The sequence below is a fragment of the Sphingomonas sp. GW821-FHT10C01 genome (assembly GCF_059415525.1).
In genome coordinates this window covers 561,030-791,715 of sequence record NZ_JBWKNK010000001.1, presented here as the reverse complement: position 1 = coordinate 791,715, position 230,686 = coordinate 561,030, and the positions used below count along the sequence as shown (strand labels likewise).

General features: G+C 66.3%; 190 protein-coding genes, 2 tRNA genes and 2 pseudogenes (2 of these 194 only partly in view). 88 read left to right on the top strand and 106 right to left on the bottom strand.

Features of this window, described 5'->3' with window-relative positions:
* The 5 genes from AC07M1_RS03760 to AC07M1_RS03740 all read left to right on the top strand — a co-directional run.
* Positions 1-466, top strand: the final stretch of a protein-coding gene (locus AC07M1_RS03760) for a S41 family peptidase (RefSeq protein WP_495161224.1). The gene continues 1,028 nt to the left of window position 1, outside the view; 466 of the gene's 1,494 nt are visible here — the last part of the coding sequence; its start codon lies off the left edge, out of view; the stop codon is at positions 464-466.
* A gap of 148 nt (positions 467-614) precedes the next feature.
* Positions 615-1,907, top strand: coding sequence for an MFS transporter (locus AC07M1_RS03755; protein ID WP_495161223.1), 1,293 nt, complete (start codon positions 615-617; stop codon positions 1,905-1,907).
* Positions 1,908-1,911: 4 nt separating this feature from the next.
* Positions 1,912-2,550 carry a PIG-L deacetylase family protein gene (locus AC07M1_RS03750; protein ID WP_495161222.1) on the top strand — a complete coding sequence of 213 codons (639 nt, stop codon included), beginning with the start codon at positions 1,912-1,914 and terminating at the stop codon, positions 2,548-2,550.
* 67 nt (positions 2,551-2,617) lie between these two features.
* The gene (recJ, locus tag AC07M1_RS03745; protein ID WP_495161221.1) at positions 2,618-4,372 is read left to right on the top strand and encodes a single-stranded-DNA-specific exonuclease RecJ; all 1,755 of its coding nucleotides are present in this window, start codon (positions 2,618-2,620) and stop codon (positions 4,370-4,372) included.
* Between the two features lie 70 nt (positions 4,373-4,442).
* Positions 4,443-4,517 (top strand) — tRNA-Glu (locus AC07M1_RS03740).
* 283 nt (positions 4,518-4,800) lie between these two features.
* Here the strand turns inward: AC07M1_RS03740 and AC07M1_RS03735 are convergent.
* The 3 genes from AC07M1_RS03735 to AC07M1_RS03725 are packed head-to-tail and all read right to left on the bottom strand — an operon-like array spanning position 4,801 to position 6,297.
* Complete coding sequence (locus tag AC07M1_RS03735; protein ID WP_495161220.1) at positions 4,801-5,538, bottom strand: GIY-YIG nuclease family protein; 738 nt, start codon at positions 5,536-5,538, stop codon at positions 4,801-4,803.
* Between the two features lie 33 nt (positions 5,539-5,571).
* A complete protein-coding gene (locus tag AC07M1_RS03730; protein ID WP_495161219.1) occupies positions 5,572-5,826 on the bottom strand; it encodes a hypothetical protein in 255 nt (84 codons plus the stop codon).
* Positions 5,827-5,883: 57 nt separating this feature from the next.
* A complete protein-coding gene (locus AC07M1_RS03725; protein ID WP_495161218.1) occupies positions 5,884-6,297 on the bottom strand; it encodes a helix-turn-helix transcriptional regulator in 414 nt (137 codons plus the stop codon).
* Between the two features lie 145 nt (positions 6,298-6,442).
* Here AC07M1_RS03725 and AC07M1_RS03720 point away from each other — a divergent pair, with 145 nt between their 5' ends.
* Positions 6,443-6,679: a helix-turn-helix domain-containing protein gene (locus AC07M1_RS03720; protein ID WP_495161217.1), complete on the top strand. Its 237-nt coding sequence runs from the start codon at positions 6,443-6,445 to the stop codon at positions 6,677-6,679.
* Positions 6,680-7,086: 407 nt separating this feature from the next.
* On the opposite strand, the gene AC07M1_RS03715 is transcribed toward AC07M1_RS03720, so the two are convergent.
* Positions 7,087-9,834, bottom strand: a complete 2,748-nt coding sequence (locus AC07M1_RS03715; protein ID WP_495161216.1) for a TonB-dependent receptor plug domain-containing protein — start codon at positions 9,832-9,834, stop codon at positions 7,087-7,089.
* 152 nt (positions 9,835-9,986) lie between these two features.
* Between AC07M1_RS03715 and AC07M1_RS03710 the strand changes: the two genes are divergently transcribed.
* Positions 9,987-11,906 carry an isoaspartyl peptidase/L-asparaginase gene (locus AC07M1_RS03710; protein ID WP_495161215.1) on the top strand — a complete coding sequence of 640 codons (1,920 nt, stop codon included), beginning with the start codon at positions 9,987-9,989 and terminating at the stop codon, positions 11,904-11,906.
* Positions 11,906-12,349 (top strand): Lrp/AsnC family transcriptional regulator, encoded by a 444-nt coding sequence (locus AC07M1_RS03705; protein ID WP_495161214.1) that lies wholly within the window; start codon positions 11,906-11,908, stop codon positions 12,347-12,349. Before AC07M1_RS03710 ends, AC07M1_RS03705 begins: the two co-directional genes overlap by 1 nt.
* A gap of 45 nt (positions 12,350-12,394) precedes the next feature.
* Here the strand turns inward: AC07M1_RS03705 and AC07M1_RS03700 are convergent, their stop codons facing one another.
* The 4 genes from AC07M1_RS03700 to AC07M1_RS03685 form a co-directional block, all read right to left on the bottom strand.
* A complete protein-coding gene (locus AC07M1_RS03700; RefSeq protein ID WP_495161213.1) occupies positions 12,395-13,216 on the bottom strand; it encodes a SapC family protein in 822 nt (273 codons plus the stop codon).
* A gap of 54 nt (positions 13,217-13,270) precedes the next feature.
* Entirely contained in the window at positions 13,271-31,564 is an 18,294-nt protein-coding gene (locus AC07M1_RS03695) for a YDG domain-containing protein (protein WP_495161212.1), read from the bottom strand.
* Between the two features lie 11 nt (positions 31,565-31,575).
* Positions 31,576-33,285 (bottom strand): ShlB/FhaC/HecB family hemolysin secretion/activation protein, encoded by a 1,710-nt coding sequence (locus AC07M1_RS03690; RefSeq protein WP_495161211.1) that lies wholly within the window; start codon positions 33,283-33,285, stop codon positions 31,576-31,578.
* 343 nt (positions 33,286-33,628) lie between these two features.
* On the bottom strand, positions 33,629-34,792 hold the full coding sequence (locus AC07M1_RS03685) for a helix-turn-helix transcriptional regulator (RefSeq protein WP_495161210.1): 1,164 nt from the start codon (positions 34,790-34,792) through the stop codon (positions 33,629-33,631).
* A gap of 220 nt (positions 34,793-35,012) precedes the next feature.
* Between AC07M1_RS03685 and AC07M1_RS03680 the strand changes: the two genes are divergently transcribed.
* The 4 genes from AC07M1_RS03680 (at position 35,013) to AC07M1_RS03665 (ending at position 39,227) form a co-directional block, all read left to right on the top strand.
* On the top strand, positions 35,013-35,693 hold the full coding sequence (locus AC07M1_RS03680; protein ID WP_495161209.1) for a LuxR C-terminal-related transcriptional regulator: 681 nt from the start codon (positions 35,013-35,015) through the stop codon (positions 35,691-35,693).
* On the top strand, positions 35,680-37,602 hold the full coding sequence (locus AC07M1_RS03675) for a sensor histidine kinase (RefSeq protein ID WP_495161208.1): 1,923 nt from the start codon (positions 35,680-35,682) through the stop codon (positions 37,600-37,602). Before AC07M1_RS03680 ends, AC07M1_RS03675 begins: the two co-directional genes overlap by 14 nt.
* A gap of 95 nt (positions 37,603-37,697) precedes the next feature.
* A complete protein-coding gene (hppD, locus tag AC07M1_RS03670) occupies positions 37,698-38,735 on the top strand; it encodes a 4-hydroxyphenylpyruvate dioxygenase (RefSeq protein ID WP_495161207.1) in 1,038 nt (345 codons plus the stop codon).
* Between the two features lie 135 nt (positions 38,736-38,870).
* Positions 38,871-39,227 (top strand): Rieske (2Fe-2S) protein, encoded by a 357-nt coding sequence (locus AC07M1_RS03665; protein WP_495161206.1) that lies wholly within the window; start codon positions 38,871-38,873, stop codon positions 39,225-39,227.
* Here AC07M1_RS03665 and AC07M1_RS03660 read toward each other — a convergent pair.
* The 9 genes from AC07M1_RS03660 to AC07M1_RS03620 form a co-directional block, all read right to left on the bottom strand.
* Positions 39,224-40,696 carry a flavin-containing monooxygenase gene (locus AC07M1_RS03660; protein ID WP_495161205.1) on the bottom strand — a complete coding sequence of 491 codons (1,473 nt, stop codon included), beginning with the start codon at positions 40,694-40,696 and terminating at the stop codon, positions 39,224-39,226. The two genes, AC07M1_RS03665 and AC07M1_RS03660, sit on opposite strands and share 4 nt — an antisense overlap.
* 394 nt (positions 40,697-41,090) lie before the next feature.
* Entirely contained in the window at positions 41,091-45,284 is a 4,194-nt protein-coding gene (locus AC07M1_RS03655; RefSeq protein ID WP_495161204.1) for a translocation/assembly module TamB domain-containing protein, read from the bottom strand.
* The gene (locus AC07M1_RS03650; protein ID WP_495161203.1) at positions 45,284-47,416 is read right to left on the bottom strand and encodes an autotransporter assembly complex protein TamA; all 2,133 of its coding nucleotides are present in this window, start codon (positions 47,414-47,416) and stop codon (positions 45,284-45,286) included. The genes AC07M1_RS03655 and AC07M1_RS03650 overlap by 1 nt, the downstream gene beginning before the upstream one ends.
* A gap of 118 nt (positions 47,417-47,534) precedes the next feature.
* Positions 47,535-49,640, bottom strand: a complete 2,106-nt coding sequence (locus AC07M1_RS03645) for a malate synthase G (protein WP_495161202.1) — start codon at positions 49,638-49,640, stop codon at positions 47,535-47,537.
* A 75-nt stretch (positions 49,641-49,715) separates the two neighbouring features.
* Positions 49,716-50,168: a MarR family winged helix-turn-helix transcriptional regulator gene (locus AC07M1_RS03640; protein ID WP_495161201.1), complete on the bottom strand. Its 453-nt coding sequence runs from the start codon at positions 50,166-50,168 to the stop codon at positions 49,716-49,718.
* Positions 50,169-50,253: 85 nt separating this feature from the next.
* Positions 50,254-51,552, bottom strand: a complete 1,299-nt coding sequence (locus tag AC07M1_RS03635) for an MFS transporter (protein WP_495161200.1) — start codon at positions 51,550-51,552, stop codon at positions 50,254-50,256.
* A 41-nt stretch (positions 51,553-51,593) separates the two neighbouring features.
* Positions 51,594-52,385: a 2-keto-4-pentenoate hydratase gene (locus AC07M1_RS03630; protein WP_495161199.1), complete on the bottom strand. Its 792-nt coding sequence runs from the start codon at positions 52,383-52,385 to the stop codon at positions 51,594-51,596.
* Between the two features lie 66 nt (positions 52,386-52,451).
* On the bottom strand, positions 52,452-53,891 hold the full coding sequence (locus tag AC07M1_RS03625; protein ID WP_495161198.1) for a mannitol dehydrogenase family protein: 1,440 nt from the start codon (positions 53,889-53,891) through the stop codon (positions 52,452-52,454).
* A complete protein-coding gene (locus AC07M1_RS03620; protein WP_495162809.1) occupies positions 53,888-55,360 on the bottom strand; it encodes a UxaA family hydrolase in 1,473 nt (490 codons plus the stop codon). Before AC07M1_RS03620 ends, AC07M1_RS03625 begins: the two co-directional genes overlap by 4 nt.
* 74 nt (positions 55,361-55,434) lie before the next feature.
* Between AC07M1_RS03620 and AC07M1_RS03615 the strand changes: the two genes are divergently transcribed.
* Positions 55,435-56,454, top strand: a complete 1,020-nt coding sequence (locus AC07M1_RS03615; RefSeq protein WP_495161197.1) for a LacI family DNA-binding transcriptional regulator — start codon at positions 55,435-55,437, stop codon at positions 56,452-56,454.
* Between the two features lie 48 nt (positions 56,455-56,502).
* Here AC07M1_RS03615 and AC07M1_RS03610 read toward each other — a convergent pair whose 3' ends face one another.
* The gene (locus AC07M1_RS03610) at positions 56,503-58,188 is read right to left on the bottom strand and encodes a hypothetical protein (RefSeq protein ID WP_495161196.1); all 1,686 of its coding nucleotides are present in this window, start codon (positions 58,186-58,188) and stop codon (positions 56,503-56,505) included.
* A gap of 239 nt (positions 58,189-58,427) precedes the next feature.
* On the opposite strand from AC07M1_RS03610, the gene uxaC reads away from it, so the two are divergent.
* From uxaC to AC07M1_RS03585, 5 genes are read left to right on the top strand one after another with little or no spacing between them, the layout of a single operon-like run.
* The gene (gene uxaC, locus AC07M1_RS03605; protein WP_495161195.1) at positions 58,428-59,867 is read left to right on the top strand and encodes a glucuronate isomerase; all 1,440 of its coding nucleotides are present in this window, start codon (positions 58,428-58,430) and stop codon (positions 59,865-59,867) included.
* 25 nt (positions 59,868-59,892) lie between these two features.
* On the top strand, positions 59,893-60,735 hold the full coding sequence (gene kduI, locus AC07M1_RS03600; RefSeq protein ID WP_495161194.1) for a 5-dehydro-4-deoxy-D-glucuronate isomerase: 843 nt from the start codon (positions 59,893-59,895) through the stop codon (positions 60,733-60,735).
* A gap of 5 nt (positions 60,736-60,740) precedes the next feature.
* Complete coding sequence (gene kduD / locus AC07M1_RS03595) at positions 60,741-61,496, top strand: 2-dehydro-3-deoxy-D-gluconate 5-dehydrogenase KduD (protein WP_495161193.1); 756 nt, start codon at positions 60,741-60,743, stop codon at positions 61,494-61,496.
* 25 nt (positions 61,497-61,521) lie between these two features.
* Complete coding sequence (locus AC07M1_RS03590) at positions 61,522-62,532, top strand: PfkB family carbohydrate kinase (RefSeq protein WP_495161192.1); 1,011 nt, start codon at positions 61,522-61,524, stop codon at positions 62,530-62,532.
* A complete protein-coding gene (locus AC07M1_RS03585) occupies positions 62,532-64,076 on the top strand; it encodes a carboxylesterase/lipase family protein (RefSeq protein ID WP_495161191.1) in 1,545 nt (514 codons plus the stop codon). The genes AC07M1_RS03590 and AC07M1_RS03585 overlap by 1 nt, the downstream gene beginning before the upstream one ends.
* 3 nt (positions 64,077-64,079) lie before the next feature.
* Here the strand turns inward: AC07M1_RS03585 and AC07M1_RS03580 are convergent, their stop codons facing one another.
* Positions 64,080-64,523, bottom strand: a complete 444-nt coding sequence (locus AC07M1_RS03580) for a MarR family winged helix-turn-helix transcriptional regulator (protein WP_495161190.1) — start codon at positions 64,521-64,523, stop codon at positions 64,080-64,082.
* A gap of 144 nt (positions 64,524-64,667) precedes the next feature.
* Between AC07M1_RS03580 and AC07M1_RS03575 the strand changes: the two are divergent.
* A pseudogene (locus AC07M1_RS03575) lies at positions 64,668-65,438 on the top strand (alpha/beta hydrolase).
* Positions 65,439-65,675: 237 nt separating this feature from the next.
* Here the strand turns inward: AC07M1_RS03575 and AC07M1_RS03570 are convergent.
* The 4 genes and pseudogenes from AC07M1_RS03570 to AC07M1_RS03555 form a co-directional block, all read right to left on the bottom strand.
* Positions 65,676-67,061: a DUF4861 family protein gene (locus tag AC07M1_RS03570; protein ID WP_495161189.1), complete on the bottom strand. Its 1,386-nt coding sequence runs from the start codon at positions 67,059-67,061 to the stop codon at positions 65,676-65,678.
* Between the two features lie 13 nt (positions 67,062-67,074).
* Positions 67,075-68,658 (bottom strand): pectate lyase, encoded by a 1,584-nt coding sequence (locus AC07M1_RS03565; RefSeq protein WP_495161188.1) that lies wholly within the window; start codon positions 68,656-68,658, stop codon positions 67,075-67,077.
* Positions 68,655-69,050 carry a cupin domain-containing protein gene (locus AC07M1_RS03560; protein ID WP_495162808.1) on the bottom strand — a complete coding sequence of 132 codons (396 nt, stop codon included), beginning with the start codon at positions 69,048-69,050 and terminating at the stop codon, positions 68,655-68,657. Before AC07M1_RS03560 ends, AC07M1_RS03565 begins: the two co-directional genes overlap by 4 nt.
* Positions 69,042-69,686: pseudogene (locus AC07M1_RS03555) on the bottom strand (ThuA domain-containing protein); the annotation flags it as partial. The gene AC07M1_RS03560 and the pseudogene AC07M1_RS03555, both read right to left, overlap by 9 nt.
* Positions 69,687-70,042: 356 nt before the next feature.
* On the opposite strand from AC07M1_RS03555, the gene AC07M1_RS03550 reads away from it, so the two are divergent.
* The 3 genes from AC07M1_RS03550 (at position 70,043) to AC07M1_RS03540 (ending at position 75,528) form a co-directional block, all read left to right on the top strand.
* Positions 70,043-72,865, top strand: coding sequence for a TonB-dependent receptor (locus AC07M1_RS03550; RefSeq protein WP_495161187.1), 2,823 nt, complete (start codon positions 70,043-70,045; stop codon positions 72,863-72,865).
* An 89-nt stretch (positions 72,866-72,954) separates the two neighbouring features.
* A complete protein-coding gene (locus tag AC07M1_RS03545; RefSeq protein ID WP_495161186.1) occupies positions 72,955-73,902 on the top strand; it encodes an alpha/beta hydrolase in 948 nt (315 codons plus the stop codon).
* Positions 73,903-73,926: 24 nt separating this feature from the next.
* Positions 73,927-75,528 (top strand): family 43 glycosylhydrolase, encoded by a 1,602-nt coding sequence (locus AC07M1_RS03540; RefSeq protein WP_495161185.1) that lies wholly within the window; start codon positions 73,927-73,929, stop codon positions 75,526-75,528.
* An 18-nt stretch (positions 75,529-75,546) separates the two neighbouring features.
* Here the strand turns inward: AC07M1_RS03540 and paoC are convergent, their stop codons facing one another.
* The 19 genes from paoC to ypfJ all read right to left on the bottom strand — a co-directional run bounded on the left by paoC (position 75,547) and on the right by ypfJ (position 94,931).
* A complete protein-coding gene (gene paoC / locus AC07M1_RS03535) occupies positions 75,547-77,736 on the bottom strand; it encodes an aldehyde oxidoreductase molybdenum-binding subunit PaoC (protein WP_495161184.1) in 2,190 nt (729 codons plus the stop codon).
* A complete protein-coding gene (locus AC07M1_RS03530) occupies positions 77,733-78,683 on the bottom strand; it encodes an FAD binding domain-containing protein (protein ID WP_495161183.1) in 951 nt (316 codons plus the stop codon). Before AC07M1_RS03530 ends, paoC begins: the two co-directional genes overlap by 4 nt.
* Positions 78,680-79,312, bottom strand: coding sequence for an aldehyde dehydrogenase iron-sulfur subunit PaoA (gene paoA, locus AC07M1_RS03525; RefSeq protein ID WP_495161182.1), 633 nt, complete (start codon positions 79,310-79,312; stop codon positions 78,680-78,682). The genes AC07M1_RS03530 and paoA overlap by 4 nt, the downstream gene beginning before the upstream one ends.
* Positions 79,313-79,499: 187 nt before the next feature.
* The gene (locus tag AC07M1_RS03520; protein ID WP_495161181.1) at positions 79,500-80,207 is read right to left on the bottom strand and encodes a class II aldolase/adducin family protein; all 708 of its coding nucleotides are present in this window, start codon (positions 80,205-80,207) and stop codon (positions 79,500-79,502) included.
* 11 nt (positions 80,208-80,218) lie between these two features.
* Positions 80,219-81,382: an LLM class flavin-dependent oxidoreductase gene (locus AC07M1_RS03515; RefSeq protein WP_495161180.1), complete on the bottom strand. Its 1,164-nt coding sequence runs from the start codon at positions 81,380-81,382 to the stop codon at positions 80,219-80,221.
* An 11-nt stretch (positions 81,383-81,393) separates the two neighbouring features.
* Entirely contained in the window at positions 81,394-82,293 is a 900-nt protein-coding gene (locus tag AC07M1_RS03510) for an LLM class flavin-dependent oxidoreductase (protein ID WP_495161179.1), read from the bottom strand.
* Positions 82,290-82,898 (bottom strand): nitroreductase family protein, encoded by a 609-nt coding sequence (locus tag AC07M1_RS03505; RefSeq protein WP_495161178.1) that lies wholly within the window; start codon positions 82,896-82,898, stop codon positions 82,290-82,292. The genes AC07M1_RS03510 and AC07M1_RS03505 overlap by 4 nt, the downstream gene beginning before the upstream one ends.
* Positions 82,895-83,755 carry an ABC transporter ATP-binding protein gene (locus AC07M1_RS03500; protein WP_495161177.1) on the bottom strand — a complete coding sequence of 287 codons (861 nt, stop codon included), beginning with the start codon at positions 83,753-83,755 and terminating at the stop codon, positions 82,895-82,897. Before AC07M1_RS03500 ends, AC07M1_RS03505 begins: the two co-directional genes overlap by 4 nt.
* Positions 83,756-83,766: 11 nt before the next feature.
* Positions 83,767-84,543, bottom strand: coding sequence for an ABC transporter permease (locus tag AC07M1_RS03495; protein WP_495161176.1), 777 nt, complete (start codon positions 84,541-84,543; stop codon positions 83,767-83,769).
* 1 nt (position 84,544) lies between these two features.
* Positions 84,545-85,300: an ABC transporter permease gene (locus AC07M1_RS03490; RefSeq protein WP_495161175.1), complete on the bottom strand. Its 756-nt coding sequence runs from the start codon at positions 85,298-85,300 to the stop codon at positions 84,545-84,547.
* The gene (locus AC07M1_RS03485; RefSeq protein WP_495161174.1) at positions 85,297-86,484 is read right to left on the bottom strand and encodes an MFS transporter; all 1,188 of its coding nucleotides are present in this window, start codon (positions 86,482-86,484) and stop codon (positions 85,297-85,299) included. The genes AC07M1_RS03490 and AC07M1_RS03485 overlap by 4 nt, the downstream gene beginning before the upstream one ends.
* Positions 86,481-87,572 (bottom strand): ABC transporter substrate-binding protein, encoded by a 1,092-nt coding sequence (locus AC07M1_RS03480; RefSeq protein ID WP_495161173.1) that lies wholly within the window; start codon positions 87,570-87,572, stop codon positions 86,481-86,483. The genes AC07M1_RS03485 and AC07M1_RS03480 overlap by 4 nt, the downstream gene beginning before the upstream one ends.
* Positions 87,569-88,615: an ABC transporter substrate-binding protein gene (locus AC07M1_RS03475; protein WP_495161172.1), complete on the bottom strand. Its 1,047-nt coding sequence runs from the start codon at positions 88,613-88,615 to the stop codon at positions 87,569-87,571. Before AC07M1_RS03475 ends, AC07M1_RS03480 begins: the two co-directional genes overlap by 4 nt.
* A 43-nt stretch (positions 88,616-88,658) precedes the next feature.
* The gene (locus AC07M1_RS03470; protein WP_495161171.1) at positions 88,659-90,983 is read right to left on the bottom strand and encodes a TonB-dependent receptor; all 2,325 of its coding nucleotides are present in this window, start codon (positions 90,981-90,983) and stop codon (positions 88,659-88,661) included.
* A 55-nt stretch (positions 90,984-91,038) separates the two neighbouring features.
* Positions 91,039-92,085, bottom strand: a complete 1,047-nt coding sequence (locus tag AC07M1_RS03465) for an ABC transporter substrate-binding protein (RefSeq protein ID WP_495161170.1) — start codon at positions 92,083-92,085, stop codon at positions 91,039-91,041.
* Between the two features lie 542 nt (positions 92,086-92,627).
* On the bottom strand, positions 92,628-93,248 hold the full coding sequence (locus AC07M1_RS03460; RefSeq protein WP_495161169.1) for a hypothetical protein: 621 nt from the start codon (positions 93,246-93,248) through the stop codon (positions 92,628-92,630).
* A 128-nt stretch (positions 93,249-93,376) separates the two neighbouring features.
* Positions 93,377-93,452, bottom strand: a tRNA-Ala gene (locus AC07M1_RS03455).
* A gap of 95 nt (positions 93,453-93,547) precedes the next feature.
* Positions 93,548-94,021 carry a GreA/GreB family elongation factor gene (locus AC07M1_RS03450; RefSeq protein ID WP_495161168.1) on the bottom strand — a complete coding sequence of 158 codons (474 nt, stop codon included), beginning with the start codon at positions 94,019-94,021 and terminating at the stop codon, positions 93,548-93,550.
* Positions 94,022-94,037: 16 nt separating this feature from the next.
* Positions 94,038-94,931 (bottom strand): KPN_02809 family neutral zinc metallopeptidase, encoded by an 894-nt coding sequence (gene ypfJ, locus AC07M1_RS03445; RefSeq protein WP_495161167.1) that lies wholly within the window; start codon positions 94,929-94,931, stop codon positions 94,038-94,040.
* Between the two features lie 130 nt (positions 94,932-95,061).
* Between ypfJ and AC07M1_RS03440 the strand changes: the two genes are divergently transcribed.
* From AC07M1_RS03440 to AC07M1_RS03425, 4 genes are read left to right on the top strand one after another with little or no spacing between them, the layout of a single operon-like run.
* Positions 95,062-96,213: a patatin-like phospholipase family protein gene (locus tag AC07M1_RS03440; RefSeq protein WP_495161166.1), complete on the top strand. Its 1,152-nt coding sequence runs from the start codon at positions 95,062-95,064 to the stop codon at positions 96,211-96,213.
* A 9-nt stretch (positions 96,214-96,222) separates the two neighbouring features.
* On the top strand, positions 96,223-97,008 hold the full coding sequence (locus tag AC07M1_RS03435) for a 3-hydroxybutyrate dehydrogenase (protein ID WP_495161165.1): 786 nt from the start codon (positions 96,223-96,225) through the stop codon (positions 97,006-97,008).
* A gap of 1 nt (position 97,009) precedes the next feature.
* The gene (locus AC07M1_RS03430) at positions 97,010-97,627 is read left to right on the top strand and encodes a DUF4893 domain-containing protein (protein ID WP_495161164.1); all 618 of its coding nucleotides are present in this window, start codon (positions 97,010-97,012) and stop codon (positions 97,625-97,627) included.
* Positions 97,628-97,678: 51 nt separating this feature from the next.
* The gene (locus tag AC07M1_RS03425) at positions 97,679-98,992 is read left to right on the top strand and encodes an amidohydrolase (protein ID WP_495161163.1); all 1,314 of its coding nucleotides are present in this window, start codon (positions 97,679-97,681) and stop codon (positions 98,990-98,992) included.
* A gap of 3 nt (positions 98,993-98,995) precedes the next feature.
* On the opposite strand, the gene AC07M1_RS03420 is transcribed toward AC07M1_RS03425, so the two are convergent.
* Complete coding sequence (locus tag AC07M1_RS03420; protein ID WP_495161162.1) at positions 98,996-99,256, bottom strand: hypothetical protein; 261 nt, start codon at positions 99,254-99,256, stop codon at positions 98,996-98,998.
* 126 nt (positions 99,257-99,382) lie between these two features.
* Positions 99,383-100,126 (bottom strand): Bax inhibitor-1/YccA family protein, encoded by a 744-nt coding sequence (locus AC07M1_RS03415; protein ID WP_495161161.1) that lies wholly within the window; start codon positions 100,124-100,126, stop codon positions 99,383-99,385.
* A gap of 118 nt (positions 100,127-100,244) precedes the next feature.
* Here AC07M1_RS03415 and thpR point away from each other — a divergent pair, with 118 nt between their 5' ends.
* Positions 100,245-100,787, top strand: coding sequence for an RNA 2',3'-cyclic phosphodiesterase (gene thpR / locus AC07M1_RS03410; RefSeq protein WP_495161160.1), 543 nt, complete (start codon positions 100,245-100,247; stop codon positions 100,785-100,787).
* A gap of 112 nt (positions 100,788-100,899) precedes the next feature.
* Here thpR and AC07M1_RS03405 read toward each other — a convergent pair whose 3' ends face one another.
* Both AC07M1_RS03405 and AC07M1_RS03400 read right to left on the bottom strand, forming a co-directional pair.
* Positions 100,900-101,493, bottom strand: a complete 594-nt coding sequence (locus tag AC07M1_RS03405) for a superoxide dismutase family protein (protein WP_495161159.1) — start codon at positions 101,491-101,493, stop codon at positions 100,900-100,902.
* A 75-nt stretch (positions 101,494-101,568) separates the two neighbouring features.
* Positions 101,569-102,465: a tyrosine recombinase XerC gene (locus AC07M1_RS03400; protein WP_495161158.1), complete on the bottom strand. Its 897-nt coding sequence runs from the start codon at positions 102,463-102,465 to the stop codon at positions 101,569-101,571.
* A 72-nt stretch (positions 102,466-102,537) separates the two neighbouring features.
* Between AC07M1_RS03400 and AC07M1_RS03395 the strand changes: the two genes are divergently transcribed.
* Genes AC07M1_RS03395 through gloB form a run of 5 tightly spaced genes read left to right on the top strand, consistent with a single transcriptional unit; the run spans position 102,538 to position 106,340 of the window.
* Positions 102,538-103,266: an alpha/beta fold hydrolase gene (locus AC07M1_RS03395; protein WP_495161157.1), complete on the top strand. Its 729-nt coding sequence runs from the start codon at positions 102,538-102,540 to the stop codon at positions 103,264-103,266.
* The gene (locus AC07M1_RS03390; protein WP_495161156.1) at positions 103,263-104,015 is read left to right on the top strand and encodes a tetratricopeptide repeat protein; all 753 of its coding nucleotides are present in this window, start codon (positions 103,263-103,265) and stop codon (positions 104,013-104,015) included. The genes AC07M1_RS03395 and AC07M1_RS03390 overlap by 4 nt, the downstream gene beginning before the upstream one ends.
* Before the next feature lie 49 nt (positions 104,016-104,064).
* Complete coding sequence (locus AC07M1_RS03385; protein ID WP_495161155.1) at positions 104,065-104,517, top strand: VOC family protein; 453 nt, start codon at positions 104,065-104,067, stop codon at positions 104,515-104,517.
* A gap of 21 nt (positions 104,518-104,538) precedes the next feature.
* The gene (locus tag AC07M1_RS03380) at positions 104,539-105,615 is read left to right on the top strand and encodes an NAD(P)H-dependent flavin oxidoreductase (protein WP_495161154.1); all 1,077 of its coding nucleotides are present in this window, start codon (positions 104,539-104,541) and stop codon (positions 105,613-105,615) included.
* Positions 105,612-106,340: a hydroxyacylglutathione hydrolase gene (gene gloB, locus AC07M1_RS03375; protein ID WP_495161153.1), complete on the top strand. Its 729-nt coding sequence runs from the start codon at positions 105,612-105,614 to the stop codon at positions 106,338-106,340. Before AC07M1_RS03380 ends, gloB begins: the two co-directional genes overlap by 4 nt.
* On the opposite strand, the gene AC07M1_RS03370 is transcribed toward gloB, so the two are convergent.
* Complete coding sequence (locus AC07M1_RS03370; RefSeq protein WP_495161152.1) at positions 106,337-106,936, bottom strand: DedA family protein; 600 nt, start codon at positions 106,934-106,936, stop codon at positions 106,337-106,339. The genes gloB and AC07M1_RS03370 overlap by 4 nt on opposite strands.
* Before the next feature lie 44 nt (positions 106,937-106,980).
* Between AC07M1_RS03370 and AC07M1_RS03365 the strand changes: the two genes are divergently transcribed.
* On the top strand, positions 106,981-107,454 hold the full coding sequence (locus tag AC07M1_RS03365) for a GAF domain-containing protein (protein WP_495161151.1): 474 nt from the start codon (positions 106,981-106,983) through the stop codon (positions 107,452-107,454).
* On the opposite strand, the gene gshB is transcribed toward AC07M1_RS03365, so the two are convergent.
* From gshB to rsmI, 3 genes are read right to left on the bottom strand one after another with little or no spacing between them, the layout of a single operon-like run.
* Positions 107,451-108,404 (bottom strand): glutathione synthase, encoded by a 954-nt coding sequence (gene gshB / locus AC07M1_RS03360; protein ID WP_495161150.1) that lies wholly within the window; start codon positions 108,402-108,404, stop codon positions 107,451-107,453. The genes AC07M1_RS03365 and gshB overlap by 4 nt on opposite strands.
* Before the next feature lie 49 nt (positions 108,405-108,453).
* The gene (locus AC07M1_RS03355; RefSeq protein ID WP_495161149.1) at positions 108,454-108,807 is read right to left on the bottom strand and encodes a YraN family protein; all 354 of its coding nucleotides are present in this window, start codon (positions 108,805-108,807) and stop codon (positions 108,454-108,456) included.
* Entirely contained in the window at positions 108,804-109,637 is an 834-nt protein-coding gene (gene rsmI / locus AC07M1_RS03350; protein WP_495161148.1) for a 16S rRNA (cytidine(1402)-2'-O)-methyltransferase, read from the bottom strand. Before rsmI ends, AC07M1_RS03355 begins: the two co-directional genes overlap by 4 nt.
* A gap of 11 nt (positions 109,638-109,648) precedes the next feature.
* On the opposite strand from rsmI, the gene AC07M1_RS03345 reads away from it, so the two are divergent.
* Positions 109,649-110,845, top strand: coding sequence for a penicillin-binding protein activator (locus tag AC07M1_RS03345; protein ID WP_495161147.1), 1,197 nt, complete (start codon positions 109,649-109,651; stop codon positions 110,843-110,845).
* A gap of 149 nt (positions 110,846-110,994) precedes the next feature.
* Here AC07M1_RS03345 and hemW read toward each other — a convergent pair whose 3' ends face one another.
* On the bottom strand, positions 110,995-112,131 hold the full coding sequence (hemW, locus tag AC07M1_RS03340; RefSeq protein ID WP_495161146.1) for a radical SAM family heme chaperone HemW: 1,137 nt from the start codon (positions 112,129-112,131) through the stop codon (positions 110,995-110,997).
* Between the two features lie 39 nt (positions 112,132-112,170).
* Here hemW and AC07M1_RS03335 point away from each other — a divergent pair, with 39 nt between their 5' ends.
* A complete protein-coding gene (locus AC07M1_RS03335; protein ID WP_495161145.1) occupies positions 112,171-112,722 on the top strand; it encodes a CAP family protein in 552 nt (183 codons plus the stop codon).
* 149 nt (positions 112,723-112,871) lie between these two features.
* Here AC07M1_RS03335 and AC07M1_RS03330 read toward each other — a convergent pair whose 3' ends face one another.
* Positions 112,872-115,016, bottom strand: a complete 2,145-nt coding sequence (locus tag AC07M1_RS03330) for a TonB-dependent siderophore receptor (protein ID WP_495161144.1) — start codon at positions 115,014-115,016, stop codon at positions 112,872-112,874.
* 68 nt (positions 115,017-115,084) lie between these two features.
* Entirely contained in the window at positions 115,085-115,732 is a 648-nt protein-coding gene (locus AC07M1_RS03325) for a TetR/AcrR family transcriptional regulator (RefSeq protein WP_495161143.1), read from the bottom strand.
* Positions 115,733-115,815: 83 nt separating this feature from the next.
* Here AC07M1_RS03325 and AC07M1_RS03320 point away from each other — a divergent pair, with 83 nt between their 5' ends.
* Positions 115,816-116,322, top strand: coding sequence for a DinB family protein (locus tag AC07M1_RS03320; protein ID WP_495161142.1), 507 nt, complete (start codon positions 115,816-115,818; stop codon positions 116,320-116,322).
* A gap of 11 nt (positions 116,323-116,333) precedes the next feature.
* Positions 116,334-116,729: a cupin domain-containing protein gene (locus tag AC07M1_RS03315; RefSeq protein ID WP_495161141.1), complete on the top strand. Its 396-nt coding sequence runs from the start codon at positions 116,334-116,336 to the stop codon at positions 116,727-116,729.
* A gap of 103 nt (positions 116,730-116,832) precedes the next feature.
* On the opposite strand, the gene AC07M1_RS03310 is transcribed toward AC07M1_RS03315, so the two are convergent.
* The 3 genes from AC07M1_RS03310 to AC07M1_RS03300 form a co-directional block, all read right to left on the bottom strand.
* A complete protein-coding gene (locus AC07M1_RS03310) occupies positions 116,833-117,537 on the bottom strand; it encodes a phosphocholine cytidylyltransferase family protein (RefSeq protein WP_495161140.1) in 705 nt (234 codons plus the stop codon).
* Between the two features lie 70 nt (positions 117,538-117,607).
* Positions 117,608-118,699, bottom strand: coding sequence for an inositol-3-phosphate synthase (locus tag AC07M1_RS03305; protein ID WP_495161139.1), 1,092 nt, complete (start codon positions 118,697-118,699; stop codon positions 117,608-117,610).
* A 6-nt stretch (positions 118,700-118,705) separates the two neighbouring features.
* Entirely contained in the window at positions 118,706-119,554 is an 849-nt protein-coding gene (locus AC07M1_RS03300; RefSeq protein ID WP_495161138.1) for a CDP-alcohol phosphatidyltransferase family protein, read from the bottom strand.
* 314 nt (positions 119,555-119,868) lie between these two features.
* Between AC07M1_RS03300 and AC07M1_RS03295 the strand changes: the two genes are divergently transcribed.
* Entirely contained in the window at positions 119,869-120,030 is a 162-nt protein-coding gene (locus tag AC07M1_RS03295) for a hypothetical protein (protein ID WP_495161137.1), read from the top strand.
* A 28-nt stretch (positions 120,031-120,058) separates the two neighbouring features.
* On the opposite strand, the gene rdgB is transcribed toward AC07M1_RS03295, so the two are convergent.
* On the bottom strand, positions 120,059-120,700 hold the full coding sequence (gene rdgB / locus AC07M1_RS03290; protein WP_495161136.1) for an RdgB/HAM1 family non-canonical purine NTP pyrophosphatase: 642 nt from the start codon (positions 120,698-120,700) through the stop codon (positions 120,059-120,061).
* Complete coding sequence (rph, locus tag AC07M1_RS03285) at positions 120,697-121,413, bottom strand: ribonuclease PH (protein WP_495161135.1); 717 nt, start codon at positions 121,411-121,413, stop codon at positions 120,697-120,699. Before rph ends, rdgB begins: the two co-directional genes overlap by 4 nt.
* Before the next feature lie 239 nt (positions 121,414-121,652).
* Here rph and AC07M1_RS03280 point away from each other — a divergent pair, with 239 nt between their 5' ends.
* The 6 genes from AC07M1_RS03280 (at position 121,653) to AC07M1_RS03255 (ending at position 127,310) form a co-directional block, all read left to right on the top strand.
* Entirely contained in the window at positions 121,653-122,081 is a 429-nt protein-coding gene (locus AC07M1_RS03280; protein ID WP_495161134.1) for a DUF6438 domain-containing protein, read from the top strand.
* 32 nt (positions 122,082-122,113) lie between these two features.
* On the top strand, positions 122,114-123,157 hold the full coding sequence (gene hrcA / locus AC07M1_RS03275; RefSeq protein ID WP_495161133.1) for a heat-inducible transcriptional repressor HrcA: 1,044 nt from the start codon (positions 122,114-122,116) through the stop codon (positions 123,155-123,157).
* A gap of 22 nt (positions 123,158-123,179) precedes the next feature.
* A complete protein-coding gene (gene grpE / locus AC07M1_RS03270) occupies positions 123,180-123,728 on the top strand; it encodes a nucleotide exchange factor GrpE (protein ID WP_495161132.1) in 549 nt (182 codons plus the stop codon).
* A 193-nt stretch (positions 123,729-123,921) separates the two neighbouring features.
* Positions 123,922-126,663, top strand: a complete 2,742-nt coding sequence (locus AC07M1_RS03265) for a [protein-PII] uridylyltransferase (protein ID WP_495161131.1) — start codon at positions 123,922-123,924, stop codon at positions 126,661-126,663.
* Between the two features lie 78 nt (positions 126,664-126,741).
* Positions 126,742-127,128: a VOC family protein gene (locus AC07M1_RS03260; RefSeq protein ID WP_495161130.1), complete on the top strand. Its 387-nt coding sequence runs from the start codon at positions 126,742-126,744 to the stop codon at positions 127,126-127,128.
* Positions 127,125-127,310 carry a hypothetical protein gene (locus AC07M1_RS03255; RefSeq protein WP_495161129.1) on the top strand — a complete coding sequence of 62 codons (186 nt, stop codon included), beginning with the start codon at positions 127,125-127,127 and terminating at the stop codon, positions 127,308-127,310. The genes AC07M1_RS03260 and AC07M1_RS03255 overlap by 4 nt, the downstream gene beginning before the upstream one ends.
* A 16-nt stretch (positions 127,311-127,326) precedes the next feature.
* On the opposite strand, the gene infC is transcribed toward AC07M1_RS03255, so the two are convergent.
* The 5 genes from infC to thrS all read right to left on the bottom strand — a co-directional run bounded on the left by infC (position 127,327) and on the right by thrS (position 132,289).
* Positions 127,327-127,860, bottom strand: coding sequence for a translation initiation factor IF-3 (infC, locus tag AC07M1_RS03250; RefSeq protein WP_447728190.1), 534 nt, complete (start codon positions 127,858-127,860; stop codon positions 127,327-127,329).
* Positions 127,861-128,010: 150 nt separating this feature from the next.
* Positions 128,011-129,156 carry a hypothetical protein gene (locus AC07M1_RS03245; protein WP_495161128.1) on the bottom strand — a complete coding sequence of 382 codons (1,146 nt, stop codon included), beginning with the start codon at positions 129,154-129,156 and terminating at the stop codon, positions 128,011-128,013.
* 51 nt (positions 129,157-129,207) lie between these two features.
* Positions 129,208-129,861, bottom strand: a complete 654-nt coding sequence (locus AC07M1_RS03240; RefSeq protein WP_495161127.1) for a helix-turn-helix domain-containing protein — start codon at positions 129,859-129,861, stop codon at positions 129,208-129,210.
* Complete coding sequence (locus tag AC07M1_RS03235) at positions 129,858-130,301, bottom strand: acetyltransferase (protein ID WP_495161126.1); 444 nt, start codon at positions 130,299-130,301, stop codon at positions 129,858-129,860. Before AC07M1_RS03235 ends, AC07M1_RS03240 begins: the two co-directional genes overlap by 4 nt.
* Positions 130,298-132,289, bottom strand: coding sequence for a threonine--tRNA ligase (gene thrS, locus AC07M1_RS03230; protein ID WP_495162807.1), 1,992 nt, complete (start codon positions 132,287-132,289; stop codon positions 130,298-130,300). The genes AC07M1_RS03235 and thrS overlap by 4 nt, the downstream gene beginning before the upstream one ends.
* 285 nt (positions 132,290-132,574) lie before the next feature.
* Here thrS and recF point away from each other — a divergent pair, with 285 nt between their 5' ends.
* Together recF and AC07M1_RS03220 are read left to right on the top strand one after the other, a co-directional pair.
* A complete protein-coding gene (gene recF, locus AC07M1_RS03225; RefSeq protein ID WP_495161125.1) occupies positions 132,575-133,636 on the top strand; it encodes a DNA replication/repair protein RecF in 1,062 nt (353 codons plus the stop codon).
* Positions 133,637-133,683: 47 nt separating this feature from the next.
* Positions 133,684-134,742: a DUF5700 domain-containing putative Zn-dependent protease gene (locus tag AC07M1_RS03220; RefSeq protein ID WP_495161124.1), complete on the top strand. Its 1,059-nt coding sequence runs from the start codon at positions 133,684-133,686 to the stop codon at positions 134,740-134,742.
* Here AC07M1_RS03220 and AC07M1_RS03215 read toward each other — a convergent pair.
* Both AC07M1_RS03215 and AC07M1_RS03210 read right to left on the bottom strand, forming a co-directional pair.
* A complete protein-coding gene (locus tag AC07M1_RS03215) occupies positions 134,739-134,870 on the bottom strand; it encodes a hypothetical protein (RefSeq protein WP_495161123.1) in 132 nt (43 codons plus the stop codon). The genes AC07M1_RS03220 and AC07M1_RS03215 overlap by 4 nt on opposite strands.
* A 2-nt stretch (positions 134,871-134,872) precedes the next feature.
* Positions 134,873-135,025: a hypothetical protein gene (locus AC07M1_RS03210; protein ID WP_495161122.1), complete on the bottom strand. Its 153-nt coding sequence runs from the start codon at positions 135,023-135,025 to the stop codon at positions 134,873-134,875.
* 131 nt (positions 135,026-135,156) lie between these two features.
* On the opposite strand from AC07M1_RS03210, the gene gyrB reads away from it, so the two are divergent.
* Positions 135,157-137,700, top strand: coding sequence for a DNA topoisomerase (ATP-hydrolyzing) subunit B (gene gyrB / locus AC07M1_RS03205; RefSeq protein WP_495161121.1), 2,544 nt, complete (start codon positions 135,157-135,159; stop codon positions 137,698-137,700).
* Here the strand turns inward: gyrB and AC07M1_RS03200 are convergent, their stop codons facing one another.
* A complete protein-coding gene (locus AC07M1_RS03200; protein WP_495161120.1) occupies positions 137,701-138,846 on the bottom strand; it encodes an acyltransferase family protein in 1,146 nt (381 codons plus the stop codon).
* A 155-nt stretch (positions 138,847-139,001) separates the two neighbouring features.
* On the opposite strand from AC07M1_RS03200, the gene AC07M1_RS03195 reads away from it, so the two are divergent.
* The 4 genes from AC07M1_RS03195 (at position 139,002) to AC07M1_RS03180 (ending at position 144,370) form a co-directional block, all read left to right on the top strand.
* Positions 139,002-139,373: a septal ring lytic transglycosylase RlpA family protein gene (locus tag AC07M1_RS03195; protein ID WP_495161119.1), complete on the top strand. Its 372-nt coding sequence runs from the start codon at positions 139,002-139,004 to the stop codon at positions 139,371-139,373.
* Positions 139,374-139,471: 98 nt separating this feature from the next.
* Positions 139,472-141,148, top strand: a complete 1,677-nt coding sequence (locus AC07M1_RS03190; RefSeq protein WP_495161118.1) for an MFS transporter — start codon at positions 139,472-139,474, stop codon at positions 141,146-141,148.
* Between the two features lie 71 nt (positions 141,149-141,219).
* Positions 141,220-143,895, top strand: a complete 2,676-nt coding sequence (ppc, locus tag AC07M1_RS03185) for a phosphoenolpyruvate carboxylase (RefSeq protein ID WP_495161117.1) — start codon at positions 141,220-141,222, stop codon at positions 143,893-143,895.
* Between the two features lie 64 nt (positions 143,896-143,959).
* Entirely contained in the window at positions 143,960-144,370 is a 411-nt protein-coding gene (locus AC07M1_RS03180; protein ID WP_495161116.1) for a hypothetical protein, read from the top strand.
* 56 nt (positions 144,371-144,426) lie between these two features.
* Here the strand turns inward: AC07M1_RS03180 and AC07M1_RS03175 are convergent, their stop codons facing one another.
* From AC07M1_RS03175 to AC07M1_RS03155, 5 genes are all read right to left on the bottom strand, one after another.
* A complete protein-coding gene (locus tag AC07M1_RS03175) occupies positions 144,427-144,822 on the bottom strand; it encodes an acyl-CoA thioesterase (RefSeq protein ID WP_495161115.1) in 396 nt (131 codons plus the stop codon).
* A gap of 40 nt (positions 144,823-144,862) precedes the next feature.
* Entirely contained in the window at positions 144,863-145,276 is a 414-nt protein-coding gene (locus AC07M1_RS03170; protein ID WP_495161114.1) for an ExbD/TolR family protein, read from the bottom strand.
* Positions 145,277-145,338: 62 nt separating this feature from the next.
* On the bottom strand, positions 145,339-145,932 hold the full coding sequence (locus AC07M1_RS03165) for a YdeI/OmpD-associated family protein (RefSeq protein WP_495161113.1): 594 nt from the start codon (positions 145,930-145,932) through the stop codon (positions 145,339-145,341).
* A gap of 61 nt (positions 145,933-145,993) precedes the next feature.
* Positions 145,994-146,245, bottom strand: a complete 252-nt coding sequence (locus tag AC07M1_RS03160; protein WP_495161112.1) for a DNA primase — start codon at positions 146,243-146,245, stop codon at positions 145,994-145,996.
* 77 nt (positions 146,246-146,322) lie between these two features.
* On the bottom strand, positions 146,323-147,561 hold the full coding sequence (locus tag AC07M1_RS03155) for a multidrug effflux MFS transporter (protein WP_495161111.1): 1,239 nt from the start codon (positions 147,559-147,561) through the stop codon (positions 146,323-146,325).
* 103 nt (positions 147,562-147,664) lie between these two features.
* Here AC07M1_RS03155 and AC07M1_RS03150 point away from each other — a divergent pair, with 103 nt between their 5' ends.
* From AC07M1_RS03150 to AC07M1_RS03140, 3 genes are all read left to right on the top strand, one after another.
* Complete coding sequence (locus tag AC07M1_RS03150; RefSeq protein ID WP_495161110.1) at positions 147,665-148,168, top strand: hypothetical protein; 504 nt, start codon at positions 147,665-147,667, stop codon at positions 148,166-148,168.
* Positions 148,169-148,397: 229 nt separating this feature from the next.
* Positions 148,398-149,348 (top strand): isopenicillin N synthase family dioxygenase, encoded by a 951-nt coding sequence (locus AC07M1_RS03145; RefSeq protein ID WP_495161109.1) that lies wholly within the window; start codon positions 148,398-148,400, stop codon positions 149,346-149,348.
* 53 nt (positions 149,349-149,401) lie between these two features.
* Complete coding sequence (locus AC07M1_RS03140; protein ID WP_495161108.1) at positions 149,402-150,694, top strand: homoserine dehydrogenase; 1,293 nt, start codon at positions 149,402-149,404, stop codon at positions 150,692-150,694.
* Between the two features lie 96 nt (positions 150,695-150,790).
* Here the strand turns inward: AC07M1_RS03140 and AC07M1_RS03135 are convergent, their stop codons facing one another.
* Together AC07M1_RS03135 and AC07M1_RS03130 are read right to left on the bottom strand one after the other, a co-directional pair.
* On the bottom strand, positions 150,791-151,141 hold the full coding sequence (locus AC07M1_RS03135) for a hypothetical protein (protein WP_495161107.1): 351 nt from the start codon (positions 151,139-151,141) through the stop codon (positions 150,791-150,793).
* Between the two features lie 55 nt (positions 151,142-151,196).
* Positions 151,197-151,517: a hypothetical protein gene (locus AC07M1_RS03130; protein WP_495161106.1), complete on the bottom strand. Its 321-nt coding sequence runs from the start codon at positions 151,515-151,517 to the stop codon at positions 151,197-151,199.
* Between the two features lie 171 nt (positions 151,518-151,688).
* Between AC07M1_RS03130 and glpX the strand changes: the two genes are divergently transcribed.
* The 3 genes from glpX to AC07M1_RS03115 are packed head-to-tail and all read left to right on the top strand — an operon-like array spanning position 151,689 to position 155,338.
* Positions 151,689-152,657: a class II fructose-bisphosphatase gene (glpX, locus tag AC07M1_RS03125; RefSeq protein WP_495161105.1), complete on the top strand. Its 969-nt coding sequence runs from the start codon at positions 151,689-151,691 to the stop codon at positions 152,655-152,657.
* Between the two features lie 55 nt (positions 152,658-152,712).
* Positions 152,713-153,420 carry a CPBP family intramembrane glutamic endopeptidase gene (locus AC07M1_RS03120; protein ID WP_495161104.1) on the top strand — a complete coding sequence of 236 codons (708 nt, stop codon included), beginning with the start codon at positions 152,713-152,715 and terminating at the stop codon, positions 153,418-153,420.
* A 52-nt stretch (positions 153,421-153,472) separates the two neighbouring features.
* Positions 153,473-155,338 (top strand): CocE/NonD family hydrolase, encoded by a 1,866-nt coding sequence (locus tag AC07M1_RS03115; protein ID WP_495161103.1) that lies wholly within the window; start codon positions 153,473-153,475, stop codon positions 155,336-155,338.
* 9 nt (positions 155,339-155,347) lie between these two features.
* Here AC07M1_RS03115 and AC07M1_RS03110 read toward each other — a convergent pair whose 3' ends face one another.
* The 6 genes from AC07M1_RS03110 to AC07M1_RS03085 all read right to left on the bottom strand — a co-directional run bounded on the left by AC07M1_RS03110 (position 155,348) and on the right by AC07M1_RS03085 (position 163,095).
* A complete protein-coding gene (locus tag AC07M1_RS03110; RefSeq protein ID WP_495161102.1) occupies positions 155,348-156,118 on the bottom strand; it encodes an ABC transporter permease in 771 nt (256 codons plus the stop codon).
* Positions 156,115-157,068 (bottom strand): ABC transporter ATP-binding protein, encoded by a 954-nt coding sequence (locus AC07M1_RS03105; RefSeq protein ID WP_495161101.1) that lies wholly within the window; start codon positions 157,066-157,068, stop codon positions 156,115-156,117. Before AC07M1_RS03105 ends, AC07M1_RS03110 begins: the two co-directional genes overlap by 4 nt.
* A gap of 81 nt (positions 157,069-157,149) precedes the next feature.
* Positions 157,150-158,226, bottom strand: coding sequence for a serine hydrolase domain-containing protein (locus AC07M1_RS03100; protein ID WP_495161100.1), 1,077 nt, complete (start codon positions 158,224-158,226; stop codon positions 157,150-157,152).
* A 25-nt stretch (positions 158,227-158,251) separates the two neighbouring features.
* Positions 158,252-158,992 (bottom strand): DsbA family protein, encoded by a 741-nt coding sequence (locus AC07M1_RS03095; protein ID WP_495162806.1) that lies wholly within the window; start codon positions 158,990-158,992, stop codon positions 158,252-158,254.
* An 8-nt stretch (positions 158,993-159,000) separates the two neighbouring features.
* Positions 159,001-160,350, bottom strand: a complete 1,350-nt coding sequence (locus AC07M1_RS03090; protein ID WP_495162805.1) for a M48 family metalloprotease — start codon at positions 160,348-160,350, stop codon at positions 159,001-159,003.
* Positions 160,351-160,482: 132 nt separating this feature from the next.
* Positions 160,483-163,095: an Rne/Rng family ribonuclease gene (locus AC07M1_RS03085; RefSeq protein WP_495161099.1), complete on the bottom strand. Its 2,613-nt coding sequence runs from the start codon at positions 163,093-163,095 to the stop codon at positions 160,483-160,485.
* Positions 163,096-163,558: 463 nt separating this feature from the next.
* On the opposite strand from AC07M1_RS03085, the gene AC07M1_RS03080 reads away from it, so the two are divergent.
* The 4 genes from AC07M1_RS03080 (at position 163,559) to AC07M1_RS03065 (ending at position 169,466) form a co-directional block, all read left to right on the top strand.
* On the top strand, positions 163,559-164,803 hold the full coding sequence (locus tag AC07M1_RS03080) for an N-acetylmuramoyl-L-alanine amidase (RefSeq protein ID WP_495161098.1): 1,245 nt from the start codon (positions 163,559-163,561) through the stop codon (positions 164,801-164,803).
* A 67-nt stretch (positions 164,804-164,870) separates the two neighbouring features.
* Complete coding sequence (locus tag AC07M1_RS03075) at positions 164,871-167,381, top strand: penicillin-binding protein 1A (protein WP_495161097.1); 2,511 nt, start codon at positions 164,871-164,873, stop codon at positions 167,379-167,381.
* 181 nt (positions 167,382-167,562) lie between these two features.
* On the top strand, positions 167,563-168,690 hold the full coding sequence (prfB, locus tag AC07M1_RS03070) for a peptide chain release factor 2 (RefSeq protein ID WP_495161096.1): 1,128 nt from the start codon (positions 167,563-167,565) through the stop codon (positions 168,688-168,690).
* Positions 168,691-168,713: 23 nt separating this feature from the next.
* Positions 168,714-169,466 (top strand): class I SAM-dependent methyltransferase, encoded by a 753-nt coding sequence (locus AC07M1_RS03065; RefSeq protein WP_495162804.1) that lies wholly within the window; start codon positions 168,714-168,716, stop codon positions 169,464-169,466.
* A 1-nt stretch (position 169,467) separates the two neighbouring features.
* On the opposite strand, the gene AC07M1_RS03060 is transcribed toward AC07M1_RS03065, so the two are convergent.
* Complete coding sequence (locus AC07M1_RS03060) at positions 169,468-169,866, bottom strand: JAB domain-containing protein (protein WP_495161095.1); 399 nt, start codon at positions 169,864-169,866, stop codon at positions 169,468-169,470.
* Positions 169,867-170,016: 150 nt separating this feature from the next.
* Here AC07M1_RS03060 and AC07M1_RS03055 point away from each other — a divergent pair, with 150 nt between their 5' ends.
* From AC07M1_RS03055 to AC07M1_RS03025, 7 genes are all read left to right on the top strand, one after another.
* Complete coding sequence (locus tag AC07M1_RS03055; protein WP_495162803.1) at positions 170,017-170,811, top strand: thymidylate synthase; 795 nt, start codon at positions 170,017-170,019, stop codon at positions 170,809-170,811.
* The gene (locus tag AC07M1_RS03050; RefSeq protein ID WP_495162802.1) at positions 170,808-171,284 is read left to right on the top strand and encodes a dihydrofolate reductase; all 477 of its coding nucleotides are present in this window, start codon (positions 170,808-170,810) and stop codon (positions 171,282-171,284) included. Before AC07M1_RS03055 ends, AC07M1_RS03050 begins: the two co-directional genes overlap by 4 nt.
* A 97-nt stretch (positions 171,285-171,381) precedes the next feature.
* The gene (locus tag AC07M1_RS03045) at positions 171,382-172,551 is read left to right on the top strand and encodes a dipeptidase (protein WP_495161094.1); all 1,170 of its coding nucleotides are present in this window, start codon (positions 171,382-171,384) and stop codon (positions 172,549-172,551) included.
* A gap of 50 nt (positions 172,552-172,601) precedes the next feature.
* A complete protein-coding gene (locus AC07M1_RS03040; RefSeq protein ID WP_495161093.1) occupies positions 172,602-173,528 on the top strand; it encodes a bifunctional riboflavin kinase/FAD synthetase in 927 nt (308 codons plus the stop codon).
* A gap of 351 nt (positions 173,529-173,879) precedes the next feature.
* Positions 173,880-176,795 carry an isoleucine--tRNA ligase gene (ileS, locus tag AC07M1_RS03035; RefSeq protein ID WP_495161092.1) on the top strand — a complete coding sequence of 972 codons (2,916 nt, stop codon included), beginning with the start codon at positions 173,880-173,882 and terminating at the stop codon, positions 176,793-176,795.
* On the top strand, positions 176,792-177,325 hold the full coding sequence (gene lspA / locus AC07M1_RS03030; RefSeq protein WP_495161091.1) for a signal peptidase II: 534 nt from the start codon (positions 176,792-176,794) through the stop codon (positions 177,323-177,325). The genes ileS and lspA overlap by 4 nt, the downstream gene beginning before the upstream one ends.
* Positions 177,318-177,791, top strand: a complete 474-nt coding sequence (locus tag AC07M1_RS03025; RefSeq protein WP_495161090.1) for a DUF3035 domain-containing protein — start codon at positions 177,318-177,320, stop codon at positions 177,789-177,791. The genes lspA and AC07M1_RS03025 overlap by 8 nt, the downstream gene beginning before the upstream one ends.
* Before the next feature lie 76 nt (positions 177,792-177,867).
* Here AC07M1_RS03025 and AC07M1_RS03020 read toward each other — a convergent pair whose 3' ends face one another.
* From AC07M1_RS03020 to AC07M1_RS03005, 4 genes are all read right to left on the bottom strand, one after another.
* Entirely contained in the window at positions 177,868-178,596 is a 729-nt protein-coding gene (locus tag AC07M1_RS03020) for a TorF family putative porin (protein ID WP_495161089.1), read from the bottom strand.
* Positions 178,597-178,807: 211 nt separating this feature from the next.
* On the bottom strand, positions 178,808-179,266 hold the full coding sequence (locus AC07M1_RS03015; RefSeq protein WP_495161088.1) for a RidA family protein: 459 nt from the start codon (positions 179,264-179,266) through the stop codon (positions 178,808-178,810).
* Entirely contained in the window at positions 179,263-179,910 is a 648-nt protein-coding gene (locus AC07M1_RS03010) for an HAD family hydrolase (RefSeq protein WP_495161087.1), read from the bottom strand. The genes AC07M1_RS03015 and AC07M1_RS03010 overlap by 4 nt, the downstream gene beginning before the upstream one ends.
* On the bottom strand, positions 179,907-180,179 hold the full coding sequence (locus AC07M1_RS03005; protein ID WP_495161086.1) for a DUF3572 family protein: 273 nt from the start codon (positions 180,177-180,179) through the stop codon (positions 179,907-179,909). Before AC07M1_RS03005 ends, AC07M1_RS03010 begins: the two co-directional genes overlap by 4 nt.
* Before the next feature lie 41 nt (positions 180,180-180,220).
* Between AC07M1_RS03005 and AC07M1_RS03000 the strand changes: the two genes are divergently transcribed.
* The gene (locus AC07M1_RS03000) at positions 180,221-180,583 is read left to right on the top strand and encodes a response regulator (protein ID WP_495161085.1); all 363 of its coding nucleotides are present in this window, start codon (positions 180,221-180,223) and stop codon (positions 180,581-180,583) included.
* Between the two features lie 123 nt (positions 180,584-180,706).
* Here the strand turns inward: AC07M1_RS03000 and rpmG are convergent, their stop codons facing one another.
* On the bottom strand, positions 180,707-180,874 hold the full coding sequence (gene rpmG / locus AC07M1_RS02995; protein WP_066571778.1) for a 50S ribosomal protein L33: 168 nt from the start codon (positions 180,872-180,874) through the stop codon (positions 180,707-180,709).
* Between the two features lie 188 nt (positions 180,875-181,062).
* Here rpmG and AC07M1_RS02990 point away from each other — a divergent pair, with 188 nt between their 5' ends.
* From AC07M1_RS02990 to AC07M1_RS02980, 3 genes are all read left to right on the top strand, one after another.
* A complete protein-coding gene (locus AC07M1_RS02990; protein ID WP_495161084.1) occupies positions 181,063-181,380 on the top strand; it encodes a hypothetical protein in 318 nt (105 codons plus the stop codon).
* A gap of 18 nt (positions 181,381-181,398) precedes the next feature.
* Positions 181,399-181,965 (top strand): TMEM165/GDT1 family protein, encoded by a 567-nt coding sequence (locus AC07M1_RS02985; protein ID WP_495161083.1) that lies wholly within the window; start codon positions 181,399-181,401, stop codon positions 181,963-181,965.
* 98 nt (positions 181,966-182,063) lie between these two features.
* The gene (locus AC07M1_RS02980; RefSeq protein WP_495161082.1) at positions 182,064-182,561 is read left to right on the top strand and encodes a Dps family protein; all 498 of its coding nucleotides are present in this window, start codon (positions 182,064-182,066) and stop codon (positions 182,559-182,561) included.
* Between the two features lie 15 nt (positions 182,562-182,576).
* Here AC07M1_RS02980 and AC07M1_RS02975 read toward each other — a convergent pair whose 3' ends face one another.
* Together AC07M1_RS02975 and AC07M1_RS02970 are read right to left on the bottom strand one after the other, a co-directional pair.
* Positions 182,577-183,575 (bottom strand): aldo/keto reductase, encoded by a 999-nt coding sequence (locus AC07M1_RS02975; RefSeq protein ID WP_495161081.1) that lies wholly within the window; start codon positions 183,573-183,575, stop codon positions 182,577-182,579.
* Positions 183,572-185,188: a rhamnogalacturonidase gene (locus tag AC07M1_RS02970; protein WP_495161080.1), complete on the bottom strand. Its 1,617-nt coding sequence runs from the start codon at positions 185,186-185,188 to the stop codon at positions 183,572-183,574. The genes AC07M1_RS02975 and AC07M1_RS02970 overlap by 4 nt, the downstream gene beginning before the upstream one ends.
* Before the next feature lie 61 nt (positions 185,189-185,249).
* Between AC07M1_RS02970 and AC07M1_RS02965 the strand changes: the two genes are divergently transcribed.
* From AC07M1_RS02965 to AC07M1_RS02955, 3 genes are all read left to right on the top strand, one after another.
* Positions 185,250-185,978 (top strand): SDR family oxidoreductase, encoded by a 729-nt coding sequence (locus AC07M1_RS02965; RefSeq protein ID WP_495161079.1) that lies wholly within the window; start codon positions 185,250-185,252, stop codon positions 185,976-185,978.
* A 139-nt stretch (positions 185,979-186,117) separates the two neighbouring features.
* Complete coding sequence (locus tag AC07M1_RS02960) at positions 186,118-188,103, top strand: right-handed parallel beta-helix repeat-containing protein (RefSeq protein WP_495161078.1); 1,986 nt, start codon at positions 186,118-186,120, stop codon at positions 188,101-188,103.
* A gap of 133 nt (positions 188,104-188,236) precedes the next feature.
* On the top strand, positions 188,237-189,064 hold the full coding sequence (locus AC07M1_RS02955; RefSeq protein ID WP_495161077.1) for a ThuA domain-containing protein: 828 nt from the start codon (positions 188,237-188,239) through the stop codon (positions 189,062-189,064).
* On the opposite strand, the gene AC07M1_RS02950 is transcribed toward AC07M1_RS02955, so the two are convergent.
* Entirely contained in the window at positions 189,061-189,759 is a 699-nt protein-coding gene (locus AC07M1_RS02950; protein WP_495161076.1) for an anti-sigma factor family protein, read from the bottom strand. The genes AC07M1_RS02955 and AC07M1_RS02950 overlap by 4 nt on opposite strands.
* On the bottom strand, positions 189,756-190,238 hold the full coding sequence (locus AC07M1_RS02945; RefSeq protein WP_495161075.1) for a sigma-70 family RNA polymerase sigma factor: 483 nt from the start codon (positions 190,236-190,238) through the stop codon (positions 189,756-189,758). The genes AC07M1_RS02950 and AC07M1_RS02945 overlap by 4 nt, the downstream gene beginning before the upstream one ends.
* A gap of 96 nt (positions 190,239-190,334) precedes the next feature.
* Between AC07M1_RS02945 and AC07M1_RS02940 the strand changes: the two genes are divergently transcribed.
* The 4 genes from AC07M1_RS02940 to AC07M1_RS02925 all read left to right on the top strand — a co-directional run bounded on the left by AC07M1_RS02940 (position 190,335) and on the right by AC07M1_RS02925 (position 195,251).
* Positions 190,335-191,570, top strand: a complete 1,236-nt coding sequence (locus AC07M1_RS02940) for a S8 family serine peptidase (RefSeq protein ID WP_495161074.1) — start codon at positions 190,335-190,337, stop codon at positions 191,568-191,570.
* Positions 191,571-191,652: 82 nt separating this feature from the next.
* Entirely contained in the window at positions 191,653-192,585 is a 933-nt protein-coding gene (locus tag AC07M1_RS02935) for a hypothetical protein (protein WP_495161073.1), read from the top strand.
* A gap of 90 nt (positions 192,586-192,675) precedes the next feature.
* Positions 192,676-193,443, top strand: coding sequence for a helix-turn-helix domain-containing protein (locus AC07M1_RS02930; RefSeq protein ID WP_495161072.1), 768 nt, complete (start codon positions 192,676-192,678; stop codon positions 193,441-193,443).
* Positions 193,440-195,251, top strand: coding sequence for a DUF885 domain-containing protein (locus AC07M1_RS02925; RefSeq protein ID WP_495161071.1), 1,812 nt, complete (start codon positions 193,440-193,442; stop codon positions 195,249-195,251). The genes AC07M1_RS02930 and AC07M1_RS02925 overlap by 4 nt, the downstream gene beginning before the upstream one ends.
* Positions 195,252-195,267: 16 nt before the next feature.
* On the opposite strand, the gene AC07M1_RS02920 is transcribed toward AC07M1_RS02925, so the two are convergent.
* The 9 genes from AC07M1_RS02920 to AC07M1_RS02880 all read right to left on the bottom strand — a co-directional run bounded on the left by AC07M1_RS02920 (position 195,268) and on the right by AC07M1_RS02880 (position 205,934).
* Entirely contained in the window at positions 195,268-197,334 is a 2,067-nt protein-coding gene (locus AC07M1_RS02920; RefSeq protein WP_495161070.1) for a glycoside hydrolase family 2 protein, read from the bottom strand.
* Entirely contained in the window at positions 197,331-198,965 is a 1,635-nt protein-coding gene (locus AC07M1_RS02915; protein ID WP_495161069.1) for a rhamnogalacturonidase, read from the bottom strand. The genes AC07M1_RS02920 and AC07M1_RS02915 overlap by 4 nt, the downstream gene beginning before the upstream one ends.
* A 64-nt stretch (positions 198,966-199,029) precedes the next feature.
* Positions 199,030-199,821, bottom strand: coding sequence for a kinase (locus tag AC07M1_RS02910; RefSeq protein ID WP_495161068.1), 792 nt, complete (start codon positions 199,819-199,821; stop codon positions 199,030-199,032).
* Complete coding sequence (locus AC07M1_RS02905) at positions 199,805-200,761, bottom strand: 2-hydroxyacid dehydrogenase (RefSeq protein WP_495161067.1); 957 nt, start codon at positions 200,759-200,761, stop codon at positions 199,805-199,807. The genes AC07M1_RS02910 and AC07M1_RS02905 overlap by 17 nt, the downstream gene beginning before the upstream one ends.
* A gap of 165 nt (positions 200,762-200,926) precedes the next feature.
* Positions 200,927-201,697 carry an enoyl-CoA hydratase/isomerase family protein gene (locus tag AC07M1_RS02900; RefSeq protein WP_495161066.1) on the bottom strand — a complete coding sequence of 257 codons (771 nt, stop codon included), beginning with the start codon at positions 201,695-201,697 and terminating at the stop codon, positions 200,927-200,929.
* Positions 201,694-202,809, bottom strand: coding sequence for a type 2 periplasmic-binding domain-containing protein (locus AC07M1_RS02895; protein ID WP_495161065.1), 1,116 nt, complete (start codon positions 202,807-202,809; stop codon positions 201,694-201,696). The genes AC07M1_RS02900 and AC07M1_RS02895 overlap by 4 nt, the downstream gene beginning before the upstream one ends.
* The gene (locus AC07M1_RS02890; protein WP_495161064.1) at positions 202,806-203,999 is read right to left on the bottom strand and encodes a CaiB/BaiF CoA transferase family protein; all 1,194 of its coding nucleotides are present in this window, start codon (positions 203,997-203,999) and stop codon (positions 202,806-202,808) included. Before AC07M1_RS02890 ends, AC07M1_RS02895 begins: the two co-directional genes overlap by 4 nt.
* 10 nt (positions 204,000-204,009) lie before the next feature.
* Positions 204,010-204,756 carry an SDR family NAD(P)-dependent oxidoreductase gene (locus tag AC07M1_RS02885; protein WP_495161063.1) on the bottom strand — a complete coding sequence of 249 codons (747 nt, stop codon included), beginning with the start codon at positions 204,754-204,756 and terminating at the stop codon, positions 204,010-204,012.
* Positions 204,753-205,934, bottom strand: coding sequence for an aldose 1-epimerase family protein (locus tag AC07M1_RS02880; RefSeq protein ID WP_495161062.1), 1,182 nt, complete (start codon positions 205,932-205,934; stop codon positions 204,753-204,755). Before AC07M1_RS02880 ends, AC07M1_RS02885 begins: the two co-directional genes overlap by 4 nt.
* Positions 205,935-206,020: 86 nt before the next feature.
* Between AC07M1_RS02880 and AC07M1_RS02875 the strand changes: the two genes are divergently transcribed.
* Positions 206,021-206,377, top strand: coding sequence for an L-rhamnose mutarotase (locus AC07M1_RS02875; RefSeq protein WP_495161061.1), 357 nt, complete (start codon positions 206,021-206,023; stop codon positions 206,375-206,377).
* 122 nt (positions 206,378-206,499) lie between these two features.
* On the opposite strand, the gene AC07M1_RS02870 is transcribed toward AC07M1_RS02875, so the two are convergent.
* Positions 206,500-207,234 (bottom strand): FadR/GntR family transcriptional regulator, encoded by a 735-nt coding sequence (locus tag AC07M1_RS02870; protein WP_495161060.1) that lies wholly within the window; start codon positions 207,232-207,234, stop codon positions 206,500-206,502.
* A 205-nt stretch (positions 207,235-207,439) separates the two neighbouring features.
* Between AC07M1_RS02870 and AC07M1_RS02865 the strand changes: the two genes are divergently transcribed.
* From AC07M1_RS02865 to AC07M1_RS02830, 8 genes are all read left to right on the top strand, one after another.
* A complete protein-coding gene (locus AC07M1_RS02865) occupies positions 207,440-208,591 on the top strand; it encodes a mandelate racemase/muconate lactonizing enzyme family protein (protein ID WP_495161059.1) in 1,152 nt (383 codons plus the stop codon).
* A gap of 33 nt (positions 208,592-208,624) precedes the next feature.
* Positions 208,625-209,896: an MFS transporter gene (locus tag AC07M1_RS02860; RefSeq protein WP_495161058.1), complete on the top strand. Its 1,272-nt coding sequence runs from the start codon at positions 208,625-208,627 to the stop codon at positions 209,894-209,896.
* Between the two features lie 94 nt (positions 209,897-209,990).
* A complete protein-coding gene (locus AC07M1_RS02855; RefSeq protein ID WP_495161057.1) occupies positions 209,991-212,732 on the top strand; it encodes a TonB-dependent receptor in 2,742 nt (913 codons plus the stop codon).
* A gap of 222 nt (positions 212,733-212,954) precedes the next feature.
* Positions 212,955-213,731 carry a FadR/GntR family transcriptional regulator gene (locus AC07M1_RS02850; protein ID WP_495161056.1) on the top strand — a complete coding sequence of 259 codons (777 nt, stop codon included), beginning with the start codon at positions 212,955-212,957 and terminating at the stop codon, positions 213,729-213,731.
* A gap of 195 nt (positions 213,732-213,926) precedes the next feature.
* Entirely contained in the window at positions 213,927-215,744 is a 1,818-nt protein-coding gene (locus AC07M1_RS02845) for a beta-L-arabinofuranosidase domain-containing protein (protein WP_495161055.1), read from the top strand.
* Positions 215,744-217,006 (top strand): ribulose-bisphosphate carboxylase large subunit family protein, encoded by a 1,263-nt coding sequence (locus AC07M1_RS02840; RefSeq protein WP_495161054.1) that lies wholly within the window; start codon positions 215,744-215,746, stop codon positions 217,004-217,006. Before AC07M1_RS02845 ends, AC07M1_RS02840 begins: the two co-directional genes overlap by 1 nt.
* 144 nt (positions 217,007-217,150) lie before the next feature.
* On the top strand, positions 217,151-218,470 hold the full coding sequence (locus AC07M1_RS02835) for a four-carbon acid sugar kinase family protein (protein WP_495161053.1): 1,320 nt from the start codon (positions 217,151-217,153) through the stop codon (positions 218,468-218,470).
* A 30-nt stretch (positions 218,471-218,500) separates the two neighbouring features.
* Positions 218,501-221,461 (top strand): glycosyl hydrolase, encoded by a 2,961-nt coding sequence (locus tag AC07M1_RS02830; RefSeq protein ID WP_495161052.1) that lies wholly within the window; start codon positions 218,501-218,503, stop codon positions 221,459-221,461.
* 9 nt (positions 221,462-221,470) lie between these two features.
* On the opposite strand, the gene AC07M1_RS02825 is transcribed toward AC07M1_RS02830, so the two are convergent.
* The 7 genes in view from AC07M1_RS02825 to AC07M1_RS02795 are tightly spaced (at most 12 nt apart) and all read right to left on the bottom strand, a layout consistent with a single transcriptional unit that may run on beyond the window.
* Complete coding sequence (locus tag AC07M1_RS02825; RefSeq protein ID WP_495161051.1) at positions 221,471-223,531, bottom strand: beta-galactosidase; 2,061 nt, start codon at positions 223,529-223,531, stop codon at positions 221,471-221,473.
* Positions 223,528-224,775, bottom strand: a complete 1,248-nt coding sequence (locus AC07M1_RS02820) for an MFS transporter (RefSeq protein ID WP_495161050.1) — start codon at positions 224,773-224,775, stop codon at positions 223,528-223,530. Before AC07M1_RS02820 ends, AC07M1_RS02825 begins: the two co-directional genes overlap by 4 nt.
* Positions 224,772-225,440 (bottom strand): aspartate/glutamate racemase family protein, encoded by a 669-nt coding sequence (locus tag AC07M1_RS02815; RefSeq protein WP_495161049.1) that lies wholly within the window; start codon positions 225,438-225,440, stop codon positions 224,772-224,774. The genes AC07M1_RS02820 and AC07M1_RS02815 overlap by 4 nt, the downstream gene beginning before the upstream one ends.
* A 12-nt stretch (positions 225,441-225,452) precedes the next feature.
* Positions 225,453-228,518, bottom strand: a complete 3,066-nt coding sequence (locus AC07M1_RS02810; protein WP_495161048.1) for an alpha-L-rhamnosidase — start codon at positions 228,516-228,518, stop codon at positions 225,453-225,455.
* Complete coding sequence (locus AC07M1_RS02805; RefSeq protein ID WP_495161047.1) at positions 228,518-229,429, bottom strand: amidohydrolase family protein; 912 nt, start codon at positions 229,427-229,429, stop codon at positions 228,518-228,520. Before AC07M1_RS02805 ends, AC07M1_RS02810 begins: the two co-directional genes overlap by 1 nt.
* A gap of 1 nt (position 229,430) precedes the next feature.
* A complete protein-coding gene (locus tag AC07M1_RS02800) occupies positions 229,431-230,177 on the bottom strand; it encodes an SDR family oxidoreductase (protein ID WP_495161046.1) in 747 nt (248 codons plus the stop codon).
* A protein-coding gene (locus AC07M1_RS02795) for a fumarylacetoacetate hydrolase family protein (protein ID WP_495161045.1) crosses the window boundary here: on the bottom strand, positions 230,159-230,686 show its 3' portion. 330 nt of this gene lie beyond the right edge of the window; only the last 528 of its 858 coding nucleotides appear in the window; its start codon lies off the right edge, out of view; its stop codon occupies positions 230,159-230,161. The genes AC07M1_RS02800 and AC07M1_RS02795 overlap by 19 nt, the downstream gene beginning before the upstream one ends.

Below are 230,686 nucleotides of genomic sequence, written 5' to 3'. Positions count from 1 at the left end.
CGGCACCGGTGGGTCGGCCTCGGCGAGCGAATTGGTGATGAACACCTTCATCCCCTATCTCGGCAACCGCTCGGCACTGATCGGCTCCAACACCTATGGCAAGCCGGTGGGGCAGATCGCGCTCGACCAGACGGCGTGCGACGATCGCCTCCGCGTTATCGCCTTCGCACTGGAGAACTCGAACCGCCAGGGCGCCTATTATGACGGCCTTGCCGGATTCATGGGCGCAACCTGTCGCGCAAGCGACGATATCACCCGCCAGATGGGCGATCCGGCCGAGGCATCGACCCGCGCCGCGCTCGACTTCCTCGCTGGGCGCACCTGCACGCCGATCAGCGCTTCCGCCTCGGCCAGCGCACCCGGCCTCAGCCCGCAAGCGGCGCGCGAGCGGATCGAAGCGCCGATGGAGCTGCTGATGCCCAACCGCCCGACCACCCCGCAGCGCGAGGTGCCAGGGGCGTTCTAGGGACGCCGCACGCCCTCCCTGAATTTTCGTCACCCCGGCCTTGTGCCGGGATCCACCGGGAGGCAAGCTCGGGCGAGAGGCTTCAGGTCAGTCCTCGGGGAACCGTGGACCCCGGCACAGGGCCGGGGTGACGGTTGAAGGGGATTGAATGACGACGACCAACGAAACCCTGCAGACCCGCCAGCGCCTCAAATCCATCCTCGGCGGCTCGGCGGGCAATCTAGTCGAATGGTATGACTGGTATGCCTATGCGGCCTTCACCCTCTATTTTGCGCCGCACTTCTTCCCCAAGGGCGACCAGACCACTCAGCTGCTGAACACCGCCGCGGTGTTCGCGGTCGGCTTCCTGATGCGGCCCATCGGCGGCTGGCTGATGGGGGTCTATGCCGACAAATATGGGCGCAAGGCGGGGCTGACGCTTTCCGTCTCGCTGATGTGCGCGGGGTCGCTGCTGATCGCGGTGACGCCGGGCTATGCGACGATCGGCGGGTTGGCCCCGGCATTGCTGGTGTTCGCACGGCTGATGCAGGGGCTGTCGATCGGCGGCGAATATGGCGCCAGCGCGACCTACCTCTCCGAAATGGCGGGCAAGAAGCATCGCGGCTTTTTCTCGAGCTTCCAGTACGTCACCTTGATCTCGGGCCAATTGATCGCGCTCACCGTGCTGCTGATCCTTCAGGCGGTGATGAGCGAGGCGGCGCTGGAGAGCTGGGGCTGGCGAATCCCCTTCTTCATCGGCGGCGCGCTGGCGGTGATCGTCTTCTGGCTGCGGCGCGGGCTTTCGGAAACGCAGAGCTTCGAGAACGCCAAGGCCGAAGGGCGCAAGACCGGCGCGCTGGCGTTGCTCAAGGAACATCCGGGCGAGTTCCTGCTGGTGATGGCACTCACCGCCGGAGGCACCCTCGCCTTCTATGCCTATTCGATCTACCTGCAGAAGTTCCTGGTCAACACGTCGGGCTTCGACCGCGAGACCGCGTCGGAGATCAACGCGGCGGCGCTGTTCGTCTTCATGTGCATCCAACCGCTGGCCGGAGCGCTGTCCGACCGGATCGGCCGCAAGCCGCTGATGATCGGGTTCGGGGTGCTGGGCGTGCTCTGCACCTATCCGATCTTCACCGCGCTGGAACAAGTGAGCAGCGTGTGGGCGGCGTTCGCGCTGATGCTCGGCGCGCTGGTGATCGTCACCGGCTACACCTCGATCAACGCGGTGGTGAAGGCGGAGCTGTTTCCCGCGCATATCCGCACGCTGGGGGTCGCCCTGCCCTATGCGCTTGCCAACGCGATCTTCGGCGGCACCGCGGAATATGTCGCGCTCTGGTTCAAGGACGCCGGGTGGGAGCGCGGTTTCTATTGGTATGTGACCGCGATGATCGGCGTATCGCTGGTCGTGTATCTGCGAATGCGCGACACGCGAACGCACAGCCGCATCCTGGAGGATTGATGTCGTGAGGCCGCGCCTTGGCCATCCACGCGCGGCGCTCATCGTTGCGCCACACCCGGACGACGAATTGATCGGCGCAGCCGGACTGATCGCCTGCCTCAGGTACCGAGGCACGGAGGTCCACGTCGCTGTGGTGACCGATGGCGCGGCGTCACACCCGAACAGCATCAAATGGCCCCGCCGCAGGCTGATCGCTGCGCGCCAGATGGAAACGCGCCACGCGTTGCGCCGGCTGGGGGTGATGCCCGCGTCGATCCATTTTCTGGGCCTGCCTGACGGCGGGACCACCGTGGACGATTGCCGCCGCGTCCTTGCCCGGCAAATCCGCCGCTTGCCCCGGCTCGACCTGATCGCAGGCCCGACACGCGACGATTCGCATCCGGATCATCAGGCGGTAGCGATCGCGCTCGATACCGCCGGCAAACATCTGCGCTTGCTTGGCTACCGGGTCTGGCCGCCGCAACCGCTCCGGCGCGGACGCCTCGCAACCCTGCCAATCAGCTCCGCGGCAAAGCGATCGCTGATCCGGCTTCATCACACTCAGCTCGGCCATATTCGCGATGATCCTGATGGATTTCAGATCATGCCCCGCGAACTGGATGCGTTTTCTCGACCGCTGGAACGCTATGTGTCGCTGCGATGATCGTTGAAGGAGGCACCAGACGGCCGCGGCGATTCCCCTGCCCGCCGATCCGCGCTAAGACCCTCGAATGACTCCCGTGCTCAACGTCCACAGCTCGATCCTCGGCCAACCCTGGCGCTGGCGCGGACTGGAGACGGATGCGCGCGCCCCCGGTTTCGCGCCTGACGATCTCGTAACTCAGTTGCTGCTGACGCGTGGCTGCGCGCGTGAGGAGCTGGAGGCGCACCGCAACCCAAGCATCCGCGCCTTCATGCCCGACCCCTCGATCTTTCGCGATATGGACGTGGCCGCCGAACGGCTCGCCGACGCCGTCCAGCGGGGCGAGGCGGTGACGATCTTCGGCGACTATGATGTCGACGGCGCGACCTCGGCCGCGCTGCTGATCCGGCTGCTGCGTGATCTGGGACTCGACCCGCGCGCCTATATCCCCGACCGACTGATGGAGGGCTATGGCCCCTCGGGCGAGGCGCTGGTGCGGCTTAAGCGCGAGGGCGCCGACCTGATCGTCACCGTCGATTGCGGTGCGATGGCGTTCGACGCGCTCTCCGAGGCCCACGATGCGGGCGCGCAGGTGATCGTGGTCGATCATCACAAATGCGCGTCCCAGCTGCCCGTCGCGCTGGCGCTGGTGAACCCGAACCGGCTCGATGAGGAAGAGGGGCGCGATCACGGCCATCTGGCCGCGGTCGGCGTCGCGTGGCTGCTCGGCGCGGGCCTGGTCCGCGTCCTGCGCGGGCGTGGCTTCTTTGCGAATCGAGCGGAACCCAAGCTGCTCGACCTGCTCGATATCGTCGCGCTGGGCACGGTGGCCGACGTCGCCGCGCTCAGGGGGCTGAACCGCGCCTTCGTGGCGCAGGGCCTCAAAGTGATGGCGCAGCGCCGCAATATCGGGATGAACGCCCTGATCGAAGCGAGCCGGCTGACCCGCGCGCCGACCGCGACCGATCTCGGCTTCGCGCTCGGGCCGCGGATCAATGCGGGCGGGCGCGTCGGCAAGTCCGATCTCGGCGTGCGACTGCTAACGACCGAAGACGCGGACGAGGCGCGCGGGATCGCCGAGGAGCTCAACCGCCTCAACGAGGAACGCCGTGCGATCGAGGCCGAGGTCCAGCAATCGGCCGAAGCGATCGACGTCAGCGGTGCAGTAGCGGTGGTCGCGGCGCGCGGCTGGCACCCCGGCGTGATCGGCATCGTTGCGGGGCGGCTCAAGGAGAAGCTCGGCCGTCCGGCGATCGTCATCGCCGTAGGTGAGGACGGGATCGGCAAAGGGTCGGGCCGCTCCATCGCCGGGGTCGACCTCGGTGCGGCGATCCTCGCGGCGAAGGAGGCCGGACTGCTGATCGCGGGGGGCGGCCACGCGATGGCGGCGGGCGTGACCGTCGCCGAGGAGCGGATCGCCGAGTTCACGGCGTTTCTCGAAGCCAAGCTCGCCGAAACCGTCGAACGGGCGGCGGGGGAGCGCGCGCTGCTGCTCGACGCCGTGCTCGCGCCGGGTGGGGTCAATCCCGATCTGGTCAACGCGATGGAGGCCGGCGGCCCCTATGGCATGGGGTGGCCCGCTCCGCGTGTCGCCGCCGGTCCGGTCCGCATCATCAAGTGCGATATCGTCGGCAATGGTCACGTCCGCGCGATCGTCGCGGGCGAGGACGGGCGCAGCATCAAGTGCGTCGCCTTCCGCGCCGCCGACACCCCGCTCGGCCTCGCGCTACTCGGTGCACCACGCGATCGTAAGCTATGGATCGCCGGCCGCGCCAAGATCGACGACTGGGGTGCACGGCCCGCGGCCGAAATTCACATCGAAGACGCCGCCTGGGTCAATTAGCGCACAATTTGAGGTGAAATGGCCCTTGACCCAGGCGCATCCGTTGCCTAGTGCGCGCCCTCGCCTTCATGGCCCCTTCGTCTAGCGGTTAGGACGCGGCCCTTTCACGGCTGAAACACGGGTTCGATTCCCGTAGGGGTCACCACCTTGAATTTGCACGATTTTTTCGTGTTTTTCATGTGTGTGTTAGCACATTTGGATGTCCTAACTCGGTGGTTTTGGTGCGCTCTAATGCGCCCAAGTTTTCCTCAGATCGACGCGACAAACCACTCCGCCATCTGATTTTCTTGTTTGTTTACAGACAGATATAGAGCCAGAGCCGTGAGCCCGGTCAGGCACGCAGTTATCACATCGGTGTTTCCAAAGCGAAAGCACCGGTTCACGCTTCTATCTGCGTGAAAACATCACGCATCGGGCCTGCGCGTACTTCACTGAAATGTCCGGCGGCAGAACGCCTTTACGTCCGCTCCGGTTAGGGCGAACCATTCACCATTGGCGCGCTTGTCCGCGAAACGTCGATGCCAATATGCCTCGATGCCTGAAGGATCGTCGGTGCGGATCGAGTGAATGAGGGTCACAGCTTCCGGCAGCGCAATTCTGACTTCGCGAAATCTGCGCTCTATGTCCTCGCTGCGCCCAATCTTGTAGTGCCGCCCAGATTTCAAAAGGTAGACAAAGCCGTCGCTAGTGCCGGCAGTTTCGACCCGCTTTGCATCGGGTCGGACCAGAAAGTCAGCGAGATCGCTCCACTCTTCGTCCCTCTCCGCAAGGTCCAACAACGCGGCGGTCAAATCAGCGTTGGTCCGAAAGTGGCTATCCACTGTCGAGTGGCTCGGGAAAGATGGATCGCTCCTGCGCTGCATTTTGATTTCGGTGCGCGTAGGAAGGCGGCCTAGCTGGCGCGCGAAGGCTGCCAACTTGAGTGCCATATCATCTGTAGCAAGCTTTGAGTTCCACTCGTTCGCGGCGAAACCTGCTTCAGCAAGCGCATCGCTCCACCTCAACCAATGCACCCCGCGCCACTTGGCAGAGCTGATACCCGTCAATTTTGAGAACAGGTTTTGCCCGGGCGCGACGCCGCCGTTGTCGGCGGCAACTCGCCTGATCTCACTGAGGATGAAGTCCTTCATCGCGCCGATAATATCGCCGGTTTGCTGACCGTCCACTGCGCCCTAGCAAACTCTGATTTGTCACTGTCTCTATCGATAGGGATTATCGTCCCTAAACGGCTTGCCCATCAGCCTCGCCGCTGACACTTCCGCCTGGCACTCCTGCTGGTCCCTCCAACCGTGTTGCTGTCGGTAGGAATGGTAGGTGCAGCGCTGCTTGGGGTTCATGGAAGCGAAGTCTGGCGTCTCGCTCTGCGCTATGAGGAAAACCACCGCGCATGCTGCGATGACGCCGCCAATGATCCAGGTCTGGGTTGCGCGCGAAATGTCCTTCTTCGGCTTCACTCGATAATCTCCGATATGATCCTGGTATGTCCGCGCGCAACTGACTGGCGACACGCGCTATGCCCGCCGCTTGCGCCGCTTCTTGCTCGGGAATGACGGCGTCATGTAGAGCGCCTCAGCGGCATGATCCGTCGGCGATGGCTGACTGCTCGTCCCATCAGACTTGTTTTCGATCCCCGATACCGCGTCCGCCCATTGATCCAGGATCTTACGATCCCACAGGCATCGTCGTCCGATCTTGCGCGGGTACGGAAGATTGAACGCCCTCCATTGCGTCTCAAAGAGCCGCTCGCTGATGCCGAGATATGCTGCGGCTGTCGGTTGATCGAAGAAGCGGGGCTCGGGACGAGCAACATATTCCCATCGGGCGGCAGCGGACGCACGCGCCTTAAGGCCATGGTCGTTCTCACCCACGAGCTTCAGACGATCGTCTGCTTCGAGCCAACCGCACAGCGGGCTCTGCCCGAGCACGATCCGCCCCTTCCCCGATCAGTTCCCGCAGTAGCGTCTCACGCCACATACATCTTACCCCCGAACCTGATCGGAGGAATACCCGATTTTGGGGTAAAACCAAGAGGGTTCCTAGCTCGCTCCACACTGTAGCGGAGCGTGACCTTTGCCCATCAAGAGCATCCAGGACGCCCGCTATCGCGAGGCGATCGATGCTCTGCGCGGGCAACGTCAAACGTCCAACATTACCCAAGCAGAATTGGCACTGCGGCTCGGACGCTCACAGCAATTCGTGTCGAAATACGAGTCTTTCGAGCGGCGCCTGGACGTCATCGAGTTTATCGACATAGCGAACGAGCTATCGCTCAACTGGAACGAAATCCTGGCCGACGTCACACGTTGACCCCGCCTGACCAATGGCATTTTCACACCGACCCGGTGCTTTCAGATCGACCGCTTTTTCGATGTGCGGACCTAACATCATATTGGATTAGATTGGATAGTTCCCGCACATTTGTGGCTTAAGAATCCCAGCAAATCTGCGGTTTCGTCCATGCACGGCTGAAACACGGGTTCGATTCCCGTAGGGGTCACCAAGCGATTTCAAGGGGCTAGCGCGGCAAACGCGCCCGATATCGAACTTTCGCCGAGGATCTGGACAGGCGCCTTGGTGCTTCTGCTGGCGGTTCGTCACATTTTCATCAAATATCGAAACATCGCGCATCGTAGGGATACGCGACATTCCAACCCACGCTCGCTTGAACACTCTCAGGCTCCGTGGCGGAAGAGTGTCCACGGAGCCCTGACAGCTTAAAGGGGGCTGCCTCCGATCTTATAGGTCAGCTGCATGAAGACGCTGCGGCCCACACTGTCGAACCAGCTGGTGTTGTAATAGGGATAGCTGGTCCAGGTGTCATCCTTGACCGGCTTGGTATCGAACAGGTTGCGGACCGTCAGCGACCCGCGCAAGTTATCGGTGAAGTCGTACTGCACGGTTGCGTTGAACAGGGTGCTGGCCTTGAGGAACGCGTCCTCGTCATAGTTGGGCAGCTTGCCGAGCCGCGTGCCGGAGACGGTGACCTTCAGCCCGTCATGTGCCCAGCTGATGCTGCCGCTCGACTTGTCGCGCGGGATGTAGAAGCCGCTGTCATACGCCAGCTTGTTCTCGATCGGATCGCCCGGATACTGCTGATAGGTGTGCTTGAACACATGGGTATGCGCTAGCGCCAGGGTGAAATCGCCGATCCCGGTCGGCAGTGTGCCGCGGAAGGCCACGTCGATCCCGCTCGTCGTTTCGCGCGAAATATTGATCGGGTTGACGCGAATCGCTTCGATGCTGCCAGCGGAACCGCCGCTGGCGAAACGCCGGACCCGCGCGATCGCGTCCTGGCAGGTCGGTGAATTGGGGTCGAGCGCGGTCCTCCCGGCGCCGTCGGGGCGGCAGTTCGCCTCGTCACGGGCGATCTGGTTGACACTCAGGTCGGTGACCTGATCATCGAGCGTGACGCGGAAATAATCGACCGAGATATGCAGGCGGCTCGATGGTGAGAACACCAGCCCGGCGGTCAGCGACTTGCCCGTTTCCGGCTTGAGGCTGCGGTTGCCCGTGCGGTTGGAGACGATGTCGGTGTCATAGTCTTCGCAGTCGCTGACCCCGGCCCCCGGGGTATCCTGCCGACATGCATAATAGTCGACCACGCTGCTCTCGACGTTGCCCGGACCGGTGAAAACATAATGCAGATCGGGCGCGCGGAAGGCGGTGCCATAGGCCGCACGGAACAACAGGCTGTTGGTCGGCCGGATCTCGATCCCGCCATTATAGGTGAACTTACCGACATTGCGGTCGGCAAAGCCGAAGGTGTCGTAGCGCCCGGCGCCGGTCAGCGTGAGGAAGTTGAGCACCGGCACGCGCAACTCGCCGCCGATCGCGGCATGGCTGCGCGTGCCCGCGCCGTCGCTGTCCTTCCAGCTGAAATAATAGTCGGTCAGCGCCAGCGGGTCGGGGCGCAAATTATAGCCCTGCTTGCCATACTCGGCGACCGCCGCGAACCCGACCGGCCCGGCGGGCAGCTGGAACAACGCGCCGTTGGTCAGCGTCGCCTGAGCGTTGCTGGTCCAACTATAGGGGCGATAGACGGTGTCGGCGGAAATGCTGGCATATTCGGCGGGCGTCAGCGCCCTGTAGAGCCGCGCCGGATTGGCATTGTAGATCGGATATCCACTATCCGCATCGATACCGAGCCGATCGCCCAGGAACAGCTTCTGCGCCTTGCTGTTGATGATCTGCGGCCAGCGCACGACCGACTGGTAGCGGCTGTAGTTGAACGACAGCTCGTAATTCCACACGCCGCCGACGGTGCCGCGGATGCCCGGCGTGATGCTGTACGTCGTCTGCTTGATCCGCTGCATCTGGAAGCCGCCGGTTTCCTCCGGCGTGAATTGGCGCCCCCAGTCCTCGACCTGACCGGTAAAGCTGTTGAAGAAGTTATTGTCCGCACTGCTCGACGCCTGCTCGAACGACCAGCTCGTCACGTCGTACATCAGACGGACCTTGCTGATCCCCAACTGGAAGTCGGCGAACAGCTTGGCATTGTCCGACAGCTCGTACGACATGGTGCCGAAGCTGTTGAAGCCCTTACGGCCCGACACGATCGTCCCATAGGCGATCGATTCCTGACTGCCGCAGAACTCACCATAGCGCGGACGATTATATTGGCGGATGGTGCCTCGGTTGAGTCCCGCCAGCGCGGCGCAGGCGCCTGCTGGCGGCGTAAGGTAATCGACATCCTCATTGGCGCGATAGAAGGTGCGCCGCGCCAGCGTGGTCACCGGATTGTCCAGCGTGCTGTCCTGGATATCGCGATCGAACGCCCAGAGTGGCCGCTGGTCGAGATATTCGATGCCACCCGCGATATTGAAACGGCCGGACGACCAGCCGCCCGTCGCGGTGATGCGATGCGACAGGCCGCCGCCATGTTCAGTGCGACCGTGGCGATAATCGAGCGTGATGCCGTCCAGCTTCTCCTTCATCTTGAAGTTGATGACGCCGGCGATCGCGTCCGAACCATAGATCGCGGAAGCCGCACCGCTCAGCACCTCGACGCGCTCAATCAGGCTGACAGGGATGTTCGAGATGTCAGTGAAGTTGCTCCGCCCGATATAGGGAAGCGGAAAGTCCGCGATGCGACGACCATTGATCAGCACCAGCGTGTGGTTCGGCCCCAGGCCGCGCAAGTCGACCTGCTGCGCGCCCGGTGTAAAGTCGGAACTGCTGCCCGATTGCGGACTTTGCGTCGCGCCGCTGTTCTGTGGCAGGGCGGCCAGCAGTTCGGGGACGTTGGTATAGCCATTCGACCGGATGGTATCGGCATCGATAAGGGTGACGGGCGCCGGTCCCTCATCCTTGATCGTGGGAATGCGTGACCCGATCACGACCACTTCGCGGGGTTCTTCCGCTTCGGCGGGGGCATCCTGCGCAAAGGCGGGTGCGGCGAGTGCACTCACACAGCAGCCAATGGCCAGATGAACCCGAAACGCGCGGCGCATCGAATATGTCATATCGCTCCCCTTTTGCACGCCAGCCGACCTCCACCCGTCGAGATGACGGTACGGAAAGTTCAACATATCGTCTAAATTGGCAATCAAATTATTGCATGCTGCGTCTAAACTGTATCAAACTGCGTACAATCTGTTCAATGGAGCCGTCCTCAATGCGCGTATTGCTTATGCTGGTTGCCGCGGCGCTCGGGTTCGGCCCGGCCACGGCGAGTGCCAAGACCAAGGCGTTCGATCGCTATGTCGAGGGCAAGCTTTCCGCGCCCACGCCGGGGCAGCGCTCGGGCGGGCTGCTCCTGATGGGCGGCGGCGATCGCAACCACGACGCCATGCGCTGGTTCTTCGCCAAGGCCGGAAACGGCCATATCGTCATCCTGCGCGCCTCCTATGCCGGAGAGATCGGCAAGGAGTTCGTGAAGGAAATCGGCGGGGTCGCTTCGGCCGAGACCTTCGTCTTTCACGATCGCGCCGCAGCCTCCGACCCCCGGATCCTGGCCGCACTTCGCCGCGCGGACGGCATCTTCCTCGCCGGCGGCGATCAGGCCAATTATGTCCGCTACTGGAAGGGCACAGAGGTCGCGCGCCTGCTCACGGCGCATGTCGCGGCCGGCAAGCCGATCGCCGGGACCAGCGCCGGTCTCGCGATGCTGGGCGAGGCGCTGTACGGCGCGACGGACGGCGGCAGCATCAAGTCTCCCGAAGCGCTGGCCGATCCGTTCGGCTCGGCGAACACCATCGAACGCGACTTCCTCGACATCGCGTTGCTCAAGGGCGTGGTGACCGACACGCATTTCAAGGAACGTAACCGGCTCGGCCGCCTCTTCGCCTTTGTCGCCAAGGCGCAACTTGGACGCCCGTCCAGCGCGCCGGCGATGATCGGTGTCGGAGTCGATGAAAGCGCGGCGGTTGCGGTCGAAGCCGACGGCAGCGGACGTGTCTATGCGACCGAGCCCGATGGCGGCGCATGGATCGTCGACGGGTCGGCCCTTCGCGTTGCCCCATCGCGCGGCGCGCTCGTAGCGGACCGGATCAAGGTGACGGTCATGAATACCGCGTCCGTCCTGCATTTGCCCTCCGGCCGCGTCGATAATCCTGCCTTCGTGCGCCGCTATTCGGCGGCCGGCGGCGAGATTTCGGAGATGCCGCGCTGGTCGCTCGCAATCCATGGTGGCGCCGGCGTCATCGAGCGTGGCGCGCTGTCGCCCGCGAAGGAAGCGGCCTATCGGGCTGGCCTCGCTGAGGCCCTGCGCGTCGGTGGCGCCGTCCTCGATCGCGGCGGCCCGGCGCTCGACGCGGTCGCTGCGGCGGTCCGCGTTCTCGAAGACAATCCCCTGTTCAATGCCGGTCGTGGCGCGGTGTTCACGGCGGAGGGCCGCAACGAGCTTGATGCGGCGATCATGGACGGCGCCACGCAGAAGGCCGGCGCCGTCGCTGGAGTCACCCGGACGCGGCACCCGATCGACCTGGCCCGGGCGGTCATGGACAAGACCCGCCATGTCATGCTGAGCGGCGCAGGCGCGGACCGTTTCTCGGTCGAGCAGGGTCTCGAGCAGGTCGCCCCCGAATGGTTCCGGACCGAAGAGCGCTGGCAGCAGTTGCTGGCGTGGCGCAACCGCCAGGCTACGGCGGTGGACCGGACGCATCTGTTCGGGACGGTGGGTGCGGTCGCGCTGGACGCCGACGGCAATCTCGCCGCTGCGACCTCGACCGGAGGCATGACCGGAAAGCGCTGGGGCCGCGTAGGCGATTCCCCGATCATCGGTGCCGGCACCTACGCCAAGAACGGCCAGTGTGCCGTCTCCGCGACCGGATCCGGCGAATTCTTCATTCGGGAGAGCGCGGCGCGTCAGGTCTGCGATCGCGTCGCCTGGAACGGCGAAACGCTTGCAAACGCGGCGCAGGCGACGATCATGGCCGTGGGATCGATCGGGGGCGATGGAGGGCTGATCGCAATGGGCTCGAATGGCAAACCGGCGTTCGCGATCAACGATCTCGGCATGTATCGGGGACGGATTGGCCCTGGAGGCCAACCGCAGACGGCGATCTTCGCCGACGAGCGTTTCCCGGAACGCTGATGTCGGGCCAGCCGAACCTCGACGAGATCGACGTCCGGCTTCTCGGCCTGCTGCGCGACGACGCCCGCCAGCCGATCGCGCAGCTTGCCAAGGAACTCGCCATCTCGCGCGGGCAGCTCTATTCGCGCCTCGCCCGGCTTGAAGAGAGCGGGGTGGTGGACGGTTATACCGTCAGGCTGGGCGACGCCTTCATCCGCAGTCGCCTGCGCGCGCATGTCATGATCAAGACCGCGCCGCGATCCCGCCGCGAGCTCGAATCCCTTCTTTCGGAGATCGCGCAAGTCTCGGCGATCCATGCGATCAGCGGCGAATTCGACTATATCGCGATGATCGAGGCGGTCGACGCCGTCGAACTGAACCGGCTCATCGACGAAATCGGCATGCTGGACGGCGTCGAGTTCACGAAAAGCTCGGTGATCCTGGCAACCAAGCTCGAGCGATGACCTCTCGTTTCCTGGTTTCCAACCGGCTGACTGAATAGCGTTCGCTCAATTGGACTTCGCACGTCGCGGTTCGCCAACCCGGGCCGCCATAGCCGCCGGAGACTCGGCTTGTGCCGTCGAGGCCCTATCCGGGTTCGATCGAAGCTGGCGGGCAAGGATGTCACGCATCAGCTGCAAGGATGCGAGATGGAAGTAGATGAGCGGAAGCAATCCGCTCGCGTTCCATCGGTTCAATGTCTCGCCCGCGACCTGGCGAAGCTTGACCTCGTCCACCATCCGGAACCCGCGATAAACGAACGGACGCGCGCCATCCTCGAGCTGAATCGTCACTTCTCCGTCAATCAGCAGGCCATGCTCAACAAGCTCCGCGACGAAGCGCTCGGTCCTTTGACCCGCAATCTCGAACTGCTCACAAAAATCGAGTGTCGCCTTGCAGGATACGCTCGGACCGTCGTTTTCAAACAACGGCGCGCCATCGTCGAATTCACCGAGCATATCCGTCGTCGGATCAATGCAAAGCGACAGGTCGGAATTTTCGTCCGATAATTTGGCCAGCAGGAACGGATAGCGCCGAGCATAGGCTGGGATATAGATCCCATCCGGGAGTGTACCGTCCTCCCCGACAAAGACGTTGCTCCCTTCATTGAGCCCCATCAGCGCGAGCGGAATCGGGTTGGGGCCGGCCGAGAAAATAATGGGGAAGTGCCGCTGCGCCAGAGCGAACTCCTCCGTCGTCAACGGAATGGCATGCTGGTTCGCCAACCATGCCGCCTTGTCGGTCGACCGGCTGCGCCAACCGCCATGCTGGCGGCTATTAAGCGGCACCAAGTCCTTGTAGAGCAGCGGCAATGGGGATGGGTTGGACATAAATTCCTCTCAACTGTCTCTTGAGCACAATTCCTGAGACCCGGTCGGCCTCGGCTATTCCTCTCCCGCGTCGCCCTTGAGGTTCGCCGAGGGATCTTCGTAGAGCGAGAACGCGCCGGTCGGCCGGCGGCGATGGAGCGCATCGCTCCCATCCGCATGCGACGGGACATAGCGGATGGTCAGACTACCGGGCAGGTAAGTCAGCGCATAGTTTGACGACAACCCCAAGCTCCCCCGACCGATCAGATAGGTGCCCGCCTGCTCGCCCGGCGCGCGGGCAACTCCGCCGGTGAAGGTGTCACCCTCGACGATCGATCCGTTGACGACGCGCCAGGTAAACACCGGATCACGCTGGCCAAAGAGCTTGGTGAAATCGTCGGCCGTCACCGTCACAGGACGGAGCAGGATGTCGGCGAAGACCGGATTTGCACTCAACGTCACCGCATAATTGCCGGCGTCGCCGCCACCGATCGTCAGGTCGTTCACCGACACGCTCCGCGCCGCTCCGGCGTTCGGATTGGCGAATGCATAGCTGGCATTAGCGGACACGGAGTCTCCGGCCAGCACGCCGTTGAGCGTGATCCGGCCGCTCGTCGCGGTCGTTCCATCGTAGATGCGACTGTCGGCATGGGCCGTGCCCGTGATCGCGAGCCGCGCGATATCCGCCAAACCGGTTACCGTCAGGTTCACCGTGTAGTTGCCCGCATCGGCACCCGAGAGCGCAATCCCGCTGGCGGTGACAGTCTTGCCCGTGGCGGCGTTCTTGTCGGAAAAGGCAAGCGAACCCGTCACCCCGACCTGGTCGCCGGCAAGCACCCCACCAAGCGACAGGGTACCGGTCGCGCCGGTCGTGCCGTCATAAATCTTGCCGTTTGCCGCCAGCGTCGCCGTGATCGCCCGTGCGACGATATCGGCCAGGCTCGTCGCGGTCAGGTTCACCGTGTAGTTGCCAGCATCGACACCAGCGAGTGTGATACCGTTTGCGGTCACCATCTTGCCCAGACCGGCATTCTTGTCGGCAAAGTTGAGCGTACCCGACACATCGACCTGATCGCCCGCGAACACGCCACCCAGGGACAAGGCACCGCTGGCAGCGGTGGTACCGTCATAGACCTTGCCGTTCGCCGTCAACGTCGCCGTGATCGCGCGGGCGAGGATGCCCGCAAACGCGGTCGCGCTGCCGTTCACCGTGTAGTTGCCGGCATCGGTGCCCGACAGGGTGATGCCACTCGCGGTCACCGTCTTGCCGGTACCGGCGTTCTTGTTCGCGAAGGACAGCGTGCCCGCCACGCCCACCTGATCGCCCGCAAGGACTCCTCCGAGCGAGAGCGTACCGGTTGCAGCAGTCGTACCGTCATAGACCTTGCCGTTCGCCGTCAGCGTCGCCGTGATCGCACGGGCAAGGATGTCCGCGAGCGCGGTCGCACTCACATTCACCGTATAGTTGCCTGCGTCCGCGCCGGAGAGGGTAATACCGTTCGCGGTGACCGCCTTACCGGTACCGGCGTTCTTGTCCGCGAAGGACAAGCCACCCGACACCCCAACCTGATCGCCCGCAAGGACCCCGCCGAGCGAGAGCGTACCGCTGGCGGCGGTGGTGCCATCATAGACCTTGCCGTTCGCCGTCAGCGTCGCCGTGATCGCACGGGCAAGGATGTCCGCGAACGCGGTCGCACTCGCATTCACCACGTAGTTACCCGCATCCGCGCCGGCGAGGGTAATACCGTTCGCGGTGACCGCCTTGCCGGCGCCCGCATTCTTGTCCGCAAAGGACAGCGTGCCCGACACGCCGACTTGGTCGCCTGCGATCACGCCGCCCAGCGACAAGGCGCCGGTCGCGGCCGCATTGCCGTCATAGACCTTGCCATTCGCCGCCAGCGTCGCAGTGATCGCGCGCGGATCGATCCGGAGCGTCCCGCTGCCGAAGTCGAAGGCATAGTTCATGTCCGAAGCGAGCGTGCCTAGGCTGGCGACGAGGCTGTACGTCCCCGCATTGCGACCCGCACCCGCAAGCCCCGCAACGCCCGCCCAGGCGTCAGCCGCGATATCGCCGTTGACGAGCCCTGTGATGCTTGCGCTCAGAATGGGAGTCTGGCCGTCATAGGTCATGATCAGGCTGTTCGGGGTCACCGTCAGCACCGGACGATATGCATAGACGAACCGGTTGCCCGCCCCCGGCGCGGCCGAGAAGCCGCCCGTCGCAAAGTCATAGACCGAGCCATAATAGCTCCGACCGGCAAGCCCGCCGAAGCTGTTCGCCGGATCGGACGCCCCCGCATTCCCCGCCGCCTGGGTATAGACCAGCCAGCGGCCGTGCGCGGCGCCGAGCGCCGTGCTGCCCGCCAGGTTGCGGAACAGGCCATCGGACGCAAGCATGATGGCATCGCCGCTCGCGGCCGAGCGCACCGCGCCTGCCGCGCCGATGGTCAGGCCGCCGTGCGAGCGGATCGTGACGCTGCCCGCGCCGCCATCCATAATGCCGTCGATCCCGAGCGCCGACGCATTGTTGAGCAGAAGCCCGGCAGCCGAAACATCTCCAAGCGAGGTGATCCGGTTGGGACCGCCGAGCCAGGCGAAGCCCGAGACATTGCCGACAAGGCGCTGGGCGGTGACGGAGCCGCCGCTCTGGTTCAACGCACCCACCACCCGCAGGTCCAGCGTATCGCTGACGTCGATTACACCATTGAGGTCGAGATCCCGGAGGTTATTCAGCATCAAGCCGCCATTGGCGATGATCACCGCGCCAAGACGCCCGATCCGCGATCCCATGCCATGGGTCGCGAGATCGACATTACCACCCGCTGTCAGCGCCAGTGTACTGGCGAAAATGCCGGCATCTGCACCGGTGGCCGTGATTCCACCCGCCGCGCCCAGCGTCACGTCGTCGCCGGTGATCTTGGCAAACGTCAGGCTGCCCGCACTCGATCCGATATTGACGACAAACCGCCCGGTGACGGCGCCCGTCGTCACGTCGCCTTGTCCGGTGATGTTGATGTGGCCAGCGCTCGTCTCGATATCGCCGATCGCAAGCGTGCCGCTCGGCCCGGCAACCGTGACCGCGCCAACCGTCCGGATGTTCCCAATCGCAAGATTGCCGTTCCGGACGGCCAGTTCCAGCGTACCGCCGTCGATCCCGGAAAACCCCGCGGAACGGTCGAGGTTGATCGTGACCGCGCCATCGGCATGGACGCTCCCGGTCACCGCGCTGCCCGCGCTGGTGAAGACATTGCCGCTACCGATTGAGCCGAAGTCGGAGGCGCCGAACACCAGATCGCCCCCGGCCGCAAGGATGAAGGAATTGACGCCGCCGCCGCTCAGTTCGGCGCCGCCGAGGCGGAGGTTGCCGCCGGCGGCCACATCGATGGCATCGCGCGCCTGGATCCCGCTCAGATCGATGCCCGCGCTGCTGGTAACATCGACCCCGCCCTGATCCGAACGGAGCATGCCCGCCGCAACGCCCGCCGCCGACAGGACAAGACTACCCGAATTGGAGATATTGCCGCCACGGATCGCGCCGCCATTCGCACGAAGCGTCGCGGCTCCCGCAAAGCCAAGATCCAGCGCCGTATAGTCGAAATCATCCGCGACATCCGTGGCGAGTAGGTCGCCCGTCCGGGTCCCGGTCATGGCCAGCGCATTGCCGAGGAAGCCGGTGCCGGTGAGCGTATAGTTCCGCCCGATCGTCACCGCGCCGACGATATCGACCTCGCCCGCCGATGCATTGAGTACGACGTCACGACCCGAAACGCTCCCGAGCCGGATCGCTCTGCCGCTCACATCGGTATCGCGGTCGGCAAGCAGCGAAAGCGCACCGGTGATGTTACCGACCGAGCTGACCCGGATATCGCCCGCCGCAACCAGCGTGCCGCTGGCGGCGAGGTCGCCGTCGGTATCGGTGATCGTCACGTTGTTGAGCTTGGTCGCACCGCCCATCACGGTCGGCAGCAGCGCGTTGCCGCCAAAGTCGCGCGCGGTCAGCGTATAGTTGCCACCGCTGCTCACCGGATTCATCACGGTCAGCGTACCGCCTGGCAGCATGACCGCGATATTGTGGCCTGCAAGATCGCCGATGCCGAGATCGCCGGTCGCGACATGGACGTTGGCATCGCCATTGATCCCGGCAGCGATGGTATCGAACACGCCCGTCGCCGAGCGGAGGTTGACGGTGACGCTTCCGCCCAGCGAGATCAGCGTCGCGCCGCCCGAACCGCAGGCGCACCCGCCAAGGCTCCCGCCGGTCGAGAGGAAATTGCCGCCGGTGATCTGTCCGGCCGTATCCGCGCCGAGCGTGATATTACCCAAGGCGAGAAGCGCGAAGCCATCCGTCGCGGTGATCGCGCGTAGCGTGGCGTTGCCGCCGGCCTGAAGCTGGCCACCCCTGACGCTGACGCTACCCAGGCTAAGGTCGGTATAGGCGTTGAAGATCGCGTCGCCGCCCGTCGAACTGACGCTGTCCACGCTGATCGCGCCGTTCGCGCTGAGCACGTCGATGTCGCCGCCGGAAGTGATGCTGCCAGCGCGGATCTCACCCCCGGTCAGCTCGACATAATTGGCGCCGTTGAGGGCCGCGGTACGCGTATCGAGCAGCCCGCCGGCGGTCAGATAGGTTTCGAACCCTTTCGCGCCGTTGAGCAACGTCAGGTCGCCACTGGCGTAGAGGTCAAGCCTGCTGCCGGTCGCCAGGGCATTGCCGATGACGAGCGAGCCGTCCTCGACATTGACCTGCGCATTCTCGGTCAGCGCGGTAAGCTGGCCGATCGCGAGGTCGCCGGTGGCGATGTTCACTTCGGCCCGGCGGCCGCTGACGCTGTCGAGCTTCGCCGAGCGGTGGAGGTTGACCGCGACACCGGCGCCGCCCGTGACGGTCGCCGTGCCGGTCGATCCCGCGGCCCGATCGAACCAGCGATCGGTGCCGATGCCCGACATCGCGTCGTCCTCACCCAGCGTCGCATTGCCGCCCGCATTGATCGTAAGGTCGCCGGTCGCTCCGTTGAGGTTCGCCTGGCGCAGCGTTGCATTGCCCGCAGCAGAAACCGAGATGTTCCTCGCCCCGATCGCATAGCCGATCACGGCGTCGCCGCTCCCCGCATCGACGATGATGTCGTCCGCGGCATCGAGCACACCCGCGACGAAAACCGAGCTTCCGGTGAGGTTGAGGCCGCCTGCCATCGTATCTGCAGAGAAGAGGTTGAGCGAGCCAACGGTATCGACGCCGATTCCGGCCGCCGCCGAAATCTGATTGAGATCCAGCACCCCCGCGGAGATCGAGACCGCTCCGCTCAGCGAGCGGACGCTGCCGTTCCAAACCGTGCCATCGGCCGCGAAGTCGATGTCACCGCCATATTCCAGCGTCCGTCCAGCCGCATCGACGTCGCCCGTGCTGGTCAGCGTCCAGCGACCGGCGCGAGCGCCGAGCGGCTGCAGCACGTCGCGAAAGAATGCGGGACCGTCGAGCGTGTAGTTGCCCGCAACATCGACGCGATCCGCTCCGATGCCGCCCGTGCTTGCGCTCAGGCTGACATTGACGCCCGAGACATTGACCAGGTTCAGCCCGTCGGCGCCATAGGCGCTGACATCGCCGGTCGCCGCGATCGAGACGCCCTGGTTCATCGTCGCGAGATTGAGCGTCGCATTGCCCGCGCGTGCGCCGAGCCGCACCGTTGCACCCGTCTCGACATAGAGCCGGCTTGTGCCGGTCACGCCCGCCCGGCTGATCGCTCCGAGCGTCGCGTTGCTGCCCAGGATATCGACACTGTAGCCGTCTCCGGCAGCGTCGGCGCCACCAGCAAGGTGAAGCAGCTCCGCAACCCTCAGGTCGCCCGCCGCATCGATCAGAATGTCGTCGCGTCCAACGACGGTTGCCAGATCGATCGAACCGCCACTCGTCACCCGCGCGCTCATTTGCGAGTCGACGCCGCCCGTACCGCCGATATTGCCTGCAACGTCGAAATCCAAGTTGCCGAAGCTGGAGGTCACGCCGTTCAGCGTCAGGTCGCCGGCGGTCAGGCGCAGCGCCAGGCTGCCATGATCCGAGCGAAGGCTGTCGATCCGCATCGAACGGCCGTTGACGAAGCGCACATCGCCGGATCCGCCGCTATTGGTCGCGGCGAGCACATCGACCTGATTGACGCTGCCAAGGTCGATGCCGTGGCTGGCCGCGATCGACAGCGAGGGCGTGGTGATCAGTCCGCCGCTCTGGGTCAGCCTGCCATTCACGGTCAGGGTGAGGGCATCGGTCGCCGCGATCGCATCCGTCAGGTCGAGATTGCCCGCGGTGACCAGCGCTAGCTGACGGACATCCACGATGCCGAGTGCACCGATACGGTTCGCCGTGGCATGAGTGAGCAGGACATTGCCGGGCGTCATCAGGTTGAGCAGTGCCGCCTCGATCCCGCCCGTCTGACTGATGGCGCCGCCCGCGTTCAGCGTTACCGCCTGGCCCGCCGCCGCGATCGAAGCGATCGCGATGGCACCGCTGTCGGTATAGGCGATGCCGCCCGTGCCGAGGTTGGTCAGGCTGAGCGGTCCCTGGTTCGCGTTGCCGCCGCGCGTCAGCGTGATCCCGTCATGCGCGGTGATCGACAGCCCGTTCGCAGCAAGCAGATCGCCGGTTTGCGTCACCGCGCCCGCGTCCAGGGTCAGCCCGAAAGCCCCCCCAAGCGTGACCGGGCCAAGACTGATGCTGCCGGTGTTGCGGAGGACAATGTTCCCGTTGGCGCTGGTCCCGGCAAAGGCGCTGACCGTATTCGCCTGACCGAGCGCCACGTTTCCGAGTGCGGAAACATTGAGCGAGCCGGCGGTGATCGTACCGCCGCTCTGGGTGATCAGGCCGGCATAGGCGACCAGCCAGACATTGCCGTCGGCGTCGATGGCGTCGGTGAGCAGCAGATCGCCCGCCGCGGTGAAGGCGATGTCGCCCGCCGCGCTGAGCGTGCCGAGACCCGCGACGGCGTTGTCACCGGTCAGCGCGATATCGCCGCCCGCGCGCGCGTTGAACCGGTTCGCGGTGATCAGGCCGCTCTGGCCGATGCTGCCAGTGTCGGAGGTGACGTCGAAGATCCCCGCCGCGGTGCCGAAATCGAGCGTGAAGCCGCCAAGCGCGCGGAAGGTTACGTCGCCGCCGGTGGAAACGAGCCGCACGGTACCCGCCGCCGCGACCTGATTGGCGCGGTTGAGCAGGATCGACCCGGCCGCACTGGCATGGAGCGAACCGGCATCGATGCTGCCCGCGCTCTGGGTGATCGCGCCGTTCAGCGACTGGAGAACGACCTCGTCGCCCGACACGTTGCCAACCAGCGCGAAGCCGCCGTCATTGGTGAAGCCGGCGACCCCCGACCCCGAGGCATAGTCGCCAAGCTCAGCCACGCGGTTCGCATGATTGAAATTGAGCGCGCCGCCCGCGCTGGCGTTGAGCCGGTCGGCGGTAATGGTCCCACTGGTGAACAGCATCTGGAGCAGCGAGCCGCTGTCGGTGCGGAGCGTCACCGTATCGCCCGTGACGTCGCCCCACAGCATCAGCGCACCGGCATTGCGATAGAGCAGATTGCCGCCCGCCGTCATGTCGCGCAGGTTGGTCACCTGGTTCGCGCCACCCAGCGCGATCGCGCCGTTCGCTTGGACGCTGAGGCCCAGCGCGGTGATCGTGCCCGAACTCTGGCTGATCGAACCGGTGTTCGACTGCAACGTGACTTCCTGCCCCGTCGCGGCGATATCGCCGTCCAGCGCCAGATCGCCGGTGTTGCGGAAGACGACCGCGCCGCCCGCGGTCAGGCCACCGAGCGTATCGACAAGGTTCGCCTCGTTGAGCGCGATCCCGCCATTGGCGGCGCTGACCGACAACCGGCCGGCGCCGATCCGCGTCGATGCCGCCTGGCTGATCGAGCCGTTCGTCGAGGTGAATGTCGCCGCGTCCGACGTATCGACCATGCCGAGCGTGAAGCCGCCATCGTTGCGGAAGGCGATGTCCGCGCCCGCGTCGAACGTGACGGTCCCGGTCCCCGAGATCAGGTTCGCCGCGTCGAGGCTGATCGCGCCGGTCGCCCGGGCACTCAGGCCGAGGGCTTCGATAGATCCGCCGCTCTGGCCGATCGATGTGGCGTCGAGGACGACGTCGCCGCCGGTCGCGGTGAGCGCGCCGGTGAGGTCGAGCGCACGATCGGAGGTGATGCTGATGCCGCCGTGGAAGGACCAGACATCGCCCAGCGCCGCGATCTGGTTGCCGAGGCGCAGGTCGATCGCGCCATAGGCGCTGCCCCGAAACAGATCCGCGGTGATGACGCCGCCGGTCTGGGTGATCGATCCGCCGGCAGGGGTGACCACGCTCGGCGATATGTTGGAACGCAGCAGGACATTGCGCGCAGTAATATCACCGGCCAGCTCGAGCGCCCGATCGGACACGATCTCGACGTCCGCCCCGGCACCCGCCGCCAGCCCGTCGATCCGCTTGATTCCGCCCGCGAGGGTGACGCCGTCGCGGCCATAGGCGATGAGCCCGACCGTATCGATAAGCGCCGACCCGGTGTGGCTGATCGCGCCTTCCTCACTACGCAGCACGGCGTTGCCCACGGGCGACATCACCCGGTCGATGACAAGATCACCGAGATTGGTGAAAGCGATGTTCCGGCCCGACAGGCCGACATTTCCGGTGACATTGTTGGTCGTGCCGAGGTCCACGTCGCCGGCCGAGAAGACAGTCAGCGTCGCGGCGGTGATGTTGCCGCCGGTGATACCCCAAGTGTAGTTGTTGACCGACACGGCCTGACCGGCCGCCTCGACCCGATCGACCGTCAGCAGGCCCCCAAAACCGCTGCCACCACTATGGATCGACACCATCCCGCGACTGACCACGTCGAGCCGCGCGATTTGGTTGTCGCTATTGTACAACTCCACGCCATTGGCCGCGTCGAGGATCAGCGAGCCGGCGACGAGACCGCCGCTGGACTGTTGCGTGATCTTGCCAAGGTTCGAGATCAGCTCGACCGTGCCGGTTGGCGAATTGATCGCGTTGATCGCGATATTGCCGGTGTTGCGGAAGCGGATGTCGTTGCCGCCGGCGTCGAGGCTGACCGCGCCGACGCGATTATGGTTGAGCAGGCGGATGCCGGTCGCGGTCGCGGTTCCGGCCGTCGCTTCCAGCCGGTCGGTGACGATGACGGTGTTGCCGATCTGGGTCAGGCCGCCGCCGGTGTTGAACGTCACCCGATCATCGGCGGCGATGCGCCCGTCGAGCTCGAGCGCGCCGGCGGTGCGCAAGCTGAACACGCCGCCCGCGGTAACGTCGTAGACCGTGTTCAGCGTATTGAGCTGTTCGAGCACGATGTCGCCGGCAGCCGTCGCATCGAACCGCCCGGCGCTGAACGCCGCGCTCTGGCGGATATCGCCATTGTCCGAGGTGAGCGAGAGCAACCCCGGTGTGGTCACCGCCCCGAGCAGGATCGAATTGACCGAGCGGAAGGTGATGTCGTCCGTGGCCGAGAAGCGACTGGCGGTGGCCGAGCCGATATCATTTTCACCGATCAGCGCGATCCCGCTCGCGGTGACGTCGAGATGGCTGGCGGCGATCGTGCCCGAATATTGGCCGAGATAGCCCGAAATGCCGAAGGTCACGCCGCCGCCCGCGCGGATATCGCCATCCAGCCCCAGCGTGCCGAAGCTGTTGTAGCGGATCGATCCGCCGGCGGTTAGATTGCCGAGCAGCCCGGTGATGTTCTGCGCGGCGAGATCGATGTCGGTCGCCGCGTTGACGTTGAGCTTGCCCGTCCAGATCGAGTTGCTCGGGACCAGAAGTTGGCCGACAGATCCGGTGTTGGAGGTGAGATTGACGGTGCCGTCCCGCGCGGTGATCGCGTTGACCACCAGATCACCCGCGTTGCGCAGCGTGATCGTGCCGCCGATCGCCGAGCGGGCATTGTACACCCCGGCGGCATTGGCGCGGTCGAGCGTTATATTGCCGCCCGCGACCAATGAGACGGTCGGCGCGGTGATGACGCCAGCCGACTGGGTGATCGATCCGGTGCCGCCCGCCGTCAGGCTGATCGCCCCAGAGGCCTGGAGGTTACCGGTGATATCGAAACCGTCTTCATCGGTGATGACGAGATCGCCGCTGGTGGCCATCGCGGCATGGATGCTGCCGATGCGGTTGCCCGCCATGTCGAACCGGATGTCCCCCGCCAGCGCGTCGAGCGCGCCGACATCGATCGCGCCGCTCTGGGTCAGCGCGTCGGCGCTGACGATCGCGCGGTCCGGGGTTTTCAACGCGAGCAATTCCATCGCGCCTTGCGTGGTGTAGCGGATGTTGCCCGCGGCGCTGACCAGGCTGACCTTGGGCGTGATGTTGCCGGCCAGGTTGATGTCGATGCCGGTCGCGGCGTTGACGTAGAGCGCATCCGCGCGGATGTGGCCGATCGAGCCGACGTCAGTCCCGATGAAACCGTTCGTCGACGTCAGCGTCGCCGTGCCGCCGGCGTCCACCGTATGGCCGAGTACGAACGAGTCCTGCGCTCGCAGCCTGATGTCGCCACCCGCACTCAGCACCTCGACATTGATGAAATTATTCGCGCTCCCGTCGAGCGTCAGGTTGCCGCCCGCGGTCGCCCGGAGCTTGTCCACGACGATCGCGCCGCCGGTCTGGACGATGTCGCCCGTGCCCCCCGCGATGAGGTTGACCCGTTCACCCGTTGCCGTGGACCCGCGAATGTCGCCGGTGATGTTGAAGCCGTCGATATCCCTGAACGTGATCGTGCCGGTCGTGTTGACCAGTCTCCCGACATTGGTGATCACATTGTTCCCGCCGAGGGAAATTTCCCTGCGCGCCTCGGCGAACAGCGTGTTCGCGGTGAGTATCCCGGTCTGACCGATCGTCCCGGTATCGGAAATCAGGCGGATCGTGCCGCCCGACGCGGTGAGCGCGGGGAGCGTCAGGTTCCCGACATTGCGCACCGTGATGTCACCGCTCCCGGTGGAGAGCGAGAAAAGGGTCGCGCCGAAATTATTCGCCTGGTCGAGATAGAGGCCGGTGCCGGCGTTGATCGTCAGGTTCGAATAGGCGCCGAGCGCGACGCTCTGGGTCAGCGCCCCGCCGACGTCGAAGCGCACCGCCTGCCCCGTGGCGGTGACGGTGCCGGCGAGGTCGAGGTTGCCGGTCGTCTTGACCCGGATGCCGCCGGTGCCGCTGTTGCTCAGCGTGCCGGTCCGGACGAAGCGGTTGTCCTGATCGAGCGTGATCCCGGTCGCGGCACTGGCGTTGAGCCGCTCCGCGCTGATCGAAGTGGACGCATTCTGCGCGATCGACCCGCTGTCCGACGTCAGCGTCACCGCCCCGGTCAGCGCGGAGACGTCCGAAAGGACGATATTGCCCTGGTTGTGGAAGGTGATGTCGCCGAACGTGGTGCTCAACCCGTGCAGCGCGCCGACGTTATTGGCGCCGCCAAAGTCGAGGCCATTCTGCGCGCTGGCGGTCAGATCCGACGCGCTGATCACCCCGCCCGTCTGGCTGATCGCGCCGAAGGTGGACCTGAGGGTAACCGAGGTCGCCGCGATATCGCCGGTGAGCGAGAAGCTGCCGTGATTGGTGACGCCGATCGTGCTGCCCGCGTCGAGCGTTCCCAGGCTGGCGAGCTGGTTCGCGTTCGTCAGATCGATGAACGTCGCCGCGCTGGCGTTCAGCCGGTTCGCACGGAGGGTGGTGCCGATATTCTGGGTGACCGATCCGCTTTCGGAAACCAGCGTCACGGTGCCGAGCGCGCTGATGCCGGGCAGCGCGATGCTGGCCCAGTTGCGGAAGCTGATATCGCCGTTCGTCGTCGACAGGCCGGTGATCGTGGCGATGTTGTTCGAACGGCCGAGATCGATTCCGGTCGCGGCGCTGACGTCGATCGCGCCGGCGGTGATGGCGCCGCCGGTCTGGCTGATCGCGCCGGTCGATGTCAGCATCAGGCGGCCGGCGCCGATGTTGACGGTATCGGTGAAGGCGAGGTTGCTCGACGAACGGAACGCGGTGTCACCGTTCGCGGTGACCGTGCCCAGCGCGCCGATCCGGCCACCAATCGAGACGGTGCCGGCCGACGATACGGCCAGCGTATCGACGTTGAGACCGTTGACGCCATAATCGAGGATGCTGCCGCCGGTGACGGTCAGCGACGCATCGCGGGCGACGACGTCGCCGAACTTGGTGTCGCCGGTCGAAACCGCGGAGATGCTGCCGGGGACAGTGCCCCAGGTGAGCAGCGCATCGACCTTGCCGAGTCGGTTGGTGGTGCTGGTCAGCGCGATCCGGTCCGCGCGAATCTCGAAGACGTCGCCATTGAGGGCGCGGTCGATCCGGCCACCGCTCTGGGTGACGTTGCCGTGGGCCCACAGCTCGAAATAGGGTGAGGTGATCGTGCCGGTCAGGTCGACATTGCTGTCGGTATGGATCTGGACGGCGGTGTCGATATTGCCGAGCGCGGTGATGTAGTTCCAGGTCGAGCCATTGCCGGTCAGGCTGTACCCCTGCCCGCCGCTGAGGTTCAGCGTTCCGACGGTGAGCAGGCTGTTGTTTGCAGTCTGGGAGACGAAGGAACTGGTGTCGACCGTCCTGAGCGACACCGTCTGGCCCGCGGCGACGATCGCGCCGGCAATCATGAAGCTGTCGGCATCGGTATAGGCGATGCCGCCGCTGGTGCCGTTGCCCAGCACGCCGAGGCGCGCGACATTGTTGGTCGTGCTGGTTAGCGCGATGCCGGTCTGCGCCTGAGCGCTCAGGGAGTCGGCGACGATCGCGCCGCTGGTCTGGGTGAGGCTGGCGTTGCGCGCGTTGAACGAGACGGCCTGTCCGGCGGCGGTGACGTTGCCGTCGAGCACCATGTTGACGCCGCGCCCGCCCACCTCAATCCCGCCCGAGCCGGTATTGGTGAGGCCGAGAATCCGCCGGATGCCGTTCCACTCGTTGTTGAGCGAAATGCCGTCGGCCGCCGAGACGGTGAGCTGGCTTGCCTGGACGCCGTCCATGAAGCCGCTCGCCTGGGTGATCGCGCCGGCGTCGCTCGTAAGCGTGACCCGGTTGCCGATCACTGCATAGGTGACGCGGAAGCCGTCGGTGTCGCGGAAGAGGACATCGCCCCCGCCCGACGCGGCGAGGACGTAAAGGTTGTCGACATCGTTCGCCCCGCCGAGCAGGACCGACCCGGTCGTCATCGTCTGGTTGAGCTGGGCGTCGAGCGTGGTCGCCTTGATCCGGCCACCGGTCTGGTTGATCCCGGTACGGGCGTAGAGCGCCAGCGTTCCGCCAACATCGATATCCTCAGTCAGCGTGAAGCCGCCGTTCGAGCGGACCGTGGCGTTGGTACCCGCGCTCAGTCCGCGAATCTCCGAGATGAGGTTGTTCGTGTTGTTGAACGTGACGGCGCCGTTCGCCGCGAGCGCGGTCAGCGCCGAAGCGATGACGGCGTCGGTTGCGGCGATCGAACCGGTATCCGATGTCAGCGTGAGCACGCCGCCCGCGGTGTAGCCGCCCATCGCGGTCAGATCGATCGCACCCGCATTGCGCAGCGTGAGGTCGCCCGTCGCGACGATGTCGGTGTCGTTGCTGACCAGGCTGTTCGGGCCGCCCAGCATCACATTGGCACCGCTGAAATAGGCCGCGTTGGTGTCGATACGGGCGGTGCCGCTCTGGATCAGATCGCCCGCGCCACGCAGACTGACATAATGGCCCGAAATCGTGCCTGTGGTCTGAGAAATTCCGCCGCCATTCGCCCGCAGGTCGATCGTGCGCAGGCCCGGCCGGTTCGTCGTGACATCCCCATCGACGGTGAAGCTGCCGGCGTTGATGACGAGGACATCGCCATAGGCGGCCACCAGTCGCGTGAAGCTGTTCGCGTCGACGCTATTGGTCAGGTCGATATGCCCGGCGTCCACCGACAGGCTGTCGACGGTGATCCCGCTCGAGGAAAGGTTTCCGCCCGCCGTCACGACGGCGCTGCCGGTGGTGTTGAGCCCGACGACGATCGCGCCCGAACCGCCATTGTTGAAGACGATGTTCCCGCCGCCGGTCGAGCTGCCCGAGAAGCTGGCGAGGCGGTTGTCGCCGCCGAGACTGATGCCGTTGAGCGCACTCGCGACGACGCTGCCGTTCAGAATCCGGCCGCTGCCGCCCTGCTGGATCGCGCCGAAGCCGGCGGTCAGCGTCGTCCTGTTGCCTTGCGTATTGATCGTACCGGCAACCGTCAGATCCCCGTCGGTGTCGATCGCGAAATTGCCGTTGGTGCTGATCGTGCCGAGCTGGATGTTTCCGCCCGCGACGAGGTCGGCGCTGGATGCCGACACGTTGAGCGCGCCGCCCGCGACGACCAGCCCGCCATTGCGGGCGATGGCACCGCCTGCGCTGAGCGACAGCGCGCCCGCCGCGCGCACCTGGCCGGTCAGGTCGAAGGCATCGGTATCGACGATGGTGACGGCGCCCCCGGTGCTGCGGATCGCGCCCAGGTGATCGAGATCGTTCCCCGCATAGTCGAGCACGATGTCGCCGGCCGCGCTGGCATTGAGCGTGCGGGCGATGAAGCGGTCGCTGAACCCGGTCTGGCTGATCCCGCCCGTGTCCGAGGTCAGCGTGACCGTGCCGTCCGGCGCCTCGATCTGATAGTCGAGCACGATGGCGCCGACATTGCGCAGCGTGATGTCGTGGCCGGTGCCCAAGTCATAGCGATCGGTGTCGAGCCGGCCGACCACGTCGATCTGGTTCGCCCGGGTCAGCGAGATGGCGCCGTTGGTGATGACGTTGAGCCGGTCGGCATCGATGATGCCGCCGCTCTGGCTGATCCCGGTATCGGCATAGAGGCTGATGTTCCGGCCAGTGACATTGCCGGTCAGGTCCATGCTGCCGTTATAGGTGCTCAGCAGGATCGACTGGCCGGCGGTGATGGTGCCAAGCGACGCGATCGTCCCGTCGAGGCTGATGGAACCCGCCGCGCTCGCATTCAGGCGCGAAGTGCTGGTACCGGAGTTGGTGCTGAGAATGTTCCCGGCATCGGAGATAAGGGTGAGCGCGCCACCCGACCGATATCCGCCGGTCCCTCCAAGAATCGGGCTGAGATTGATGTTGCCGAGGTTGCGCAGCGTCAGGTCGCCGCCCACCGCGAGATCGGTGAGGGTGGTGAAGTTATTGGCCTCGCCCAGCGACGCGCTACCACCGCTGATCAGCGACAGATTGGTGCTGTGCAGCTTGGTACCGGCCGCCTGCCCGATCGTGGTCCCGGCGTTGAGCGCGATCGACGTGGCGTCGATCGTCCCGGCGCTTTGGTTGATCGCGCCGCCCCGCGACCTCAGCGATGCTGTCGCGCCGTTGCCGGCGGTGACGTTGCCGCCGAGCACGACGTCGCCGTCCATCGCGATCAGGACATCCGCGCCCGCGCTCAACTGCCCGAAGACGGCGCTACCGCCGGTGAAGTCGAGGTCGATCTTGCCGCCCGCGGTGATGTCCACCGCGCCCGCGTCGATCGCGTTGGCGCCGGAGGCCGTTGCGTCGCCACCCGCCGTGACCCTGACGGACGAGGTGGTCCGTGCCTTGAAGTCGAGATTGCCGGTCGCGTTGAGCGTGATGAGCCCGGCGTTCGTGGACGTGGCATCGACGCTGCTGAAGCTGTTGCCCGCCGTCAGGCTGATATCGCCGGCCGCGGTTGCGGTCAGCGTTCCCATACCGATGAAGCTGCCGCCCGTCTGGGTGATGCTTCCGGTACCGGCGATCAGCGTGAGATTGTGGCCGTTCGCCGCAAGTGCGCCGCTCAGCGTCAGACTGTCATCGGCGCGGACCGTCGCATCGCCGTTGCTCACCCCGAACTCAAGCAGGTTGGTGCTGCCCGCGACATTGACCGTGCCGCCGCCGATCAGGCCCAGATAGAGTCCCGGCGTCGAGAACTTGCCGCTGCCCGACACCGCACCGCGTGCGGTGAAGATCACCCGGCTCGCCGAGCTGATCGTGCCGTCGATCGCCAGCGGGTTGTTGGCGCCGACGCGAAGCCGCACCTCGCCTGCGCTGCTGCTGACATCGCCGATACGCGCGATGCTGTTGTTGGCCGGCGTGCCGATATCGATATCGCCCGTCGCGCTGGCGGAGAACGCGTTGGCGGTGAACGCGCCGCCGCCCTGCTGGATCGACCCATTATCGACGATCAGGTTGAGCGCGCCGATATTCACGCCCGTGGTCTGGAAGAAGATGCTGTAGGCCGAGTGATAGGTGACGTCGCGGCCCGCGCCCCAGCCGAGCGTCACATCGGCATAGTCGGCGAGCCGATTGGAACCTGCCAGGATCAGGTCACCGCCCGCCTGCACGATGCTGCCGACAGAACCCTTGCCGTTCATCACCGCGGCGCTGTTCTGGACGATCGAGCCTGCCGCTTGAATATTGAGCTGGCGGCCCGCGATCGTGCCTGCGGTCTGGTTGATTCCGCCGGCGTTCGAGGTGAGGCTCACGTCGTGGTTAGCGGCCGCGGCGACGTTGCCGCCAATGTTGATCGTCGAATCCGTGATGATCGAGATGTTGCCGCCGGAGGAGATCAGCGAATTGTAGCTGCCGACATCGAGGACCGAGCGGTTGAGGTCGATATCGCCGCCCGCCAGGATATTGAGCGTGCTGGCGCTGAGCGTCCCGCCGACGGTCACGCGCCCGCCGGCGTCCACGCTCATCCCACCCGTGGTGCTTCCCGCAAAAGCGAAGGAAGTGGCCCCCCGCAGAAGGATGTCGCCGCCGCCGCTAGAACTCGCCGTGATGCTGCTGAACTGGTTGAGCGCGCCAAGGTCGATCGCATCGCGTGCGTTCACGACCATGCCGCCGACCAGCGCATCACCGCCGGTCTGGCGAATCCCGCCACTGGCGGCGTTCAGCGTGACCGTATTGCCATAGTCATTCCCGGCGCCACTGAGGTCGATCAGCAGGTTACCGTTGCTGTTGACGGTCAGGTTTCCGGCATAGGCACTGATGTAGCGCAGCGTCGTAGCACTATCGAGGTTGAACGTGCCGCCACCGCTCAGCGTGGCTGTAGCGGCGCGGATCAGGCCGTTGCCGCTGGCGACGCCGTTGACCGAGATGTTCGCCTCACCGCCGGCAACGATGTCACCGGCAATGTTTAGATTGGCGTTGTTGCTGAACACGATCTCGTCGGTCGTGTTGCGCAGGCCGCCCAGCGTACCGACATTGTTCGTGCCGGAAAGATAAATTCTGCCATAGGCTTCGGCGGTCAAGGTCCCGGTGTTCAACTTGCCGAAGCCGAAGATCACGCCGCTCTTCGCCAGCAGATCGATCGTGCCGCCGACCGCCGAGATGACGCCATTGGGATTGTTGGTGATCGAATCGCTGGTGATCAGCGAGACCGCCGGCGCGGTCAAACTGCTGCCGTTGTCGACCCTGATCTCGCTGGTGCCGACATTGGCGATCATGCCGCCGGCCGCGCCGTTCACCAGATTGTGATTGCCGAGCAGCACGATCGCGCCGGTCTCATCGGTCACGACGCTGGTCGCGGTGACCGTTCCGGTACTGACAATATTGGAAATCACCCCGGTCTTCGACACGATCGCCGCGAACACGCGATTGCCGCTGGTCGCCCCGCCCACAGCGATACCGCCGGTCTCGCCCGTTCCGTCCGCGCTGCCCGCCACTTCGAAACCGATCAGGTCGAGATCGTCCGTGCCGGTCTGGCGGAAGCTGATCTTGTACTTGGACGCCGCGCCATAGAGGACGTTGCCGCCGTCATGCGCCGCGACGGCCGAACCGGCTTCGGTGGTTACCATCGGCGCCACCAGCGCGATCGCACCGCCATAGCTGTTGATCTGCGCACCGTTCTGGACGGTGATGCCGCTGCCCGTCGCCGATCCGGCGAAACCGAAGCTGGTCGCGCTGCCGTCGAGGAATCCGCCCGCGCTGCTGTCGGTCGCGCGATCCACCGCCGCGGTGGTGACGAGCAGGCCGCCGGTGCTGATCCGGGCATTGGCGCCGATCACCACGCCATTGGCGTTGTAGATCCAGATATTGCCGCCGGCGGGGCCGCCCGCCCCGATCATGCCGTTGAGGTCGCCGTTGATCGTGCTGCCCGCCGCGCCGCCTACGCGGTTGAGCACGATGTCGTTGCGGTTGGCGAAGATGAAGTCCGCCCGCTCGCCGCTGTTGATGTCGAACCGGTCCCAGTCGATCACCGTGCGTGACCCACCCAGCGTCACGCTGGTGTTGCCGCCCGCCTGGTTGACTACCGGAGCCCCGCCATTGCTCTGCGCAGGAGTACCGCTTTGAACGAGCTGGGCATGCGCGGGCGCGCCCCAGATCGCGGCGAGCGCGAGCGCTCCCAGTGCCGAGGTGGTGAACAGGCTGCTGCGGCGGGCGGACATGGTGGCTTCCTTCACGAGATCGACGCGGACAGGCTGATGAGGAATCGGTCGCTGGGTTTGGGTGCGGCTGGCGCGGCCCGGTCGAACGGATGCGCCCATGCGGCATCAATCGAGAGCCACGGCGCGAACTGCGCACGCACGCCAAGGCCCGCCGAACGCAGGCGCGTGTCGCCCGCGCCGGGGCCGATATTGGTGAGCCTCGCGGCGTCGGCGAAGCCATAGGGGCGCAGGGCGATCCGCTTGCCGGCCGCGATCGGCACGGTGGTCAGCTCAAAGCTCGCGCCCAGCGCACGATCGCCCGAGGCCGCCGACGGATCATAGCCGCGCCCGATCGACAGGTTGCCGGCCGAGAACTCCTCATAGGAGAGCAAGGGCACGTTGCTGTACTGCCAGCTTCCCGAAACGGTCGCGACGAGCGGTCCGAACAACCGCCCGCCGACCGCCCATTCCGCGCGCAGTACCGCGGCGTCGGGCTGGCCGCCGAAGCGCGATGCGACGCGATTGCCATAGGGCGACGCACCCAGCGCGTTCAGCCCCTTGCGCAATTCGATCGATCCCGTCGCGGCCACCGAATGGCTGGACAGCTCAGCCGGTGCCCAATGGCCGTCAAGCCGGGCGAACAGGATACGCAGCTTGTCTTCGGTCAGCGTGGTGATGCCGCCGCCGAACTCGACCTTCTGGTCGATCCAGTCGAGCCCGCCCGACAATGTGAGGTTGTGGCGGCGATGGCGGAGCAATGGGTAGCTCAGCCGCGCATTGCCCGCGAAGCTGTTGCCGAGCAGCTTGAGCGCCGAGACGGCACCGCCCGGCTTGGTCCGCGCCAGCGACCCCGACAAGCCGAGCGTCAGCCCCTCGCCGCCGATCTTCACGCTTTCGCTGACCTGCAGCACACGCTGCTCGCTGCTGCCGAGCGTACCATAGCCGACGATTGAGGTACGCTCGCCAAGCCCGGTGAGACTGTTGAAATCCACCCGCGCGGTGGCGAGTTCGCGGCCGATCGAGGCCGAGCCATAGTCGTTGATGCTGAAGCTCGCCGCGAATGGCTTGCGTGAGACGGCGATGTCGAGTTCGACCGCGCCGTCGCCGCCCGCCGCCTGACGCAGCGACGCCTGGACCGACACGCCCGGAATGTCCGAGGCGAGCAGCAGATAGCGCTGGGCGACGTTGAGATCGAACGGCACCAGCCCCTTGAGCTTGTCGAGATGGCGCGCGACCTGGCGCTGAGCGGGTCCGGCGTTACCGCTGTAATTGACCGAGGTGACATGCGCCTCGGTCACTTCGAGGACGATCCGCCCTTCGGCGATACGCTGTTCGGGGATATTCACCGCGGCGAGCACGCCACGGCGCAGATAGAGCGACGCCACCCTGTCACGGATCGTGCAGATCGTGCTGACCGGCAGTTCCTGTCCCGCCAAGTCGCGCCACGCGAGCGCGAGGCGATCGTCGTCGAGCGCCAGCTTGCCGTTGGTGCCGCGAAACTCGACGCCGCTCAGCGTGAATTTGAGGTCGCTGCCCGCAAAGGCGCACGGCCCCGCTTCGATATTGCGGAACAATTCGCCGCGCGGCGCCGCTGGAATCGCCGGCTGGCGTGCCGGGTTCAGCTCCTGCCGCGAAGGTAGCGCCTGCTGTGCCTGGACGGGCATCGCTACCGCCGTCCCCACCACCAGCAACGCGACGGCAATGGGCAGGCGCCCGCATACGGCATGACCAGCGTACGTCATCAAACGGCTTTCATTCTGAGGAAACGGACAGGCGGGATCGCCGCGCGCCCCTTCACCGGCGTCAGCGATCCCGCGCGGGCTAGGTACAGCAGGTGGAGTGGGGCGTCTGTCGCTACTAATAGTGACAGAAACGAAATTACGTTACGGAATGCTGGATTCAAGCCTTTGCGCGGGCGCCTGGCCGAGGGCCGAGCAAGCGGTCTACGCCAAGTGACTCGAGCTTCCATCGCCCCCCTCCCCCTTGCCGTGCAAGGGCCTCGGCACGGCATGGAGCGGGATGGCTAGGCGGGGAGCGGCATGGGAAACAGCTCCCATATGGGGGTGGTGCTGCGCGCGCTTCGCGCTAGCTGAACCCGATCGATGGAACCGACATCGCCAGCCGGACCAGATCCAGCTGACGATGGCAGCCGGTCTTGCTCTGGATGGTCTTCAGCCGCGTCCGCGCGGTCGAAAGCTGGATGCCCAGCTGCTCCGCCGCCTCGTTCAACGGCACCCCGCCAATGACGGCGTCAGCCAGCCGCGCCTCGGCCGGAGAAAGGCCGAACCGCTGCGCGATCCACGCCACCGCGTTGAGCGGAGTCTGGTCAGGGTCCGAAACGACAAGCAGGATCTGACCCGGCGCCGCGGTCAGACCGAACTCGCTCGGGGAAACCAGGGGCCAGAGCATCGCATGATAGTGGGCGTCACCGTCCCGCCGCGGCAGCATCGTACCGGCAAGACCGGCGTCGCCCCGCACCGGGCCTTCGGGTAGCATGGCGCACGCGGTGATCGCGTCGTCCAGGGCACGGCTGCATCGCTCGTCGAAGCTGCGCAGCCGGCCATGGTGGTTCAATGTGACGCCGTCGGCGCGCGCGATCAGCGCTTCCGCGCTCCGGTTCATCGACCGGACACGCCCGTCGCGGCCGAGCACGAAGGCGGCGTGAACCCAGCCGTCGAACACCGCCTGCGGTGCGCGCGCTGCCGATCCTGCCTCGATCAGCGTCCGTCGCAGCTTGAACGCCCGGCGCAGATGCGGCGCGAGCAGACCCAGCAGTCGCATCTGATGCTCGCGGCGAGCCTCGTCGTCGCGATGATCGCCGAACGACAGCGAGGCCCAACCTTCGGGTTCGCGCTCCAGCACCATGCCGGTGCCATAGTGGCCCAGCCGATGCGGCCGCATGAAGTCGTTGTAGTGCTCGCTCGCGAACAGTTCGGCATCGCCGATGATCGCTTCGCTGCGCGTGGGCAGGCCGACCTGGTTGCCCGGCACGAAATCGACATAGGGGCTGTTGGTGAAATAATAGGCCGCATAGTCGCGCAGCGCCGCATCGGGATAGTTGGCGACGATGCTGAGATCGCCTCCGGCGCCGGCGCTTTCGTGGCTGAACAGCATCACGGTCAGGTCCGGGTAGATCGCCTCGATCCGGTCGACGAACCGGCGCCACAGCTGAGGGTCGAGCGCGGCTTCATAGACGCCGCCGACCAGCTCCGCCACGAACGTGGGTGTCAGGGGTTCCGGGCGTGGCATGATGCGACTCGTTTCTCCGCCGGACCAAAAGCGGAAATCTAACGCCGCCAGGACTGCGGAACAAATTGTAACGCGAGCGAAATCGTGCGTATGTCGCTATTCCTAGCGACAGAAACCGGCGGGATCGATGGTACAAGGCCGTAGTTCGGGTGTCCGCGCGCGTACGCCCGATCGACGCTCCGGCCGCGCGACTAGGCGTGGACCGATCCAGGATGCTCCGATGGCCGTTTCCGTTCCACCGCTCCTCAACGTCGCGCTGGTCGAGGATGACGTCGCGTTCCAGAACAGCTTCGCCGCCGCGGTCGCGGAGACCGGCGACATGCGGCTGGTCGGGATGGCGCATAATGTCGCCCAGGCCCGGCTGCTGCTCGCCGGCGATCCGCTCGACGTGCTGGTGGTCGACCTTGGCTTGCCCGACGGTTCGGGGATCGACGTGATTCGCGCGGCACATGCCGCCTGGCCGCAATGCGGGATCATGGTCAGCACCACCTTCGCCGACGAGAAGCATGTCATCGCCTCGATCGAGGCGGGGGCGGCGGGCTATCTGCTCAAGGACAGCTCCGCCAAGAAGATCGCCGATGAGATCCGCGCGCTCCACGCCGGCGGCAGCCCGATCAGCCCGCGGATCGCGCGCCAGATCCTCTTGCGCTTCCGTCCGACCGATCCCGAACCGCAGCCGCCCGAGCAAACCCCGGCGTCACCGCTCGCTTCACCCCTCTCGCCGCGCGAGCGCGAGGCGCTTGAGCTGATCACCAAGGGGTTCAGCTATGACGAGATCGCCGATCTGATGCAGGTCTCGCGCAACACGGTGATGACCTTCGTCCGGCGCATCTACCAAAAGCTCGAAGTCCATTCGAAGGCCGAAGCGATCTACGAAGCCCGGAATCATGGGATTCTCTAGCTATCTGCGCACCGTGTTGTTCTATGCCGGCATCCTGCTGCTGGTCCTCGGCGGCGCCTGGCTTGCCGGCCGGCCGCACGGAATCCACCTGACCCAGGCACAGCTGCTGACCCAGGATACTGACGGCTACACGCCGCCGTCGCGTCAGATCGACTGGCGAAGCATCCCCGGTGAGTGGCGCACGGTCGCCATGCCCCACGCCCCGCGTCCCGGCGTTCCGACCCAGCCCGGCGATGCGGGCCTGTTGCCGACACGGACCAGCTGGTATCATTTCCAGCTCGACCCCGCCCGGCCCGTACCGCCCGATTCCTATCTCTACGTTCCGCGCTGGAAGACCGACGGCGAGATCGCGATCTATCTCGACGGCCGGCTCTTCTACCAGTCGCACGCCAATCTTCAGTGGAACGGCTCGAACCGCCCCTTGTGGATCCCGCTTGAGGATGCAGCGGAGACCACGCCGCCGCGCGAGATCCTGATCCGGATCCGCCATGTCCGCGGCATGGGCGGCGCGCTCTCATCGATGTGGGTGGGCGACTATTCGCAGCTTGGCGCCGCCTATCAGGTCCGCAATTTCTTCCAGACCGAGCTTCCCTATATCGGTTCCGCGATGTTCCTCGCGACCGGGGTCTTCGCCTTCTTCGTGTGGCTCAAGCGGCGGCGCGAGACGCCCTATCTGCTGTTCGCGGCGATGACCGTCGTCGTCTTCCTGCGCGTGATGCACAGCTATATGGGCATGGACCGGCTGCCGCTCTCCGATGCCTGGTTCGGCTGGTTCACGGTCAATTCGATCGCGTGGATGATCCTGATCGTCCAGCTCTTCCTGATCCGGCTCCACCATCACCGACAGCCGCTGCTCACCGCCGCACTCGCGACGATATCGGTCGTGAGCAGCCTGGTCACGCTGCCCGTCTTCGCCGGCACGTTCGATGCGACGGTGATCGCACCGGTGATCTATGTGACCATGGCGATTCTCAGCACGCTCACCTTCGGCATCGGCCTGTACCGGAGCTGGCAGGTGCAGTCGCGCGAAGGCGTCGTCCTCGCCGGATGGGGCCTGCTCAGTGTCCTGCTCGGCGGTTACGACATCCTGCTGCAGAACAACCTCGTCAATATCGAGGGCCTGTTCCTCAACATCTATGCCGCGATCGGCCTGATCATCGCCTTCTGCCAGATCATGCTGGGCCGCTACACAAGCGCGATGAGCGAGGTCGAACGAGCCAATACCGTCCTCGCCGAACGGCTGGCGGAGCGCGAGGCGGAGCTCAACGCCAGCCACGAGAAGCTGCGCGAGATCGAACGGCGCGAGGTGCTGTTTCAGGAACGCCAGCGGCTGATGCAGGACATGCATGACGGTCTCGGCTCGTCGCTGGTCAGCGCGCTGCGCGTCGTCGAGCATGGCCGCATCGACGAAAGTGAAATCGCCGACCTGCTCAAAGGCTGTATCGACGACCTCAAACTCACCATCGACTCGATGGAGCCGGTCGAGACCGACCTCCTATTGCTACTCGGTACACTACGCTTCCGCCTACAACCCCGCCTCGAAGCAACGGGCATCAAGCTAAGGTGGGAAGTGGGCGACGTGCCGCCGCTCGCCTGGCTCGACCAGCGCCATTCGCTGCATATCCTTCGTATCCTGCAGGAAGCTTTTACCAACGTCATCAAACATGCTGGCGCAAGCGAGATCCGGGTGACGACCGAGGCACGCGACGGTTTCGTCCGGGTCGGGATCATCGATAATGGACATGGCTTCGATGCAACCTCCACCAAGGACGGGCGAGGCCTTGGCAATCAGGCGCGCAGAGCGGAAGCGATCGGCGGCCGGATCGAGATCGCGTCACAAGCGGGCGGCACCGTCGTCACGCTGCTGCTGCCGATCGACAGCCAGGGCGGAGCACGGGAAGCGACCTGAGATGCGTCAAAGCCCGGACGGCTCGATTTAGTATCAATTGACACCAATTAGACCCAGGTCTAATCTCAGCGCCTGTTTTCCGGAGCGCTGAACCCATGACCGACCCTGCCAATCCCCTCGGCCTCAACGGCTTCGAGTTCGTCGAATTCACCTCGCCCGACCCGGCGGCGATGGCCGCGCAGTTCGAGCAGCTCGGCTTCGTCGCGAGCCACCGCCACCCGACCAAGAACATCACCCGCTACAAGCAGGGCCGCATCAACCTGATGCTTAACCGCGACGATGCAGGCCGAGTGGCAAAGTTCCGCGGCGAGCATGGCCCCTCGGCCAGCGCGATGGCGTTCCGCGTCGCCGACCCGGTGAAGGCGATGGAATGGGCGCTGGCGCACGGCGCCGAGCGCACCGAAGAGGAGGACACCGTGATCCTCGGCATCGGCGGCTCGTACCTCTATTTCATCGAGGACGGCCACGATCTGTACGAGAATTGGGCCGAAATCCCCGGCTGGCAGGAGGCTGAGGCTGCCAACAACGTCGGCCTCGACCTGCTCGACCACCTCACCCACAATGTCCGCCGCGGGCAGATGCGGGTGTGGAGCGAGTTCTACAAGACGCTCTTCGGGTTCGAGGAGCAAAAGTATTTCGACATCAAGGGCCAGGCGACCGGCCTGTTCAGCCAGGCGATGATCGCCCCCGACAAGGCGATCCGCATCCCGCTCAACGAGAGCCAGGACGACAAGAGCCAGATCGAGGAGTTCATCCGCGAATATAAGGGCGAGGGCATCCAGCATCTCGCGCTGACCACATCGGACATCTTCGACACGGTCGAGCGGCTGCGCGCGCGCGGCGTCAAGCTGCAGGACACGATCGAGACCTATTACGAGCTGGTCGACAAGCGCGTGCCCGGCCATGGCGAGGACCTGGAGCGGCTACGCAAGAACCGCATCCTGATCGACGGCAATGTCGGCGACGAGGGCATTTTGCTCCAGATATTCACCGAGAACATGTTCGGGCCGATCTTCTTCGAGATCATCCAGCGCAAGGGCAATGAAGGCTTCGGCAACGGCAATTTCCAGGCGCTGTTCGAGAGCATCGAGCTCGACCAGATCCGCCGCGGCGTGATCAAGGTCGACGCCTGAGACCGACGCCTGACGAGTTGGAGAGGAGAGCCGGGACCACCCGGCCCCAATTCCTTCCAAAGGGGGAAGGAACGGATGCGGGAGTGGCCCAAGCACCACTCCCGCATCCAACGTTTCCGGATAAGATCAGCACGCATGAGCGAACGCCTTTCCTCGACCCCGCCGGGCGTCCGGCTCGGCCCGATCGAACTGATCGCCGACGGCGCCGCACGCAATTTCGTGCTGGAGATGAAGGCGGGCCGCTTCCACGGATTTGCCGTCCGCAGCGGTGACACCGTCCATGGCTATGTCGACCGCTGCCCGCATATGGGCCTCCCCCTTGCCCAGCAGCTCGACGCCTATCTCACCGGCGACCGCGGCCTGATCCAGTGCAGCTGGCACGGCGCGCTGTTCCGAATCGATGACGGCGCCTGTGTCGGCGGGCCATGCACCGGCGCCGCGCTCACCCCATGGCCACTCGAAGTGCGCGACGGCGCGATCTTCACCGCCTAGGCAGCGGCCTTTGCCTTGGGTTCGGGGTTGGAGAACTCCATGCCTTCATCGATCCCGCCCCAGCGCAGCGCCACCAGGTCGAGCGCGTAATTCTGGTGGACCCGCCACGGCTTGCGATTCCCCTGCTTGGGGAATTTGTCCATTCCGCGCTGGACATAGCCAGAGGTGAAATCGAGGAACGGCTCCGGCTCGACATCGCCCGCGATGCGCGGCGTCGCCTGGCGCATGCCGCGCTTCTTCATCACATTGAGCAGGCGCGCGACATAGGCGGCGGTCAGGTCCGACTTCAGCGTCCAGCTGGCGTTGGTATAGCCGAAGCTGGAGGCAAGGTTCGGGATGTCCGAGTACATCATCGCCTTGTAACCCAGCGACTTGGCCGGATCGGCGAGCACCCCGTCGACCGTGAACGGGATGCCACTCATCAGCTGCATGTTGAGGCCGGTCGCGGTGACGATGACGTCGGCAGGGAGCAGCTCGCCAGACTTGAGGCGGATGCCGTCTTCCTCGAACGTCTCGATCTGGTCGGTGACGACCGACGCGGCACCATCGCGAATCGATGCGAACAGATCGGCATCGGGGACCAGACAGATGCGCTGGTCCCACGGATTGTAGCGCGGCGTGAAATGGGTCGCGACGTCATAGTCGTCGCCAAGTTCGGCGCGGACCATCTGGATCAGCCGCTCCTTGGTCTTTTCCGGCTTCTTGCGGGCGATCCGGTAGAAGAACTGACCGAGCGAGATGTTCTTGAGCCGGGTCAGACGATAGGCAAGCGTGCCGGGGAGCTTGGCGCGCAGCCAGTTGGCGATGCCGTCCTCGGACGGGCGCGCGACGATATAGGTGGGCGAGCGCTGGAGCATCGTCACATGCGCGGCGGTCTTCGCCATTTCCGGCACCAACGTCACCGCGGTCGCGCCCGATCCGATCACCACCACGCGCTTGCCGGCATAATCGAGGGATTCGGGCCAATGCTGCGGATGAACAATGTCGCCCTTGAACCGGTCGCGCCCCGCAAACTCCGGGAGGTAGCCGGCGGCGTAGTTGTAATAGCCTGAGCACATGAAGAGGAAGCTGCAGGTGAACGTCACCGGATCCTTATCCGGCCCCCGCTCGACGCTGACCGTCCAGCGCGCATCCGCCGTCGACCAGCTCGCGCCGGTCACGCGATGCTGGTGGCGGATATGCTTGTCGATCCCATGATCATGGGCGGTCTGGTCGAGATAGCGCAGGATCGACGGGCCATCGGCAATCGCCTTCGCCTGCGTCCAGGGACGGAAGCTGTAGCCGAGCGTGTACATGTCGCTGTCGGAACGGATGCCCGGATAGCGAAACAGGTCCCAGGTCCCGCCGATCCGCTCGCGCCCTTCCAGAATCACATAGCTGCGGTCAGGGCAGTCACGCTGGAGAAAATAGCCCGCGCCGATGCCCGAGATCCCCGCGCCCACCACCACGACATCGAAATGCTCGGTCATTCGCCTCTCCCAGGCAGATACTTACACTTGTGTAAGTTAAGTGCAATGCCGTTGTCCATGAGCAGTTGACGCGCCGTCGACATTACTGAACTCGATCGTTCACTTAATTGACAAAGCTGACGCGAAACGCATGTTTTTCGCGTCAAGTTGACACGTGTCATGCACGGGAGGTCGACCGGACATGGCTTGAACTGGCGCATGGGCTGGGCATAGCCGAATGCAGTGATGTAGGAAAACTCCACGCCCTGTACTTACACCAACCCGTCACCCCCGCCTTGTGCCAGGGTCCACCGGGGGGCAGGCGTGGGACAAGAGGCTCGACGGTCTCCGGCGCGGTGCAGTGGCTCCCGGCACAAGGCCGGGGGACGGGCTGGGGCGATGGCGTCCGAACCCGCTAATAGTCCTTCGAATATTTGAGGCCCGCGCGCGACCCGCCGGACGATCCCACTTGCGTCAGCAGGCTGAGCGCGCGGGTCAGGGCGATCTCGAGCTGGACGGCGGTATAGCCGCGCGCGTCGGTGATGATCTCGACATAGATATTGTCGGTCAGATACTGGCCCGCCGCCAGCGCCATGCCGCGACCGGTGGTGTCGTCCTCACCCAGAATGCGCAGCCGGTCGATCCCCGTCGCCGAGCGCAGCTGGCCGAGTGGGCCGAGCCCGCCCGAGGCGCGCAGCGAGTTGAGCGCGGCGGCGAGCTGGATCGCCTCCGTTGCCGACAGGTTCGTCACCGAGCTTCCGAACAGCAGGCGCGACAGCACCTCGTCCTGCGGCAGCGACGGCGTCGAGGTAAAGGCGATACGCGGCTGCTGGCCGGTACCGGTGATGTTGATGATCGCCGTTACCCCCTCCGCCGTGGTGCTCGCGGAGATGTTGATGCTGGGATCCGTCAGCGGCCCGCCTTCGAAATTGATGATGCCACGGGTCAGCTCGAAGCGGCGGCTCGCGAAACTATAGGTGCCGCGCACCACCCGCGCCTCGCCCGTCACGACCGGCGCCGCGGAGGTGCCGGTGACCTGCATCCGCGCGCTCCATTCGGATTCGAGACCCATGCCGTTCACGAACAGCCGGTTGTCGGCGACCACCGCGACGTTGAGGCGGAAGATGCCGATCGGCTTGCGCCGCACCGGGCGCTTGCCCTCCGCGTCCAATTCGCTCTTGCGATAGACACCGGTCAGCTCGGGCACCTCGACCACGCCCTGACGGACGATCTGATAGCGCGCATCGGGAATGATAATCCGCCCCTCGATCAGCCCGCCATCCAGCCCGTTGGTGATCCGCAGCTGTCCGGTCGCGGTCGCGCCGAGCGCGTCGCTGCGCGCCAGCCGGGCGTTGCGGAAGCGCGCGGTGATGTCGATCGGGAAGCCCTCGGCCGAGGACAGGCCGATGGTGCCGGTGGCGATCACCCGGCCGGTCCCCGCCACGGCGTTCATCTCGGTGATGTCGAGCGTGTCACTGTCGAACCGCCCCTCGATCTTCATCTGGGTCAAGCGCGTGCCCCAGGTCTCATTCTCATAAGTGAGGTTCGCGGCGCGCAGTTGGCCGGTCAGTTGCGGGGCACGCAACTGGCCCGAGAAGTCGGCCGCGACCGAGATCGGCCCGGCGACCGACTGGTTGGTGAATCCGGCGAGCGAGAAGAGTACCGCCGACGGGCCGTTATAGCGGATGCCGCCCGCCAGCGGCGCCGCCATCAGCCGTTCGCTCCAGGTCGCGCCGGGGCCGAGCGGCTGGAGTGTCGCGATCATCCGCCCGATCGTCGTCTGGCCGCGCTTGATCACGGCGCGCGCATCGCCGCCTTCGGGCAGCAACCGGCCGACGAACGCGATGTCCACCGGGGTCGAGACACCGGCGAGGCTCGAGCGGTTGAATCCGTCGACGTTGAGCCGCGCGATCGCGTTGGGGAAGCTGCCGTCGCTGGCCTGACGGAAGTCGAGCGAACCGGTCGCGCTGCCGCCAATCCCCAGCCCTGGCGAAAAGGCATTGGCGATCGCCAGATCGAGCTTGTCGAGGCGCGCCTGCAGCGCCAGCCCGTCGCCCCAGTTCCCGGCGATGCGCGCGCTGCCGCGGTCGAAGTCGATCTGGGTCGGGGCGAGCCGATAGCCCGGATCGCTCACCGCGATGCGTGCCGCCTGTGGCGTCTTGAAGCCGATATTGTTCGCGCGGCCGGACAGGGCGACGCGCCACAGATCAGGCGCGAATGCGGCATTGGCGCCGACACGGAACGGCACGCCCGACGACCCTTCGGCGAATGCCTGAGCCGTCCCGTTGCCGCCGCGATAGTCGATCTTCCCGCGCGCACGCGCGAGCACGAAATCGCCCCGCCGCAGATTGGCGATCTGCGCTTCGCCGGTGATTGCGGGCGCATCGTCGTAGAGCACGACGGTCGCGTTGACGATGGCGCGGCCGATGGTGAATTCGAGATCGCCGGGGATCTTGGCGTTCGCCGCGGTCGCACGCACCACTGCCTGCTGGTATTTGCCCTGTGCGCTCAGATCAACATTGCCGTTGATGCCCGATCCGACGAACGTCAACGCCCCCGCGAACGGCCCGGCGGCGGTCTGGGTCAGTTTGCCGGTGATGTCGGTTCCGGCGAACCGCGCGGTGCGCACGTCCACCGTCATTGCCTGCCCCATGCGCACCAGCACGTCGGCGGTGAACGGGCCGTAGCTCGTCCCGCCCTTGGCGGTGATCGCATAGGCATCGCCCTGCCCACGGATGCGCGCCTCCAGATCGGCGAGGCCCACGCCCATCCCCGGCTTCGGCGCACGCAGGTCGATCACCGGCGCGTAGAGCGTGCCCGTCACCCGCGCGAACAGCGGGCCATAGGCCTTGGACACGCCGTCGGCATTGAGCCGCAGCGGCCCGGCGGGATCATAGCTTCCCGAGCCGCGAACGACCGTGAGCTGCGGCGCGGAGAGCTTGAGATTGGAGAAGGTGATGATCCCGCTGGGGTTCAAGCCGACATCGACGCTCATCACCGCGTTGCCACCCAGGAAGTCGCGGACACCGGCGTTGAACAGCCTTGTACTGCGTCCGACGATCCGTCCCTTGATCCCCCAGCCCCCGCCTGGCGCGGCATAGAGGTTGGCATCGGTGGTCAGGTTGACGATGCCGATGGAGTCGATCTTGTAGTCGTTGACGCGTCCCTTGAGGGCACCGGCATAGCGGCCGGTGGCGATGTTGGCGGCGATGATCGCGGTCGCGTCGATCCGGTCCGAGCGGATGCGCAGATTCTCCGACAGGATCTGCGGTCCCGTGATCGCCAGATCGCCCGCCAGCGTGACATTGGTGAGCAAGCCCCCCGCGGCGGCGTTGAGGCCGGAAACCCGCTTCGCGCGCGCCTTGACCGGCACCAGGATGCGGTCGGCATTCACCCGCGCCAGCCCCTCGGCATAGAGACCCTCGACCACCGTCTCGCCAAAGCCCAGCGCGGCGGCCTGAAGCTTGTAGTCCACCACCGGCGTCGCGAACGGACCGTTCAACGCGACCGCGCCGGTCACAGAGCGGCCGTTGAGATTGGGCGCGATCGCACCGGGGGTCAGCAGGGTTCCCACCACCCGGAATTGGTCGAACGCGTTCTTGCCGAGGTCGAGTGTCCCGGTCGTCGCCAGCGCCATCGCCTTCGAACGCAGCCGGAGCCGCGTATCGATGCGCCGCTGATCGAGCGTCGCGTCGAGCGCGATCTGCAGGTTGGGCGCGGTCAGCCGCTCGACCGGCCCTTTCAGGATCAGGCCGGGCTGTGCCGTCCCGCGTACCTGAAACACGCCCTTGCGCGCGGTGACACCGAGATCGGCGAGCGGCGCGCCGCCGAGCATGCCGGTGGCGCGCCCCTGCCAATCGTTCCAGCTGCCGCGGCCATCGAGACGGGCGGCGAGCGGCGCCTTGAGCCCGGACAGTCCGGCAACCAGCCCGTCCGCCGGGGCGTTGAGATCCGCGCGCATGTCGAGCTTGTTCGCGTCGGGCACGGCGTCCAGCACCAATGTAACGAGATCGCCGCCCTGCCGCCCGAGCGTGCGCCCGTTGGCGATCACGCGCGCGCGCCGATCGGCGATCGACGCCTCGCCACTCAGCGTGGCGACATAGCGTTTGCCCGCGACCGGCGGGTCGAGCACCAGCCGCTCGACGCGGATGCGGCCGATATCGATGTCGAGATCGGGGAGATAGGGCGCGTTCGGGTCGCCCGGCTTCAACTCCGGCAGGCGCGCGACCTGGACCAGCGGGCTGGTCGCCGAGCGGATGTCGACATGGTTGTTAAGATAGGCGAAGGGCCGCCAATCGACCGCGATCGAGGGCGAGGTCGCAAACACCCCCTTGGAATCGCTGATGCGCACATCGCGCAGCACCATCGCGCCGTAGATCGATCCCTCGATCCGGCCGACCTTGATGTTGATCCCGCTTTCGGTGGCGTATTTCCCGATCTGGTCGGCGACGAAGCGCTTTCCGGGGCTGGTATTGAGGCCGAAGATCGCAAACGCGACGAGCGCGGCCAAGCCCAGCAGCACGATCGCCATCCATTTGGCGATGCGCTGCCACACGGGCGCGCGGGCCACCGCCATTTCAGATTCGGGCTGGATCGCCTCGTCGGCCATCAAAAGGCCTGCCCGATCGAGATGTAGAGCGCGACCTTGGACTCGCCCGGCTTGCGGTTGATCGGGGTCGCGACGTCGAGGCGCAGCGGGCCGAAGCTGGTGTACATTCGCGCGCCGACACCGAAACCGAACCGCATATCGGTCAGCTTGGGCAGGCCGCCCTCATAAACCTGTCCCGCATCGACGAACGGGACGATCCCGAAATCGCCGAAGCGGTAGCGCGCCTCGATCGCGAATTCATTGAAGCTGCGGCCGCCGATCGGCTTGCCGTCGGGCGCGCGCGGACCCAGTTCCTGATAGCCGAAGCCGCGCACCGATCCGCCACCGCCGGCATAGAAGCGCCGCGAGGGCGCCATGTCGTTGCGTTCGATCCCCTGGATCGTGCCGAAGCGGGCACGGCCGGCGAGCACGATGCTGTCCATGACGGGCTGGTAGATCGTCCCCTCAACCGTCGCGCGCGCATAGGGGCGGACCGCGCCGCGCACCGATGTTTCGGGACTGAGGTTGAGCTTCACGCGGAAGCCGCGTGTCGGGTTGAGCAGATCGTCGGACTTGTCCCACCCCGCGAACAACGGCAGCGCGGCGATGAAATAAGCGCCGCGGCGACGCTCGCCGCGGTCGAAATCATAGCGGTCCTCGCTCGTTCCGATCAGCTCGACGCCATAGCTATAGGTCAGCGGCTTCTGCCAGATCGGCGTCGAATCATAGGAGACGCGCGCGCCGAGCGTGCCGGTGAGGCCGGTGAACGCCTCGACATCCGTACGTTTCGCGGAAGCGAAGAGCTGGAAGGTGCGGTCGCGCCGCCCGGCATTGGAGCGGCGCATGGTCGCCGACGCTCCCTGCTCCTGCGTGCCCGCGACCCCGCTCAGAATCAGCGCGCCTTCGGGCGGGAACAGGTTGCGGTGCGTCCAGCTGACCTCGGCGCGCAGCCCCTGCCCGGTCGAGAAACCGAGCTCGCCCGCCAGCGTGCGCGGCGGTCCGGCGGTCTGCTTGACCAGCAGATCGACATATTCGGTGCCGTCCGCGCCCTTCTCCCCGGTCTTCACCGGTTCGACCGAGACGGTCGAGAACAGGCTGGTCGCGACCAGGGCATCGCGCAAATCGTCGACCTTGCTGCTGTCGTAGAGCTGGTCGCGATCGAAGCGCTTCAGCACGTCGATATGCTTCACGTCGAAGGCCTGCGTCCCCTCGGTCGTGATCCCACGGAAGCGCGCGCGCGGACCGATCGTGATGGGCAGCAGATAATCGCCGGTGTGCGTTTCCTCGTCGAGTAGGATGTCGCGTTCCCCGACCTCGGCGAACGGATAGCCGTTCCTCGGCAGCGCGAGGCTGACCGCGGCCTCCGCCGCCTGCACGCGCACGGCGTCGATCCGCTCACCAGTCTGGAGCTTGAAATGGTCGGCGATCAGGCTGGACGGTACCGTCGGATCGGCTTCGATCTTGATCGCGCCGAGCGTGTAGAGTGGCCCCGGCACCGCCGCGATCGTCACCGCGATCGGACGGGCGTTTCCGGGAACCTGATCGATCGTCGCCACCGCCGTCGCGTCATAATAGCCGAGCGTCTTCATCAGCCGCACGGCCAGCGCCTCGTCCTCGCGCGCGCGCGCGCTGATGATCGCGGCGTTGGCGGCCACGCCGTCGCCCTCCTCCAGCGCCGATAGCTCCTCGAACCGGTCGTCGAGGCTGAGTTCGTCGAGACCCGTGACGCGGGTCGAATAGCGGATCTCGACCCCGGCCCCGTCATCGACCACCATCGCCTCGGCGATCGGCGTGCTGTCGAATTCGCTGAGCGGCGGCAGCGGAGCGGCCAGCTCGGTCTCGTTCTGCCCCTGGCCCAGCGGCGTATCGACGTCGAGCGGATCGATCACGACATCCGCCGGCGGCGTCGCCGGATCGGCGGGTTTCATCTGCTCAAGCGGAGCGTTCATATCGTCGCTCAACGGCGGGAGCGACTTGTCGAATTCCTCGTCCGAAACGATCGGCTTGGTGTCGGGCGTGGGCGCTGACTGCTGCACCGAGCGGCGGACCTGCGGCAATCGCGGCTCGTCCGCAGGCGCGCTTTGCCCCGGCTTGCCCACGTTGGCGTTGAGCTGTGCGCTGGCCGCCATGGGTGCCAGCGCGCTGCTCGCCAACAGCAGGATCCCCAGTCCGACGCCCGAAATTGACCTGTCCTCCCAATGGGATCGCGAGACCCTACCCACTCGCTAACCCAACGAGCGAGCCGGGGGAAGGTTCAAGCGGTGGACCGCGCTAATTTCCGCCCCGCGCCTTCGCCTCGGCCCGGAATTTGTGCAGCAGCGGCTCGGTATAGCCGCTGGGCTGGGCGACGCCCTCGAACACCAGCGCGCGTGCCGCCTGAAAAGCGAGACTGGTCGCTTCGTTCCCGGCCATCGGCCGGTAGAGTGGATCGCCGGCATTCTGCGCATCGACCTTCACCGCCATCCGCGCGAAGGCGGCGTCGACATCCGCCTCGCTCGCGATGCCGTGAAGCAACCAGTTCGCCATATGCTGCGAGCTGATCCGCAGCGTCGCGCGATCCTCCATGAGGCCGATATCGTGGATATCGGGCACCTTGGAACAGCCCACGCCCTGATCGATCCAGCGCACGACATAGCCAAGAATGCCCTGGGCATTGTTGTCGAGCTCGCGCGCGACCTCTTCGGGCGTCCAGTTGCGGCCTTGCGCGACGGGAATCGCGAGCAACGGCTTGAGGCCCGGCACCGCCTCCCCCGCGATTTCCTGCTGCCGGGCGAACACGTCGACCTTGTGATAGTGCATCGCGTGGAGCGTCGCCGCCGTGGGCGACGGCACCCAGGCGGTGTTGGCGCCGCTCAGCGGATGACCGATCTTGGCCTCCAGCATCTCGGCCATGCGGTCGGGCGCGGCCCACATCCCCTTGCCGATCTGCGCCTTGCCCGACAGGCCATGGCGCAGGCCGATGCGGACGTTGCGGTCCTCATAGGCCTTGATCCAGCTCGACGCCTTCATCTCTGCCTTGGGGATCATCGGCCCGGCGCGCATCGACGTGTGGATCTCGTCGCCGGTGCGGTCGAGGAAGCCGGTGTTGATGAAGGCGATGCGCCCCTTCACCGCATGGATGCACGCGGCGAGGTTGGCGGAGGTGCGCCGCTCCTCGTCCATCACGCCGACCTTGATCGTGTGGCGGGCGAGACCGAGCAGATCCTCGACCGCATCGAACAGATCGTTGGTGAAGGCGGCCTCATCCGGCCCGTGCATCTTGGGCTTGACGATATAGACGCTGCCGGCGCGGCTGTTGCCGCGCGCTCCCAGCCCCTTGAGGTCGTGCAGCGCGATGGCGCTGGTGACGATCGCGTCGAGAATGCCTTCGGGCGCTTCGGCACCGTCGATCATCACCGCGGGTGTGGTCATCAGATGGCCGACATTGCGCACGAAGAGCAAGCTGCGGCCGGGCAGGGTCAGGTCGCCAGCGAAGGGGCGTTGATAGACGCGATCTTCGGCGAGGCGCCGGGTCAGCGTCTTGCCGCCCTTGTCGAACGTCTCGGTCAGGTCGCCGCGCATCAGGCCGAGCCAGTTGGTATAGGCGGCGACCTTGTCGTCCGCATCGACCGCCGCGATCGAATCCTCAAGATCGACGATGGTGGTCAGCGCCGATTCGAGCAGCACGTCGGCGATGCCCGCAGGATCGCCGCCGCCGATCACGGAGCCGCGATCGATCACGACTTCGAGATGCAGGCCGTTGTGGCGAAAAAGCAAAGAATCGCCGCGCGAGCCGACAAGCTGGCCCGGATCGGCAAGCGGCAGATCGCCGCCCGCGAAGTCCGCCCATTTCATGCCGGTGAGCGGCACCGCCTCGTCGAGAAAGGCCTTGGCCGCCGCGATCACCTGAGCGCCACGGTCGGCGTCATAGCCGCCCGGTTTCGCTGCACCCGGGAGCGCATCGGTCCCGTAGAGCGCGTCGTACAGGCTGCCCCAGCGCGCGTTCGCCGCATTGAGGACGAAGCGGGCGTTAAGCGCGGGCACCACCAGTTGCGGCCCGGCCATCGTCGCGATCTCCGCATCGACATTGGCGGTGGTGACGGCGAAGTCGCCCGGTTCGTCGACCAGATAGCCGATCGACCGCAGGAAGCCTTCCTGTGCCGCGGGGTCGGCGGCACGCACCGGATCCGCCGCGCACCAGGCGTCAATCTGCGCCTGAAGCAAATCGCGCGTGTTGAGCAGGGCATGGTTTCGCGGCGCGAAGCGGGCGAAGATCGCCGCCGTGCCGCTCCAGAACGCATCCGCCGCAATGCCCGGTCCGGGCAGCACGCGCTCCTCGATGAAGCGGGCGAGCGGCTCCGCCACCGAAAGTCCGGCGCGCGTCACGTAAGCGGTCATGCGAAACTCCTCCTGGGTAAGCTCAATCTGGCCCTGGGGAGGGATTGCCCGATTAGGCGAGATGGGGGTCCACGATCAACCCCCCGTTCCGATCGACGCCGCCACGCCCTCTACTCGCTCGAGCATGCTGCGCAGTTGCGCCTGCTCCGCGTCGGACAGGCTTTCGAAGATGCGGCGCTCCAGCTCCAGCGCCTTGGGCGCGACCTGGCGATACAGCGCCCAGCCGTCGATGCTGAGCTCGAGCAGGTGCGAGCGCTGATCGTCGGGATTGGGGGTACGGGTGACGAGGCCGCGCTCGTACAGCGAGATCGCGGCGCGGCTGACCGTCACCTTGTCCATCTGAGTATGGCCGCACAGCGACTGCTGGCTCATCGCCCCGAATTCAGCGAGCACCGTGACCAACCGCCATTCGGGAATGCGCAGGCCGAACAGGGCCTGATAGGCGCCGGCGATGGCGCCCGAAACGCGGTTGGACGCCACCGAAAGGCGATAGGGAAGGAACGCGTCGAGCTTGAGTGTTGCCGTCATAGGACAGTGATTGCCCCGTTCCTGCGACGGGCGCAATGAGAGCATTGCTTCATTGCGCCCAAAGCGGGACTACGGACAGATAATATCAAGCGCCAGTGTCCACTTTCACCGGCTCAAGCCGGGGCGAAAGCAGGTGAACTACCAGCAGCGCCACGAAGTACGCGCTGCCCGCGACCCAGAAAAGCGGCCAATAGACGCCGAGGCGATCGAGGATCTCGCCGGCATAGAAGGCCATCAGGATGCCGCCGACTGCGCCGACCGTGCCGCCGATGCCGACCACCGACCCGACCGCGCCGCGCGGGAACAGGTCGGAAGGCAGCGCATAGAGGTTGGCCGAGAACGCTTGGTGCCCCGCGGTCGCGACGCCGATCACCAGCACGGCCAGCCAAACGCTGCTGATCGATTCGGCGAACACCACCGGCAGGACCAGGCAGGCGCAGACGAACATCGTCACCTTGCGCGCATAGTTCGCCGACTTGCCGGCCTTCATCAGCCGCGACGACATCCAGCCGCCGAACACGCTGCCGACGTCGGAGATCAGGTAGATCGCCGCGAGCGGGATACCGAAGGTCAGCAGATTGAGGTCATATTGCTTGAACAGATAGCCCGGCAGCCAGAACAGGAAGAACCACCAGATCGGGTCGATGAAGAATTTCCCCAGCGAATAGGCCCAGGTCTCGCGGCGGGTCAGCACGGTGCCATAGCCGATCGGTGTGACCGGATCGGCTGGGTCCTGCTCGATCCAGGCGAGTTCGCCTTCGCTGACCTTGGGGTGCTGGCGGGGCGAGCGGTACATCGCCCACCAGGCGATCAGCCACACGAAGCTGATCACGCCGGTGACCACGAACGCCATGCGCCAGCCCCAGGCGATGACCATCAGCGGCACGACCAGCGGCGTGATCACCGCTCCGATATTGGCGCCGGCGTTGAACACGCCGATCGCGAAGGCGCGCTCCTTGGCCGGGAACCACTCGGTCACCGCCTTGATGCCCGCGGGGAAGTTACCGGATTCGCCGATGCCCAGGCCAAAGCGCGCCATCGCGAACTGGGTCATCGAATAGGCGCCGCCATGCGCGATATGCGCGAGCTGCCAGATGACGAAGGCAACCGCATAGCCCACGCGCGCGCCGACCATGTCGACGAACTTGCCGAAGCCGATGTAACCAATCGCATAGGCGATCTGGAACCAGATGATGACGCTGGCGAAATCGCGTTCGGACCAGTGGAGGTCCTGCATCAGCGTGGGCTTGAGCACGCCGATCATCTGCCGGTCGATATAGTTGATGACCGTGGCCGCGAACAGCAGCGCGACGATCATCCAGCGGTACCGCCCCGCCTTTGCGGCGGCCGCCGTGCGGATGCCCTCAGCCTGGCTCGCGTCCATTCAGTCTTCTCCTGTTACCGCCCCGGTGGCCGGGGTCGGGTTTATCGAGGCCTGGCCGCTTCGATCGAGCAGCTCACCCGCATGTCCTTGAAGGTCGCGGTGACGGTGGCGCCGACAGGCACCTCATGTACACCGGTTACCGCTCCCGACGAAATCCACTGCCCCGCCGTCAGCGCGACGCCGCGCGCGGCCGTGCTTTCGAACAGGAAGCGCGCCGCGCCGACCGGTCCGTCGAGCATCGCGCGCGCCGTTGCCGCACCCGCCTCGACGCCGTCGATCGACAGCGTCACCGGCCAATCGATGAAGTCGAGGCTGCGCCAGTCGGCGATCGCGTCACCGACGACGAGGCCGTAATTGTTGCCGAAGTCAGAGATCGTCACCAACGGGCCGAGCGCGTTGATTCCGGGGAAGGGCGAACTCGCCACCTCGATCCCGACATGCACCGCGTCGATCAGGTCGGCGGCTTCCTCCATCGTATAACTGGTCTTGGCCGGATCGGGCGCGCGGGCAACGCGCAGCAGGAATTCGGCCTCACCGGCCGCGAAACCATCGGCGAAGACGGACATGACCGGGTTTTCACTGGTGCCGTCACGGACGCTGTCGGTGAAGATCGGGCCGGCGAGGCGATTGGTGCCGAGCTGCCCGTCGAGCGGCGGGTTGATCCGGCCGACCTTCCAGCCGGCGACCTCGCCACCCGTCAGCAGGCGCGCCCGGTCCTGGATCGCATAGGCATCGTCCAGCGAGGCGGGGGGCGTACCGGGATAGTCGGGCAATCCGGTGGCCGTGCGGCGCGCCGTGACAAAGGCCTGCGCGATCGCGTCCAAATTACTCATCCACCCCTCACTCTGTTCTCGATTGGACGGGGTAATGGAAACCGGTGTCATTGACAAGGGCCGCAATCAGCGGGCGAGCAACGCCTCCACACGCCCTTCGGCGAGAGCCGCGACCGCCTCGCCTACCGCTGCGCGGAAGCCGGCATGTTCGGAGATCTCGGGGCGGAACACCGAATCGAAGGCGAACAGCCGTTCGACGAGCTGGTCCGGCGACGCGCCTGCCGCCGCATCGGCGAGCGGCCCGGAAAGCGGATCGGTGATCGCCTCCCCGGCAGCGGCACGGCGCGCGATGAAGTGCATCCATGCTGCTACCGGTACCGCCAGCCGGTCGATCGGACGCCCGGCACGGATGGCGGCAGCCGTGGTGTCGAGCAGGCGATAGGGTAGTTTTTGCGAGCCGTCCCAGGCGATCTGCGACAGCAGATGACGGATGGCGGGGTTGCGGAAGCGGGTGAGGACCGCCTGGGTATAGGCGGCGTGATCGAGGCCCGCGACGGGATCGAGCACGGGCACGATGTCCTGCAGCGCCAGCCGCTCGGCAAAGGCCGCGAGCTGTCCCTGCCCCATCGCGTCCGCGACCGTCTCCAGCCCCATGGCGAGACCGAGATAGGCAAGGCTGGAGTGAAGTCCGTTGAGGATGCGCAGCTTGGCACGCTCATAGCCGCCGACATCGCCGGTCAGCGTCGCGCCCGCCCCGGCAAGATCGGGCCCGTCTGCCAGATCGTACCGCCCGATCACCCACTGGGTGAAGGCCTCGCGCTGCACCGTCGCGCGGTCCGCGACGCCCAGCTCGGCCGCGACCCGGGCATAGAGCGCGTCGTCGCTCGCCGGGGTGATCGAATCGACCATCGTGTCGGGGAAGGCGGCGGTATCGGCGATCCACTTCGCCAGGTTGGGATCGCGCTCCGCCGCCAGCGCAATTGTCGCCGCGCGCAGCTTGCCGCCATTGCCCGAGAGATTGTCGCAGCACAGCACCATGAACGGATCGGCGCCCGCCGCGCGCCGCGCCGCGAGTCCCTGAACCAGCCAGCCGACAAAGCTCCTCGGCTCGCCGCCCGCAAGATCGGCGACGATGTCCGGATGGTTCATGTCGAGCGTGCCGTCGCCGGCGAGGCAATAGCCCTTCTCGGTCACGGTGGAGGTGACGATGCGTACCTGTGGCGCGGCCAGCAGTGACGCAACCCGCGCGCCGCCGCCGGGGCCAATCCATTCGCGGTGCGCGCCGATCACGCGCATCGACGGTTCGCGGTCGAGCACCGCCAGCGTGTAGAGCCCGTCCTGTGCGGCGAGCGCCTCGACCGTGCCGCCCGAGCGCAGCGAGACCGCGGCGATGCCCCAGCGCGGGTCGCTCACCAGCACGCTGTCGAAATAGCTCGCCTGATGCGCGCGGTGGAAGGCGCCGGGACCGAAATGGACGATTCCGGTCGAAACCGTTGCGGGATCATGGGCGGGCTTCGCAACCGCCGACGGCAGACCGGCGAGTGTTTCCAGCGACAATCGGTTCAAAGCGTCACACCCCGTTTCCAGATGGCAATCTCGCGCTCGCCATTGCGTTCGGCGGCGGCTTCCTCGCCCGATGCGATCGCGGCGATGCGGGCGAGCAGCGCGTCGGCGGCGACGTCCATCCCGTCGTTCAGCACCTGCCCGGCGTCGAAGTCGATCCAGCCCGGCTTGCGCGCGGCAAGATCGGAGTTGGACGCGATCTTGAGCGTCGGCGCGGGAAAGCCCAGCGGCGTACCGCGACCGGTGGTGAACAGGATCACCGTCGCGCCCGCCGCCGACAGGGCGGTCGAAGAGACGGCGTCGTTCCCCGGTGCCTCGAGCAGCGTCAGCCCGGTGCGCTTCACGCGGTCGCCATAGTTGATCACGTCGGTGACGATCGCCTGCCCGCCTTTCTGCACCGCGCCGAGGCTCTTTTCCTCCAGCGTGGTGATGCCGCCGGCGATGTTGCCGGGCGAGGGATTCTCCGACACCGGCTCGCCGTGATCGATAAAATAGCGTTTGAAGCGGTTCACCAGCCCGCCGATCGCATCGAAGGTTTCGGCATCGGCGGCGCGCGCCATCAGCAGCTGTTCGGCGCCGAAGATCTCGGGGATCTCCGTCAGGATCGCCGATCCGCCGGCATCGGTGACGCGATCGGCCATGATCCCGACCAGCGGATTGGCGGTCAGCCCCGACAGCCCGTCCGACCCGCCGCACTTGACCCCCAGCACCAGCCGGTCGAGCCCCATCTCCTCGCGCCGCGCGGTCGCGGCGAGCTGCGCCAGTTCGAGCGCCTTCTCGACGCCCTCGGTGATCTCGTCGGACGAGGCCTGCGCGCCGACGGTACGGACGCGGGCGCGGGTCTCTTCGGGCAGGGTTTCGAGCAAGGCCGAAAGCTGGTTCGACTCGCAGCCCAGCCCGACCAGCAGCACGCCGCCGGCATTGGGATGCTGCGCCAGCGCCGAGAGGATGTTGCGCGTGCCGTCGAGATCGTCGCTCAGCTGCGAACAGCCGAACGGATGCGCGAAGGCGTGGACGCCATCAACGCCCGCGGGCAGCAGCGCCTCCGCCTTGGCCGCGATCTTCTGCGCGGTGCGGCCGACGCAACCGACGGTGGGCAGCACCCAGATCTCGTTGCGCGTCCCCGCCCGGCCATTGGCACGCGGATAGCCGCGCCAGGTCAGAGTGGACGCCGCGGCCTGCGCGCGCTCCGCCCCGGCCCCGCCGCCATAGGCCGCCTCCCCCGCCAGCGCGGTCGCGACATTATGGACATGGACGTGATCGCCCGGGGCGATCTCTGCGGTCGCCTGCCCGATCGGGAAGCCGAACTTGAGCACCGGATCGCCCGGCGCGTGCGCCACCAGCGCGAATTTGTGCGCACGCGGGATCGCGTCGTTGAGCGCGACGCCCAAGACCGCCTCGCCAGCAGCAAGGTCGCGCAGCGCGGTGGCGACGCTGTCGGCGGCATGGATACGAAGGGCGGCGGGATTCATCATACGACTACCGGTGTCATTACGCGAGCACAGCCCGATTGGCTAGGCCCCGGATGCACGCTATGCACTTGAGCATGAAGAAAAGCGCGCAGGCGACGATCAACGACGTGGCGCGACTGGCGGGGGTCTCCAAGAAAACCGTCAGCCGCGTGATCAACCGTTCCCCCCTTCTCAACGAGGAGACGCGCGAGCGGGTGGAGAAGGTGATCGCCGAGATCGGCTACGTCCCCAATCCGCAGGCGCGGGCGCTGGCGTTGCGCCGCAACTTCCTGATCGGGCTGATCCACGACAACCCCAACCCGCACATGGTGCTCAACGTCCAGCAGGGGCTGCTGGAGGTGCTACGCGACACCGAGTTCGAACTGATCGTCCACCCGGTCGACCGCGGATCGACGACGATGCTCGACGATATCCGCCGCTTCCTCGAGCGCCAGCGCCCGTACGGTGTGATGATCCTGCCGCCGATCAGCGAGAATGATTCGCTCGCCGCTTTGTGCCAGGAGATCGGCGCGCGCTATGTCCGCATGGGTTCGGCGAGCTTCGACGACCCCGAGCATATGGTCGCGTCGAACGACCGTGAGGTGGTGCGCGGCGCGGTCGCGCATCTGGTCGAGAACGGGCACAAGCGCATCGGGCTGGTGCTTGGGCCCCACGGCTTCCGCTCGGCACTCGAGCGCAGCCAGGGTTACGAGGCCGCGCTCGACGATGCCGATATCCCGATCCAGCGCACGCTGATCGCGCAGGGCGATTATACGTTCGAGTCCGGCATGCGCGCCGCCGAGCGCCTGCTCGACCTCTCCCCGCGCCCGACCGCGGTGTTCTGTTCGAACGACGCGATGGCGGCCGGCGTGCTCCACACCGCGCGCCAGCGCGGCCTCGATGTACCCCGCGACCTGTCGATCGTCGGCTTCGACGACACCTCGATCGCGTCCTATCTGTGGCCGCCGCTGACCACGGTGCGCTGGCCGATCGCGACGATGGCGCGGGCGGCTGCGCTCAAGCTGATCGGCGATGGCGAGGATGAGGAGAGCGGGGAATCGCTGTTCGTCTCGACGCTGATCCGACGGGCATCGGTGGCGCCGCCGGCGGAGTGAGGGGCGGCGCTTCTGGGTGGAAAATGCCTTTAGGGTAACCAGCCCCTCCTATAGAGGCACCCCCCAGGACCTCAGGCGCCGCTCACTGTGCGCTGAGCGGCTCGCGATCACTTTCATGGCTTCCTCGAGCGTTAGATGTAGGCGCTTCGCATCCTCCGTTCCAAAGCGTGAGAGTTGATGGGCGAACTTTACCGAGCGCCTAAGCTCCGGACCTTTGATACCTAGAAAGAGTTCCACTAGCTGTTCCGCACTCAAGCTGGCGAGAAGTTGGACATCGTCATCGCTCCAACTTTGCTGCTTGCTCAATTCGATGAGCATCTGCCGAGGATCTCGGGCATCGACAAACTCAGCATGTTTTGCCGTGAACCCGGCCACCAGCCTAGGGTCAGGTTTATCATCGGACATGAAATGATGTGAATTGATTTCGAAGAACCCCTTCAGCTCGCCCGCGCGCGTCACAATATAGGCATCGATCAAATCGTCTGCTTGTGCATCCCTCGCCGATTCCCGCAACAAACGAACCGTCCCGTTAATACTTACAGGGTCGATAGTTTGAAGATTCTCCATTGCGCCATAGAAAATATCATTCAATAACCTATCATCATCGACCGTAAGATCCTCCCAATATACATGCCATGCACGATGGAACGAATTATCCCTCGAGTTCCTTGCCAACTGAACTTGCAAAACCTTTGCCGCTTCATGCAAAGCAGCCTCGCTAAAGAAGCCATTTCTGACGCCTTCAAGCACTACATCATCAAAATCATCTGCAAAAGCAAAGGGGTAACTTTCAAGACGGCCCGCCCATTTTGGCACCTCCCCTTGCTCCTCCTTGTTCGCCGCCTTCATAGAAGCAACGATCCGGTTGTAGCTTCTGAGGCTGTCGAACGGTGGAGCCTCATTCGGCTGCAACGCAGCCCAACCACCAACGACAACGGTAGCAACCGCCTGCTCAAGAATGGCGGGAGGATAATCCTTCAAAATAGCTTGCAGGCGCAAAGCCATGCGCTCAATCTTTTTGATTACGCGGATATTGATGATACCCAACTGCATAGTTCGTTCGCGCAGCATTCTCTCAAGATCAGTTGTGCCGGCTAGGGCAATTGAGGCTGCCTCATCTGGGTTCGGGTCGAAAACCAGAGAAACATCGACCACTTTCTCAAGCTGCCTTTCGAACTCTACCTTCTTACCATGATCCATTTCCTCGTCGTTGAGGAGCAAGACGACCTTGCAGTTCCGCTGCTCTTTAAGTGAAGATACGAGACCAAGCACATCTCGCGGATTGAGCTCGTCGCCAGCGCGCTCTAAGTCGTCGAGGCAAACCAGCTGGTTCCTCACTAGTAAATAGGCGCTTCGAAAAAGAGCATCTCCTCCATCCTTGAGCCCGAGAAGCGCCATCAAAGGATCAAGGACAGGTCTGGCCTTCCGGCTCAGATCAGAACTCTTCCTCATAAGGGCATCAACAGTTTTGACGCTTGGACCAGTGAGAAGATGCTCTGGCGTGACCGTATTCTCGAATATCGAGTAGCGGAGGCTATCCAGGGAGTTTAGGCCGAACAGCGACACATACGCATAGCTCGACACCCCCAATGCCTCATCCGCTTGAATTTCAGCGAGCCATTTGCGCCATGCGAATGTCTTTCCGACCCCCCATCGACCTTTAAGACAAAGAACTTCAGGCTTCTCATCCCGCAGGAATCTCTTGATCTCCGCTTCAATCGTAGCCGTTGACATCCACACCCCCGCAAGTCGGTTCCGGTCATAACCTCATGAGTGTACATAAGCTGGCGGGGCGTCGCCATTGCACCTGCGCTTCAGACCAGCCCCCCCCCCCTCAAGGTCAGGAATGTGGTTACGCCAACCTCAGCCTTCCGGTATCAATCCTCAACGAACCCATACTTTGAGTCTCCAGTTGTATTCCGACCTGACACCGGTTACCGGTGCGGGACACACCATGTGAGAGGAATGTGAAAGTGCGTCCCCTGGCACTCGATCCCGACCGGCTGTTTCCGGCTGATCCCACCACCCGCGCTATCGCGCGGACGCTGTACAAGGAGATCGCCGGTCTCCCGATCGTGTCGCCGCATGGCCATACCGATCCGGCGTGGTTCGCGACCGACGATGCGTGGGAGAATGCGACCGAGCTGTTCCTGGCGCCCGATCACTATGTCTTCCGCATGCTCTATTCGCAGGGCATCGACCTCGACGCGCTGCGGGTACCGCGGATCGATGGCGTGCCGGCCACCGATCCGCGCGCGGCCTGGCGGCTGTTCGCGAGCAACTATCATCTGTTCCGCGGCACGCCGTCGCGCATGTGGCTCGACCATGTCTTTGCCGAGGTGTTCGGGATCGACGTGCTGCTCGAAGCCGGTACCGCCGACCATTATTACGACACGATCAACGCCGCGCTGGCGTCGCCCGGCTATCGCCCGCGCGCGCTGTTCGAGCGGTTCAAGATCGACTTCCTCGCTACCACCGAGGGCGCCGACGATCCGCTCGAGCATCACGCGGCGATCCGCAAATCGGGCTGGGGCGGGCGCGTCGTCACCACCTACCGCCCGGATTCAGTGATCGATGTCGAGCATGAGGCGTTCAAGGGCGCGCTCGAGGCGTTCGCGAACCTGACCGGCGAGGATGTGCATAGCTGGAAGGGCTATCTGGCGGCGCACCGCAAGCGCCGCGCCGACTTCCGCGTCGCGGGCGCGACCGCGACCGATCATGGCTTTGCAACGGCACAGACCGCGAACTTGTCGACAGCTGAGAGCGAGGCGCTGTTCGGGCGCATTGTCGGCGGCAAGTGCGACGCGGCCGATGCCGAGCTGTTCCGCGCGCAGATGCTCACCGAAATGGCGAAGATGAGCGTCGAGGACGGGATGACGATGCAGATCCATCCCGGATCGTGTCGCAACCACAACGCCAAGCTGTTCCACAGCCATGGCCGCGACAAGGGCGCCGATATCCCGACGCGGACGGACTATGTCCATGCGCTGAAACCCATGCTCGACGTGGTCGGCAACGAGCCGGACCTGACGGTGATCCTCTTCACCCTCGACGAAAGCACCTATGCGCGCGAGCTCGCCCCGCTGGCCGGGCATTATCCGTGCCTTCGCCTCGGGCCGAGCTGGTGGTTCCATGACTCGCCGGAGGGCATGCGCCGCTTCCGCGAGATGACCACGGAGACGGCGGGCTTCTACAACACCGTCGGGTTCAACGACGACACCCGCGCCTTCTTCTCGATCCCCGCGCGGCACGATGTCGCGCGCCGCGTCGATTGCGCCTTCCTCGCCCGCCTCGTCGCCGAAGGGCGGATGCAGGACTGGGAAGCCGCCGGCCTTGCCTATGAGCTGACCAACGGCCTCGTCCGCAAGGCGTACAAGCTCGACCAGCCCCTTACCGCCGCCAAGGCGGCCTGAACCCTATTTCATCCGGAGCCACATGATGTTCGACCGCACCTATTACGCCACCCATCCCGACATGATGGAGTGCGTCTCCAATGACGAGCTGCGCGACCGCTATCTGATCCAGGGCCTGTTCCGCGAGGGCGAGGTCGTCCTGAACTACACCCATGCCGACCGCTTCGTGATCGGCGGCGTCGCGGTGGGTTCGGCACCAGTCAAGCTGCCCGCGCAGGAAGAACCGGCCTCGGCCAAGGGCCACCCGTTCCTCGAGCGCCGCGAGATGGCGGTGGTGAACGTCGGCAGCGTCGAGGGCACGATCACCGTCGATGGCGAGAGCTTTACGCTGGGCAATAAGGATTGCCTCTACGTCACCATGGGCGCGAAGGACGTCGAGTTCTCGGGCACCGGCGCGCGCTTCTACATCGCGTCGTGCCCGGCGCACCAGGGCTTCGCGACGCGCAAGCTGTCGATCGCCGACGCCAATGCGCTGGAGCGCGGCAGCCTCGCGGAATCGAACGAGCGCACGATCTTCCAGCTCGTCATCCCCGGCGTGTGCGACAGCGCGCAGCTGGTGATGGGCCTGACCGTGCTCAAGCCCGGTTCGGTGTGGAACACCATGCCCCCGCACATCCATGAGCGCCGCAGCGAGATCTATTTCTACTTCGAGCTCGACAATCTCGACACCGATCGCGTGATGCATTTCATGGGTGAGGGCGAGGCGACCCGCCATATCGTGATGCAGAATGAGGAAGCGGTGATTTCGCCGCCCTGGTCGATCCATATGGGCGCGGGCACCAAGGCCTATGCCTTCATCTGGGCGATGGCCGGCGAGAACCAGGACTATACCGACATGAACGTCCTCGACATCTGCCAGCTGGCGTAATTGGCATGAGCAACCCCTTCGACCTTACGGGCAAGGTTGCCGTCGTCACCGGCGCCAACACCGGCATTGGCCAGGGCATCGCCCTTGCCCTTGCCGCGGCGGGCGCCGATGTCGCGCTGGTCGGCCGTTCGGCCGCGACCGAGACCGCGGAGAAGGTCCGCGAACTCGGCCGCAAGGCCGAGATCGTCAGCGCCGACCTGTCGAGCATCGAGCCGATCGGCCGCGTGGTCGCGGAGACGGTCGAGAAGCTCGGCGGCCTGCACATCCTGGTCAACAATGCCGGCATCATCCGCCGCGCGGACTCGGTCGACTTCACCGAGGCGGATTGGGACGCGGTGATGGACACCAACTTGAAGTCCGTGTTCTTCCTCTGCCAGGCGGCGGCACGCCACATGATCCCGAATGGCGGCGGCAAGATCATCAACATCGCCTCGATGCTGACCTTCCAGGGCGGCATCCGCGTGCCGAGCTACACCGCGTCGAAGAGCGGCGTCGGTGGCCTTACCAAGCTGCTGGCGAACGAATGGGCGTCGAAGGGTATCTGCGTCAACGCGATCGCGCCGGGCTATATCGCCACCAACAACACCGACGCGCTGCAGAAGGATGAGACGCGCAACCGCCAGATCATGGAACGCATCCCGGCGGGCCGCTGGGGCGATCCCGCGGATCTGGGCGGCGCGGCGGTTTTCCTCGCGTCGCGCGCATCGGACTATGTGCAGGGCCATATCCTCGCGGTAGACGGCGGCTGGCTGGCGCGCTGAGCGCCGGCGTCAACGAGGAGAGATCATGGCCGGCCGTATCGTCTGTTTCGGGGAATTGCTGCTCCGCCTGACCGCTCCGGGACGCGAGCTGCTGATGCAGACGCCGCGATTGGACGTGGTCGTCGGCGGCGCGGAGGCCAATGTCGGCATCGGCCTCGCCAACCTTGGCCACGCCGTCTCGATGGTCAGCGCGGTGCCCGACAATGCGCTCGGCCGCGCCGCGGTTCAGTTCGTACGCGGCCAAGGCGCGGACACCAGCGGCGTGCAAGTTCGCGACGGCCGCATGGGCCTCTACTTCCTCACTCAGGGCGCCGGGCTGCGCGCGTCGGACATCGTCTATGACCGCGCGGATTCGGCCTTCGCCAACGCCCCGGCCGACGCGTTCGACTGGAAGACGCTGCTGAGCGGCGCGACCATGCTGCACCTCTCCGGCATCACCCCCGCGCTCGGTCCCGCGACCGCGCAGGCCGCGCTTCAGGCCGCCCGCGCCGCCAAGGAACTGGGCGTCGCGATCAGCTTCGACGGTAATTACCGCGCGCGGCTGTGGGAAGCCTGGGACAGCGATCCACGCGCCGTCCTCACCGAACTGGTCAGCCTTGCCGACACGATGTTCGGCAATCACCGCGACGTCTCGCTGCTGCTCGGCAAGCAATTCTCCGGCGATGGCGCCGACCGCCGCCGTGAGGCCGCCGAGGCCGCCTTCGCCGCCTTCCCCAATTTGAAGCGCATCGCCTCGACCGCGCGCCATGTCGACGACGCCGACCGCCACCGCATCGCCGCGCGCGTCGACACGCCCGAGCGCGGCTACCAGACCGACGACGTCGTGGTCGCCGGGATCATCGACCGCATCGGCGGCGGCGACGCCTATGCCGCGGGCATTCTCCATGGCGTGCTGTCGGGTCAGGATCTGGAGGGCATTGTCGCCTCGGGCCTCGCGCTGACCTGCCTCAAGCATTCGCTGCCGGGCGATGCCAGCCTGTTCCGTCAGGCCGATATCGACGCCTTCCTCGAAGGCGGACTGGACGTTCGTCGGTGATGCACCGACGGACGCTGCTGGGGGCGAGCGCGGCGTTGGCCGCCCTGCCCTCGGCGGCGTTCGCTCAGAATGATCCCGTAGCAGCCGGCAGAACCGGCCGCTGGCGAGGGAAGCGCGACGGCGCGGTTCAGGCGTTCCTCGGCATCCGCTACGGTAACGACACCAGCCGCGCGCGTTTTCAGGCGGCAATTGCGCCACAAGCCGGGCGCGACACATTGATCGCGACCAGCTTTGCCGCGAGCTGCCCGCAAACCGGGCGCGCGACCAACCAGCATGAGGACTGCCTGTTCCTCAACGTCTGGACGCCGGAAGCGAACGCGAAGGCCGGTCGCCCGGTGATGGTCTATTTCCACGGCGGGGCATACTCGAACGGCAGTGTGATCGAACCGCAGGTGTTCGGCGCGACGCTCGCCGAAAAGGGCGATGTCGTCGTCGTCACCGTCAACCACCGGCTCAACGCGCTCGGCTATCTCTACCTCGCCCGGCTCGATCCGCGCTTCCCCGACAGCGGCAACACCGGCCAACTCGACCTGATCCTCGCGCTGATATGGGTGCGCGACAATATCGCGGGCTTCGGCGGCGATCCCAGCCGCGTCATGCTGTTCGGCCAATCGGGCGGCGGCGCGAAGATCGCGACGCTGATGGGGATGCCCGCGGCCAAGGGCCTGTTCCACCGCGCAGCGACCATGTCCGGCCAGCAGGTGACGGCCAGCGGCCCCTTGAACGCCACCCGCCGCGCACAGGCACTGCTCGACCGGCTCAAGGCGAAACCCGGCGATCTCGCCGACATACCGGTCGAAAGGCTGATCGACGGCCTGCGCGCCGAAGACCCGATCCTGGGCGGCGGAGTCTATATGGGGCCGGTGCTCGACATGAAGTGGCTGACCCGCCACCCGTTCTGGCCCGACGCCAATCCGCCGGGCAATGCGATCCCATTGATCCTCGGCAACACGCGAGACGAGACGCGCGCCTTCGACGATCCCAAATCCGAACTCGTCCGCACGCTCGACTGGACCAACCTTGCCGAGCGCATCGCGCCCCGGCTGCGTATCGACGCGCACCCCGAATGGGTCGTCGCCGAATATCGCAAGCAATTCCCGTCATGGATCCCGGCCGAAATCTTCTACGCCGCGACCACCGCCGGGCGCAGCTGGCGCGGACAGGTGATCGAGGCGGAAGAGCGCGCCAAGGCCGGCGCCCCCGCCTGGGTCTATCAGCTCGACTTCACCTCCCAGCTCGAGCCCGACCGCGGCGCCGCGCACACGCACGACATCCCGCTCGTCTTCGGCACGATCGGCGCGGAGGGCACCGTTTCCGGCACCGGTCCGGATGCGCAAGCCGCCTCCACCACGATGATGCGCGCCTTCGTCAACCTCGCGGCGAAAGGCGACCCCAATGGCGCGGGCGTGCCTGCGTGGCCGAAGCACACCTTGCCCCAGCGCCAGACGATGTTGTTCGATGCGAAAAGCCGAGTGACGAACGACCCGCGCAGATGGCAACGCGAGTTGTTCTCTCGCATCCCCTATATCCAGCCCGGGACCTGAACCTCACCCGTGGGTGAGCGCGCCGCGAAGCCGCTGCACCTGATCGTTGAGGGCAATCATCTCCTCGACCTTGAGGCCGGAATTCTCGAGCAGTGCATCGGTGAGGCATGAAGCCTCACGGCGCAGCCCCTTGCCCTTGGCCGTCATGAACACGTTCACCTGGCGCTCGTCCGCCGGATTGCGCTGGCGCGATACGAACCCGGCGGCCTCCAGCCGCTTCATCAGCGGCGTGATCGTGCTCGGCTCGAGCGCGAGTCGGTCGGCGATCGCGGAGATGGTCTGGCCTTCCTTCTCCCACAAGGTGCTCAGCACCAGATACTGCGGATAGGTCACGCCAAGCGAATCGAGCATCGGCTTGTAGAGCCGATTGATCGCGATCGTGGTCGAATAGAGCGAAAAGCAGAGCTGCGCATCGAGCGGCAGCGGGTCGCCGGGGGTCTGGGTCACACGAATCCTCACTTTCGAATCAAGCTCTTATCACAAAAATACATATCGCGATAATTTAATGCTGGACAGAGCCAGTTCATTGGATGTAGCTAAATATTATTGCGATAACAAATATCGCGACAAACAAAGAAAAGGAGATTGATCATGACCAAGTCGAACAAGCTTCTCGCCGCCGCTGCCTCGCTCGCTCTCGGCGCTACTCCCGCCATCGCTCAGGACAAGACCGGCGAGCCGGTCAAGTCGGTGATCCTCGTCCATGGCGGCTTCGTCGACGGCTCGGGCTGGATGGACGTCTACAAGATCCTCAAGAAGGACGGGTACAAGGTAACCATCGTCCAGAACCCGACGCTCTCGCTGCAAGATGACGTCGCGGTCACCAAGCGCGCGATCGCCGCGGCCGAGGGCAAGGTGATTTTGGTCGGCCACAGCTATGGCGGCGTGGTCGTCTCCGAAGCGGGCACCGATCCCAAGGTTGCCGGCGTGGTCTACATCGCCGCCTTCGCGCCGGACAAGGGCGAGTCGGTATCGAGCCTGATCTCCAACCCCGTGCCTGGCGCACCGGTGCCGCCGATCCTGCCCCCCAAGGACGGCTTCCTGTTCCTCGACAGCGTCAAGTTCGCTGCCTCCTTCGCCGCCGATGTCCGCCCCGATCTCGCCCAGTTCATGGCGGACTCGCAGGTTCCCTGAGGCGTCGCCGCACTCGACGGCAAGGTGACCACTCCGGCGTGGCGGGTGAAGCCGAGCTGGTACCTGGTGGCGAGCGAAGACAAGATGATCCCACCTGCCGCCCAGCGCCACATGGCCGCCCGCGCCGGTGCCAAGGTCGAGGAAGTCGCGGCCAGCCACGCGCTCTACGTCTCGAAGCCCGCCGCCGTCGCCGCGATCATCGAGAAGGCGGCGCAGGGCGCCAACTAAGCCCCTTCCACCGCGCTCAACCAGGGCGCCGGGTTGTCGGACAGACGCCCGGCGCCTTGCCGTTTCCCCAATGCCGGACGCGGCTGGTAATGTTGGATTTCGCCTGCTCTATCCTGTCAGATGCAGGCTCGACGCGCCCGCCCTGTCTTCGTCTCCGAACAACCGCCGCCGGGCTCTCGCGCGCGTATAGGGCGTGACCTTTGTGACTTTTGGAACGCCAGATATGGCGTTTCCGCCCTACTCTCGCGACTGCGCCTCATACCCGGCGAGCCGCGCCGGCGAATTATACTCCTTCGCCACGCCGACCACATAGTCGCGGAACTCTGCCGCGGTCTTGAGCACCTCGCCCTCGCTCCACCCCGCCGCCAGCATATATTCGTACTGGCCGTCGGCACGCCGGGGGAAGCGGAACACCTCGTTGCCCTGCTGTTGCGCCACCGACACGTGGCGGGCGCGATAGCCGTCCTTCACCACCAGCCCAATCCCGGCATAGGCGACGGTCAGCGCATTCTGGGTCGAGTCGGTGTCGTCCGGATTGCGGATCGCCTCGGGCGCGGTGGTCACCACCACCCCGCGTGCGCGCAGGCCCAGCGTCTCGCCCGCCTTCCTGCGGATGCCCGCCGCGAATTCGACGCCCGTGCTGCCCGGCTTCCACTCGTCGAACTTCACCTTCGCCGTCGCGTAATTGTGTCCCGCATAGGCGGTGTAGACCTGCTCGAGCGCGTAGCGGCCCTTGTCGGTGTTCCAGTTCATCGTCTTGATCCGCACCATGCTGCGCAGCGGCCCGTTGACGATCACCTCGAACGCGTAGCGCGTGTCCTTGAGCTGGTTGGTGTTCCATCGCTCCGCCGCGTCGGCGGCGGGCGAGAAGCGCGGGCGCGAGACATGATCGCTGCCCGGCGTCTCGAACAGCCCGATCCCGCCACCGCCGAAACTGTCGTCGACCGACATGATGTCCGAGCCATAGGCCGGATCGACATAGGCGACGGCATAGCCGTCCCAGTTCTGGGTCAGAATCTGCGGCGCGACGAGCATGTTCTTGCGCTTGCCGTAGACGTCGGCGCTGTCCGGGAACCACAGTTTCCACCCGACATTGCCCGATTCCCAGAAGGGCACCATGTGCCGCGAATAGCTGCCGATCGCCGCCGCCGCGCCATGCGGATTCCAGCCGCGCTGGTGGAAACCGAGATAGAGATAATAGGTGCGCGTCTCGCGCGGCTTGAGGTCAGCCTGGAAGAACAGCTCGTCCCACACGCCGTCCTTGTCGAGGTCGTCCATCTGCAGGTCGAGCTGGCGGCCATTGGCCTCCTGCCGGATGCCGTGCGGCCCCATCACCGCGAGCTGCTCCTTGGTCGGCACCGGACGTGGCGCGCCCTTGGGATCGACCAGGGTGACGGTCAGCTCGTGCATGCCCGCAAGCTCGGGGATCTGCGCCGGGGTGATGACCACCGGCGTCGCCCGCACCGGCTGGTCGAGGTCGTTGGCGATGCGGATCGCGATGCGGCGGACCGGCTTGAAGTCCTCGCGGACATACCACGGATCGCTCGATGGGGCGGCTTCTGCCTGGGCTGGAAGGGCGCCGGCCAATGCCAGCAACGATACGCAAACGACCCGCCCGGGCATGCCACCTCCTATGTCATGAGGCGCCTCGTAGAGCGCCAATTAGTGTGATCATATGATCTATATAAGTACCTGTCGAGATGCCGATCGGACCGTTCTCAACGTCGAAGGGCGAGGTGTCGGTGACGTCGCCGACATCGGTCGAGCGGAAATCGCCCGGCGCGACAGTCTTCGATCCCGGCCCGGTATAGGGATGGCTCATCGCCTTGAGCTGGGTCGGCCACCACCCCTCGGCGTTGAGCGATCCGACCAGCGCCCGGGCGTCCTTGCCGCCGACGACATTCTTGTCCGATCCCGGCTCGACCGCCGCCAGCCAGTATCTGGCAAGCGGCTGGCGCCCCTTCAGCAGCGGCGACTCCTTCGACGCCACCCCGCCTGGCGTCGCCTTGAGCGCCTCATAGTCGCTCCGCAGCTTCGCCGTGTCGATCGAGCGGCGCGCATTGTAGTGGCCGATCGTGTGCTCAGGGTCGTAATCGGCATAATAGTCGCCGTTCACGACGTTCGATCCGCGGCGATGCACCCAGAGCGGCTTGTTGGTGCCGATCTCGATAAAGGTCGGGAATTGCCGCCCACCCTTCTGCAGGTCAGCGTGCAGCCGCACGCTCTCCAGCCAGTCGAGCGCCGCCGGGATCGGCGCCAGATATTTCGCGTCGCCGGTCAGGCGATAGAAGTTCATCAACTGCTCGATGTTCGACGCGGTGGTGTGGGTGACCAGTGCCTTGGGCTCATAGGTGCGTGCGCCCGCGGGCTTCAAATCCATCGTGTGCTGCAAGCCCCAGCCTGGCTGCGGCGCGGGCTGCTGGGTCTTGAGGTAGATGTCCATCGCGCGCTGGATCGCGGGCAGGATGCGCGGATCGCCGATCGCCTGGTGGTAGGTCAGCAGCACGTCGATATTGTCGTGGATCACCCCGTCGTTGAAGGTGATCAGGCCGGTATAATCGGGATGCCCGTGCAGCCCGCCATCGGCGACGCGCGGCCAGCGCTGCGGCCAGCCGCCATTCGGCAGCTGGCTGGCGAAGATGAAGCCGATCGCCTTGTCGAGCCCGGCCTTGAAGCGCTTCTCGCGCTTTTCGGCATAGATGCGAATCAGCAGCCGGATCGCCTCGCCCGTGCCCTGATCGTCGAAGGTGGCGTTGCCCCAATGGTGCTGGAATTCCTCCATGCGCCAGGCATTCTTGCCGATCGTGTCGTACCAGCGCTTGGTCGATGCCGGCCCGCCGAAGTCGATGAAATAGCCCCAGCCGCCCTTGGGCAATTGCCCGGCGATCAGCGCCTCCGCCGCCTTGGCCGCGGCCTGATAATAATAGTCGTCGCCGGTCGCGCTGTAGGCGTCGAGATAGAGGTGCCCCATCGTCGCGGTGCCCGGCGGCTGCACCCACACCATCGTCTTGTACGCTTCGATCTCGCCCCACACCCGCGACCGGTCGGGCAGATAGGACCAGAGATAGCCGCCGCGATAGGCCAGCTTCTCGACCATGAAGCGCGTCGCCCGCTTCATCGTTTCGGCGACCTCGCCCTTCGACACGGTCCGCGACAATGCGCTTCCGGGGGTGAGCGCGAGCGTCGCCGAGGCGGCGAGCAGGGTGCGGCGTGAGATCATTTCTGGGGAACCTTCTCGAGCGGATAGCTGATGATGAGGACGAGCGGCGCCGTGCCGGTCTGGCGGATGCCGACTTGCGCGCCGGTGTAGAGATAAGCGGTCATGCCGGGCTTGAGCTTGGCGGTCTTGCCGTCGGAGACGACCTCGCCCTCGCCCGCGACGACCGCATAGACTTCGTCATGGTCGATCGGATGCACGCCGATCGCCGAGCCGGGGTGAAGCGAGCGCTTGCGATATTCCATCATCCGGCCGGGCACGCCGTCGGTGATGCGCCAGGCGGTGCTCATGCCGATCTTGCCGTGCGGTGTGGGTTCATCGCGCTGCTTCGCAGCCTCGTCGATCACCACCATCGCTCGCGCTCCGCGACCGAGCGCCCAGTCGAGACCGCCCATCACATGCCCGATGGTCTGGGGATCGGACCAAGCCTCGGACGTATGGCCGAGCGCCGTGTAGAAGACCCGCCCGCCCTCGAAACCATGCGCCCAGGCGATCGGGCGCGGGTTCGCCCCCTTCTCACCGATCGATGCTGGGTCAAGCAGCAGCAGCGGGCGCAGCCGCGGGTCGAGATCGTCGAACCGATACCATTCGTCGACCGCCTCGAACGAAGCGGGCAGATCGCGGATCGACGGGTGATCCAATTCGGCCCGGGTCAGCGCACCCCTGGGCGTCCCCTCCGGATGCCGCGCAAAGCGCGCGCCGAGCATCCGGCCATACCAGTCCCAGCCATAATGCGAATCCGCTGCGCCGTGGATACCGACAATCCCGCCGCCGCCCCGCACGAACGCCTGCAGCGCATCGCGCCGCGCGCCTGTCAGCCATTCGCTCGCCGGGTCCTTGGGCTTGGTCGTCGTGCTGAGCAGCACGATCGCCCTGAATCCCTTGAGCGTCGCCGCATTGTCGAACAGCCCCGGATCCTCGCTTGCGGTGACGGCATAGCCCTTGGCCTGTGCGGCGGCGGTGAGCGCGGCGACCGCCGGCTCGATCGAAGCGTGCCGAAACCCGGTGGTGTGGCTGAAAATCAGCACCATGGGCGGCGGGGGCACGGCGCCACCAAGCAGCCACGCGCCCAGAATCAGCAGAATCACGCGCATTCCGGCATCCCTCTCTCGCCGTATATGCGGGGCAATACCCCGTACTCTCGCTTCGAAGCGCCTTCTTGACATGGGCGGCTTTAGCGAACAATGTGCCAATGACACCGGTTTCTCAAGCAGAAAATTGCCGGTGCGAGACCGCGATAACGCGGCGAAATCGGGAGGATCGCGCTGATTCGGTCACGAATCGCGAAAAGGCACCCCTTCCGGAAGTCATTTTGCCCGCTGTCCGACGGCAGCAGGCACGAAATAGCTACCGGTGTCATCTGACGCCGATTGAGAGGGGAAGTTTCATGCGTGTCACTCTACGCCGCCGGGAGGCGCGGCTGCTCGCCGCCGCATCGGCCTTTGTTATCGCTACCGCCGCTCAGGCGCAGGACACCCAGACCGCCGAACCGGCAGCCGAAGAAACCCAGGAAGTCGTCGTCTCGGGCTTCCGCGCCTCGCTCGACGCCGCACTCAACGTGAAGCGGGATTCGGTGGCCGCGGTCGATGCGATCGTCGCCGAGGATATTGCCAAATTCCCCGACCAGAACCTGGCCGAATCGCTCCAGCGCATCCCCGGCATCGCCATTCAACGCGACGGCGGCGAGGGTCGATCGATCACCGTGCGTGGTCTCCCCTCGCAATTCACCCGTGTCCGCGTGAACGGCCTTGAGACGATCACCACCTCTTCGGATGGCGCCGCCGCCAACCGCGATCGCGCGTTCGACTTCAACGTCTTCGCCTCCGAACTGTTCAGCTCAATCGTGGTCCACAAGACCGCATCGGCGGATCTCGATGAAGGCTCGCTTGGCGCGGTGGTCGACCTCAACACCGGTAACCCGCTCAAGGGCAAGGAAGGCCTGACCTTCGCGCTGTCGGGGCAAGCCAGCTATAATGACTTGTCCGAAACATGGGGGCCCCGCGTGGCGGGCCTGTTAAGCTGGAAGTCGCCCGACGGCACGATCGGTGCATCAATCTCGGCCGCCTATCAAAAGTCCAAGACGTACGAAATCGGTAACAACACCGTGCGCTGGGCACAGGCGCGGTTCGACTCGGTCGATGGCGTGAATTGCTGGACTACCCAGAACAGCGGCGGCACCTACGTGCCCAGCGCCGCATGCGACAAGGCCGCGACATCATTCCATCCGCGTATCCCGCGCTACGGCGAAGTCACCCATTCGCGCGAGCGCCTCGGCCTGACGGGCAGCATCCAATGGTCGCCGTCGGATGCGACCAAGGTGTCGATCGACGCGCTCTATTCCAAGTTCAAGGCCGACCGCCGCGAGAAATGGGGCGAGGTGCTGCTGCGCTCGAACGAACGTTCGATCAACGTCGTCAATCCGGTGTATGATTCGAACAACAACATGATCTCGGCGACGCTCAACGACGCCTGGGTCCGGACCGAGCATTTCTTCCGCAAGAGCCAGACCGAATTCTACCAGATCGGCGGCAGCTGGGATCAGGATGTCAGCGACAAATTCCGCTTCACGTTGATCGGCGGTTATTCGAAGTCGGACGCGTCGGTGCCGGTCGAAACCACGGTGGTGTTCGACGATCGCGACGCGCAGGGTTACAGCTACGACTATCGTGACCCGATGTTCCCGACGCTGACCTTCGGAACCAGCGTCACCACGCCGGGCAACTTCCAGCTCGCGGAAATCCGCGACCGCCCGTCGGACGTGGTCAACCAGTTCAAGACCGCACAGCTGCGCACCGAATGGGACGTGACCGAAGGCTTCACCGTCAAGGCCGGTGGTGTGTGGCGACGCTACGACTATGACATCACCGCGTTTACGCGCGACACCGCCGTCTGCGGCAATGGCGGCGCCGATCTGGTGCTCGGCACGATCACCTGCTCGCCCTCGTCGCTGTTCGGCCCGACCGCGATCTACGGCTTCCCGGTCACGGCCGCGCTGTCGGAGGTGTTCAACCTTCGCGGTGCCGATGCGCCGAGCGGAACCACCACATCGTGGCTGATTCCGAACCTGGATGCCGCGACGGCCTATACCAACCTCTACGGCCGCACCGCGCGCCTCGACGTCGGCAACAACCGCGGCGTGCGCGAAGAGACCAAGGGCGTCTACCTCCAGTTCGATGCCAAGGGCAATCTGCTGGGCCTCGACTATGCACTCAACGCCGGCATCCGCTACGTGAAGACCGACCAGTCCTCCTACGGCATCAACAGCAACGTCGTCGTGACGGTCGAGCGCGACTATGAGGATTGGCTGCCCTCGTTCAACCTCGCTCTCTATCCCGCGAAGAACGTCATCATCCGCGGCGCGATCGCCAAGGTGATGACGCGCCCCGCGCTTGGCAATCTGACGCCGGGCGGCACCGCCGACGGCTTCAACTATCGCATCACGAGCGGAAACCCGTTCCTTGAGGCGTTCCGGGCAACCAATTTCGACGTGGCCTTCGAATGGTATTTCGCCCCCCAGTCGATCTTCTCGGTCGGGCTGTTCAAGAAGGATATCGCCAGCTTCCCGGTGGCGATCACCCGGACAGGCACCTTCACCGAAACCGGCCTGTCGCCGTCGGTTCTGGTCCCATCCTCCCCCGCCGCGCTCAACCCGGCCCAGCTGTCGCAGCCGATTTGGACGATCTCCACCACCGGCAACGGCACCGGCGCATCGGTCAAGGGCGTCGAGGTCGCGGTCCAGGCACCGTTCAAGTTCCTGCCCGGCTTCCTGTCGAACTTCGGCGGGATCGTGAATGCCACCTTCATCGACTCGACCGCGATCTATACCCAGCAGGGTCCCGCGACGACGCCGGGCGGCGCCCTGCCCTCGGCGCCGTATGAATCGACCCTCTATGGCCTGTCCAAGCGTCAGTACAACGCGACCCTCTATTACGAGGATAGCAAGTTCAGCGCGCGCGCATCGGTCAGCTATCGCGGCCCCTTCGCGGATGCCGGCTCGGCGACGGGCAACATCTTCGAAGGCTATGAAGCCATCACCAATGTCGACGCGTCGGTCCGCTACAAGCTGACCGACTCTCTCGAGCTGTCGGTCGAAGGCACCAACCTCACCGACGCGTATCGCGAGCGCTGGAACGACGTGAATGCGCGCCGCAACTACGAGAACAACCATTTTGGCCGCACCATCCTGGTGGGTGCCCGGATCAAGATGTGACCGAGAGGGGGAGTATCGGCGGCCGGGGTGCAGGGGCACCCCGGCAACCCGGCCGTCGTGCTTTTCTTGTAACTGCGGGCGGCGGGGCGGTGTTCGCTTCCGCCGCCTTCGGCCAGACCGCGCCGCCGACCACGGGAAAGCAGGGGCCGTCCCGCGCGCCCGACCCGGTCGAGACGATCGACCTGTGGCCGAACGATGCGCCGGGTATGCCGACTTCGCCACCGGTCGAGACCGTCATCGAACGCAGCACCGATCCGCACCTCGCCGATCGTGCCGTCACCGGCATCACCCGTCCGCGCATGGTGGTGTTCCGCCCCGAACGGGCCAATGGCGCCGCCGTGATGATCGCCCCCGGCGGCGGCTACACCCGCATCGTCGTCGACAAGGAAGGCTATGAGCTCGGTCGCTGGTTGTCGGCGCGCGGCTTCACCGTCTTCGTCCTCTTCTATCGCCTGCCCGGCGAAGGCTGGGCGGCGGGACCCGACGTCGCCCTGTCCGACGCGCAGCGCGCGATGCGGCTGATACGCCACCGCGCCCGCAGCTACGGCATCGATCCGCAGCGGATCGCAGCGATGGGCTTTTCCGCCGGTGGGCATCTCTGCGCCGATCTGCTGACCCGCTTCGCCGTTCGCACCTATGCGCCGGTCGATGCCGCCGATGCGCTGTCCGCGCGTCCGGTTGCCGCCGCCCCGATCTACCCCGTGATCAGCATGACCGCCCCCGATGCACATCCCGGGTCGCGCGAGAAGCTGGTCGGCATCGGCGCCTCCCCGGCATTGGAGCGCGCGCATTCGCCGCACCTCAATGTCCCCGCCGACGCACCGCCCGTCTTCCTGCTTCATACCGAGGATGACGCGACGGTCCCGGTCGAGAATGCGCTGCTTCTCCGTGCCGCGCTGCGCGCGAAGGGGATCCCGGTCGAGACGCATCTGTTCGCGCGCGGCGGCCATGGCTTCGGCCTGCGCGGCACACCGGGAAAGCCCGTCGCGGTCTGGCCCGATCTGTTCGTCGAATGGACCCGGGGCCTCCTCATCTAACCGCTTTGCAATTAAGGACGCACGATGCCTCTGAACCGTCGCGACATCATGGGTGCCGCCCTCGCTGGTAGCGCTATCGCGCTCAACCCGGCCAGCATCGCCGCCCGTGCCGCGACGGCAAAGCAACCCGCGCCCGACTGGAAGCGCGGCTTCGACAATCAGCGTATCCCCGATCTGGGCGACGGGCGTTTCCTCAACCCGCTGATGGCGGGCGACCATCCCGATCCGACGATTCTCAAGGACGGGAAGGACTATTACATGACCTTCTCGACCTTCGATTCCTATCCGGGGCTGGTCATCTGGCACTCGCGCGACCTGATCAACTGGCGCCCGATCACCGCGGCGCTGACCAAATTCATCGGGTCGGTCTGGGCGCCGGAGCTGTGCAAGCACAAGGGACGCTTCTATCTCTACGTCCCGACCAAGAACCCGACGACCAGTTGGGTGATCTGGGCCGACCGAATCGAGGGGCCGTGGAGCGATCCGGTGGACCTGAAGCTCCCCAACCACATCGATCCGGGCCATGCCGTGGGCGAGGACGGGTCTCGCTGGCTGTTCCTGTCGGGGGGCGACCGCGTGCGGCTGTCCGACGACGGCCTCAGCCGCATTGGTGAACCCGAGCATGTCTACGATCCGTGGCGCTACCCCAGCGACTGGGTGGTCGAAGGGTTCGCGCCCGAAGGGCCGAAGATCACACGCCATAAGGGCTGGTTCTACATGATCACCGCAGTCGGCGGCACGGCAGGTCCGCCGACCGGGCATATGGTCATCGCCGCGCGGTCACGCTCGATCCACGGGCCGTGGGAGAATTGCCCGGCCAACCCGCTGGTACGCACGACATCGCTCGACGAGAAATGGTGGTCGCGCGGTCATGCGACGTTGGTCGAGGGGCCGGACGGCGGCTGGTGGGCGGTCTATCACGGCTTCGAGAACGGATACTGGACACTAGGGCGCCAGGCACTGCTCGATCCCGTGGAATGGACGGCCGACGGCTGGTTCCGGATGAGGGGCGGCGACCTCTCCCAACCGATCGCCAAGCCCAAGGGCGGTGAGAGGGCCGGGCCGCACGGCATGGCGCTGTCCGACGATTTCCAGGCGCTCGCTCTCGGCACCAAGTGGAATTTCTTCAAGCCTGCCGCTGATGAACGCAGCCGCGCCCGGATCGAGAACGGATCGCTGATCCTCAAGGGTCGTGGCGTCGCGCCGTCCTCTTCCTCCCCGCTCCTATTAATCGCGGGCGACACCGCCTATCGCTTCGAATGCGATATCGAGATCGCGCCGGGCGGTACCGCGGGCCTCATCCTTTTCTACGACGAGAAGCTCTATTGCGGTCTCGGCTTCGACGAGAAGCGCTTCGTCACCCATCAATACGGCATCGAGCGTGGCCGTCCCGCCAATCCGCACGGTCGCAAGATGCGGATGCGCGTCTCCAACAACCGCCATATCATCACCTTCGACACGTCGAGCGACGGCGGGAAGACATGGACTCGGTTCGATCGCGGCATGGAAGTGTCGGGCTACCACCACAATGTCCGTGGCGGGTTCCTGATGCTTCGCCCCGGCCTCTATTCGGCGGGCGAGGGCGAGGCCAGGTTCACGAACTTCAAGTTCGAGGCGCTGGCCTGAACCGGGAGCGGCGGTGGTTCAGACCACCGCCGGCAGCCGGTCGAGGAACTTGTCGAGCGTGACCGGATAGTTGCGCACGCGCACGCCGGTCGCGTTGTAGACCGCGTTGGCGACCGCCGCCGCGACCCCACAAATGCCCAGCTCGCCCACGCCCTTGGCCTTCATCGGCGAGGCGAGCGGATCGACCTCGTCGAGGAAGATGCATTCCTGATGCGGGATGTCGGCATGGACCGGCACCTCGTATCCGGCCAGGTCGTGGTTGACGAAGAAGCCGAAGCGCTTGTCGACCGCCAATTCCTCCATGATCGCGCCGCCCGCGGCCATCGTCATCGCGCCGATCACCTGGCTGCGCGCTGTCTTGGGGTTGAGGATGCGCCCGGCGGCGCAGACGGCCAGCATGCGGCGAATGCGGATCTCGCCGGTATAGGCATGGACGGCAGCCTCGACGAAATGCCCGGCAAAGGTCGATTGCTGATAGCGGCGGCCAAGATCGCCGAAATCGATCGCATCCTCGACCACCAGTTCGCCCTCGCGCGCCGCTTCGCCCAGCGCGACGCTGCGTTTGCCCGCGCGGACCTTGCCGCCGCTGAAGCTCGCCGCTGCGGGGTCAAGGCCCAGCTTCCGCGCCACCGTCTCACGCAATTTGTCGCACGCCGCGAACACGCCGGAGGTCGAGCTAGCCGCCCCCCATTGCCCGCCCGACCCGGCCGCGACCGGAAAGGTGGAATCGCCCAGCCGTACCTCGACCCGGTCAAGCGGAACGCCCATCATCTCCGCCGCGGTCTGCGCGATGATCGTGTAGCTGCCGGTGCCGATATCGGTCATGTCGGTCTCGACGACGATGCGCCCGTCCGCGCTCAGCCGCACGCGCGCGCCCGACTTCATTGTCGGGGCGTTGCGGAAACCCGCGGCGACGCCCATCCCGACCAGCCACATCCCGTCACGGCGGCTCGCCGGTTTCATCGGCCGGTTCGCCCAGCCGAACTTCTCCGCACCCAGCTTCAGGCATTCGATCAATTGCCGCTGCGAGAAGGGCTTGGGCGGGTTCTCCGGCACCACCTGCGTGTCGTTGAGGATGCGGAACCCGACCGGGTCCATGCCCAGTTTCTCGGCGATCTCGTCGATCGCGACCTCAAGCGCCATCATCCCCGGCGCCTCGCCCGGCGCACGCATCGCATTGCCCTCGGGCAGGTCGAGCACGGCGAGGCGGCATTGGAGCATACGGTTCTCGCCGGCATAGAGGAAACGCGTCTGCTGCACGCCATTCTCGATCCCGCCGCCGGGCAGGTCGCCCGACCAGTTCTCATGCCCGATCGCGGTGATCTTGCCGTCCTTGCCCGCGCCGATGCGAATGCGCTGTATCGTCGCCGGGCGATGTGGGGTGTTATTGAACATCAGCGGGCGTTGCAGCGCGACCTTGACCGGCCGCCCCGCCTGCTTCGCCCCCAGCGCGGCGAGGATCGCGTCGGCACGGACGAACAGCTTTCCGCCGAACCCGCCGCCGATATAGGGGGAGATCAGCCGCACCTTCTCACGCGGTATACCGAGCGTACGCGCGACGTCGCCCCTGCCCCAGTTGATCATCTGGTTCGATGTCCACAGCGTCAGCTGATCGCCCTCCCACGCCGCGATCGTCGCGTGCGGCTCCATCATCGCATGCGCCTGGTCGGGCGTGTGGTAGGTCGCATCGATCGTCACCGGCGCGGAGGCAAAGGCGGCGTCGAAATCGCCGACCTTGATGTCCGCCTGATCGCGGCTCGGCTGAGCGCCATCCTTCTCGGCATGGAGGTCGAACGCGGCCTTCGTGCGGGCATAGTCGACCCGCACCAATGCCGCGGCTGCGCGCGCCTGCTCGAACGTCTCTGCAACCACGAGCGCGACCGCCTGATGGTAATGGTCGATCTCGGGTCCACCGAGCAGCTTAGCGGTGTTGAAATTGCCCTTTTCGAGCTTGCCGGCATTCTCCGCGGTGACGATGGCGAGCACGCCGGGCGCGGCCTTCGCCTCGGCCAGGTTCATGCTCGCGATGCGCCCCTTGGCGATCGCAGACCCCACAACGAAACCATAGGCCGCGTTGGGTGCGGGCTGCTCATAGGCGTAAGACGCGGTGCCCGTGGTCTTGAGCGGGCCTTCGATGCGGTCGGCAGGCTTGCCCACCACCTTGAGTTGATCGATCGGGTTGGTGCCTGCGGGCGTGTCGAACTTCATGACTTCGCTCCCGCCAGCACCGCGCCGAGCGTGCGCTCGACCAGAGTCAGTTTGAACGCATTATCCGGTTTCGGCCGCGCGCCCGCCATCAGGATCTCGCTCACCGCCTTGGCGCCCTGCGCCAGCGCGCGCTCGGCCGCCTCGACTCGCCATGGCTTGGGCGCGACTCCGCCCACCGCGATGCGCCCGCTGCCGTCACGCTGGACGACCGCCGCAACCGAAACCAGCGCGAAGGCATAGGACGCGCGGTCGCGTACCTTGTGATAGACATGGGTGCCGCCGATCGGCGCGGGCAAGGTTACCGCGGTGATCAGCTCACCCGGCTCCAGCACTGTCTCGATATGCGGCGTGTCGCCGGGCAGCACATGGAAATTGGCGAGCGGAGTCGCGCGCGCGTTCCCATCGGGCTTCACGCTTTCCACCGTCACATCGAGCGCGCGCATGGCCACCGCCATGTCGCTGGGGTGCGTCGCGATGCAGGCGTCGCTCGTCCCAATCACCCCGAGCGGACGGCTGAACCCGCCGATCGCGGCGCATCCGGTGCCAGGCTTGCGCTTGTTGCAGGGCTGGTGCGTGTCGTAGAAATAGGGGCAGCGCGTCCGCTGGAGCAGATTGCCCGCGGTCGTTGCCTTGTTGCGCAATTGCCCTGATGCGCCAGCGAGCAAGGCGCGGCTTAGTACCGCATAGTCCTTGCGCACGCGCTTGTCGGCGGCGAGGTCGGTGTTGCGGACCAGCGCGCCGATACGCAGCCCGCCTTCCGGCGTCGCCTCGATGCGATCGAGCCCGATGCCGTTGACGTCGATCAGGTGCGCCGGCGTCTCGATCTGAAGCTTCATCAGGTCGAGCAAATTGGTGCCGCCCGCAATGAACCGCGACCCTTGGGTCCGCCCAGCCGCCGCTGCGGCTTCGGCGGGGCTGCCCACCCGCTCATAGGTGAAGGGTTTCATGCGCGCCTCCCGGCGACTTCGGTCATCGCATCGAGGATGTTGGAATAGGCGCCGCAGCGGCACAGGTTGCCGCTCATCCGCTCGCGCATCTCGTCATTGGTCGCGCGCGGCCGGGCGTTGAGGTCATCGGTCGCATGGCTAGGGATCCCCGCCCGGATCTCGTCGAGCACCGCCACCGCCGAGCAGATCTGGCCCGGAGTGCAATAGCCGCATTGATAGCCGTCATGCTTGACGAAGGCGGCCTGCATCGGATGCAGCTTGCCGGGCTGGCCCAGTCCCTCGATCGTCGTCACCTGATCACCCTCGTGCATCACCGCAAGGGTCAGGCACGAATTGATCCGCCGCCCATCGACGATCACGGTGCACGCGCCGCACTGGCCGTGGTCGCAGCCCTTCTTGGTGCCATTGAGATGCAAATGCTCGCGCAGCGCATCGAGCAGGGTGGTGCGTGGATCGAGGTCCAGTTCACGCTTCGCACCGTTGACGGTCATGGCTACCTTCATCGTTGCGGACGCCGGTTGCGGTGTCCCCGCCTGTGCCTCAGTCACCGGCACTGCAGCCGCGGCCGCGCAGACGCCGCCGCCCACCAGAACGCCGCGCCTCGTGACACTCGTCGTGTCGCTGCTCATCACGCGCCTCCATCCGTGACGAACCCCCGCACGAGCGAAAGGTTCAGCCGCCATTTTGCGTGGCGAGGATAGGACGCGCGGGTGAAGGCTGCCAGTCCTATCCTTTACGCGATCAAAAGTGTTCGACGAACGCAGAGAAGCGGTCCGAGGCGAACCCCGGACCGTTTACGTACCGATGGTGCCAAGCCTATTCGGCGGCGACCGCCAGCGTTTCGTCGGGCTTGAGCAGACCCGACATCTTCCACTGCTGTTCGAGCACGCCGGGGCCATAGTCCTTGGCACCGCCCAGCGTCTCGGCGATGGCCTGGAAGCGCGCGCCTTCTTCGAGCAAGACGATATAGTTGGCCAGCGCGAGCAGTCCCTTACGGCCCCAGGCGGTCGATCCGCCATTGGCCTCAAGGATCGCCGGCACCTGCGGATCGCGGTTGAGCACTTCGAGGATGAAGTTCGCCTCACCCTGGCGCCGGTCGATATAAATCGGCAGCTCACGCGCGCGGGTCCAGCGCTGGACGGGAACGTAGCGGATCGGCAGCGCGCGGTGGCTCTGCGACCAGGCGCCGAGATAGACGGTGTGGACATGGCTCACCGTGGTGATGTCGGCATGCGCCTGGAAGATCGACAGGTACCGCCCGCCGCCGAGATTGGCGTTGGGCGGGCCCTGCAGCACCTCGCCGCCGTCGAGCGCGTAGATGGTCGGCTTAAGCTCGGCATCGGGCGCGAACGGGCCGGGATAACCGATCGACACCACCGCCTCCTCGCCGGGCACGCGCTCGACGAAGTTTACGGTGCCGCTCGGCGCGATCGTGCCGGTGGCGGCGAGGCCGCGGAACGCGATGCCCGCGTCGCGGATCGCGGTGGCGGCGAAGTCGGTGATGGTCGAATTGAGCTTGGTCATGATGCGTCTCCTTATTCGGCGGCTTCGAGCAGAGGCTGGGCGGCGGCGGTACGGCCGAGCAGGGGCAGCACTTCCTCGCCGATGCGATAGGCTTCCTCGAGGTGCGGGGTACCGGCGAGGATGAAGGCGTCCGCGCCGCGGCGGATCAGCTCGTCGAGCTGCTCGGCGCATTGTTCATAGCTTCCGACGATGCCGAGCGCCGGGCCGCCGCGCAGCAGGTTGAACCCGCCCCACAGATTCTTGCCGACGACCAGTTCGTCCCAGCGCTTCGCCTCGGTCGGGCGCAGCGCCGCCTGGCGCGAGGCGCCGACGGAATCGGTCGGCTGGCCCCGCCACTGCGCGCGGGTCGCGTCGCTGACATTCTCGAACCCGGTGCGGACGTCGTGCCACGCCTCCTCCTCGGTCGGGCGCGCGATGAGGTCGACGCGGATCGCGCATTTCTGCTCGCCGCCGAGCTGCGCGGTGCGTTCCTTCACCCGCGCGAACTTGTCGGTGATCTGCTCATAGGGCTCGAGCCAGGAGAGGTAGTAATCGGCATGCTTCGCCGCCGATTGCAGCGCCGCGTCGGACGAGCCCGAGAGCCAGATCTCCGGCACCTCCTCCCGCGCCAGCAGCGGCGAGAGCTGGTCGCCCTTCACCTGGTAGAAGCGGCCGTCATAGTCGAACGGCTGCCCGCCCCACACGCCGCGGAAGATGTCGAGAAACTCGGTGGTGCGGCCATAACGGTCGTCATGCGCGAAACTGTCGCCCCACCACAGCTGCGACGGGCCGCCACCGCCGGTGATGATGTTGAACACCGCCCGCCCGCCGGTCGCGCGCTGCAGGCTGGCGGAGAGGCGCGCCGCATGCACCGGATCGAGGAACCCCGGCTGGAACGCGATCATGAAGCGGAAGGTGCTGGTCTCCCGCGCCAGCAGCGGCGAGATCGTCCACGGATCATCGGTATTCGGGAAGGACGGGATCAGCCCGCCGATGAACCCCGACAGCTCCGCCGCCTTCGCGATCTCGGCGAGGTGGTCGATATAGCGATAGCCGTCATCCTCGCCCGAAGCGGTGAGGCCGGGCGTCTGGTTGCCCGCCTGGAGCGGGGACCAGTCGCCCCGGTCGTACGAGCCGCGGCGGATGGTGGCGTGGCAACCATGGGTGGGCAGGCGCCAGTAGAAATCGATCGACATGATGTGTCTCCTCAGGCGGCGGCGCGCAGCTGGCCCAGCGCGGCGCGAACCCGCGGCAGGACGAACTGGCCGATGCGATAGGCTTCCTCGAGCGAGGGCGAGGCGCTCAGGACGAAATGGGTAATGCCCGCGGCATGAAGCGTGGCGATCCGCTCGGCGACGCGGTCATAGCTTCCGGCGATGCCGGCGCCGCCCGCAGCTTCCTCATCAGTCTCGCGCGCGGTGATCGTCACGACCACACCCGCCGCAACGTCGCGCCCGGCGGCGAGCGCCAACCGTTCGAGCGCTTCGACCCGCCCGCGCAGTTCGTCGATCGGCGCGTCGGTGAAGAGGTGGACGTCGGCGGCATTGGCGGAGAGCTGCAGCGCCTCTTCATCGGCCCCATGCAAATACACAGGCGGGAATGCTGCATTGGCGAGCGGTGCGGAGAAGCCGCCGCCCTGTACTTCGAAGAAGCGCCCCTGATGGTCGAACGGCTTCTGGCCATGCACACCGCGCGCGACATGCAGGAACTCGGCGGTGCGGGCGCTGTCATCCGGGTCCGCGCCGGGCGCGATCGCCCAGCCCAGCCGGTTGTGTGTCGCGCGCTGGAAGCTCACCGCCTCCTTGGCGGCGTACACGGCGGAGCCCACCGTGCTCGGGAATTCCGGGACCAACAGCAGGCGTGGCGCGGTGCGCGCGACCGCCGCGGCGACGATCTGGCTGTCGTCGCTCTCGGGGCGATAGGCGACGAACAGCCCGTCGAACCCGGTGATCGCGGCGGCGCGGGCGACCTGCGCATAATAGTCATAGCGGGTCAGCCCCGCCGTCCGCACGTCGCGCGGCAGGAAACCGGCGGTCGGCCGTGCGGAGGGCTCGCCCCGCTGCGGTTCGGCGGCGGGATCGAGCCGCCAGTAAAGCGTGATGGTCATGCGGCGTTCCTTTGCTGGGGAATGGCGGGCACGCCGAAGCGGCCCTCGAACACGAAATCGGCAAGCGATCGGCGACCGTTGGGCGCTTCCTGCGGGTGGAAATCGGCGTGGAGCGTATCAAGCGCGCCCTGGCGCCCGATCGCGACGATCGTCTCGACGGCGTGGTCGTCGGGGATGGCCAGCGTGACACGCGCACTCTCGCGGTCGAACCCACCAATGCCATGGGTATGCCAGCCGAGCAGCAGCGCCTGATGCGCGAAATTGGCCCAGGCCGCACCGGTATCGAAACTGTGGCTGCCGTTATGGACAACCTCACCGCGCCGCTCGATCAAGGTGTTCGAGACGATCGCGACCAGCGCCGAGGCGCGCTGCGCCCATTCGCGGTTGCGCGTCGCGAGCAGGCCAAGGAACAACGGCCACGACGCGTCACCATTTCGCGAGACGATGAAGCGCCACGGCTGGCCGTTATTGGCCGACGGCGCCCAGCGCGCTGCCTCGAACGCGGTCGCCAGTACCCGGTCGGGGATCGGCTCGCCCGAAAAGCTGCGCGGCGACCAGCGGTCGACGAATACCGGCGCGACGGGATGGTCGGGAGTCCGGCTCATGCCCGCACCTCGCGCACCGGCAGATGCACCAGATTCTCGGGCGCCAATGTTTCTATTTGGGGTCCGGTCAGCTCGGCCAGGATCTGGTCGCGCAACCGGTGCAACACCGGCGAGCTGCGGTCGCGCGGATGCGGGAGGTCGATATCGACGATGCGGCGAATCCGCCCCGGCCGCGCATCCATCACCACAACGCGGTCGCCCAGGAACACGGCTTCCTCGACGTCGTGCGTCACCATGATCATGGTCGAGCGGTGGGTCCGCCAGATACGCTGCAACTCGTGTTGGACGTGCACGCGGGTGAGCGCATCGAGCGCGCCGAGCGGCTCGTCGAGCAGCAGCAATTTGGGTTCGGTCACCAGCGCGCGGGCGATCGCAGCGCGCTGCGCCATCCCACCCGACAGCTGGTGCGGATAGGCCTTCTCGAACCCTGAAAGGTTCACCAGCGCGATATGCTCGGCGACGATGCGCGCGCGCTGCGCCTTGGGGATGTCGGTGTTGAGCAGCGCCAGCCCGACATTCTCCTCCAGCGTCAGCCAGGGGAACAGGCGATGGTCCTGAAAGATCAGTCCACGGTCGAGGCTGGTGCCCGCGATCCGCTTGCCGTCCAACCGAATCTCGCCCGCATAGTCGGTGTCGAGTCCGGCGATCAGCCGCAGCAAGGTCGATTTACCGCAGCCCGATGCGCCGACGATGCTGACGAACTCACCGGCGCGGATATCGAGATCGATCCGGTCGAGCACCGACAGCGCGGCCCCATCGATACGGAAGTCCTTGGACAGACCAGAGATGGTCAGCGCACCGGTCGCCAGGGCATCGGCGGGGGTGGGCGGCGCTTCGATCCGTGTGTGCAATGTCATGGCGAGCTCCTTCAGGTGATGACGGGCTGCCAGCGCAGGAGGTGGGTGCGCAGGCTGGTGATCGAGTAGTGGAGTGTGAAGCCGAGCGAGGCGGCGGCGAGGATCGCGACGAGGATGATGTCCATCCGCTGCTGCGCCTGCGCCACGCCCATGGTCGCGCCGAGCCCGGCATTCGCGCCGAACAGCATTTCCGTCCCGATCGTCGCGATCCAGGCGAAGGCGAGCGCCTGCGCCACCCCGGTGAGGATCAGCGGCAGCGCGGCGGGCAGCAGCACATGGACGAAACGCTGCCCGGCGGAGAAGCCGAACAGACGCGCGACCTCGACATAGCGACGCTCGACCGTGCGCACGCCTTCATAGCTGTTGAGCACAGTGGGATAGAAAGCGGCGAGACTGACGATCAGCAGCTTGGCCGTATCGCCATTGCCGACCCACAGCCCGATCAGCGGCAGCCAGCCGAGCAACGGCACCTGCCGCACCGCGTGGTAGAGCGGCCCGACGACGCGATCGAGCGGGCGCGACATCGCCATCGCCACGCCGAGCGCGGTGCCGACCAGCCCGCCGAGCAGCAGCCCGGTGACCGCGCGCGACAGCGTCGCCAGCGCATCGCTCAGCAGAAAACCGCTCGACAGCTGCGATACCAGCGTCGCGCCGACATCCTGCAGCGGCACGAAGGCGAGCGCGCGCGCCCCGCCCTGCGCCGATTGCGCCTGCCACCAGAACAGGATCAGCACGGGCACGATCAGGCCGAGCAGGATGCGCGCGGCGGGGGTGTCGAGGCGCGCCATGTCAGGCCTCCTTCCAGCGGACGAAGCGGCGCTCGACGAGCTTGACCGAGCGATCGAGGAAGAAGCCGACCAGCCCGCTGACGAACACGCCGGCGAGGACGACGTCGATGCGGAACATCTGGCGCCCCATCTCCATCATCTGACCGATGCCGCTATCGGCGGCGAGCAGCTCGCACGCCACCAGCACCAGCCAGCCGCGCGTCAGGCCGAGCCGCAGCCCGGTCAGCACCGGCGGGATCGCGGCGGGCAACAGGATGCGCGTGACGAAGGGCAGCGCCGGGGTGCGGTAGAGCCGGGCGACCTCGAAATAGGATTTGGGAATGCCGCGCACGCCATCGAAGGCGGCGAGCGCCACGGGGAAGAACACCGCGACCGCGACGACGACGATCTTGAACCGCTCCTCGATCCCGAGCAGCAGCACCAGCATCGGGATGAAGGCGAGCACCGGCACCTGGCGCACCGCCTGGAACAGCGGGGCGAACAAGGCTTCGAGCAGCTTCGACAACGCGATCGCCGTGCCGAAGGCGAGCCCGATCGCCGCACCGGCGAGGAAGCCGAAGACGAGACGGAACAGGCTGGTGCCGAGATGATCGACCAGCTCGCCATTGCGCCACAGCTGGGCGAGCGTCGCCACGACTTCGCTGGGCGGGACCAGCACCTGTGGCGGAAACACGCCGCTGGCCGAGGCGAACTGCCAGAGCAGCAGCAGGCCGAGCAACGGCGCGAGGCCGGCGGCGATGGGGGTAAGGCGTTTCATGGCAGAACCTCCCGCGCGGTGAGCGGACGCGCGAAACGGTGGCGGGCAAAGGCGATCGCGGCGGCGCCGAACAGGATCGGCAGCCACAGCAGGAACACCGACTGGAGCGGCACCAGCTTGGTCAGCAGGCCGCCGCCGAGCGCCCCGGCCGAGGAGCCGGTCATCGAGGCAAGGTTGTAGAGGCCCGCCGCCTTGCTCTTCGCGCCGGGAATGGCGGCGAGCATCCGTACATTGATGAGATGGACCACCGCCGAGGCGGCGCTGAGCAATACGGCACCCACTGCCAGCGCCGGGAAGCCGTGCGCGAAGCCCAATAGCGCAAGGGCCGCCGCGGCGAGCGCGAGGGCGAGGGCATAGGCGGTGCCGCGCGCGAGCCGCGCGACGAGCGTGCCGCTGAGGAACAGCAGCGCAACGGTGCTGACGCCCTGAACCAGCAGCACGGTGATCCCGTCCTCCTTGGTCAGCGGCGGGAGCGCCGCCGCGAGCAGCAGGATGAAGGTCGAGAAGAGCGAGCCGGTGGCCGAACTCAGAAATTCCACGAAGCTGCTTTCCGCCACAGCGCGGTTGCCGAGCAGCGCGCCGATCTCGGCGAAGACGCTTGCGCTTTCTTCCGCTGCGGGCTGGCGCGCGGGGAGGAAGGACAGGCTGAACACCGCCATCACCCCGAACAGCGCGGCGACGATGAAGAAGGCGGCGGTGACCCCGGCCTTGAGGATCAGGATGCCCGCCGATGCCGGACCCAGGATCGCCATCCCGGCGGTGAGCGCGCCACGATACCAGCCGCCGCGCGTCTCCCCGCGCCCGCGCAGCCGCTCAAGGAACGCGCTGTTCATCGCGACCATGCGGAACGGGATGCAGAGACCAATCAGCCAGCGCCCGCCCGCCAGCGCCGCCCAGCCCGCCGCGAACGGCATGGCGAGGTTGACCAGCAACGGCCCGAGGCTGGAGGCGAAATAGATGCCGCGCGCGCCATAGCGGGCGATGATGAACCCGGCGGGCACGGTGACGAGCACCATGCCGATCGATTCCATCGCGCCGATCACGCCGACCTGAAAGGCGGTGGCGCCGAGATCGATCGCGTAGATCGTCGTCACCACCTTGCCGAGGCCCACGGTCAGCCCGCTGACCAGCGCGAGCAGCAGGAAATTGGCCATGAAACGCCGATCGGACATCGCATCGCTCATCGCGCCGCCGCCTCCGCCGTGCCGGGCTTCCACTGGCCCTGCAGCTTGAGGCGATCGAGCGCCGCGGTGGCGAAGCGCCGGTCGAGCAATTTGTCGACGTCGATCTGCTTGCGGACGAGGCCCTGAGCGAAGGTATAGGCCGCCGCGTCGCGATAATGCGCGACCATGAAGTCGTCATAGAGCGGCGAATAGCGGTCGCCCCACGCAACGCGCGGTTCGTCCAACTCGGCCTCGGTCACGCTGCGCGGGGATTCCGCGCGTGACGTGATCTCGATCACCTTCTCGCGGTTCGCCGGATCGGCCGACCAGGCCTGGGCGCGGACGAAGGCGTCGGCGACGAGTTGGGTCAGCTCGGGATGCTGGTCGACGAAATCGCCGCGTCCGAACAGTTCGGCGCGCATCTTCCACGATTGCGGCGCCTGTTTGGTCGACCAGATGATCCGGCCGACCTTCTTCTCGACCAGCAGATGCGCGTCGGAGAGCAGGAACACCGCGTCGACATCGCCCGAGGCGAGCGCCGCATGACTGGCGGGCGGATTGATGTTGAGGATGCGGAAGTCGCCGAGCTTGAGGCCGTTGGCTTCGGCCAGCTTGGCGAAGGGCAATTCCCAGGGGCGCCCGCGATGGAGCGCGATCCGCTTGCCCTTCAGGTCCTTGATGCTGTTGGCGGCGACGCCGTTGCGTACGACCAGATAGGCGTTCTGGCCGCGCCCGACGGGCACCACCAGCCGCAGATCGACCCCGCCCGCGATGGCGATGATCGCGGGGAAATCGCCATAGCTCGCGAAATCGATGCGCTTGGCGGCGAAGCCTTCATTGACCACCGGGCCGCCGATCGCGGTGGTGACCGGGAACCACTCGAGCTTGACCCCACGCTTGGCGAGTTCGCTCTCGAGCCAGCCCTGTTGCTGGACGATCGCGTTCTGGCCCTGATAGCGCTGCTGTCCCTCATGCGGGTAGGCGATGGCGGCGATGGTCAGGGTCGCGGGACCCGACGCCGGTTGCGCGGTGCCGCGAAACTGGTGGAACAGCAATGCCGCGAGCACGCCGACCGCGACGATGGCGATGAGGATGGTCTTGCGGCTCATGCGGCATCCAGTGCTTGGGTGAAGTCGAGCGCGTCGAACGGGCGCCGATCGATCCAGGCGGCGACATCGACGCGCGCCGGCAGGAAGCCGCGGTCGAACAGGAAGTCGCTGAAATCCTGAAGCGCGGTGACCGAGGCATCGTCGATATCGGTCTTGAGCCGGCGGTGAAGCGTGTCCCCGCCATAGGCGGCGCGGACGAATTGTTCGGGCGAGCCGGTTTCGCGTGCGATGTACGCGAAGGTTTCCTCCGGATGTTGCTCCGCCCACTCTCCCGCCGCCGCGACATGCGACAGGAGGCGGCGTGCGACCGCCGGATAGCGTTCCAGCGTCGCGGCATCGACGGTGAGCGGGCGCGGCGCGCCGTTGTTGATGCGGATCTTCGGATCGGGATGGAAGCCGGTGTCGATCACGACATGCGCGCCCGCGAGCAGCGCGAATTCATGGCCGAGCGACCCCTTCACATGGATCGCGTCGACTTCACCGCGCACCAGCGCGTGGAATTCGGCGGTGTAGAGCGGGCGGCCGCCCCAGTTGCGCTGGCTGACCAGATCGAGTCCATCGGGCGCCGGGTCGCTGGCGTCGATGTCGATCCATTCGACCTCATCCTCGCCCACGCCGCCGAGCGCGAGCGCGGCGAGGAGCGCGCGCAATGCAGTGGCGCGGAAGATGTCGATCCGCTGCCCCGCGCGACGCGGGAGCGCGATGCGGCGGCCCCTGAGATCCTCGGCGGAACGGATGCCCGAGTTGGGCAGGGTCAGCACCAGCTGGCTCTCGTCGATCCAGCTGAGGCCGATCACGCGCGTATCGGCGCCGGCGGCGCGCGCCCAGATCGCCGGCACGCTGCCGCCCTGGCGGAAGCTGTGCGCGAGATGATGGTCGTAATGACTCTCGCGCACGTCCGGGTCGCTCGTGTCCTGGATCGAGCGGACGGTGATGCCGAGTTCGGCGAGGTCGCGGTCGATCACGCCCTGATTGATCGCGATGCCGAGCGGGGTCGGTACCGGGCAACGGGTGTACCAGATTTCCTTGGGAAAGGCGGTCATGCGAGCCTCCTGGCGGTGGGTTCGAGGAAGAGGGTGCGGGGCATCAGAAGCGCGCCACGAGCGAGGCACCCCAGGTGCGCGGATCGCCCCATTGGATGGTGTCGCCGGTGATCCCGGCCGCGGCGTTGAACTGCGGCAGCGCGTGGTTGCGGTACGCCGCGTCGAACAGATTGTTGACGTAGACGGTGAAGGTGAAGCGATCGTCGGGCGTGGTGTAGGCGACGCGCGCGCTGGCCAGCGTGTAGCCCGGCTGGTTGAGCAGGGCGCGGTTGGCGCGATCCTGTGGCGTGATGTAGTAGAATTGGTGCGACTGGTAGCGCGCGTCGGCACCGAACAGGATGCTGCCCGCGCCGCCCAGATCGGCCTTGTACGACGCGCCGAGATTGAGCGTGACGTGGGGCGCACGGACGAATTCCGCGCCGGACAGGTTGGCGCCGCCGTTGACCACCTTGAGCGTGTCGTACTTCGTGTCGAGCAGGCCGAGCGCGGCGTTGAGCTGAAGCCCCTTGAGCGGGCGCGCGGTCAGCTCGAACTCGGCGCCGTTGACATGCGCCTCCTCGGCATTCTGGAGATAGGAGGTCGTCACGCCACCGACCGCGCCGGGGTTGGGGCCCACCACGTTCACCTGCACATTATCGTACTGATAGTGGAAGGCGGTGGCGTTGAAGGTGAGCGCGCCGTCGAACCAGCTCGACTTGTAGCCGATCTCGAACGCGTCGAGTTTCTCCGGCTCGACCACCTGGAGCGCGACGGGCAGCTGGGCCGCGGTGTTGAAGCCGCCCGACTTCACGCCGTGCGAGAATTTGAAATAGAGGAGGTGGCCGGGCGCGACGGTCCATGAGGGCGTCACGTCATAGGTGAAATTATCCCAGGTCCGCTCGAGCACGCCCGAGAAGGTGCCGATCCCGCCGAACGTCCCGGTGTAGCTTTCCCACCAGCGCGGGTAGCTGCTCCACGATGTCGCGGCGGCATTGGGCGAGGCGACGCGGCGGAAATCGAGCGTCTTGGTCTCACGCGTGAAGCGGCCGCCGACGGTGAGGTTGACGCTGTCGGTGATATCATAGCCGAGGTTGACGAAGGCGGCGCCGCTCTCCGCGCTGTGATCATAGCGGGTGCGGCTGTACGCGTTGGGCGCGGTATCGCCGGGCCGCGCGAGCACCGAGCCGTCGGGCAGGGTCGCCGAGGCGGCGTCGGATTTGATGTCTTCCTTGAAATAATAGAGGCCGGCGATCCACTTGAACCGGCTGGAGCCGGTGGAGGCGAGGCGGAGTTCCTGGCTCCATTGCGCGCTGCGCGCTTCGGTGTGGCCGCGGGCGATTTCGAGCGGGGTATAGTCGCTGTCGGTGCCCGAGCTGACCTGATAGCGCTCATAGCCGGTGATCGAGGTGAGCGTGGCGCCGCCGAAATCCCAGTCGAGCTTGAGCGAGCCGCCATATTGCTCGGTATCGCTGAACTCGTCGGCATTGGTGCTGACCGCGTCGCGATCGGTCGGCGGGGCATAGCCGTTGCGGTAGAGGCCGTCGGCGCGATAGCTGCCGATCGTCCAATAGCCGCCTTCGGTCTTGTATTTGCGGTAATGGACGCCGAGCAGCGCCTCGAAATTGCCGCCCGCGCGCGCCAGCAGCTGGCCGCGGATGACGCTGTCCTGGATCGCATTGTCCTTCTCGCCGCTGAAGGCGTTGGTGAAGCGGCCGTCGCGGTTCTCGATATGGCCGGAGATGCGCGCGGCGAGGACGTCGGGCGCGAGGACGAAGCCGACGCCGGCCTGGACGATCCGGTCGTCATAGCTGCCATAGTCGAGCTTGACGTAATTGTCGGCGCCGGTGGGCGAGAAGCTCGGCTTCTTCGTGACGACGGCGATGGCGCCGCCGGTGGTGTTCTTGCCCCAGAGCGTGCCTTGGGGACCGCGCAGCACTTCGACGCGTTCGAGGTCGAACAGCGGCAGGCCGGTGGCGCTGGCGTTGCTGATATAGACCTCGTCCAGATAGAAGCCGACCGGGTTGGCGAGGTCGATCTGCTGCTGGCCGGCGCCGACGCCGCGGATCCACCAGCGCGGGCGGCCATGCTGCTGGGTCCCGGCCGAAGCGTTGGGGACGAGGCTCAGCACCTCGTTCGCCGAGCGGCCGACGCCCTGCAGCGTGAACACGTCCGCGCTCAATGCGGTGATGGCGGTGGGCACGTCCTGGATGGACTGTTCGCGCTTGGCGGCGGTGACGACGATCTCGGCGGGGTCGGCGTCGCCCTCGGCGGGATCGGCCTTGGCTTCGATCTCATTGGCGTGCGCGGCCATGGGCGCCAGCGCCGCGAGCGATGCGGCGACCAGCCAGGCCGACTTCTTCCGGGTACGATGCTTCAGATGCGAATTCACGTTAAGTCCCCCTGCGCGGCCGCTTGGGTCCGCGTCCGGTGATGATGGTTGAGGCTCAGGCGGCCTGACGGGCGCGGCCGGCGACCGCGGCGAAGGGCGCGGGATCGATCCAGGCGGCGAGGTCGAAATCGGCGGCGAGGAAGCCGTGCTCGAACAGGAAATCCTTGTACCGGCCGAGCGCGCCGGCGGCCTCGTCGTTGAGGAAGGTGCCGAGGCTGGCGGGCGCGTTGGCGCCATAGGCCCGGCGCACCCAGTCGGGGGTCGAGCCGGTCTCGCGCGCGATATAGGCGATGGTCTCGTCGGGATGCGCCCGCGCCCAGTCGCCCGCCGCGATCACCCGGGCGAGGAAGCGCTCGACCAGGTCGGGCCGGGCTGCGATCAGCGCGGCATCGACGGTGAGCGTGCGCGGCGTACCGTTGTTGGCGCGTACCCAGGGATCGGGATGATCGCCGAGCGAGGCGACGATATGCGCCCCCGCCAGCCGCGCGGTCTCAAGCCCCAGCGCGCCCTTGACGTAGATCGCGTCGACCTCGCCCCGCACCAGCGCCAGTACCTCTGCCCGATAGCCGTGGCGGGTGCGGGCGCGAGTCCGTTCACCGGTGGCGATGCCCTCGGTCCCGCTGCCCGCGGGATCGGCGCTGACCGTGTCCACCCGCGCGACATCGGCGAGCGTGAGACCTGCCAATTCCAATGCGCTGGCGAAGCCCTTGAGCGCGGTCGCGCGGTTGAAGTCGATCGAGATCGGGTTGACCGGCAGGCCGATCCGCCGCCCGGCGAGATCGCGCGCGGTGCGGATGCCCGAGGCGGGCAGCGCAAGGATCGCCTGGAACTCGTCGGTCCAGGACAGGCCGATCACCCGCGTGTCGCGGCCATTGGCGCGCGCCCAGATCGCCGGGATGTTGCCGCCCTGACGGAAGGAACTCGCGAGATTGTGGTCGAAATGGCTTTCGCGGGCATTCAAGTCCGCGGTTTCCTGGATCGACTTGAGGCCGATCCCATCGGCGCGGAATTCGTCGGCCAGCCAGCCGAGTTGGACAGCGATGCCAAGGCCGGTCGGCACGGGGCAACGCGTGTACCAGAGGTCATTGATTGCGTCGGTCATGGAATTTCCTGACGTTGAAGCGCAAGCGACCGCCGCGTCCGGAAGCGCAAGACGCCACCGTCCGTCGCGCCCGATGGCGCGCAGAGCATCGACCGCGAGCGTCAGCCCGCGACGGTCAGTTGCAGATGTCGGTTGGGATCAGCGGCGGGCTGAACAGAGCCGCCCCAAGGGCGGCGGCGGTGCTGCGGAGGAGATACACTGGCTCATCGTCGTTCCTTATCAACTCGGAAACACGAGGCCGCCGGGCTCCATCGGCAACACCGTGCGCTTTAGCAATTGGTGACGCGGCGCAATCTGCATTCCGTCAAAAACCGCGGGTCGAAGATCGGCGACGAGTCGCCGCGCCAGCATGACCAAGGCCGACGACTCAATACATACCGATTGACTAGGAATTGTGCAAAAAGCTTTGCTTGCGATGCGCAAATGGGAGCTTCGCAGGGCACAGAAGCATCCGAATGCCCGTGGGCGTGGCAAACCGCAGGGCGCGCGATCTTGCCGCCGCCGGGTCGGTTCAACCTGAAAGAACTCGCACCGGAAGCGCGCTAGGCAAGCGCCTTCAGCTCAGAGAGGCGATCCCCAACCTGCACCGCAATCTTCCGATGCGGCTCCATCGCGTCGATAAGCGTATTGAACAATGGATACTCGTCGATACCGGCGTTCAAACGATCAAGGTCCACCTCGGCAAATCGCTGCATTGAAGGGTACCATTTGGCCATGCTGCTCTTCATCCATGCAATCTTGCGCAGCGTGTCGAGATCGCGAAGGTCGGTCCCCGGCATCCAGTTCAGCGCCGATTGAACAGCTTCGGCACGATCCACGATCAGGCCGATATGCGCCATCAGATCCTTGAGGTCAGCGCCTGCCGCCGGTTTGGTTCGCGTGAACAGCTCGATTTCATCAACCCATTCGCGAATGAAGCTCTCGAGCGAAGCTATGCCTTCCATCCTGGACAAGCGTCTCGACCGCCGGTCGAAGTATACCGCACCAAGGACGGCGAGTCCGGCACCCAACGTTCCGCCAGCGAACTGGAGCCAGTCACCCGCATCAGCTCCACCGCGCGCGATGCCGTTCGCCAGTACGGCGATGATCGCACCAACCGCCGCCGCGAGCACAAGCCCACCGACAATCCGCGCGGTCCCGACCCAGCCTCCAATGTCCTTCATTGCCCTAGGCTGTCATCGGCGAAGGCATCGTGCAAGCCTTCGATACCAGCGATGCCGAACCGGTCGAATTCGTCGCGACCCGAGCGGGGTGCCAAGTCAAAATTACAGGATTTCCGCGCCTTTGCGGTTGGTGGAGCTGAGGGGAATCGAACCCCTGACCTCTGCAGTGCGATTGCAGCGCTCTCCCATCTGAGCTACAGCCCCGCTCCACCCCGGCAGAGCCGGAAGGTGGTCGCTCTAGCTTCACTCCAGCACCGATGCAACGGGCCTTGTGCGTTTTCCGGGGTCGTTCGCGCGCCTTAGCCGGCGTCGGGAATCGCGGCGGTCGCAATCACCTCGATCGCCTCCGGCTTTCCGTTGAAATCGACTCGCTCACCCGGTTCGGCGCCCAGCATCGCGGCCACGAGCGGCGCCTGAAAGGCGATGCGGTCGACCGCCGGATCGGCCTCGTCCGCGCCGACGATATCGAGTTGCCGCTCACGTCCGTTCAGGCGGAAGCGCACGCGCGATCCGATCGCGACCATGTCGTCGCCCGGCACCGGCGCGAGTTCGGCCGTGGTCTGGCGCGTGTGCCAATAGCGCAGGTCGCGGCGTAGCGTTTCGCGCGCCTCGTCATTCGCTTCGACAGCGATTGCGGCTTCCAGTTCGGTGACGCGCGTGTCGATCAGCGCGAGTCCGCGCGCGGTCACCAGATTGGGACCGGCGGGAATCGGCAGTTCGAAACGGGGTTCCTTATGTTCTTCGTCGCTCTCGCGGCGGAAGGCGACGCTCATTACAATAAAGACTCCATCAGATCGCGCCGCTGAACGTATCGCATTGTGCCGGATCGCCGGTTTCGAGGCCGCGACGCAGCCAGCGCATCCGCTGCTCCGACGTGCCGTGGGTGAAGCTTTCGGGCACGACCGTGCCCTGTGCCTGGCGCTGGAGCGTATCGTCGCCGATCGCGTTTGCGGCGCGCATCCCTTCCTCGATATCGCCCGCCTCAAGCCGATTCTTGTTCCGGTTGGCCCAGACGCCGGCATAGCAATCGGCCTGAAGTTCGACGCGAACCGACATTTGGTTTCCTTCGGCCCGGCTCATCCGCGACTGCGCGGCGCGGACCTTCTCCATCGTGCCGGTGATGTTCTGGATATGATGGCCGACCTCATGCGCGATCACATAATAGCGCGCGAAATCGCCCGCCGCGCCGAAGCGCTTCTCGAGCTCATTGAAGAAGCTGGTGTCGAGATAGACGCCCTGGTCGGCCGGGCAATAGAAGGGGCCAGCTGCCGACGTGGCGCCACCGCAGCCCGACTGGACGCCGCCCTGATAGAAATTCAGCACGGGCGGCCGATACCCCTGAACCAGCTGGCTCCAGGTCTGTTCGGTGCTCCGCAGCATCCGGCACGACTGCAATTCCTCCGGCGTGTCGCACGCCTTGTTCTGGCCGGTCTGCTGTTGCTGCTGGCCGGTACCGCCGGGACTGACCCCGCCGCCGGTGAGCAACTCGCCCCCGCCGCCGATCGCCATGAAGATCGCAAGGCCGATGCCAATCAGGGCGATGGTGCCGCAGCCGAGCCGGCTGCCCAGCAGCATCGGCAACAGGCTGAACAGGATGTTACCCCCGCCGCCAAAGCCGCCGCCACCGCCGCCCTGCCCCAGGTCACGGACATTTTCGCTGGGATCGAGATCGTCGAGCCGCATGGCGGGCACCCCTATTGTTTCCTGCACGCGACAATGCCCCAGCTCGCCGCCCGTTGCACGCCGATTTGCAAACTGCGCGATTGCACATTCGCGCATTGCCCTTCGCGCTGCAGCGCGGCATGACCCGCATATGGCCGATGCCGAACCGCAGCGCCGTCGATCCAAAGGCGATCGCCCGCTCCCGCTACCCGATTGCGTGGCGCTGGTGCTTCAGGGCGGCGGCGCGCTGGGCAGTTATCAGGCCGGGGTGATCGAGGAGCTGGCCGAGGCGGAGATCGAGATCGACTGGGTCGCCGGCATCTCGATCGGCGCGGTCAACGCCGCGATCGTCGCGGGCAACCCACCGGAGCGACGGGCGGAGCGGCTCGCCGCCTTTTGGGAGAAGGTGACGAGCGCGCTGCCGAGCTTTCCGATCTTTCCGCAGGACGAGATTCGCGAGGCGGTGCATGAATGGTCGGCCGCGATGGTGCTGGCGCAGGGCGTGCCGGGCTTTTTCCGCCCACATCTGATCCCGCCGATGTTCGCGCCGCCGGGGAGCTGCGATGCGCTGAGCTTCTATGACAGCGGGCCGCTCGCCGCGACGCTCGATTCGCTGATCGACTGGGACCTGCTCAACAGCGGTGCCGTGCGGCTGTCGGTCGGCGCGGTCGAGATCGAGAGCGGCAATTTCCATTATTTCGATACGACGCGGGAACGGATCGACGCGCGCCACATCATGGCGTCGGGCGCATTGCCGCCGGGGCTGCCGCCGGTCGAGATCGACGGCAAATATTATTGGGACGGCGGCCTCGTCTCGAACACGCCGCTGACGCACGTGCTGGATAACCAGACCGAGCCGATGCTCGTGTTCCAGGTCGACCTCTTCTCCTCCGCCGCGGTGATGCCGCGCACGATCACCGACGTGATGGCGCGCGAGAAGGAAATTCGCTTCTCGAGCCGGACGCGCCAGGTGTCGGCCGAGCGGATGCGGCTGCGGCAGGAACGCGAGGCGATCCGCAAGGTGCTCGCCAAGCTTCCGCCCGAGCTGCACAACGACCCCGATGTCGTGGCGCTGCGCGAGGCGGCGGACGAAAAGCCGGTAAGCCTGGTCCATCTCATCTTTCGCGCCAATGCGTGGGAAGGCGGAAGTCGCGACTTCGAATTCTCCGCGCGATCGATGCGCGAGCATTGGGAATCGGGCCGTTTGTCGGTCAGGGAGACGATGGCGAATGCGCGCCTCGTCGCGAGCAACATCATTGACGGGCGCAATGCGGCGTTCGATCTGACGCCCAAGCGAAGCTAGGAGTACCCCATGTTCCTTTCCGGAAAATCCGCCATCGTCACCGGCTCCACCTCCGGCATCGGCCTCGCCATCGCCAAGGCGCTGGCCGCCGAGGGAGCCAGCGTGATGATCAACGGCTTTGGCGACGCCGCGGCGATCGAGACCGAGCGCGCGGGCCTTGAGGCACTGAGCGGCGCCAAGGCGCTGTACGACAGCGCGGACATGTCCAAGCCCGACGCGATCTATGCGATGGTCGAGCGCTGCCATGCCGAGCTGGGCGGACCGGACATCATCGTCAACAATGCCGGCATCCAGCATGTCGCGGCGATCGAGGATTTCCCGCCCGAGAAATGGGACGCGATCATCGCGATCAACCTGTCCTCCGCCTGGCACATGATGCGCGCGGCGGTGCCGCATATGAAGGCCGCGAAATGGGGGCGGATCATCAACACCGCCTCCGCCCACAGCCTGGTCGCCAGCCCCAACAAGTCGGCCTATGTCGCCGCCAAGCACGGCATTGCCGGCCTGACCAAGACGATCGCGCTGGAGACCGCGACCGACGGGGTGACGGTCAACTGCATCTCGCCGGGCTATGTCTGGACGCCGCTGGTCGAGAACCAGATCCCCGACACGATGAAGGCGCGCAACATGACGCGCGAGCAGGTGATGAACGACGTGCTGCTCGCCGCGCAGCCGACCAAGCAATTCGTCCAGCCCGAACAGGTCGCCGCGTTGCTGGTGTTCCTGTGCCGCGACGAGGCGAGCGCGATCACCGGCGCGAACTATACCATGGACGGCGGCTGGACGGCGGCCTGAGATGCGTATCGCAGCCGCAGCCCTGATCCTCCTCTCCCTCGCCGCCTGTACCCGGGACGGCAAGCTCCAGCTTGTCAAGGAAGCGCCCGAGACCCGCTGGCGGATGATCACCACCGAGCAGGATCGCGACCGGCTGCGCAATTGGCGCAAGGCGTGGGTCGAGGCACTGCCCAAGGCGCGCACGGTGGATGCCGCGGCGATCGCCGAGCAAGGGCAGCTGTTCGAACCGGACCAGGCGCTGGACCGGGCGATGCCGCCCGCTGGCGACTATAAATGCCGCACCTTCAAGCTGGGCGGGCAGCGGGCGGAGATGCGCGACTTCACCGCCTATCCCTGGTTCACCTGCCGCATCGGGCGCGAGGGCGAATTGCCGACCTTCGCCAAGCTCGACGGGTCGCAGCGCCCGATGGGCAAGATCTATACGGAGACCGATACCCGCGTGATCTTCCTCGGCGCGCTGGAGCTTGGCGACGAGACCATCCCGTTGGCCTATGGGCAGGACAGGAAGCGCGACATGGCCGGCTATATCGAACGCATCGGCACCACGCGCTGGCGGCTGGTACTTCCCTGGCCGGCGTTCGAATCGCAGATCGACGTGATCGAGCTGGTTCCCGCCTGAGGCTTGCAATTCGAGATTGCGCCGTCGTTTCCTCTGCTTAGGCTGAACCCCATGAAGCACCTCCTCATCGCCGCCGCGAGCAGCCTCGCCTTTGCCCTTCCCGCCGCCGCCGACCCGATCCGGGACGCCACCGCGAAGGAGCTGCCGTCGCTGATGGCGCTCTACAAGGAGCTGCACGCCGCCCCCGAGCTGAGCCAGAATGAGGTGAAGACCGCCGCGCGGATGGCGGCCGAGGCGCGCAAGGCGGGCTATACCGTGACCGAGAAGGTCGGCGGCACGGGCGTGGTCGCGGTGCTCAAGAACGGCGCCGGGCCGACGATCCTGATCCGTGCCGACATGGACGGGCTACCGGTGACGGAGGAGACCGGGCTGCCGTTCGCATCGACGGTACGCGGCAAGACACCGGAGGGCGTCGAAACCGGCATCATGCATGCCTGCGCCCACGACACGCACATGACCGCCTGGGTCGGCACGCTGCGCAACCTGGCGGCGATGAAGGACAAGTGGAAGGGCACGATCGTGATGGTCGCCCAGCCCGCCGAGGAGAATAGCGCCGGCGCGCTCGCGATGCTCAACGACGGGCTATACGCGCGCTTCGGCAAGCCGAGCCACGCCATCGCCTTCCACAACAGCGCCGCGCTGCCCGCAGGCACGATCGGCATCCGATCCGGCCCCACCTTCGCCAGCGTCGATTCGGTCGATATCGTGGTGAAAGGCGTGGGCGGCCACGGTGCCTATCCCGCGACGACCAAGGACCCGATCGTGCTGGGCGCGCGGATCGTGTCCGCGCTGCAGACGATCGTCGCGCGCGAGGTCGACCCGCTCGATTCCGCGGTGATCACCGTCGGCAGCTTCCAGGGTGGGACGCGGCACAACATCATCCCCGAACAGGCGCTGCTGCTGCTGACGGTCCGCGCCTATACGCCCGAGGTCCGCAAGCAGCTGCTCGACGGCATCGCGCGCATCGCCAAGGGCGAGGCGATCGCGGCGGGCGTACCCGAGGACCGGATGCCGATCGTCACGGTGCGCGAACCCTTTACCCCGCCGGCGGTGAGCACCGATGCGTTCGCGGGACAGCTCAAGACGCTGTTCACCGCGCGCTTCGGCAAGGACCGGGTAAGCGACATCGCACCGACGATGGCGGGCGAGGATTTCGGGCGCTACCACATCGCCGATCCGTCAATCCAAAGCGTGATCTATTGGGTCGGCGGGGTGCCGCAGGACAAATGGGATGCGGCGAAGGCGAATGGCGGCAAGGGACTTCCGTCGCTCCACAGCTCGAAATGGGCGCCGGACGCGGAGAAGGTGATCGGCACCGCCGCCGAAGCGATGACCGCGACGGCGCTCGATCTGCTCAAGCCCTAGGGGCTATTTCGTCTCCGCCTTCTGGCGGCGTTCCTCGGCAAGCTTGCGCTCCTTGTCCGCGTCATAGCCCGACGAGGGCAATGGCTCGTGCGAATGAACCGGCTGCGTTGTCGCGGGCGGGTCGGAGGCATCCATCGACTCGTCCAGCGCGCGGTCGAGCCGCGCCTGCTTGCTTCCGGGGTTCTTTTCCAGCCGCTCCTCGATCGAGGCATCGGTTCCGGCGTCACCGGGTTTCACGGGCTTTCTGTCGGCGGCGTCGTTCATGATCCAACTCCTGTGTGTCGGGTTCAAGAACGCGCGGGCGGAAACGGGGGTTCCTCCCGGTTGCCACAACGAAAAAGGGCCCGACCATTGCTGGCCGAGCCCCAATCTCTGTTCAGTTCGACGCGATTATTCGCGGTTGCCGATGATGCTCAGCAGGAACTGGAACATGTTGATGAAGTCGAGGTAGAGCGTCAGCGCGCTCATGATCACGACCTTGCCCACCATGTCGGTGCCCGCGACATAGGCGTACATGCTCTTGATACGCTGCGTATCATAGGCGGTGAGGCCGGCGAAGATCAGCACGCCGGCGTAGCTGATGATCAGCGACATCGTGCTCGACTGCATGAAGATATTGATGATGCTCGCCACGATCAGGCCGATCAGGCCGACGATCAGGAAGCTGCCCATGCCCGTCAGGTCACGCTTCGTGGTGTAGCCAAAGAGGCTGAGACCCGCGAAGCCCGCCGCGGTGGCGAAGAACGCCTGAGCGACCGACGCGCCGGTGTAGCGCAGCAGCACCGTCGAGAGCGACAGGCCCATCAGGACCGCGAAGCTCCAGAACAGCACCTGCAGCGTGCCGGTGGACATCTTGTTCTGGCCGAAGCTCATCGCGAACACGATGGCGAGCGGCGACAGGATGATCAGCCAGGCGAGCGGGCCGCCATTGGCGAACACCGAATAGGCCATCGACGTCTCGCCGCCCCATGCGAAGAGCAGGGCGACGACGCCGCTGAGCAGCACGCCCGACGCCATGTAGTTGTAGACCGAAAGCATGTAGGACCGCAGCCCCGCATCGTACGCGGCATCCCGCGTACCTGCGGCCGTCGCGTACGGCGCGGCGGTCGTCTGGGGGTCAGACCAATTAGCCATCTCAAACTCCTTTGCCCGGCTCATCTCGCCGGATGAGACCGAATATCATGGTTTCGCGCCCGATTTTCAAGGAAAACCGGCATCGCCCCAGCCCGCATAAACGGTTAAGGCGCTCACCATGCACCGTCTGTTCGTTGCACTGCGCCCCCCGAGGGCGATCCGTGAGCGCCTGCTAGGCCTGATGGGTGGCGTGCCGGGCGCGCGCTGGCAGGACGACGACCAACTGCATCTGACGCTGCGCTTCATCGGCGAGGTCGATACGCACCAGGCGGAGGATATCGCGGCCGTATTGGGGTCGGTCCGCCATGCAGCGCTTGAAATGCGGCTGGACGGCTGCGGCATGTTCGACGACCGGCGCGGCAAGCCCAATGCGGTGTGGGCCGGAGTTTCCCCCCGAGATCCGCTCGCAGCGCTCCACCGCAAGGTCGACCAGGCGATCGTGCGCGCGGGACTGGAACCGGAGCGGCGCGCCTATCTGCCGCACATCACGCTGGCGCGCATGTCGGGATCGGCGGGACCCGTGGACCGCTGGCTGGCCGACCATGCGGCGCTAGCCAGCGAGCCATTCACCATCGATGCGATGGCACTTTATGAGAGCCGCCTTGGCCATGGCGGCGCCAGCTACGAGCCGATCGAACGCTATCCGCTGACCGGTGCATAGGTTCTTCGCTGGCTCGGGCGGAGCCGGCCCGCTCCGCCACCCGGCCACCCACAGCCTATTCTGAATGGGTGGCCGGGCGAAGAAACGGGCCGGCACCGCCGCCAGAGGAAGCTCAGCTCGCCGCGAAGACGCCGCAGGCGACGCGATCGCCGCTATTGCCCGAAGGGTCGGTCTTCTGATCGTCCGGCCCGGCGTGGACGACGAACGCGGAGCCGTCGGCGTCAAGCAGCTCCGCGAGCGTCCCCGACTTAAGCACGAAGGTCAGGGTGCCGGTGCCGTCCGCCGCGACGGTCAGATTGGGCATGTCGCCGGCATGGGCGCCGTCCGGCGCTTCCAGGCCGTGCTTGGTGCTAGCCGGATTCCAGTGGCCGCCCGCGCTGGCGAAGGCCGGACCTTCGCACTTGCCGGTCGTATGAACGTGGACGCCGTGCTGGCCCGGCGTGATGCCGGTAACGGAGACCGAAACGCTCAATCCCTCAGGCGTCACGCTCGCGATGGCGCTGCCCGCTTCGGTACCGTCGGCCTTTTTGAGCGCGGCGGTCGCGGTTTCAGATCCGTCGGCGACATTGTCGATCGGAAGCATGTCGTTCTCGATCGGGAGCACAACATTGGCGGGCTCGCCGGTGTTGGCGGGCGGCGTGGTCACACTGCCACATGCCGTGGTCGCAAACGCCAGCGCGGCAATCGCGCAGCCATATCGGATCATTCAAAGCCTCCTGTTACTGACTGAAATCTCAATGAACCAAAGGGCAATGGCCGGGCAACCGGAAGGTTCCGACCCTTATGCCCGAGGATGGGCGTTACGGTAGACGTCGAGCAGATGCGCCGCATCCACGGCGGTGTAGATCTGAGTCGAGCTGAGGCTCGCATGTCCCAACAGCTCCTGCAAGGCGCGAAGATCGGCGCCGCGACCCAACAGGTGCGTCGCGAAACTGTGGCGCAGCGCATGCGGGGTGGTGCGCTGGGGCAGGCCGAGCCGAACCCGGGCCGCCCGCACCGAGCGGCGGATGATCGCCGGCGAAAGTGGCCCGCCCCGGGCGCCACGAAACAGTGCCTCACCCGGCGCGGTGCCATAGGGAGAGCGGCGGACATAATCCTCGATCGCGTCGCGCACTTGAGGCAGCAGCGGCACGATCCGCGTCTTGCCGCGCTTGCCGGTGACGCGCATCGTTTCGCCCAACGGAAGCACCGCGCCGGTCAGCCCCATCGCCTCGCCGATGCGCAGCCCGGCGCCGTAGAGGAGGAGCAACACGGCTAGGTCGCGGGAGGCGATCCAGGGTTCGCGCGCATCGTCGGCGACCTCCTCGGCCAGCGCCACCGCCTCGTCGGGCGAGACCGGACGCGGGAGCCCCTTCTTGACGCGCGGGCCGCGCAGCCGGGGAAGGTCGGCGTCGTCTTCGCCTGCAGCGAATTTGAGGAAGGAGCGCACCGCCGACAGCTCGCGCGCGGCGGAAGCGTTGGACAGGCCCTCGCCACGGCGATGCGCGAGATAGGCGCGCAGGTCCGCTGCGCTTGCCCGGCTCAGAGTCGCTCGCGTCGCCGACTCGCCCCAATGTCCGCCGAGGAAAGCGACCAGCCGCACTGCCGTCGCCGCATAGGCACGGACGGTATGCGCCGAACGGCGGCGGTCGCGCGCGAGATGCTCGGCAAACAGCAGGGGCAACGGGCGGTCGTCCATTTCCCGACCCTATCGCGCGGGATTCCTCGCGTCACGGTTCAATCCTCCAGCGTTCGGCCCTATGCAGCGGGCATGAGCAGCATCGACCGCAATGGAACAGCCCTGGCCTATCACCACGTAGCGGGCACGGAGCCGACGATCGTGTTCCTGCCCGGCTATGCGTCCGACATGAGCGGGAGCAAGGCGGTGGCGATCGAGGCCTGGGCGCGCGAGACGGGCCGCGCCTGCCTGCGCTTCGATTATGCCGGGTGCGGGGCGAGCGGCGGGGCGTTCGAGGATCAGACCCTGGCGAGCTGGCGCGACGACGCTCTGGCGGTAATCGACGCGACGACCACCGGGCCGGTTGTCCTTGTCGGATCTTCGATGGGCGGGTGGATCATGCTGCTCGCGGCGCTGGCGCGCCCGGAGCGGGTCGTGGCGATGGTGGGGATCGCGGCCGCGCCGGACTTCACCGATTGGGGGTTCACGCCCGAGCAGAAGGTTGCGCTGCGCGATACGGGGCGGATCGAAGAACACTCGATCTACTCGCCCGAACCGACTGTCACGACGCGCGCCTTCTGGGAATCGGGTGAGGCGAACCGGTTGCTGGACGGGCCAGTCGAAATCGCCGTTCCCACACGGCTGATCCATGGCCAGCGCGATCCCGACGTGCCGTGGGAGCATAGCGTGCGGCTCGCCGGGCTGCTGCGTTCAGACGACGTGCAGACTTTGTTGGTCAAGGACGGCGATCACCGCTTGTCGCGCCCGCAGGACATCGCCCTGATCCTGAAGGCGATTGAGGACGTTTCCACCCCGTCATGATGCTCTTCCTGCTTGCTCAGATCGCCACGCCGCCCGTTCCCGTCACCGGACCGCCCGCGCCTGTGGCGGAGCGGTGGGAGGCGTGTGTCGAGCTGGCGGTCAGCGAGCCGGTCAGGGGCGTCGCGGAGGCGGAGCGCTGGAGGATCGCCAATGGCGGTTTCCTGGCCCAGCAATGCCTGGGGATGGCGTATTCGGCGCAGCAGCGCTGGAGCAGCGCGGGCGGCGCGTTCGAGCGGGCGGCACGCGAAGCGGAGGTGGCGCGCGACACCCGGGCTTCGAAATATTGGGCGCAGGCGGGCAATGCCTGGCTCGCCGCGGCCGAACCGGTCAAGGCGCGGGCGGCGCTGGACGCCGCGCTCGCAACCGGGAACCTGACCGGCCTGGACCTGGGCGAAGCGCATCTCGACCGCGCCCGCGTCCTGGTTGCCTCAGGCAATATCGGCGACGCGCGCGCCGACCTCGACCAGGCGGTGCTGAAGGCGCCCGGCGACCCGATGGCGTGGCTGCTGTCGGCCACGCTCGCGCGCCGCACCGGCGACCTCCCGCTGGCCCAGCGGCACATCGGGGAAGCGCTGGCGCGCGCCGCCGACGACGCCTCGGTCCAGTTGGAGGCGGGCAATATCGCAGCCCTGTCGGGCGACGAGGCCACGGCCAAGGCGGCCTGGGAGAAGGCCGCGCAGATCGCGCCGGGCAGCGCGCAGGGCGCCGCCGCCCGCGCCGCGCTCAAACAATTCGACGCTCCGCAATAGATTCTCGCGGCGCGCATCCTATCTGGGGACCGAACCAAAAGAGGGTCCCATGAAATATCTCCACACGATGATCCGCGTCGCCGATCCCGACGCCACGATCCGCTTCTTCGAGCTGATGGGGCTGAAGGAAGTCCGGCGGATGGAAAGCGAGAAGGGCCGCTTCACGCTGATCTTCCTCGCCGCGCCCGACGATATCGAGGCCAATGGCGAGCGCGCCCATGCCGAGGTCGAGCTGACCTATAACTGGCCGGCCGAGGACGGCAGTGCGCCCGAGGCGTATACGGGCGGCCGCAATTTCGGGCACCTCGCCTATCGCGTGGGCAATATCTACGAGACCTGCCAGCGGCTGATGGACGCGGGCTTCCCGATCAACCGCCCACCGCGCGACGGCCATATGGCGTTCGTGCGCACCCCAGACGGCATCTCGGTCGAACTGTTGCAGGACGGCTATCTCGAGCCCGCCGAACCCTGGGCGTCGATGCCAAATACCGGCAGTTGGTGAGCTGACATGGCCGGAGGGGTCATGGCGGGCTGGCCCGTCCAGGAGTTCCTCCGGCTGACCGGCGCGCGGGTGCCGATCGTCCAGGCACCGATGGCCGGTGCTGGTGGCGTGGCCTTGGCGGCTGCGGCGATCCGCGGCGGCGCGGTGGGATCGCTGCCGTGCGCGATGCTGACGGCGGATCAGGTCCGGGCGCAGGTGGCCGAGGTGCGGGCACAGGCCGAAGGGCCGCTCAACCTCAATTTCTTCTGCCATACGCTGGGCGAAGCGCCGGATGAGACGGCATGGCGTGAGGTGCTGACCCCCTTTTACCAAAAGGAGGGGGTCGCGCCGCCGGAAACACCGCCGCCACTGCGCGCGCCGTTCGACGATGCGATGTGTGGCGTCGTCGAAGAGGTCCGGCCCGAACTTGTCAGCTTCCATTTCGGCCTGCCGGAGCAATCGTTGCTGGAACGGATCCAACGGACCGGCGCCGTGATTATCGGCAATGCAACCACCGTTGAGGAAGCTTTCTGGCTTGCCGGACGCGTCGACATGATCGTCGCGCAGGGCTTCGAAGCGGGCGGGCATGCCGGCCATTTCCTCAACGGCTATCGACCCGAAGGAACGATGGCGCTGATTCGCACCGTGTTCGTCGAGACCAATCTTACGCTGGAACCGGTAATCGCCGCTGGCGGAATCGGCGACGCCGAGGGCATCGCCGCTGCACTGATGCTGGGGGCCGCGGCGGTTCAGCTTGGCACCGCCTATCTGCATACCGCCGAAGCAACGATCTCCGAAGCGCACCGCGCGGCGCTGGGTAAGGAAACCGTCGTCACCAACCTGTTCTCCGGTGGCCTTGCGCGCGGGGTGCGCAACAGGCTGATCGGCGCGATCGGGCCGGTGCATCCATCCGCGCCCCGCTTTCCCTATGCCTCGGCCGCCTTGGCTGAGCTGCGGCGCGTGGCTGAGGCGGACGGGCGTGGCGACTATTCACCGATGTGGGCCGGACAGGCGGCATCGCTCGGTCGCCCGCTGCTTGGCCAGCCGCCGGAAGGCGCGCAGGCGCTCACGGAACGATTGGCGCGCGAGACGTTCGAACTGCTAGGAGAGACGCCATGATCGAAGTCCTCCGAATCCCCACGCTCAGCGACAATTACATCTGGCTCGCGCATGACGATGCCTCGGGCCAGACGATCGCCGTCGATCCGGCGCAGGCCGAGCCGGTGCTGGCCGCCGCCGAGGCTCGCGGTTGGACGATCGATGCGATCTGGAACACGCATTGGCACCCCGACCACACCGGCGGCAATGCGGCGATCAAGGAAGCGACCGGCTGTACCGTGATCGCCCCCGCCGCCGAAGCGGCCAGGATCCCCACCGCCGACCGGCTGGTCGCGGAGGGCGATGTGGTGACGCTGGGCGATCATGTCGCGAGCGTGCTTGAGGTACCGGCCCACACCGCCGGGCATATCGCCTATTATCTGCCCGAGGACGCCATCGTCTTTGTCGGCGACACGCTGTTCGCGATGGGTTGCGGGCGGCTGTTCGAGGGGACGGCGGAGCAGATGTTCGCGAACATGCAGCGGCTCGCGGCGCTGCCGGGCGAAACCACCGTCTATTGCGCGCACGAATATACCCAGTCGAACGGGCGCTATGCACTGGTTGTCGAGCCGGACAATCATGCACTTGCGGAGCGGATGACACAGGTGGATGCGATGCGGGCGCAGGGACTGCCGACCGTTCCCACCACCATCGCGCTCGAACGCGCCACAAATCCCTTCATGCGCGCGGAAAGCGCCGGGCAGCTCGCCGAACGGCGTGCCGCCAAGGACAGCTTCAAGGGCTAGGGCCGCTCCTTCCAGGTGACGACGCGCCAGAGATAATAGACCAGCACGACCACCGAGCTGCCGATCGCGACCGGGCCGACATAGTCCTGGAGCTGTGTGAACCGCGATCCCAGCAACAGTCCCGCATAGGCCAGCACCGCGTTCCAGATCGCGCTGCCGGCGAAAGTCGCGAGCAGGAAGCGCGGTAGCCCCATCTTCGCCATGCCCGCGGGCAGCGAGATCATCGTGCGGAAATTGGGCAGGAAGCGGAACACGAACACCACCCACAGGCCGTGCCTGTGGAAGAATCGGTTCAACCCCTCGACATCCTCCCAGCGCAGGGTCAGCCAGCGACCATTGCGGTCGACGAAGGGCTTCAGCCGATCGACCCCGATCCAGCGGCCGACGCCGTACCAGAACATGTTGCCGAAGGTGGTGCCGAGCGTGCCCCAGATCAGCAGCGGCACCATGGTCATGTCGCCACGCGCCACCGCCATGCCGCCGAACCCCATGATCACCTCCGACGGAATCGGCGGGAACACATTCTCGATCGTCATCAGGATGAAGATCCCGATGTAACCGCCCCAGGCGATCAGGTTGAGGATGAACTCGGTCATTGCCGGCTCGCCATAGGGCGCGCGGTGCGATACGCCAGCGGGGAATGACCAGATACCCGCCCGAAGTCGACGCGGTTCTTCGCATCCCCGCGGTGGATGCGATGCTTGAGCAAGTGTGCCTGATCACCGGCATGGGGTTCGCTGCGGTCGCGCATGTGACGAGTGAACGCTGGATCGCCTGTCAGGTTCTCGACAAGATCGAATTCGGGCTCGATCCGGGCGATGAACTCGATATCAAGACCACGATCTGCGACGAAATCCGCGGCAGCGGGCAGGCCGTGTTCATCGACGAGGTCGCCGCTGACCCGCATTGGCGCCGGCATCACGTTCCCGCGCTCTACGGCTTCAAAAGCTATATCTCGGTTCCGATCGTGCTGGAGGACGGCAGCTTCTTTGGAACGCTGTGTGCGATCGACCCGGCACGGTCGGGGGTTAAGCTGTCCGAGGTTCTTCCCGTGATCGAGGCGTACGCGCGCGACATCGCCTTCGCCCTAGGCAAGCCGGCAGGCCACGCCTAGCGCGCGGCCACCCGCGCTTCGATCGCATCCCAGATCATGCCGGCGGTATCGGTGCCGTTGAACTTGTCGATCGCGACGATCCCAGTGGGCGAGGTCACGTTGATCTCGGTCAGCCACTCACCGCCGATCACGTCGATGCCGACGAAGATCAGCCCGCGCTTCTTGAGTTCCGGCCCGAGCGCGGCGCAGATTTCCCGCTCCTTCGCCGTCAGTTCGGTCTTGGCAGCAGTGCCGCCGACCGCGAGGTTGGAGCGGATCTCCCCCTCGCCCGGTACGCGGTTGACCGCGCCCGCGACCTCTCCGTCGACCAGCACGATGCGCTTGTCGCCCTTCGCCACATCGGGAAGGAACGCCTGGATCATGTGCGGTTCGCGATAGGCGGTGTTGAACACCTCGATCAGCGAGGAAAGGTTGGCGCCGTCCGAATCGATCTTGAAGATCGCCTTGCCGCCATTGCCGTGCAGCGGCTTGACCACGATCGCGCCGTGCTTCGCGAGGAACGCCTTCGCCTCGTCGAGGCTGCGGGTCACCAAGGTCGGCGGCATGAAGCGGGCGAAGTCGAGCACCCAGACCTTTTCGGGTGCGTTGCGCACGGCGGCGGGATCGTTGACCACGAGCGTCCTGTCGGCGATCCGCTCGAGCAGGTGGGTCGCGGTGATATAGCCGAGATCGAAGGGCGGATCCTGACGCATCAACACGACATCGGCTTCCTCGCCAAGGTCGAGCTTCACCGGATCGCCAAAGCTGAAGTGATTGCCCGCGACGGGCTGCACGCTCACCGGATGCGCGGTGGTCCAGACGCGGCCATCGGCATAATTCAGCGCCTCGGGCGAATAGTGGAACAGCCGGTGTCCGCGCGCCTGCGCCGAGAGCATCAGCGCGAAGGTCGAATCGCCCGCGATATTGATTGCATCGAGCGGGTCCATCTGGACGGCGACAGTGAGAGCCAAGCGTTCCTCCATATCTTTCGCGAGCAGGTAGGGATGCACAGGCCGATTGTCACCCGATCCAGGCATTCTCGATGTAGCGCGGGCGCACACCGGGGGCGAGCAGGAGGACGTCGACGCGGATATCCTCACCGTTCGTGGCGTAGCGCGGCATCAGATATTCGGCCGCCGCCGCGACCCGCGCGAGGCGGCGTTCGTCGATCGCGAAGTCGAGCTCGGCCTCCGACTTCCGCGCCTTGACCTCGACGAAGGCGATCAGCTTGCCGCGCTTCGCGACCAGATCGACCTCACCCGCCGGCGTGCGCACGCGCCGGTCGAGGATGCGCCAGCCGCGCAGCCGCAGATACCAGGCCGCGCGCGTCTCACCCTCGCGCCCCGATCGTTCGGCGGCGCGGCGATCTCTCATCCCTTGAGTTCCATGGCTCGCGCATAGAGTGCCTTGCGGTCGAGGCCGAAGCGCTTGGCGACCTCGCCAGCGGCCTTGGAGACCGGGAGCCTGGTCAGCGCCTCGGCCAGCGCGGCATCGGCATCCTCGGCACTGGCGGGCGGGGCTTCGCCGGGCGGAGCGATAACGATGACGATCTCGCCCTTGGGCGGGGCTTCGGCGTAGCGGGCCGCGAGTTCCGTGAGGCTGCCTGTGACGCATTCCTCGAACTTCTTGGTGATTTCCCGCGCCACCGCCGCCTCGCGGTCGCCCAGCCCTTCGGCGAGCGCCGACAGCGCCGCCGAGAGGCGCGGGCCGGATTCGTAGAAGACCAGGGTGGCGCGGATCGCCGCGACCTCGGCGATCGTCTCGGCGCGGGCCTGTTGTTTGCTGGGCAGGAAGCCCATGAACAGGAAGCGGTCGGTGGGCAGCCCCGCCAGGGTAAGCGCAGCGATTCCGGCGCAGGGGCCGGGTATGGTGGTGACCGCGTGACCGGCGGCGCGGGCATCGCGGACCAGCTTGAAGCCGGGATCGGAGATCAACGGCGTGCCGGCGTCGGAGACCAACGCGACCGCTTCGGACGCCATTCGCGCGACCAGGCCGGGTCGGACCGCTTCGGCATTATGGTCGTGATAGGGGGTCATCGGCCGCTTCGCGCCCAAGTGGCGGAACAGCCCCGCCGTCACACGCGAGTCTTCGACTGCAACAATATCGGCGTTCAGGAGTATTTCAGCCGCACGCGGGGAAAGGTCGCCGAGATTGCCGATCGGCGTCGCGACGATATAGAGGCCGGGGGCAAGAACGAGTGTCATTGGGGAGCGTCATGGCAGAGGCAGTAGTGAAACCGCAACGGGGCATCGCCTCGCTGCTCCGGGGACTCGTCATCATTGGGGCCTTGGCGGTGTCCGCCTGCGTCCGTCCGTCGGGTCCGCCCCCTGCCCCGACTCGCCCCGAACCCGCTCCCGTCCGGCCCGCGCCCGGCCCGGTCCGCCCCGGCCTGCCCGAGGAGGATACCGCGCGGCATCGCGTCGCGCTGCTGGTGCCGCTGTCGGGCGGCAATGCCGGCGTTGGCCGCAGCCTGGCCAATGCGACCCAGCTCGCCATCCTCGACCTCAAGGCCGAGGATGTCCGCATCACCAGCTACGACACCGCGACCGGCGCCGCCGCCGCCGCGCAGCGCGCCATCGCCGACGGCAACAAGCTGATCCTGGGCCCGCTGCTTGCCGAGGATGCCCGTGCTGTAGCCCCGATCGCGCGCGGCGCGGGCGTGCCTGTGCTGAGCTTTTCCAACGACACCAGCGTCGCCGGCAACGGCACCTATCTGATGGGCTATTCCCCCGCCCAGTCGATCGAGCGCGTGGTCGATCATGCCCGGCGTGGCGGCGTGACCGAATTCGCGGGCCTGATGCCCACGGGCCTGTATGGCGAGCGCGCCTCCACCGCATTTTTGCGCGCGGTAGAAGGGGCCGGAGGCAAGGTCACCGCGCTGGAGACCTATAGCCGTGGTGCGCCCGCGATGAACGCGGCGATCGCCAAGCTCGCCCGCTCGCCCTTCCAGGCGGTACTGATCGCCGACGGCGCCACCGGCGCGGTCGCCGCGGTCCCCGGCATCCGCCGCGCCAGCCCAAGCGCGCGCGTGCTCGGCACCGAACTGTGGAACAGCGATTCGGCGATCGGCGGGATTACCGCGCTGAACGGCGCGTGGTTTGCCAGTGTTTCAGACACTTACTACCGCACCTATGCGACCAAATACCGCGCGCGGTTCGGCGCGGCGCCGTACCGCCTGTCGACTCTAGGCTATGACGCGGTGCTGCTGACCGTGCGCATCGCCCGCGACTGGCGGCCGGGCGAGCGGTTCCCGACCGCGCGGCTGGGCGATCCGGGCGGGTTCGCCGGGCTCGACGGCGCCTTCCGCTTCGGCCGCGACGGCATCGCCGAACGCGCGCTGGAGGTGCAGGAGATTCGCGGCGGGACCACCGTTACCGTCTCCCCCGCGCCGAGCGGGTTCGGCGGAAAGTAGAATCGGATCGTGGAACGCGCCGTTGTTCCACTTTGCCATTCTATCAAAGAACCGTGCCCGGGGATGGTTCTTTGATGCCAGCAAATGAAATCCAACATTGCAAGGGCGGGTGAATTCACCTGTCCTTGCAGTGCGTTGAAGCAGACCGCCTAGCCCCGGACGATCTCACGAAGCAGGGCTTCGAGGACCGGCATGCCGGCGTCCGTCACGGCGAGGCGATTGCCGGAACGGAACAAGTAGCGGTCGAAGTTGGGATTCGTGACTTTCGCCATGTCGAGCATTCCCTGCGGAATGTCCGAAAGGTCGATCCCCGCAGTCATGCGCAGCCCCATGACGAGTCGCTCCATCGCCACCTCCTTGTCGGAAAGCGGCGTCTCCTCCTGCAGCCCCGAACCGTTGCGTTCGACCGCCGCGATCCAGTTTTCGGGCTTCTTGTGGCGCAGCGTGGCGAGGCCGGTGCGGCGGCCATGCGCGCCGGGACCGACCCCGGCATAATCGGTGTAGCGCCAGTAAGCGAGATTGTGGCGGCTCTCCGCTCCCGGCCGGGCGTGGTTCGACACCTCGTAGCGCGGCAGCCCCGCAGCGGCGGTGAGCGACTGGGTCACGTCCCACAGGTCGGCGGCGGCATCCTCGTCCGGGATCGTCAGCTGACCCTTGGCGGCGAGCGTAGCGAAGCGTGTGCCGGGTTCGATCGTCAGCTGGTAGAGCGAGAGATGCTCGGTGCCGAAGGTCAGCGCGCGGGCGAGTTCGGCTTCCCATGCGGCCACGCTCTGGCCGGGGCGGGCATAGATGAGGTCGAAGCTGACCCGGCCGAAATGCCGCTGGGCGGTGGCGAGCGCGGCCAGCCCCTCATCGACGCCATGCGCGCGGCCGAGGAATTTCAGGGCTTCGTCATCGAGCGCCTGAAGTCCGAGCGAGACGCGGTTGACCCCGGCGGCGGCGAGATCGGCGAAGCGCGCGGCCTCGACCGAGGACGGGTTGGCCTCCAGCGTGATCTCGACATCGCCGACCGGTGCCCAGGCACGGGTTGCGGCGTCGATCACCGCCGCGACGGTTTCGGGCGGCATCAGCGACGGGGTGCCGCCGCCGAAGAAGATCGAGCCGAGCCGGCGGCCGGGCAGCAACGCCGCTTCATGCGCGAGATCGGCTAGCAGCGCCTTGCGCCACGCATCCTGGTCCACCAATTCGCGGACATGGCTGTTGAAATCGCAATAGGGGCATTTGGAAACGCAGAACGGCCAATGGACGTAGAGGGCCAAGGGCGGCTGCGGTCGGGAAGCGTTCATTTGTGGCGCGCTATGCGCCCGAACGGAGGTTTGCGAAAGATGCTGCTGCCGTTGCTGTTGCTCGCGGGGTGTTCGGCACCGCCGCAGGACGCGCCCGAGCGCGTGGTGGAGCCGCGCCGGTTCGAGGAGAATGCGCCGCGCGGCAACGACCGGTTGCGCGAGACGATGCTGGCGATGCACAACCGCGCGCGCGCCGATGTGCGGATGCCGCCGCTGAGCTGGGACCCGGCGCTGGCGAAGGATGCCGAGGCCTATGCGAAGGAATTGTCGCGGCGCCAGGTGTTCGAACATTCGAAACAGCCAAAGGGGCCGGCGGCGCAGGGCGAGAATCTGTGGACCGGGACGCGCGGCGCCTATCGGCTTGACGAGATGGCGCAGCACTGGATCGACGAGCGGCGCGACTTCGTCAACGGACCGGTGCCCAATGTCAGCCGGACAGGGAGGTTCGGCGATACCGGCCATTACACCCAGATCGTGTGGAACGGCACGACGCGGGTCGGATGCGCGATCGCAAGCAATCGGCGCGACGACTATCTGGTGTGCCGATATTCGCCCGCCGGGAATGTGTGGGGACGCAAGGCGTTGCCCTAGGGCGGCGGTTCGGTCGAGCTCCAAGCCTTTCGTCCCCCCGCGCAGGCGCGGATCCATTGGCACTGAAGTCTAGGCTCGATCCGATCGGTCAGCCAGAATGGATCCCCGCCTGCGCGGGGAGGACGGACTATGAGGATGGGCTTCTCGCCTCAGAACCGCCGGCTTAGCCTGACCGTAAAGCTGCGGGGTTCACCGGGGGTGGTGCGGGTGAGCGAGCCGGTGGGGAAATAGCGTTCGTCGAACAGGTTGCGGACATTGGCCTGAAGCGACCAGTCGCCGATGCGATAATAGAGCGCGGCGTCGATCAACGTATAGGCGCCGAGCAGAAAGGGCGCGGTCGCCCCCGGCACCGCCGATGCGGTGCTGGCCATGCGGTTGCTTTCATGGTGCAGCCCCAGCCCCGCCCCGAGATTCGCGAGCGGGCCGCTCTGGATGGTGTAGCGGCCCCAGAGGTTGACGATGTCGCGCGGGATCGAGCCGAGCCGCGAGCCGATCTTCAGCCGATTGTCGGCGGTGACGATAGCATTGAGATGCGTGTAGGCACCCGTCAACTCGACACCCGGCGCGGGGCGCCACGCCGCCTCGACCTCAAGCCCGCGCGTGCGCTGCTGCCCGGTGAGGACATAGACGTTGGGGAGCACCGCATCGGCGGTGGCGACATTGGTGCGGGTCAGCTCGAACACCGTCAGCATCCCCGTCAGGCTGCCGTCGGCGCGCGCGAGCTTAAGGCCGCCCTCATAGTTGACGCCGTTCTCGGGCGGCAGCGGCGAACCGTCGGCCGAGCGGTAGCTGCCCTGCGGGTTGAACGACTTGGCGTAGTTCACATAGGCCGAGATCCAGTCCGCGAGCTTGACCGTGGCGCCGGCGCGCGGGCTGAAGGCGGTGTCGCGCACCTCCATGCCCTGCACCCCGTTGCTGGTGGTGCGGCTGATCGCGAGATCCCAGCGGCCGCCGAGCGTGACCGCGATGGCGTCGCCGAGCTTGATATGATCCTGGACATAGACGCCGCGCTGCCGGGTCGTGGCCGCATAGCTAGTCGCCGGAACCGCCGGGTTATGCGTCGGCACGGTGCCATAGACGGGATTGAACAGGTCCAGCTCATAAGGGCGGCTGGTGTCGTAGAGGTTGGTGTCGCTGGCCTGGCGGCGGCCATAATCGACCCCGACCATGAGGTAATGGTCGAGCGGGCCGGTGTCGAAGCGCGCGCTGGCGTTGGTGTCGACGCGGAAATAGGTGCCGTGCTGGTCGTAGGGGCCGTAAAAGGCTCGGGTCACGCGGCGGCGATCGGCCGAGATGCCGGTGATGAACAGCCAATTGTCCCAGCTGTTGTGGAAGTCCTGATAGCGCAGCGACTGGTGGACGGTGATCGCGTCGCTGAACTTGTGATCGAACACATAGCCCAGGCTCCAGTAATCATTGTCCTGCACCGCCGGGTAGACGCCGTCGTTGATCGACAACGAGCGGCGCACCTGGCCGTTGGGATTGGGCAGGGCGGTGCCATAGGCGGTGGTCGGCGACCACGGGTTGATATGGTCGTCGAGATAGCGGCCGAGCAGGGTCAGCGTGGTCTCCGGCGTCGGCTTCCACGTCAGCGCGGGCGCGAGCAGGACGCGGCGCTGCCCCGAATAGTCGACGAAGAAATCCTGGTCGCGATAGACCGCGGCGAGGCGCGCGAGCAGCGTGCCCGAGGCGTTCAATGGGGCGTTGGCGTCGAGCGTCACTTCCTTGAACGCGTGGCTGCCGGCCGCCACGCCGATATCGAGGAAGGCATCGGCCTGTGGGCGTTTGCTGACGAGATTGACGATGCCCGAGATCGGCCCCTGCCCGAACAGGCCCGAGGCGGGGCCCTTCACCACCTCGACCCGGTCGAGAATGCTCATTTCCGACGTGCCATAACCGGTGTCGTCGAGCAGCCCGTCGAGATAGGTGGCGTTGGTGGCGTTGAAGCCGCGGATGTTGAAGCCGTCGAAGAAGCCGTAATTGTTGCCGCGCGAGACGCCCGCGACGTTGAACAGCGCGTCGCCGACGCGGCGCAGGCCTTGCGCCGCGATCAGGTCCGCGGAGACGGTCGAGATTGCCTGACTGCTTTCGAGCGGCGGGATATCGGCCTTGGCCGCGACCGGGGCTTCGTCGAGATGGCCGGTGATCGTCACCGTATCCGTGGACTGGGCTTGCGCGTCGTCGGCGGCGGGCGCGCCACCGCGGGCCTGCGGCGAGGCCTCATCGGCGCGCGCCGCTCCCATGCCGAGAAGGATCGCAGCCAGTGCCGCCGAAGCCTGCAAGATCGTTTTCATTGATTCCCCGCCCAGTTGATGGGGCGCGGATAGGCATTCTGCAATTGACTCGCAATAGCGTATTTACGCTAGGGGTGCGCCGTTGCCAGTGCGGGACGGGCCGGCCGCAGATAGCCGACCAGCAGGCGGGTCACCTCATCGACGAGGATCGCGGGATCGATCGCGCCGGGTTCGTGGATCACCGCTTCGTGCGTCAGCGTTTCGACCGTGGTGACGCAGATGAAGGCGGCGACGTCGAGATCCGTGACCACGATCTCGTCCCGCCGCGCGGCGAGATAGGCGCGGACCACGACGAGAATCTCACGGTCGATCGCGCGGATTTCGGCGAGCTTGCCCATGCGCGGGATCTGTTCGTCGAAGATGCGGTGCAGGTCGGGATCGACATTGTGCGCATCGATCATCGCGCCGACCAGCTTGCGCAGCGCGGTTTCGAGATCGAGTCCGGCGACCGCCGCCATCGAATCGCGCAGCAGATCGAGAATCTCGCGATTGTGGCGCGCGAGCAGCGCGGCGACGATCGATTCCTTGTTCGGGAAATACTGGTAGAGCGAGCCGACGCTGACCCCCGCCACCGCGGCGATGCGGTTGGTGCTGGCGCGTTCATACCCCTCGCGCACCAGAATGCGAGCGGTCGCGTCGAGCAGCGCCTCGACCGTCGCGCGGGAACGCTCCTGCGTCGCGGATTTGCGGGGATTCATCGCGACGGCGCGGGGCATGACGGTGCGTTCCTGGCAATGCGAGTAGACAATGTGAGCAATAGCTCGCAAATTTTCAGCACGCAATCCGCAAGCCCCGGAGGATGACGATGCCGGCCTATCCCTATGACACGCTGACCCGGTACAAGCGTTGGGCGACCAACGATCTGAATGCCGTCGTGGCGGGCAACCTGCACCGGATCGGCGAGGGCGACCTGATGCTGATTCGACGGTTGCTCGATCATATCCAAACGGTCGACGCGATCTTTCGCGACAATCTGGAGGGCCGCCCGCATAGGCAGGGCGCGCCGCGATCGGCCGAGTTGCCGACGTTCCAGGCGCTGGCGCGCGACGCCGCCGCGACCGCCGACTGGTATGTCGGCTATGCCGACCGGCTGACGCCGGCACAGCGCGACGAGACGATCGACTTCCTCTACACGAACGGATCGCCGGGGCGGATGTCGCGCGGCGACATGCTGTTGCACGTCGCCACCCACGGCACCTATCATCGCGGCAATATCGGGATCATCCTGCAGAAGAACGGGATCGAGCCCAATGCCGACCGACTGACCGACTTCCTGGCGGCCGAACGTACGCTGGAAGCCGCCTGAAAGGACCCATCATGCCCCGGCTCGACACCCAGCCCATCCACCTTGGCCTTGGCGCCACCGCGATCGTTGAGCCCGCCTTCACCGGCAACGACTGGTACGAGGCCTATGCCGCGCGCCACGAAGGCGATGGCGTCGAGGGGCGAGTGGTGATGCAGTACAACTTCAGCGAGAGCTGGGGGATGTGGGAGGTGCATCCGCTCGGCGCGGAGGTGGTGCTATGCGTCGACGGACGGGTGACGCTGATCCAGCAGGCCGCGGACGGCGACGAGACGCGGGTGACGCTGGAAGCGGGCGACTATGCGATCAATCCGCCGGGGGTGTGGCACACCGCCGATGTCGCGCCCGGCGAGCATGCGAACTGCGTGTTCATCACCGCGGGCGCGGGGACCGATCACAAGCCGCGCTGAAACGGGGTCAGACGCCCCCTCGAGATCAAGCTGATCCGATCCAACCTCTTGCGTCATCCCCGCGCAGGCGGGGATGACGGACTGAAGGCCCAACTCAACGCCCTCAGCGGTTCGCCAGCCACGCCTCCGCTTTGGCGAGCGCGGGGGCGTCGTCGACATCGATCCAGTCGAGGTCGCTGCAGTTCACCACCTGCGCGCGCCCTTGTGCGGCGAGGATGCGCATCCCCTCGGTCAGCGAGGGGGCGTCGAGCATGTGGAGCGCATCGAACAGCGGCTGGCCGATCGCAAACACGCCGGTGTCATAGCAGTCGTGCGGCTCCAGCCCCTTGCCGATCGCCATGATCGCGTCGCCCTGCGTCTGGACGCAGGTGACGTCTTCGGGATCGACCCAGGGATGGCCGAGGCGCCGGTCGATGCCGAGCCGAGCACCATAGCCCGCCCCTGCATGGGCCATCCGGCGGTAGAGCGTCGAATCGACGAGATGGTCGCACATCGCCAGCAGCGTTTCCTCCCCCCGCTTCAGCAGGGGTTCGGCGGCGAGCAGCGAGCTGCCATTGGGTTTGCGATAATCCTCGACCCGCACCATTTCAACGAAGATCGGCCAATGGCTGGAGCGCAGATAGGCCTCGATCTCATCCGCGCCATAGCCGAGCACGACGATCGCGCGCGACAGGCCCGCCGCCGCCAGCCCCTGCAGCGCGTGCTGGATCAGCGGGCGGCCGGCGACCGGACAGAGCGGCTTGAACGGCGCGGCGGGGCGAAGGCGGCTGCCCTCCCCCGCGGCGAGCAGGATCGCGGTTTCGATCATTGTCGTTCCGTCATTGCGCTGCAGGCCCGCCTCCCCTTGCGAGGAAACGAGCCGGCACCGTCTTCAACATTTACGCAGCTGCGATGAACTTCTCGACTTCGAGCTGGGCGATGTCGTCGGTCATCTGCGTGCGCGGATGCTTGCAGAAATAGGCCGAGGCGGCATCGATCGGGCCGGCGATGCCGCGATCCTTGGCGAGCTTGGCGCAGCGGATCATGTCGATCGCGACGCCGGCCGAGTTCGGGCTGTCCTCGACCGACAGGCGCAGTTCGAGGTTCATCGGCACGCCGCCGAACATCGCGCCTTCCATGCGCAGGAAGCAGACCTTGTTGTCGTTCTGCCACGGCACATAGTCGGACGGGCCGATATGGACATTCTCGTCCTCGAGCCGCTCGGCCGCGACCGACTGAACCGCCTCGGTCTTCGACACCTTCTTGGAGGCGAGGCGGCGGTGGTTCGACATGTTGAGGAAGTCGGTGTTGCCGCCGGTGTTGAGCTGATAGGTCCGCTCAAGCTTGACGCCGCGCTTGGCGAACAGGTCGGTCAGCACGCGGTGGACGATGGTGGCGCCGAGCTGAGCCTTGATGTCGTCGCCGATGATCGGCACGCCCGCATCGACGAAGCGCTGCGCCCATTGCGGGTTGCTGGCGATGAACACCGGGATGTTGTTGACGAAGGCGACACCCGCTTCGAGCGCGCATTCGGCGTAGAATTCCGTGGCTTCCTGCGACCCGACGGGCAGGTAGTTCATCAGCACGTCGACCTTGGCCGAACGCAGCGCGGCGACGACGTCTTCCTTGGTCGCCTCACGCTCCTTGGCGACGACGAAGGTGCGGTCGTCGGCATAGTCCTCCATGTGATCGGCAACGCCGTCGAGGATGCGCCCCATCATCACCTTGGTGCCGGTCGGCTCGATCGATTCGCAGAAAATCGCGGTGCAATTGGGCTTGGCGAAGATCGCGTCGGCGACGTCGTGCCCGACCTTGCGCGCGTCAACGTCCCATGCCGCGACGACCTGGATATCGCTGGGCCGATAGCCGCCCAGGTCCCAGTGCATCAGACCAACGGTGTCATTGGCACCGTCGCGATAATGGGAAAGGCCCTGGACCAGGGAGCTGGCGCAGTTGCCGACGCCGACCAGGGCGATGTTGATGCTCGACATTTTACTTCACGTCCTTTGGGTGTGGGATGATGTTGAAACAGATGTGGCACCGGCAAGCCGCGCCTCGACAGCGCGGTGCCAGAACAGGCCAATGACGAGGATGATGGTGAGCGGGACGAGCTCGAACCACCAGAAAAATCGCGGATTGCCCGCGAGGCAGGCAAGGAAGATCGCGAACACGCGCGTGTTGGCGCTGAGCAGCCGCATCAGTCCCATCGGGCCGACGGCGGCTTCGCCATAAGCGGCGCCGAACGCGGCGGGATCGGGCTGGCGGCGCAGACTGTCATCGAACGCGCGGGCGAAGCGGTCGGCAGCGCCCGCGACCGAATCATAGAGGCGCACCAGCGGATTGCGGCTGGGCACCGGCGGCGTGCCGGCATCGCCCTTGCACCGGCGGTGGAAGCGCGCGCGCTCGCCTTCATAGATGCTCGACTGCACCGCGTGCGCGGCGCCCGCGGAAATGGCGAGCGCCCACCCCTCGACCGTGCCGATCGAAGTGGCGAGGACGACATAGATCAGGATGAAGACACCATGGTCGCACAGACCGTCGAGGAAGCGGCCGAGCGCGCTGGCGGTGCCGGTCGCGCGCGCGATCATGCCGTCGAGCCCGTCGGCGATCAGCCAGCCGACCGACAGCAACAGCCCGACGACCGCCCAGCGCCAGTCAGTCCAGTTCGAATAGGCGAAGGCGGCGCCGATACCGAACGCGAGACCGCAGACCGAGACGGCATTGGCCGATATTCCGCGGGCGACAAACCACGGCAGCAGGCCGCGGCCTGCCGGGTGGATGATCCAGAGGTTCGACGGATCCTCGATCCGGCGATCCCGCGACCGATCCGGCGGAGGAATTGTCATTGGACTGTCACGTACAGCGCGAGGTGGTCACGCAGCAAGCGAATTGATGGAGATTGGGTGGAGCGTGGCGCGACCGACTCTCCATCCGCCGCGCTTGCAAAAAATGCATGTCGCGGAACATCGCCGCGAGCACCGCTCGGCAAGGCGTTCCGATTGTCCGACCGGTCCCTCCGGCCCGGTCGCCACGCCCCCGATTCGGCTGTCCCGCCGCACCCGAAAGGCGTATCGTTAAGTCATTGGCGTCAGGGGATTCCGAGCGCGGCGCCAATCGACAGCGACTGGAGAGCTGCCGCTTGCAAACCAGAGCTATTCCAATGCCCCAGACCCCCCAACAGGAATATCTTGCGCGCCGACACCGCGAAAGCATCGAGCGCGCAGACAGCGCCACCGACCCGGCGGTCGGCAGGGTCCATCGCGAGTTCGCGCAGCGCTATGCGGCGAAACTCGATAGCCACCTGAACGCGATCCGCGGCTGAAGCGGGCGGCGAGCCGCCCGCTTCGGACTCAGAATACCGCCGCGACGAGCTGGCGGAAGGCGTCGGCGCGATGGCTCATCGCATGCTTGGCGTCGGCATCCATCTCACCGAACGTCTCGATATGGCCGTTGGGCAGGAACATCGGATCATAGCCGAAGCCGTTCTTGCCGCGCGGCGGCCAGACCAGGATGCCGTCGACCCGCCCCTCGAACCATTCGACATGGCCGTCGGGCCAGGCGAGCGCGAGCGCGCAGACGAAATGCGCGTCGCGCGAGGGGGCGGGTTGCCCGGCCACCGCCTTGTCCGCGATGTTCTGTTCGACCAGCTCCATCGCCACGCCGAAATCCTTGGACGGCCCCGCCCAGCGCGCCGAGAAAATGCCGGGATCGCCGCCGAGCGCATCGACACACATCCCCGAATCATCCGCGAGCGCGGGCAGGCCCGACAAATCGGCGGCCTGCATCGCCTTTAGCTCCGCATTGGCGACAAAGGTGGTGCCGGTTTCGTCCGGCTCGGGCAGGCCGAGCGAGGCGGCGCTGACCGGCTCGATGCCATAGGGGGCGAGGAGCGCGCGAATCTCGCGCACCTTGCCCTCATTATGGCTGGCGATGACGAGCTTGCCGGCGGCAAGCTTGCGAATCGCCTGCGGATCGCGCCCCTCGCCGCTCACCGTCCAGCGGCCTTGAGCTGGGCCGCGAAGATGTCGTTGCAGCCGATGCGTGCAAGGCGAAGCAGGCGGAGCAGCCCTTCCTCGTCATAGGTCGCGCCTTCCGCCGTCGCCTGCGCCTCGGCGATCTTGCCGTCGGCGAGCAGGACGAAATTGGCGTCGGCATCGGCCGCCGAGTCCTCGTCATAGTCGAGGTCGAGGACCGGCGTGCCCTGATAGATGCCACACGAAACGGCCGCGACCTGGGTGAGGATCGGATCCTTGGTCAGCGCGCCCGAGGCGAGCAGCTTGTCGACCGCGATGCGCAGCGCGACCCACGCGCCCGAAATCGCCGCGGTGCGGGTGCCGCCATCGGCCTGGATCACGTCGCAATCGAGCGTGATCTGACGTTCGCCCAGCGCGGTGAGGTCGGTGACGGCGCGCAGCGAGCGGCCGATCAGCCGCTGAATTTCCTGGGTGCGGCCCGATTGCTTGCCCTTGGCCGCTTCGCGATTGCCGCGGGTGTGGGTGGCGCGGGGGAGCATGCCGTATTCGGCGGTGACCCAACCCTGGCCCTTGCCGCGCAGGAAGGGGGGCACGCGCTCCTCGACGCTGGCGGTGACCAGCACCTTGGTATTGCCGAACGCGATCAGCACCGAACCCTCGGCATGAATCGTGAAATTGGGCTCGATCGAGATTGCGCGCATCTGATCGGGGGTGCGGCCGCTGGGGCGCATAACGGGAATCTCCTGTGGGTTTCTTGTCCCGGCACCTAAACCCAGGGAACCGAACGCGCCAGTCTCGGTTCGCGATCCGTGGAGGATCATCGATGAAGCGTATCGCGATTATACTGGCCGGACTGGGGACGAGCGCCTGTATTCCGCAGGTGGCCCCACCGGGGGGCGCACCGCGCCCACCCGTGGCGCCCAGGCCACAGACGCCGCCTCCTGGACCGTACACACCTCCGACAGCGCCCGTGCGCCCGGTCAGCGGCGAGGCGATCGAGTACCAGACCGGGCCGTGCTTCGGCAGCTGTCCGGTCTATCGCTTTCAGGTGAACCCCAACGGCACCGGCAGCTTCACCGGCATCCGCTTCACCGCCGTCACCGGCCAGCGCAGCTTTCGGGTAACGCCTGAACAGGCGGCGGCACTGGCACAGCGGCTGGCCCCCTATCGCCCTGAGACCGGGCGGACGCGGCGCTTCTCGCACGGCGAGCCGGGATGCACGCAGGCCGCGACCGACATGCCGAGCGCCGAAGTGCGCTGGCGCGGGCGGCGCAGCACGACGACGCTCTATTTCGACTTCGGGTGCGACCGCGACGCCAACCACGCCATGGCAGCGGCGATCGGCAATGCCCCCGACCTGATCCCCGCGCTGGGGCCGCTGATTGGCCCGCGCCCTTGAGCGCGCGCGCGGGGGCGCTACATGACGATGTTGTGACCACCCCGCCGATCACCGAGCTGACCGACCGCGCGCGCGATATCTTTCGCGTCGTCGTCGAGTCGTATCTCGACGCGGGGCAGCCGGTGGGGTCGCGGACGATCTCGCGCATGGCGGGGCTCAACCTGTCGCCCGCGTCGATCCGCAACGTGATGCAGGACCTGGAGGAATTCGGGCTGCTCGCCGCGCCGCATACCAGCGCGGGGCGCATGCCGACCGAGCTGGGGCTGCGCCTGTTCGTCGATGGGATGATGCGTGCGTCCGAACCCTCGGCCGAGGAGCGCGCCGCGATCGAGGCGCGGGCGGGCGGCGGCGGGCCGGTCGAGGAGGCGCTGGCCAGCACCACGGCGGCACTGTCCGGCCTGTCGGCTTGCGCCGGCATGGTGCTGGTGCCCAAGGCCGAGCGGGTGGTGCGCCAGTTCGGCTTCGTGCCGTTGGGACAGGACCGCGCGCTCGCAGTGCTGGTGGGCGAAGACGGATCGGTCGAGAACCGCGTGGTCGAGCTGCCGCCGGGGATGCCGGGGGCGGCGCTGGAGCAAGCGGCGAATTATCTGACAGCGACCCTGGGCGGGCTGACGTTGAGCGAGGCGCGCGCGCGGGTCGAGCGCGAGCTGCGCGTCGAGCGCGCGGCGCTGGACGATGCGGCGCGGGCGCTGGTCGAGCGCGGCCTTGCCGTGTGGTCGCAGGACGGCGACGACCGGCCGGTGCTGATCGTGCGCGGGCAAGCGCGGCTGATCGACAGCGCGGCGGCCGACGACCTCGATCGGGTCAGCCAGCTGCTCGACGAGCTGGAGGGCAAGGAGGAGATCGCTCGCCTGCTCGACAGCGCGCGCGAGGGCGAGGCGACGCGCATCTTCATCGGATCGGAGAACAAATTATTCGCGCTGTCGGGGTCGTCGGTGATCGCGAAACCGGTGCGTTCGCTCGACGGACGGGTGGTCGGTGTGGTCGGTGTCATCGGACCGACACGGTTGAACTATGCCCGCGTCGTGCCCATGGTGGATTTCACCGCAGCGACCCTCGCCAGATTGCTGGCCTGAAACACGAAGAAAAACAGGGACTATGACCGAAGAAAGCAAGACCGAAGCGACCGAGGACCTTCGCCAGGAGACCGCGGAGGGCGCTCCCGAAGTCGCCGAGCATGACCGCGTCGCCGAGCTGGAAGCCCAGCTTGCCGAGGCGCAGGCCGCAAGCCTCTATGCCCGCGCCGAGGCGCAGAACCTGCTGCGCCGTGCGCAGAAGGAGGCCGAGGACGCGCGCGCCTATGCCGCGACCGCCTTTGCCCGCGACATCCTGTCGGTCGCCGACAACCTCGCACGCGCACTCTCCGCGATTCCGGAGGAACTGCGTGGGGACGAGAAGTTGAAGGGTCTGGTCACCGGTTTGGAAGCGACCGGGCGCGAGCTGGACAGCGTGTTCGCGCGCCATGGCGTGTCGAAAGTGTCGGCGCTGGGCGAGACACTCGACCCCAATCGCCATCAGGCGATGATGGAAGTGCCGAGCACGGACGCCGCGCCGGGTACGATCGTGCAGGAAATCCAGTCGGGCTACATGATCAAGGACCGCCTGCTGCGCCCCGCGCTGGTGGGCGTGGCGAAGAAGCCGGATTGATCGCGTCCGACCCATCCTGAATCGTCATTCCCGCGAAGGCGGGAATCCATTGGCTCTGACGTTACGGCTCGGGCCGGTTGGTCAGCCAGAATGGATCCCCGCCTTCGCGGGGGTGACGGTGAGGGACAGTGGCGGATAGGCCACATCTGAAACCATCCTAGCGCCCCGCCCGCGCTTCCCCTATCTCCGTCCCATGTCCGCGCGCTTCGACTCCGTCCCCCACCGCCGCGCGATCGTCGATCGGCGGACATTGGCGGATGAGCTGGCGGCGATCAGCGCACCCGATACGATGCGACTGCGGCAAGCGGCTGCCCTGCGGCTCAAGGCCGCGCTGGAGGCCGGCCGTGCCGAGATCGCCCGGCGGCTGGAGGAGCATCCCGCGCGCGGCCATGAGAGCGCGGCGAGCGGCGCGTTCCTGATGGACCAGCTGCTGCGCGTATTGTGGGACTTCACGCTCGCAAGGCTCTACCCCAACAGTAACCCGACCGCCGCCGAGCGCATGGCGCTGGTCGCGGTCGGCGGCTACGGGCGCGGCGAGATGGCGCCGTTCAGCGACGTCGACATCGGTTTCATCACGCCGTGGAAGCAGACCAGCTGGAGCGAGCAGGTGATCGAATCGATCCTCTATTCGCTGTGGGACATGGGGCTGAAGGTTGGGCACAGCTCGCGATCGCTCGACGAGATGGTGCGCGAGGCCAAGGCGGACGTGACGATCCGCACCGCGCTGCTCGAGGGACGTTATGTATGGGGCGACACCGCGCTCTATGACGAGGCGTCGGCGCGCTTCCGCACCGAAGTGCAGAAGGACAGCGCCCGCGCGTTTATCGCGCAGAAGCTGGACGAGCGGAACGAGCGCCACCGCAAGATGGGCGACAGCCGTTATGTCGTCGAACCCAACGTCAAGGAAGGCAAGGGCGGGTTGCGCGACCTGCACACTTTGTTCTGGATCGGCAAATATGCACACGGCGTGGTCGAGCCGGCCGAGCTGGTCGGCGCGGGGCTGTTGACCAAGCTCGAGTATCGCCAGTTCCGCCGGGCCGAGAATTTCCTGTGGGCGGTGCGCTGCCACCTCCACACGATCGCGGGGCGCGGCGAGGATCGCCTGACCTTCGACTTCCAGCGCGAGATCGCCGAGCGCATGCGCTACGCCGACCGGCCGGGCAAGTCGAAGGTCGAGCGCTTCATGCACTTCTACTTCCTGCAGGCGAAGATGGTCGGCGACCTGACCGGCGTCTTCCTGGCCCATCTGGACGAGAAGTTCGCGGCGCGCGGAAGCCGCTTCGGGCTGCCGCGCATCCGGCGATCGCCAGCGAAGCTCAAGGGCTTCGTCCTCGACCGCGGCCGGCTGGCGCTGCCGCGCGACACATTCTTCGCCGAGGATCCGGTGCGGCTGCTCGAGGTGTTCCAGCTCGCCGACCTGCACAAGCTGGAGGTGCATCCGCTGACGATGCGCGCCGCCGCGCGCGACGCCAAGCTGATCGACGAGAAGCGCACCGATCCGCGCGCCAACGCGCTGTTCATGGATGTGCTGACCAGCCCACGCGATCCCGAAACGGTATTGCGCTGGATGAACGAGGCCGGGGTGTTCGGGCGGTTCGTTCCGGACTTCGGCCGCGTCGTCGCGCAGATGCAGTTCGACATGTACCACCACTACACGGTGGACGAACATTCGATCCGCGCGATCGGATTGCTGGCGAGCATCGAGAAGGGCGACCGACGCGAGGATCATCCGCTCGCCACCGGCATCCTCGACCAGATCGCGTCGCGCCGCGCGCTCTATGTCGCGGTGCTGCTGCACGACATCGCCAAGGGGCGCGGCGGCGACCATAGCGAGCTGGGCGCCGAGGTGGCGCAGCGACTGTGCCCACGCCTGGGCCTAACCCCGGCGGAGACCGAGACGGTGGCGTGGCTGGTGCGCTGGCACCTGCTGATGTCGGCGACCGCGTTCAAGCGCGACCTTTCGGACTTCAAGACGATCCTCGACTTTGCCGAGATCGTGCAATCACCGCAGCGGCTGATGATGCTGCTGGTCCTGACCATCGTCGACATCCGCGCGGTGGGACCGGGCGTGTGGAACGGATGGAAGCGCCAGCTGCTCACCAACCTCTATGACAGCGCCGAGGAAGTGCTTCGGCTCGGCCACAAGCAGAAGGGCCGCAACGAGCGGATCGCGGCGAAGCAGACGGAACTCTCCGCCGCGATGGGCCGCGACATGAGCGCGCTGATCAAACGGCTGCCCGACGCCTATTGGGTCGCCGAGCCCGAGGACGTGATCGAGCGCAACGCCCGCTTCATCGAGCGGGTGGGCGAGGCGCAGCTGTCGGTCGAGGCGACCGTCTATCCCGATCGTGGCGCGACGCTGGTGACGGTCTATGCCGCCGACCATGCCGGCCTGTTCTATCGCATCGCCGGCGCGATCCATGCGGCGGGCGGCAACATCATCGACGCGCGCATCCACACCACGCGCGACGGCATGGCGATCGACAATTTCCTGGTGCAGGATCCGTTGGGCCGCCCGTTCGACGATCCCGGCCAGCTTGCCCGGATCGAGAGCGCGATCGCCGAAGCGCTGGCCAACCGCGCCAAGCTGACCGAGCGGCTGGCGGCCAAGCCCCTGCCCCGCCCGCGCGCCGACGCGTTCGCGATCGAGCCGGCGGTGCTGATCGACAACAAGGCGTCGAACCGGTTCACCGTGATCGAGGTGAATGCGCGCGACCGGCCGGCACTGCTCCACCACCTGGCCTATGCGTTGTTCCAGTCGAAGGTGACGATCCACAGCGCGCATGTCGCCACCTATGGCGAGCGCGCGGTCGATACCTTCTATGTGACCGATCTGACGGGCGACAAGATCAACGCGGTACTGCGGCTGAAGTCGCTCGAGCGGCGGATGCTGGATGCCGCGACCGGCCTGGGCGAGTTCGCGACGGCGGCTTGAGAGCGTATGGCGGCGTGTCCGCCTAGCCGAGCCGGGCTTTGCGCCCTAGGATCGCACCACCGGCAAGGAGATGGATCGATGGGCGTACTCGGCATGGGCGGGTTCTTCTTTCGCGCGAAGGACCCGGACGCACTGGTCGCATGGTATCGCGAGCATCTGAACATCGGCATGGGGTGCAACGCTGATGATACCAGCACGAGCGATCCCGACGACTGGTACTGGCAGACGCAGGGTGGACCGATGGTGTTCGCGCCGTTCAAGGCGGACACCGACTATTTCGCCGCCGACAAGCAGTTCCTGATCAACCTGCGCGTCAGCGATCTGGAAGGGATGCTCGAGCAGCTCAACGCCGCGGGAATCGCGATCATCACCAAGGACGAATGGGACACGCCGGAAACGGGCAAGTTCGCGCGAATCCACGATCCCGAAGGCAATGCGATCGAACTGTGGGAGCCGCCGGCATGAAGGCGGTGTGGATCGCGCTGCTCGCCGTCGGAATATCGCTGTTCACCACGTTCATCGCGATCTACGCCGCGCAGGTGAAAAAGACCCGCGACGGCGGTACCGACGCGCGCAACAACACCAGCGGCGACAGCTCCACCGCTTCGGATTGTGCTTCGGACGGAGGTGGCGGCGGCTGCGACTAGCGCAGCCGCACGCGACTCACTTGGGCGAAAGCACCATCAGCATCTGACGGCCTTCCATGCGCGGATAGCTCTCGACCTTCGCATCCTCGGCGCAATCCTCCTGGACGCGCTTGAGCAGGTTCATGCCGAGCTGGCCGTGCGACAGTTCGCGACCGCGGAAGCGCAGAGTGATCTTCACCTTGTCGCCTTCACCGATGAACTTGTGGACCGCCTTCATCTTGGTGTCGTAGTCGTGGTCGTCGATGTTCGGACGCATCTTGATCTCCTTGATCTCCTGCGTCTTCTGCGACTTGCGTGCGAGGTTCGCCTTTTTCTGCGCCTCGTACTTGTACTTGCCGACATCGAGGAACTTGGCGACCGGCGGGTCGGCATTGGGCGACACTTCGACCAGGTCGAGGCCCAGCTCCTGCGCCTGTTCCATCGCTTCACGCGTGTACATCACGCCCAGATTCTCACCCTCGTGGTCGATCACGCGGACCTTGGGCGACTGGATGAATTCGTTGAAGCGCGGGCCGGTGGGCACCGGGGGCGCGAACCCGCGCCGGGACATGGGAGGACGGATGGATGCTTCTCCTGTGACAGTTACAGACGGTTAGGATAGCGCAGGACGGCGCGGCGGGGTAGCCCCGCCGCGCCGTCCCAGCGAAATAGCCACACAGTGTGGCGCCTATGCTACGCCGATATGGGCAGGCGGTGGCGCTCAGACAAGCGGCCAGAGCTTGTCCACGGGCCGTTCCAGCACGCGCGCGGCGGCGGCGTGCAGGGTTTGCGGGGCGAGTCGCCCTGCCGCAACCGCACTCGCCAGCCATTGTTCGATATTGCCGCCGTTCTCGATCCATTTGTCGGCGCGCAGAAGCGAATAGAACCCAGCGGCAAGGACATGCATGCCGTCGTCGGCCTTGCGCCAGCGATCGGCGGGGTTGCGCGCCACCCCCAGCGCCTCGCTGATCAGCTGGTCGAGCGCCTGGCACAGATCCTCATTCAGATAGCCCTCAAGCGTGGTGTAACCCCAGCGCGGATCATGCTCGCGCACGATCCGCATCATCACCGCGTCCTTATCGAGCGTCGCCATCGCCGCCTTAGCCGCGGCGCCATCCATCGGCACCGGCGGGTGCAGCATCTCGTGCGCGGCGATCCGGACGGTGAGCGCGACGTCATAGTCGGCGGACTGCAGGAAGGTCTGGCCCTGAACCTTGATCCCGTGCGGCTTGGAGAATTGCAGCAGCACGATCGAAATCTCGGGATCGAAGGCGCGGCCGGTGAGCTTGCGCTGCCATTTGATCACATCATAGCTCGCCAGCGCCCGGGCGATCTCCGCGGCGCGCGTCTCGATCCCCGCGGTGCGTTCGGCGCGGAAGGCGGCGAAGCCCGCGTCACGCATCGCCACGAATATCCCACGCAGACGCGGCGCCTGGACGGTGAGCCAAGCCCAGTCCTTGGCATCCCAATAGGGGCTGGCCTGATAGGCGGGGCGGACGCGGCCCTCGAGATCGTCGAAATTCTCGATCACCGCGTCGATGGTCGAGAGGTCGGCGCCCGACAGGGTGGTCGATAGATTGGGGCCGAGCAGACCGTAGTCCTTGCCCGCTTCCTTCCACAGTTTCGGGATGTCGGCGCGAATCGCTTCGGGCAGCTTGGGCGCGAAGGCGGCGGCGTCGGCGGCATAATAGGTCTGGTAGAGCGGCTCGCCCGAAAGCGGACCGAGAAAGGCGAACGCGTCATGGCCTTCCGACGACCCGACCTTCCAGCGAGTGACGGGCGGCTCGGCCCGCGCGGCGGCGGGGAGGATGGCGCGGGCGGCGGCGAGCGAGCCCAGCGTGGCGGCGAGAAAGAGGCGACGGTCCATGACTGTGCTATTAAACTATAACACCAGCATCCGGCTTGAACGGACTTTGCCCTAGCGCGCCAGCCTGAGCTGGGACGGCGTGAACCCGGTGAGCGCCAGTGCGGCGCGCGCGAAATGCGCCTGATCGGCAAAGCCGTGATCGGCCGCCAGATCGGCGAGCGTACCGCGCCAGCCGGCTAGCGCGCGCACCGCGGTGCGGGTGCGCAACTCAAGCCGGAAACGCTTGGGGCTGACCCCATAAGCACGCGCGAAACCGCGGGTGACCGAGGCGGGATCGAGGTTCATCGTATCGGCCCAGCGCGTGATCGACAGCGCCGGATCGCGCCCGAGCGCGGCGGCAAGAAGGTCGGGCCAGTCGTTCGGCCCCACGAGCACCGGCGTTGCGGTGTCGCGCACCCATTCGGCGGCGGCATGGGGATCGCGTTCGGCCAGCCGCGCGACGGCGTCGGGATCGGCAAGCCGCACCGCGCCTTCGGCAAGGCCGGTGGGAAGCGGCAGGTTGAGGACGCGCGCGCCCGTCGCACCGAAGCCGTCCTGATGCGCGGACCAGCCGTGATGGATCAGCGCCATTCCCGCTTCGGCTCGGATACGCCCACCTTCACCCGCCTCAAGATAACCGCCGTCGAGCACGACCGCGACATAACCCGAATCATGGCGGTGCCGCGCCAGCGCCTCTCCGGGTGCATGGCGCGTCCAGCCCTTCATCCCGCGTGGCCGGGATGACGGAAATGGATCACCGGATAGGGTCGCCCCTGCGGGTCATGCTCGGAGCGGCCGGTGCGAACGAAGCCGCGCGCTTCGTAGAAGGGCGCGGCATTGCTCGCCTGCTCGCTGGCATCGACCAGCGCGTTGGGCGCGAGCGAGAGCGCGTGATCGACCAGCGCCGTGCCGATCCCGCGGCCATGCACCGCCGGATCGACGAACAGCGCATCGATCATCTCGCCGTCCATGACGAGAAAACCCTGCGGCCGGTCCGCACCGTCCACCGCGAGCCACAACGGCACGTTGGGCAGGAACTGCTCCGCCACCAGCTGGTCGATCTCGACCCGGTCCTCGGCGCTGAGGAACCCGTGCGTGGCGTCGACCGCTGCGCGCCAGATTTCCAGCGCGCGCGGCACGTCCGCAGGGGTTCCGGCGCGGATCATCCCACGAGGTCCGGGGGTGTCGCTTCGCCCTTGAGCCAGACGATCGCCTCGGCGAGCGGGATCACGCGCTGGCCCTCGACGCCCAGCGTGCGGATGGCGACGGTGCCCTCCTCCGCCTCGCGCTTGCCGACCACCAGCAGATGCGGGACCTTCGCCAGCGAGTGCTCGCGCACCTTGTAGTTGATCTTCTCGTTGCGCAGGTCGCTGTCGGCGCGGATGCCCGCGGCCTTGAGCCGGGCGACGGCGTCCTTCGCATAATCGTCGGCGTCCGAGACGATGGTCGCGACCACCGCCTGGGTCGGTGCGAGCCAAGCGGGCAGACGCCCGGCGAAATGCTCGATCAGGATGCCGATGAAACGCTCATACGAACCGAAGATCGCGCGGTGGAGCATCACCGGGCGGTGCCGCTCGCCATCCTCGGCGACATAGGTCGCATCGAGACGCTCGGGCAGCACGCGGTCCGACTGGATCGTGCCGACCTGCCAGGTCCGGCCGATCGCGTCGGTCAGATGCCATTCGAGCTTGGGCGCATAGAAAGCACCCTCGCCCGGCAGTTCTTCCCAGCCATATTCCGGCGTCGCCAGCCCGGCCTTCTCGACCGCGTCGCGCAGCTCGGCCTCGGCCTGGTCCCACATCTCCTCGGTCCCGAAGCGCTTTTCAGGGCGCAGCGCGAGCTTGATCGAATAGGTGAAGCCGAAATCCTTGTAGACGCGGTCGGCGAGCGCGCAGAACGCCTTCACCTCGTCGACGATCTGGTCCTCGCGGCAGAAGATGTGCGCGTCGTCCTGGGTGAACTGGCGCACGCGCATCAGGCCGTGGAGCGCGCCATGCGGCTCGTTGCGGTGGCAGCAGCCATTTTCGTAGAAGCGCAGCGGCAGATCGCGATACGACTTGATCCCCTGCTTGAAGATCAGGATGTGCGCCGGGCAGTTCATCGGCTTGAGCGCCATCCAGTCGGCGTCGTTCGAGACAATCGGGCCGTCATCCTCGACGTTCGGCACCTCGTCGGGGATGACGAACATGTTCTCGCGATACTTGCCCCAGTGCCCGGACTGTTCCCACTGGCGCGCGTCCATCACCTGCGGCGTCTTGACCTCGCGATAGCCGGCGCCGTCGATCGCACGGCGCATATAGGCCTCGAGCTCGCGCCAGATCATATAGCCCTTGGGGTGCCAGAAGACGCTGCCATGCGCCTCCTGCTGGAGGTGGAACAGGTCCATCTCCTGCCCCAGCTTGCGGTGGTCGCGCTTGGCGGCTTCCTCGAGCTTGTGGAGATGCGCGTCGAGCTGCTTCTTGTTGAGCCAGCCGGTGCCGTAGATGCGCGTCAGCTGCGCATTCTTCTGGTCGCCGCGCCAATAGGCGCCGGCGACGCGCATCAGCTTGAACGCCTGCGGATCGAGCTTGCCGGTCGAGGCAAGGTGCGGGCCACGGCACATGTCGAGCCAGTCGTCGCCCGACCAATAGACCGTCAGCTCCTCGCCCTCGGGCAATTCCCTGGCCCATTCGGCCTTGAAGCTCTCGCCCTCGGCCGTCCAGCGGTCGATCAGCGCCTGACGGCTCCATACTTCGCGGCGGAGCGGTTTGTCGGCGCGGATGATCTCGCGCATCTTCTCCTCGATGGCCGGAAGGTCGTCCATCGAGAAGGGGTCGCGCGAGGCCGGGGCCATCACGTCGTAATAGAAGCCGTCGTCGGTCGCCGGGCCGAAGGTGATCTGCGTGCCCGGGAACAGCGCCTGCACCGCTTCGGCGAGGACGTGCGCGAAATCATGGCGCGCGAGTTCGAGCGCGTCGGCTTCGTCGCGCGAGGTCACCAGCGCGAGTTGCACGTCCTGTTCGAGCGGGCGGCCGATATCGCGCAGCTCGCCATCGACGCGCGCGGCGATCGCCGCCTTGGCGAGGCCGGGACCGATCGCGGCGGCGATGTCTGCTGGGGTGGTGCCGGGCGCGACTTCGCGGACCGAACCATCGGGAAGCGTGACGGAGATCATGTTCATTTCGGCAATCCTGTTTGGTGCGCCTTACACAGCGGACGGCGCCGGGAAAAGCTGGCGCGGAAAAGTCCGGAGCGGAAAACAGGTGCCGTGCGCCCTCACCCGTCACCGGGAGAGAGACCGCCGCGGCTAGATGCGCGTGCGGCTCACCCGGTCGCCCCGGGTGGTGGTAGTGAGAAAGACGCGCGCTCGATTCGGCATAGGAGGAGAGATAGCGCGCAATCGTCGCCGATCAATGGCGGTCGCTTCCGCTCCTGCTTCCGCATCGCTACAGGCGGTCGAATGGCCCTTGCCCGCCTTGTCCTCACCGACTTCCGCAACCACGCCGCGGCGACGCTGACGCCCGGTGCCGGCTTCGTGGTGCTGACCGGCGACAATGGCGCGGGCAAGACCAATGTGCTGGAGGCCGTCTCGCTGCTCGCGCCCGGGCGCGGGTTGCGCCGGGCGCCCTTGCCCGAAATCGCTCGCCAACGCGGAAGCGGCGGATTCGCGGTGGCCGCGACCCTGGTCGAGAGCGTCGAGATCGGCACCGGCACGCAGGCGAACGCGCTCGAACGGCGGGTGGTCCGCGTCAACGGCGCGGCGGCGGCCGCGACCAGCCTCGCCGAATGGTTGACGGTGCTGTGGCTGACCCCGGCGATGGACCGGCTGTTCGTCGAGCCGGCGAGCGAGCGGCGACGCTTCCTCGACCGGCTGACGCTGGCGCTGGCGCCGGGGCATGCGCACCACACCGCGCGCTACGAAGCGGCGATGCGCGAGCGCAACCGCCTGCTCGGTGCCGAGGAACCCGCCGATCCCGACTGGCTGACCGCGCTCGAGGCGCGGATGGCCGAGCATGGCGCGGCGATCGATGTCGCGCGGCGCGGCGCGGTCAAGGCGCTGGCGGCGCGGCTGGAGGGGCAGCCCGAGGGTCCGTTCGCCCGGGCGGGACTGATGCTTGAGGGAGAGGCCGCGCCGGACCTGGCGCAGGCGCTGCGGGCGGGCCGGGCGCGCGACGCCGCGGCGGGACGCACGCTGACCGGACCGCACCGCCAGGACCTCAGCGTCACGCATCTGGGCAAGGGGCAACCCGCACAGCTCTGCTCGACCGGCGAGCAGAAGGCATTGCTGCTGGGCATCGTGCTCGCCCATGCCGAGCTGGTCGCCGACCGCACCGACCGCGCACCGATCCTGCTGCTCGACGAGGTCGCCGCGCATCTCGACCCCAGCCGCAGGCGGGCGTTGTTCGAACGGCTGGCGGGGCGCGGACAGGTGTGGATGACCGGGACCGAACCCGAGCTGTTCGAGGGGATCGACGAAGCCACGCGCTATACGGTGCGCGACGGAGCGATCACGCCGGTCTGAACGCCGCACCACTTTACGATTACACCCGTAGTCAGTACGATCGGCGCATGACCAGATCCGCTTCCATGTGGCTGGCGACAGCCTTCCTGCTCGGCACGTCCGCTGCGTGCGGGTCTCCACAGACCCCGGCCCGGGTGCAGGTATCGCTCGACATGGACGAGGCGCGCGCCGCCGTCGCGCTGATCGAAGCACTGGCCGCGGGCCGCACGCCGGATGAGGCGAAATGGCAGGCGCTGTTCGCGAGCCAGGGGTATCGGCGCCTCAAGCAACGCGAGGCGGCGATGAAGCGCGACTTCACCGACGCCGAGTTCCGCGCCTTCCTGTCCGCGCCCGAAACACGCGCGCGCGCCGCCTCGCTTCGCGCGGCGCTCGACCGGTGGCGGGTCGATCCCAGCGGCGCGGCGGCGGCCAGGGCGCTGGCCTACCTCCCTCCCGGAACGACGCTGCGCGCGACCATCTTTCCGATGGTGAAGCCGAAACCGAACGAGTTCGTCTTCGACCTTGCCGGCGATCCGGCGATCTTCCTGATGCTCAATCCTGCCGTGCTGCCGGAGAAGGCCGCCAACACGCTCGCGCATGAACTTCATCATATCGGCATGGGCGCAGCCTGCGGTGCCCGGTCGCCGGACGGCGAATCCGCACGCCGGTTGCTGCTTGGCTGGCTCAGCGCCTATGGTGAGGGGCTGGCGATGCTCGCGGCGGCCGGCGGCCCGGCAATCCACCCTCATGCGGACAGCGATGCGGGCGAGCGCGCCGAATGGGATCGCAACGCCGCCAGTTTCGCGACGGAGATGGCCGAGCAGGACGCATGGTTCCGGTCGGTCCTCGCCGGGACCGCGGGGGACGAAGCGGCGATCGCCGCGAAGATGCGCGGCTATTTCGGCACGCAGGGCCCCTGGTACACCGTCGGCTGGCGCATGGCGCGGACCATCGAACTCAACCTTGGCCGCGCACGGACGATCGACGCCTTCTGCCGTCCGGCGACCCTGCTCGCCACTTACAATCAGGCGGCGGCGCTACAGGAGAAGCGCGGCGGAACCCGCCTGCCCCGCTGGGACTCCACGCTCGCCGCGCGCCTTGCCGGACCCGACGGGGCGCCGCGTTAGCGCCTGCGCCGCAGCGCGCCACGATGCGTGAGCTGACCGCGTCGCTCCAGCAGCGCCATCCGCCCGGTATAGCCGATCGCGAAGATCATGAAGGCGATCGTGACCGCGAAAACGAGCAGCGCGTCCATGATCACGCGCTCCACATCGCATGAAGGGCGGCGATCAGCGTGATCCCGGTGACCATGCCGAGGATAAGCTCAAGCGGCTTGCAGGCGCCGAGCCAGTCGGTGATCGCTTCCCATCGAGTGCGGTGAGCGCGGACCAGTCGTTGATGACGTTCCATGCCGCATTAGATGGCCCAGACCCGCGTGAACTTGCCACGGCGAACCCGCCCCGCTGCCGTTAAGTTTCCATAAGCGCGCCGGCGCCACCGGATAGCCCATTTTGCTTCCGTTTCGTGACTCGCGACCCTATATGCTCGGCATGGAATCGAACGATCAGAACACCCCCGAAAACCTCCCCAACGCGAACAGCTACGGCGCCGACAGCATCAAGGTCCTGAAAGGCCTCGACGCGGTGCGCAAACGGCCGGGCATGTATATCGGCGACACCGACGACGGTTCGGGCCTGCACCACATGGTGTTCGAGGTTTCGGACAACGCGATCGACGAGGCGCTGGCCGGGCATTGCGACAAGATCATCATTCAGCTGAATCCGGACGGCTCGGTCTCGGTCGAGGATAATGGCCGCGGCATCCCGACCGGGATCCATGCCGAGGAAGGCGTGTCGGCGGCCGAGGTCATCATGACCCAGCTCCACGCGGGCGGTAAGTTCGAGAACACCAGCGACGACAATGCCTATAAGGTATCGGGCGGCCTGCACGGCGTGGGCGTGTCGGTCGTGAACGCGCTGTCCGAATGGCTCGACCTCAACATCTGGCGCGACGGCGAGGAGCATTACATGCGCTTCGCCTATGGCGACGCGACCGCGCCGCTCAAGGTGATCGGCAAGGCGCCCGAGGGGAAGAAGGGCACGCGCGTGACCTTCCTCGCCTCGACCGAGAAGGTTCAGGGCGACGGCGGCACGTTCAAGAACCAGATCGAATTTGACTTCGAGAAGCTCGAGCATCGCTATCGCGAGCTGGCGTTCCTCAATTCGGGCGTGCGCCTGTTCCTGCGCGATGCACGGCACGAGGAAGTCAAGGAAATCGAGCTGTTCTACGAGGGCGGCATTGCCGCGTTCGTGAAGTATCTCGACCGCAACAAGTCGCCGCTGTTCCCCGATCCGATCTCGGTCACCGGGCAGCGCGACGATATCGGCATCGACGTCGCGCTGGAGTGGAACGACTCCTATTATGAGAACGTCCTCTGCTTCACCAACAACATCCCGCAGCGCGACGGCGGCACCCATCTGGCGGCGTTCCGCGCGGCGCTGACGCGCACGATCAATAACTATGCCGACAAGTCGGGTCTCCTGAAGAAGGAGAAGGTCACCCTTACCGGCGACGACATGCGCGAAGGCCTCACCGCGATCGTCTCGGTCAAGCTGCCCGACCCCAAGTTCAGCTCGCAGACCAAGGACAAGCTGGTCAGCTCGGAAGTCCGCCAGCCGCTCGAAGCGCTGATGGCCGACAAGATGTCCGACTGGCTCGAGGAAAACCCGGCACTGGCCCGCGCGATCATCCAGAAGGTGATCGACGCCGCCGCCGCGCGCGAGGCCGCGAAGAAGGCGCGCGAGCTGACGCGGCGCAAGGGCGTGATGGACATCGCGTCGCTGCCCGGCAAGCTCGCCGACTGCCAGGAGCGCGATCCGGCGAAATCCGAACTGTTCCTGGTCGAGGGTGACTCGGCAGGCGGATCGGCCAAGCAGGGCCGTGACCGGCATTTCCAGGCAATCCTGCCGCTGCGCGGCAAGATCCTGAACGTGGAGCGCGCGCGCTTCGACCGGATGCTGGGATCGAAGGAAATCGGCACGCTGATCCAGGCGATGGGCACCGGCATCGGCCGCGACGATTTCAACCTCGAGAAGCTGCGCTACCACAAGATCGTCATCATGACGGACGCCGACGTGGACGGCGCGCATATCCGCACGCTCCTGCTCACCTTCTTCTATCGCCAGATGCCCGAGATCATCGAGGCCGGGCACCTCTACATCGCCCAGCCGCCGCTCTACAAAGCGAGCCGGGGCCGGTCCGAAGTGTACCTCAAGGACGATGCCGCGCTCGACGACTATCTCGTCGAGGCGGGTGTCGGCGGCAACCGGCTGGAGACCAATGAGGGACCGCGCTTCGGCGAGGATCTGGCCAAGCTGGTCGAGCATGCTCGCCGCATGAAGACCCTGATGCGCTATGTCCCGCGCCGTTACGATCCCTCGATCATCGAGGCGCTGGCGCTGGGCCGTACGCTCGACCCCGAAGCAAGCCGCGAGCAGCGCGGCGAACGGCTGGCGGCGGTGACGAAGCGGCTCGACCTGACCGACGAGGATGCGCGCTGGTCGGCGCGCGTCACCGAGGATGGCGGCTTCCATTTCGAGCGGCTGTGGCGCGGCGTGACCGATCACCACATCATTGAAGCGGCATTCCTGACCTCCGCCGAAGGACGCAAGCTCCACACGCTCGCCGCGGAACAGGCCGAAAGCTATGCGGCGGTGTCGAAGCTCGTGTCGATCAAGGCCGCACAGGCCGAGGACGCCGCAGCCGCGGAAGGCGACGATGAGGAGCCCGTGGTCGCGGCCAAGGGCGAGACTTTGGTCGCACGGCCGAGCGAGTTGCTCGACGCGATCCTCGCCTCAGGTCGCAAGGGCCTGTCGATCCAACGATACAAGGGGTTGGGCGAGATGAACGCCGAGCAGCTGTGGGAAACCACGCTCGATCCGCAGAACCGCTCGATGCTGGTCGTGGCGATCGATCAGGCGGACGTGGCGGACGAGATTTTCACGCGCCTGATGGGCGACGTGGTCGAGCCGCGCCGCGAGTTCATCCAGGAGAACGCGCTGAGCGTCGCCAACCTCGACGTGTGATCACGTCGAGGCGCGGTGTGCCTTCAGCCAGCGGCGCAGGCGTCCGGTATTGGCCTCGGTGACCATCGAGAAGCCATAGGCGAAGAACACCGCCGCCATGAAGGCGAGGCCAACGAAGAGAAGCGACGTCAGCGTCGGCGCCAGCCGCGCGGCTCCGACCTCGATCCCGGCGATCATCGCGACCAGCGGGAAATGGGTGACGTAAAGCGAGAAGCTCGCGCGCCTGCCGAAATGGGCCAGGGGTTCGAGCAGGTTCGGGAAGTACGGCCGCACCGCCAGCAGCGCGGCAACGAACGCCGCGAACGCGAGCGCGACCGGAAATTCCCAGCCGAGCACCGGGGCGAGACGTGCCCAAGCAAGAACCGCCAGGCTGACGATCGCCGTGACGGCCAGCGTGACGCGCCGGTTCAGCAACGCCTGCGCGATCCCCTTGCGTTCGATCACCCGCACCAGCACGCCGAGCAGCCAGCACAGGAAGCCGAGCAGCATCGCCGGGTACCAGAAGAAGATCGCCATGGTGAGCAGCACCGGCGCCGGCCTGCGTGTCTTCCAGAGCAGGATCAGCGCCGGATACCAGAGATAGAACCACCATTCCCAAGCGAGGCTCCATAGCGGCCCATTGGTGCCCAGCGGATGCACCAGCGTATCTTGAAGGAAGAACAGATTGCCGATCCACACCGGCCAGGCGAGGTTCGCGGCGACATCGGTGCGCAGGACATAGGTGTCGGTGAGACCGAGATGAGTCGGCGTGCGGAGCCAGAATGTTCCCACGATATCCAGCGCGCCGCCGATCAGCAGCGCGGGGATCAGCACGATCCAGATGCGCGACAGGCGATCGGACAGGTAGCTGCGCCAGGTCCAGCCCCGCTCAAGCCGCTGCTCGACCGATCGCGCGATCCAATAGCCGGACAGGACGAAGAACAGGATGACGGCGGCGTGCGAGAACCCCGCGACAAAATAGCCGACCCGGGCCCAGAGCGGCGCATGCCCGTCATAATCGGCGATGACGAGATGCCAGGCGTGGGCGAAGGCGACGGTCGCGGCGAGCAGCGAGCGGGCCGCATCCAGATAGGAATAGACCGCGTCGCCATGCGGCGCGCCACCCTCGCCGCCGGTTGCGGCCCCCGATTCTGTCTCAACCCCCATGGTTGCACATACGCTGTAATCACCGCCGTCCCTTGCACAAGCGATTTGGCGAAATGCACGCGGATGGTCGCGGATTCCGGGCAATGTGGCGCTGAAAGGATTGCCGCCCGGCGCACTTGGCTGTTTCACCCGTGCCCGCAAAAGGGGACATGGGAATGCGGGGTCTTTTCATCGGCGCGCTTGCGCTTGCGCTGGCCGTTCCGGCGGCGGCGCAAGAGGACGATGCCGGTACCGATCTGGGCAGCGGCATGGCGAGCTATTTCAGCCGCGAGATGGCGGGCAACCGCACCGCCAATGGCGAGCGCTGCGATCCCGACACGCTGACCGCAGCGCACCGCACCGCGCCCTTTGGCAGCCGTATCCGCGTCACCAGCCTGTCCACCGGAAAGAGCGTGGTGGTGCGAATCAATGACCGCGGACCGTTCAGCGGCGGGCGCGTGATCGACTTGTCCCACGCTGCCGCGCGCGAGATCGGGATGCACCGTACCGGCACCGCCAGGGTCAGCCTGGCGATGCTCGAGGACTGAATCGTCCCGCATTAGCCGCGCCGTAACGTCATTTCGGCCCTCGACGCCTGACCCAAATCCCGCCACCATCCGCCCAAAGACAAATCAGGGAGACGAGGATGACGGCGCAGCCAGCGGTTGCGGGCCGGAACGAGCGCAAGGTGATCATCGCCTCGTCGCTCGGTACCGTGTTCGAATGGTATGATTTCTACCTCTACGGACTGCTGGCGACGGTCATCTCGGCCAAATTCTTCTCGGGCGTGAACGAGACCACCGCATTCATCCTGGCACTGGGCGCATTCGCCGCAGGGTTCGCGGTGCGGCCGTTCGGCGCCCTGGTGTTCGGGCGGCTGGGCGATGTCGTCGGACGTAAATACACGTTCCTCGTCACGATGGGCCTGATGGGCCTCTCCACCTTCGCGGTCGGCGTGCTGCCGAGCTATGCCAGCATCGGCATCGCCGCGCCGGTAATCCTGGTGCTGCTCCGCCTGCTTCAGGGCCTTGCGCTCGGCGGCGAATATGGCGGCGCCGCGACGTACGTTGCCGAACATGCGCCCGAGGGGAAGCGCGGCCTGTTCACCAGCTGGATCCAGACCACCGCGACGCTCGGCCTGTTCGCTGCGTTGCTGGTGGTGATCGGTATCCGCACCGCGATCGGCGAGGCCGCCTTTGCCGACTGGGGCTGGCGCCTGCCCTTCCTCGTCTCGATCCTGCTGCTCGCCGTGTCGCTGTGGATCCGGCTCCAGCTTGCCGAGAGTCCGGTGTTCCAGAAGATGAAAGAGGAGGGCACCACCTCCAAGGCGCCCTTTACCGAGGCGTTCGGCCAGTGGCGCAATCTGCGCACCGTGCTGATCGTGCTGCTGGGTGCGGTCGCGGGGCAGGCGGTGGTCTGGTACACGGGCCAGTTCTACGCGCTGTTCTTCCTCGAGAAGACGCTGAAGGTCGACGGCGCGACGGCCAATATCCTGATCGCGATCGCCCTTGCCCTCGCCACCCCCTTCTTCGTGATCTTCGGCGCGCTGTCCGACAGGATCGGGCGCAAGAAGATCATCCTGGCCGGCTGCGCGCTGGCGGCGATCACCTATTTCCCGACCTTCCACGCGCTGACCCAGGCGGCCAATCCGGCGCTCGCCTCCGCCCAGGAAAGGGCGCCGGTGACGATCATGTCGAGCAACGACATCTGCTCGGTCCAGTTCGACCCGATCGGCCGCAACAAGTTCGACCAGTCGGGCTGCGACATCGCCAAGGCCTATCTCGCCAAGTCGGGCATCCCCTATAAGAGCGTGCCCGCGATGCTGCCGCCCGGCGCGCCGACGCTCAAGTTCACGACCGTCCGGGTGGGTGACGAGGAACATCCGGCGCCGGATCCGACCGGACTCGCGCCCGCCGAACGCGCCGCCTTGATCGCCACCTATCAAGGCGAGCTCAAGACCGCGCTTGCCGATGCCGGCTACCCGGTCAAGGCGGACCCGGCAGCGATGAACAAGCCGTTGATCGTCGCGCTGCTCTTCTGGTTGGTGCTGCTGGTGACCGCGGTTTACGGCCCGATCGCGGCGCTGCTGGTCGAGATCTTCCCGACGCGGATCCGCTACACCGCGATGTCGCTGCCCTATCATATCGGCAATGGCTGGTTCGGCGGGTTCCTGCCGACGATCGCCTTCGCGATGGTCGCGGCCACGGGCGATATCTATTACGGCCTATGGTATCCGATCACCGTCGCGGTGCTGACGCTGATCCTCGGGCTGTTCTTCCTACCCGAAACCTTCCGCCGCCGGATTGACGACGATGCGACATAATCATTCACGCTTCTCGTCTCTAAAGTAACGATCCGGTTGACGCTGGCCATGCCGCAGTGCAGCACGCGCGCATGGCCAGCGCACCACCAATCACGAACAATCCCGACATCCGCTATCTGGGCCGCGTCCTAGGCGACGTGATTCGCGCCTATGGCGGGGACACATTGTTCCGGCGCATCGAGTATATCCGATCAGCATCGGTCGATCGGCATCGCGGCATCGCAGGCGCGGACAGTATCGATCCGGGCCTGGGCAGTCTCAGCCTCGACGACACGCTCGATTTCGTGCGCAGCTTCATGTTGTTTTCAATGCTCGCCAACCTGGCCGAGGATCGACAAGGCGTGGCCGCCGAAACCGGCGCGGACGTCGAGCATGCCGTTGCCAAGCTCAAGGAACATGGCGTCGATACCGCCAAGATCGCCGAGCTGCTCGACCATGCGCTGGTCGCGCCGGTACTGACCGCACACCCGACCGAGGTGCGGCGCAAATCGATGATCGATCATCGCAACCGCATTGCCGAGCTGATGGCGCTCAAGGATCGCGGCATCGCCGAAACCGCCGATGGCGACCTGGTCGATGAGGCGGTGGTGCGGCAGGTCGCGTTGCTGTGGCAGACCCGCGTGTTGCGGCCCGAGCGCCTCTATGTCGCCGACGAGGTCGAGACCGCGCTTTCCTATATGCGCGACGTGTTCCTGCCGGTCCTGCCCGCGCTCCACGCGCGCTGGGACCGCGCGCTGGGCAGCCGCGTGCCCGCCTTCCTGCGCCCCGGCAACTGGATCGGCGGCGACCGCGACGGCAACCCGTTCGTCACCGCCGATTCGCTGCGGCTAACGCTGTCGCGCTCAGCGGAGACGGTGCTCAATCACTATCTCGACGCGGTCCATGCACTCGGCGCCGAACTGTCGATCTCGAGCCATCATGCGCGGATCGATCCGGGTGTCGTTGCCCTCGCCGACGCCAGCGGCGACGCCGCCGCGAGCCGCGCCGACGAACCCTATCGCCGCGCACTCTCGGGTATCTATGCCCGCCTTGCCGCGACCTATCGCGACCTCACCGGCAAGGCGCCGCCACGCCCCGGCGCGCTGACCGGCGAACGCTATCCCGATCCCGCCGCGTTCCGCGCCGACCTGTCCACCGTCGCGCACGGCCTGGCCGCGCAAGGTGCAGAGACGCTAGCGTCGAGCGGCGCACTAGGACGGCTGATCCGGTCGGTCGACATCTTCGGCTTCCATCTCGCCACGCTCGACATGCGCCAGAACAGCGCGGTGCATGAACGCGTCATCGCCGAACTGCTCAAGGTTTCCGGCGTCGAGACCGACTATGCCGCGCTCGGCGAGGCGGCACGCGTCGACCTGCTACGCCGCGAGCTGGCGTCGCCACGCCCGCTGACCAGCCGTTTCGCGACCTATTCAGACGAGACCGCATCGGAACTGGCAATCGTGCAGGCCGCCGCCGAGGCGCACCAGCGCTACGGCCGCGCCGCGATCCGCCAGTATATCGTGTCGATGGCGCAGTCGGTCTCCGACCTGCTCGAAGTCCATGTGCTGCTCAAGGAAGCCGGGCTGTATATCCCGGGCGAGGAGCCGCAGGCGCATGTCATGGCGGTGCCGCTGTTCGAGACGATCGCCGATCTCGACGCCGGGCCGGACATCATGCGTGCCTGGTTCGCGCTGCCCGAGGTCGCGGCGATCGCCGGCAAGCGCGGGCATCAGGAAGTGATGATCGGCTATTCGGACTCGAACAAGGACGGCGGCTATCTCACCTCGACCTGGGGTTTGTCCAAGGGTTCGACGGCGCTGCAGCCGGTGTTCGAGGAAGCCGGGATCGCGATGCAGCTGTTCCATGGACGCGGCGGAGCGGTCGGGCGCGGCGGCGGATCGTCGTTCCAGGCGATTCAGGCGCAGCCGGCGGGCACGGTGCAAGGCCGCATCCGTATCACCGAACAGGGCGAGGTGATCGCGGCGAAGTACGGCACGCGTGAAAGCGCGCAGACCAATCTCGAGGCGATGGCGTCGGCGACGTTGCTCGCCAGCCTCGAGCCGCAGCAGCTCAGCACCGCCGATGCCGCGCGGTTCGAAGCGGCGATGGAGGAATTGTCGGGTACGGCGTTCAAGGCCTATCGCGGTCTGGTCTATGGTACCGAGGGCTTCACCAGCTTCTTCCGCCAGATGACGCCGATCGCCGAGATCGCCGGCCTCAAGATCGGCAGCCGCCCGGCCAGCCGCAAGAAGAGCGACGCGATCGAGGATTTGCGCGCGATCCCCTGGGTGTTCAGCTGGGCGCAGGCGCGCGTGATGCTGCCGGGCTGGTATGGCGTCGGCGCGGCACTGTCGGAGTTCAAGGATCGCGGGCTGCTGCGCGAAATGGCAGTGGGCTGGCCGCTCTTCGCCTCAGCGCTGGCGAATATGGAGATGGTGCTGGCCAAGTCCGACATGGGCATCGCAGCACGCTATGCCGAGCTGGTCGAGGATCGCGCGCTGGGTGACGCGATCTTCGGACGCATCCGCGAAGGCTGGCAGACGACGCACGATCAGCTGCTCGAGGTGACGCGCCAGACCCGGCTGCTCGAGAAGCACCCGGCGCTCGAAACCTCGATCAAGCTGCGCCTGCCCTATATCGAACCGCTCAACCTGCTTCAGGTCGAACTGCTCAAGCGCCACCGCGCTGGCGAGACTGATCCCAAGATCGAACAAGGTATCCTGCTGTCGATCAACGCGATCGCAACGGCCCTGCGGAACTCGGGTTGAGCGAGGCAGCGCGGGTCGTCGGTATCGGGTAGAAAACGGTCGTTGAGCAGCATAGCCTGCCCTCATGAAGACCGCATACCTGACTCTTCTTCTTGCGCCGGTTCTTGTATCCGCTTGTGGTGAACCACTAAACAAAACCTCTCGGCATCTCCAACCGCTCATGGATGACGACCCGTGGCCGGCGGGGGACCGCTGCTTCCTCGCGACAGAAGGCGAAGCGCCAAGCAACTATGTCCGCTTGATCTCTTACGGCGGGAAAGCAGTCGTGCGAGTGGAGGGGCGACCGACAATCCTGTCCTATCAAGGCGAGAATGTGCGCGGTGGCGGCACATTCCGGCGGGGATCTTTGAGTGTCACCATTGGGGGTATTTCATTGGCAGGATCCGCATCCTCAACGCCAATTGGAGAAGCGGCGGTCGTCACCGTTCGCGATGAGGGGGTGAAAGAAAAGTTTGAGGCGTTGTGGACTTGCTGAGCCTCAAGGCAAACGCGCTCAATAAGTCGAAAGCGCGCCCGGCGCCTCGCCCCTGCTCACCCCTCCAAAAACGGCGCCGCGATCTCGTCGCGCACGCGGACCAGCCGGCCAGTGGCGCGGTCGAGCATCGCCCAAGTCGAGACCGCCTCGACCTTCACCTTGCCGTCGGCGCCGGTGAAACGCATGTGGCGATCGAACCGTGCGCCGCGCGGCGGTTCGGGCACCCAGGTTTCGCCGGTCACGGTCTCGCCCTCGGACACATTGCCGCGATAGTCGATCTCGTGGCGGGTCACGACCCAGATATAGGCATCGTGATGCTCGGGCGCGGCGACCGCGTGCCAGTGCGCCACCGCGACATCCTGGATCCAGCGGACCCAGACGGCATTATTGACATGGCCAAGCTCGTCGATGTCGTCCGGCCCGGCGGTGATCGTGCGTGTGAAGCGCGCCATAGGGATTGACGTTTACGGCAACTATGGCGCGCGGGGAAGATCAGTCGAACCGCATCGCCTCATTGCCGACAAAGCCCAGCCGGGTGACGCCGGAACGCTTGACCTGCGTCAGAACGGTGGCGAAGCGCTCGTAACGCGCCGCTTCGTCCGCCTTGAACTGCAGCACGCCGCTTGCGGCGACGGTCGAGGCGAGCAGCGCCGGAAGCTCGGCATCCGTGATCGCCCGGCCGTCCCAGGCCAGTGCCCCATTCGCTGCGATATCCAGCCGATGCGGCAGTTCATGCACGACAGGGGATGGCCCCGCCGGCAGATCGACCGGCAACTTGTGCATCGCGGACGGAATGGTGACGATGAGCATGATCAGCAGCACCAGCAACACGTCGATCAGCGGGGTGGTGTTGAGCGCGGAGATCGGCTCGTCCGCGGAGCGGGTCGGGGCAATGGAACGACGCATGTGTCACCTCCACGGTTAGAGATGATATATCATGCCATGCATTCTAGGGAGCGCAAGCCTCTTTAGCAGTTTTCATATTTCCAGTGCCGCTTCTTGCCCTCGCGGATCCATGCCATCGCCTCGGCCAGCCTTTTGTCGCGGGTCGCCTCGCGCTTGGCCTCGCCGATCCATTCGCAATATTCGCGGCGGCAGCTCGGCGCGAAGGCATCGAAATTGGCGGCGGCGGCCGGGTCGCGTGCCAGCGCCTCGGCCAAGACCTCGGGCACCTCCGCTTCGGGCTTGGGCGGTCTGGCGGCGCGCTTGCGGATGCTGCCCGAGTCGGTCAGCGACATCGCCTCACGCACCTGCGCTTCCATCGCGACGTCATCGGGCAGATCGGCGAACGATTCGATCCGGCCAAACTGGCCCATCGCCTCCCCTTCCTTCCCGGTTGCGAGCTGGTCGCGATACCAGAAGCCGAAGCTGGCATGCGCCTTGAACGCGGCCATGCCGGCCAGGGGCCGGTTGCGGTAGGAAAAGGCCGGCATTCCCCATTTGATGTCTTCCTCGACATCGGGGCAGGCGGCGTGGACCCGGGCGCGCAGCCAGGCGAGGATCGGTCGGGCGAAGTCCGCCTGCCGTTCGATATAGGCATCGATTCGCGGATCGGTGGCCATATGCGCTCCCTTGGTGGGCAATGCTCTGCCCGAAGCGCGCGCCAGTCAATCGCCGCGAGGATCAGGTGTCGTCTTCGTCGGGTTCATATTCGACGACGTCGCCTTCCGCATCGTCCGCGACCATGGCGAATTCGTCGTCCTCATCGGCTTCGATGTCCTCGCCCAGATCTGGATCGAGGTCGGTCTGGATCAGACCGTCGGTGGGGCCGTTGCGTGTCGCTTCGAGGATCTGGGCGCGCTGACTCTCGTCATAGCCGTCCTCGTCATACCCGTCGTCGCCGGGTCCGCGTCCTGGAACTTGATGACCGCCCATCGCAGCCCTCCATGCCTCACCTATAGCGCGAACGGCGGAACAGCGCACACGGTTCCTTGGATATCCGCCAAACGCCCTCAGCTGCGGCGGAACAGCTTGCCGCGCTCGGTGACGAAGACGATGGCGAGCGCCGTGAAGCCGAGGACCGTGAAGCCGAGATAGAGCGGGATCGTCGTGCCATCGAACGCCTGACCGATCACCGCGCCCAGCACCGCCGCTCCCATCGTCGCGATAAAGCCCTGAAGGCTCGACGCGGTCCCCGCGATCTCGCCCATATTCTCCATCGCCATCGCCGAGAAATTGGAGTTGGCCAGGCCCATCGCCGCCATCATCGGCGCCTGTAGCACGATGAACACCCACAGGGTCTCGCCCCAGGTGAGGATGACGATCAGGTGGATCACCGCAAGCGCGGTCGTCGCCACCAGCGCGAAGTGCGACAGGAAGCGCATCCCGAACCGCATCACCAGCCGCGAGTTGAGGAACGACCCCAATGCCATCAGCCCGGCGACCGACGCGAACACCACGCTCAGCAGCTCAGGCCGCTTGAACACATCATAGACGATCTGCTGGATCGATCCGATGAACGAGAAGAAGCAGCCGGAGATGGCGGTGGTGGCGAAGGTGTAGCCGACTGCCCAGCGATCGCGGAACATCGTGCGGTAGCCGCGCCAGATCGCACGCGGATCGAGCGGCTGTACGGCATCGCGCGGCAGTGTTTCGGGCATGCGCATCGTGAACCAGATCAGCACCAGCGCCGCGATGATCGCGATCCCGCCGAAGATCAGCCGCCACGACCCGAAGATGATCACCATCAGCTGGCCCCAGGCGGGCGCGAGCACGGGAACGATCATGAAGGTCATGAAGGCGAGGCTCATCACCCGCGCCATCGCCCGCCCCTGAAAACAGTCGCGCACCAGCGCCACCGTCACCACGCGGCCCGCCGCCACCGCCGCGCCGCTTGCCGCGCGGGCAAGCAGCAATAGCTCGAAGCTGCCCGAAAAGGCCGCGACCGCATTGGTCACGACATAGAAGCCAAGCGCGATCGCGATCACCGGCTTGCGCCCGAAGCGGTCGGCGAGGGGGCCGTGGAACAGTTGCGCGACCGCAAAGCCCAGCATGAAGGCGGTGATGACGTACTGGCGGTGATTGGGCTGGGTCACACCCAGCTCGTCGCTGATCGCGGGCAGCGCCGGGAGCATCGAATCGATGCCGAGCGCGGTCAACGCCATGATCGACGCGATCAGCGCGACGAACTCGCCCATCGGGATGGGCGACCGGTTCGCCGCTTCGCCGGGTTGGTGAGTCTGCGCGTCCATGCCGCGCCCAATGCCGCATCGCCAAGAGCACGTCACCCCGCGTCTTGATCTTTTTCGTCGCGCTGATTAGTGTATTGTCTGAATAATACGGTGGAGCGAGTGTATGACCCGGAACTGGATCGCCCTTCCCCTGGTGCTGGCGCTCGCGGCATGCGGCGACGGATCGGGCGATGGCAACGGCGCGAGCATCTCGGTCAAGAGCGGCGAAGGCGACGCGACGATCAAGGCCGACAAGGACGGCCGAGTCGCGATCAAGGCGCCGGGCTTCGAAGGATCGATCAAGCTGCCAAAATTCGATCTGAAGGCCGAGAATTTCGATGTCGGCGGCCTCAAGCTCTATCCCGGGTCGACGATCGCCAGTCTCAATGTCGATGCCAATCGCGACGCGGGCGGCGAGGATACGGTGCGCGTCCAGTTCGATTCGCCCGCCGCCGCCGACCAGGTCCGCAACTGGTTCCAGGAACAGATGCAGGCGGCCGGCTTTACCGTCACCGCGAAGGACGGCCAGTTCACCGGTAAGACCGGCGAGGGTAGCGACTTCACGCTCAAGCTCGACTCCGCCGGCGATTCGAAGAGCCGCGGCACGCTCACCGTCCTCGGGAAGTAGGACCTTTGCGGTAGGCGGCACCAGCCCGCTCCCCCACTCGGCCTCCCATAGGGTAGCTTTGCTGGGTGGCCGGGTGGGGGAGCGGGCTGGTGCGGCTTGAAAACACGATCCATCGCTGCGTAGGCGATCGGCCTGCGGGAGGGGTGCACGGCACTGTACCCCTCCCGCCTCTGTTCTAGCGCGCCGCGACGGTCTATTTCCGGGAGAATCGTTTCCGGAGTTACCTTGAATGCCCGACACTATCCTTGCCGAAGTCCCGCTGGTCAGCCTGGCCGATCAGGCGAGCGACCCTGATGGCTTCGCGGCCGCGCTGGGCGGATCGTTCGAGCGGTTCGGCTTCGCGATGGTGTCCGATCATGGCGTGCCCCAGGACCTGATCGACCGCGCATGGGCGGCGACCAAGACCTTCTTCGACCTGCCCGAGGAGGAGAAGCGCGGCTATTTCGTCGCGGGCGGCGGCGGCGCGCGCGGCTATACGCCCTTCAAGACCGAAATCGCCAAGGGCGCCGAATATGTCGACCTCAAGGAGTTCTGGCATATCGGCCGCGAGCTGCCGGCCGGACACCGGTTCGAAGAGAATATGTCGCCCAATATCTGGCCCGACCGGCCCGAAGGGTTTCGTGAAACCTTTCTCGAGCTGTTCGCGGCGTTCGACACCGCCGGCGACAAGCTGCTGTCGGCGATCGCGCGCCACCTGAGCCTCAAGCCCGACTGGTTCGACCCTGCGGTCAAGGACGGCAATTCGGTGCTGCGCCTGCTCCACTATCCGCCGGTGACCGAGGATGCGCCGAACGTGCGCGCCGGGGCGCATGAGGACATCAATCTCATCACCCTGTTGCTCGGTGCCGAGGAAGCGGGACTGGAGCTGCTCGACAAGGACGGCGGGTGGCTGCCGGTCAAGCCGCCCGAAGGCGCGATGGTGGTCAATGTCGGCGACATGCTCCAGCGGCTGACCAACCATGTCCTGCCTTCGACCACGCATCGCGTGGTCAATCCGCCGGTCGAGCGCCGCGGCTCGCCGCGCTATTCCATGCCCTTCTTCCTCCACCCCGCGCCCGATTTCCTGATCAAGGCGCTGCCGCAATGCGTGACCGCGGAGAATCCCGAGCGCGAGCCGCCGATCACCGCGCATGATTATCTCGCCGAACGGCTGCGCGAGATCGGCCTGACAAAGAAATAATAGGGTTGCGGCGCTCCGGGCATTCTCTAGCGGGAGTGCCAGGAGATTTTGACATGACCGAACCGTTGCGCGTTGCTCTTGCCGGCCTTGGAACCGTGGGTGCAGGCGTCATTCGCCTGATCGACGCCAATGCCGAGCTGATCGCGCGCCGTGCGGGCCGGCCGATCGAGATCGTCGCGGTCTCCGCGCGCGACCGCGCCAAGGATCGCGGCGTCGATATCTCGCGCTTCGACTGGGTCGACGACATGACCGAACTGGCGCGTCACCCGCGCGCCGATGTGGTGGTCGAACTGATCGGTGGATCGGACGGCCCCGCGCTCGCGCTCGCCCGCGCGACGCTGGCGGCGGGCAAGGGCCTGGTCACCGCCAACAAGGCGATGATCGCGCATCACGGGCTGGAGCTGGCACAGGTCGCCGAGAAAAGCGACACGCCGATGAAGTTCGAAGCGGCGGTCGCCGGCGGCGTCCCGGTGATCAAGGGGCTGCGCGAAGGCGCGGCGGCCAACCAGATCGACCGCGTCTATGGCATCCTCAACGGCACCTGCAATTTCATCCTCTCCAAGATGGAGGCCGAAGGCCGCGATTTCGGTGAAGTGCTGGCCGAGGCGCAGGCGGCGGGCTTCGCCGAGGCCGATCCCAGCTTCGACATCGACGGCGTCGACGCCGCGCACAAGCTCTCGATCCTCGCCAGCATCGCCTTCGGCACCCAGCCCGCATTCGGCGACGTCGCAATCGGCGGTATCCGCCATCTGCTCGCCGCCGATATCGCCGAGGCGGCGGCGCTGGGGTATCGCGTGCGCCTGCTCGGCATCGCGGATCTCAATGGCAATGGCCTGTTCCAGCGGGTCCACGCCCACCTCGTCCCGCTTTCGCATCCGCTGGCGCACGTGCTTGGCCCGACCAACGCGGTGGTGGCGGAGGGCAATTTCGTCGGCCGGCTGCTGTTCCAAGGCGCGGGCGCGGGCGACGGCCCGACCGCATCGGCGGTGGTCGCCGACCTGATCGACATCGCGCGCACCGAATTCGGCCCGCCCTATGCGATGCCCGCGACCAGCCTGACCGCCGAACCGATCGCCCCAACCGGCGAACGGCGTGGCCGCGCGTATCTGCGTTTCACCGTCGCGGACAAGGTCGGCGTGCTGGCCGAGATCGCGGCGGCGATGCGCGATGCTGGCGTTTCGATCGAATCGCTGATCCAGCGCGGGGCGATGGCCGACGGCAGCGTGCTGGTCGCGATCGTCACGCATGAAGTGCCCGAGCGCTCGATCGCACAGGCGCTGGAGAAGCTGCGCGGCTCGCCCAGCCTGGCGGGCGAGCCGATGTGGATGCACATTCTGGGCGAGTGAGGCGCCGGAGCATTTCCGCTTTGAGCGGAAATGCTCTTGTCCCTCGATGCCGCATTTTCCGAGCCGTTGGCCGTAAACGGTCGACTTGAACCTGCGCTAGGGCGCGGGTTCGCGCTTGCGCATCACCTTGCCGTCAAAGCCGACGCCCACCGTCACCCCGACCATGCCGCCGCATTGGGTCAGGAAGGGACCGGTGACGCCGCACTGGAACATCCCGTCCTCCAGCACCCGTTCGGTCTTGGCCGGCACATTGTCGGCGGCGCGGGCACTGACAAAGGGGACGCGGTATTTCTTGTCCGCATCACGCAAGGCGCAGATCGTCACCTCATCGGGATCGCCGGTGGTCTTGCACGGGATGATGGCGCGAGTCTTTTCGCGATAGGCCTTAAGCGCGGCATCGTCGCCGCCAGCCTGGAGCATGATCGAAACGATAAGCAACACGGACATGGGCAGAACCCTCCGTTCGTTGCGTTAGCACAACGACGGCACCGCGAAAACCGGGTCAGTTGATACCGGTACTCAACACTTCCCGGCCCTTATTCGGGCAAACCGGGGCGCCCTGCACGCCGCAGGGCAGACCGGTCGAGCGGACCACCTCCATCTTGCCGCTATGCTCGGTCGTTGTGACGCCGGTCAGCCGGTAACCCGGAGCGGCTGACTGCGAGCAGGTACCGGTGACGCACAGTTTTGCCGGCTGGGGCAGCACGCGGCGCGCGACCTTGCGCGCGGAGCGCTTGCGGACCGTGGCTGCGGGCCGGGCGCGATTGGGCAAAGTGACGACCCGCGGTTCGCCCGCGACGCTCAACGCCAACAACAGACTCATGATCATCCGCGCACCTCACCCCTCGACACACACCGAACGCCGCGAATTGCTCTTGGTTTCACCGGCATCGCCAGCTTTTGAATGGATGACAGCGTTGGCCCCCATCGACAAGCCCGGCGCGCGCTCCTATCGCCGCTCGAAACACGATCTTTAGAGGGGCTTCGCCAAATCATGCAGACCGCCAGCAAGGTGCTCGACCGCGTCCTGGTGCTTGAAATGGTGCGCGTCACCGAGGCCGCCGCCATCGCCGCGTCGACGTTGACCGGCCGCGGCGACGAGAAGGCCGCTGACGCCGCCGCCGTCGAGGCGATGCGCGCCGCGCTCAACTCGCTCTACATGGACGGCACCGTCGTGATCGGCGAGGGTGAGCGCGACGAAGCGCCGATGCTGTTCATCGGCGAGAAGGTCGGATCGGCACCGGGCAAGGGTCCGAAGATCGACATCGCGCTCGACCCGCTGGAAGGCACCACCATCTGCGCCAAGGCCGGGCCGAACAGCCTTGCCGTCCTGGCGATCGCCGAAGAGGGCAACCTGCTCAACGCGCCCGACGTCTATATGGACAAGATCGCGGTCGGCCCCGGCTATCCGCCAGAGGTCATCGACCTCGACAAGACGCCGACCCAGAATATCGAAGCGATCGCCGCGGCGAAGGGCGTGAAGCCCAACGAGATCATCGCCTGCGTACTCGATCGTCCGCGCCACGAGAAGATGATCGCCGAACTGCGCGCGATCGGCTGCGGCGTGGTGCTGATCGGCGACGGCGACGTCGCCGGCGTGATCGCGACCACCAATCCCGACACCACCATCGACGTCTATATGGGCCAGGGTGGCGCGCCCGAGGGCGTGCTCGCCTGCGCCGCGCTGCGCTGCGTCGGCGGCCAGTTCAAGGGCCGTCTCGTCTTCCGCAACGAGGATGAGCGCGCCCGCGCCCGCCGCTGGGGAATCGCGGACCTCGACAAGCAGTATGACCTGACCGAACTGGCCAAGGGCGATTGCATCTTCGCCGCGACCGGCGTGACCGACGGTTCGCTGCTTGAGGGCGTCAAGCGCCGGCCGGGCAAGATGACGACCGAGAGCGTGGTGATGCGTTCCAGTTCGGGGACCGTGCGCTGGGTCCGGGGCGAACATCGCAACGGATGACGCGGGACGTGGCCAGCGTCGCTGAAGCGGCACCAATTCGGCGGGACCCGCACGGTTGATCCATTGGGCACTGCTGGCGGCACTCATCGCCGCCTATGCCTGGTACCTCCGGGGCGGCGGCGTGCCGCCAGCCACCAGTCGGATCGCCCGCTATCGCCGCTGGATGCGCCGCGCGCCGCTGGCATTCGGGGCAAGTGCGCTAGCGGCGCTGGTGATCGGCGGCAGAATCGACGCGCTGACCCGCCTACCCCCTGAATTCGCCGCGCTAGCAGTCGAGGCACGCGGCCTTGCCGGGTTCAGCGGCGCCGCGTTCGAGGCCGCGGTGCTGGCTGGTCTTGCCGGCGGCGCCGTGCTTGGGCTTCTTCTCGCGCGCTGGCGGATGGGTCGCGGGAAGCGGCCATTCAGCGCGGGCGATATCGACCGCATCCTGCCTCGCGATCCCGGGGAGTTCGGCTGGACCACAATGCTGGGCGCTGCGGCCGGGGTCGTCGAGGAGTTGTTCTTCCGCCTTGCCCTGCCGCTGTTCGCAACGCTTGCGACCGGGAGCGCGTCGCTCGGCTTTTTGTTCGCGACGCTGCTGTTTGCGGGCGCGCACCGCTATCAGGGCTGGATGGGCATGGCCTTTTCCGGGGTCGTGGGGGCGCTGCTCTCGACGCTCTACCTTGCCACCGGAGAACTGTGGTTCGCGATGCTGATCCACGCGTTGCTCAACCTCAACGGGCTGGTCCTGCGTCCGGCGTTGTTGCGCCGCACTGACGATTGACAGGCCCCGGCGGCGCGCCTCTATTCCCGCCACAACCGGGGAGAGAGAGTGTATGTACCGCCGCGCCGCAATCCTTGCCGCCCTCGCCGCGACCACGCTGACTGCTCCCGCTCCCGCGCGCCAGGCGACCACGACGCAGGCGCCGGCAACGGCCTTCACCTTTCAGGAGGTGATGATCCCCATGCGCGACGGGACGAAGCTGCAGACGGTGATCCTGCGGCCCACGAACAAGAGCGGCAAGCTGCCGATCCTGCTCCAGCGTACCCCCTATGGCGTACCCGGCGCGGCGCCCAAGGCGGTGCCGGCGTCGATGAAGTATCTGATGGACGACGGCTATATCCTCGTCTTCCAGAACATGCGCGGGCGCTACAAGTCGGAGGGAAGCTTCGACATGTCGATGGCGCTTTCGCCGAAAGGGTCGAACGCGCCCGATGAGGCGAGCGACGCCTACGACACGATCGACTGGCTGGTGAAGAACGTCACCGACACGAACGGCCGAGTCGGGATGATGGGCGGCTCCTATCCCGGCTATGCCGCCGCGGTGGCGCTGGCGCGCCCGCATCCCGCGCTCAAGGCGATCAGCCCGCAGGCAGCGTGGAACGACTGGTGGATGAACGACGATCTCCATCGCTATGGCGCGCTCCGCCTCTCCTATCTCACCGACTGGACCTATGCGCTCCAGAACAACAAGAATGGCGACGATTTCGACTATAATCCCGGTGGACCAGCACCAGTGGATCTCTACGACTGGTTCCTGAAGCTCGGGCCGGTCGAGAATCTCGACAAGCTGTATTTCAAGGGCAGCGTGCCGATGCTGACCCAGATCATCGAGCACCCGAATTACGACGATCACTGGAAGCGCCAGGTGTGGACCGAACGGCTCGGCCGCACGACCGTGCCCACGCTGCATGTCGTCGGCTTCTGGGATCAGGAAGACCCGCTGGGCGGGTGGAAGATCTATGAGCAGATGGAGAAGGACGACCCCAAGGGGTTGAGCATCATCGCCGCCGGCCCGTGGAATCATGGCAGCTGGCGCGGCGCGGGCGATGATCTGGGCTATGTGAAGTTCGGCAAGCCCAGCGGCACCGAGTTCCAGCGCGATGTCGAGGCGCCCTTCTTCGCGCACTGGCTGCACGGCAAGGGACCCCAGCCGACCGGCGAGGCCAAGATCTTCCAGAGCGGATCGTGGCAGTGGAAGAACTATGCGAAATGGCCGCCCGCCGGGACGAAGGCGACGAACCTCTATCTGAACGCCGACGGGTCATTGTCCTTCGCGGCGCCTGCGAGCGAAGGGTGCCGCGAGTATATCTCCGATCCCGCCAATCCCGTACCGTACCGCGAGCGGCCGATCTCGGTCACCTATCCCTCGCAGGAGTGGAAATGGTGGGAAGCGGCGGACCAGCGCTTCGTCAACGGACGCCCCGATGTGCTGAGCTATGTCAGCGCCCCGCTCGACACGGACCTGACCGTGAGCGGCGCGATCAGCGCCACGCTGCGGGCTTCGACGTCGGGCACCGACAGCGACATGGTGGTCAAGCTGATCGACGTGCTGCCCGACGACTATGACAAAACGACCCCAGTGAAGGCGCTGGGCGACTATCCCAAGACGCTCAACGGCTATCAGCTGCCCATCGCCATGGAGGTCCGGCGCGGGCGCTGGCTCGAGAGCTTCTCGACGCCCAAGCCGCTGGTGCCGAACAAGGTCGTGGCGTGGAACGTGCCGCTGCGCGACCACGACCATGTCTTCAAGAAGGGTCACCGCATCATGGTTCAGGTGCAGTCGAGCTGGTTCCCGGTAATCGATCGCAACCCGCAGACCTTTGTGCCCAACATCTACAAGGCCAAGCCCAGCGACTTTGTGAAGGCGACCCAGCGGGTGTGCACCGGGTCGCTGATCACCTTGCCGGTCGCGGGATGAGACGGCGGCTCAGTTCTTGAGCCGCCAGCCACTCTTGAAGATCCAGCCGATCACGCCGAGGCACAGCAGCAGAAATGCCGCGGTGAAACCAAGGCTGACCCCGATCGAGACGTCGCCGGTGCCGAAAAAGCTCCAGCGAAACCCGCTGACCAGGTAGACGACCGGGTTGGCGAGGCTGATCGTGCGCCACGGATCGGGCAGCATGTTGATCGTGTAGAAGGCGCCGCCGAGAAAGGTCAGCGGAGTCACGATCAGCGCGGGGACGAACGAGAGCTGTTCGAACCCCTTGGCCCAGATGCCGATGATAAAGCCGAGCATGCTGAAGGTGAGCGCCGTCAGCACCAGCATCGTCAGCATCATCGCGGGGTGCCGAATCGGCACGTCGACGAACACCATCGCCGTGATCAGGATGATCAGCCCGATCGCGATCGACTTGGTCGCCGCAGCGCCGACATAGCCGATCACCATCTCCATCGCCGAGACCGGTGCCGATAACAGCTCGTACACCGTGCCGGTGAATTTGGGGAAATAGATGCCGATCGACGCGTTCGAGATCGATAGCTGGAGCAGGTTCATCATGATCAGGCCCGGCACGATGAAGCTGCCATAGGCGACGCCATCGAGCTCCTGCATCCGCGACCCGATCGCACCGCCGAACACGACGAAATAGAGCGCGGTCGTGATCACCGGCGTGACCAGGCTCTGCCACAAGGTACGCATGGCGCGCGCCATTTCGAACCGGTAGATCGCCCAGACGCCGTGATGGTTGAAGCCCCTCATGCCGCCTTCTCCTCAGCGCCCGCGTTCTGCTTGTTCTCGACAAGGTCGACGAAGATGTCTTCGAGGCTCGACTTGGAGGTATCGAGATCCTTGAACTGGATGCCGAGGTCACCGAGCTTGCGCAGCAGCGAAGGGATGCCTGTGCGCTCGGCCTGGGCATCGAAGGTGTAACGCAGCCGCGTACCCTCATCCTCCAGGCTCAGGTGCCATTCGTCGAGATCGTGAGGAACATCGTTCAGAGGCTCGACCAGCGCGATGTCCATCTCGCGCTTGCCGAGCTTCTTCATCAGCTCGGCCTTGCCCTCGACCAACAGCAGTTCGCCCTTGTTGATCACGCCCACCCGATCGGCCATTTCCTCGGCTTCTTCGATATAATGGGTGGTCAGGATGATGGTGGTGCCGCGCTCACGCAGCGAGCCGATCAGCTTCCACATGTCGCGGCGGAGCGAGACGTCGACGCCCGCCGTGGGCTCGTCGAGGAACAGGATGTCGGGCTCGTGCGCCAGCGCCTTGGCGATCAGCACGCGGCGCTTCATTCCGCCCGACAACTCCATCACCTTGGAATTGCGCTTGTCGTAGAGCGACAGGTCTTTCAGCACCTGATCGATATAGGCGTCGTTCGCGGGGCGACCGAACAGGCGACGGCTGTAGCGCGTCGTCGCCTGAACCGTCTCGAACATGTCGACCGACAATTCCTGAGGCACCAGCCCGATCTTCATCCGCGCCGCGCGCGGCTCGCTGATCGCGTCGTGGCCATCGACGATGATCGTGCCCGAGCTGGGCGTGACGATGCCGCAGATGATCGAGATGAGCGTCGTCTTGCCGGCGCCGTTCGGCCCGAGCAGCGCGAAAATCTCGCCCTTGTTGATGTCGAGATCGACCGATCCCAACGCCTTGTGCCCCGAGGCATAGGTCTTGCTGACACCGCGAACGGATAGGATCGGCTGCATGGAAGGCCCCCTGACTTGCGCGCGATGTAGGGACGGTTGCGAGCTACACAACCCGCAATGTTCGTTCTTCGTTCGATTTTTCTATTCGGCCGTTTCGTGCGATTTCAGGATCGCGCGGTAACCGCTCAGTACCAGCGACTGCGGATCGATCGCCTCGATCACCCGCATCGCCAATGGCGCATCGCCCTCCCCCGACAGAAAGACCAATGCGCCATCGCGCGTGTCGGCGTCGAAATAGGCGATGGCCGAGACGCCCGGATCGCCGCCGTCATGCAGCACCATCCGCCGCTTGCCGAACCGCATGACCTGCCAGCCCAGACCCATCGCGACGCTGTCCGGGCATCCCGCCACAGGCTTCGCGCATCCGGGCATCGCTACCTGTGGCCGCAGCCTTTCTTCCTTGAGCTTGGCACTCAGCCCGTCGCCGCGCGCCACCCCAGCAACGAAGGCGGCATAGTCGCCGACGGTCGTGTAGATGTCGTCCGCGCCAAGCCAATGGCCATAGGGATGCGGCCCGCCGCTGCCGGGATAGCCGTTGCCGTTCGCCGGTACCGCGACGCGGCCCTCCATCCACGGCCGCCAAGTATAGGCGATGCGGGCAAGCCCCATCGGTCGGAACAGGTGCGCGTCGGCCAGATCCTCGAAATCCGCGCGCAGCTTGCGCGCGGCGAAGCGGGCGACCAGTTCATAGCCCTCGCCCGAGTAGATATAGCCGGTCCCAGGCTCGCGCGCGAAGACCAGGCGCCGGTTTTCCGGGCGCCAGTTGGGCAGGCCGGTCTGATGGCTGACCGCAAAGCGCGGCGTGAGCCGCTTTGCGCGCGGATCGGCGGCAATATCCGGGTCCATCCACACCGGGGCCATCGGTTCATCGAGGCCGATCCGACCCGCCTGAACCAGCCGCATGACCAGTTCGGCGGTCACCGGCTTGGTCATCGACGCAATGTTGAAGAAGGTATCACGCGTTGCCGGCTGCTTGTCGGTCTGGGCGCCGGCAACGCCGGTCCACACCACCTTGCCGTCGCGGATCAGCGCCGCGCCGATCGCGGTGCGGGGATGTTCGCGGGCAAGCGCCGCGATCGCATCCTCGCGCGAAACCTGAGCAACCACGGGGTCGACGACCATCGCCGCTAGAAGCAATGCCAAGACGCCGATACGCATACACCCTCCCCTTGGCCCGCGCGGTTCAGCCCTTCTTGCGCGCCGCCTGAACCGCCTGTTCGAGCACCTCATAGGGCACCATGCCGGAAATGACGCGGTCGCCGATCACCCAGCTGGGCGTGCCGGTCACCCCAAGCTTGCTCGCGACATCGAGATTGCTCGCGATCTCGCCTTCCACCCGCGGGGTCGTCAGCGCAGCCTGAGCCTTCGCCGTATCGAGCCCGGCCGAAGCCGCCGCCGCGCGGATCGATCCCTCGCTCAGCTGGCCCGCCGAATAGAGGGCGGAATGGAACGGCTTGAACTTGCCCTGATCGGCGGCGGCCAAGCCCCAGCGCGCAGCGGTGCGGCTGACATCGCTCAGCACCGGCAGCTCGCGATAGACGATGCGGACATTCTTGTCCGACGCCACCAGCCGTTCGATCATCGGCAGGCTGGCGCGGCAATAGCCGCAGGCATAATCCATGAAGACCGCGACGGTGACATCACCCTTGGGATTGCCTTCCCATGCGCTGGCGTAAGGCTGAGTGATCGCATCGCGGCTCGACGAGACCGCCTTGCCGGTCTCGCGTTCCTGCAGGCGTTTCATCGCCTCAGGCAGGATTTCTGGATTAGCGAGCACATAATCGCGCACGATCTGACCGATCCGCGCCTTGTCCGTATCGGCGACGCCCGCCGGCGCGAGTGTCTGGACACCAAGCACCGCTCCCGCGCCGATCGCCGCGGACAACGCCACCAGGCCGGCAATCGCCAGCGGAGTCTTCACCATGAAATCCATCACCTTCTTTTTCTGTCCTGCATCACCGCCTGAGCGGCCATGACGATATCCTGCGCGCGAATCCAGTCCGGCGAGCCCTGCGGCAGCCCCGCCATAGCCGCCTGAGCGCTGGGAAGCGCGCGGCCCATGTCGCCGACCATGCTGGACCGTTCGGCGGTCGCGAGCGCGGCGCGGGCGCTATCGCCCTTGCGTTCATAGACCATACCGAGCTGATACCAGGCGAAGGGATTCTCCTGGTCGCGTACCACCGATTGGCGAAGCACCTTTTCCGCTTCGGGCAGCAGCGCCGGATCCTCGACCGCGAGCAGCGCATGGCCAAAGGTGGTGGCGATCAGCGGCTGATAATTGGTCTTCTCGGTCGCCGCGCGCAACGGCGCGATCGCGTCCTTCGGCTTGCCGGATTCAAGCAGGATCTGCCCCTCCAGCTCCAGGAAATAGGGATTGCCGGGCTCGGCCTTCACCAGCGCCGCGGCCTCGGCAGCAGCCTGCTCAGGGTAACCCGATTTATGATAGGCATAGGCTCGGGCGTAGCGCGCCGGAACGGTCGTGTCGGTTTCCGGATACCGTTTCAGCGTATCCTTGGGATCGGAGACATAGCCGCGCAGCTTGGCCTGCATGCGACGGAACCTCTCCTCCAGCGCGGGGTCATTGGGTTTGCTCCACGCCGGATCGGCCTGGAGGTCCGCCGTCAGCGTCGCGATACGCTCGCCCGACATCGGGTGGCTCATCACGTAACTCTGCTCACCGCCGCGCTTGAGGCCCCAGCGATATTCCTGCTGCTGAAGCTTCTTGAAGAAATCGAGCATCCCGCGCCCGCTGACTCCCGCGCCCGAAAGGTAGCGCACACCGGCAGCGTCGGTGGTCGCTTCCTGCGCACGGCTGAAGGCGAGGAAATTGCCAAGCGCGGCGCGCTGGCCCATCTGCATCAACCCCATACCGGCGTCCGCCGATCCGGCGGCCATTGCGGCGGCGCCGAGCAGCAGGCTGAGAATGGTGATGCCGGTAGCGCCCTTGGCCATGCGGTCGCTCAGCGGCACGTGACCGCCAGTGACGTGACCCAGTTCATGCGCGATCACGCCCTGCACTTCATTGGCGCTGGAAGCGGCGTCGATCAGGCCCGAATGGACATAAACGGCCTGACCGCCCGCGACGAAGGCGTTGATCGAAGGATCGCCGATCAGGATGATCCGGACATTGTTGGGCTGAAGATTAGCGGCCTTGATCAGGTCCCGCGACATGTCCGCGAGCAGCGCCTCGCTCTCGGCATCACGCAAGATCGATTGAGCGAAGGCCGGACTCGTGACGCAGACGAGCAGCAGGAGCGCGAAGAGCGATATGAAGCGCTTCATGGCCGGCATCATGGCGGATTATCCCCTGCGATCAACCACCCGCCGCCAACGCAGGCCCCGGAATGGGATAGGTCGGTCCGCATGAACGATGCGTGAGCGGCGGGAATGATGCCATTCCCGCCGCTCGACACATTATGCTCCGAAGGTGCGCTGCCACCAGCCGCGGCGCGGCTCGCCATCGTCGCCGACGACGTCGTCCTCGCCGCGTTCGGCCGGAGCCGCAGCGGTCGGCTCCAGATCCTGCGCGACCGGCGCGGCAGCCTTGGCACGGCTGCGGCGCTTCGGCTTGGCCGGTGCTTCGTCGGCTGCCGGCGCGGGAGCCGCTTCCGCAACCACTTCAGGCGCGGCTTCCAGAGCGGGGGCTTCGGCTTCGGCCTTCTTGCGGCGAGTACGCTTGGGCTTGACCGGAACTTCTTCGGCTTCCGGCTGCGGCTCGACAACGGCTTCGACGACCGGTTCGGCTGCGGGCGCTTCGGCGTCCGCCGCCTTCTTGCGGGTGCGGCGCTTGGGCTTGGCCGGGGCCTCTTCCTCGACTTCAGCGGTCACAGGCTCGGCAGGCGCCTCCTCTGCGGCTTCGGCGGTCTCGGTGGCTTCCGCCTCAACAGTCTCAGCGCCATTACCGCGACGCCCGCCACGGCGGCCACGACGCCGGCGCTTGCGATGCTCGCCTTCCTCGGTTGCGGCCTCAGCAGACACTTCGGCCTCGTCGGTTGCCTCGACCTCATCGGCCTCAGCTTCACCCTCGGCGCCTTCGACATTGTCCTCGGGCTCATGATGCTCGCCGCCCTCTTCGTCGCGGCGGCCGCGGCGGCCGCGACGACGACGACGGCGCTTACGGCCTTCGCCATCGCCCTCACCACGGTCGCTGCGCTCGCGGCGTTCGCGCGGCTCGCGGGCCTCGACCTCTTCTTCCTCGTCTTCGTCCTCGTCGATCTCCTCGACGAAGTCCTCCTCGATCTCCTCGATCGCGGCGGCGAACTTGGGCGCGTGCGCCGGCGGCGGGCCGCTGGCCTCGACCGACATGCGCGCGCCTTCGAGCTCGCCGTCCGACAGGATCTCGACCATCACACCATAACGGTCTTCGATCTCGGCAATGTCGGCGCGCTTCTTGTTGAGCACATAGAAGGCCGCTTCCTGGCTGCAGCGCAGCGTCAGCAGAGAGCCGCGGCCGCGTGCGGCCTCATCCTCGATCAGGCGCAGCGCGGAAAGGCCCGCCGACGACGCGGTGCGGACCAGACCCGTGCCCTCGCAATGCGGACAGGTGACGGTCGACGCCTCGAGCACGCCGGTGCGCAGACGCTGGCGGCTCATCTCCATCAGGCCGAAGGCGCTGATGCGGCCGACCTGGATGCGCGCGCGATCGTTCTTGAGCGCTTCCTTCATCGCCTTCTCGACCTTCCGGACGTTCGATCCGTGGTCCATGTCGATGAAGTCGATGACGACGAGGCCGGCCATGTCGCGCAGGCGCAGCTGACGCGCGATTTCCTGTGCCGCCTCAAGGTTGGTCGCGGTCGCGGTCTGCTCGATATTGTGCTCGCGCGTCGAACGGCCCGAGTTGATGTCGATGCTGACCAGCGCCTCGGTCGGGTTGATAACGAGATAGCCGCCCGATTTCAGCTGGACCACCGGGTGGTACATCGCCGCGAGCTGATCCTCGACATGCGCGCGCTGGAACAGCGGCACGGGATCGCTGTAATGCTTCACCTTCTTGGCGTGACTGGGCATCAGGAGCTTCATGAACTCCTTGGCGTGACGATAGCCGTCCTCGCCTTCGACGATCACTTCCTCGATATCGCGATTGTAGATGTCGCGGATCGCCCGCTTCATCAGATCGCTGTCGCCATAGACCAGCGCCGGCGCGGCCGATTGAAGCGTCTTTTCCCGAATCTCGTCCCACAGGCGGGCGAGATAGTCGAAGTCACGCTTGATCTCGGTCTTGGTGCGCTGGAGCCCCGCGGTGCGGACGATGCAGCCCATCGTCGGCGGAAGCTTCAGATCCGACATGATCGACTTGAGGCGCTTGCGGTCGGCGGACGAGCTGATCTTGCGGCTGATCCCGCCGCCATGCGCGGTGTTGGGCATCAGGACGCAATAGCGGCCGGCGAGCGACAGATAGGTGGTCAGCGCCGCGCCCTTGTTGCCGCGCTCTTCCTTGACGACCTGGACCAGCAGCACCTGACGGCGGCGGATCACGTCCTGAATCTTGTAGCGACGACGCAGATTCATGCGGCGCTGGCGCAGCGCCTCGACCTGATCGTCGGTGCCCTTGCGACCGCGGCGACGGCGTCCGCCATTGCCGGAGCCGCCCTCTTCGCCGTCCGAACCCTCAGCGGCTTCCTCGTCCTCATCGGCGGGGCGCTCGACGACTTCGACGTCGCCGCCTTCCTCGTCGTCATGATCATGGTCGTGATCATAATCGCCATCGGCTTCTTCACGAAGCGCGGCTTCCTCGGCGGCGTGCTCGGCTTCTTCACGAAGCAGCGCTTCGCGATCTTCCTTGGGGATCTGGTAATAGTCGGGGTGGATTTCACTAAAGGCCAGGAAGCCATGGCGGTTACCGCCATATTCGACGAACGCCGCCTGGAGCGACGGCTCCACACGGGTCACTTTGGCCAGATAGATATTGCCCTTGAGCTGCTTGCGCTCGGCGGACTCGAAATCAAACTCCTCGATTCGGTTCCCTTTGACGACGGCCACACGGGTTTCTTCCCGGTGGCGTGCGTCGATCAGCATACGCGTGGTCATTTAATGTTCTCCGGGCGCGCCGAGCGGTTGTCAGCCGCAGCACGCGGTCAATGATACCGACCGCGCTGCTCCGGGCAGCACGGTCGAAATGGGTTTGAAGATTTGCGTCTGCTGCAAGCGCACGTCCGAGCCCGCGGCCCGGATGCTTCACCGTCGCGTTCCGGCCGGCTGGAACAGCCTGGCGTTCGGAGCGACGGGAAAATTGCGACATCACAGCATCAACCTGAATTACCGCCGAAAGATGGTGGCGGCGAATGGCCGGCACAAGCCGGTCGGCGATGCGTAGCACCCCGCAACCGGCCGCGCAACGGATCAGCCTGTCGCACGGCGGACCGGCAAGCCATTGCCACCCATTCCGGCAAAAACATGCCGAATCCTGAATTAACCGTGCTGTTTCACCTCGTTGGAAGTGCCCCCCGCCTATCCGGTCCGGGTCAGGGAATAGCTTTGTGAGTAAAAGTGCATGCTTTTGGGCTGGACCCCCCCCAGCCCGGCGCGGCATATCGCCCGGGTGTCCTTCTTTCTTGCCCTCCTCGCCGGCTGGCTGTCCGGCGCGCCGAGTTGGGCAGGCACGATCCGCGACATCGACGTTCAGTCGAATCGCATCGTCATCCAGTTCGATGAACGGGTGGCGTCGGCGAGCAGCTTCGTGCTCGCGGGTCCGAACCGTATCGCGCTCGATCTGACGGGCGCGGCTCCGGGCGCGCGCGCCGATGCCCGCGGGCCGGTCAACGGGATTCGGCAGGCGGCGCGCGGCGATGGATCCCGCGTGGTGTTCGACCTGTCCCGCCCCGCGATCGTGACGCAGGGCCGCTTCTCCGCAGATGGCACGGCGCTCACGCTCGAGTTGCGAACGGTCGACGATTCGCGCTTCGCCCGAGCCGCGGCTGAAGGTCGGATGAGCTTCCTGCCCCCGTTCAGTTTCGCTGGGGCCGCGACGCGCCACAGCTACAGCGTATCGGCGCCGGTGCCGGCACGTCCGGCCGCCTATCGGTTGCCGCGAATCCAGGGCAACGACAGCCGGCCACTGGTGGTGATCGATGCCGGCCATGGCGGGCACGATCCCGGCGCGATGTCAGCCGACGGTCTCCAGGAAAAGGACCTGACGCTCAAGGTCGCGCGAGCGATGCGCGACGAACTGGTCGCCTCAGGCCGGGTCCGTGTCGCGATGACACGCGAGGACGACCGCTATCTGCTTCACCGCGATCGATTCGAGATCGCGCGCAAGCTCGGCGCCGCGCTCTTCATCTCGGTCCATTGCGACGCCGCCCACAATGCCGAGGCCAGCGGCGCGACCGTCTATACCCTGTCGGAGATCGCATCGGACAAGGAAGCCGCACGCCTGGCCGCGCGCGAAAACAAGTCGGATCTGCTCTCGGGCATCGACCTGGGTGGACAGAATCGGGAGGTGTCATCGATCCTGATCGACCTGACCCAGCGCGAGACGATGAATAGCTCGGCCAAGTTCGCGCGGCTGCTCGGCCGCGAGGCCCAGGGACTGATCCCGGTCAAGGACAATTACCATCGCATGGCGTCGCTGCTGGTACTGAAGGCGCCCGACGTCCCGTCGATCCTGTTCGAGACCGGCTATATCTCGAACGCCAAGGACGCGGCTTTCCTCAACTCCGCCGACGGCCGCCGCCGCATCGCCGAGAGCGTGAATCGCGCGGTCGCAATCCATTTCGCGACCCGGACGGCGGCGCGGTGAGAGGTCTTTCACCACCCGCCGCATGCGCGGGTGGCAAGGCGCTTCAATCCTGCTAAACCCCGCCCCAATGGCGGAAGCGACCCAACCCAATTTCAGGCTGAAGTTCACGCGAGGGGATGCCGGAGGCCGCTTTGCGGAACTCCGCAAACGCTGGTGGTTCAAGGTACTCGCGTGGCTGGCGCTGCTCTCAGGTGTCGGAACGGCGGTGCTGTGGGCATTGTTCCTGCGCGACCTGCCCTCGGTCGACATGTTGCGCGCCTATGAGCCGCCGCTGCCGACCAATGTCCGGCAGGGCGACGGCTCCCCGCTGCGCAGCTATGCGCGCGAGCGTCGCGTTGAGCTGTCCTATGACGAATATCCCAAATTGCTCGTCGGCGCCTTCCTCTCGGCCGAGGACAAGACCTTCTTCGACCATGGCGGCGTCGACTATCCTGGCCTGGTCCGCGCAGCGTGGCAGGGGCTGACCAGCGGCGAGACCCCACGCGGCACTTCGACCATCACGCAACAGGTCGCCAAGAACCTGCTGCTCAACAACGAGGTCAGCTACGTCCGCAAGGCGCGCGAGGCGATTCTCGCCTTCCGCATCGAGAATACGCTGTCGAAGGAGCAGATCCTCGAACTCTACCTCAACCAGATCGCGCTCGGCCGGAACGCGTTCGGAGTCGAGGCCGCGGCACATGCCTATTTCGACAAGGATCTGAGCCAGCTCAGCCTGCCGCAATTCGCCTATCTCGCGATCCTGCCCAAGGGTCCGTCCAACTATATGCCCGAGCGCCATGCCGATCGCGCGATCGAGCGGCGCAACTGGGTGCTCGGGCAGATGCGCGACAATGGCTATATCGACCAGGCGGCCTATCAGGCCGCGATCGCGGCCCCGCTCGGCGCGGTGCCGCGCAAGTCGCCCACGGTCGATCCGCTCGGCGGCTATTTCATCGAGGAAGTCCGCCGCCAGCTGCTCGACAAGTTCGGCGAGACCGAAAAGGTCGGACCGTACAGCGTCTATGCCGGCGGCCTGTGGGTTCGAACCTCGTTCGACCCGGAACTCCAGAAGGCGGCGCAGAAAGCGCTGCGCGACGGCCTGCTCCGTTACGACCGCGGACGCGGCTGGTCCGGCCCGATGCGCGAAGTGGCTTTCGAGGGCGACAATTGGCGGGCGGCGCTGCTCAACACCAACATCAACCTCGACTATGAGGACTGGCGCCCGGCGATCGTCATCTCGAATAGCGGCGGCACGGTGGAGCTCGGCTTCGGCGACGGCCAGACCGGGGCGCTGCCCGCCTCCGGTGCGCAGATGCCAGTACGCGGCCAGGGCGGGGCTGCATTCAACGTCCTGAAGCCCGGCGACGTCATCGCGGTCGCACCCGAGGGCGGCGTCTTCGGGCTGCGTTCGATCCCCAAGGTTTCCGGCGGGATGATCGTCCAGGATCCAAACACCGGCCGCGTGCTCGCGATGCAGGGCGGCTTCGATGCGACGGTACAGGCGTTCAACCGCGCGACCCAGGCGCAGCGCCAGCCGGGATCGACGATCAAGCCGATCGTCTATGCCGCCGCGCTCGAGAACGGGATGACCCCCGCCTCGATCATCGTCGACGGCCCCTTCTGCGTCTATCAGGGCGCGGCGCTCGGCCAGAAATGCTTCCGCAACTTTGGCGGCACGCGCGGCGCGGGGCCAAAGACGCTGCGCTGGGGCGTCGAGCAGTCGCGCAATCTGATGACCGTGCAGGCAGCAAACACCACCGGGATGGAAAAGGTGGTCGACGTCATGCAGCGCATGGGGGTCAGCTCACAGAAATATCCGCCTTATCTCTCCTACTCGCTCGGCGCGGGGGAGACGACGGTGATGCGGATGGTCAACGCCTATTCGATCCTGGTCAATCACGGCCGCGCCCTTAATCCCTCGCTCGTCGATTTCGCACAGGATCGCCACGGCAAGGTAATCTGGCCGGAGAACTGGCGCGCATGCGACCGCTGCAACATGCCCGACTGGGACGGCAAGCCGATGCCGCGCCCGGTCATCCGCTCGCGTCAGGTGATCGATGCGATGAGCGCCTATCAGATGGTGCACATTACCGAAGGCGTGATCCAGCGCGGCACCGCGACCATCCTGCGCGACCTCAATCGTCCGATCATGGGCAAGACCGGCACTTCGAACGGCCCGCGCGACGTATGGTTCATCGGCGGCACGCCGCAGATGATCGCCGGCGTCTATATCGGCTACGACACACCGACCAATCTGGGCGGATATGCGCAGGGCGGCACGCTCGCCGCGCCGATCTTCAAGCAGTTCGCGCAAAAGGCGTATGAGGGGATGGACGTACTTCCCTTCACCGCCCCTGCGGGTATCCGCATGGTGCGCATCGACCGCGCCAGCGGTCGCCGTGTCTATGGTGCCTGGCCGGGTACCGACCCCAAGGCCGGGGTGATATGGGAAGCGTTCAAGCCCGAGAGCGAACCCCGCCGCCGTGCGCGTCACAGTGAAGCGGCGGATGCCCCCAAGGCCGAGGTGACCAAGAAAGCCGTGCGTCAGGAAGGGCCCCGCGACAGCGACTTCTTGCAACGCGAGGGCGGAATCTACTAGCGGGGATCAAAATCCGGACCTCACCGTCACCCCGGCCTTGTGCCTGGGTCCACGGTGCCTGAAGGGATGGACTTGAGCCTCTTGCACCACGCTTGTCGCCCGGTGGACCCCGGCACAAGGCCGGGGTGACGAATAAACGGTCCGGTTCTGCCGTGCCCTTGAAGTTTGAAAGGTTACGACGATGCGCGCCGAAGCGCAGGCATATGCCGACAAGATCAATGATGCGCTCGCGCTGCTCCGTCGCTTCATCGACTGGGACAAGGCGCTGCGTCGGCTCGACGAACTCAATGCGCGGGTCGAGGATCCGACGCTGTGGGAGAATCCCAAGGCCGCGCAGGACGTGATGCGCGAGCGCCGCCGGCTCGACGAATCGATCACGGCGACCCGCGCGATCGAGCGCGAGCTGTCCGACACGTCCGAGCTGATCGAGATGGCCGAGGCCGAGGGCGACGAGGAAATGGCGGTCGAGGGCGTCGCCGGCCTCGCCGCGCTCGCCGCGCGCGCCGAAGAGGACAAGGTCAAGGCACTACTCTCGGGCGAGGCCGACGGCAACGACACCTATCTCGAAGTCCATTCGGGCGCCGGCGGCACCGAGAGCCAGGACTGGGCCGAGATGCTCCAGCGCATGTACACACGCTGGGCCGAGCGCCACGGCTTCAAGGTCGAGCTGATGGACTATCACGCCGGCGAACAGGCCGGGATCAAGTCCGCGACCCTGCTGATCAAGGGCGAGAACGCATATGGCTATGCCAAGACCGAAAGCGGCGTGCACCGCCTGGTCCGCATCAGCCCCTATGACAGCTCGGCGCGGCGCCACACCAGCTTCTCGTCCGTCTGGGTCTATCCGGTGATCGACGATTCGATCGAGATCGAGATCAACGAGAGCGACCTGAAGATCGATACCTATCGCGCGTCGGGCGCGGGCGGGCAGCACGTCAACACCACCGACTCCGCGGTCCGAATCACTCACGTTCCAAGCGGCATCATCGTCGCCAGCCAGCAGGATCGTTCGCAGCACAAGAACCGCGCGACCGCGATGGGGATGCTGAAGGCGCGCATGTACGAAGCGGAACTCGCCAAGCGCGAAGCGGCGGCGATGGGCACCTATTCGGCCAAGACCGAGATCGGCTGGGGCCACCAGATCCGCTCCTATGTCCTCCAGCCCTATCAGCTGGTGAAGGATCTGCGCACCGGAACCACTTCCACCGCGCCCGCAGATGTGCTCGACGGGGCACTCGACCCGTTCATGGCAGCTGCGCTATCACAGCGCGTGACCGGCGAAACGGTTGAGGTGGAGGACGTGGATTGAGGCCAAAGGGCGCCTCGCTGCTGATGCTGGGTGCCCTTGCGATTGCGGGGTGCGACGCGACCGAGCCGCGCCCGGCGCCCAAGCCCGAAGCCGAGCAGGAGCTTCACTTCCCCGCCGCCGACCGTCCGGTCGCGACCATCGTCTCCGCGCGCTGGTCGACCGAGGAGGCCCGCGACCGGCTCAACGAAGCCGACGCGGTGATGGACCTCGCCCAGATCAAGCCGGGCACCACCGTCGCCGATATCGGTGCTGGTGAAGGCTATTACACGATCCGCCTCTCCGCCCGCGTCGGCAAGCGCGGACGCGTATTGGCGCAGGACATCATCCCCGGCGTGCGTGACGCGCTCGCCCAGCGCGTGTCGCGCGAGCGGCTGGACAATGTCAGCGTGCGCCTGGGTGAGCCGGAAGACCCCAAACTGCCCGAGAACAGCTTCGACCGTATCCTGATGGTGCACATGTACCATGAGGTCGAAGACCCCTATGAATTCCTCTGGCGGATGCGCCCTTCGTTGCGCCCCGACGGGCTGGTCGTCGTCGTCGATGCCGATCGCGAGACGCAGAATCACGGCACCCCGCCCGAACTGCTGAAATGCGAATTCGCCGCGGTCGGCTACAAGCTGGTGACGATGCGCGACATGCCGTCGGCTGGCGGTTATCTCGCCACGTTCAAGGCGGAAGGGCCACGGCCCGCGCCCGAGGCGATCCGCGCCTGTCGCTTCAAGCCATCCGCCAAGAAGGGTGCCGCACCAGCCCCTCAATCCACGACGGACGAATAGCCTAGAGCAGTCCGGCGGCGCGAAAGCTCCATGCGCCGCCGTTGCCCACCACCAGATGTTCGTGCAGCCGCACGCCGAGCGCGCGCAGCGCATCGGACAGTTGTCGGGTAGCATCGCGATCGGCACGGCTCGGCCAGGCCTCACCGCTTGGATGGTTGTGCGCCATCACCACCACCGCCGCATCGAGGCTGAGCGCATCGATGGCGACACGCCGGATGGGGAGATCGATCGCGTCTGACACGGTGCCGCGCGCATGGCGAAGCCCGAGCACGCGACCTTCACCGTCGCAATAGGCGAAGGCCGCGACCTCGACCTTTTCCCCGGCGACGCTGTCCGCGACGAGCTGTCCCGCCGCCGCGAACGGCGTGCCGGGGGATGGGAGAGACGCGTGCAACGTCATTCCGGTATCGTTTCGAAATCCGCTGACGCCGTCGAGCCGAACCACCTCCGCAGCGGATCGTCCTTCATCCATTATGGACTTGAGACGATCCACAGCTTCACGGGCGCCCGCGCTTGGCGGCGCGGCGGTGCTCGGCTAGGCTGCGGGGCGATGCGGCAATATCTCGATCTCATGGAACGGGCGCTAGCCCATGGCGCGGTGCAGATGGACCGCACCGGCGTCGGCACGCGCAGCGTGTTCGGCCACCAGATGCGCTTCGACCTGTCGCAGGGCTTTCCGGTGCTGACCACCAAGAAGCTGCATCTCCGCTCGATCATCGTCGAACTGCTGTGGTTCCTGCGCGGCGACACCAATGTGAAATGGCTCAACGAGCGCAAGGTCAGCATCTGGGACGAATGGGCCGACGAGAATGGCGACCTCGGCCCCGTCTATGGCAAGCAATGGCGCGACTGGCAGGCGCCCGACGGCAACCATATCGACCAGATCAAGGAACTGATCGAGACCCTGAAGGCCAACCCCGCCTCGCGCCGGATGATCGTGTCCGCCTGGAACCCGGGCGAGCTGGGCGCGATGGCGCTGGCGCCGTGCCACTGCCTGTTCCAGTGCCATGTCGCGAACGGCAAGCTCTCGCTCCAGCTTTACCAGCGCTCAGCCGACATCTTCCTCGGCGTGCCATTCAACATCGCGAGCTACGCGCTGCTCACCCATATGCTCGCGCAGCAATGCGACCTGGAGCCGGGCGAGTTCATCTGGACCGGCGGCGACTGCCACCTCTACTCCAACCACCTGGAACAGGCCGAGCTGCAGCTCTCCCGCGCGCCCGGCCCGCTCCCGCGGCTCGAAATCCTGCGCAAGCCGGACTCGATCGACGCCTATGAGTATGAGGACTTCGTCCTCCACGATTATGTCGCCCAGCCGCACATCAAGGCCGAGGTCGCGGTCTGATCAGCTTCCATCTCGCGCGGGCCGATAACGGCGTGATCGGGGTGGACGGACGACTGCCCTGGCACCTGCCGGCCGACCTCAAGCGCTTCAAGGCCCAGACCATGGGCAAGCCCATGATCATGGGCCGCAAGACCTTTGAGAGTTTCCCCTCGCCCCTGCCCGGCCGTCGCCACATCGTGCTGACGCGCGATGCGTCGTGGCGGCGCGAAGGGGCGGAGGTCGCCACCTCGGTCGAGGACGCGCTGGCGCTCGCGGGGGAAGGCGACATCGCGGTGATCGGCGGTGCGGAGATTTTCGCGCTGTTCCTGCCACTCGCCGACCGCATCGAGTTGACGCAGGTCCATGTCTCGCCCGACGGCGATGCCATCGTCCCGCCTTTTGGCACCGAATGGCGCGAGATGGCGCGCGAGGAATATCCCGCCGACGGCGACCGCCCGGCCCACAGCTTCGTCACCCTCGAACGCTTGACGTAATCGTCAATCCGGCCTTGTGCCGCGAGCCATGCTGCCGCACACCATGCGGTCAGTGGATTCCGGCGCGATTCCGGCGTCCCGGCGGGGAGGAAAGACGATGCGGAAGCTGTTGTTCTGGGCGATCATCCTTGTCCTGATCGCCGCCGCCGCGTTCTTCGTATTCGCACCCGGCATCGTCGAGAAGGGTATGAACAAGGTGGTGGCAACGAAGCTCCCCGCCGTCAGCCCGGAGACGAGAAAGTTGCACGACAGCCTGCAGATCGCCGATCTGCATGAGGACACGTTGCTGTGGAAGCGCAGCCTCAACGACCGCTCGGATCGCGGTCAGGTCGACCTGCCCCGGCTGATCGAGGGCAATGTCGCACTTCAGGTTTTCTCTTCGGTCACCAAGACCCCCAAGAACCAGAATTACGACGCCAATGGCGCCGACAGCGACAACATCACGCTGCTGACCGTCGCCCAGCTCCAGCCGCCGCGCACCTGGACCTCGCTGCTCGAGCGCTCGCTGTTCCACGCCCAAAAACTCGACCGCGCCGCCGCAGCTTCGGACGGCAAGCTGCGCGTGATCCGTACCCCCGCCGATCTCGACGCACTGCTCGACGCGCGCGCCAAGGGGCAGAAGATCGTCGGTGGCCTGCTCTCGATCGAGGGCCTGCAGAACATGCAGGGCAAGCTCGCCAATATCGACCGGCTGCACGCCGCGGGTTTCCGCATGGCGGGCCTCACCCACTTCTTCGACAACGAGCTGGCCGGATCGATGCATGGCCTGGCCAAGGGCGGGCTCACACCACTTGGCCGCAAGACCGTCCGCCGCATGGAGGAGCTGGGCATGGTGGTCGACATCGCCCATGCCAGCCACGCATCGGTGGCTGAGATCCTGGCCATGGCGAAGCGCCCCGTCGTCTCCAGCCATGGCGGCGTGCAGGCGGTGTGCAAGGTCAACCGCAACCTCTCCGATGCCGAGATTCGCGGCGTGGCGAAGACCGGCGGAGTCGTCGGCATCGGCTATTGGGACGCGGCGATCTGCGGTACCGAGCCCGAAAAGGTCGCCGCGGCGATCGCGCATGTCCGCGACCTGGTCGGCATCGACCATGTCGGTCTTGGCTCCGACTTCGACGGCGCGGTGACGACCGGCTTCGACACCGCCCAGCTCGTCTTCGTGACCCAGGCACTGGTCGACCGCGGCTTCACGCCGCAGGAGATCAGCAAGGTGATGGGCGGCAACGTCCTGCGCCTGCTGCGGGCAGGCATCGCGCCTGCGCGGTGAGTCTGGCGGCTGAGTTGGCACCGACGAAAGCGGCCTCTATAGGCGCGCGCATGGAGCGGCTGGACGGAGCGGCTTCGGTTCCGGCGCATCTTCGCGGCGGGATCGTCGCGCTGGGCAATTTCGACGGGTTTCACCGGGGGCACCAAGCGGTGGTGGGCCGCGCGATCGAACGCGCCCGTGCCGAGGGCCGTCCGGCGATCGTCGCGACGTTCGACCCGCACCCGATGCGCTTCTTTCGCCCCGACACTCTGCCCTTCCGCCTGACCACGCTGGACCAGCGCCAGCGTCTGTTCGGCGAAGCGGGCGCCGACGCGATGCTGGTGTTCGGCTTCGATGCCGCGCTCGCCGGGCTTCCCGCGCGCGCCTTTGCGCAGCAGCGGCTGGTCGAACTGATCGGCGCGGGCGGCGTCGTCACCGGCGCGGACTTCACCTTCGGCAAGGGCCGCGACGGCGATGTCGCCGTGCTGCGCGCGCTGGGCGAGGAACTGGGCTTTAGCGTCGACACCATCGCGCCCGTCGCGGAATCGGGCGACGTGATCTCCTCCAGCCTGATCCGTGAAGCGTTGCAGGCTGGCAAGCCGCGCGAGGCCGCTACCCTGCTCACCCGCCCCTTTGCCGTGCAAGGCGTGGTCGAGCCCGGCGCGAAGCTTGGGCGCGAGCTGGGCTTTCCCACCGCCAACCTCCAGCTCGGCAACTATCTGCGTCCCCGCTACGGCATCTATGCGGTGCGCGGGCATCTGCCGGACGGCCGGGTGCTCGACGGCGCCGCCAATCTTGGCATCCGGCCGAGCTTCGACCCGCCGGTCGAGCTGCTCGAACCCCATTTCTTCGATTTCTCCGGCGATCTCTATGGCCAGACCATCGAGGTCGAGCTCATCGAGTTCATCCGCGACGAGGCGAAGTTCGACGATCTCGAGGCCCTCAAGGCTCAGATCGCGGCGGATTGCGAAGCAGCGAAAGCGGCGCTGCGCAGCTAACCCCTGTCAATGTTGGATTTCATCTGCTCCATTCTGGTCGATGGAGCCGAACCCCAATCCTGTCGATGTCAACCTGGGCGTCGCGTCGGTGTCGCGTGACTGCGCACAACCGTCGCGTAACCGTCCGCAACCGTCGCGCCGGTGTCGCGTCGGTGTCACCTCATTGGCGCGTGCGTGTCGCGTCAGTGTCGCCTGCATGGGGCGAACCTGCCGCGTCGCAGGCGCGAACTCGTCGCTTCGCAGGCGCGTTCCCCGAAAAACCCCTCATTTGAGTCATTTTTGTCAACCAGAGGGTGTCAACGCAGCTTCCCCTTCCCCCATCGCCCCGCACCAGCTAATCCCCGCCCCCAAATGACCGAAACCACCGAATCCGGCCGCGACTGGCGCGACACCGTCTTCCTTCCGAAGACCGACTTCCCGATGAAGGCAGGCCTCGCCGCCAAGGAGCCTGCGATTCTGGAGCGCTGGGCACGCATCGGCGTCTATGACCGGCTGCGCGAGCAGCGGAAGGGGCGCGAGCGCTTCATCCTTCACGACGGCCCGCCCTACGCCAATGGCGACCTGCACATGGGTCACGCCATGAACAAGATCCTCAAGGACATCGTGGTCCGCAGCCAGAGCCTGCTGGGCAAGGACGCGCCCTATGTGCCCGGCTGGGACTGTCACGGCCTGCCGATCGAATGGAAGATCGAGGAAGCGTACCGCGCCAAAAAGCTGAACAAGGACGAGGTCCCCCCGGCCGAATTCCGCGCCGAATGCCGCGCCTATGCCGCCAAATGGGTCGATATCCAGCGCGAGCAGTTCAAGCGGCTGGGCGTCACCGGCGACTGGGACGATCCCTACCTCACCATGAAGTTCGACGCCGAGGCGACGATCGCGGGCGAGCTGCTCAAGTTCGCGACCAGCGGCCAGCTCTATCGCGGCGCCAAGCCGGTGATGTGGTCCCCGGTCGAGAAGACCGCGCTGGCCGAGGCCGAGGTCGAATATGAGGACGTGGTGTCGACCCAGATCGACGTCGCGTTCGAGATCGTCGAGGCCCCCAACGCGCCCGAACTGGTCGGTGCGCATGCGGTGATCTGGACGACCACGCCGTGGACGATCCCGGTGAACCAGGCTTTGGCCTATGGGTCTGAGGTCGAGTACGCCGTCGTCGATGTGATGGTCGCCGATAGCTTCATTGGGGTTGGCGAAGAAGCAGCCTCTTGGAAATCCGCAGGCAAGTTCGTCATTGCGGAAGAGCTGATCCCGGAATTCGCACAGCGAACCGCGACGGGTTTTGGCGGTACTACTGATCTTGAGACTGTTTGGACCGGTAAAGGTTCGCAGCTCGCCGGCGCCGTCGCTCGCCACCCGATGCACCATCTCGGCGGCTTCTTCGCCAAGCCCCGCCCGTTCCTGCCCGGCGAATTCGTCACCACCGATGCCGGCACCGGCCTGGTCCATATGGCGCCCGATCATGGCGAGGACGATTTCGAGCTGTGCAAGGCGCATGGCATCGATCCGGTCTTCGCGGTCGACGGCGCGGGCATGTACCGCGCCGACTGGCTGTGGCTGGGCGGTCAGGGATCGGTCATCAACAAGAAGTTCGTCGCATCCGACGGCCCGATCTGCACCGACCTGCGCGACGCGGGCGGACTGCTCGCCGCGTCGGACGATTTCGCGCACAGCTATCCGCACAGCTGGCGTTCCAAGGCCAAGATCATCTTCCGCGCGACGCCGCAATGGTTCATCCCGATGGACGGCAAGCGCGGCGCCGATGGCCGCACCGCGGGCGCGGCGGCGGACGAACTGCCCGGCATGGCGCAGACCGCGGGCTTCGCGCCGATCGTCAATCCCGGCAACAACCCGACGCTGCGCGGGCTCGCGCTCGACGCGATCGAGCGCACGCGCTGGGTGCCCGAGCGTTCGATCAACCGCATCCGATCGATGGTCGAGGGGCGCCCGGACTGGGTGATTTCGCGCCAGCGCGCCTGGGGCGTGCCGATCCCGCTCTATGTCCACCGCCAGACCGGCGACTATCTGCGCGACGACGCGGTCAATGCCCGCATCCTCGACGCCTTCCGCCAGGGCGGCGCCGATGCGTGGTTCGGCGCGGATCATCAGGCGCTGCTCGGCGCTGACTATGACCTCGCCGATTATGAGGTGGTCAACGACATCCTCGACGTGTGGTTCGACTCAGGCTCGACCCACAGCTTCGTGATCGAGGCGCGCTATGGCGAAGGAACGCGCGCCAATCTCTATCTCGAAGGGTCCGACCAGCATCGCGGCTGGTTCCAGTCCTCGCTGCTCGAAAGCTGCGGCACGCGCGGTCGCGCGCCCTATGACGCGGTGCTGACCCATGGCTTCGCGCTCGACGGGCAGGGACGGAAAATGTCCAAGTCGCTCGGTAACGTCGTCGATCCGCTCAAGGTGATCAACGAGAGCGGTGCCGACATCCTGCGCCTATGGGTCGCGCAGACCGACTATTTCGACGATGTCCGCATCGGCAAGGAAGTGCTGGGCGGCACCGGCGACGCTTACCGCAAGATCCGCAACACCTTCCGCTACCTGCTCGGCGCGCTCGACGGCTTCACCGACGCGGAGAAGGTGGACGTCACGGCGATGCCCGAGCTGGAACTGTATGTGCTCCACAAGCTGGGCATGCTCGACGTCGAGCTGAAGTCGGCCGCCGAGGCCTATGAGTTCAACCGCTACGCCCGCGCGCTGTCGGACTTCATGAACGAGGACCTGTCGGCCTTCTTCTTCGATATCCGCAAGGACTGCCTCTATTGCGACGCGGAGAGCGATCCCAAGCGCCGCGCCTACCGCACCGTACTCGACCTGCTGTTCCACGCGCTGGTCCGCTACGCGGCGCCGATCCTCGCCTTCACCGCCGAGGAAGTGTGGCAGAGCCGTTATCCGAGCGAGGACGGGTCGGTCCATTTCCTGGAATGGCCCGAACTGCCGCCGCTGCCGGGCGATGATGCGATCTCGACCGAATGGGCCGATATCCGCGCGCTGCGCGAGAAGGTGACCGAGGCGATCGAGCCGCTGCGCCGCGAAAAGACGATCCGGTCGAGCCTGGAGGCCGAAGTGACGGTGCCCGAGCTGCTGCGCCCCGCCGCCGAGCTGGCCGAGGTATTCATCGTCGCCGATGTGAAGCTGAAGGATGGCGAGGTGACGGTCGCGCGGACCGATCATCAGAAGTGCGGCCGCTGCTGGCGATTGCTGCCGGAGGTTGAAGCCGAGGGCGCACTGTGCCACCGCTGCAGCAAGGTGACCTCATGAATCGCAATCGTACCCTTGGCTTCGCGCTCGCCGCGCTGATCTTTATCGCCGATCAGGCGATGAAGGCGTTCGTCGTCGAGAAGCTCGGCATCGCCTATCCCGGCGCGGTCACGGAAATCGTTTCGTTCTTCGACCTGCGCTTCGTCGCCAATAACGGCGTGTCGCTGGGGCTGCTGGCCGCCGAGACCGACTGGATGCGCTGGGCGCTGGTCGCGGTGACCGGCGTGATCGCGGTCGCCGTCGGCTTCTGGATGACGCGCGAGAAGAACCGCGGCGACATCCTGGCGCTGTCGCTGGTGCTGGGCGGCGCGCTCGGCAACATCGTCGACCGGGTGCGCTTCGGCTATGTCGTTGACTATGCCGATCTGCACTTCGGCGAATGGCGCCCTTTTTTGGTCTTCAATGTCGCCGATGCTGCGATTACCATCGGCGTCGTGATCCTGCTCATCCGGGCGCTGTTCGTGCGTGAAAAACCAAAGGCCGAAGTATCCGGTGCCGAAGCCGCCCCTGTGGAGAATGCCAATGCGTAAGTCTGTCCTCATCGCCGCCGTCGGCGGATCGGCGATGCTGCTCGTTAGCTGCGGCAGCGGCGGCATGCTCAATCGCAAGCGGCCCGACGAGTTCGCCGTGGCGCGTCAGGCGCCGCTGGTGATCCCACCCGATTTCGCGCTTCGCCCGCCCCAGCCCGGCGCGCCGCGCCCGCAGGATTCGGGCGGCCCGTCGCAGCAGGCGCTCGACGCGCTGTTCGGCGGATCAGCGCAGCGCAGCGCGGCCGAGCAGGCGGCGATCCAGGCCGCGGGCGGCAACAGCGCCGCCGATGTCGGCGTCCGCTCCTCGGCGGGCAGCCCCGGCACCAATGTGATCGACAAGGGCAGCACCACCCGCGACATCGTCGCCGCGCCGCAGGGTGACGGCCGCGACGCGCGCACCGCCACGGGCGCCGCACCCGCTCCCGTCACGCCAGCCCCGACGCCCAGCCCGACACCGCAGAACTGATTCTTCGAATCGCCAACAGAAAAGGGCCGCGGAACCCGGTTCCGCGGCCCTTGCTGTGTTCCGAAGCGGCGACCGCCTAGAAAGCGGCGCCCAGCGAGAAGAGGACCGCGCCGTCGGCGCCTACCGTTTCCTTATAGCCGCCCAGGCGCGGTGCGTCGGTGTTGACGTAAGAAATGCCGAAAGTCAGCATTTTCCACGTCGCTTCGACACCCACCGAATAGTCGAACACGTCGCCGTCCAGACCGCCCAGGAAGCTGTCGCTCTTCGCATAGCCCAGATGGCCCTTCAGCTTGAACGGCGTCGTCGGAATGCCGACGCCGACGTCACCCGACAGATAGACCGCGCTGTTGCCCGCCAGCGAATCCTGTCCACCCGGCGCCCATGCGACCATGCCCTTGACCGTCGCCGGACCGACGGTGCCGGTCATCGCGAAATAGGGCTCGATCACCGTGGTGTTCGATGAACCGGGATAGAGATAGAGGGTCGCGCCGACATCGGCGGTCAGACCCGACGAGACTTCCTTGGCGAAGCCCGCGATCACGTCGATCTCGGTGCCGTTGTTGAAGCCGATGCTCGAGCCCCAGGTGCCGAGATAGAGGCCGCTCTCATGGGTGACGGTGAAGCCGCCCTGGATCGCCGCCTCCTCGTTCGACTGCGAGAAGCCGCGGAAGCGATAGTCGCTGACCACGGTGGCGTTGCCGGTGATGGTGAACGCGGCGGGCGCGTCGGTCTCCTCCTGCGCGAAGGCAGGGGTGGCGGTGGCCGCCAGCAGCAATGCGCCGGCAATGGCTTTGGTGAACTTCATGGGATCCCTTTCGTCTAAATGCGATTGGTCCCAACCTGCAGCAACCGGGACGCCGCCTTTGGCTCAGGGTATTCGCCCCGGCGCGGCTATTTCCGTTTGCTGTAGCCTATGTGCCGCATCACGCTGCGCTGCACAATCACCTTTCGCCCAACCGTGGCAATTGCGCCGCCGCTGTGGCGGCGGCGCAACAACATGGTCACGTTTGTGACGATCAGCGAACGGCGACGATCGCATCGACTTCGACAGCGGCGCCACGGGGAAGTGCCGCAACACCCACCGCGGCGCGCGCGTGACGCCCGGCCTCGCCGAACAGCTTCTCCATCAGCTCCGATGCACCGTTACCAACCTGAGGCTGCTCGGTGAAGCTTGGGGCCGAGTTGACGAACACGCCGAGCTTCACGATCCGCTCGACGCGATCGAACCCGCCCAACGCCTTTTCGATCTGCGCGACAAGCATCAGCGCGCAACGCTCAGCCGCCTCCTGGCCGTAAGCGACGTCGCGATCCTCGCCGAGCCGGCCGGTCATCACCGCGCCGTCCTTGAAAGGAAGCTGACCCGAGATGTGGAGCAGCCCGCTCGCCAGCACGGTCGGCACATAGGCCGCGACCGGCGCGGCGGCTTCAGGCAGGGTCAGGCCGAGTTCGGCAAGCTTGGCGTTCACGTCGGTCATCTAGCATCTCCCAGTGTTGCGAGGTCGGTCGCCGGCGTACCGGCGGAGAAACGATCGGAAATCCAGCGCTGCGCCTCTCGCCAGTCATCGATCCGGGCGTGGGCATGCGACGCGGCGGGCACAACCGCCGCCATCAGAGGTTCGGAGACCATGTGCAGCCGAAAAACCTCCGGCGCGGCGCGGGCCACCGATTCATGATGCTGGGCGAGGTCGTCGACGAACACCGTGACGCCCGCGCCATGTTCCTCGACCAACCGCGCCACCGGGCGACCCTTGCCGCCCTGATTGCATTCGACGCGATGGACAATGCCATGTGTATCGAGCTGGGCGATGCGCGGCTCGCGGCAATGATCCTTCAAATTGGTGAGAATGACGATGTCGGCGGTCTCGGCCAGTGCCGCGAGTGCCTCACGCGCATGGGGCACCAGCGTCTGCCGCGCCATCTCACCCGGAAAGAAGCCGTCGAGATAACCCCACATCGCCTCGGGCGTCAGCTCGGCGCCATCGCGCCGCTTCATCGCATTGGCCCAGTCATGGTTCGCCACATCGAATTCGACGTCGTGCGCCTCGTCGAGCCAGGTGCTGAAATGCCGCACCATATGCAGCAGCACCTCGTCACAATCGCAGATCAGCAGCGGCTTCATGCCATCTCCAGCTTGGCGCGCGCCGCCACCAGCGCCGTGGGTTGCGAATCGATCGCTTCGGCGCAGGCGATCAGGTCAGGCTCATAGGCCTCGAGGAATCCCAGCACCGCCGCAAGCACCGAAGGCTCGCCCGCCCGGGCACGCAGATCGGCGGGCGTCAGCCCCGTCATGTCGAGCAACCGGTGCGCGCGGCTGACGTCGGACACCGTCCAGCCGAGCGCGGCGAGCGCCAATGCGGTTGCCTCTTGATTTGTCTCGCCAGCGTGCATCGCCTAGAGCTTGCCCGACCTCTTTGATGGATAGATTGCGCGTGGCAAAAAGGGTGCTGGTTGTCGAGGACAACGAACTCAACCTCAAACTTTTCTGCGATCTACTGCGCGCGCACGGCTTCGAAACCTCACCGGTTCGCGACGGGCGCGAGGCGGTGGCGACCGCGCGCGCGTTCAACCCAGACCTGGTGGTGATGGACATCCAGCTGCCGCATATCTCGGGCATCGACATCATCGGGCGGATGCGCGGCGACCCGGTGCTCAAGAACATCCCGGTAATGGCGGTGACCGCCTATGCCGGCCTGGAGGATGAGGCGCGAATCCGCGCGGCAGGCGCCAACGCCTATGTCACCAAGCCGATTTCGGTGATGCGTTTCGTCGAAGAGGTTCAGGCGCTACTGTAAGCGGGCCGGCGCCGAAACCCCAAGCAAACGGAAAAGGCCGCCAGGCGATTCGCCCGCGGCCTTTGCTTCCGTCAGCGTGCCCCTGCCTTGGCAGGGGCTGAGCAAACTTCGCGAACGCGAAGCTTACTTGATCTTCGCTTCCTTGAACTCGACATGCTTGCGCACGACGGGGTCATACTTGCGGAAGCTCAGCTTCTCGGTCTGAGTGCGCGGGTTCTTCTTGGTGACATAGAAGAAGCCGGTGTCAGCGGTGCTGACGAGCTTGATCTTCACGGTTGTCGGCTTGGCCATCGCCCAAATCCTGCAGTCTGGTTCAAAAAATAAAGCGGCCGCGCGCTGGCAGCCGCTGTCAGGGGTGGGCGCATGACCTGTGGCGCTCACAATGTCAAGCGCCGTGACCGAAATCGAGCCCGATTAGCAGCCCGTTAACCATGCCTGGCGCAGGCTTCCATGGTGAGGATCGCAGGGGGAGAACCGCGATGACCGATGCACGCAACCGGATAGTGGCCGACGAGCTTGGCCAGCGAATCGATTCGATCGGCGCGCGCACCGCGCGAGCCGCCACGGCGGAACTGGCCGCCGACCTCGACGCGATTCGCAGGATCGCCATCGCCAATGGAATCACCCCGGCGCTTCCGGTGGTGCACGCGCTCGAAGCCGCACTCGCGGCGGGCCAGCGTGGCCCGATGATCGCCGACGGGCTTGCGCTGCTGCGTGACGCCGTCACCTGCGGGCGCGACGATCCGCGCACCGGCGCGGTCTTTGCCGCGGCTTGCTCGATTCGCCTTGGCGCGTGACTTGATGCACTTGGCGTGATGGATTCGCTGGTTCCCGCCTTTATCGCCGTGCTGCTGGCACAGGCGGGAGACCGTTCACCCTGGCTGGTCGCGATCCTTGCCGACCGGTTCGGCAAACCGTTCACCGTCGCCATCTTGGCGATCATCGCCCATGCGGCGGGCAACGCCGTTGCCGCCACCGGGGGTATGCTGATTGCACCGATGCTCACCCCCAACGCCCGGCAGCTCCTGCTCGCGCTCGCCCTGGGGTTTGCGGCGATGGGCGCGCTGTGGCGCCTGAAGCCCCCCGACCGGCTGGAAGGATGGAAGCTCGGCGCGTTGGCGACGCCGCTATTGGGCGTATTCATCCTGGCCGCTGGCGACACCACGCAGTTCTTCACCTTTGCCTTCGCCGCGCAGCAGCCGGCGCCGGTGGTGACGGCGGTGGGCGCCACGGTGGCGGTGGCGGTGGTGAATACGGCCGCGGCGTTGATGGGAGAGAGGGCGTGGCGGAAGCTGCCGATCGGTCCCTACCGGATCGGCTTCGGGCTGATCTGTCTTGTCGCAGGCGCCATCCTGGCCGCCGGAGCGTTGCGGCTGATCTAGCCCCTCGATTGCACTGATCGCACTTTCCGCAGCGCAGCAGCGGACCCTATATGGCAGGGGATCGTTTCATTGCCGACTCAACCGATCAGGAGCGAATCATGGCCGACCCCAACGCCGCACTGAAGACCCCGACCGACCTCAACCGCAACGACACCAAGACGGTGGCGCAGGCGCTGAACGGCATTCTGGCGGACAGCTTCGCGCTGTATTTCAAGACCAAGAATTTCCACTGGCACGTCTCCGGCCCGCATTTCCGCGACTATCACCTGATGCTCGACGATCAGGCCGCACAGATTCTGGCCACCACCGACGTGATCGCCGAGCGGGTGCGCAAGACCGGCAACGCCACGCTGCGCTCGGTCGGCGACATTTCGCGCCACCAGACGATCAAGGACAATGACAAGGACTTCGTCTCGGCCGACGAGATGCTGGCCGAACTGCGCGAGGACAACCTCAAGCTCGTCGCGCTGCTGCGCGAGGCGAAGGAGATCGTCGACGAGGCCAAGGACAACGCCACCAGCGGCATCCTCGACGAATGGACTGATCAGGCCGAGGAGCGCGCCTGGTTCCTGTTCGAGACCACCCGCAAGGGGTAAACCCCGCTACGCCGATCACGCCGGGATGGGAGCGTCCCGGCGGATCAGGTTCGCGTCCCTGAGTTCATCCCACAGCGCCGCCGGGATCGGCTGCGCCATCAGCGCCAGCGCATCGTCGACCTGACGCACCGACCCGATCCCCGGCACCACCGACGCGACCTGTGGATGGGCGAGCGGAAACTGCAGCGCGGCGGCGGCCAGCGGCACGCCGTGACGGACGCAGATATCCTCGATCGCTCCAACCCGCTCGACGATCGTGGCCGCCGCCGGCTCATAGTTGAAATTGGGGATCGCGCCGCCATGGCGGACGCCCTTGGCGAGGATGCCGCTGTTATAGGGTCCGGCGATCACCAGCCGCACGTCGCGTTGCGCGCAGAGCGGCAACAGATCGTCGAGCGGGTCCTGTTCGAGCAGGGTGTAGCGGCCCGCGAGCATGATCAGGTCGATGTCACCGACACCCAGCATCTCGATGCACACCGCGACCTCGTTGACCCCCAGCCCGATCGCACCGACCGCGCCCGAATCGCGTAGCTCGAGCATCGCGCGATAGCCGCTACCCATGAATTCGGCGAACCGCCGGGAATGCTCGGCGCCGTGGGCGAAGGCGCCGATATCGTGCGCGTAGAGGATATCGATCCGGTCGCGGCGCAAGCGTTTGAGGCTGCCCTCGTACGAGCGCATCACCGCGTCATAGCTATAATCGAACACGCTTTCGAACGGCTCGGGCGAGACGAAGGCCTGGCGCATCGCCGAGAGATCGGCATCGGGCCGCGGATCGAGCCGGCGGCCGACCTTGGTCGAGACGATCGCCGTTTGGGCGGGATCGAGCTCGGCCAGCGCTGCGCCAAGCCGTTTTTCGCCGAGACCAAAGCCATAGTGCGGCGCGGTGTCGAAATAACGGAGGCCGGCGTCCCATGCCCGCTCCACGACTGCGCGCGCCTGATCTTCCGGCACAGCGCGGTAGAGATTGCCGATCGAGGCCCCGCCGAAGGCGAGCTTGCCCAACTCCATCATGCCAGCACCTGTACCGCGCCAAGCGCGATCCCGCTGCTGTCCTTTGCCGACACCGCGCCATTGCGTGGCTTGCTGGAGACGAGGCCGTCGATCAGCGCCCCCGCGACATTGCGCAGCGCCACCGTCGGCCGCGCGTCGGGCTTCTCTACCGCGAAGCGGCAGTCGCGGATCGTCAGCCGATTCGCATGGCGCGCCCACAGACCATGGGCGGGCAGCGTCTTGAGGTAGCTCACCTCCAGGCTGGTCTCGCGGCGGTATTCGGGCTCGCGCGCCGCGTCGGCGGCCGTGCCGCCGCCCGGTGAGGTCACATCGACCCCGACGAAGCTCACATCCTCGACCGGCCCGTCTGCGAAGCCTTCGACCCCACAGGGGTAACGCAGGTCGGCGCCCGACACCTGGACGTCCTCGAAGCGCACGCGGCGGATCTTGCCAACCGGCGTGCCCCTGGGCGCGCGCATCCGTGCGGCGTGATGGACGAATAGCGGGTGGTTGACCGGATCGCGCAGCGTGATGCCGCTCACCACCACATCCTCCATCAATCCGCCGTCGACGATGCCGACGAGGATGCCGCGGCTGTTGGTACAGATACAGTCAGAGATGCGCACATTGCGGAAGCCGCCATTGGTCTCGGTCCCCATTTTGATCCGTCCGAGCACGCCGTTGCCGTCAGGCGAGCCATAGTCGGACAGGCGGTAGCTGCCATCGAGCAGCGACCCCATCAGATAGCCGCTAGTCTTGCAGCCCTGGACCAGAATGTCCTCGCACATCGTCTTGCGGCCCAGCGCGTAGCTGCTCTTGAGCACGATCGCGTCGTCCTTGGGCGCGTTGACGGTGCAGTTGATCACCCGGACATCGCGACAGCAATCGATGTCGATCCCGTCGCGGTCGGTGTCGATGACGATTCCGTCCAGCGCCATGTTGCTGCAACCGTGCGCGATGATCCCGAAATGCCCCGCCTGCAGGATCGTGAAATCCTCGAGCCGCACATTACGGCAGTTCATCAGTCCAACGGTCTTGTTCGCGCGCCCGACCTGCGCGGCTTCCTTCTCATCGCGCAGCATATATTCCGTGGGGCTGATCCCAAGCGCTTTCGCCGACTGCCAGTTTTCGCGCTTCCACCAGCGGTCGCCGGGGCCATCGCGATCGAGACCCAGCCCGTGAAGCATGCCGTGGCCGACCACGGCGATGTTGGACGCGCCATCGGCATAGATCAGGCTGTTATGGATATGGGTGATGCCGAAATCCTGGAACTGCTCCTCCAGGTAATTTTCGGGGGGATCATAGTGCAGGCCATGGATGTCGGGATCGGCGGCCTCGATCACCGCGCCTGCCGTCAGTGCCAGCGTGACATTGTCGAGCAGGCGGATCGAGAAGCTCAAATACCGGCCGGGCGGGACCAGCACCACGCCGCCTCCGCGCTTCGCCGCGGCCTGCACCGCGCGATTGATCGCTGGACTGTCGATCGTCCGCCCGTCGCCACGTGCACCATGGGTTCGGATATCCTCGACCCCATGGCCGTCGAGCGCGAGCTGCGCGGCGGCAGGCGTGCCGAAGATCAGCGCCAGCAGCGCCAGGGTCGAACGGCGATCGATACTTGCATGATGCTCAAACATAATTCATCATACGAATAAGAGAGGCGTTGTCTACGCCGCAATCAACCCCCTGGGAGAGTTTATGGGCCGTCTCGAAGGCAAGATCGCACTGGTGACCGCAGCGGGCCAGGGCATCGGCCGGGCCACCGTCGAAGCGTTCGTGCGCGAAGGCGCGCGGGTGATCGCCACCGACGTTCGCGCCGAGGCGCTGGAAGGGCTGGAGGGCGCCGAAGCGCGGCAACTCGACGTGACCAGCAAGGAAGCCGCGCAGGCGATCGTCGCCGAATTCCCCGAGCTGAACATCCTCTATAATTGCGCGGGCTTCGTCCATGCCGGCACGATCCTGGATTGCGACGAGGATGCCTGGGAATTTTCCCAGTCGCTCAACGTCACCGCGCAGTACCGCATGATTCGCGCCGTGCTGCCCAACATGATCGCGCGCGGCGGCGGATCGATCATCAACATGTCGTCGGTCTGCTCGAGCATCAAGGCGGTGCCCAACCGCTTCGCCTATGGCGCGACCAAGGCGGCGGTGATCGGCCTGACCAAGTCGGTGGCGATCGACTATGTGGCACAGGGCATTCGCTGCAACGCGATCTGCCCCGGCACGGTCGAGACGCCGTCGCTGATCCAGCGGCTTCACGACACCGGCGATTTCGAGAAGGCATATGCCGAGTTCACCGCGCGCCAGGCGATGGGGCGCTTCGGCCGGACGAGCGAATTGGCGGCGCTGGCGGTGTACCTCGCCAGCGACGAGAGTGCGTTCACCACCGGCACGGTCAATGTGATCGACGGCGGCTGGGTGAACTGAACGCCCTTTCCCGTCACCCCGGCCTTGTGCCGGGGTCCACCGGGAGGCGACCGATGAACATGAAGCGCAAGGACAGCGCGTGAGGCAAGGTGGCCCCCGGCACAAGGCCGGGGTGACGATAGATAGGAGAGAGTTCCCGATGATCGCACGCACGCTGGCCCTCAGCGCCGCTTTCCTCTGCGCCTCCACGGCAATGGCGCAGGTGACGGTGCATGTCGCGCCGGGTGGCGACGATCGCAATCCGGGGACTGGGGCGAAGCCGGTGCGCAGCCTTGAACGCGCACAGACGCTGGTGCGCGCAAGCAATGGCAAGGACGACGTCACCGTCCTGCTCGCCGACGGTACCTATAAGCTGAGCAAGCCGCTGATCTTCCGCCGAGCCGATGGCGGGCTCAACGGCAAGAAGGTCGAGTGGCGCGCGGCCGAGGGCGCCAAGCCCGTCATCTCGTCGGGGATCGAGGTCACCGGCTTCACGCTCCACGACGAGAAGGAGCGGATCTATGTCGCCGCGACCCTCAAGGGGCTCGACACGCGCCAGATCTGGGTCAACGGCACCGTCGCCGAGCGCCCGTGGATCGAGCTGCGCGCGTCGGACGTGAAGTTCGGCCCGACCGGGTTCGAGATTACCAATCCGAAATACGCCTATATCGGCAAGCTCGCCCGGCCCGACCGGCTGGAGCTGGAGGCGACCGGCTTCTTCACCGACCGCTATTCGCCGGTGAAGTCGATCAGCGGCATGACCGTAACGATGCAGCAGCCGGCATGGGACAACAACACCTGGGGCTATGACACGGTCAGCAAGCCGATCTTCCCGGACGATTCGCGGCTGTTCCTGGTCAATGCGCTGGAGTTCATCGGCAAGACCAATGACTGGCATGCACGCTATCACCAGTGGGTGATCGAGCCCGAGGCGGGCAAGCTCTACCTGCGCGCGGGGATCGACGAGGATATCAACAGCCTCAAGGTCGTGGTGCCGACGCTGGAGACGCTGGTGTCGATCAGCGGCACCCCCGCCGCGCCGGTCGAGCGGTTGAGCTTTCGCGGGCTGACCTTCGCCCACACCTCATGGATGGGGCCAAGCAAGCCGACCGGCTACGCCAACCAGCAGAGCGGCGCCTATCTCAGCGACCTGTCGCCGATCCGGCCCAAGGATGCGTGGGACACATGCGGCTGGGGCTGTGTCGAATTCGAATCGATGCGCCTCAAATGGCACCAGATGCCGGCGGCGGTGCAGGTTTCGGCCGCGCGCGACATCACCTTCGAAGGCAATCACTTCACCCAGCTCGGCCAGATCGCGCTCGGCATCGGCAACGAGCCGGTCGCGCATCTCACCGGCGTCGGCCTCGCCACCGACGGCGTCCGCGTGTCGCGCAACCGCTTCTCGATCCTGTCGGGCGGGGCGATCATGGCGGGCGGCGTGCGCACCGATGCGCACCACCCAAGCGATCCGAACCTCATCAACCGCAATTTGGTGATCGAGGACAATCGGGTCGTTACCGTCAGCCAGGATTACAAGGACAATGCCGCGATCCTGACCACGTACGTGGACGGCGCGACGATCCGGCACAACGACATCAGCGACGCGCCCTATGACGCGATCGCGGTCGGTTGGGGCTGGGGCTATAACGACGCGGGCGGCAACCCGAATTACGACGAGAAGCAGAAGGGTTACGTCCACAACCCCAAATTCACGACGCCGACCACGCTGCGCAACACGCTGATCGAGGGCAACCGCATCCACGGCGTGAAGCTGTGGTACGAGGATGGCGGGGCGATCTACAACCTCTCGGCCAACCCCAACTCGATCATCCGGGGCAACCACATCTTCGACATCTCGAACCGGATCGGAATCTATCTGGACGAGGGCAGCAAGCACTTCACCGTGACCGGCAACGTCGTCGAGACCGGGGGCAAGTGGCTCAACATCAACACCGCAGGCGGCATGTACCGGCGGCGGATCTCGACCGACAACAAGGCGTCCGGCAACTGGCACAATTCGATGTCGACCGGTGGACGCTGGCTGCCCGAGATCGGCAACGACGCGCGGGGCAATATGCTGGTGCCCGACCGCGACTGGCCGGCCGAAGCGCGTAAGGTGATCGAGGCGGCGGGGCCGCGGGACTAGGAACCAGCCCGTCATCCCGGCCTTGCGCCGGGATCCAGCGGGAGGCGAGCAGTGCGCGCGAGGCTCAAGGGCATGAACCGGGGCGACATGGATCCCCGCACAAGACAGGGATGACGATCGAGGGGGAAAGGGTTTGATCCTGCGCGGCCTGATCGCGTTTGCCATGTTGTCGGCACAGCTGGTCCCTTCCCCGTCACCGCGCGACCCGCGCAACTGGCCCGAACCGGTGATGGACAACGTCGCCCCCAAGCTCCCCACGCTGCGGCCGGGCACGGTGCTGGTGCTGTCCAAGACCAACGGGTTTCGCGATCCCGAGCAGATCGACGCGGCGAGGGCGGTATTGACCGCGCTGGTCCGCAGCCAGGGCCGCGATGTGTTCGAGACCGAGAATGCGGCGGTGATGAACCCACGCGACCTGGCGCGATTCTCGACAGTGGTGTTCAACAGCACCAGCGGGAACATCTTCGACAAGCGCCAGCGCTCGGCGTTCAAGGCTTGGGTCGAACGCGGTGGGGGCGTGGTGCTGCTCCACGGCGCGGGCGGCGATCCCAGCTATGACTGGACCTGGTGGCCCGAAGTGCTGATAGGCGCGCAGTTCATCGGTCACACCGGGCGACCCAAGCAATTCCAGCAGGCGGCGATCGACGTGATCGATCACACGCATCCGGCAATGCGGCGACTGCCGGCGCAATGGGTGCGGACCGAGGAATGGTATTCGTTCGACCGGGTGCCGAGCGGCCACGGCACCCGCATCCTCGCGACGGTGGACGAAGCCACCTACGAGCCCTTTCCCGAGCGGGTGCGGATGGGAAAACCGCATCCGGTGATCTGGAGCCGGTGCATCGGCAAGGGCCGGATGATCTTCTCCTCACTCGGCCACAAGGCCGAGACCTATGCCGAACCGCTGCACAGGGTGTTGATCGGCGACGCGATCCGATGGGCGTCGGGCAAAGGCTGCTAGCGCCAGCCTGCGTCGCGCGCCGTCTTCTCGGCGGCGGCGTCGAGCGGGTCGCCCGCCATCATCGCCTGGGCATCGGCCATCATCGCGGCTGAGGCGGAGCCGGCCTGGCGATAAACGCCATCCTGTTGCCCGACGCCGCCATAGAGCCGCTCGATCCGCCAATCCTTGCCGTGCGCGCAGGCGATGCCGCCGGTCGCGCCCGCCTCGAACGTGCGACACCAGCGTTGCGCGCCGTCGCGGAAGGTGACGCCGACGCGGACCGGCGCATCGGGCGCCTGCGCCGAAGCGAGCTGGGTGCCGAGCGCCTTGGCGACATCGCCGCTGGCGATCACGGTGCCGCCCCGCATCGCGAGGTCGCCGGGATCGCGCGGGAACAGTAGCGGCCCGGCGAGCACGCCCGCGACGAGGCTGGCGGCGACGGCGCCCATCCAAAAGGGGCGCTCCCGCCGGGCGGGTCTGGGGGCGAGCGGGACGATTTTGGCAGACTCGCGCAGCATCGTTTCGACCGCAGGCGGGGCCGAGACCGCGGCGACCGGATCGAACGCCGCGCGCAGCGACGCGGCGAGCTTGCGATGTCGCTCGACCTGCGCGGCAAGCGCGGGGTCGGCGGCCATCGCGGTCTCGACGCGCTTGGCAGCGATCGGATCGAGCTCGCCATCGGCATAGGCCATCAGCGTTTCGGGATTGATCGTCATGCCGCTTCCCCCAGCCTTACCATCAGCGCCTCGCGCCCGCGCACCAGGCGCGAGGTGAGCGTGCCCATCGGGATGTCGAGGATCTCGGCGGCCTCCTTATAGGCGAACCCCTCGATCACCACGAGCGCGACCGCCTCGCGCTGTTCGGGCGGCAGGGTGCGCATCGCCTGCGCGACCTTGCCCAGCTCGACCGCCATTTCCTGGCCCCCGGCGGCACCGATCGCCTCGCCCGCCTCGGGCGCGACAAAGGTCTCGCCTCGGCGCGTTTCGGCGCGGACGGTGTCGATCCACAGATTGCGCATCAATCGATACATCCAGCTATCCAGGCGCGTTCCCGGCTCCCATTGGCCGCGTTTCATCAGCCCGCGTTCGACCGACGCCTGAAGCAGATCGTCGGCATCGGCAGCACTGCGGGCGAGCGCATGGGCGAAGCGGCGCAGCCGCGGCAGGTGACCCAGCAGTTCGTCCTCGAAAGCCAATCGGTGAAAGCCTTGTTGCTTGCCCGGATGAAACGGATGGCGCCGCACGTTTCATCCAGCATGACGCAGAAAAATCGCAAGTCTAGGATGCGGGCCATGGGGTTCGCACGCATCGTCACCGGAGGGCTGCTCCTGCTCGCACCCGTCGCGAGCGCCCAGTTGCTCCCGCAACTGCCGTCGCCGGTCGGCGGCGTGGTGGATCGGGTGACCGGGACGGTCGGCGATCTCGAGCGCGGTCTGGGCGACGCACGGTCGCTGGCGCTGCAACAGGTCGAACGGACACGCGATCTGGCCCGCCGCCATCCCGACCGGATCGCGATCGACCCCGATGGCAATGCGGTGCGCGCGGGCGAGCTGGTGATGCTCGACCCCGACCGTACGGCGATCGATGCGGCGGCGGCAGGCGGATTCCGGCTGATCGAGCGGGTCGAACTCGACGGACTCGGCATCGGCTATGCGCGGTTCGAGACGCCGCGCGGCATGGCGATCAAACGGGCGCTGCGCGAGCTGCAACGAATTGCGGGCGGGCGTGAGGTGAGCGCCGATCCGCTCTATTTCCCGAGCAGCGGGACGGTGGCGCCCGCGGCCCCGGCGATGGCGGCGTTGCGGGCCGGAACCGCAGGACGGATCGGGATCATCGATGGGGGTGTGCCCGCCGGCACCGCCGGGGTCGTCGCGCAACAGGGGTTCGCGGCGGGCGCTCCGCGCGCGAACGATCATGCCGCCGCCATCGCGTCGCTGCTGGCGGGCGCGAACGGAGTCAGGGCGAGCGCGCCGGGGGCGCAGCTTCATGTGGCCGATATCTATGGCGCCGATCCGGCGGGCGGTAACGCCGCCGCGCTGGGGCAGGCGATCGCCTGGATGGTGCGCCAGAAGGCGCCAGTGGTGGTGGTGAGCCTGACCGGCCCGCCCAACCCGCTGCTGGCGCGCGTGATCGCGGCGGCGCGACGGCTGGGGACGGTGGTGGTCGCGGCGGTGGGCAATGACGGCCCGACCGCGCCGCCCGCCTACCCCGCCTCCTACCCGCAAGCGATCGCGGTCACCGGCGTGGACTCGCGGGGGCGGGTGCTGATCGAGGCCGGCCGCGCGCTCAAGATCGACTATGCGGCGCCCGGAGCGGACCTGATCGCCGCCGACGCGCGTGGCCGGGTGCAGCGCGTGCGCGGAACCTCCTATGCCGCGCCCTTTGTCGCGGCGCGGCTGTCGGCGCTGCTCGACAGCGGCGGGATCGACGCGGCGATCCGCAAGCTCGATGGCGAGGCACGCCGCGGCGGCAACAAGAAACTCGGCCGCGGGCTGGTGTGCGGCGATTGCGCGACGCGGCCGCGCTGAAACCTTCTGCGGATTAAACCCGTCGCCGCATCCGTTCCCCTTCCGAAGCGTGCCTCACGGCGCGCCGACGATGGAGGAAGCGATGAAGACCCTGTACCTTTCGGCCGCAGTCGCGGCTCTCACCCTTTCAGTTCCCGCTTCGGCGCAGCTGCTGGGCGGCAATGGTGGCGGCCTGACCGGCGGGCTGAGCGGGCAGCTTGGCGGCACGCTGGGCGGCACGCTCAGCCGTCCGGCCAGCACGCTCGATCGCCCGATCGGCCGTCCGCTGGAGCGGGTTCCGCTCGACCGCCTCGACGCCCCGGTCGAACAGACCACCCGCGCCGCCAAGCGTGCCAGCGGATCGGCCGAGGTCGAACGCAGCGTGGATCGCCGCAACGGCCGGGCCAGCGCCAGCGGACGCGCGGACGGCGGCATCGGTGGCGCGCTCGACAGCCAGACCGGCGCGTTGGGCCGCAGCGCCGGGCTATCAGGCAGCGGCGATGCCTCGGGCAGCGCATCGGGCGGTGCATCGGCCGATCTGATCGGCACCAACGACATACGTGGCGCGGCCAGCGGGGTGCGCGATCGTGCGAGCAGTGCCGTCGGTACGGCACGCGGCGCGACTGCGGGTGCGATCGAGCGTGGCCGTGGCGTCACCGACACGGCGCGCGGCGCGCTGGGCAATGCCGCCGGCGGGCTTGGCGGTTCGACGAGCGGGAGTGGTTCGGGCAGCGGCTCCGCCGGCGGATCGACCGATGGCGGCAGCGCCTTCGGATCGGTCGAGGGATCGGGCGCAGCTGCGGGCAATGTCGCCTCGGCGCTGGAGCCCGGCGCACGGGTCGAGGATGCGCGCGGCCGCCTGATCGGCAAGCTGCAGCAGGTCAACCGCAACGCGCGCGGACGGATCGAATCGCTCGATATACTGGTCGGCCGCAAGGTCGCGACCCTGCCCGCCGGCAATTTCAGCGCCAGCGGCGACGTGCTCGTCTCGGCGATGAGCAAAGGCGAGGTGAAGGACGCCGCCACACCCGAATGACCCTCGACTGAAACCGGCGCCCGGCGGGGTGCCATCCTGCCCGCGCCGCCCTTATGGACGGCGCGGGTATTACTGTCTTAAGACACCGGCATGGGTTCCCTGTGCAGCTTTGCCGAAGCGCCGATCGGACGGCTGCGCCACTACGCAAACGAACTGCGCGACCGCCATTGCCATGACGATCCGTTCGTCGCGGTGGTGCTGTCGGGCGGCTATCAGGAAGCAGGCGACGAAGGCCGCTGGAACGTCCGCGCGGGCGACGTGCTGATCCACCATGCGTTCGAATCACATCTCGACCGATTCGATGCGCGCGGTGCCGAAGTGCTGGTCTTGCCGGTGCCTTACGCCCTTTCGCGGGCGCGGGCGATGCGCGGACGGATCATCGACCCCGACCTGCTGGTTCGCCTGGCCGAGCGTGACCTGAACGATGCGCAGGCGTCCCTTGCCGAACAGTTCGCGGCCGGAGCGGTCACGCCGCTCGACTGGCCCGACGCGCTTGCCGCCGATCTGCGCGCGCTCCGTGACATCCCGCTGGGTCAATGGGCTGAGCAAGCCGGGGTGCGTCCCGAAACGCTGAGCCGCGGCTTTCGTCTGGCCTATGGCTGCACCCCCAAGGCCTATCGCGCGAGCGCGCGGGCACGTGCGGCGGTAACGGCATTGCGGGAAAGCGAGGCGCCGTTCGCGGCGGTCGCGCACCAGCTCGGCTATGCCGATCAGGCGCATATGACGCGGGCGGTCACGATGCTGACGGGCCTGACGCCGGGCGGATGGCGGCGAGGGTCAACTGGGTTCAATACCGGCACCGACCCGACCCATAGGAATCACGCCGAACCCTCCCCTGCACGGAACCCCGCCGCATGATCGACCGCCGTACCCTGATCGCCACCGCTATGCTCCCCGCACTCGCGCCCGCCGTCCGGGCGGGAGCGAGCCAGAGCGCGGAGGGCGCGCGGCTGACCGCGATCTACGAGAAACTGTACGATCGGCTGCTCGAGACCGACCCCGAATTCTGCACCGCGCTGGGGCTGGACAAGGGCGCCTATGCCGGCGCCAAGTCGAAGCTGACCGACCGCAGCCCGGCCGGCCTCCGCCGATCGCATGATTTGTATCGTGAAGGGCTGAAGCAGCTCGCGACGATCGATCCGGCCAAATTGTCGGGCATGGATCTGGTCAATTACGAGACCTTCCACGGCCCGTGGCAGACCTTCGTCAAGGCGTACGACACGTTCAGCTATGGCCTGCACGGCTGGCCCGAACCGCATCCGGTGACCCAGCTCAGCGGTATCTATCGATCGATCCCGGATTTCCTGACCAACCAGCACAGCATTGCCAATGCGGCGGACGCGGAAGCCTATCTGGCGCGCTGCCAAGCCTTTGCCGTTCAGCTCGACAATGAGACGGGGCGCATGAAGGCGGATCACGCCGCCGGCGTCATCCCGCCCGATTTCGTGATCGATCGCACGCTGGAAATCTATGCCAAGGTCGCGGGGGCCACGCCCGAGGCGAACATCCTCGTCACCAATTTGACCAGGAAGACCAGCACCATCCCCGGCGACTGGGCGGCGCGCTGCGCGAAGATCGTCAGCGGCGACATCTATCCCGCGATGCAGCGTCAGATCGCCGAGCTGCGCAATGTGCGACCGCGCGCCACGCACGATGCCGGCGTGTGGCGACTGCCGCAGGGCGCGGACTATTATAGCTACGCACTGCGCTACGCGACCACGACCGGAATGACCCCGCAGGAAATCCACCAGCTGGGGCTGGAGAAGATGGCCGACCTGACTGCGCGCGCCGATGCGATCCTGCGCGCGCAGGGGATGACGCAGGGCAGCGTCGCGCAGCGACTGCACGCGATGGGCAAGGACCCGCGCTTCATCTATCCCAACACCGATGCCGGCAAGGCGAAGCTGATCGCCGAGCTCAATACCCAGATCATCGCGATGCAGAAGCGGCTGCCGGAGATGTTCGGGCGGCTGCCACGGGCGCTGGTCGAGATCCGCCGCGTTCCGACCGAAATCGAAGCTGGCGCGACCAGTGGCTATTACCAGCTCCCCGCGGTCGATGGGTCGCGGCCGGGCGCCTATTACATCAACCTACGCGATACCGCCGAGAACCCGCGCTGGACGCTGCCCACGCTGACCTATCACGAAGCGACGCCGGGGCATCACCACCAGATCGCGTTGGCACAGGAAGCCACGGGCATCCCTCGGCTTCGCCGCCTGCCCGCCTATTCGGTCTATTCCGAAGGCTGGGCCCTTTATGTCGAGCAGTTGGCGGACGAGATCGGGGCCTATGCCGATGATCCGTTCGGGCGGCTGGGCTATCTCCAGTCGTACATGTTCCGCGCGGCGCGGTTGGTGGTAGACACCGGGCTGCATCACATGCGCTGGTCGCGCGAGAAGGCGATTACCTACATGAACGAAGCGCTGGGCACGCCCGAGCGCGGCAACATTACCGAAGTCGAGCGCTATTGCGTGTGGCCGGGGCAGGCAACCAGCTACATGGTCGGCCAGACCCGCTGGGTCGCGATCCGCGAGAAGGCGCGCAAGGCACTGGGCGACAAGTTCGACATCCGCGCCTTCCACGACACCGCGCTGGCGGCTGGCGCGATGCCGGTCTCCGTCCTCGAATCGATGATCGACCGCTGGATCGCCGCGCAGCGCGGCTAACCGCGCCGCGTTTCGATCAGGGCCGCGTCGCGTAGGTCCAGGTCACCGCGTCGGTGAGCGGCGCGGTGCCTGTCGTACGCGCCTCGACGCGGTTCTCGCCTTTGGCGAGGTCGATCGTCCAGACGGCCATGCGGTCGGCTACCGGCACACTCGTCCAGGCACCACCGTTGAGGCGGAATTCGACCACGGACTGATTGGAGAAGGCCATCACTTTCACCCGTTGCGTGCGCTTGGCGACATCGCGGCGGCTGGTGAGATGGAGCATCGGCTTGTCCGACCAGTTCGCCTGGTACCAGAAATAGGCGTCCTTGGGCTTGCGATCCTCGGTCACCAGCCCCTTGTCGTTGATCGCCGGGCGGTCGCCCTCGTTGCGCTTGAACGAGGGGAAGTCGATTCCGACCCAGACAAAGGTCGACCACAGGAAGGGCCGCTTCTTCATCTCAAGCCAGTGCTTGATGTGGAAATCGGTCTGGTACTGCTCCGGGTGCCAATAGCCGTTGGACTCGGGGCGCTTCACCACCGGGTCCTCCTGATGGAGCAGCGAGGCGCCGGCGCCATATTCGCTGACCCCGATCGGGCGGGTCGGCAGCTTGGCGTGGAGTTCGTCCGCCCAGGCGCCGATGTCCTCCGACTTGGTCCAGTACCAGCCGAAATAGCGATTATACGATACGGTATCGCTGTGCAGCGCGACCGGATCGCTGTCGTCGAGGCAGCAATGCGCGTAGGTGGTCGGGCGCAGCGGATCGAGCGTCTTGGCGGTCGCGTTCAGCTCGGCGAGGATGCGGTTGGAGGCGGCATCCGACTTGCGGATTTCGTTGCCGATCCCCCACAAAGCGACCGAGGGGTTGTTGTACGTCTGTGCGATCAGCTCGCGCATCTGCTGGACGAGGTTGATGCGGAATTCGTCGGACTGGTCGTGATCGTCGATCAGCGGGACTTCGGTGAGGATGAGGATGCCGAGCTCGTCGGCGCGATCATAGACACGCTGCGGGTGCTGCATGTGCGCGAGGCGAATGCCGGTGACGCCCATCTCGTCGAAGATCTTCAGATCCTCGTCGATCTCGGCCTGAGTCACGATCGGGCCACGGCCGAAACGGGACGGGTGTTGCAGGTTGACGCCGTAGAGAGGGTAGTGCTTGCCGTTGAGCAGGAAGGTACCGTCGGGCCTGACCGCGACGGTGCGCACGCCGAGCGGCACCCACTGGCTGTCGACGACCTGCCCGTTCGCGACCACTTCGCTTTTGACGCGATAGAGATAGGGCGACTTGCGGCCTTCCCACAGTTTGGGTGCCTTGAGCGTGAAACGCTGGTCGACGGTGCCGCGCGCGCCGGCCGCAAGGGTGAGCGGGCTGCGCTGCGTGGCGACCGCTTTGCCCTGGGCATCGACAAGGCGGGTGACGATATCGAAGCGTGCGGGCGCACTGCGGTCATTCACGACCGTCACGGTCGCGCCGACGGCGGCGCTGTTCTTACCCAGTGCCTCGGTCCGCGCCCTGATCCCTGGCCCGGCATGGTCGAGCCGATCGAGATGTAGGTCAGGCGTCGCGATCAGCTTCACCTCACGATAGAGGCCGCCGAAGATATTGAAGTCGCCGTTAAGCGGCGAGATGTGCGGGTTCTTCGCATTGTCGACGCGGACAGCGAGAAGGTTCTCGCCCGCCTTGAGCTTGCCGGTGACGTCGAAGCGGAACGCGGCATAGCCGCCCGCGTGGGTGCCGAGCTTCTCGCCATTCAGCCAGACATCGGCCTTGAGCGTCGCGCCGCCGAAATGGAGCAGGTAGCGCGTGTTGGCGAGCGGCTTGTGGTCGAGCTTGAGCCGGTACCAGGCCGGGCCGCGATAATAGACGCCCTCGGGTTCGCCGCGCGCCTTGGCCCCGCCGATGCCCGAATCCTCGGCGTTATAGGTGTGCGGCACCGCGACCTGTGCCCAGCGCGCGTCGTCGAAGCCGGGGGTCTCGGCGCCACGCACGTCTTCCTTCACGAAGCGCCAGCCCTGAGCGAGCGGGACCTCTTGCGCGAGCCCGGCTGGGGCGACGACCAGTGCGACGAGGCACAACAGGCCCTTCTTGATGAACGCGATCATGCCACTGCTCCGGTGAGAGACTGAATCGATCCGACCGCGATGTTGCGGCTGTCGGCGCTAGCACGCACCGCTACCTCACGCGGTTTGGGCGAAGTGATGCGATCGATCACCGCGCCGTTCACATTCTCCAGCGCGACGGTGGGCCGTGCGTCGGAGGTTGCGGTGTCGAAGCCGCAATCAGTGACGCTCAAATTGCGGACATGGCGCGCGTAAAGGCCGTGCGCGGGAAGCGTGCCCATGAAGCTGGGTTCGAGGCTGGAGTTCCGCCGTTCGGGGACGGTGCGGTTCGCATCCGCCTCGGTTCCGCCGCCCGCTGCGGTGACATGAACACCCCGGAAGCTCACATCCTCGATGACCCCGTCCGGGATGCCGACGACGCCACAGGGATATTCCATCCGCGCGCCCGAGACCTGGATATCGGTAAAGCGCACGCGGCGGACCTTGGCGACCCCGGCCCCCTTCGGCGCACGGTTGCGCGCGGAAAGGCGGAGGAAGATCGGGTGGTTGACCGGATTGACGAGATTGATGTCGCGGAAGGTAACATCTTCCAACACCCCGCCGTCGATCGCGCCGAGTTGAAGCCCGCGCGCATTCTCGCTCACGCAATCGGCGATCAGGATGTTGCGGAAGCCGGTCGCGCTGTCCGTGCCGAGCTTGATCCGGCCAAGCACCCCGACCTTGTCGGGTGCGAGATAGGGCGACTTGCGGTAGGTGCCATCGAGTAGGGTACCGAGTAGATAGCCGCTGGTCTTGCAGCCGATCACCTGCACATCTTCGCAGAATACCGGTCGCTGGAGCGCATAGCTGCTCTTGAGGACGATCGCGTCGTCCTTGGGCGCGTTGACCACGCAATTGGTGACGCGCGCATCGCGACAGCAATCGATGTCGATTCCGTCGCGGTCGGTGTCCACGGTCAGCCCGTCGATGCGGACATTGGTGCAGCCCAGCACGTAGCAGGCGAAATGCCCGCCCTGCAGGATCGAGAAATCCTTGAGCAGCACATTGCGGCAGCGGGTCAGGCCGATCGCCTTGTTGCCGCGCCCTTCATACTCCATCTCGAGCGGGATCGCGCGACGCGCCGCGTCGGCGGAAAGGCCCAACTCCTTCGGCGATTTCCACCCCTCGATCCCGTGCCAGCGCGGCGGCGGGCCTTCGCGGTCGAGGCCGAGGCCGTGGATCAGTCCGTGGCCAATGATCGCGATGTCGCTGACCCCGTCGCCATGGATCAGGCTGTTGTGGAAGTGCGCCAGGCCATAGTCGACCAGTTGCTCCTCGAACACGCCTTCGGGGAGATCATACTGGCCCTGGTGCTTCTTCGGGTCCGCCGCCTCGATCACCGATCCGGGACTGAGGACGAGCGTGATGTGGCTCTTCAAGCGGATCGAGAAGCAGAGGTAGCGGCCCGGCGGAACGATGATGCTGCCGCCGCCCTTGGCGCTCGCCGCCTCGATCGCGCGGTTGAAGGCCGGGGAATCCACCGCCTTGCCATCGCCCTTGGCGCCATAGTCGCGGACATTGTGGAAGCCGGTCAGCGATCCCGTCGCCCGGACCGGAACCGCGCTCGTGGCCAATGCCGCCCCTGCCCCAAGCAATGCCGTCCGGCGGCTGAACTCCGCGCGTGCCTCAAGCACCAGTCTCTCCCATCCCGTTTATTGTATGATGTATTACGAAGTGGAGATTGGCAAGCCTGAAGGCTCAGGAAATCACGTTGCGGTCCCGGTCGAGATGGAGGGTCAGGTCGGCGCGCGCGGGCATCTCGTGCAGGATCGCGCGGGTGATCCGCTCGTAATGCTGGATGAAGCGGGCGACCTGTATGTCGCTCATCGCCAGCGCGGGATCGCGGCCCTGCGCGGTAAGGGTGTCGCGCAGGGCCGCTTCCTGTTGCGACCGCCAGCCCCGCACCACATCGAAGCCCGGCGCGGCAAGCAGCACCAGTCGGTCGATCCGAGCGAACAGCCTTTGATAGGGGCCGGCGAGCGCGGCGTTGACCGCGCGGCGCCAGATGCCGTCCGGGTCTTCGGCGCGTTCGAAATCGTTGACGGGCGTAATGAGGTCGGCAGAGGGCTGCGCGGCGGCGCCGATGCACCAACCCTCAAAGATCAGCAGGTCGAGCGAGCCATCGACGGCTTCCCATTGTGCTTCCGGGAGCGGTTCGTCGCTTGCCTTGTCGAAGCGCGGAAGTCGAACGGCTTGCCCTGCCCTGACCGCATCGAGGATCGCGCAACCGAGCGCGACGTCATGGGTCAGCGGAACGCCGCGCGTGGCGAGCAAAGCGTGAATATCGCGCGCCAGACCCGCCCGCGCCATCTTCCCGAAATAGAGATCGTCGAGCGAAAGTGTCGCGGCACGAATGCCGAACCTCTCGATCAAGCCGCGCGCGAGGGTCGATTTGCCGCTGCCCTGCGATCCGCAGATGCCAAGGATCAGCGGGCGCGGGCCGAGCCAGCCCTTGACCGCCCGAGCGACAATCTCAAGCGACGCGGTCAAGCGGTTCGCGCCCGGCGAAGAAGGCATCGAGATTGTCGGCAACCTTCATCCCCATCGCCTCCCGCGTCTCCAAAGTAGCAGAACCGAGATGCGGCAACAGCACAGCATTGGGAAGGCCGGTCAGCGCCGCTTCGACCGCCGGCTCGCGTTCGTACACGTCAAGGCCGGCGGCGGCGATCGTGCCGGCCCTGAGCGCTTCGGCCAGCGCGGATTCGTCGATCAATGTGCCCCGGCCGGTATTCACCAGAACCGCGTCGCGCTTCATCGTCGCGAGCGCCTTCGCGTCGATCATGTGCCGGGTCGCGGCACCGCCGGGCGCGTGGAGCGAGACGATATCGGCGACCCGCAACAGACTGTCGAGCGAGGCGTGATAGGCGGCCTCAGGCACATCGTCGGCGCGGTTACGGCTGTGGACGACGACCTTCATCCCGAACGCCTTCGCCCGCTCGGCGACGGCGCGCGCGATGCGGCCATAGCCGACCAGCCCCAGCATTTTGCCGCGCAGCGAGCGGCCGAGCAGATGGGTGGGACGCCAGCCAGTCCATTCACCCGCGCGCAGCTCGCGCTCGCCCTCGCCCGCGCGTCGCGTCGCCATCAGGATCAGGGTCATCGCGATATCGGCGGTCGCGTCGGTGAGGACGTCGGGCGTGTTGGTGACGGTCAGGCCGGCCTCGCGCGCGGCGGCGAGATCGATATGCTCGAACCCCGCGCCGTAATTGCCGATGATGCGGGCGCGACGGGCATCGGTCAGGATGACGTCGCGGGTGATCCTGTCGGTGACGGTCGGGCAGAGCGCGTCATGGTCGCGCATCGCCTGTGCCAGCGCGGCGGCGTCCATCGGCAGGTCAGCTTCGTTGCGCGTCACATCATAGCGGGCGGCCAGACGTGCTTCGACCGCTTCGGGCCAGCGGCGGGTGAGGAGAATCTTCGGTTTCGCCATGATGAGTTCCAACTACCTCCCGTCACCCCGGCCTTGTGCCGGGGTCCACCCAGTCCCACCGGTGAAGCAAGAGCCTCTCGTTCCACGCTTGCCTCCCGGTGGACCCCGGCACAAGGCCGGGGTGACGGCACAGGAGGCGGATGTCCGTTCGTAGTGGCTAGCGCCCTAGCGCCGCCGGAACACCGGCGCACGCTTCTCAGCGAACGCCGCGCGGCCTTCCCTGGCATCGTCGGTGGCGAAGCAGATCGCCTGCAGGTCGCGCTCATAATCGATCGCCTTGTCCCATGGCATCGTATGCGCGGCGCGAAGGTTGAGCTTGGCCGTCTCCGCCGCGATCGGCGCGCGGGAGGCGATGGTCGCGGCGATTTCCTGCGCACGGGCGAGCAGGGCATCGGGCGCCACCACTTCACTGACTAGGCCCCAGGCCAGCGCCCTTTCGGCATCGATCATGTCACCGGTGAGCAGCATCAGCGCGGCGTTGGACGCGCCCATCGAATAGGTCAGCCCCGCCGCCATCCCGCCGCCGCCGATCCAGCCGAGCTTGATCTCTGGCGCGGCGAAACGGGCGTTGGTGCTGGCGATGCGGATGTCGGCGGCCATCGCCGTCTCGAGCCCGCCGCCCAGCGCATAGCCGTTGATTGCGGCGACCACCGGCTTGCGGCAGGCGCGCAGCGCGTCGCAATAGTCATCGCGATTGCGGAAATCCCATGGCGTCGCATAGCCGTCGAGCGTGGTGATGTCCGACCCGGCCGAGAAGGCTTTCTCCCCCGCGCCGGTGATCACGACGCAGCGTACTGCGTCGCTGGTGTTGCACTTGGCTACGGCGGCGATCAGCGCGGCGGCCATTTCGGGCGTCAGCGCGTTGAGCTTGGCCGGGCGGTTGAGGATGATGGTGGCGACATGGTCAGCCACGGTGAACAGCAGGTCGTCGGTCATGTCTCGGCTCCGGCCGGATGGTGCGTGCGGTAGAAGGTTTCGAGATCGTCGAGCACGGGATCGGCGGCGTCGCCGTCGAGCAAGGCCGCGCGCAAGCGCGCCGAAGCCGCGGTCTGGAATGCGATGGCGCCGTCGTGACGCGGACGAAGCAAGGCGGCCTCGACGGTGGCGAGAGTCGCGGCGAAGAAGCCGCCGGTCGCGGCGTTGACCGCGACGTCCTGCCATGCCGCGCGGAGTGCGGGCTGGCCGTCATGCTGCGGGATGAAGCCGCGCTGCACCGGATCCGACATCAGCCAGCGCAGGTGATCGAGCAGTTCAGCGGTGACCTGGCAGCGCTTCGAGATGCCGATGCCGGTGCCGCCAAGAGTTGAGCCAATGCGGCCGTTTGGCCCCTGCGGCGCATCGGCGAACCCCACGCTTCGTGTGGCATAATTCACATAGCCATAGATCAGCGGGCAGAGGTCGATCCCCTCACCGCGCTCGATCGCGCCGAGCATGGCGATTGGATTGAGGTCGCGCGCGCGGCGGGTGGGGTCGCCGGTCAACGCGGCCATCAAGCCATAGGCTTCACGGGCGATACCGCGCTCCATGAAGGTGTCGCGCGATGTAGCGGGTGCGAGACCGAGCGCGCCGCAGATCGACTGGAAACTGAGGATCGCGTGTGGCCCGGCGAGCGACAGGGCAACGGCGTGATCCGCGGCGAAGGCGGGGAGCTGCGCCCAATCGAGCGGGGGTAATGCCACGCTCTCTCGCCGGTACGCCATCACCTGCGTCGCGGCGTCGAGCGGCAGCGCCCAGTGCCTGCCCGCGTAGTTATAGCTGGCCAGCGACGGTCCCGCGACGGCACCGCGCCACATCGCGATCTCGTCGGCGCCGAACAGATCCTCGACCGGCACGAGGCAGTCCGCCGCCACGGCTTCGCCGACATGCGGGTGATCGAGCACAACCAGGTCATAGCGCGCGCAAAGGTCGCCGATGGGGTGCGATTCGAACCCTTCGAGCGGGTGCTTGTCCCAACTCAATGCCAACCTGTCCGTCTGCGCCGCGGCTGCGAGCGCATTGTAGCCGCGCGGATGATCCCAGGTCAGGCCGCGATATTGGGGGGTACTCATGCGTGCTGGCGGACCACGCCCGATGCGATCAGCGCTTCGACCGCGACATCGTCCAGCCCCGCCTCGCGCAGCAGCTCGCGGCTATGCTCGCCGACCAGCGGCGCACCGCGTTCGACGGTCGAGGGAGTCTTGGAGAAGCGGATCGGGAAGCCCGGCGCCTTCACCCGCCCCTCGGTCGGATGGTCGTACTCGACGAAGGTGCCGTTATGCTGGATCTGCGGATCCGCGACCAGATCGGCATAGCCATAGACCGGCCCGGCCCAGATATCGCGCGCGCGCATCGCTTCGAGCCATTGCGCGCTGGTGCGCAGCGGCAAATGCTCGCGCACCTTGGCGAAGATCTGGTCGCGCAGCGCCCAGCTGTCACGCTCGTCGTCGAGGCCGTCGAAGAAGCTATCCGCGAACAGCTCACCGAGCTTCTTGAGAGAGGCCATGGCGACGGTGATGTAGCCGTCGCGCGTCGCGAACACGCCATAGGGCGCGCGGATATAGCTGTGCGCATGCGGCTCGGCCGAGCGCGCCTGCGGCTTGTCGCCGATGGTGAACACCGACAATTCCTGCATCTGGATCGTGGTGATCGCGTCGAGCATGTTGACCTGGACGAGTTGTCCCTCGCCCGTCCGCTCGCGGTGGAACAAGGCGGCGAGCGCGCCTTCGAACGCCGAATAGGCGGTAATCGCGTCGACCAGATATTGTCCGGCGGCGGACGGTGGCGCGCCCTCGGCCCCAGTCGACATCATCGCGCCGGACATGCCCTGGAGCAGCAGATCCTGCCCCGGATAGTTGCGATACGGCCCATCCTCGCCATAGCCCGACATCGAGACGTAGATCAGGCGCGGGTTGATCGCACTGAGTGTCGCGTAGTCGACGCCCAGCCGCTCGGCGACGCCGGGGCGGTAATTCTGGAGGAAGACGTCGGCATCCTTGACCAGCTCGAGCAGCAGCGCCTTGCCTTCCGGCGCCTTCAGATCGACCGCGAGGCTGCGCTTGTTGCGGTTCAAGGAGAGAAACGAGACGTTGATCTGGTTGCCATTGGCGCCGCCGGCGCTGGCGTGGCGCTGCCACTCGCCGGTGATCGGCTCGACCTTGACCACGTCGGCGCCCATGTCGCCCATGCGCTGCGCCGCGAACGGTCCGGCCATCGCGATCGAGCAATCGAGCACGCGGATGCCGCTCAGAATATTGGTCACTTGGTCTTCCTCAATTCATGGTCCAGCCGCCGTTGACGTGCAGCGTCTGGCCGGTGACGAAACCGGACTCGTCGCTCGCGAAAAAGGCGATGGCGTTGGCGATGTCATGGGCGGTGCCGCGGCGCTTGATCGCCTGCGCGTCGAGCACCATGCGGGTATAGCCTTCGGGATCGGGATGGATCTTCTCGGCATCGGTCGGGAAAGCGCCCGGCGCGATCGCGTTGACGGTGACGCCATAGGGGCCGAATTCGCGCGCCCAGGCGCGGGTCAGGCCGACCAGCGCCATTTTCGACGCGACATAGGGCGACAGGTTGGCCCAGCCGCCCGACACCGTGATGCTGGAGATGTTGACGATCCGCCCGAAGCCACGCGCGCGCATGCCGGGCAGCGCCGCCTGCACCGCGACGATACCGGCATCGACATTGACGCGCTGGACCGCCTGATGTTCGTCGATCGAATACTCCTCGAACGGCTTCGAGGGATAGATCGCGGCGTTATTGATGACGATGTCGAAGCCGCCGGCCTCGGCGATCAGCCGATCGAGCGTGGCGCGGAACCCGGTCAGGTCGGAGAGGTCGGCGGTCGAAACGATGAGCTTGCCCGGCCCCTTGTCCTGGGCGGCGGCCTTGAGCGCCTCGACCTTGGCGAGGTCGTTGTCGATCGCGACCACCGTCGCGCCGCGCTCGATCAGCAACAGACTGGTGTCGAGACCGAGACCGCCCGCAGCGCCGGTGTAGAGGACGACCCGCCCCTTCACTTCGCGCCACCGATCGGCGGGAAGTTACCCGAGGGCGTTGGATAGTCGTCGGCCGGCTGGAGCGCGACGCCCTCGATCCGCTCCACCGCGTCGGCGACCGCCGCCGTATCGGGGAGGATGCGGAAGACGCTGTCGTAGCGGCGCGCTTCGCCGTGTTCGAGCCAGATCAGCTCACCACGCTCGCGGGCGAAATCCTTGCCCATGACGTGGTTGGTCGAAGGCTCGATGCCGACGGCATAGTGCCCGGCGTGAAGGTTCTGCCATTCGTACATCGCCGGGAACTGGTCCTTGCGCGTCTCGACCTCGAAGCCGAAGCCGATCGCTTCGTTGACCACAGCCACATTGACCTTGCCGTCCGCATCAGCGGCCATGTCGTGCTGCCACACCTGTTCGTGGAAATTGACGATCGGCGCGGGGAAGGCGCGGTAGCCGGTGTTCTGGCCCCGATAGTTCGCCTCATGCGCGGCCCAGATCACATCGCGGATCGGCGCGACGTAGCGCGACCCCTCCGCCACCACCGGGTGGCTGACATTGATATGGTAGCAGTACATATGCGGCGTGCGGTAGAAGCCGTGATTGACCACGCGGTCGTGCAGCCGGATCTCGTCGCCGCCGACATCCGCTTCGATTCGGCGGATCAGGTGAAGGTCCTCGCCGAACACGGTCGATTGCTGGACGACTCCCTCGGCCCATAGGACGCAGCGATCGCCTTCCCAGCTTTCGCCATAGCCGGTCAGCCGCGCGGGGATGGTGCCGATGCGGCCGTGAAGCGACGAGGAAACCGTCTCGCGCGGGCCGTAGTGATAATGGCCGGCGCGGTCGTCGTGCATGAACAGGACATGGTCGAGGCCGCAGGTGATGAGCAGCCCGGACATTGAGCGGAACCAGCCAAGCCCGCCCTCGCCCTCATAGTCGTGCAGCCCCGGATGCCGGAAGCCGGAGGGCGAATGCCAGCCGACCGCGCGGCCGTTATGCTCGCACTCGGCAATGTCCATCGCGCGATCGACCAGGACGGTGAAGCGCAGGCCGGAACCGGTGCGGAATTCGAGCTGACGCACGCCGCGCTCCACCCCGTCGCCCAATGTCGACAGGCGCACGCCCGCGAATTGCGAGAGCGAACCCGATCGCGCCGCAAGCTCACGCCGATTAAGAGTCTCGCCATAGAGCCTCGGCACCATCCCGCTCCATCATCATATTGTACGATGTATGATGTTTAGGGCAGGATGGCGCTTTGCGTCAATCGACGTTGCCGGAGAATTCACCCATGCCTCTCGTCCGCCGCTGCTTCGCCGTCGATCTACACGACGATCCCGGGCTGATCGCCGCCTATCGCCGCTGGCACGAACCGGGCGGGCCGCCGCCGGCGGTCAACGCCGCGATCCGTGCCGACGGGGTCGAGTCGCTCGAGATCTGGCTGGTGGGCGACCGGATGTTCATGATGATGGAACAGGATAGTGACCGAGCGCCCAACCCGGAGGCGAAGCGGGCGCGCGACGCCGCAAACCCCGAGGTTGCAGCATGGGACAGGCTGATGGCGAGTTTCCAGAAGCCCCTCTCGTTCGCGCCCGATCAGACCTGGGTCGAGATGGAGCGGATCTATTCGCTGGGAGAGCAGGGCTAGCCCCCTTGGGATCGTCATTCCCGCGAAGGCGGGAATCCATTGCGGCTTCCGATGTGGCTCTATCCGAAAGACCAGCCAGAATGGATCCCCGCCTCCGCGGGGATGACGGTAAAAGTGTGAGTCTAACCCCGCGGCTGCGCCCGGCGCTTTTCCCACGATCCGGCGATATGCTCGCGCATCGCAGCGCTCGCCCGATCGGGATCCCGCGCGGCGATTGCCTCATAGACCTTGCGATGCGCGGCATGGGTGAGCTTCACATGCTCGACGCTGAGCTTGCCCGAATAGCCATGGGTACGCAGCGCTTCGGACTGGATGCCGTCGATGATCGCCTTGCTCAGCCGATCGCCGGACATGTCCATGATGATGTCGTGGAAGCGCAGATCCTCGACCACATAGGCCGATGGGATGGTCACCAGCGTTTCGAGCTTGTTGATCTGTCCGGCCAGTTCAGCGACCGTTTCGGGCGTGGCGTTCGCCGCCGCCTTGGCCGCCATCGCCGATTCGAGCAGCGTGCGAACCTCCGACAGATTGTCGAGATAGCGCAGGCCATCCTCGCCCTGGAACAGCGCGGAAAGGATCATGGGATCGAGCATGTTCCAGGCGCGGTCGCCGCGCACGATCGTGCCGCGCCCTTGCTGCGAGACCACCAGCCCCTTTTCGGTCAGCGCCGTCGTCGCCTCCCGCACCACGGTGCGGCTGACGTCATACATCTCACACAACATGTTTTCCGGCGGCAGCGCGGTGCCGATCGGATAGGTGCCCATGACGATCGCATTCACCAGATCCTCGACCACCGCGGTCGACAGGCGCGGGCGGCGGCGAACCCGCTGATGCGCGGCCGTTGCTTCGCTATTCATTCGGCTGTCTCGCTCACCCGGTTCAATTCCCAGTCGTTCTTGTACGCGCTCGTCCAGAAAGGGTGAAGCGGGAAAGCCCGGTCCGTCAAGGGCTTGCGATTCCGGAAGGTTGCAGTTTTCCGGGGGCTTGCGGATTTAGAAAGATAATACATACTATGTTTCGACAGCAGGCGAAGCAATGCCTGGCATAGGGGCGTTACCAAGCATGAAGATCACCGGATACCGCAGCCTGACGACGACCCATGACTGGGGACGTCCGGTGGGCGACGTCAACGGGGTGGTCGAGAGCGGTGTGACCGAGGTACCGATCCTGTTGCTGGAGACCGATGGCGGGCTGACCGGCATCGGTCTTGGCCAGCACCGCGATATCGAGCGGGTGTTCCCGGCGGTCGAGGGGCGGGACCCGCGCGCCGTCACGGCGCTGTACGACTCGATGCTCGCGCATGTGTTCAAGAGCGGCCATGCTGGCGCGACCTATGGCGCGATCGCCGCGGTCGACATGGCGCTGTGGGACCTCAAGGCCAAGATGGCGGACGAGCCGCTGTGGCGCACATTGGGCGCGCTCGACCGGTTCGTGCCCGGCTATGCCTCAGGCCTGTGCTACGGCCTGTCGGACGAAGCCTTTGCCGCTCATTACAGCGACTGGGCGGCGCGCGGCTTCGCCTCGGCCAAGATCAAGGGCGGACGCGACATCAGACGCGACATCGATCGGCTGTTGACGGCGCGCGATATCCTGTCGGCGAACACCAGCCGCCCGGCGATGATGCTCGACGTCAACGAAGCGTGGAACGTCAAGCAGGCGGTGCGCCACCTCGCCGAGATCGAAGCCAATCTCGACCTCACCTGGATCGAGGAGCCGGTGCGCCGCTGGGACGTCGAGGGCCATGCGCGCGTCTCCCGCGCCTGTCGCGCGGCCGTGGCGACGGGCGAGAATCTCACGGGTCTCGACCAGTTCGCGCCCCTGTTCGACGCGAAGGGCGTCGACGTGGTCCAGACCGGCAGCGTCTGGGGCATCACCCATTTCCTGCGCGTCGCGACCGCCGCGCACGCGCGCAATCTGCCCGTCTCACCCGTCGGCTATAACGCCAACCCGGTGGCGCACGCCGCCGCGGCGATGCCCAACATGATCGGGATCGAGGTTCAGGACTGGAAGGCGCCGACGGGGCTGAGCATCGATCAGACGATTACCGATGGCGGCATCCGGCTGGGCGACGTGCCGGGGCTTGGCATCGCCATCGACGAAGCTGCGCTTGCCAATGGCGTCGCGGCGGGCTGGAACAGCGCGGGCGGCCCGCACCGCCGCGCCCGCCAGGCGGGACTGCGGCTGGTGCCCGACGGGCCGCAGGCGGCCGAGTAAGAACGGACAGAAGAAGCGATTCCCGGAGAGATCATGGCCAGCGTCGCCGACACCCACCCGGCTCAAGCCCCTTCCTATGTGCTCGGGGGCCAGCGGCTGAAGCTTCAGCTGTCGCTGATGGTCAATTTCTTCCTGTTGATGGCGCTCTACAGCGGCGTGATGGGGGTGCTGTTGCCCAACCAGATCGCCGAGCTGGATGAGGCGTCCAAGGTCGGCAATCTCGCACTGATGTTCGGGATCACCTCCGTGTTCTCGACCCTGACCACCCCGATCGCGGGTGCGTTGTCGGACCGCACGCGCAGCCGCTGGGGCCGCCGCTCCCCCTGGATCGCAATCGCGTCGCTGATCGGATCGGCAGCGTTGTTCGGCGTGTCGTGGATGACCAGCTTCTGGTCGCTGATGGTGCTATGGGTAATGGCGGCGGTCGCCTATAATTCGATGCAGCCGGCGATGACGACGCTGATCGCCGACCGTTTCGCACCCGAGACTCGCGGCGCCGTCAGCGGCATCGTCGGCGCCGGGATGACCGCGGGTCTCACCGCCGGGACCGTCGCGGCAGGCTATCTCGCAGGGGAGCGCGTGTTGGCCTATGGCCTGTTCGCGGGCGCTATCGCCGCCTCGTGCCTCGCCTTTGTCGCGATCAACCGCGAGCCGCCGAGCGACCATCTGCCCCACCGTCCGGTGCATTGGCTGGAGTTCCTCAAGGGCTTCTGGATCAGCCCTCGCGAACATCCCGATTTCGCCTGGGCGTTCGCCAGCCGCTTCTTCATCTATATGGGCTATCAGGCGGTCGCGACCTATCTGCTCTACATCCTGCGCGACTATATCGGCCTGGCCAAGGACGCATCGAACATCGCCATCGCCAATATGGCGATCGTCACGCTGATCTGCCTTGTCGCCTCCTCGCTCATCTCGGGCTGGCTTTCGGACCGGTATCAGGCGCGCAAGCCATTCGTGATCCTCGGCAGCTTTATCATGGGCTGCGCGATGATCGCGCCGCTCGCCGTCCCGACGATGCAGGGCATGTGGGCCTATGCCGCGATTATCGGGGTCGGGTACGGCATGTTCATGTCGATCGACATGGCGCTGATGACCCAGGTGCTGCCCAAGCGCGCGCTCGGCGACGAGGGCAAGGATCTCGGCATCCTGACTACCGCCGTGAATATCCCTCAGATCATCAGCCCGATGATGGCCCTCGCGCTGCTGAGCGCGTTCGACAACGACTATCGTTCGATCTTCTGGGCGGCGATCGTCTTCGTGTTCGGCTCGGCGCTGTGCGTGCTGCCGATCCGCAGCGTGCGCTGATCTGGCCCAATTTATAATACGTATGATGATAATTTGACATACGGATTGGCTTGCGCCATTCTGACGTCAAATAATGATGTTCGAGGAGGGGAAGATGAAGTTTCGCCGTGCCCTGTTGCTGTCTGCCGCCGGAAGCGCGCTGACGCTGGCGCAGCCGGTCCTTGCACAGGACGCGCAGACCGACGCGGCCGCCCCCGCCGAAGAGGAAATCCTGGTCACCGGCATCCGCGCTTCCGAGCGCGCCGCGATCGACATCAAGCGCAACGCCGTCAGCGTGGTCGATTCGATCGTTGCCGAGGATCTGGGCAAGCTGCCCGACCAGAATGTCGCCGAGTCGCTCCAGCGCGTCACCGGCGTGACGATCGAGCGCAACCGCGGTGAGGGCCGCTACGTTACCGTCCGCGGCTTCGGTCCCAAGTTCAACGCGGTCACCGTCAACGGCCGCACGCTCGCGACCGACAATAACGGCCGCGAATTCTCGTTCGACGTGATCCCGTCGGAAGTCATCTCGGGCGCCGACGTCTACAAGTCGCCCCAGGCGAACTTCAACGGTTCGTCGATCGGTGCGACGATCAACGTCAAGACGCTGCGCCCGCTCGACCAGAAGCAGGGCTTCAAGGTCGCCGCGTCGGCGACCGGCATGTGGTCGGAAATCGCCGACAGCTGGAACCCCGAATTTTCGGGCGTGGCAAGCTGGAAGAACCAGTCCGGCACCTTCGGCGTCGCGCTCGCCGGGGTCTATTCCGAACAGGACAACCGGATCGACGAATTCACCATCGGCGCAGGGCATGTGAAGCGCTCGGCGGGCGATTCCTATTACAACCTCGCCGGGGTCTCGCGCGGTCGGATCGGCGCGGGCGTCCAGAATTTCAGCGGCGTCTCGATGCCGTCGAACCTTTCGCCCTTCTTCTTCGAGCGCAACCTCAAGCGCTGGGCGGTCAACGGCTCCGTCCAGATGCGCCCGAGCGATACGCTCACCGTCACGGTCGACACGCTCTACTCCAAGGCACGCTTCCGCGAGCAGCAGACCGGCCTCGCCTACGACTTTGCCGGCGGTATTCTCGCCGAACAGGTCGTGCAGGGCGGCAGCGTCGTCAACGGTGTGCAGACCGGCGGCGAGGCGGTCTACCAGCGCTATACCGGCGGCTTCGTCGATCAGATCATCCAGTATGACGACCGCGACGTCACCACCGACCAGTTCGGCATCAATGTCGACTGGCAGCCCACCGATACGCTGCGTGTCCGCCTCGACGGGTCGCTCTCCGACGCGCGCCGCCGCGGCAAGGAGAACAACCTCTTCACGACGATCCGCCGCAAGGGCGTCGACATGTCGTTCGACCGGCGCAGCGGCAGCCCGATCTACGACTATGGCTTCACCAGCCCCAACTACGCCAATGCCGCGACCAACCCGCAGGGCGTCACCGCGCATTATTATATCTGGGGCGGCGGCTCGAACATCGACGACGAGATCGAGGAATATAAGGCCGATATCGAGTGGAAGCCGGGCAACGGCAATCTGACGCTCTATGTCGGCGCGCTCGCGCAGAGCCGCATCAAGACGATCACCGCCGACGAGACCCCGTTCGGCGAACAGTGCACCTATTGCGACTCCAACCGCACGCTGCCGCAGTCGCTGTTCGCGCCGACCGACCGCTATTTCTTCTCCGGCGGCGGCGGCAACATCATCCGCGACTGGCTGATCTACAGCCCGCAAGAGCTGATCCGCACGATCGACCAGTTCGCCGCGCAGGACGGCAAGACGTTCAACCCCGCGGTCTTTTCGCCGTCCGGCTCGTCGGTGGTGAACGAGAAGGTCAAGGCCGCCTACGCGATGGCGGCGTGGCAGGGCCAGCTCGGCGGCATGGATCTCGCCGTCAATGTCGGCCTGCGTTACGAGGATACCGACTATACCTCGTCCGGCGCATCCCGGCAGGTGCTGAGCGCTCGGCCGACCGGTGGCGGACAGAACACCATCGTCGTCTCGCCGGTGCAGCCGATCAGCTTCCGTGGCAAATATCATGACTGGCTGCCGTCGATTAACGCGCGACTGAACGTCACCGACGACTTCATCCTGCGTTTCGCCGCGTCGAAGGTGCTGACGCGCCCGACTTTGTCGGACCTGTCTCCGCGCCAGACCATCCAGACGAACCCGGGTAACGAGACGATCCGTCGCGGTAACCCCGATCTGCAGCCGTTCCGCGCCAAGCAGGTCGAGGCCGGTGCCGAATGGTATTTCGCGCCCGGCTCGCTGATCTCCGCCGCCGCTTTCTACAAGGATATCCAGTCCTTCGTGACGCTGACCACCACGCCGCAGCTCGTCGATCAGGTGACCTTCCAGGTCACCGTGCCCGACAATGGCAAGGGCGCGACGGTCAAGGGCTTCGAGATCGGCTATCGCCAGTCGTTCGACAATTGGCTGCCCGCCCCGTTCGACGGTTTCGGCCTCCAGGCGAGCTACAACTACACCGACTCGAACGCGGAATATCGCAACGCCGTCGCCAACGTGTCCTTCGGCCTCGAAGGGCTGTCGAAGAATTCGTACAGCCTGGTCGGCTTCTACGAGAAATACGGCGTGCAGGCCCGTGTCGCCTACACCTATCGCGACAATTTCCTGCAGGTCGCTTCGGGCCGCAACGGCGAGCCGGAATATTTCGACGCCTATGGCCAGCTCGACGTCAGCATGTCCTATGATGTCGGCAAGCACTTCACCGTCTTCGCCGACGCGATCAACCTCAACAACGCCAAGGAGTTCATCTACTCGGTGAGCGAGGATCGCACCAAGGAATATCGCAAGACCGGCCGCCGCGTGTCCGCAGGTGTCCGCGTCCGCTTCTGACAGCCGCCTGCCACCCCTCCCCGGCACGGCTCAGGGGTGCTTCGTCACGGTCCACCGGACCTTGACGGGGCACCCCGCTTCTTTTCGGAGCGGAATCGCTTGGTAAATGGCGGATGGAAATACGCGGCGCTTGGCCGCATAGAGGGGACTCGGCCGCGCGCCCTGCCCCTCAGCCTGGGTCACGCCGCAGCTGGAAGCGAGGGGCAGGAACGGGTGTTACGGGTGAAGGATCAGGCGGCGATCGGCGTGGCGAGCGAGCGGGACGAACCCCGTTTCGGTCGGTTCGCGCGCAACATTCGCTCCAGCCACGATCAGGTGGCGCAGATTCTGGGCCACGAAATCCTGTCCGGCGTCATCGCGCCCGGCGAGAAGCTGCCGCAGGAGGCGGAGATCCTCGCTCGCTTCGGCATCTCCCGCACCGTATTGCGCGAGGTGTTTAAGACGCTGACCGCCAAGGGGTTGATCGTGTCCAAGACCCGCGTCGGCACCACCGTGCTTGACAGCGCGCACTGGAATTATTTCGACGCTGACATCCTGGCGTGGAAGGCCAGCCAGGGCTTCGACATGACGTTCCTGCGCGACCTGGCCGAGGTCCGCGTCGCGATCGAATCCGCCGCGGCGCGCGCCGCCGCCGATCGCCGCACCGACGCGGATCTGGCCGAGATGCGCCGCCACCTGGCCGGGATGCGCGACGCGACCGACAGCGCGCGCGACTTCGCCGAGGCCGATCTTCAGTTCCACAAGGCGATCGGCAACGCATCGGACAATGCGCTGATGCGCTCGCTCTCCGCGGTGATTGAGACCGCGCTGATGGCGTCGTTCCGGATGAGTTCACCGGTCAACGAGGCCGAGGCGCACCAGACCAGCGTCCATGGCCATGGCGAGATCGTCGACGCGATCGAGGCGCGCGACGGCGAACGCGCGGCACAGGCGATGCGCCAGATCATCGGCCATGGGGTCGAGCGGATCGAGAAGAGCACGGCCAAGCGCCGCAAATAGCCCCCTTTCCATCGTCACCCCGGCACGAGGCTGGGGTGACGGCTGGGTGCCAACGCGGTGGTGACGATGAATCCGCATGTCGATCCGCACGGCTTCGATTGGTTGCGCGCCACCGATAATAATACTATTATATTTTCAATTCTCCGCGAATCCGAAGAGATTCGAAAGGAGGGCGAACGCCTATGGAGGGATTGGATGACTGACGGTCTATCGCGGCGACACTTCATGCACTGCGCCGCATGCGCGACCACCGCTGCCGGTATGGGCGCGTTGCCCACGAGCGCTCTTGCCGCCACCCAGGCCTCCGGCGCCCTCAAGGGCAAGGAAGCGATGCGCGAATTCGCCTATGGCAAGGTCAAGCTGACCGGCGGCCGCATCAAGCGCCAGTTCGACCATATCCACGCGCATTTCCTGGCGCTCGACAATGACCGCATCCTCAAGGTGTTCCGCCAGAATGCGGGCCTTCCCGCCCCCGGCCCCGACATGGGTGGCTGGTATGACAAGGACGGCTTCGTCGCAGGCCTGACGATGGGGCAGTATATCTCCGGCCTGGCGCGCTATGGCGCCGCGACCGGCGATCAGGCGGCGCACGACAAGGTCAAGCTGCTGGTCAGCGAATGGGGCAAGGCGATGGTCACCGCGACCAACCCCTATGCCGGCCCCAAGGCGCAGGCGCAGTGGGCCGCCTATGTCATGGACAAATATGTCGTCGGACTGGTCGACGCCTATCGCCTGAGTGGAGCGGAGCAGGCCAAGACGCTGCTGCCGATCATCATCGAGAAGTGCCGCCCCTATATCTCGCCGGTCTCGCGCGACCGCATCGGCAAGACCGAGCCGCCCTACGACGAGACCTATGTCATCTCCGAAAACCTGTTCCATGTCGCCGAAATCACCGGCGACCGGAAGTACCACGACATGGCGGTCCATTACCTGCTCAACAAGGAGTGGTTCGACCCGCTCGCCGCGGGCGAGGACGTGCTGCCGACCAAGCACGCCTATAGCCACACCATCGGCAACGCATCGGGCGCGCAGGCTTTCCTCCATCTCGGCGACGAGAAGTACAAGAAGGCGCTGATCAACGCGTGGAAGTTCATGGAGCCGCAGCGTTTCGCCTCGGGCGGCTGGGGGCCAGAGGAGCAGTTCGTGGTGCTCGGCCAGGGCAATCTCGCCAAGAGCCTCAAGACCTCCAAGGCGCATTACGAGACACCGTGCGGCGCCTTCGCGGACTTGAAGCTCGCGCGCTATCTGATCCGCTTCACCGGTGAGGCGCGATATGGCGACGGGCTCGAGCGCTCGCTCTACAACACGATGCTCGCCACCCGCCTGCCCGACAGCGACGGCGGCTACCCGTACTATTCCGATTACGGCGCGCAGGGGCAGAAGCGTTACTACCACCAGAAATGGCCATGCTGCTCGGGTACGCTGGTTCAGGGCGTCGCCGACTATGTCCTCAACGCCTATTTCCACGACGACGACAGCCTGCTGGTCAATCTCTACACCCCGTCCGAAGTGACGTGGGACCGCCCCGGCGGCGCGGTCGAGCTGGTGCAGGAAACCGACTATCCCGTCGCCGACACGGTGAAGCTGCGCGTGCGCAAGGCCGGCAATGGCCGCTTCGCGCTGAAGCTGCGCATCCCGCACTGGACCAAGGGCGCGACGCTGCGGGTCAACGGCAAGGCGCAGGCGACGACGCCGGGCCAGCTCGCCACGGTCAGCCGTGTGTGGAAAGCCGGCGACATCGTCGAACTTACGATCCCGCAGCCACTGCGCACGCTGGCGATCGATCCGGAGAACCCGAACCTTCAGGCGGTGATGCGCGGCGCGGTGATGTATGTCGGGCTCAACCCCTGGGAGGGCATCGATCAGGAGACGATCGCGCTCCCGGGCGCACTCACGCCAATGCCCGGCCATGCCGAATCCTATCGGGCCAAGGTCGGCCAGCGGAACCTGGTGTTCGTGCCCTATTACGCGGTCGATACAGAGCGCACGACGACTTACTTCAAGACCGCGTGATGACCCGCGTCACCGCCACCTATGAGATCGAGACCGCGTTTCCGCTGCAACAGGCGGCGGAGACGATGGCCGGCGAGCAGTCGACCGGCACCTTTGTCCGCGTTCCGGGCGAGACCGACGAACTTCGCGAGGCCCATGCCGCACGGGTCGAGCAACTGGTCGAGCTGGGTGAGGTCGTCGAACCCGCGCTGCCGGGATCGGGACTGCCGAAGCATTGGGACGGCAAGCGGCGCCGGGCACAGGTCGTGCTGTCGTGGCCCGTGTCCAACATGGGGCTGTCGCTTCCAAACCTGCTCGCGACGATCAACGGTAATTTGTCCGAGCTGAAGGCGTTTTCGGGACTGCGGCTGATCGACATCAGTCTGCCGCCCGAATTCCTCTCCCGCTATCAAGGGCCGCAATTCGGCGTGGCGGGCACACGCGATCTCGCAGGCGTGCATGACCGCCCGATCATCGGCACGATCATCAAGCCCAGCGTCGGCATGTCGCCCGAAACCACCGCTGCGCAGGTGAAGACGCTGGTCGAGGCCGGGATCGACTTCATCAAGGACGACGAGCTGCAGGCCGACGGTCCGCACTGCCCGTTCAATGAGCGCATCAGCGCGGTGATGCGGGTGATCAACGACCATGCCGACCGGACCGGTAAAAGGGTGATGTTCGCCGCCAACCTCACCGGCGAGATCGACGAGATGCTCGCCCGCCACGATCATGTCGTTGCGGAAGGCGGCACCTGCATCATGGCAAGCATGAACTCGGTCGGCCTGCCCGCCATGAAGGTTCTGCGTGCGCACTCGCAGCTTCCGATCCACGGACATCGCAACGGCTGGGGCATGCTCGGCCGTTCGCCCGCGATCGGCATGAGCTACATCGCTTTCCAGAAGCTATGGCGCCTCGCCGGCATCGACCACACCCATGTCAACGGCATCGACAACAAGTTCTGCGAGAGCAACGAGAGCGTGATCGCCTCCGCGCGCGAATGCCTGACGCCGATGTTCCCGGCGCCGCACAAGGGGTGCGAGATCATGCCGGTCTTCTCGTCCGGCCAGTCGGCGAGACAGGCCGCGCCGACCTTTGCCGCGCTGGGTAGCATCGACTGCATGTTCGCGGCGGGCGGCGGGATCATGGCGCATCCGGCCGGTCCGGCGGCGGGCGTCCGCGCCTTGCAGCAGGCTTGGGAAGCGGCGGTCGCCGGCATTCCGGTCGAGCAGGCCGCGGGCGACGCCCCCGAACTGAAGGCGGCACTCGGCGCGTTCGGCGGCTGACCGTATCGATTCAGGCAGACCTCGCGCCTCTCCACTCCGTCGTCACCCCGGCCGAAGTGCCGGGGTCCACCGGGAGGCAAAGGGAAGAGCAAGAGGATCGAGTTCTGTCAGCGTGGATGAGTGGATCCCGGCACTTCGGCCGGGATGACAGAGGGTTCCGAAGCCGAAATGTCGAACCAAACCAGCCTGCCCGCCCCGCTCTACGCCTTTATCGGGGACGATTTCACCGGATCGACCGATGTGCTTGAGCAGCTGGCCGAAGGCGGCGTGCCCGCGGTATTGTTCCTGCGCACTCCCGACGCGGCGCTGCGCGCGCGCTTCCCACAGGTACGCGCGATCGGCATCGCCAGCGACGCGCGCAGCCGCTCGCCCGAATGGATGGACGCCGAACTGCCCGCGATGTTCGCGACACTCGGTGATGCGGCGCTGGTCCACTACAAGACTTGCTCGACCTTCGACAGCGCACCGCATGTTGGATCGATCGGACGGGCGCTCGATATCGGCGTGCGGACATTCGGCGCACCGAGCGCAATCGTCGTCGCAGCGCCCCATCTCGGACGTTACGTCGCCTTCGCCAACCTTTTCGCGGCGGCGAGTGACCGGGTCCACCGCCTCGACCGCCACCCGACCATGTCGCACCATCCGGTCACGCCGATGCACGAGAGCGATCTGATCCGTCACCTTGCCGCGCAGACCGGCGCGAAGATCGGCCATGTCCCGCTCGACCGTCTCCAGGCGGGTGAGGCCGAAGCGGCGTTCGATGCGGTGAGCGGCTGTGACGCGGTGTTGTTCGACGGCACGAGCTTCGCCGATCTTGCCGCGACCGGCGCGATTCTGCGCTCGCAAGGCATTCGCTTCGCCGCGGGCAGCTCCGGCGTGACCCGCGCGCTGGTCCTGGCATGGACAGCCGAGGGGCTGATCGCGGGCGCGCCGGAAGTCACGCGGGCTGCCGAAACCGATCGATTGCTGGTGGTAAGCGGGAGCTGCTCGCCCGTCACCGCACGCCAGATTGCCCGGAGCGCCGCCGACGGCTTTGTCGCGGCGCGCGCGAATGTACCGGCGCTGCTCGAAGGATCGTCCGCCGAGGAAGCGCGCCTCACCGACGCCGCGCTCGCCGCGCTGGCACGAAATGGCCGGGCACTGGTGACTTCGGCCGAAGGGCCGCTCGACAGCGATGCTCCGGCAGCGGGTGAGAAGCTGGGTCAGGCGCTCGGCCGTATCGCCCGAGACGTCATGCGCCGGACCGCTCTCAAGCGCCTGCTCTTCGCGGGTGGCGATACCTCAAGCCACGGCGTTGCCCAGCTCGGTATCGACGCCCTCACCTGGACCGCGCCAGTCGAGCGCGGCGCGCCGCTGGTCCGCGCCCATTCGGCCGATCCCGCGATCGATGGGCTGGAGCTGGTGCTCAAGGGCGGGCAGATGGGCCGCGATGATTTCTTCGAAACCGTGCGCCGGGGCGGCTAAGGAGGCGTCGACCGCGAACGGAGGAACGGAATGAATCGGCGTATGCGATGGGCGATGGGCACGACCTTGGTGGTTTTGGCCGCCACGTCCCCAAGCCTGGCGCAGGACCGCACACTCCACACCCCGCCTGATCCCGAAGCCTTTCGTAATCCTCCGCCCGAGGCGCGCGCGCGCGCCCTTTATCCCTGGACGAACGGCAACGTCACCAAGGACGGGATCGACGCCGATCTTCAGGCGATGCGCGACATCGGACTTGGCGGCGCGATGGTGGTCGACGGCGGCAACGATGGCTCCACGGGGCCTGCCGACATGCTGACCCCGCAATCACTCGATCTGCTGGCGCATATGATCGGCAAGGCCGACCAGCTCGGTCTCAAGGTCGGGCTACGCTGGTCCTCGACGGGCGGGCCGTGGATCACACCCGAACAGGCGATGCAGCAAATCGTGTGGACCGAAGCCCGTGTAAGCGGCGACGGCGAGGTACCCGTCAGCGTCCAGCTGCCCCAACCCTATACCCGGCTTGGTTCCTATCGCGACGCCGCCGTGATCGCCTTCCCCGCTTCGCCCGGCGACGAGAGCGCCTATCGCGACGCGGTGGAGGCGATGGAGGCGGAGATGTCGATCGTGCCATCGACGCTCACCGATCATGACCCGGGCAGCGCGGTCGAAATCTCGCCCGCAGCGCCGCTGGTCGTGACGATGAAGGCGCCGTTCGCCGCACAGTCGGCAACGATTCAGGCGGCCACGCCCGCGTCGCCCTTCTCCACCACGGTCGAGGCATCGGCCGACGGCATCACCTGGTCACGCATCGGCAAGGTCGAAATCGCCACCAATGCGCCCGCCACCCTCAACTTCGCGAGCGTCGAGGCCACGCTGTTTCGCATCACACCATCGTCGAGCGTGCAGATCGCCGAGGTGCTGCTTCATGCGACCCCGCGCTTTGACAGCGGGAAGGCCAAGGCAGGGAAGCCGCCGCTCGACCTCAAGGCGCGCTATGCGATCGATCCCGCGCAAATCATCGACATCAGTGCGCATGTCGATGCGACGGGCATCCTCAACTGGACGCCCCCAATTGGTGAGTGGACCGTGCTGCGCCTTGGCCACACCCCGACCGGCCAGCTTGAGGTCGATCGGCTCAGCGTCGCCGCGGTCGACCTTCAGTTCGACAACACGATCGGCAAGCTGGTGAAGGCCGCCGGGCCGCTGGCCGGTAAGGCGTTCGATAACGTCGCAATCGACAGTGTCGACACGGACCTCCAGAACTGGACACCCGCGCTTCCCGCCGATTTCCAGAAGCGCAACGGCTATGCGATCACGCCCTATCTGCCCGCACTGACCGGACGGATTGTCGGCGACCTCGATATCTCCAACCGCTTCCTGTTCGATTTCCGCCGCACGCTCGCTGGTCTGCTGGCCGACAGCTATTATGGCCGGATGCAAACGCGCGCGACTGGCGCCGGCCTCAAGCTGATCGTCCGGAGCGACGGCCCGGGCGCGTTCGACGCGCTGCAGCTCTCAGGCCGCGCGCAGGTCCCGATGGTCGGGTTCAGGTCGGACGCACCAAACCAAGCGCTCCAAATTGCCACCTCCGCCGGGCACGTCTACGGCAAGACCGTCATCGCAGCCGAGGCCAAGGCCAGCCGCGAACCGGACGCCCCCTATGCGCTGAAGCCCCCGGTCGACCGGCTATTCGCACAAGGGGTCAACCAGCTCCTCCTTCATCGCGGCGGCCCTCAGGCGAAACCCTGGTCGGACTATCTGTCGCGCAGCCAGTATATGCTGCGGCAGGGCATCCACGTCGCCGACCTGCTCTACTTCGTCGGCGAGGATGGCCCGGCCGGCCATGACCGCCCACAGGCCCCCGCCGGGTACCAACATGACCTGGTCAATGCCGAAGTGCTGCTGACCCGCACCAAGGTGAAGGACGGGCGGATCGTGCTGGCCAATGGCGCAACCTATCGCCTGCTCGTCATCCCGCGGGATATCCCCGGGATGACGCCGCAGCTCGCCGCCAAGGTACGTGAGCTGGTCGAGGCGGGAATGGTGGTGCTGGGGCCAAAACCGGCGCACCCGATGACACTGGCGGGCAAGGCGGACGGTGACGCCACCTTCCGCGCCGCGATGGATACGATCTGGGGTGACGGCAAGGCCGCGCGCAAGGTCGGCGCGGGCCGCGTCTTCCCAGGCGGATCGGTCGCCGATGCGTTGACCGCGCTGAAAGTCGCGCCCGATGCCGCGTGCCGTACCGCAACGCCCGACGGGCAGCTCGCCTGGCTGCACCGCAAGGCCGGGCCGACCCATCTCTATTTCGTCGCCAACGACAAACGCCGGGCCGAACGCGTCACCTGTACCTTCCGCGTCGGCAGCGCCGCGCCGTCATTATGGGATGCCGAGACCGGCGCCATTACCCGTGCGGCCTTGTTCAAGACCGAACGCGACTGGACCGAGGTGACGTTCGATCTCACGCCCGCCGGATCGACGTTCATCACGCTCGATTTCGCGGCCGGCGCGCGGCGGGTCGATTGGGTGGCGAAGGATGGGGTGCGCTTCATCGACACCACCGCCGCGCTCGCGCCGGCGCTGGTCACCGCACCGGCCGAAGTGTCGCGTGACCGCTATGGCGACCTTCAGGCGCTGGTGTGGGAAAGCGGCGCCTACATCACAAGCGATGGGGGTAGATTCAAGGCCGAAGTGCCCGCGCCGGTCCCGGTCGCCGGGCCGTGGGGGCACGCTCTTCCCGGCGGCCGCACCATCGACATCCCCGAGGACGTGATCCGAAAGGGCCGTCGCATCTTCCTTGACCTCGGCCGGGTCGAGATGCTGGCGGGGGTCAAGGTCAACGGCAAGGATTTGGGGGTGACCTGGAAGGAGCCCTATCGCGTCGACATCACCGACGCCGTGAAACCGGGAAGCAACGCGATCGAGCTTGCGGGCTCCGGACTGCTCGGCCCGGTGCGGGTGGTGTTCGCGGATCTGGTGAAGGTCGAATAGCGCGATCCTTCATCGCGTCGGCCGCTGGAGCACCGCGACGCCCTCGATCGGCAAGGCCACGCTCGACACGCTTCCGCCGCCCAGGATGTCGATCATCGGCTCGGGCAGCATCACCGTTCGCTCCGCGCGGCCATGGTTGATCAGGATGACGATCCGCCGCCCCTTCCCCTCGCGCGTCATCAGCTCGACGTCGGCGGGAACGGCGAAGTCGCGCATGATACTCGCCTCCTTCAGCGCGTCGTCGATCAGCGTCTTCATGACCACATCGCTGACCAGTGCGCCGACATAGGTGATGCGCCCGCCACCGACCTCGCGGCTGATGGCCGCGGGCTTGCCGTCCAGCCAGCCATTGGCCTTGCCGTAGCGCAGTACCACTTGCGTGTCGGGCGCCGCCGTGGACAGCTGCTCCGCCCAGATCGTCGCCTTTCCGCCGCCCACTTCCACCGGCTCGTCGAGCGCATAATATTGCTCGACCTGGCCACCCAGCAACGCGGCGAGCGGCCCAGGTTGCCGCACCGGCTGCAGCGCATTGTACCGGTCCTTCATGCCCGAACGCGGCCCCAGGATCAGGTGCCCGCCGCTATGGACATAGGCCTCGAGCTTGGCGGCAAGCTCTTCGCTGATGACGTTCAGGCTCGGCGCGACGACGACGCCATAGACGCCCAGCGGCGCCGTATCCGCCTCGACGATGTCGACCGCGCCGAGCGCGTCCTTCAACGGCCGGTAGTAATCGAGCAGCACCTCGATCTGGTCATAGTCACGATGATGCGGCTGAAAATCGATCGCCCAGCGGCTGGGATAGTCCTGCAGGATCGCGGCCGGCGAAACCGGGTGTGTGCCGGCGATCACCGGCGCCGCCCTGGCCATCTCGCGCCCGATCTGCGCGACCTCGGCATAGATCGGAAGCGGCTTGCCGTCCTGGCCGACCAGCGCGCCGTGCATCGTTTCCTGGCCGTTGCGGGCGTTGCGCCATTGCCAATAGAGGATGCCGTCCGATCCGTGGCCGATCGCCTGCCACGCCATGCGCCGCGTCTCGCCGGGATGGAGCATGTTGCTGACCCCGGCCCAGTTCACATAGCCGGGCTGGATTTCCATCACCCAGAAATTCTTCTGCTTCCACCCGCGCACCAGATCGTGGGTCGCGCCGTTGCGATCGGGCTTCAAATGCCCCGAACCGACATAATTGTCCCAGGAAGTGAAATCGAGGTCGCGGTTGGCGGCATAGCGATCGAACCGGTTGGCCCAGCCCAGCCCGCCGAAATTGACCGTGACGAACTGGCGGGGATCGGCATGCGCGCGGATCGCGTCACGCTGATTGCGATGGAAGTCCACCCATTGCGACGTGATGAAACGCTTCACTTCCAGCATCCAGCCGGGATTGGCCTTGTCGCTGCTGAACGGGACCTGCTCCCAGGCGCTATAGGTCTGCGACCAATATTGCGTGGTCCACGCGTCGTTCAATTTGTCGAGCGTGCCGTAGCGCGCCTTGAGCCACGCGACCCATGCCGCCTTCGCCTCGGGATCATAGCTCTCGTCGCTCGGCTCATTGCCGATCTGCCAGCCGATGACATTGGGTTCCTTGCCCAGCGCCGTGGCCATGCGGGTCGCGATCTCCCGGCAAAAGGCGCGATAGCGGCTCGACGAGATCGAGAAGTGCCGCCGCATCCCGTGCGCCACAGGCGTGCCGTCGCTGCGGATCTGGACCACGTCGGGATATTTGCTCGTCATCCAGGCCGGCGGCGTATCGCTCGGCGTGCCGACCACCACCTTGATGTCGTATTTCGCCGCCAACCGCACCGCGCGAACCAGCCAGTCCATGTCGTACTTGCCTCCCTCCGGCTCCATCCGGCTCCAGGCATATTCGCCGATCCGCACGACGTTCGCGCCTTGCGCCTTCATCAGGCGCAGATCCTCTTCCCAGCGTTCCTCAGGCCATTGCTCGGGATACCAGGCCGAGCCGAGCCACAGCGTCTCGAACTGCTGCTGGCCCGCCGGCGCATCGGTCTGAGCCGCAGCGGGCAGCGCCGGCGAAACGGCCGCGAGCAACGCCGCCGCCAACAACCGCATCATGCCGTTACGGCCTTCTGGTCAAAGCCCTTCGAGCTATCGATCAATGCGAACAGCCCCGCCGCGATCAGCACCATCAGCGCGACACCCTGCACCGGCAGATCATAGCTGCCGGTGCCCGCGATGATGTAGCCGGTCGCAACGACGCCGACGAAGCCGCCCAGATTGCCGAGCATGTTCATGAAGCCAGTCGCAGTGCCGCCGAAGCGCCCACCGATCGACATGCACATCGCCCAGGCCGAGGGCAGCATCAGGTCCATCACGGCAAAGCTGGTGGCGGCCAGCATGACGACCATGATCTTGTCGTGCGTCACGCTCATCGCCAGCAGCAGCAGCGCGGTGACCGCGAGGCACACGCCGGTAATCAGACGATAGGCGAGCTTGTATCCGATGCGCGCACCGATCCGGTCGCTCAGCACGCCACCGATCAGGTTGCTGACGATGCCGAGCAGGAACGGGATCGCGGCGTAGAAGGCCATTTCGCTCTGGCTAAAGCCGCGGCCATTGACGAGCCATTGCGAGAACCAGCCGAAATAGAACCAGCTGCCGAAGGCGTAGAAGAAATAGGCGATACCGATCAGCCAGAGCTGCGGCAGGCCGAGCAGCCTGCGCCACGGCGTGCCCGAATGGCCGGGGCCCTCATCCTCGCCGATTTCCGCGATCTCCTGCGCCGTGATGCCCGGCTGGTCGGCGGGGCGATCATGGTACCAGCGCCACCACAATATCGCCCAGAGGAAGCCGACCAGGCCGAGGATGACGAACACCATCTTCCAGCCAAGATGCGTGTTGAGCGGCACCAGCAGCAGCGGCGCCAGCGCCCCGCCCAGCCGGCTCGCCGCCCAGATCACGCCCTGCCCGCGCGCCCGCTCGCGCTTGGGAAACCAGCGATAGAGCACGCCCGACATGTTGGGATAGGCACCCGCCGCGCCGAGACCGAACATGAAGCGCGCCACCGCCAGCTGCCAGAAATTATGGCACGCCGAGGTGATCGCGGTGAAGAACGACCACCAGATTGTGATCCGGGTCAATTCCTTGCGATAGCCAAAGCGGTCGCCGATCGCGCCCGACGGCACCTCGAACACGGCATAGGCGAAGGTATAGGCGCCCAGCACCCAGCCCCATTGCGCCGGGGTGATGCCCAGATCCTGCTGGATCGCCGGTCCGGTGACCGCGATCGCCATCCGGTCGATGAAGGTGATGACCGACAGCGCGGCGAGCAGGCCGAGCACGCCATGGCGCTTCTTCACTTGATGAGGCCCTTGAGCACTTCTGCCGCGCGCAGCATCCCGAGCTCAGGGCTCGACAGCATCGGCGCCTTGACCGCGCCCTTGGGCAAGCTCGCAACAACACGCGCCATCGACGCCTGCGCCAGCACGATCGCATCAACATCGGCCAGCGCGGTCGTGAGTGCTTCGCCGACGATGCGGTCGTGGGTCGCGCCGTCGCCGGCCATTACCGCGTCGAACGCGCCCTCGCACAGATGCGGGAGAAGCTCGATCGCCTTGCCCTGCTCGGCGGCGACGCGGCGGACGAGATCGGCGGTGGGATCGAGCGTGGTGGAGAGTGTCGCCACAACGCCGATCCGAGTCGCGCTGGCCACCGCCTGCTCCGCCATGGCGCGATCGACGCGCAATACCGGCTGATCGTACAGCTCCGCCGCCATCTCGACCGCGCGGCCGATCGACGAACAGGTCACCATCGCCACGTCGCACCCGGCATCGAAGGTCGAACCGACCAGCCGGATCACCTGCCGCATCGTCGACTTTTGCAGATGCCCCGCCGCGATCGTGTTCTTGATCGTGCTTTCGTCGACGAAATGGAGGATGCGCACATCGGGCATTACCCGCGCCGCGATCTCGTTGAACACCCCCGCCAGCATCGGCGAATTATGGACGAGCCCCAGCGTCGGCATCGGCAACCCTCTCTATCTTGTGAATTCGTGCGTGCCCGCTCCCGCTTCGAAGCGGGTCAGGCCATCGTCTTCGCGTGCGTTCGGCACGCCGCGCCAGCCAGTGCCGGGCAGTTCGACCTCGGCAACGGCGTTGGCGGGCACGGTCAGCGCGAAGCGGTTGAGGCCATCGGCATCGCCGCCGGTCTCGGTCGCGATCGGGCCCACCGGGGAGTCGAATCGCACCGTGACGCGACCGACTTGCGGCAGCCATACCGGCCGCGCCGCGATCCGGCGGAAGCCGGGCGACGCCGGCGCGATTCCCCCGAGGCGACGGTAGAAGAAGCCGACGACCGCGCCGAACGCATAATGGTTGTAGCTGTTCATGCTGAGATCGCCGGTGTCGCCGTTCCAGCGTTCCCACACCGTCGTCCCGCCCCGCTGCGGCATATAGCCCCAGCTGGGGTAGCCGGTCTGGAGCAGCAGGCCGGAAACCTCCTCCCACAGCCCCGCCTCGGCCAGAACGTCGAGCAGGTAAGGCGTCCCGAGGAAGCCGGTCGAAAGCTTCATGCCCCGCCCGTGAATCTCGTCCGCCAGCACCCGCGCCGCCGCCGCACGCCGCGCTTCCGGCACCAGCCCGAAGGCGAGCGACAGGACCTGGCTGGTCTGGCTGCCATTGCCGCATGCGCCGTCCGCGTCGACGAACTCGGCGCCATAGGCATCGCGGATCGCCGCATGCAGCGTGCGATAGCGGGTCGCGTCGGCATCGCGCCCGATCGCCGCCGCCATCTCCGCCATCAGCTCGGCGCTCCACGCCCAGTAGGCAGTGGCGCAAAGGATGCGCGGCGTGGTCTCGTCATCGGGCTTGATCGCATCGACCGACAGCCAGTCGCCGAGGTCGAGGCCACGGTCGTTGCGCCAGACATGATCCGGATTGGTGCGCGCGACATAGGCCATCCAGCCCTGCATCGCGTCCCAATTCTCGTCGATCACCGCGGTATCGCCGTAACGCTGCCATAGCTGCCACGGCAGGATGATCCCCGCCTCGCTCCATCCCGCCGTCACGACATCGGGGAAGGACAAGGGCTGCGGCACCACGATCGGGTAGGCGCCGTCGTCACGCTGGGCCGCGCGCGCCTCGAGCAGGAAGCGGCGGATGAAGGGATCGACCTCCATGTTGAACGCGGCGGCGTCGAGGAACACCTGGATATCGCCCATCCAGCCCATGCGTTCGTCGCGCTGCGGGCAATCGGTCGGCACCGCGAAGAAGTTCGACCGCTGGCTCCACAGCGCATTGTTCCAGATCTGCTGGAGCAAGGGCGCGTCAGGGAAGGTCATCGCGCCGACTTCGCGGCACGCGCTGTGGACGATCACCCCTTCGATATCGTCGGCGGTCGGCGTGCCCGGATAGCCCGCGACCTCGACATAGCGGAAGCCGTGATAGGTGAAGTGCGGCTCGAAGACTTCGGGCGCGCCGGTACCCGCGAGGGTGAACCGGTCGGTCGCCTTCGCCAGCCGCAAATTGGCGAGGTCCGCCGTTCCGTCCGGGTTGAGCAGTTCGGCGAATTTGGCGGTGATCGTGGTCCCCGCCGGACCGGTGGCGCGGATGCGCACCCAGCCGGAAAAATTCTGGCCGAAGTCGAAGATGAAACGGCCCGGCACCGGTTCGCTGACCGACACCGCGCGGCACACGCCGTTGCGCTCAAGCAAGGGCGAGGTCTGCGCGATCAGCTGCGTATCGGGCGCGACGCCGATCTTCGCGTCTGCCCAGCCCGACGCGTCGAACCCCGGCGCCGACCAGCCCGGCACGATCCGCCGCGCATCGAAGCTCTCGCCATCATAGATTTCGGACTTCAGGATCGGCGAGGTCGCGATCTTCCAGTCCGGCCCGGTCGTTACCCAGTCGTGCGTGCCATCGACATAGTCGATCCGCAGCATCGCGCGGAACCGGCGCGGTGCCGGGCCGAAGCCATAGCGCTCGATCCGCCAACCGAAGGGCGAGGCGTAGAAACCGTCGCCGACGACCGCGCCCAGCGCATTCGCGCCCTGCGCGATCAGCGCGGTAACGTCGTGGGTCTGATAGAGGATGTGGCTCTTCGCGACGGTGATCTCGGGCGCCAGGATCGCCTCGCTCACCTTCTGCCCGTTGATCCGCGCATCATAGGCGCCGAGCGCGGTGGCGTAGAGCCGCGCGGCAACCACCGGCTTGGAAATTTCGAAGCCCGTCCGCAGCAGCATCGCCGGCTCGCTCGGCCGGGGATCGCCCCGCGCCCAACTGGTGCTCGGCACCACGCGCGCCCAGCCGCGCGCATCGAAACCGGTGTCAGTCCAGCCTTGTGGCGCATCGGGCATCACATGAAAGGCGCTGCCGGCGATCCGCTCGACGCTGCCGTCCGCCCGATGCAACCGGATCAACGCGGCAAAGGCGCCGCCATCGACCGGGAAGAAGCCGGTCGTGTCCGCCTCGACCAGCGCGCAGACGCTGTTGCGGCCGGGCCTGACCTTACCCTCATAGGGCGCGAGCGTGCCCCAGAAGGGGAGATAGGTGTCCCAGTCGAAATGCCAGTCGAGCGGCGACTTGACGCCGTTGACCCACACGCCACGCAGGTGATCCTTGCCCGCGACCAGCACCTCGGCCCGCACCAGATCGGCGGGGGCTTCGAAGTCGATGCGGAAGGCGTGCGGACGCGCGTCGAGCGAGGTTTCGCCCCACACCCAGCTCACCCCAACGGCGCGATCGGCGGCGGCATTTTCATCCTCCGCCTCGATCCACTCGCCGCGCCAGTCGTCGGGCGAGAGCAGGCCGGCTTCGAACCAGGCGGGATCGGAAGTGGCCCCATCGGCCTCCACGGTCCACCATATGCGCTGCATCGGGCCAAGCGCCGGGCCGCCATAGGCGATGTCGAACGTCGCATCGCTCGCGATCGTGCCGCTGTCCCAGAGCAGGTCGCCCGCGGCCAGCGCCGCAACGCTCGCCGCGGCGCGGATGCGATAGCCTGTCTGCTTCTCCGCATCCTCGATCCGCCACGACAGGCGCGGATGCGCGACCTGCGTGCCCAGCAGATCGACGGTATATTCGGCGCGAAGATCGGTGACCCGCATCACAGGTCCAGTCCGAGGCGGTAGATGCGGTTGGCATTGCCGCCGAACAAAGCCGCGCGCTCGTCCGCCGAAAAATCCGCGGTGATCGCGTCATAGGCGTCGAAATGCTGGTCGAAGCTGCCGAACAATTTGTCGGTGGGGAAGTTGCTGGCGAACATCGCGCGCGCCGTGCCGAACAGCTCGATCGTCTCGCGCACATAGCTGCGCGCCTGATCGACATCCCAGGGTCGCCAGGTGAAGCCCATTCCGGAGATCTTGACCGCGACATTGGGCAAAGCCGCTAACGCAGCCATGCCGCGTCGCCACTCGCCCCAGCCATCGGCGTCGCCAGGGATCGCCATGCCGGTGTGGTTGAGGATTACCTGCGTGTCGGGATGCCGGGCGATCAGCTGCGCGAGATGCGCGAACTGGCCGGGATAGGCCTGGAGGTCGAAGCTCAGATCGAATTTTCTGAGCAACCCGAAGCCGCGCATCCACGCGCTGGTCGTCGTGACATCGACGGGCGAGTAGCTGCGCGCCGGATCGGAATGCCAGTTGATGATGTGTCGGATGCCGCAGACATTGGCATGCTCGACATGCGCGGCGAGCAGCGTCTCGACCTCAGGGTCATCCAGCGCCGCGAAGGCGACGATGCCGCTCGGCATCCCGCGCGCATCGGCCATGGCCTGAAGCCACTGCGTTTCCTTGAGCGCGTCCGCCGGGTCCGCCCCCGCGTCGATATGCACGATCCCGCGCACGTCCCACTGCCCGGCATCGGCCAGATAGGCGTCGAGCGGGTAATCCACCGCGATCGGTTCGACGCTGCCATTGGGATTGTCGGTATCGAACGGCCCGGTCAGCCACGGATAGCGGATGTGGCCAAGGTCCCAGAGATGGACATGCGGATCGACGAGGGGCGGACGGTTGTGCATGTCAGTAGGTCGCGCGCCCGCCCGAGGTGTCGAACACCGCGCCGGTCGAGAAGCTCGCCTCTTCGCTCGCCAGGAAGCAGATCATCGCCGCATTCTCGTCCACCGTGCCGAAGCGTCCCATCGGGATCTTCGAGAGCATGAAGTCGATATGCGCCTGTGTCATCTGGTCGAAGATCGCGGTCTTGACCGCCGCCGGGGTCACCGCGTTGACGGTGATATTGTCCTTGGCCAGTTCCTTGCCCAGCGATTTGGTCAGACCGATCACCCCCGCCTTCGACGTCGAGTAGGCGCTGGCGTTGGGATTGCCTTCCTTGCCGGCGACCGACGCGATGTTGACGATGCGGCCATAGCCGTTCGCCTTCATGTGCGGGATCACCGCCTTGTCGCAGAAGAAGGTGCCGTTGAGGTTGATCGCGATCACCTGCTGCCACGCGTCGGAGGGGTAGCTCTCCAGCGTGGCGTTGGGCCCGGTGATCCCCGCCGAGACGACGAGGATGTCGAGCCGGCCGAGCCTGGCGGCGACATCCGCCGCCGCCGCGATCACCTGCGCCTCGTCCGACTGGTCGACCTTGGCGGTGTGTGCCGCGAAATCGCAGCTCGCCAGCGCATCGTCGGAAATGTCCCACACGCTGACCTGCGCGCCCTCGGCCGCCATCCGCTCTGCGGCGGCGCGGCCGATGCCCGCTGCGCCGCCGGTGACGACCGCGACGCGGCCCTCGAAGCGGCCGCTCACTTCGCCGGTGCCCATGCGACGAAGTCCTGGCGCTGCTCGCCGAGCTTCTCGATGCCCAGCTCGACCACGTCGCCGGCCTTGAGGTACCAGGGCTCGGGCTTCTGACCGAGGCCGACGCCCGGCGGGGTGCCGGTGGTGATGACATCGCCCGGAAGCAGCGTCATGATCTGCGAGAGGTAGGAGACGATCTGCGCGACGGTGAAAATCATCGTCCTGGTATTGCCGTCCTGCATCTTCCTGCCGTTGACCGACAGCCACATCGACAGGTTCTGCGGATCGCCGACCTCGTCGGCGGTGACCATCCATGGACCGATCGGGCCGAAGGTCGGAAAGCCCTTGCCCTTGTCCCAGGTCATGCCGCGCTCGGTCTGCCAGTGGCGCTCGGACACGTCGTTGACCACGCAATAGCCGGCGACGTGGCTGAGCGCGTCGGCTTCGGACACGTTATGCGCGGCGGTACCGATGACGATGCCCAGCTCGACTTCCCAATCGGTCTTCTTCGAATCCTTGGGGATGGTGACGGG

Bases quoted from the DNA above. Each gene is read 5' to 3' on its own strand.
- AC07M1_RS03755 (WP_495161223.1), top strand. From the start codon at position 615: ATGACGACGACCAACGAAACCCTGCAGACCCGCCAGCGCCTCAAATCC.
- recJ (WP_495161221.1), top strand. From the start codon at position 2,618: ATGACTCCCGTGCTCAACGTCCACAGCTCGATCCTCGGCCAACCCTGG.
- AC07M1_RS03715 (WP_495161216.1), bottom strand. From the start codon at position 9,834: ATGACATATTCGATGCGCCGCGCGTTTCGGGTTCATCTGGCCATTGGC.
- AC07M1_RS03710 (WP_495161215.1), top strand. From the start codon at position 9,987: ATGCGCGTATTGCTTATGCTGGTTGCCGCGGCGCTCGGGTTCGGCCCG.
- AC07M1_RS03705 (WP_495161214.1), top strand. From the start codon at position 11,906: ATGTCGGGCCAGCCGAACCTCGACGAGATCGACGTCCGGCTTCTCGGC.
- AC07M1_RS03700 (WP_495161213.1), bottom strand. From the start codon at position 13,216: ATGTCCAACCCATCCCCATTGCCGCTGCTCTACAAGGACTTGGTGCCG.
- AC07M1_RS03695 (WP_495161212.1), bottom strand. From the start codon at position 31,564: ATGTCCGCCCGCCGCAGCAGCCTGTTCACCACCTCGGCACTGGGAGCG.
- AC07M1_RS03690 (WP_495161211.1), bottom strand. From the start codon at position 33,285: ATGACGTACGCTGGTCATGCCGTATGCGGGCGCCTGCCCATTGCCGTC.
- AC07M1_RS03685 (WP_495161210.1), bottom strand. From the start codon at position 34,792: ATGCCACGCCCGGAACCCCTGACACCCACGTTCGTGGCGGAGCTGGTC.
- AC07M1_RS03680 (WP_495161209.1), top strand. From the start codon at position 35,013: ATGGCCGTTTCCGTTCCACCGCTCCTCAACGTCGCGCTGGTCGAGGAT.
- AC07M1_RS03675 (WP_495161208.1), top strand. From the start codon at position 35,680: ATGGGATTCTCTAGCTATCTGCGCACCGTGTTGTTCTATGCCGGCATC.
- hppD (WP_495161207.1), top strand. From the start codon at position 37,698: ATGACCGACCCTGCCAATCCCCTCGGCCTCAACGGCTTCGAGTTCGTC.
- AC07M1_RS03665 (WP_495161206.1), top strand. From the start codon at position 38,871: ATGAGCGAACGCCTTTCCTCGACCCCGCCGGGCGTCCGGCTCGGCCCG.
- AC07M1_RS03660 (WP_495161205.1), bottom strand. From the start codon at position 40,696: ATGACCGAGCATTTCGATGTCGTGGTGGTGGGCGCGGGGATCTCGGGC.
- AC07M1_RS03655 (WP_495161204.1), bottom strand. From the start codon at position 45,284: ATGGCCGACGAGGCGATCCAGCCCGAATCTGAAATGGCGGTGGCCCGC.
- AC07M1_RS03645 (WP_495161202.1), bottom strand. From the start codon at position 49,640: ATGACCGCTTACGTGACGCGCGCCGGACTTTCGGTGGCGGAGCCGCTC.
- AC07M1_RS03640 (WP_495161201.1), bottom strand. From the start codon at position 50,168: ATGACGGCAACACTCAAGCTCGACGCGTTCCTTCCCTATCGCCTTTCG.
- AC07M1_RS03635 (WP_495161200.1), bottom strand. From the start codon at position 51,552: ATGGACGCGAGCCAGGCTGAGGGCATCCGCACGGCGGCCGCCGCAAAG.
- AC07M1_RS03630 (WP_495161199.1), bottom strand. From the start codon at position 52,385: ATGAGTAATTTGGACGCGATCGCGCAGGCCTTTGTCACGGCGCGCCGC.
- AC07M1_RS03620 (WP_495162809.1), bottom strand. From the start codon at position 55,360: ATGAATCCCGCCGCCCTTCGTATCCATGCCGCCGACAGCGTCGCCACC.
- AC07M1_RS03615 (WP_495161197.1), top strand. From the start codon at position 55,435: ATGAAGAAAAGCGCGCAGGCGACGATCAACGACGTGGCGCGACTGGCG.
- AC07M1_RS03610 (WP_495161196.1), bottom strand. From the start codon at position 58,188: ATGTCAACGGCTACGATTGAAGCGGAGATCAAGAGATTCCTGCGGGAT.
- kduI (WP_495161194.1), top strand. From the start codon at position 59,893: ATGTTCGACCGCACCTATTACGCCACCCATCCCGACATGATGGAGTGC.
- kduD (WP_495161193.1), top strand. From the start codon at position 60,741: ATGAGCAACCCCTTCGACCTTACGGGCAAGGTTGCCGTCGTCACCGGC.
- AC07M1_RS03590 (WP_495161192.1), top strand. From the start codon at position 61,522: ATGGCCGGCCGTATCGTCTGTTTCGGGGAATTGCTGCTCCGCCTGACC.
- AC07M1_RS03585 (WP_495161191.1), top strand. From the start codon at position 62,532: ATGCACCGACGGACGCTGCTGGGGGCGAGCGCGGCGTTGGCCGCCCTG.
- AC07M1_RS03570 (WP_495161189.1), bottom strand. From the start codon at position 67,061: ATGCCCGGGCGGGTCGTTTGCGTATCGTTGCTGGCATTGGCCGGCGCC.
- AC07M1_RS03565 (WP_495161188.1), bottom strand. From the start codon at position 68,658: ATGATCTCACGCCGCACCCTGCTCGCCGCCTCGGCGACGCTCGCGCTC.
- AC07M1_RS03560 (WP_495162808.1), bottom strand. From the start codon at position 69,050: ATGGGCGGTCTCGACTGGGCGCTCGGTCGCGGAGCGCGAGCGATGGTG.
- AC07M1_RS03550 (WP_495161187.1), top strand. From the start codon at position 70,043: ATGCGTGTCACTCTACGCCGCCGGGAGGCGCGGCTGCTCGCCGCCGCA.
- AC07M1_RS03540 (WP_495161185.1), top strand. From the start codon at position 73,927: ATGCCTCTGAACCGTCGCGACATCATGGGTGCCGCCCTCGCTGGTAGC.
- paoC (WP_495161184.1), bottom strand. From the start codon at position 77,736: ATGAAGTTCGACACGCCCGCAGGCACCAACCCGATCGATCAACTCAAG.
- AC07M1_RS03530 (WP_495161183.1), bottom strand. From the start codon at position 78,683: ATGAAACCCTTCACCTATGAGCGGGTGGGCAGCCCCGCCGAAGCCGCA.
- paoA (WP_495161182.1), bottom strand. From the start codon at position 79,312: ATGAGCAGCGACACGACGAGTGTCACGAGGCGCGGCGTTCTGGTGGGC.
- AC07M1_RS03520 (WP_495161181.1), bottom strand. From the start codon at position 80,207: ATGACCAAGCTCAATTCGACCATCACCGACTTCGCCGCCACCGCGATC.
- AC07M1_RS03515 (WP_495161180.1), bottom strand. From the start codon at position 81,382: ATGTCGATCGATTTCTACTGGCGCCTGCCCACCCATGGTTGCCACGCC.
- AC07M1_RS03510 (WP_495161179.1), bottom strand. From the start codon at position 82,293: ATGACCATCACGCTTTACTGGCGGCTCGATCCCGCCGCCGAACCGCAG.
- AC07M1_RS03505 (WP_495161178.1), bottom strand. From the start codon at position 82,898: ATGAGCCGGACTCCCGACCATCCCGTCGCGCCGGTATTCGTCGACCGC.
- AC07M1_RS03500 (WP_495161177.1), bottom strand. From the start codon at position 83,755: ATGACATTGCACACACGGATCGAAGCGCCGCCCACCCCCGCCGATGCC.
- AC07M1_RS03495 (WP_495161176.1), bottom strand. From the start codon at position 84,543: ATGGCGCGCCTCGACACCCCCGCCGCGCGCATCCTGCTCGGCCTGATC.
- AC07M1_RS03490 (WP_495161175.1), bottom strand. From the start codon at position 85,300: ATGAAACGCCTTACCCCCATCGCCGCCGGCCTCGCGCCGTTGCTCGGC.
- AC07M1_RS03485 (WP_495161174.1), bottom strand. From the start codon at position 86,484: ATGAGCGATGCGATGTCCGATCGGCGTTTCATGGCCAATTTCCTGCTG.
- AC07M1_RS03480 (WP_495161173.1), bottom strand. From the start codon at position 87,572: ATGAGCCGCAAGACCATCCTCATCGCCATCGTCGCGGTCGGCGTGCTC.
- AC07M1_RS03475 (WP_495161172.1), bottom strand. From the start codon at position 88,615: ATGACCGCCTTTCCCAAGGAAATCTGGTACACCCGTTGCCCGGTACCG.
- AC07M1_RS03465 (WP_495161170.1), bottom strand. From the start codon at position 92,085: ATGACCGACGCAATCAATGACCTCTGGTACACGCGTTGCCCCGTGCCG.
- AC07M1_RS03460 (WP_495161169.1), bottom strand. From the start codon at position 93,248: ATGAAGGACATTGGAGGCTGGGTCGGGACCGCGCGGATTGTCGGTGGG.
- AC07M1_RS03450 (WP_495161168.1), bottom strand. From the start codon at position 94,021: ATGAGCGTCGCCTTCCGCCGCGAGAGCGACGAAGAACATAAGGAACCC.
- ypfJ (WP_495161167.1), bottom strand. From the start codon at position 94,931: ATGCGGCTCGACGATCTCGATCCCAGCGAAAATGTCCGTGACCTGGGG.
- AC07M1_RS03440 (WP_495161166.1), top strand. From the start codon at position 95,062: ATGGCCGATGCCGAACCGCAGCGCCGTCGATCCAAAGGCGATCGCCCG.
- AC07M1_RS03435 (WP_495161165.1), top strand. From the start codon at position 96,223: ATGTTCCTTTCCGGAAAATCCGCCATCGTCACCGGCTCCACCTCCGGC.
- AC07M1_RS03430 (WP_495161164.1), top strand. From the start codon at position 97,010: ATGCGTATCGCAGCCGCAGCCCTGATCCTCCTCTCCCTCGCCGCCTGT.
- AC07M1_RS03425 (WP_495161163.1), top strand. From the start codon at position 97,679: ATGAAGCACCTCCTCATCGCCGCCGCGAGCAGCCTCGCCTTTGCCCTT.
- AC07M1_RS03420 (WP_495161162.1), bottom strand. From the start codon at position 99,256: ATGAACGACGCCGCCGACAGAAAGCCCGTGAAACCCGGTGACGCCGGA.
- AC07M1_RS03415 (WP_495161161.1), bottom strand. From the start codon at position 100,126: ATGGCTAATTGGTCTGACCCCCAGACGACCGCCGCGCCGTACGCGACG.
- thpR (WP_495161160.1), top strand. From the start codon at position 100,245: ATGCACCGTCTGTTCGTTGCACTGCGCCCCCCGAGGGCGATCCGTGAG.
- AC07M1_RS03405 (WP_495161159.1), bottom strand. From the start codon at position 101,493: ATGATCCGATATGGCTGCGCGATTGCCGCGCTGGCGTTTGCGACCACG.
- AC07M1_RS03400 (WP_495161158.1), bottom strand. From the start codon at position 102,465: ATGGACGACCGCCCGTTGCCCCTGCTGTTTGCCGAGCATCTCGCGCGC.
- AC07M1_RS03395 (WP_495161157.1), top strand. From the start codon at position 102,538: ATGAGCAGCATCGACCGCAATGGAACAGCCCTGGCCTATCACCACGTA.
- AC07M1_RS03390 (WP_495161156.1), top strand. From the start codon at position 103,263: ATGATGCTCTTCCTGCTTGCTCAGATCGCCACGCCGCCCGTTCCCGTC.
- AC07M1_RS03385 (WP_495161155.1), top strand. From the start codon at position 104,065: ATGAAATATCTCCACACGATGATCCGCGTCGCCGATCCCGACGCCACG.
- AC07M1_RS03380 (WP_495161154.1), top strand. From the start codon at position 104,539: ATGGCGGGCTGGCCCGTCCAGGAGTTCCTCCGGCTGACCGGCGCGCGG.
- gloB (WP_495161153.1), top strand. From the start codon at position 105,612: ATGATCGAAGTCCTCCGAATCCCCACGCTCAGCGACAATTACATCTGG.
- AC07M1_RS03370 (WP_495161152.1), bottom strand. From the start codon at position 106,936: ATGACCGAGTTCATCCTCAACCTGATCGCCTGGGGCGGTTACATCGGG.
- AC07M1_RS03365 (WP_495161151.1), top strand. From the start codon at position 106,981: ATGACCAGATACCCGCCCGAAGTCGACGCGGTTCTTCGCATCCCCGCG.
- AC07M1_RS03355 (WP_495161149.1), bottom strand. From the start codon at position 108,807: ATGAGAGATCGCCGCGCCGCCGAACGATCGGGGCGCGAGGGTGAGACG.
- rsmI (WP_495161148.1), bottom strand. From the start codon at position 109,637: ATGACACTCGTTCTTGCCCCCGGCCTCTATATCGTCGCGACGCCGATC.
- AC07M1_RS03345 (WP_495161147.1), top strand. From the start codon at position 109,649: ATGGCAGAGGCAGTAGTGAAACCGCAACGGGGCATCGCCTCGCTGCTC.
- hemW (WP_495161146.1), bottom strand. From the start codon at position 112,131: ATGAACGCTTCCCGACCGCAGCCGCCCTTGGCCCTCTACGTCCATTGG.
- AC07M1_RS03335 (WP_495161145.1), top strand. From the start codon at position 112,171: ATGCTGCTGCCGTTGCTGTTGCTCGCGGGGTGTTCGGCACCGCCGCAG.
- AC07M1_RS03330 (WP_495161144.1), bottom strand. From the start codon at position 115,016: ATGAAAACGATCTTGCAGGCTTCGGCGGCACTGGCTGCGATCCTTCTC.
- AC07M1_RS03325 (WP_495161143.1), bottom strand. From the start codon at position 115,732: ATGCCCCGCGCCGTCGCGATGAATCCCCGCAAATCCGCGACGCAGGAG.
- AC07M1_RS03320 (WP_495161142.1), top strand. From the start codon at position 115,816: ATGACGATGCCGGCCTATCCCTATGACACGCTGACCCGGTACAAGCGT.
- AC07M1_RS03315 (WP_495161141.1), top strand. From the start codon at position 116,334: ATGCCCCGGCTCGACACCCAGCCCATCCACCTTGGCCTTGGCGCCACC.
- AC07M1_RS03310 (WP_495161140.1), bottom strand. From the start codon at position 117,537: ATGATCGAAACCGCGATCCTGCTCGCCGCGGGGGAGGGCAGCCGCCTT.
- AC07M1_RS03305 (WP_495161139.1), bottom strand. From the start codon at position 118,699: ATGTCGAGCATCAACATCGCCCTGGTCGGCGTCGGCAACTGCGCCAGC.
- AC07M1_RS03300 (WP_495161138.1), bottom strand. From the start codon at position 119,554: ATGACAATTCCTCCGCCGGATCGGTCGCGGGATCGCCGGATCGAGGAT.
- AC07M1_RS03295 (WP_495161137.1), top strand. From the start codon at position 119,869: ATGCCCCAGACCCCCCAACAGGAATATCTTGCGCGCCGACACCGCGAA.
- rph (WP_495161135.1), bottom strand. From the start codon at position 121,413: ATGCGCCCCAGCGGCCGCACCCCCGATCAGATGCGCGCAATCTCGATC.
- grpE (WP_495161132.1), top strand. From the start codon at position 123,180: ATGACCGAAGAAAGCAAGACCGAAGCGACCGAGGACCTTCGCCAGGAG.
- AC07M1_RS03265 (WP_495161131.1), top strand. From the start codon at position 123,922: ATGTCCGCGCGCTTCGACTCCGTCCCCCACCGCCGCGCGATCGTCGAT.
- AC07M1_RS03260 (WP_495161130.1), top strand. From the start codon at position 126,742: ATGGGCGTACTCGGCATGGGCGGGTTCTTCTTTCGCGCGAAGGACCCG.
- AC07M1_RS03255 (WP_495161129.1), top strand. From the start codon at position 127,125: ATGAAGGCGGTGTGGATCGCGCTGCTCGCCGTCGGAATATCGCTGTTC.
- infC (WP_447728190.1), bottom strand. From the start codon at position 127,860: ATGTCCCGGCGCGGGTTCGCGCCCCCGGTGCCCACCGGCCCGCGCTTC.
- AC07M1_RS03245 (WP_495161128.1), bottom strand. From the start codon at position 129,156: ATGGACCGTCGCCTCTTTCTCGCCGCCACGCTGGGCTCGCTCGCCGCC.
- AC07M1_RS03240 (WP_495161127.1), bottom strand. From the start codon at position 129,861: ATGAAGGGCTGGACGCGCCATGCACCCGGAGAGGCGCTGGCGCGGCAC.
- AC07M1_RS03235 (WP_495161126.1), bottom strand. From the start codon at position 130,301: ATGATCCGCGCCGGAACCCCTGCGGACGTGCCGCGCGCGCTGGAAATC.
- thrS (WP_495162807.1), bottom strand. From the start codon at position 132,289: ATGATCTCCGTCACGCTTCCCGATGGTTCGGTCCGCGAAGTCGCGCCC.
- recF (WP_495161125.1), top strand. From the start codon at position 132,575: ATGGCCCTTGCCCGCCTTGTCCTCACCGACTTCCGCAACCACGCCGCG.
- AC07M1_RS03220 (WP_495161124.1), top strand. From the start codon at position 133,684: ATGACCAGATCCGCTTCCATGTGGCTGGCGACAGCCTTCCTGCTCGGC.
- AC07M1_RS03215 (WP_495161123.1), bottom strand. From the start codon at position 134,870: ATGGACGCGCTGCTCGTTTTCGCGGTCACGATCGCCTTCATGATCTTC.
- AC07M1_RS03210 (WP_495161122.1), bottom strand. From the start codon at position 135,025: ATGGAACGTCATCAACGACTGGTCCGCGCTCACCGCACTCGATGGGAA.
- gyrB (WP_495161121.1), top strand. From the start codon at position 135,157: ATGCTCGGCATGGAATCGAACGATCAGAACACCCCCGAAAACCTCCCC.
- AC07M1_RS03200 (WP_495161120.1), bottom strand. From the start codon at position 138,846: ATGGGGGTTGAGACAGAATCGGGGGCCGCAACCGGCGGCGAGGGTGGC.
- AC07M1_RS03195 (WP_495161119.1), top strand. From the start codon at position 139,002: ATGCGGGGTCTTTTCATCGGCGCGCTTGCGCTTGCGCTGGCCGTTCCG.
- AC07M1_RS03190 (WP_495161118.1), top strand. From the start codon at position 139,472: ATGACGGCGCAGCCAGCGGTTGCGGGCCGGAACGAGCGCAAGGTGATC.
- ppc (WP_495161117.1), top strand. From the start codon at position 141,220: ATGGCCAGCGCACCACCAATCACGAACAATCCCGACATCCGCTATCTG.
- AC07M1_RS03180 (WP_495161116.1), top strand. From the start codon at position 143,960: ATGAAGACCGCATACCTGACTCTTCTTCTTGCGCCGGTTCTTGTATCC.
- AC07M1_RS03175 (WP_495161115.1), bottom strand. From the start codon at position 144,822: ATGGCGCGCTTCACACGCACGATCACCGCCGGGCCGGACGACATCGAC.
- AC07M1_RS03170 (WP_495161114.1), bottom strand. From the start codon at position 145,276: ATGCGTCGTTCCATTGCCCCGACCCGCTCCGCGGACGAGCCGATCTCC.
- AC07M1_RS03165 (WP_495161113.1), bottom strand. From the start codon at position 145,932: ATGGCCACCGATCCGCGAATCGATGCCTATATCGAACGGCAGGCGGAC.
- AC07M1_RS03160 (WP_495161112.1), bottom strand. From the start codon at position 146,245: ATGGGCGGTCATCAAGTTCCAGGACGCGGACCCGGCGACGACGGGTAT.
- AC07M1_RS03155 (WP_495161111.1), bottom strand. From the start codon at position 147,561: ATGGACGCGCAGACTCACCAACCCGGCGAAGCGGCGAACCGGTCGCCC.
- AC07M1_RS03150 (WP_495161110.1), top strand. From the start codon at position 147,665: ATGACCCGGAACTGGATCGCCCTTCCCCTGGTGCTGGCGCTCGCGGCA.
- AC07M1_RS03145 (WP_495161109.1), top strand. From the start codon at position 148,398: ATGCCCGACACTATCCTTGCCGAAGTCCCGCTGGTCAGCCTGGCCGAT.
- AC07M1_RS03140 (WP_495161108.1), top strand. From the start codon at position 149,402: ATGACCGAACCGTTGCGCGTTGCTCTTGCCGGCCTTGGAACCGTGGGT.
- AC07M1_RS03135 (WP_495161107.1), bottom strand. From the start codon at position 151,141: ATGTCCGTGTTGCTTATCGTTTCGATCATGCTCCAGGCTGGCGGCGAC.
- AC07M1_RS03130 (WP_495161106.1), bottom strand. From the start codon at position 151,517: ATGAGTCTGTTGTTGGCGTTGAGCGTCGCGGGCGAACCGCGGGTCGTC.
- glpX (WP_495161105.1), top strand. From the start codon at position 151,689: ATGCAGACCGCCAGCAAGGTGCTCGACCGCGTCCTGGTGCTTGAAATG.
- AC07M1_RS03115 (WP_495161103.1), top strand. From the start codon at position 153,473: ATGTACCGCCGCGCCGCAATCCTTGCCGCCCTCGCCGCGACCACGCTG.
- AC07M1_RS03110 (WP_495161102.1), bottom strand. From the start codon at position 156,118: ATGAGGGGCTTCAACCATCACGGCGTCTGGGCGATCTACCGGTTCGAA.
- AC07M1_RS03105 (WP_495161101.1), bottom strand. From the start codon at position 157,068: ATGCAGCCGATCCTATCCGTTCGCGGTGTCAGCAAGACCTATGCCTCG.
- AC07M1_RS03100 (WP_495161100.1), bottom strand. From the start codon at position 158,226: ATGCGTATCGGCGTCTTGGCATTGCTTCTAGCGGCGATGGTCGTCGAC.
- AC07M1_RS03095 (WP_495162806.1), bottom strand. From the start codon at position 158,992: ATGGTGAAGACTCCGCTGGCGATTGCCGGCCTGGTGGCGTTGTCCGCG.
- AC07M1_RS03090 (WP_495162805.1), bottom strand. From the start codon at position 160,350: ATGAAGCGCTTCATATCGCTCTTCGCGCTCCTGCTGCTCGTCTGCGTC.
- AC07M1_RS03085 (WP_495161099.1), bottom strand. From the start codon at position 163,095: ATGACCACGCGTATGCTGATCGACGCACGCCACCGGGAAGAAACCCGT.
- AC07M1_RS03080 (WP_495161098.1), top strand. From the start codon at position 163,559: ATGCTTTTGGGCTGGACCCCCCCCAGCCCGGCGCGGCATATCGCCCGG.
- AC07M1_RS03075 (WP_495161097.1), top strand. From the start codon at position 164,871: ATGGCGGAAGCGACCCAACCCAATTTCAGGCTGAAGTTCACGCGAGGG.
- prfB (WP_495161096.1), top strand. From the start codon at position 167,563: ATGCGCGCCGAAGCGCAGGCATATGCCGACAAGATCAATGATGCGCTC.
- AC07M1_RS03065 (WP_495162804.1), top strand. From the start codon at position 168,714: ATGCTGGGTGCCCTTGCGATTGCGGGGTGCGACGCGACCGAGCCGCGC.
- AC07M1_RS03060 (WP_495161095.1), bottom strand. From the start codon at position 169,866: ATGACGTTGCACGCGTCTCTCCCATCCCCCGGCACGCCGTTCGCGGCG.
- AC07M1_RS03055 (WP_495162803.1), top strand. From the start codon at position 170,017: ATGCGGCAATATCTCGATCTCATGGAACGGGCGCTAGCCCATGGCGCG.
- AC07M1_RS03045 (WP_495161094.1), top strand. From the start codon at position 171,382: ATGCGGAAGCTGTTGTTCTGGGCGATCATCCTTGTCCTGATCGCCGCC.
- AC07M1_RS03040 (WP_495161093.1), top strand. From the start codon at position 172,602: ATGGAGCGGCTGGACGGAGCGGCTTCGGTTCCGGCGCATCTTCGCGGC.
- ileS (WP_495161092.1), top strand. From the start codon at position 173,880: ATGACCGAAACCACCGAATCCGGCCGCGACTGGCGCGACACCGTCTTC.
- lspA (WP_495161091.1), top strand. From the start codon at position 176,792: ATGAATCGCAATCGTACCCTTGGCTTCGCGCTCGCCGCGCTGATCTTT.
- AC07M1_RS03025 (WP_495161090.1), top strand. From the start codon at position 177,318: ATGCGTAAGTCTGTCCTCATCGCCGCCGTCGGCGGATCGGCGATGCTG.
- AC07M1_RS03020 (WP_495161089.1), bottom strand. From the start codon at position 178,596: ATGAAGTTCACCAAAGCCATTGCCGGCGCATTGCTGCTGGCGGCCACC.
- AC07M1_RS03015 (WP_495161088.1), bottom strand. From the start codon at position 179,266: ATGACCGACGTGAACGCCAAGCTTGCCGAACTCGGCCTGACCCTGCCT.
- AC07M1_RS03010 (WP_495161087.1), bottom strand. From the start codon at position 179,910: ATGAAGCCGCTGCTGATCTGCGATTGTGACGAGGTGCTGCTGCATATG.
- AC07M1_RS03005 (WP_495161086.1), bottom strand. From the start codon at position 180,179: ATGCACGCTGGCGAGACAAATCAAGAGGCAACCGCATTGGCGCTCGCC.
- rpmG (WP_066571778.1), bottom strand. From the start codon at position 180,874: ATGGCCAAGCCGACAACCGTGAAGATCAAGCTCGTCAGCACCGCTGAC.
- AC07M1_RS02990 (WP_495161084.1), top strand. From the start codon at position 181,063: ATGACCGATGCACGCAACCGGATAGTGGCCGACGAGCTTGGCCAGCGA.
- AC07M1_RS02985 (WP_495161083.1), top strand. From the start codon at position 181,399: ATGGATTCGCTGGTTCCCGCCTTTATCGCCGTGCTGCTGGCACAGGCG.
- AC07M1_RS02980 (WP_495161082.1), top strand. From the start codon at position 182,064: ATGGCCGACCCCAACGCCGCACTGAAGACCCCGACCGACCTCAACCGC.
- AC07M1_RS02975 (WP_495161081.1), bottom strand. From the start codon at position 183,575: ATGATGGAGTTGGGCAAGCTCGCCTTCGGCGGGGCCTCGATCGGCAAT.
- AC07M1_RS02970 (WP_495161080.1), bottom strand. From the start codon at position 185,188: ATGTTTGAGCATCATGCAAGTATCGATCGCCGTTCGACCCTGGCGCTG.
- AC07M1_RS02965 (WP_495161079.1), top strand. From the start codon at position 185,250: ATGGGCCGTCTCGAAGGCAAGATCGCACTGGTGACCGCAGCGGGCCAG.
- AC07M1_RS02960 (WP_495161078.1), top strand. From the start codon at position 186,118: ATGATCGCACGCACGCTGGCCCTCAGCGCCGCTTTCCTCTGCGCCTCC.
- AC07M1_RS02950 (WP_495161076.1), bottom strand. From the start codon at position 189,759: ATGACGATCAATCCCGAAACGCTGATGGCCTATGCCGATGGCGAGCTC.
- AC07M1_RS02940 (WP_495161074.1), top strand. From the start codon at position 190,335: ATGGGGTTCGCACGCATCGTCACCGGAGGGCTGCTCCTGCTCGCACCC.
- AC07M1_RS02935 (WP_495161073.1), top strand. From the start codon at position 191,653: ATGAAGACCCTGTACCTTTCGGCCGCAGTCGCGGCTCTCACCCTTTCA.
- AC07M1_RS02930 (WP_495161072.1), top strand. From the start codon at position 192,676: ATGGGTTCCCTGTGCAGCTTTGCCGAAGCGCCGATCGGACGGCTGCGC.
- AC07M1_RS02925 (WP_495161071.1), top strand. From the start codon at position 193,440: ATGATCGACCGCCGTACCCTGATCGCCACCGCTATGCTCCCCGCACTC.
- AC07M1_RS02920 (WP_495161070.1), bottom strand. From the start codon at position 197,334: ATGATCGCGTTCATCAAGAAGGGCCTGTTGTGCCTCGTCGCACTGGTC.
- AC07M1_RS02905 (WP_495161067.1), bottom strand. From the start codon at position 200,761: ATGGCGAAACCGAAGATTCTCCTCACCCGCCGCTGGCCCGAAGCGGTC.
- AC07M1_RS02900 (WP_495161066.1), bottom strand. From the start codon at position 201,697: ATGACCGACGACCTGCTGTTCACCGTGGCTGACCATGTCGCCACCATC.
- AC07M1_RS02895 (WP_495161065.1), bottom strand. From the start codon at position 202,809: ATGAGTACCCCCCAATATCGCGGCCTGACCTGGGATCATCCGCGCGGC.
- AC07M1_RS02880 (WP_495161062.1), bottom strand. From the start codon at position 205,934: ATGGTGCCGAGGCTCTATGGCGAGACTCTTAATCGGCGTGAGCTTGCG.
- AC07M1_RS02875 (WP_495161061.1), top strand. From the start codon at position 206,021: ATGCCTCTCGTCCGCCGCTGCTTCGCCGTCGATCTACACGACGATCCC.
- AC07M1_RS02870 (WP_495161060.1), bottom strand. From the start codon at position 207,234: ATGAATAGCGAAGCAACGGCCGCGCATCAGCGGGTTCGCCGCCGCCCG.
- AC07M1_RS02865 (WP_495161059.1), top strand. From the start codon at position 207,440: ATGAAGATCACCGGATACCGCAGCCTGACGACGACCCATGACTGGGGA.
- AC07M1_RS02860 (WP_495161058.1), top strand. From the start codon at position 208,625: ATGGCCAGCGTCGCCGACACCCACCCGGCTCAAGCCCCTTCCTATGTG.
- AC07M1_RS02855 (WP_495161057.1), top strand. From the start codon at position 209,991: ATGAAGTTTCGCCGTGCCCTGTTGCTGTCTGCCGCCGGAAGCGCGCTG.
- AC07M1_RS02845 (WP_495161055.1), top strand. From the start codon at position 213,927: ATGACTGACGGTCTATCGCGGCGACACTTCATGCACTGCGCCGCATGC.
- AC07M1_RS02840 (WP_495161054.1), top strand. From the start codon at position 215,744: ATGACCCGCGTCACCGCCACCTATGAGATCGAGACCGCGTTTCCGCTG.
- AC07M1_RS02835 (WP_495161053.1), top strand. From the start codon at position 217,151: ATGACAGAGGGTTCCGAAGCCGAAATGTCGAACCAAACCAGCCTGCCC.
- AC07M1_RS02830 (WP_495161052.1), top strand. From the start codon at position 218,501: ATGAATCGGCGTATGCGATGGGCGATGGGCACGACCTTGGTGGTTTTG.
- AC07M1_RS02825 (WP_495161051.1), bottom strand. From the start codon at position 223,531: ATGATGCGGTTGTTGGCGGCGGCGTTGCTCGCGGCCGTTTCGCCGGCG.
- AC07M1_RS02815 (WP_495161049.1), bottom strand. From the start codon at position 225,440: ATGCCGACGCTGGGGCTCGTCCATAATTCGCCGATGCTGGCGGGGGTG.
- AC07M1_RS02810 (WP_495161048.1), bottom strand. From the start codon at position 228,518: ATGCGGGTCACCGATCTTCGCGCCGAATATACCGTCGATCTGCTGGGC.
- AC07M1_RS02805 (WP_495161047.1), bottom strand. From the start codon at position 229,429: ATGCACAACCGTCCGCCCCTCGTCGATCCGCATGTCCATCTCTGGGAC.
- AC07M1_RS02800 (WP_495161046.1), bottom strand. From the start codon at position 230,177: ATGGGCACCGGCGAAGTGAGCGGCCGCTTCGAGGGCCGCGTCGCGGTC.